This is a genomic window from Burkholderia sp. AU28863, assembly GCF_002223195.1.
Lineage (GTDB): Bacteria > Pseudomonadota > Gammaproteobacteria > Burkholderiales > Burkholderiaceae > Burkholderia > Burkholderia sola.
Window position 1 is genome coordinate 1 of the sequence record NZ_NKFE01000002.1, and the last position, 189,018, is coordinate 189,018.

Annotated in this window: 191 protein-coding genes, 5 tRNA genes, 1 rRNA gene, 1 pseudogene and 1 riboswitch; of the genes and pseudogenes, 150 read left to right on the plus strand and 48 right to left on the minus strand. The window is 65.7% G+C overall.

The genetic code is table 11. The features are described from left to right. Positions 1 to 3 precede the first annotated feature (3 nt). From rrf to dsbD, 51 genes are all read left to right on the plus strand, one after another. Positions 4 to 116 (plus strand): 5S ribosomal RNA (rrf, locus tag CFB81_RS01265). A gap of 418 nt (positions 117 to 534) precedes the next feature. Continuing rightward, positions 535 to 786 carry a hypothetical protein gene (locus tag CFB81_RS35215; RefSeq protein WP_124505084.1) on the plus strand — a complete coding sequence of 84 codons (252 nt, stop codon included), beginning with the start codon at positions 535 to 537 and terminating at the stop codon, positions 784 to 786. A gap of 1,101 nt (positions 787 to 1,887) precedes the next feature. Next, positions 1,888 to 1,973: transfer RNA gene (locus tag CFB81_RS01270), tRNA-Tyr, on the plus strand. Between the two features lie 43 nt (positions 1,974 to 2,016). Continuing rightward, positions 2,017 to 2,090, plus strand: a tRNA-Gly gene (locus CFB81_RS01275). Between the two features lie 22 nt (positions 2,091 to 2,112). Next, a tRNA-Thr gene (locus CFB81_RS01280) sits at positions 2,113 to 2,187 on the plus strand. 67 nt (positions 2,188 to 2,254) lie between these two features. Continuing rightward, on the plus strand, positions 2,255 to 3,445 hold the full coding sequence (gene tuf / locus CFB81_RS01285) for an elongation factor Tu (RefSeq protein ID WP_006482910.1): 1,191 nt from the start codon (positions 2,255 to 2,257) through the stop codon (positions 3,443 to 3,445). A gap of 59 nt (positions 3,446 to 3,504) precedes the next feature. Beyond that, a tRNA-Trp gene (locus CFB81_RS01290) sits at positions 3,505 to 3,580 on the plus strand. 42 nt (positions 3,581 to 3,622) lie between these two features. Next, positions 3,623 to 4,003 (plus strand): preprotein translocase subunit SecE, encoded by a 381-nt coding sequence (secE, locus tag CFB81_RS01295; protein WP_006482892.1) that lies wholly within the window; start codon positions 3,623 to 3,625, stop codon positions 4,001 to 4,003. Position 4,004: 1 nt separating this feature from the next. Continuing rightward, a complete protein-coding gene (gene nusG / locus CFB81_RS01300; RefSeq protein ID WP_006400672.1) occupies positions 4,005 to 4,562 on the plus strand; it encodes a transcription termination/antitermination protein NusG in 558 nt (185 codons plus the stop codon). A gap of 141 nt (positions 4,563 to 4,703) precedes the next feature. Further along, positions 4,704 to 5,135, plus strand: a complete 432-nt coding sequence (rplK, locus tag CFB81_RS01305) for a 50S ribosomal protein L11 (protein ID WP_006477201.1) — start codon at positions 4,704 to 4,706, stop codon at positions 5,133 to 5,135. Then, entirely contained in the window at positions 5,136 to 5,834 is a 699-nt protein-coding gene (gene rplA / locus CFB81_RS01310) for a 50S ribosomal protein L1 (protein WP_089434433.1), read from the plus strand. It begins immediately after the preceding gene. Between the two features lie 308 nt (positions 5,835 to 6,142). Then, on the plus strand, positions 6,143 to 6,640 hold the full coding sequence (gene rplJ / locus CFB81_RS01315) for a 50S ribosomal protein L10 (protein WP_069620877.1): 498 nt from the start codon (positions 6,143 to 6,145) through the stop codon (positions 6,638 to 6,640). 63 nt (positions 6,641 to 6,703) lie between these two features. Further along, positions 6,704 to 7,078 carry a 50S ribosomal protein L7/L12 gene (rplL, locus tag CFB81_RS01320; protein WP_006477198.1) on the plus strand — a complete coding sequence of 125 codons (375 nt, stop codon included), beginning with the start codon at positions 6,704 to 6,706 and terminating at the stop codon, positions 7,076 to 7,078. 381 nt (positions 7,079 to 7,459) lie between these two features. Next, entirely contained in the window at positions 7,460 to 11,566 is a 4,107-nt protein-coding gene (gene rpoB, locus CFB81_RS01325; protein WP_069620878.1) for a DNA-directed RNA polymerase subunit beta, read from the plus strand. Positions 11,567 to 11,587: 21 nt separating this feature from the next. Beyond that, the gene (gene rpoC / locus CFB81_RS01330) at positions 11,588 to 15,829 is read left to right on the plus strand and encodes a DNA-directed RNA polymerase subunit beta' (RefSeq protein ID WP_069620879.1); all 4,242 of its coding nucleotides are present in this window, start codon (positions 11,588 to 11,590) and stop codon (positions 15,827 to 15,829) included. A 277-nt stretch (positions 15,830 to 16,106) separates the two neighbouring features. Then, entirely contained in the window at positions 16,107 to 17,954 is a 1,848-nt protein-coding gene (gene recQ, locus CFB81_RS01335; RefSeq protein ID WP_179235900.1) for a DNA helicase RecQ, read from the plus strand. A 226-nt stretch (positions 17,955 to 18,180) separates the two neighbouring features. After that, positions 18,181 to 18,561 carry a 30S ribosomal protein S12 gene (gene rpsL / locus CFB81_RS01345; RefSeq protein WP_006400662.1) on the plus strand — a complete coding sequence of 127 codons (381 nt, stop codon included), beginning with the start codon at positions 18,181 to 18,183 and terminating at the stop codon, positions 18,559 to 18,561. Between the two features lie 172 nt (positions 18,562 to 18,733). Then, positions 18,734 to 19,204, plus strand: coding sequence for a 30S ribosomal protein S7 (gene rpsG, locus CFB81_RS01350; RefSeq protein ID WP_006477195.1), 471 nt, complete (start codon positions 18,734 to 18,736; stop codon positions 19,202 to 19,204). A gap of 123 nt (positions 19,205 to 19,327) precedes the next feature. After that, positions 19,328 to 21,430: an elongation factor G gene (fusA, locus tag CFB81_RS01355; protein ID WP_044849034.1), complete on the plus strand. Its 2,103-nt coding sequence runs from the start codon at positions 19,328 to 19,330 to the stop codon at positions 21,428 to 21,430. Between the two features lie 42 nt (positions 21,431 to 21,472). Continuing rightward, positions 21,473 to 22,663, plus strand: coding sequence for an elongation factor Tu (tuf, locus tag CFB81_RS01360; RefSeq protein WP_006482910.1), 1,191 nt, complete (start codon positions 21,473 to 21,475; stop codon positions 22,661 to 22,663). 288 nt (positions 22,664 to 22,951) lie between these two features. Then, positions 22,952 to 23,263 carry a 30S ribosomal protein S10 gene (gene rpsJ, locus CFB81_RS01365; RefSeq protein ID WP_004199280.1) on the plus strand — a complete coding sequence of 104 codons (312 nt, stop codon included), beginning with the start codon at positions 22,952 to 22,954 and terminating at the stop codon, positions 23,261 to 23,263. 178 nt (positions 23,264 to 23,441) lie between these two features. Beyond that, on the plus strand, positions 23,442 to 24,092 hold the full coding sequence (gene rplC, locus CFB81_RS01370; protein WP_006482922.1) for a 50S ribosomal protein L3: 651 nt from the start codon (positions 23,442 to 23,444) through the stop codon (positions 24,090 to 24,092). Then, positions 24,092 to 24,712 (plus strand): 50S ribosomal protein L4, encoded by a 621-nt coding sequence (rplD, locus tag CFB81_RS01375; RefSeq protein ID WP_006477192.1) that lies wholly within the window; start codon positions 24,092 to 24,094, stop codon positions 24,710 to 24,712. Before rplC ends, rplD begins: the two co-directional genes overlap by 1 nt. Continuing rightward, positions 24,709 to 25,023, plus strand: a complete 315-nt coding sequence (rplW, locus tag CFB81_RS01380) for a 50S ribosomal protein L23 (protein ID WP_004199275.1) — start codon at positions 24,709 to 24,711, stop codon at positions 25,021 to 25,023. The genes rplD and rplW overlap by 4 nt, the downstream gene beginning before the upstream one ends. Before the next feature lie 2 nt (positions 25,024 to 25,025). Then, positions 25,026 to 25,853, plus strand: coding sequence for a 50S ribosomal protein L2 (rplB, locus tag CFB81_RS01385; RefSeq protein WP_006482900.1), 828 nt, complete (start codon positions 25,026 to 25,028; stop codon positions 25,851 to 25,853). A gap of 10 nt (positions 25,854 to 25,863) precedes the next feature. Then, the gene (rpsS, locus tag CFB81_RS01390) at positions 25,864 to 26,139 is read left to right on the plus strand and encodes a 30S ribosomal protein S19 (RefSeq protein ID WP_004199273.1); all 276 of its coding nucleotides are present in this window, start codon (positions 25,864 to 25,866) and stop codon (positions 26,137 to 26,139) included. 12 nt (positions 26,140 to 26,151) lie between these two features. Continuing rightward, positions 26,152 to 26,481: a 50S ribosomal protein L22 gene (gene rplV / locus CFB81_RS01395; RefSeq protein ID WP_004199272.1), complete on the plus strand. Its 330-nt coding sequence runs from the start codon at positions 26,152 to 26,154 to the stop codon at positions 26,479 to 26,481. An 11-nt stretch (positions 26,482 to 26,492) separates the two neighbouring features. After that, positions 26,493 to 27,293 carry a 30S ribosomal protein S3 gene (gene rpsC, locus CFB81_RS01400; protein ID WP_006482899.1) on the plus strand — a complete coding sequence of 267 codons (801 nt, stop codon included), beginning with the start codon at positions 26,493 to 26,495 and terminating at the stop codon, positions 27,291 to 27,293. Between the two features lie 2 nt (positions 27,294 to 27,295). Continuing rightward, on the plus strand, positions 27,296 to 27,712 hold the full coding sequence (rplP, locus tag CFB81_RS01405; protein ID WP_006482873.1) for a 50S ribosomal protein L16: 417 nt from the start codon (positions 27,296 to 27,298) through the stop codon (positions 27,710 to 27,712). Between the two features lie 9 nt (positions 27,713 to 27,721). Continuing rightward, the gene (gene rpmC / locus CFB81_RS01410) at positions 27,722 to 27,916 is read left to right on the plus strand and encodes a 50S ribosomal protein L29 (RefSeq protein WP_006400652.1); all 195 of its coding nucleotides are present in this window, start codon (positions 27,722 to 27,724) and stop codon (positions 27,914 to 27,916) included. Further along, a complete protein-coding gene (gene rpsQ, locus CFB81_RS01415; protein ID WP_006477189.1) occupies positions 27,913 to 28,185 on the plus strand; it encodes a 30S ribosomal protein S17 in 273 nt (90 codons plus the stop codon). The genes rpmC and rpsQ overlap by 4 nt, the downstream gene beginning before the upstream one ends. Before the next feature lie 309 nt (positions 28,186 to 28,494). Further along, positions 28,495 to 28,863 (plus strand): 50S ribosomal protein L14, encoded by a 369-nt coding sequence (gene rplN / locus CFB81_RS01420; RefSeq protein WP_006482918.1) that lies wholly within the window; start codon positions 28,495 to 28,497, stop codon positions 28,861 to 28,863. A 9-nt stretch (positions 28,864 to 28,872) separates the two neighbouring features. After that, complete coding sequence (gene rplX, locus CFB81_RS01425; RefSeq protein WP_006477187.1) at positions 28,873 to 29,181, plus strand: 50S ribosomal protein L24; 309 nt, start codon at positions 28,873 to 28,875, stop codon at positions 29,179 to 29,181. 16 nt (positions 29,182 to 29,197) lie between these two features. Continuing rightward, positions 29,198 to 29,737 carry a 50S ribosomal protein L5 gene (rplE, locus tag CFB81_RS01430; RefSeq protein WP_006477186.1) on the plus strand — a complete coding sequence of 180 codons (540 nt, stop codon included), beginning with the start codon at positions 29,198 to 29,200 and terminating at the stop codon, positions 29,735 to 29,737. 7 nt (positions 29,738 to 29,744) lie between these two features. Continuing rightward, entirely contained in the window at positions 29,745 to 30,050 is a 306-nt protein-coding gene (rpsN, locus tag CFB81_RS01435) for a 30S ribosomal protein S14 (protein WP_006482884.1), read from the plus strand. A gap of 14 nt (positions 30,051 to 30,064) precedes the next feature. Next, positions 30,065 to 30,460 (plus strand): 30S ribosomal protein S8, encoded by a 396-nt coding sequence (gene rpsH, locus CFB81_RS01440; protein WP_006477185.1) that lies wholly within the window; start codon positions 30,065 to 30,067, stop codon positions 30,458 to 30,460. A gap of 18 nt (positions 30,461 to 30,478) precedes the next feature. Next, complete coding sequence (gene rplF / locus CFB81_RS01445; protein ID WP_006477184.1) at positions 30,479 to 31,009, plus strand: 50S ribosomal protein L6; 531 nt, start codon at positions 30,479 to 30,481, stop codon at positions 31,007 to 31,009. Between the two features lie 12 nt (positions 31,010 to 31,021). Next, a complete protein-coding gene (gene rplR / locus CFB81_RS01450) occupies positions 31,022 to 31,387 on the plus strand; it encodes a 50S ribosomal protein L18 (RefSeq protein WP_006477183.1) in 366 nt (121 codons plus the stop codon). Positions 31,388 to 31,401: 14 nt separating this feature from the next. Beyond that, positions 31,402 to 31,920, plus strand: a complete 519-nt coding sequence (rpsE, locus tag CFB81_RS01455; protein WP_006752931.1) for a 30S ribosomal protein S5 — start codon at positions 31,402 to 31,404, stop codon at positions 31,918 to 31,920. A 15-nt stretch (positions 31,921 to 31,935) separates the two neighbouring features. Then, a complete protein-coding gene (gene rpmD / locus CFB81_RS01460; RefSeq protein ID WP_006400644.1) occupies positions 31,936 to 32,118 on the plus strand; it encodes a 50S ribosomal protein L30 in 183 nt (60 codons plus the stop codon). A 26-nt stretch (positions 32,119 to 32,144) separates the two neighbouring features. After that, positions 32,145 to 32,579: a 50S ribosomal protein L15 gene (rplO, locus tag CFB81_RS01465; protein WP_006482880.1), complete on the plus strand. Its 435-nt coding sequence runs from the start codon at positions 32,145 to 32,147 to the stop codon at positions 32,577 to 32,579. Between the two features lie 42 nt (positions 32,580 to 32,621). Continuing rightward, positions 32,622 to 33,971, plus strand: a complete 1,350-nt coding sequence (gene secY, locus CFB81_RS01470) for a preprotein translocase subunit SecY (RefSeq protein WP_050013167.1) — start codon at positions 32,622 to 32,624, stop codon at positions 33,969 to 33,971. Positions 33,972 to 33,978: 7 nt separating this feature from the next. After that, a complete protein-coding gene (infA, locus tag CFB81_RS01475; RefSeq protein ID WP_004521905.1) occupies positions 33,979 to 34,197 on the plus strand; it encodes a translation initiation factor IF-1 in 219 nt (72 codons plus the stop codon). Between the two features lie 20 nt (positions 34,198 to 34,217). Next, positions 34,218 to 34,334, plus strand: a complete 117-nt coding sequence (gene rpmJ / locus CFB81_RS01480) for a 50S ribosomal protein L36 (RefSeq protein ID WP_004199844.1) — start codon at positions 34,218 to 34,220, stop codon at positions 34,332 to 34,334. Between the two features lie 38 nt (positions 34,335 to 34,372). Next, positions 34,373 to 34,738, plus strand: a complete 366-nt coding sequence (gene rpsM / locus CFB81_RS01485; protein WP_006477178.1) for a 30S ribosomal protein S13 — start codon at positions 34,373 to 34,375, stop codon at positions 34,736 to 34,738. A 28-nt stretch (positions 34,739 to 34,766) separates the two neighbouring features. Continuing rightward, on the plus strand, positions 34,767 to 35,168 hold the full coding sequence (gene rpsK / locus CFB81_RS01490; RefSeq protein WP_004197937.1) for a 30S ribosomal protein S11: 402 nt from the start codon (positions 34,767 to 34,769) through the stop codon (positions 35,166 to 35,168). Between the two features lie 154 nt (positions 35,169 to 35,322). Further along, positions 35,323 to 35,946 carry a 30S ribosomal protein S4 gene (gene rpsD, locus CFB81_RS01495; protein ID WP_006477177.1) on the plus strand — a complete coding sequence of 208 codons (624 nt, stop codon included), beginning with the start codon at positions 35,323 to 35,325 and terminating at the stop codon, positions 35,944 to 35,946. Between the two features lie 124 nt (positions 35,947 to 36,070). Then, complete coding sequence (locus CFB81_RS01500; RefSeq protein ID WP_006477176.1) at positions 36,071 to 37,048, plus strand: DNA-directed RNA polymerase subunit alpha; 978 nt, start codon at positions 36,071 to 36,073, stop codon at positions 37,046 to 37,048. Between the two features lie 149 nt (positions 37,049 to 37,197). Beyond that, positions 37,198 to 37,593: a 50S ribosomal protein L17 gene (rplQ, locus tag CFB81_RS01505; RefSeq protein WP_006477175.1), complete on the plus strand. Its 396-nt coding sequence runs from the start codon at positions 37,198 to 37,200 to the stop codon at positions 37,591 to 37,593. A gap of 189 nt (positions 37,594 to 37,782) precedes the next feature. Beyond that, positions 37,783 to 38,109, plus strand: a complete 327-nt coding sequence (cutA, locus tag CFB81_RS01510; RefSeq protein WP_089434435.1) for a divalent-cation tolerance protein CutA — start codon at positions 37,783 to 37,785, stop codon at positions 38,107 to 38,109. Beyond that, positions 38,102 to 39,949 carry a protein-disulfide reductase DsbD gene (dsbD, locus tag CFB81_RS01515; RefSeq protein WP_089434436.1) on the plus strand — a complete coding sequence of 616 codons (1,848 nt, stop codon included), beginning with the start codon at positions 38,102 to 38,104 and terminating at the stop codon, positions 39,947 to 39,949. Before cutA ends, dsbD begins: the two co-directional genes overlap by 8 nt. A gap of 124 nt (positions 39,950 to 40,073) precedes the next feature. On the opposite strand, the gene hemB is transcribed toward dsbD, so the two are convergent. After that, positions 40,074 to 41,072 carry a porphobilinogen synthase gene (gene hemB, locus CFB81_RS01520; protein WP_089434437.1) on the minus strand — a complete coding sequence of 333 codons (999 nt, stop codon included), beginning with the start codon at positions 41,070 to 41,072 and terminating at the stop codon, positions 40,074 to 40,076. 253 nt (positions 41,073 to 41,325) lie between these two features. Beyond that, a complete protein-coding gene (gene yihA, locus CFB81_RS01525; RefSeq protein WP_069619402.1) occupies positions 41,326 to 41,985 on the minus strand; it encodes a ribosome biogenesis GTP-binding protein YihA/YsxC in 660 nt (219 codons plus the stop codon). A gap of 214 nt (positions 41,986 to 42,199) precedes the next feature. Here yihA and CFB81_RS01530 point away from each other — a divergent pair, with 214 nt between their 5' ends. The 5 genes from CFB81_RS01530 (at position 42,200) to msrQ (ending at position 48,332) form a co-directional block, all read left to right on the plus strand. After that, entirely contained in the window at positions 42,200 to 42,853 is a 654-nt protein-coding gene (locus CFB81_RS01530) for a cytochrome c (protein WP_012492295.1), read from the plus strand. A 219-nt stretch (positions 42,854 to 43,072) separates the two neighbouring features. After that, the gene (locus CFB81_RS01540; protein WP_089434438.1) at positions 43,073 to 45,286 is read left to right on the plus strand and encodes a cytochrome c biogenesis protein ResB; all 2,214 of its coding nucleotides are present in this window, start codon (positions 43,073 to 43,075) and stop codon (positions 45,284 to 45,286) included. Positions 45,287 to 45,290: 4 nt separating this feature from the next. Then, complete coding sequence (ccsB, locus tag CFB81_RS01545) at positions 45,291 to 46,469, plus strand: c-type cytochrome biogenesis protein CcsB (RefSeq protein WP_089434439.1); 1,179 nt, start codon at positions 45,291 to 45,293, stop codon at positions 46,467 to 46,469. A gap of 160 nt (positions 46,470 to 46,629) precedes the next feature. Continuing rightward, the gene (gene msrP / locus CFB81_RS01550; RefSeq protein ID WP_089434440.1) at positions 46,630 to 47,625 is read left to right on the plus strand and encodes a protein-methionine-sulfoxide reductase catalytic subunit MsrP; all 996 of its coding nucleotides are present in this window, start codon (positions 46,630 to 46,632) and stop codon (positions 47,623 to 47,625) included. 20 nt (positions 47,626 to 47,645) lie between these two features. Continuing rightward, positions 47,646 to 48,332, plus strand: a complete 687-nt coding sequence (msrQ, locus tag CFB81_RS01555; RefSeq protein ID WP_089434490.1) for a protein-methionine-sulfoxide reductase heme-binding subunit MsrQ — start codon at positions 47,646 to 47,648, stop codon at positions 48,330 to 48,332. 81 nt (positions 48,333 to 48,413) lie between these two features. Here msrQ and CFB81_RS01560 read toward each other — a convergent pair whose 3' ends face one another. Then, on the minus strand, positions 48,414 to 48,692 hold the full coding sequence (locus tag CFB81_RS01560; protein WP_089434441.1) for a lipoprotein: 279 nt from the start codon (positions 48,690 to 48,692) through the stop codon (positions 48,414 to 48,416). Positions 48,693 to 48,728: 36 nt separating this feature from the next. Here CFB81_RS01560 and cyaY point away from each other — a divergent pair, with 36 nt between their 5' ends. Continuing rightward, positions 48,729 to 49,055 carry an iron donor protein CyaY gene (gene cyaY, locus CFB81_RS01565; RefSeq protein WP_006477165.1) on the plus strand — a complete coding sequence of 109 codons (327 nt, stop codon included), beginning with the start codon at positions 48,729 to 48,731 and terminating at the stop codon, positions 49,053 to 49,055. 81 nt (positions 49,056 to 49,136) lie between these two features. Here cyaY and CFB81_RS01570 read toward each other — a convergent pair whose 3' ends face one another. Further along, the gene (locus CFB81_RS01570; protein ID WP_069619407.1) at positions 49,137 to 51,530 is read right to left on the minus strand and encodes a penicillin-binding protein 1A; all 2,394 of its coding nucleotides are present in this window, start codon (positions 51,528 to 51,530) and stop codon (positions 49,137 to 49,139) included. Between the two features lie 220 nt (positions 51,531 to 51,750). On the opposite strand from CFB81_RS01570, the gene CFB81_RS01575 reads away from it, so the two are divergent. The 12 genes from CFB81_RS01575 to ugpQ all read left to right on the plus strand — a co-directional run bounded on the left by CFB81_RS01575 (position 51,751) and on the right by ugpQ (position 63,895). Beyond that, entirely contained in the window at positions 51,751 to 52,674 is a 924-nt protein-coding gene (locus CFB81_RS01575) for a competence protein ComA (RefSeq protein WP_089434443.1), read from the plus strand. Further along, positions 52,671 to 53,327 carry a fimbrial protein gene (locus CFB81_RS01580; RefSeq protein ID WP_089434444.1) on the plus strand — a complete coding sequence of 219 codons (657 nt, stop codon included), beginning with the start codon at positions 52,671 to 52,673 and terminating at the stop codon, positions 53,325 to 53,327. The genes CFB81_RS01575 and CFB81_RS01580 overlap by 4 nt, the downstream gene beginning before the upstream one ends. After that, positions 53,324 to 54,190: a pilus assembly protein gene (locus CFB81_RS01585; protein ID WP_089434445.1), complete on the plus strand. Its 867-nt coding sequence runs from the start codon at positions 53,324 to 53,326 to the stop codon at positions 54,188 to 54,190. The genes CFB81_RS01580 and CFB81_RS01585 overlap by 4 nt, the downstream gene beginning before the upstream one ends. Continuing rightward, entirely contained in the window at positions 54,187 to 55,812 is a 1,626-nt protein-coding gene (pilQ, locus tag CFB81_RS01590; protein WP_089434446.1) for a type IV pilus secretin PilQ, read from the plus strand. Before CFB81_RS01585 ends, pilQ begins: the two co-directional genes overlap by 4 nt. A 40-nt stretch (positions 55,813 to 55,852) precedes the next feature. Further along, positions 55,853 to 56,407, plus strand: a complete 555-nt coding sequence (aroK, locus tag CFB81_RS01595) for a shikimate kinase AroK (RefSeq protein ID WP_069619412.1) — start codon at positions 55,853 to 55,855, stop codon at positions 56,405 to 56,407. Beyond that, positions 56,404 to 57,483, plus strand: coding sequence for a 3-dehydroquinate synthase (gene aroB, locus CFB81_RS01600; RefSeq protein WP_089434447.1), 1,080 nt, complete (start codon positions 56,404 to 56,406; stop codon positions 57,481 to 57,483). The genes aroK and aroB overlap by 4 nt, the downstream gene beginning before the upstream one ends. A 41-nt stretch (positions 57,484 to 57,524) precedes the next feature. Then, complete coding sequence (locus tag CFB81_RS01605) at positions 57,525 to 58,733, plus strand: deoxyguanosinetriphosphate triphosphohydrolase (protein WP_089434448.1); 1,209 nt, start codon at positions 57,525 to 57,527, stop codon at positions 58,731 to 58,733. 88 nt (positions 58,734 to 58,821) lie between these two features. Continuing rightward, on the plus strand, positions 58,822 to 60,156 hold the full coding sequence (gene ugpB, locus CFB81_RS01610) for a sn-glycerol-3-phosphate ABC transporter substrate-binding protein UgpB (protein ID WP_069619415.1): 1,335 nt from the start codon (positions 58,822 to 58,824) through the stop codon (positions 60,154 to 60,156). A 96-nt stretch (positions 60,157 to 60,252) separates the two neighbouring features. Beyond that, positions 60,253 to 61,137: a sn-glycerol-3-phosphate ABC transporter permease UgpA gene (gene ugpA, locus CFB81_RS01615; protein ID WP_027783324.1), complete on the plus strand. Its 885-nt coding sequence runs from the start codon at positions 60,253 to 60,255 to the stop codon at positions 61,135 to 61,137. Beyond that, positions 61,134 to 61,979: a sn-glycerol-3-phosphate ABC transporter permease UgpE gene (gene ugpE / locus CFB81_RS01620; RefSeq protein WP_069619416.1), complete on the plus strand. Its 846-nt coding sequence runs from the start codon at positions 61,134 to 61,136 to the stop codon at positions 61,977 to 61,979. Before ugpA ends, ugpE begins: the two co-directional genes overlap by 4 nt. A 32-nt stretch (positions 61,980 to 62,011) precedes the next feature. Next, complete coding sequence (locus tag CFB81_RS01625) at positions 62,012 to 63,097, plus strand: sn-glycerol-3-phosphate import ATP-binding protein UgpC (protein ID WP_089434449.1); 1,086 nt, start codon at positions 62,012 to 62,014, stop codon at positions 63,095 to 63,097. Positions 63,098 to 63,124: 27 nt separating this feature from the next. Then, positions 63,125 to 63,895 carry a glycerophosphodiester phosphodiesterase gene (gene ugpQ, locus CFB81_RS01630; RefSeq protein ID WP_089434450.1) on the plus strand — a complete coding sequence of 257 codons (771 nt, stop codon included), beginning with the start codon at positions 63,125 to 63,127 and terminating at the stop codon, positions 63,893 to 63,895. A 188-nt stretch (positions 63,896 to 64,083) separates the two neighbouring features. Here the strand turns inward: ugpQ and CFB81_RS01635 are convergent, their stop codons facing one another. Further along, positions 64,084 to 64,809 carry an OmpW family protein gene (locus CFB81_RS01635; protein ID WP_069619419.1) on the minus strand — a complete coding sequence of 242 codons (726 nt, stop codon included), beginning with the start codon at positions 64,807 to 64,809 and terminating at the stop codon, positions 64,084 to 64,086. Between the two features lie 193 nt (positions 64,810 to 65,002). On the opposite strand from CFB81_RS01635, the gene CFB81_RS01640 reads away from it, so the two are divergent. The 4 genes from CFB81_RS01640 (at position 65,003) to thpR (ending at position 72,988) form a co-directional block, all read left to right on the plus strand. Next, positions 65,003 to 65,716: a transposase gene (locus tag CFB81_RS01640; protein ID WP_027783329.1), complete on the plus strand. Its 714-nt coding sequence runs from the start codon at positions 65,003 to 65,005 to the stop codon at positions 65,714 to 65,716. Between the two features lie 288 nt (positions 65,717 to 66,004). Continuing rightward, positions 66,005 to 70,708, plus strand: coding sequence for a glutamate synthase-related protein (locus CFB81_RS01650; RefSeq protein ID WP_069619420.1), 4,704 nt, complete (start codon positions 66,005 to 66,007; stop codon positions 70,706 to 70,708). Positions 70,709 to 70,793: 85 nt separating this feature from the next. Next, complete coding sequence (locus CFB81_RS01655; RefSeq protein WP_089434451.1) at positions 70,794 to 72,260, plus strand: glutamate synthase subunit beta; 1,467 nt, start codon at positions 70,794 to 70,796, stop codon at positions 72,258 to 72,260. 158 nt (positions 72,261 to 72,418) lie between these two features. Beyond that, positions 72,419 to 72,988, plus strand: coding sequence for an RNA 2',3'-cyclic phosphodiesterase (thpR, locus tag CFB81_RS01660; protein ID WP_089434452.1), 570 nt, complete (start codon positions 72,419 to 72,421; stop codon positions 72,986 to 72,988). Between the two features lie 80 nt (positions 72,989 to 73,068). On the opposite strand, the gene CFB81_RS01665 is transcribed toward thpR, so the two are convergent. The 4 genes and pseudogenes from CFB81_RS01665 to CFB81_RS01680 all read right to left on the minus strand — a co-directional run bounded on the left by CFB81_RS01665 (position 73,069) and on the right by CFB81_RS01680 (position 78,310). Further along, entirely contained in the window at positions 73,069 to 74,352 is a 1,284-nt protein-coding gene (locus CFB81_RS01665; RefSeq protein WP_089434453.1) for a D-amino acid dehydrogenase, read from the minus strand. A 25-nt stretch (positions 74,353 to 74,377) separates the two neighbouring features. Further along, the gene (locus CFB81_RS01670) at positions 74,378 to 75,640 is read right to left on the minus strand and encodes an MFS transporter (RefSeq protein WP_059640189.1); all 1,263 of its coding nucleotides are present in this window, start codon (positions 75,638 to 75,640) and stop codon (positions 74,378 to 74,380) included. Between the two features lie 128 nt (positions 75,641 to 75,768). Further along, a pseudogene (locus CFB81_RS01675) lies at positions 75,769 to 76,544 on the minus strand (SDR family NAD(P)-dependent oxidoreductase). Continuing rightward, positions 76,541 to 78,310 carry an ABC transporter ATP-binding protein/permease gene (locus CFB81_RS01680; protein WP_069619425.1) on the minus strand — a complete coding sequence of 590 codons (1,770 nt, stop codon included), beginning with the start codon at positions 78,308 to 78,310 and terminating at the stop codon, positions 76,541 to 76,543. Before CFB81_RS01680 ends, CFB81_RS01675 begins: the two are co-directional and overlap by 4 nt. Before the next feature lie 270 nt (positions 78,311 to 78,580). After that, positions 78,581 to 78,704, plus strand: a riboswitch (TPP riboswitch). Positions 78,705 to 78,929: 225 nt separating this feature from the next. On the opposite strand from CFB81_RS01680, the gene CFB81_RS01690 reads away from it, so the two are divergent. The 29 genes from CFB81_RS01690 to tatC all read left to right on the plus strand — a co-directional run bounded on the left by CFB81_RS01690 (position 78,930) and on the right by tatC (position 100,462). Continuing rightward, positions 78,930 to 80,066 (plus strand): FAD-dependent oxidoreductase, encoded by a 1,137-nt coding sequence (locus CFB81_RS01690; RefSeq protein WP_089434454.1) that lies wholly within the window; start codon positions 78,930 to 78,932, stop codon positions 80,064 to 80,066. Between the two features lie 32 nt (positions 80,067 to 80,098). Continuing rightward, entirely contained in the window at positions 80,099 to 80,296 is a 198-nt protein-coding gene (gene thiS / locus CFB81_RS01695) for a sulfur carrier protein ThiS (RefSeq protein WP_069619427.1), read from the plus strand. Positions 80,297 to 80,334: 38 nt separating this feature from the next. Beyond that, positions 80,335 to 81,150: a thiazole synthase gene (locus CFB81_RS01700; protein ID WP_069619428.1), complete on the plus strand. Its 816-nt coding sequence runs from the start codon at positions 80,335 to 80,337 to the stop codon at positions 81,148 to 81,150. Beyond that, positions 81,147 to 82,268: a thiamine phosphate synthase gene (gene thiE / locus CFB81_RS01705; protein WP_089434455.1), complete on the plus strand. Its 1,122-nt coding sequence runs from the start codon at positions 81,147 to 81,149 to the stop codon at positions 82,266 to 82,268. The genes CFB81_RS01700 and thiE overlap by 4 nt, the downstream gene beginning before the upstream one ends. Positions 82,269 to 82,352: 84 nt before the next feature. Then, a complete protein-coding gene (locus CFB81_RS01710) occupies positions 82,353 to 83,174 on the plus strand; it encodes an ABC transporter ATP-binding protein (RefSeq protein WP_050013134.1) in 822 nt (273 codons plus the stop codon). Next, the gene (gene mlaE / locus CFB81_RS01715; RefSeq protein ID WP_050013133.1) at positions 83,171 to 83,938 is read left to right on the plus strand and encodes a lipid asymmetry maintenance ABC transporter permease subunit MlaE; all 768 of its coding nucleotides are present in this window, start codon (positions 83,171 to 83,173) and stop codon (positions 83,936 to 83,938) included. The genes CFB81_RS01710 and mlaE overlap by 4 nt, the downstream gene beginning before the upstream one ends. Before the next feature lie 24 nt (positions 83,939 to 83,962). After that, the gene (gene mlaD / locus CFB81_RS01720; protein ID WP_089434456.1) at positions 83,963 to 84,532 is read left to right on the plus strand and encodes an outer membrane lipid asymmetry maintenance protein MlaD; all 570 of its coding nucleotides are present in this window, start codon (positions 83,963 to 83,965) and stop codon (positions 84,530 to 84,532) included. A 30-nt stretch (positions 84,533 to 84,562) separates the two neighbouring features. Beyond that, the gene (locus tag CFB81_RS01725; RefSeq protein ID WP_069619504.1) at positions 84,563 to 85,525 is read left to right on the plus strand and encodes a VacJ family lipoprotein; all 963 of its coding nucleotides are present in this window, start codon (positions 84,563 to 84,565) and stop codon (positions 85,523 to 85,525) included. 111 nt (positions 85,526 to 85,636) lie between these two features. Continuing rightward, complete coding sequence (locus tag CFB81_RS01730; protein WP_012492305.1) at positions 85,637 to 86,266, plus strand: phospholipid-binding protein MlaC; 630 nt, start codon at positions 85,637 to 85,639, stop codon at positions 86,264 to 86,266. Next, positions 86,263 to 86,538, plus strand: a complete 276-nt coding sequence (locus CFB81_RS01735; protein ID WP_050013131.1) for a lipid asymmetry maintenance protein MlaB — start codon at positions 86,263 to 86,265, stop codon at positions 86,536 to 86,538. Before CFB81_RS01730 ends, CFB81_RS01735 begins: the two co-directional genes overlap by 4 nt. A gap of 192 nt (positions 86,539 to 86,730) precedes the next feature. Next, positions 86,731 to 87,657, plus strand: a complete 927-nt coding sequence (locus CFB81_RS01740) for an ABC transporter ATP-binding protein (RefSeq protein ID WP_089434457.1) — start codon at positions 86,731 to 86,733, stop codon at positions 87,655 to 87,657. Further along, positions 87,654 to 88,475, plus strand: a complete 822-nt coding sequence (locus CFB81_RS01745) for an ABC transporter permease (protein ID WP_249190555.1) — start codon at positions 87,654 to 87,656, stop codon at positions 88,473 to 88,475. Before CFB81_RS01740 ends, CFB81_RS01745 begins: the two co-directional genes overlap by 4 nt. A 55-nt stretch (positions 88,476 to 88,530) precedes the next feature. After that, positions 88,531 to 88,770 carry a BolA family protein gene (locus tag CFB81_RS01750; RefSeq protein ID WP_006477131.1) on the plus strand — a complete coding sequence of 80 codons (240 nt, stop codon included), beginning with the start codon at positions 88,531 to 88,533 and terminating at the stop codon, positions 88,768 to 88,770. Between the two features lie 14 nt (positions 88,771 to 88,784). Next, entirely contained in the window at positions 88,785 to 90,134 is a 1,350-nt protein-coding gene (murA, locus tag CFB81_RS01755; RefSeq protein ID WP_089434458.1) for a UDP-N-acetylglucosamine 1-carboxyvinyltransferase, read from the plus strand. Then, the gene (gene hisG / locus CFB81_RS01760) at positions 90,131 to 90,784 is read left to right on the plus strand and encodes an ATP phosphoribosyltransferase (protein WP_050013128.1); all 654 of its coding nucleotides are present in this window, start codon (positions 90,131 to 90,133) and stop codon (positions 90,782 to 90,784) included. The genes murA and hisG overlap by 4 nt, the downstream gene beginning before the upstream one ends. A 24-nt stretch (positions 90,785 to 90,808) precedes the next feature. Further along, on the plus strand, positions 90,809 to 92,125 hold the full coding sequence (gene hisD / locus CFB81_RS01765) for a histidinol dehydrogenase (RefSeq protein WP_027783351.1): 1,317 nt from the start codon (positions 90,809 to 90,811) through the stop codon (positions 92,123 to 92,125). A gap of 140 nt (positions 92,126 to 92,265) precedes the next feature. Further along, on the plus strand, positions 92,266 to 93,339 hold the full coding sequence (gene hisC, locus CFB81_RS01770; RefSeq protein ID WP_069619431.1) for a histidinol-phosphate transaminase: 1,074 nt from the start codon (positions 92,266 to 92,268) through the stop codon (positions 93,337 to 93,339). 65 nt (positions 93,340 to 93,404) lie between these two features. Continuing rightward, on the plus strand, positions 93,405 to 93,992 hold the full coding sequence (gene hisB / locus CFB81_RS01775) for an imidazoleglycerol-phosphate dehydratase HisB (RefSeq protein WP_011546606.1): 588 nt from the start codon (positions 93,405 to 93,407) through the stop codon (positions 93,990 to 93,992). A 60-nt stretch (positions 93,993 to 94,052) separates the two neighbouring features. Beyond that, a complete protein-coding gene (locus CFB81_RS01780; protein ID WP_069619433.1) occupies positions 94,053 to 94,673 on the plus strand; it encodes a YchE family NAAT transporter in 621 nt (206 codons plus the stop codon). After that, positions 94,670 to 95,311 carry an imidazole glycerol phosphate synthase subunit HisH gene (hisH, locus tag CFB81_RS01785; RefSeq protein ID WP_089434459.1) on the plus strand — a complete coding sequence of 214 codons (642 nt, stop codon included), beginning with the start codon at positions 94,670 to 94,672 and terminating at the stop codon, positions 95,309 to 95,311. The genes CFB81_RS01780 and hisH overlap by 4 nt, the downstream gene beginning before the upstream one ends. Before the next feature lie 164 nt (positions 95,312 to 95,475). Next, positions 95,476 to 96,231, plus strand: a complete 756-nt coding sequence (hisA, locus tag CFB81_RS01790; RefSeq protein ID WP_006477123.1) for a 1-(5-phosphoribosyl)-5-[(5-phosphoribosylamino)methylideneamino]imidazole-4-carboxamide isomerase — start codon at positions 95,476 to 95,478, stop codon at positions 96,229 to 96,231. A gap of 106 nt (positions 96,232 to 96,337) precedes the next feature. Next, on the plus strand, positions 96,338 to 97,111 hold the full coding sequence (gene hisF, locus CFB81_RS01795; protein WP_069619435.1) for an imidazole glycerol phosphate synthase subunit HisF: 774 nt from the start codon (positions 96,338 to 96,340) through the stop codon (positions 97,109 to 97,111). Then, on the plus strand, positions 97,111 to 97,527 hold the full coding sequence (hisI, locus tag CFB81_RS01800; protein ID WP_069619436.1) for a phosphoribosyl-AMP cyclohydrolase: 417 nt from the start codon (positions 97,111 to 97,113) through the stop codon (positions 97,525 to 97,527). Before hisF ends, hisI begins: the two co-directional genes overlap by 1 nt. Next, positions 97,524 to 97,889 (plus strand): phosphoribosyl-ATP diphosphatase, encoded by a 366-nt coding sequence (locus CFB81_RS01805; protein ID WP_011546603.1) that lies wholly within the window; start codon positions 97,524 to 97,526, stop codon positions 97,887 to 97,889. The genes hisI and CFB81_RS01805 overlap by 4 nt, the downstream gene beginning before the upstream one ends. Positions 97,890 to 97,959: 70 nt before the next feature. Further along, the gene (locus tag CFB81_RS01810; protein ID WP_069619437.1) at positions 97,960 to 98,352 is read left to right on the plus strand and encodes a hypothetical protein; all 393 of its coding nucleotides are present in this window, start codon (positions 97,960 to 97,962) and stop codon (positions 98,350 to 98,352) included. Positions 98,353 to 98,383: 31 nt separating this feature from the next. Then, the gene (locus CFB81_RS01815) at positions 98,384 to 98,749 is read left to right on the plus strand and encodes a histidine triad nucleotide-binding protein (RefSeq protein WP_089434460.1); all 366 of its coding nucleotides are present in this window, start codon (positions 98,384 to 98,386) and stop codon (positions 98,747 to 98,749) included. A 94-nt stretch (positions 98,750 to 98,843) separates the two neighbouring features. Further along, positions 98,844 to 99,074 carry a Sec-independent protein translocase subunit TatA gene (gene tatA, locus CFB81_RS01820; protein ID WP_006477115.1) on the plus strand — a complete coding sequence of 77 codons (231 nt, stop codon included), beginning with the start codon at positions 98,844 to 98,846 and terminating at the stop codon, positions 99,072 to 99,074. A gap of 24 nt (positions 99,075 to 99,098) precedes the next feature. Beyond that, entirely contained in the window at positions 99,099 to 99,632 is a 534-nt protein-coding gene (gene tatB / locus CFB81_RS01825) for a Sec-independent protein translocase protein TatB (RefSeq protein WP_069619439.1), read from the plus strand. A 41-nt stretch (positions 99,633 to 99,673) separates the two neighbouring features. Further along, positions 99,674 to 100,462, plus strand: coding sequence for a twin-arginine translocase subunit TatC (gene tatC, locus CFB81_RS01830; RefSeq protein ID WP_089434461.1), 789 nt, complete (start codon positions 99,674 to 99,676; stop codon positions 100,460 to 100,462). 192 nt (positions 100,463 to 100,654) lie between these two features. Here tatC and CFB81_RS01835 read toward each other — a convergent pair whose 3' ends face one another. Beyond that, positions 100,655 to 101,860, minus strand: coding sequence for a Do family serine endopeptidase (locus CFB81_RS01835; protein ID WP_089434462.1), 1,206 nt, complete (start codon positions 101,858 to 101,860; stop codon positions 100,655 to 100,657). Between the two features lie 21 nt (positions 101,861 to 101,881). Between CFB81_RS01835 and CFB81_RS01840 the strand changes: the two genes are divergently transcribed. The 8 genes from CFB81_RS01840 (at position 101,882) to CFB81_RS01875 (ending at position 107,550) form a co-directional block, all read left to right on the plus strand. Beyond that, positions 101,882 to 102,628, plus strand: coding sequence for a Nif3-like dinuclear metal center hexameric protein (locus CFB81_RS01840; RefSeq protein WP_069619441.1), 747 nt, complete (start codon positions 101,882 to 101,884; stop codon positions 102,626 to 102,628). A 218-nt stretch (positions 102,629 to 102,846) separates the two neighbouring features. Further along, positions 102,847 to 103,467, plus strand: a complete 621-nt coding sequence (gene petA, locus CFB81_RS01845; protein ID WP_034209785.1) for a ubiquinol-cytochrome c reductase iron-sulfur subunit — start codon at positions 102,847 to 102,849, stop codon at positions 103,465 to 103,467. After that, positions 103,467 to 104,849, plus strand: coding sequence for a cytochrome bc complex cytochrome b subunit (locus CFB81_RS01850; protein WP_089434463.1), 1,383 nt, complete (start codon positions 103,467 to 103,469; stop codon positions 104,847 to 104,849). The genes petA and CFB81_RS01850 overlap by 1 nt, the downstream gene beginning before the upstream one ends. Before the next feature lie 21 nt (positions 104,850 to 104,870). Further along, positions 104,871 to 105,629: a cytochrome c1 gene (locus CFB81_RS01855; protein WP_006477108.1), complete on the plus strand. Its 759-nt coding sequence runs from the start codon at positions 104,871 to 104,873 to the stop codon at positions 105,627 to 105,629. Between the two features lie 94 nt (positions 105,630 to 105,723). Then, on the plus strand, positions 105,724 to 106,335 hold the full coding sequence (locus tag CFB81_RS01860) for a glutathione S-transferase N-terminal domain-containing protein (RefSeq protein WP_006400565.1): 612 nt from the start codon (positions 105,724 to 105,726) through the stop codon (positions 106,333 to 106,335). Between the two features lie 69 nt (positions 106,336 to 106,404). Next, positions 106,405 to 106,926: a ClpXP protease specificity-enhancing factor gene (locus CFB81_RS01865; protein WP_069619443.1), complete on the plus strand. Its 522-nt coding sequence runs from the start codon at positions 106,405 to 106,407 to the stop codon at positions 106,924 to 106,926. A gap of 18 nt (positions 106,927 to 106,944) precedes the next feature. Next, positions 106,945 to 107,020: transfer RNA gene (locus CFB81_RS01870), tRNA-Thr, on the plus strand. A 326-nt stretch (positions 107,021 to 107,346) separates the two neighbouring features. Continuing rightward, positions 107,347 to 107,550: a hypothetical protein gene (locus tag CFB81_RS01875; RefSeq protein ID WP_089434464.1), complete on the plus strand. Its 204-nt coding sequence runs from the start codon at positions 107,347 to 107,349 to the stop codon at positions 107,548 to 107,550. A gap of 101 nt (positions 107,551 to 107,651) precedes the next feature. Here CFB81_RS01875 and CFB81_RS01880 read toward each other — a convergent pair whose 3' ends face one another. Beyond that, positions 107,652 to 108,452, minus strand: a complete 801-nt coding sequence (locus CFB81_RS01880) for a transporter substrate-binding domain-containing protein (RefSeq protein WP_069619451.1) — start codon at positions 108,450 to 108,452, stop codon at positions 107,652 to 107,654. Positions 108,453 to 108,577: 125 nt separating this feature from the next. Between CFB81_RS01880 and CFB81_RS01885 the strand changes: the two genes are divergently transcribed. From CFB81_RS01885 to CFB81_RS01895, 3 genes are all read left to right on the plus strand, one after another. Continuing rightward, positions 108,578 to 109,066 carry an Imm10 family immunity protein gene (locus CFB81_RS01885; protein ID WP_256975915.1) on the plus strand — a complete coding sequence of 163 codons (489 nt, stop codon included), beginning with the start codon at positions 108,578 to 108,580 and terminating at the stop codon, positions 109,064 to 109,066. A gap of 105 nt (positions 109,067 to 109,171) precedes the next feature. After that, positions 109,172 to 109,489 carry a hypothetical protein gene (locus tag CFB81_RS01890; protein ID WP_069619453.1) on the plus strand — a complete coding sequence of 106 codons (318 nt, stop codon included), beginning with the start codon at positions 109,172 to 109,174 and terminating at the stop codon, positions 109,487 to 109,489. A gap of 157 nt (positions 109,490 to 109,646) precedes the next feature. Next, positions 109,647 to 109,946, plus strand: coding sequence for a hypothetical protein (locus CFB81_RS01895; protein WP_249190553.1), 300 nt, complete (start codon positions 109,647 to 109,649; stop codon positions 109,944 to 109,946). 133 nt (positions 109,947 to 110,079) lie between these two features. Here the strand turns inward: CFB81_RS01895 and icmH are convergent, their stop codons facing one another. The 3 genes from icmH to tssJ all read right to left on the minus strand — a co-directional run bounded on the left by icmH (position 110,080) and on the right by tssJ (position 112,907). Then, on the minus strand, positions 110,080 to 110,862 hold the full coding sequence (gene icmH / locus CFB81_RS01900; protein WP_050013105.1) for a type IVB secretion system protein IcmH/DotU: 783 nt from the start codon (positions 110,860 to 110,862) through the stop codon (positions 110,080 to 110,082). Next, on the minus strand, positions 110,859 to 112,205 hold the full coding sequence (gene tssK, locus CFB81_RS01905; RefSeq protein WP_006477098.1) for a type VI secretion system baseplate subunit TssK: 1,347 nt from the start codon (positions 112,203 to 112,205) through the stop codon (positions 110,859 to 110,861). Before tssK ends, icmH begins: the two co-directional genes overlap by 4 nt. Positions 112,206 to 112,307: 102 nt before the next feature. Next, positions 112,308 to 112,907: a type VI secretion system lipoprotein TssJ gene (gene tssJ, locus CFB81_RS01910; RefSeq protein ID WP_176730226.1), complete on the minus strand. Its 600-nt coding sequence runs from the start codon at positions 112,905 to 112,907 to the stop codon at positions 112,308 to 112,310. Between the two features lie 385 nt (positions 112,908 to 113,292). On the opposite strand from tssJ, the gene CFB81_RS01915 reads away from it, so the two are divergent. From CFB81_RS01915 to tssA, 9 genes are all read left to right on the plus strand, one after another. Beyond that, positions 113,293 to 113,928 carry a M48 family metallopeptidase gene (locus CFB81_RS01915; RefSeq protein WP_069619455.1) on the plus strand — a complete coding sequence of 212 codons (636 nt, stop codon included), beginning with the start codon at positions 113,293 to 113,295 and terminating at the stop codon, positions 113,926 to 113,928. A 46-nt stretch (positions 113,929 to 113,974) separates the two neighbouring features. Beyond that, positions 113,975 to 114,490, plus strand: coding sequence for a type VI secretion system contractile sheath small subunit (gene tssB, locus CFB81_RS01920; protein WP_069619456.1), 516 nt, complete (start codon positions 113,975 to 113,977; stop codon positions 114,488 to 114,490). A gap of 15 nt (positions 114,491 to 114,505) precedes the next feature. Next, positions 114,506 to 115,996 (plus strand): type VI secretion system contractile sheath large subunit, encoded by a 1,491-nt coding sequence (gene tssC, locus CFB81_RS01925; RefSeq protein WP_006484397.1) that lies wholly within the window; start codon positions 114,506 to 114,508, stop codon positions 115,994 to 115,996. A gap of 70 nt (positions 115,997 to 116,066) precedes the next feature. Beyond that, complete coding sequence (locus tag CFB81_RS01930) at positions 116,067 to 116,570, plus strand: type VI secretion system tube protein Hcp (RefSeq protein ID WP_006477093.1); 504 nt, start codon at positions 116,067 to 116,069, stop codon at positions 116,568 to 116,570. A 62-nt stretch (positions 116,571 to 116,632) separates the two neighbouring features. After that, positions 116,633 to 117,118, plus strand: coding sequence for a type VI secretion system baseplate subunit TssE (gene tssE, locus CFB81_RS01935; protein ID WP_006477092.1), 486 nt, complete (start codon positions 116,633 to 116,635; stop codon positions 117,116 to 117,118). A gap of 76 nt (positions 117,119 to 117,194) precedes the next feature. Next, positions 117,195 to 119,030: a type VI secretion system baseplate subunit TssF gene (tssF, locus tag CFB81_RS01940; protein WP_069619457.1), complete on the plus strand. Its 1,836-nt coding sequence runs from the start codon at positions 117,195 to 117,197 to the stop codon at positions 119,028 to 119,030. Further along, positions 118,994 to 120,094: a type VI secretion system baseplate subunit TssG gene (gene tssG / locus CFB81_RS01945; protein WP_069619458.1), complete on the plus strand. Its 1,101-nt coding sequence runs from the start codon at positions 118,994 to 118,996 to the stop codon at positions 120,092 to 120,094. The genes tssF and tssG overlap by 37 nt, the downstream gene beginning before the upstream one ends. A gap of 39 nt (positions 120,095 to 120,133) precedes the next feature. After that, on the plus strand, positions 120,134 to 122,803 hold the full coding sequence (tssH, locus tag CFB81_RS01950) for a type VI secretion system ATPase TssH (RefSeq protein ID WP_089434465.1): 2,670 nt from the start codon (positions 120,134 to 120,136) through the stop codon (positions 122,801 to 122,803). A 39-nt stretch (positions 122,804 to 122,842) separates the two neighbouring features. Beyond that, positions 122,843 to 123,964, plus strand: a complete 1,122-nt coding sequence (gene tssA, locus CFB81_RS01955) for a type VI secretion system protein TssA (protein ID WP_089434466.1) — start codon at positions 122,843 to 122,845, stop codon at positions 123,962 to 123,964. Positions 123,965 to 124,055: 91 nt separating this feature from the next. Here tssA and CFB81_RS01960 read toward each other — a convergent pair whose 3' ends face one another. From CFB81_RS01960 to CFB81_RS01975, 4 genes are all read right to left on the minus strand, one after another. Continuing rightward, positions 124,056 to 125,006: an OmpA family protein gene (locus CFB81_RS01960; RefSeq protein WP_089434467.1), complete on the minus strand. Its 951-nt coding sequence runs from the start codon at positions 125,004 to 125,006 to the stop codon at positions 124,056 to 124,058. 4 nt (positions 125,007 to 125,010) lie between these two features. Continuing rightward, complete coding sequence (tagF, locus tag CFB81_RS01965; protein ID WP_069619461.1) at positions 125,011 to 126,000, minus strand: type VI secretion system-associated protein TagF; 990 nt, start codon at positions 125,998 to 126,000, stop codon at positions 125,011 to 125,013. Then, positions 125,997 to 129,941: a type VI secretion system membrane subunit TssM gene (gene tssM, locus CFB81_RS01970; RefSeq protein ID WP_069619462.1), complete on the minus strand. Its 3,945-nt coding sequence runs from the start codon at positions 129,939 to 129,941 to the stop codon at positions 125,997 to 125,999. Before tssM ends, tagF begins: the two co-directional genes overlap by 4 nt. A gap of 301 nt (positions 129,942 to 130,242) precedes the next feature. Continuing rightward, complete coding sequence (locus CFB81_RS01975) at positions 130,243 to 131,088, minus strand: M15 family metallopeptidase (RefSeq protein ID WP_069619463.1); 846 nt, start codon at positions 131,086 to 131,088, stop codon at positions 130,243 to 130,245. Positions 131,089 to 131,209: 121 nt separating this feature from the next. Between CFB81_RS01975 and CFB81_RS01980 the strand changes: the two genes are divergently transcribed. Next, positions 131,210 to 132,196, plus strand: a complete 987-nt coding sequence (locus CFB81_RS01980) for a phage tail protein (protein ID WP_069619464.1) — start codon at positions 131,210 to 131,212, stop codon at positions 132,194 to 132,196. A 213-nt stretch (positions 132,197 to 132,409) separates the two neighbouring features. After that, the gene (locus CFB81_RS01985) at positions 132,410 to 133,438 is read left to right on the plus strand and encodes a transporter (protein WP_089434492.1); all 1,029 of its coding nucleotides are present in this window, start codon (positions 132,410 to 132,412) and stop codon (positions 133,436 to 133,438) included. A 27-nt stretch (positions 133,439 to 133,465) separates the two neighbouring features. Here CFB81_RS01985 and CFB81_RS01990 read toward each other — a convergent pair whose 3' ends face one another. Continuing rightward, entirely contained in the window at positions 133,466 to 133,615 is a 150-nt protein-coding gene (locus tag CFB81_RS01990) for a DUF1427 family protein (protein WP_252996640.1), read from the minus strand. 26 nt (positions 133,616 to 133,641) lie between these two features. After that, entirely contained in the window at positions 133,642 to 134,619 is a 978-nt protein-coding gene (locus CFB81_RS01995) for a zinc-binding alcohol dehydrogenase family protein (protein ID WP_089434468.1), read from the minus strand. A 159-nt stretch (positions 134,620 to 134,778) separates the two neighbouring features. Between CFB81_RS01995 and CFB81_RS02000 the strand changes: the two genes are divergently transcribed. After that, the gene (locus tag CFB81_RS02000; protein ID WP_069619466.1) at positions 134,779 to 135,699 is read left to right on the plus strand and encodes a LysR family transcriptional regulator; all 921 of its coding nucleotides are present in this window, start codon (positions 134,779 to 134,781) and stop codon (positions 135,697 to 135,699) included. A gap of 122 nt (positions 135,700 to 135,821) precedes the next feature. Here the strand turns inward: CFB81_RS02000 and CFB81_RS02005 are convergent, their stop codons facing one another. Continuing rightward, a complete protein-coding gene (locus tag CFB81_RS02005; RefSeq protein ID WP_089434469.1) occupies positions 135,822 to 137,990 on the minus strand; it encodes a M1 family metallopeptidase in 2,169 nt (722 codons plus the stop codon). A 14-nt stretch (positions 137,991 to 138,004) separates the two neighbouring features. Between CFB81_RS02005 and CFB81_RS36000 the strand changes: the two genes are divergently transcribed. From CFB81_RS36000 to CFB81_RS02030, 5 genes are all read left to right on the plus strand, one after another. Continuing rightward, positions 138,005 to 138,217 carry a hypothetical protein gene (locus CFB81_RS36000; RefSeq protein WP_179234850.1) on the plus strand — a complete coding sequence of 71 codons (213 nt, stop codon included), beginning with the start codon at positions 138,005 to 138,007 and terminating at the stop codon, positions 138,215 to 138,217. A gap of 433 nt (positions 138,218 to 138,650) precedes the next feature. Beyond that, a complete protein-coding gene (locus CFB81_RS02015) occupies positions 138,651 to 139,145 on the plus strand; it encodes an LEA type 2 family protein (RefSeq protein ID WP_089434470.1) in 495 nt (164 codons plus the stop codon). Between the two features lie 154 nt (positions 139,146 to 139,299). Next, positions 139,300 to 139,632: a YegP family protein gene (locus CFB81_RS02020; protein ID WP_069619469.1), complete on the plus strand. Its 333-nt coding sequence runs from the start codon at positions 139,300 to 139,302 to the stop codon at positions 139,630 to 139,632. Positions 139,633 to 139,768: 136 nt separating this feature from the next. Further along, entirely contained in the window at positions 139,769 to 140,902 is a 1,134-nt protein-coding gene (locus CFB81_RS02025; protein ID WP_069619470.1) for a class I SAM-dependent methyltransferase, read from the plus strand. A gap of 89 nt (positions 140,903 to 140,991) precedes the next feature. Beyond that, positions 140,992 to 141,882, plus strand: a complete 891-nt coding sequence (locus CFB81_RS02030) for an SAM-dependent methyltransferase (protein ID WP_069619507.1) — start codon at positions 140,992 to 140,994, stop codon at positions 141,880 to 141,882. 28 nt (positions 141,883 to 141,910) lie between these two features. On the opposite strand, the gene CFB81_RS02035 is transcribed toward CFB81_RS02030, so the two are convergent. Both CFB81_RS02035 and CFB81_RS02040 read right to left on the minus strand, forming a co-directional pair. Continuing rightward, positions 141,911 to 142,483: a DUF1415 domain-containing protein gene (locus tag CFB81_RS02035; RefSeq protein WP_089434471.1), complete on the minus strand. Its 573-nt coding sequence runs from the start codon at positions 142,481 to 142,483 to the stop codon at positions 141,911 to 141,913. 76 nt (positions 142,484 to 142,559) lie between these two features. Further along, a complete protein-coding gene (locus tag CFB81_RS02040) occupies positions 142,560 to 143,180 on the minus strand; it encodes a TetR/AcrR family transcriptional regulator (protein WP_069619472.1) in 621 nt (206 codons plus the stop codon). Positions 143,181 to 143,398: 218 nt separating this feature from the next. On the opposite strand from CFB81_RS02040, the gene CFB81_RS02050 reads away from it, so the two are divergent. From CFB81_RS02050 to CFB81_RS02060, 3 genes are all read left to right on the plus strand, one after another. Continuing rightward, a complete protein-coding gene (locus CFB81_RS02050; RefSeq protein WP_089434493.1) occupies positions 143,399 to 144,682 on the plus strand; it encodes an MFS transporter in 1,284 nt (427 codons plus the stop codon). A gap of 156 nt (positions 144,683 to 144,838) precedes the next feature. Then, the gene (locus CFB81_RS02055; RefSeq protein ID WP_069619473.1) at positions 144,839 to 145,444 is read left to right on the plus strand and encodes a nitroreductase family protein; all 606 of its coding nucleotides are present in this window, start codon (positions 144,839 to 144,841) and stop codon (positions 145,442 to 145,444) included. Positions 145,445 to 145,628: 184 nt separating this feature from the next. Continuing rightward, positions 145,629 to 146,879, plus strand: coding sequence for an Hsp70 family protein (locus CFB81_RS02060; protein ID WP_069619474.1), 1,251 nt, complete (start codon positions 145,629 to 145,631; stop codon positions 146,877 to 146,879). 110 nt (positions 146,880 to 146,989) lie between these two features. On the opposite strand, the gene CFB81_RS02065 is transcribed toward CFB81_RS02060, so the two are convergent. After that, entirely contained in the window at positions 146,990 to 147,193 is a 204-nt protein-coding gene (locus CFB81_RS02065) for a cold-shock protein (RefSeq protein WP_006477070.1), read from the minus strand. Between the two features lie 420 nt (positions 147,194 to 147,613). Here CFB81_RS02065 and CFB81_RS02075 point away from each other — a divergent pair, with 420 nt between their 5' ends. Then, positions 147,614 to 149,212 (plus strand): APC family permease, encoded by a 1,599-nt coding sequence (locus tag CFB81_RS02075; protein ID WP_069619475.1) that lies wholly within the window; start codon positions 147,614 to 147,616, stop codon positions 149,210 to 149,212. A 118-nt stretch (positions 149,213 to 149,330) separates the two neighbouring features. On the opposite strand, the gene CFB81_RS02080 is transcribed toward CFB81_RS02075, so the two are convergent. The 7 genes from CFB81_RS02080 to CFB81_RS02110 all read right to left on the minus strand — a co-directional run bounded on the left by CFB81_RS02080 (position 149,331) and on the right by CFB81_RS02110 (position 155,441). Next, positions 149,331 to 150,122: a class III extradiol ring-cleavage dioxygenase gene (locus CFB81_RS02080; protein WP_089434473.1), complete on the minus strand. Its 792-nt coding sequence runs from the start codon at positions 150,120 to 150,122 to the stop codon at positions 149,331 to 149,333. A gap of 203 nt (positions 150,123 to 150,325) precedes the next feature. Continuing rightward, complete coding sequence (locus CFB81_RS02085) at positions 150,326 to 150,922, minus strand: UbiX family flavin prenyltransferase (protein ID WP_089434474.1); 597 nt, start codon at positions 150,920 to 150,922, stop codon at positions 150,326 to 150,328. A 24-nt stretch (positions 150,923 to 150,946) separates the two neighbouring features. Further along, entirely contained in the window at positions 150,947 to 151,258 is a 312-nt protein-coding gene (gene grxD, locus CFB81_RS02090; protein ID WP_006477066.1) for a Grx4 family monothiol glutaredoxin, read from the minus strand. 67 nt (positions 151,259 to 151,325) lie between these two features. Next, entirely contained in the window at positions 151,326 to 152,168 is an 843-nt protein-coding gene (prmC, locus tag CFB81_RS02095) for a peptide chain release factor N(5)-glutamine methyltransferase (RefSeq protein WP_089434475.1), read from the minus strand. A 7-nt stretch (positions 152,169 to 152,175) separates the two neighbouring features. Continuing rightward, complete coding sequence (gene prfA / locus CFB81_RS02100; protein ID WP_006477064.1) at positions 152,176 to 153,258, minus strand: peptide chain release factor 1; 1,083 nt, start codon at positions 153,256 to 153,258, stop codon at positions 152,176 to 152,178. A 93-nt stretch (positions 153,259 to 153,351) separates the two neighbouring features. Continuing rightward, entirely contained in the window at positions 153,352 to 154,650 is a 1,299-nt protein-coding gene (gene hemA, locus CFB81_RS02105; RefSeq protein WP_006477063.1) for a glutamyl-tRNA reductase, read from the minus strand. A 26-nt stretch (positions 154,651 to 154,676) separates the two neighbouring features. Continuing rightward, positions 154,677 to 155,441 (minus strand): response regulator transcription factor, encoded by a 765-nt coding sequence (locus CFB81_RS02110; protein ID WP_069619479.1) that lies wholly within the window; start codon positions 155,439 to 155,441, stop codon positions 154,677 to 154,679. A 171-nt stretch (positions 155,442 to 155,612) separates the two neighbouring features. Between CFB81_RS02110 and CFB81_RS02115 the strand changes: the two genes are divergently transcribed. The 4 genes from CFB81_RS02115 to CFB81_RS02130 all read left to right on the plus strand — a co-directional run bounded on the left by CFB81_RS02115 (position 155,613) and on the right by CFB81_RS02130 (position 158,949). Beyond that, positions 155,613 to 155,867 carry a hypothetical protein gene (locus CFB81_RS02115; RefSeq protein ID WP_006477062.1) on the plus strand — a complete coding sequence of 85 codons (255 nt, stop codon included), beginning with the start codon at positions 155,613 to 155,615 and terminating at the stop codon, positions 155,865 to 155,867. A gap of 18 nt (positions 155,868 to 155,885) precedes the next feature. Next, on the plus strand, positions 155,886 to 157,700 hold the full coding sequence (locus CFB81_RS02120; RefSeq protein ID WP_069619480.1) for an aminopeptidase P family protein: 1,815 nt from the start codon (positions 155,886 to 155,888) through the stop codon (positions 157,698 to 157,700). A gap of 77 nt (positions 157,701 to 157,777) precedes the next feature. Next, on the plus strand, positions 157,778 to 158,329 hold the full coding sequence (locus CFB81_RS02125) for a cysteine hydrolase family protein (RefSeq protein WP_069619481.1): 552 nt from the start codon (positions 157,778 to 157,780) through the stop codon (positions 158,327 to 158,329). Then, positions 158,326 to 158,949: an HAD family hydrolase gene (locus CFB81_RS02130; RefSeq protein ID WP_069619482.1), complete on the plus strand. Its 624-nt coding sequence runs from the start codon at positions 158,326 to 158,328 to the stop codon at positions 158,947 to 158,949. The genes CFB81_RS02125 and CFB81_RS02130 overlap by 4 nt, the downstream gene beginning before the upstream one ends. A gap of 130 nt (positions 158,950 to 159,079) precedes the next feature. Here CFB81_RS02130 and ettA read toward each other — a convergent pair whose 3' ends face one another. Both ettA and CFB81_RS02140 read right to left on the minus strand, forming a co-directional pair. Further along, a complete protein-coding gene (gene ettA / locus CFB81_RS02135) occupies positions 159,080 to 160,747 on the minus strand; it encodes an energy-dependent translational throttle protein EttA (RefSeq protein ID WP_006494122.1) in 1,668 nt (555 codons plus the stop codon). A 171-nt stretch (positions 160,748 to 160,918) separates the two neighbouring features. Then, positions 160,919 to 161,227 carry a DUF3761 domain-containing protein gene (locus tag CFB81_RS02140; protein WP_069619483.1) on the minus strand — a complete coding sequence of 103 codons (309 nt, stop codon included), beginning with the start codon at positions 161,225 to 161,227 and terminating at the stop codon, positions 160,919 to 160,921. A 247-nt stretch (positions 161,228 to 161,474) separates the two neighbouring features. Here CFB81_RS02140 and CFB81_RS02145 point away from each other — a divergent pair, with 247 nt between their 5' ends. The 5 genes from CFB81_RS02145 to CFB81_RS02170 all read left to right on the plus strand — a co-directional run bounded on the left by CFB81_RS02145 (position 161,475) and on the right by CFB81_RS02170 (position 166,264). Further along, complete coding sequence (locus tag CFB81_RS02145; protein ID WP_089434476.1) at positions 161,475 to 161,819, plus strand: MmcQ/YjbR family DNA-binding protein; 345 nt, start codon at positions 161,475 to 161,477, stop codon at positions 161,817 to 161,819. A gap of 375 nt (positions 161,820 to 162,194) precedes the next feature. Then, the gene (gene gabP, locus CFB81_RS02155) at positions 162,195 to 163,586 is read left to right on the plus strand and encodes a GABA permease (protein WP_089434477.1); all 1,392 of its coding nucleotides are present in this window, start codon (positions 162,195 to 162,197) and stop codon (positions 163,584 to 163,586) included. 276 nt (positions 163,587 to 163,862) lie between these two features. Then, positions 163,863 to 164,363 (plus strand): lysozyme, encoded by a 501-nt coding sequence (locus CFB81_RS02160; RefSeq protein ID WP_089434478.1) that lies wholly within the window; start codon positions 163,863 to 163,865, stop codon positions 164,361 to 164,363. 8 nt (positions 164,364 to 164,371) lie between these two features. Beyond that, complete coding sequence (locus tag CFB81_RS02165; RefSeq protein ID WP_069619486.1) at positions 164,372 to 164,785, plus strand: lysozyme inhibitor LprI family protein; 414 nt, start codon at positions 164,372 to 164,374, stop codon at positions 164,783 to 164,785. Positions 164,786 to 165,052: 267 nt separating this feature from the next. Next, a complete protein-coding gene (locus tag CFB81_RS02170; RefSeq protein ID WP_089434479.1) occupies positions 165,053 to 166,264 on the plus strand; it encodes an MBL fold metallo-hydrolase in 1,212 nt (403 codons plus the stop codon). A 74-nt stretch (positions 166,265 to 166,338) separates the two neighbouring features. Here CFB81_RS02170 and ychF read toward each other — a convergent pair whose 3' ends face one another. Further along, positions 166,339 to 167,433, minus strand: coding sequence for a redox-regulated ATPase YchF (ychF, locus tag CFB81_RS02175; protein ID WP_006477050.1), 1,095 nt, complete (start codon positions 167,431 to 167,433; stop codon positions 166,339 to 166,341). A gap of 247 nt (positions 167,434 to 167,680) precedes the next feature. Between ychF and CFB81_RS02180 the strand changes: the two genes are divergently transcribed. The 4 genes from CFB81_RS02180 (at position 167,681) to CFB81_RS02195 (ending at position 172,328) form a co-directional block, all read left to right on the plus strand. After that, the gene (locus tag CFB81_RS02180; RefSeq protein ID WP_069619488.1) at positions 167,681 to 168,859 is read left to right on the plus strand and encodes a UbiH/UbiF family hydroxylase; all 1,179 of its coding nucleotides are present in this window, start codon (positions 167,681 to 167,683) and stop codon (positions 168,857 to 168,859) included. A gap of 90 nt (positions 168,860 to 168,949) precedes the next feature. Next, positions 168,950 to 169,678 carry a DsbC family protein gene (locus CFB81_RS02185; RefSeq protein ID WP_069619489.1) on the plus strand — a complete coding sequence of 243 codons (729 nt, stop codon included), beginning with the start codon at positions 168,950 to 168,952 and terminating at the stop codon, positions 169,676 to 169,678. Between the two features lie 105 nt (positions 169,679 to 169,783). After that, on the plus strand, positions 169,784 to 171,583 hold the full coding sequence (locus tag CFB81_RS02190) for a M61 family metallopeptidase (protein WP_089434480.1): 1,800 nt from the start codon (positions 169,784 to 169,786) through the stop codon (positions 171,581 to 171,583). A gap of 148 nt (positions 171,584 to 171,731) precedes the next feature. Further along, on the plus strand, positions 171,732 to 172,328 hold the full coding sequence (locus CFB81_RS02195) for an FMN-dependent NADH-azoreductase (protein ID WP_069619491.1): 597 nt from the start codon (positions 171,732 to 171,734) through the stop codon (positions 172,326 to 172,328). Between the two features lie 119 nt (positions 172,329 to 172,447). Here the strand turns inward: CFB81_RS02195 and CFB81_RS02200 are convergent, their stop codons facing one another. The 8 genes from CFB81_RS02200 to rpe all read right to left on the minus strand — a co-directional run bounded on the left by CFB81_RS02200 (position 172,448) and on the right by rpe (position 179,795). Next, the gene (locus tag CFB81_RS02200; protein WP_089434481.1) at positions 172,448 to 173,377 is read right to left on the minus strand and encodes a uracil-DNA glycosylase; all 930 of its coding nucleotides are present in this window, start codon (positions 173,375 to 173,377) and stop codon (positions 172,448 to 172,450) included. A 13-nt stretch (positions 173,378 to 173,390) separates the two neighbouring features. Continuing rightward, positions 173,391 to 174,017, minus strand: a complete 627-nt coding sequence (locus tag CFB81_RS02205) for a CYTH domain-containing protein (RefSeq protein WP_089434482.1) — start codon at positions 174,015 to 174,017, stop codon at positions 173,391 to 173,393. Then, positions 174,017 to 174,802, minus strand: coding sequence for an indole-3-glycerol phosphate synthase TrpC (gene trpC / locus CFB81_RS02210; protein ID WP_089434483.1), 786 nt, complete (start codon positions 174,800 to 174,802; stop codon positions 174,017 to 174,019). The genes CFB81_RS02205 and trpC overlap by 1 nt, the downstream gene beginning before the upstream one ends. Before the next feature lie 28 nt (positions 174,803 to 174,830). After that, a complete protein-coding gene (gene trpD / locus CFB81_RS02215; protein ID WP_069619509.1) occupies positions 174,831 to 175,862 on the minus strand; it encodes an anthranilate phosphoribosyltransferase in 1,032 nt (343 codons plus the stop codon). 13 nt (positions 175,863 to 175,875) lie between these two features. Continuing rightward, positions 175,876 to 176,475: an aminodeoxychorismate/anthranilate synthase component II gene (locus CFB81_RS02220; protein ID WP_069619494.1), complete on the minus strand. Its 600-nt coding sequence runs from the start codon at positions 176,473 to 176,475 to the stop codon at positions 175,876 to 175,878. 13 nt (positions 176,476 to 176,488) lie between these two features. Continuing rightward, positions 176,489 to 177,982, minus strand: a complete 1,494-nt coding sequence (gene trpE, locus CFB81_RS02225; RefSeq protein WP_050013049.1) for an anthranilate synthase component I — start codon at positions 177,980 to 177,982, stop codon at positions 176,489 to 176,491. A gap of 357 nt (positions 177,983 to 178,339) precedes the next feature. Further along, entirely contained in the window at positions 178,340 to 179,104 is a 765-nt protein-coding gene (locus tag CFB81_RS02230; RefSeq protein ID WP_089434484.1) for a phosphoglycolate phosphatase, read from the minus strand. Between the two features lie 4 nt (positions 179,105 to 179,108). After that, positions 179,109 to 179,795 (minus strand): ribulose-phosphate 3-epimerase, encoded by a 687-nt coding sequence (gene rpe, locus CFB81_RS02235; protein WP_006482066.1) that lies wholly within the window; start codon positions 179,793 to 179,795, stop codon positions 179,109 to 179,111. Between the two features lie 177 nt (positions 179,796 to 179,972). Between rpe and apaG the strand changes: the two genes are divergently transcribed. Beyond that, positions 179,973 to 180,347, plus strand: coding sequence for a Co2+/Mg2+ efflux protein ApaG (gene apaG, locus CFB81_RS02240; RefSeq protein WP_006477037.1), 375 nt, complete (start codon positions 179,973 to 179,975; stop codon positions 180,345 to 180,347). A 14-nt stretch (positions 180,348 to 180,361) separates the two neighbouring features. On the opposite strand, the gene CFB81_RS36430 is transcribed toward apaG, so the two are convergent. Continuing rightward, complete coding sequence (locus CFB81_RS36430; protein WP_249190562.1) at positions 180,362 to 180,517, minus strand: hypothetical protein; 156 nt, start codon at positions 180,515 to 180,517, stop codon at positions 180,362 to 180,364. A gap of 16 nt (positions 180,518 to 180,533) precedes the next feature. Here CFB81_RS36430 and CFB81_RS02245 point away from each other — a divergent pair, with 16 nt between their 5' ends. Then, complete coding sequence (locus tag CFB81_RS02245; RefSeq protein WP_256975916.1) at positions 180,534 to 181,658, plus strand: murein transglycosylase A; 1,125 nt, start codon at positions 180,534 to 180,536, stop codon at positions 181,656 to 181,658. A 249-nt stretch (positions 181,659 to 181,907) separates the two neighbouring features. Here CFB81_RS02245 and paaK read toward each other — a convergent pair whose 3' ends face one another. The 5 genes from paaK to paaN all read right to left on the minus strand — a co-directional run bounded on the left by paaK (position 181,908) and on the right by paaN (position 187,532). After that, entirely contained in the window at positions 181,908 to 183,206 is a 1,299-nt protein-coding gene (paaK, locus tag CFB81_RS02250) for a phenylacetate--CoA ligase PaaK (protein ID WP_089434486.1), read from the minus strand. Between the two features lie 38 nt (positions 183,207 to 183,244). Continuing rightward, complete coding sequence (gene paaI, locus CFB81_RS02255; RefSeq protein ID WP_069619498.1) at positions 183,245 to 183,697, minus strand: hydroxyphenylacetyl-CoA thioesterase PaaI; 453 nt, start codon at positions 183,695 to 183,697, stop codon at positions 183,245 to 183,247. Between the two features lies 1 nt (position 183,698). Next, positions 183,699 to 184,490, minus strand: coding sequence for a 2-(1,2-epoxy-1,2-dihydrophenyl)acetyl-CoA isomerase PaaG (paaG, locus tag CFB81_RS02260; RefSeq protein WP_089434487.1), 792 nt, complete (start codon positions 184,488 to 184,490; stop codon positions 183,699 to 183,701). A gap of 45 nt (positions 184,491 to 184,535) precedes the next feature. Then, positions 184,536 to 185,738 (minus strand): 3-oxoadipyl-CoA thiolase, encoded by a 1,203-nt coding sequence (gene pcaF, locus CFB81_RS02265; RefSeq protein WP_069619500.1) that lies wholly within the window; start codon positions 185,736 to 185,738, stop codon positions 184,536 to 184,538. Positions 185,739 to 185,825: 87 nt separating this feature from the next. Continuing rightward, positions 185,826 to 187,532, minus strand: a complete 1,707-nt coding sequence (paaN, locus tag CFB81_RS02270; protein WP_089434488.1) for a phenylacetic acid degradation protein PaaN — start codon at positions 187,530 to 187,532, stop codon at positions 185,826 to 185,828. A gap of 129 nt (positions 187,533 to 187,661) precedes the next feature. On the opposite strand from paaN, the gene CFB81_RS02275 reads away from it, so the two are divergent. Beyond that, the gene (locus CFB81_RS02275; RefSeq protein WP_069619502.1) at positions 187,662 to 188,438 is read left to right on the plus strand and encodes an enoyl-CoA hydratase; all 777 of its coding nucleotides are present in this window, start codon (positions 187,662 to 187,664) and stop codon (positions 188,436 to 188,438) included. Positions 188,439 to 189,018 lie beyond the last annotated feature (580 nt).

The following is a 189,018-nucleotide window of genomic DNA, read 5'->3' on the forward strand; positions in this document are numbered from 1 at the left end:
TTGCCTGATGACCATAGCGAGTCGGTCCCACCCCTTCCCATCCCGAACAGGACCGTGAAACGACTCTACGCCGATGATAGTGCGGATTCCCGTGTGAAAGTAGGTAATCGTCAGGCTCCCTAAGCCAGAAACCCCTGCCCGATCAGGCGGGGGTTTTTGCATTTCGGCGTCCAAAAAAGCATGGGGCGAAGCGTTCCGAGGCGACGTAAGCCGGGCTCCTCTGCCGCAAACCATTGCAGCATCAAACTCTTCTACTCCCTTCCATCTTCGGCGATTCCGCTGATTATTGATCGTATCTTCGATCTAACCGCGCTTTGCTCCCGCAAACGTACATCGACAAGCGCGATTGCGTGACCCGCCTTCCGCTTCCTGCACCCGCCACCTCGTCTCTGCTCCATCTTCGATCAAAGCGATCGGACCAAGGAGGCAGCGCCGTACCCGTATAGCGGCTCGGACAAGATCAAAAATCGGCGCGGTTCCTTTCGATGTCTGTCATTGACCGTCCTGTAACGCGTAGATTTCCTCGATGCGCGAATGGGCTTCACCACCTACGCGATCTCGTTCATCACCCGTACGCGTGAATTATGTGCTGCCTGCGCCGACGCCTGGCGGCGTTCGGCGCGTATCGTATCCGGATCGTCGAATGGAGAGTCTCGGGGCAAGCGAAAGCTGGTGCATCGTGTTTTGGCCTTGATCCCGCGCCAGCTGAGCATTGCCGGACAGCGCATGCTGGATGTCGACGCTCTGCCGCCATATATCGGCTTTATAACGGCTCCGGGTGCGTGAGGTACGGCAAAGGCGCTTGCGTCGAATCCGGCACGGATAGTCGCGTTCAACCGGGCGAGGCGGGTGCGGAACACGAATAGTAGCGATATCGACTGTTTGCGAAGATTTGCTGCGATAAGCCGGCCGCTGATGTTAGGCGGTTTCCACGAAGGGGCGTGGGGTCGCCGAGCGTAAGGACTACTCGATGCGGCGGCAGTGAGGTTATGGAGGCGGCTGGACCTATACGCACGTCGTCGCCGAGTAGCGGCTGTGAGCATCGCAGGGGCCTGCAGAATCGCCGGATTCATCCTGCGGGACGTCGTCGGACCGGCACGTGCCGATTCATCGGTTGTGCGCGCCCTAGCCGGCGAAATCCCGAACCCGCGTACCCCGACATCGAGTGATGCCTTCAACTGCTGACGCGCCCCAGGCGCCGGGCATGCTCTTGGGCTCTGCGGTGACGCTGTCGGCCAGAACCTGCGTCGAACCTTCCTGACCGGGCTCATGCGGCACCGGGGCGCTTGCCGGAGCCGCGGCACGTGCAGTTGCAACCGCGAAGAATGTCGCTGCGGGCCAAGCGGGCGCCTAGAGGCTTGTACTGGCGTAGGAGAACGACCGCACACGAAATCGTGCGTTCCAATGAAGCTATCGAACCCAGCAAGCAGCGTCCGAATTCGGTGATGGAGCCGGCTTGCTGCAATCGCCAGAAGGGCGAAGTTCTGGTCCATACACGAGTCCCAGCATTGAGGTCAGGCTGCCTGCGGCGCCGGCCGCAGAGCTTCTATTCCGCTCCGGAAGCACCGTGGACGCTCCCGTGGACAACCGCCAGTCGGCTCTCCAAACCCGCCCGGCACGAAATTTGCCGAAATTTTGTGTCTACCCGCTTGGCATTGTGCGAAAGAGGCCGTATGATGGCGGTCTTTCGTTTTTAGCGCAGATGCAGATCGGCGTTGAAGGCGGAGTCTGACGAAGATGTGGCGCCGGTCGGCAACATCTCGCGCTTGCCTTAGCCGGGCGAGGGCGGGGATCGGCGGAAAGCGGAAGTCGGGAAGAAAGTGAAAATAATCTTCCGGATGTGCTTGACAGGAGTGCGATGCACCCCCATAATCGTCAGTTCTCTACGGAGGGGTGCCCGAGTGGCTAAAGGGGGCAGACTGTAAATCTGTTGGCTTACGCCTACGTTGGTTCGAATCCAACCTCCTCCACCAAGATATCAGCGCAGTGAGCGGTAAGGAATCGTTAGTGGCCCATGCGGGTGTAGCTCAATGGTAGAGCAGAAGCCTTCCAAGCTTACGACGAGGGTTCGATTCCCTTCACCCGCTCCAGACCGCTAAGTTGAAGCGTAGCGCCCATGTGGCTCAGTGGTAGAGCACTCCCTTGGTAAGGGAGAGGTCGGCAGTTCGATCCTGCCCATGGGCACCAGCAGTAAAAAAGTCAGTGTCTTGTTTGCGCGCGGCGCAACCTGTGAAATTCCTTTTGGGAGTTGAAAATGGCCAAGGAAAAGTTTGAGCGGACCAAGCCGCACGTGAACGTTGGTACGATTGGTCACGTTGACCACGGCAAGACGACGCTGACGGCAGCGATCACGACGGTTCTGACGAAGAAGTTCGGCGGCGAAGCGAAGGCGTACGACCAGATCGACGCGGCACCGGAAGAAAAGGCGCGCGGCATCACGATCAACACGGCACACGTCGAGTACGAAACGGCTAACCGCCACTACGCACACGTCGACTGCCCGGGCCACGCTGACTATGTGAAGAACATGATCACGGGCGCAGCGCAGATGGACGGCGCGATCCTGGTTTGCTCGGCAGCAGACGGCCCGATGCCGCAAACGCGTGAGCACATCCTGCTGGCGCGTCAGGTTGGCGTTCCGTACATCATCGTGTTCCTGAACAAGTGCGACATGGTGGACGACGCTGAACTGCTCGAGCTGGTCGAGATGGAAGTTCGCGAACTGCTGTCGAAGTACGACTTCCCGGGCGACGACACGCCGATCGTGAAGGGTTCGGCCAAGCTGGCGCTGGAAGGCGACACGGGCGAGCTGGGTGAAGTGGCGATCATGAGCCTGGCCGACGCGCTGGACACGTACATCCCGACGCCGGAGCGTGCAGTTGACGGCGCGTTCCTGATGCCGGTGGAAGACGTGTTCTCGATCTCGGGCCGCGGTACGGTGGTGACGGGTCGCGTCGAGCGCGGCATCGTGAAGGTCGGCGAGGAAATCGAAATCGTCGGTATCAAGCCGACGGTGAAGACGACCTGCACGGGCGTGGAAATGTTCCGCAAGCTGCTGGACCAAGGTCAGGCAGGCGACAACGTGGGTATCCTGCTGCGCGGCACGAAGCGTGAAGACGTGGAGCGTGGCCAGGTTCTGGCGAAGCCGGGTTCGATCACGCCGCACACGCACTTCACGGCAGAAGTGTACGTGCTGAGCAAGGACGAAGGCGGCCGTCACACGCCGTTCTTCAACAACTACCGTCCGCAGTTCTACTTCCGTACGACGGACGTGACGGGCTCGATCGAGCTGCCGAAGGACAAGGAAATGGTGATGCCGGGCGACAACGTGTCGATCACGGTGAAGCTGATCGCTCCGATCGCGATGGAAGAAGGTCTGCGCTTCGCGATCCGCGAAGGCGGCCGTACGGTCGGCGCCGGCGTCGTCGCCAAGATCATCGAGTAAGCCAGTTATTCGTTGATCGACAGTTTTGGGGCTGGCATCAGCCGGCCCCAGCATGGTTTAGGGGTATAGCTCAACTGGCAGAGCGTCGGTCTCCAAAACCGAAGGTTGGGGGTTCGATTCCCTCTGCCCCTGCCAAAAATCGCCACGTGTCCCACGTGGCATTTGTTTTAAGGTGTTATGGCGAATCCATCCGTCGAAACTGTAAATACCTCCGGCGATAAGCTGATGCTGGCCCTGGGCGTATTGCTGGTGTTGGCCGGATTCGTGGGCTTCTTCTGGCTGGCCAATCAGCAGTGGTACGTCCGCGGTGCCGCGTTGGCGGTAGGTATCATCGCCGGCGTGGCCGTCGGGCTGATGTCCGCCCCTGGCAAGAGCCTCATCGCGTTTGCCAAGGATTCGTACAAGGAAGTCCGTAAGGTCGTATGGCCCACCCGCAAGGAAGCAACGCAAACCACACTCGTCGTGTTCGGTTTCGTGCTCGTGATGGCGATTTTCCTCTGGTTGAGTGACAAATCGATCGAATGGGTGATTTTCTCGGCGATTCTGGGTTGGAAATGATATGAGCGATACTCCGGCATCCCCGAGCGGAAAGCGTTGGTACGTCGTGCACGCCTACTCCGGTATGGAGAAGAGCGTGCAACGCGCGCTTCAAGAGCGCATCGAACGTGCTGGCATGCAGGACAAATTCGGTCAGATCCTGGTTCCGACCGAAGAAGTGGTCGAAGTCAAAGGCGGCCACAAGGCTGTGACCGAGCGTCGTTTCTTCCCCGGCTACGTGCTGGTGGAAATGGAAATGACGGACGAAACGTGGCACCTCGTGAAGAACACCGCGAAGGTCACCGGTTTCGTCGGCGGTGCGCGTAACCGCCCGACCCCGATTTCCCCGAAGGAAGTCGAGAAAATCATGTCGCAGATGCAGGAAGGCGTCGAAAAGCCGCGCCCGAAGACCCTGTTCGAAGTCGGCGAGATGGTGCGTGTCAAGGAAGGCCCGTTCACGGACTTCAATGGCACCGTCGAAGAAGTCAACTACGAGAAATCGCGCGTGCGTGTGTCGGTCACCATCTTTGGCCGCTCTACCCCGGTCGAACTCGAGTTCGGTCAGGTCGAAAAAGTTTGATCCCGATTCGGTGGGCAGCCTCGGCTGCCCACCTTCGCGCTTACGGCCCGCGTCATGGTCGTTGAGGAGCGTCAGTAGCCAGCGGCGAAAGCGCGTTATCACTCACCGAACGCCTTCTCCGGCGTTCCAATGAGGTTTCAAATGGCAAAGAAGATTATCGGCTTTATCAAGCTGCAGATCCCTGCAGGTAAAGCCAACCCGTCGCCGCCGGTCGGTCCGGCACTGGGCCAGCGCGGCCTGAACATCATGGAGTTCTGCAAGGCGTTCAACGCGCAGACTCAAGGCATGGAGCCGGGTCTGCCGGTGCCGGTGGTCATCACGGCATTCGCTGACAAGAGCTTCACGTTCGTGATGAAGACGCCGCCGGCAACCGTCCTGATCAAGAAGGCGGCCAAGGTGGACAAGGGCTCGAGCAAGCCGCACACCGACAAGGTCGGTTCGATCACGCGCGCTCAAGCCGAAGAAATCGCGAAGACCAAGATGCCGGACCTTACGGCAGCTGATCTGGACGCAGCCGTTCGCACCATCGCTGGTAGCGCACGCTCGATGGGTATCACTGTGGAGGGCGTGTAAATGGCTAAGATCTCCAAGCGCCGTCAGGCATTTGCCGCCAAGGTCGACCGTCAGAAGCTGTACGCGATCGAAGACGCACTGAGCCTCGTGAAGGAATGCGCGAGCGCGAAGTTCGACGAGTCGATCGACGTCGCAGTCCAGCTCGGCATCGATGCGAAGAAGTCGGACCAGGTCGTTCGTGGTTCGGTCGTTCTGCCGGCAGGTACGGGCAAGTCGGTTCGCGTTGCCGTGTTCGCGCAAGGCGAAAAGGCCGAGCAGGCGCGTGCAGCAGGCGCGGAAATCGTCGGCATGGAAGAGCTGGCCGAGCAGATCAAGGCTGGCCAGATGGACTTCGACATCGTGATCGCTTCGCCGGACACGATGCGTATCGTCGGTACGCTCGGCCAGATCCTCGGCCCGCGCGGCCTGATGCCGAACCCGAAGGTCGGTACGGTCACGCCGGACGTCGCAACCGCCGTCAAGAACGCGAAGGCTGGTCAGGTGCAATTCCGTGTCGACAAGGCCGGTATCATCCACGCGACCATCGGCCGTGCATCGTTCGAGCCGACCGCGCTGCGTTCGAACCTGTCGGCGCTGATCGACGCGCTGCAGAAGGCAAAGCCGGCAACGAGCAAGGGCGTGTACCTGCGCAAGATCGCACTGTCGAGCACGATGGGCGTCGGCGTGCGTGTCGACCAGGCTACGCTGGCAGCACAGTAAGCAAGTATTCGGGCCGCCTCGCTCGCGAAGCGGCCTACATGGGCTTTGGGCGGTTGTTCGTGCAGCAAGGCGAACAACCGGTTATCAAAGACCGTTGGTGGGGCGCAGCAGTCAGGCGATCCCTTAATTCAAGCCAACGCAGATGGCGAACCCGAAAAAGTTTTGCAGTGGTGAAGCCGCAGGCCGAGAAGCGATTCGCGGCGTGAGGTGGAAATACTCCTAACGAGGTCGGACGCCGTTGTTGAACGAGGTACGTGAGGTTCCGGTCATACCGGCCGCGCCGAACGTATCGTTTCTGGAGGCTAACCGTGCCGCTTAATAGAGAAGACAAGCAAGCCGTCGTCGCTGAGGTTTCCGCGCAAGTCGCGAAGGCCCAGACCGTTGTGCTGGCTGAGTATCGTGGAATTGCGGTTGGCGATCTGACCAAGCTGCGCGCGCAAGCGCGTGAGCAGAAGGTTTACCTGCGCGTGTTGAAGAACACGCTGGCGCGTCGCGCCGTCGAAGGTACGCCGTTTGCTCCGCTGGCAGAGCAGATGACTGGTCCGCTGATCTACGGCATCTCGGAAGATGCAATTGCCGCTGCTAAGGTCGTCAACGACTTCAGCAAGGGCAATGAAAAGTTGGTCATCAAGGCTGGTTCGTTCGATGGCAAGGTGATGGACAAGGCTGGCGTGCAAGCGCTGGCAAGCATCCCGAGCCGCGAAGAACTGCTCTCGAAGCTGCTGTTCGTTATGCAATCGCCTGTTTCGGGCTTCGCGCGTGCTCTCGCCGCGCTGGCCGAGAAGAAGCAAGCGGAAGCTGCGTAAGCGAACGTGCATCAGCGTTACTGATCGCTGGCTGTATCCGAATTCAATTTAGGAGTATTTCAAATGGCAATCGCAAAAGAAGACATCCTGGCAGCAGTCGAAGGGATGACCGTTCTGGAACTGAACGAACTGGTCAAGGCGTTCGAAGAGAAGTTTGGCGTGTCGGCAGCTGCAGTGGCAGTCGCTGGCCCGGCAGGCGGCGGCGCAGCTGCTGCAGCAGAAGAGAAGACCGAATTCACGGTCGTCCTGGCTGAAGCCGGCGCCAACAAGGTTTCGGTCATCAAGGCCGTTCGCGAACTGACGGGCCTGGGCCTGAAGGAAGCGAAGGACCTGGTTGACGGTGCACCGAAGCCCGTCAAGGAAGGCGTCGACAAGGCTGCTGCTGAAGAAGCCAAGAAGAAGCTGGAAGAAGCTGGCGCGAAGGTCGAAGTCAAGTAAGTTTCGGCGCGCTGTGCGAAGGCTGGCGGTATTTTCACCGCCGGCCTTTTTGTGCTTTGTGGGGTCGTTATTCTGGCACTCATTCGGGAGCCCGAATAATCGGCCCCAGAAGCCAAAGAAAACCGCCTGATCGTTGTGATGGATCACTCACGACTGGCGGTTCTCTTTGTCTTCTGAAGCGACTGCAGAAGGCAAGTTTGGTCGGGTAGCGGGCAACACAGGCATCCGCTGCCGTCAGCCAGCGGTTGGTAGCGGCCAACCACCAAGCTTCTCGGCTCGTTCAAGCCGTCGAACGGCCATCGGGTCTCAGTCGGTGAACACTCGGGTTTGAAACGTCCAGGTATTCCGCCTCGATAGCACCCGCCGTGATTCGGAGATCGTATGCAATATTCCTTCACCGAGAAGAAGCGCATTCGCAAGAGTTTCGCGAAGCGCCCCATCGTTCACCAAGTTCCGTTCTTGCTGGCTACCCAGCTTGAATCATTCAGCACGTTTCTGCAAGCCGATGTGCCCGCGACGCAACGTAAGCCTGAGGGTTTGCAGGCCGCGTTCACATCGGTATTTCCCATTGTTTCGCACAACGGTTTCGCGCGCCTCGAGTTCGTGAGCTATGCGCTGTCCTCGCCGGCATTCAACATCAAGGAATGCCAGCAGCGTGGCCTGACGTACTGCTCCGCGCTGCGCGCGAAGGTCCGCCTCGTCATCCTCGACAAGGAATCGCCGAACAAGCCGGTCGTCAAGGAAGTGAAGGAGCAGGAAGTGTACATGGGCGAAATTCCGCTCATGACGCCGACGGGCTCGTTCGTCATCAACGGCACCGAGCGTGTCATCGTCTCGCAGCTGCACCGTTCGCCCGGCGTGTTCTTCGAACACGACAAGGGCAAGACGCACAGCTCGGGCAAGCTGCTGTTCTCGGCACGGATCATTCCGTACCGCGGCTCGTGGCTCGACTTCGAATTCGATCCGAAGGACATCCTGTATTTCCGCGTCGACCGTCGCCGCAAGATGCCGGTCACGATCCTGCTGAAGGCCATCGGCCTGACGCCGGAACAGATCCTCGCGAACTTCTTCGTGTTCGACAACTTCACGCTGATGGACGAAGGCGCGCAACTCGAGTTCGTGCCCGAGCGCCTGCGTGGCGAAGTCGCGCGTTTCGACATCACGGATCGTGATGGCAAGGTGATCGTCCAGAAGGACAAGCGGATCAACGCGAAGCACATTCGCGACCTCGAAGCCGCGAAGACCAAGTTCATCTCGGTGCCGGAAGACTATCTGCTCGGTCGCGTGCTGGCGAAGAACGTCGTCGACGGCGATACCGGCGAAGTGATCGCGAGCGCGAACGACGAAGTCACGGAAAGCGTGCTCGAGAAACTGCGCGAAGCGGGCATCAAGGACATCCAGACGCTCTACACGAACGATCTGGACCAGGGTCCGTACATCTCGTCGACGCTGCGTGTCGACGAAACGACCGACAGGACGGCCGCGCGCATCGCGATCTACCGCATGATGCGCCCGGGCGAGCCGCCGACCGAAGAAGCGGTCGAGGCGCTGTTCAACCGTCTGTTCTACAGCGAAGAAGCGTACGACCTGTCGAAGGTCGGCCGTATGAAGTTCAACCGCCGCGTCGGCCGTGACGAGATCGTCGGCCCGATGACGCTGCAGGACGACGACATCCTCGCGACGATCAAGATCCTCGTTGAGCTGCGCAACGGCAAGGGCGAAGTGGACGACATCGACCACCTCGGCAACCGTCGCGTGCGTTGCGTCGGCGAACTGGCGGAAAACCAGTTCCGCGCGGGTCTCGTGCGTGTCGAGCGCGCGGTCAAGGAACGCCTCGGCCAGGCCGAAAGCGAAAACCTGATGCCGCACGACCTGATCAACTCGAAGCCGATTTCGTCGGCGATCCGCGAGTTCTTCGGTTCGTCGCAGCTGTCGCAGTTCATGGACCAGACCAACCCGCTGTCGGAAATCACGCACAAGCGCCGTGTTTCCGCACTGGGCCCGGGCGGTCTGACGCGCGAGCGCGCAGGCTTCGAAGTCCGCGACGTGCACCCGACCCACTACGGCCGCGTGTGCCCGATCGAAACGCCGGAAGGTCCGAACATCGGCCTGATCAACTCGCTCGCACTGTACGCGCACCTGAACGAGTACGGCTTCCTCGAGACGCCGTACCGCAAGGTCGTGGACAGCAAGGTGACCGACCAGATCGACTACCTGTCGGCGATCGAGGAAGGCCGCTACATGATCGCTCAGGCGAACGCCGCGATCGACGAGAACGGCCAGCTGATCGACGAACTCGTGTCGTCGCGCGAAGCCGGCGAAACGATGATGGTCACGCCGGATCGGATCCAGTACATGGACGTCGCGCCGTCGCAGATCGTGTCGGTGGCAGCATCGCTGATCCCGTTCCTCGAACACGATGACGCGAACCGTGCACTGATGGGTTCGAACATGCAGCGTCAGGCCGTGCCGTGTCTGCGTCCGGAAAAGCCGGTCGTCGGTACGGGCATCGAGCGCACCTGCGCGGTCGACTCGGGTACGACGGTCCAGGCGTTCCGCGGCGGTGTGGTCGACTACGTCGACGCGGGCCGTATCGTGATTCGCGTGAACGACGACGAAGCGGTCGCGGGTGAAGTCGGTGTCGACATCTACAACCTGATCAAGTACACGCGTTCGAACCAGAACACGAACATCAACCAGCGTCCGATCGTGAAGATGGGCGACAAGGTCTCGCGCGGCGACGTGCTGGCCGACGGCGCCTCGACGGACCTGGGCGAGCTCGCGCTCGGCCAGAACATGCTGATCGCGTTCATGCCGTGGAACGGCTACAACTTCGAGGATTCGATCCTGATCTCGGAGAAGGTGGTCGCGGACGATCGCTACACGTCGATCCACATCGAAGAGCTGAACGTCGTTGCACGCGACACGAAGCTCGGGCCGGAAGAAATCACGCGCGACATCTCGAACCTGGCGGAAGTCCAGCTCGGCCGTCTCGACGAATCGGGCATCGTGTACATCGGTGCTGAAGTCGAAGCGGGCGACGTGCTGGTCGGCAAGGTCACGCCGAAGGGCGAGACCCAGCTGACGCCGGAAGAGAAGCTGCTGCGCGCGATCTTCGGCGAGAAGGCTTCGGACGTGAAGGACACGTCGCTGCGCGTGCCGTCGGGCATGAGCGGCACCGTGATCGACGTCCAGGTGTTCACGCGTGAAGGCATCCAGCGCGACAAGCGTGCGCAACAGATCATCGACGACGAACTGAAGCGCTACCGTCTCGACCTGAACGACCAGCTGCGCATCGTGGAAGGCGACGCGTTCCAGCGTCTCGCGCGCATGCTCGTGGGCAAGGTCGCGAACGGCGGTCCGAAGAAGCTCGCGAAGGGCACGAAGATCGACCAGGCTTACCTGGAAGATCTCGACCACTACCACTGGTTCGACATCCGCCTCGCGGACGACGAAGCAGCGGCATCGCTCGAAGCGATCAAGAACTCGATCGAAGAGAAGCGTCACCAGTTCGACCTCGCGTTCGAAGAGAAGCGCAAGAAGCTCACGCAAGGCGACGAACTGCCGCCGGGCGTGCTGAAGATGGTCAAGGTGTACCTCGCGGTGAAGCGCCGTCTGCAGCCTGGCGACAAGATGGCAGGCCGCCACGGTAACAAGGGTGTCGTGTCGAAGATCGTCCCGATCGAAGACATGCCGTACATGGCCGACGGCCGTCCGGCAGACGTCGTGCTGAACCCGCTCGGCGTGCCGTCGCGGATGAACGTGGGTCAGGTTCTGGAAGTCCACCTCGGCTGGGCCGCGAAGGGCCTCGGCTGGCGTATCGGCGAAATGCTGCAGCGTCAGGCGAAGATCGAGGAACTGCGTACGTTCCTGACGAAGATCTACAACGAGTCGGGCCGCCAGGAAGATCTGGAAAGCTTCACCGACGACGAGATCCTCGAACTCGCGAAGAACCTGCGCGAAGGCGTGCCGTTCGCGACGCCGGTGTTCGACGGTGCGACCGAGGAAGAAATGGGCAAGATGCTCGACCTCGCGTTCCCGGACGACATCGCCGAACAGCTCGGCATGAACCCGTCGAAGAACCAGGTCCGCCTGTACGACGGCCGCACGGGCGAGATGTTCGAACGTCGCGTGACGCTCGGCTACATGCACTACCTGAAGCTGCACCACTTGGTCGACGACAAGATGCACGCGCGTTCGACCGGCCCGTACTCGCTCGTCACGCAGCAGCCGCTGGGTGGTAAGGCGCAGTTCGGTGGTCAGCGTTTCGGTGAAATGGAAGTGTGGGCGCTCGAAGCGTACGGCGCGTCCTACGTGCTGCAGGAAATGCTGACGGTGAAGTCGGACGACGTGACCGGCCGGACGAAGGTGTACGAAAACCTCGTCAAGGGCGATCACGTGATCGATGCAGGCATGCCGGAATCCTTCAACGTGCTCGTGAAGGAAATCCGCTCGCTCGGTATCGATATCGATCTCGACCGCAATTAATCGGACTACGGAGAGAAAGCAATGAAAGCTCTGCTCGATCTATTCAAGCAAGTCCAACAGGAAGAAGTTTTCGACGCGATCAAGATCGGTCTGGCCTCGCCCGACAAGATCCGTTCGTGGTCGTTCGGCGAAGTGAAGAAGCCGGAGACCATCAACTACCGTACGTTCAAGCCGGAACGCGATGGTCTGTTCTGCGCGAAGATCTTCGGGCCGATCAAGGACTACGAGTGCCTGTGCGGCAAGTACAAGCGCCTGAAGCACCGCGGCGTGATCTGCGAGAAGTGCGGCGTCGAAGTGACGCTGGCGAAGGTGCGTCGCGAACGGATGGGCCACATCGAGCTGGCCTCGCCGGTCGCGCACATCTGGTTCCTGAAGTCGCTGCCGTCGCGTCTGGGCATGGTGCTCGACATGACGCTGCGCGACATCGAACGCGTGCTGTACTTCGAAGCGTACGTGGTGATCGAACCGGGCATGACGCCGCTGAAGGCGCGGCAGATCATGACCGAAGAGGATTACTACAACAAGGTCGAGGAATACGGCGACGAATTCCGTGCCGAGATGGGCGCGGAAGGCGTGCGTGAACTGCTGCGCGCGATCAACATCGACGAGCAGGTCGAGACGCTGCGCACCGAGCTGAAGAACACCGGCTCGGAAGCGAAGATCAAGAAGTACGCGAAGCGCCTGAAGGTCCTCGAGGCATTCCAGCGCTCGGGCATCAAGCCCGAGTGGATGATCCTCGAAGTGCTGCCGGTGCTGCCGCCGGAACTGCGTCCGCTCGTGCCGCTGGACGGCGGCCGTTTCGCGACGTCGGACCTGAACGACCTGTATCGCCGCGTGATCAACCGTAACAACCGGTTGAAGCGTCTGCTCGAGCTGAAGGCGCCTGAAATCATCGTCCGCAACGAAAAGCGGATGCTGCAGGAAGCCGTCGACTCGCTGCTCGACAACGGTCGTCGCGGCAAGGCGATGACGGGCGCGAACAAGCGTCCGCTGAAGTCGCTCGCCGACATGATCAAGGGCAAGGGCGGTCGTTTCCGTCAGAACCTGCTGGGCAAGCGCGTCGACTACTCGGGCCGTTCGGTCATCGTGGTCGGCCCGACGCTGAAGCTGCACCAGTGCGGTCTGCCGAAGCTGATGGCGCTCGAGCTGTTCAAGCCGTTCATCTTCAACAAGCTGGAAGTGATGGGGGTAGCTACGACCATCAAGGCTGCGAAGAAGGAAGTCGAGAACCAGACGCCGGTGGTGTGGGACATCCTCGAAGAGGTGATCCGCGAGCACCCGGTGATGCTGAACCGTGCGCCGACGCTGCACCGTCTCGGCATCCAGGCGTTCGAGCCGGTGCTGATCGAAGGCAAGGCGATCCAGCTGCACCCGCTCGTCTGCGCGGCGTTCAACGCCGACTTCGACGGTGACCAGATGGCCGTTCACGTGCCGCTGTCGCTCGAAGCGCAGATGGAAGCGCGTACGCTGATGCTGGCGTCGAACAACGTGCTGTTCCCGGCCAACGGCGATCCGTCGATCGTGCCGTCGCAGGATATCGTGCTGGGTCTGTACTACGCGACCCGGGAAGCGATCAACGGCAAGGGCGAAGGCCTGTCGTTCACCGGCGTGTCGGAAGTGATCCGCGCGTACGAGAACAAGGAAGTCGAGCTGGCCTCGCGCGTCAACGTGCGGATCACCGAAATGGTCCGCAACGAGGACACGTCGGAAGGCGCGCCGGAATTCGTGCCGAAGATCTCGCTGTACGCGACGACCGTCGGTCGCGCGATCCTGTCGGAGATCCTGCCGCACGGCCTGCCGTTCTCGGTGCTGAACAAGCCGCTGAAGAAGAAGGAAATCTCGCGCCTGATCAACACGGCGTTCCGCAAGTGCGGTCTGCGCGCGACGGTGGTGTTTGCCGACCAGCTGATGCAGTCGGGTTTCCGTCTCGCGACGCGTGCCGGCATCTCGATCTGCGTGGACGACATGCTCGTGCCGCCGCAGAAGGAAACGATCGTCGGCGACGCCGCGAAGAAGGTGAAGGAGTACGACCGCCAGTACATGTCGGGTCTCGTCACCGCGCAGGAACGCTACAACAACGTGGTCGACATCTGGTCGGCAACGTCGGAAGCGGTCGGCAAGGCGATGATGGAGCAGCTGTCGACGGAGCCGGTGATCGATCGCGACGGCAACGAGACGCGCCAGGAGTCGTTCAACTCGATCTACATGATGGCCGACTCGGGCGCCCGGGGTTCGGCGGTTCAGATTCGTCAGCTGGCCGGTATGCGAGGCCTGATGGCGAAGCCGGACGGCTCGATTATCGAGACGCCGATTACCGCGAACTTCCGCGAAGGTCTGAACGTGTTGCAGTACTTCATCTCGACCCACGGTGCACGTAAGGGTCTGGCTGATACGGCACTGAAGACCGCGAACTCGGGTTACCTGACGCGTCGTCTGGTCGACGTCACGCAGGATCTGGTCGTCGTGGAAGACGATTGCGGCACGTCGAACGGCGTCGCGATGAAGGCGCTGGTCGAAGGCGGTGAAGTCGTCGAAGCGCTGCGCGACCGTATCCTCGGCCGCGTCGCGGTCGCGGACGTCGTGAACCCGGAAACGCAGGAAACGCTGTACGAATCGGGCACGCTGCTCGACGAAACGGCGGTCGAGGAAATCGAACGCCTCGGCATCGACGAAGTGCGCGTGCGCACGCCGCTGACCTGCGAAACGCGTTACGGCCTGTGCGCGGCCTGCTACGGCCGTGACCTCGGCCGCGGCTCGCTCGTGAACGTCGGCGAAGCGGTCGGCGTGATCGCGGCGCAGTCGATCGGCGAACCGGGCACGCAGCTGACGATGCGGACGTTCCACATCGGTGGCGCGGCATCGCGTGCGGCAGTGGCTTCGTCGGTCGAAGCGAAGAGCAACGGTATCGTCCGCTTCACGGCGACGATGCGCTACGTCACGAACGCGAAGGGCGAGCAGATCGTCATTTCCCGTTCGGGCGAAGCGATGATCACCGACGACTTCGGTCGCGAGCGCGAGCGTCACAAAGTGCCGTACGGCGCGACGCTGCTGCAGCTCGACGGCGCGACCATCAAGGCCGGCACGCAGCTCGCCACGTGGGATCCGCTGACGCGCCCGATCATCACCGAGTACGGTGGTACGGTGAAGTTCGAGAACGTCGAAGAAGGCGTGACCGTCGCGAAGCAGATCGACGACGTGACCGGCCTGTCGACGCTGGTCGTGATCGACGTGAAGCGCCGCGGTTCGCAGGCTTCGAAGAGCGTGCGTCCGCAGGTGAAGCTGCTCGACGCGAACGGCGAGGAAGTGAAGATCCCGGGCACGGAACACGCCGTGCAGATCGGCTTCCAGGTCGGCGCGCTGATCACCGTGAAGGATGGCCAGCAGGTGCAGGTCGGTGAAGTGCTTGCACGTATCCCGACCGAAGCGCAGAAGACGCGTGACATTACCGGCGGTCTGCCGCGGGTGGCGGAACTGTTCGAAGCGCGTTCGCCGAAGGATGCCGGCATTCTCGCGGAAGTCACCGGTACGACGTCGTTCGGCAAGGACACGAAGGGCAAGCAGCGTCTCGTCATCACGGACCTCGAGGGCAACCAGCACGAGTTCCTGATCGCGAAGGAAAAGCAGGTTCTGGTTCACGATGCCCAGGTCGTCAACAAGGGCGAAATGATCGTGGACGGTCCGGCCGATCCGCACGACATCCTGCGTCTGCAGGGTATCGAGGCACTGTCGCGCTACATCGTCGACGAAGTCCAGGACGTGTACCGTCTGCAGGGTGTGAAGATCAACGACAAGCACATCGAGGTGATCGTTCGCCAGATGCTGCGTCGTGTGCAGATCACCGACAACGGCGATACGCGCTTCATCCCGGGCGAACAGGTCGAACGTTCCGACATGCTGGACGAGAACGATCGCATGATCGCCGAGGGCAAGCGTCCGGCTTCGTACGACAACGTCCTGCTCGGTATCACGAAGGCGTCGCTGTCGACCGACTCGTTCATCTCCGCGGCATCGTTCCAGGAAACGACCCGCGTGCTGACCGAAGCGGCGATCATGGGCAAGCGCGACGATCTGCGCGGCCTGAAGGAAAACGTGATCGTCGGCCGTCTGATTCCGGCCGGTACGGGTCTCGCGTTCCACAAGGCACGCAAGGCGAAGGAATCGTCGGATCGCGAGCGTTTCGACCAGATCGCAGCGGAAGAGGCATTCGACTTCGGCACGCCGAGCGCGCCGGCGGAAGAGCCGCAACACCCGGCAGCCGAGTAAGCGCGGCACGGCGCAAGCCGCGTTGCCTTGCTATCATCGCTGTCGCCGAAACCGCCCGGTTCTGCCGGGCGGTTTTTTTTCATCCTTCGTTCCCGCGCATGACGTGCCTGTGCCGCGCCGGCGCATGCCCCGCGATCGCCTTCGGCATGACCGCGACAGGCCCGTGACGCACGCGAACGAACCCTGACCGAATGGCCAACATCGTGCGATTCGCCACGCGTCGCGCGAGCGGGTTGTTAAAATTGCGGTCATCGCTCAGCCGTCCCTGGTCTCATTCATGTCCCGCGCCCTCGAAATACTCGACGAAGTCTTTGGTTACTCCGCCTTTCGCGGCCAGCAGGGCGAGATCGTCGAGCACGTCGCCGGCGGCGGCGATTGCCTCGTGCTGATGCCGACCGGCGGCGGCAAGTCGCTGTGCTACCAGATTCCCGCGCTGCTGCGCCGCGAGGCCGGGCAGGGCGCCGGCATCGTCGTGTCGCCGCTGATCGCGCTGATGCAGGACCAGGTCGCCGCGTTGAGCGAAGTCGGCGTGCGCGCGGCCTACCTGAATTCGACGCTGTCGGGTGCCGAGGCCGCGGCCACCGAGCGCGCGCTGCGCGAAGGCGAGATCGATTTGCTGTACGTCGCGCCGGAGCGGTTGATGACGGGCCGCTTCCTCGACCTGCTCGAGCGCGCGAAGATCGGCCTGTTCGCGATCGACGAAGCGCACTGCGTGTCGCAATGGGGGCACGATTTCCGCCCGGAATACATCCAGTTGTCGGTGCTGCACGAGCGCTTCCCGTCGGTGCCGCGCATCGCGCTGACCGCCACCGCCGATGCGATCACGCGCGACGAGATCATCCATCGTCTCGCACTCGACGACGCGCGCGTGTTCGTGTCGAGCTTCGATCGCCCGAACATCCGCTACCGGATCGTCGAAAAGGACAACGCGCGTTCGCAACTGCTCGACTTCATCCGCGCCGAGCACACGAATGCAGACGGCACGACCGACGCCGGCGTCGTCTATTGCCTGTCGCGCCGCAAGGTCGAGGAAACGGCCGAATGGCTGAAGGCGCAGGGCGTGCGCGCGCTGCCGTATCACGCGGGAATGGAGTTCGAGGTGCGGCAGAAGCACCAGGAAATGTTCCAGCGCGAGGAAGGCATCGTGATGTGCGCGACGATCGCGTTCGGCATGGGCATCGACAAGCCCGACGTGCGCTTCGTCGCGCACCTCGATCTGCCGAAGAGCGTCGAAGGCTACTACCAGGAAACCGGCCGCGCGGGCCGCGACGGGATGCCGGCGAACGCGTGGATGGCGTACGGCCTCGGCGACGTCGTCCAGCAGCGCAAGATGATCGACGAATCGGACGCGGACGACGCGCACAAGCGCGTGCAGACGTCGAAGCTCGACGCGCTGCTCGGGCTGTGCGAGACGATCTCGTGTCGCCGCGTGCGGCTGCTGAACTACTTCGGCGAGGCGAGCCAGCCGTGCGGCAACTGCGACACGTGCCTCGAGCCGCCCGATTCATGGGACGCGACGCGCGAGGCGCAGATGGCGCTGTCGTGCGTGTTCCGCGCGCAGCGCGCGAGTGGCTTCAACTTCGGCGCGAGCCATCTGATCGAGATCCTGCGCGGCGGCCGCACCGAGAAGGTGCTGCAGCGCGGCCATGACCAGTTGAGCACGTTCGGTATCGGCGCAGCGCTGTCCGAGCCCGAGTGGCGCGCGATTTTCCGGCAACTGGTCGCGTACGGCTACCTGGCCGTCGATCATGGCGGCTTCGGCGCACTGGTGCTTACCGAGGCCGCGAAGCCGGTGCTGAAGAACGAGGAAAAGGTCACGCTGCGTCGCTACGTGAAGCCGCAGCGCACGCGCCAGTCGTCGAGCCGCAGCGGCACGCGCGTCGATCCGACGGCCGGCATGGGCGCCCGCGAGCGCGCACGGTGGGACGCGCTACGTGCCTGGCGCGCGGAAACCGCGAAAACGGACGGCGTGCCGGCCTACGTGATTTTTCACGACGCGACGCTCGCCGAAATCGCGCGCAACGCGCCGGAGACGATCGAGGACCTGCGCCACATCCCCGGCATGGGCGTGCGCAAGCTCGAGCGCTTCGGCGACGAGATCATCGACGTCGTCGAATCGGCCTGACACAGCGTTCCGACCCCTGCTGTAAACCGCGCGATCGGCCGGCAAATCACGCAAGCCGTTGACTTAGTTGGCATTTCCGGAATATCATGCTGGGTTCCGGTATTCGGTGGGCCGAGTCGCGTTCGACAGTTCGCACCCGATTCGCCGGTTCGGAAGTCAACTGTGCGTCGATTCTCGCTTTGCCCGAAATCGATGTGCAGATTTTGTTCAATTTCAGGAATAAACAATGCCAACCATCAACCAACTGGTTCGCAAAGGCCGTCAGTCGGAAACGACGAAGAGCAAGAGCCCGGCCCTGCAGGACTGCCCCCAGCGTCGCGGCGTGTGCACCCGTGTGTACACGACGACGCCGAAGAAGCCTAACTCGGCACTCCGTAAGGTCGCCAAGGTTCGTCTGACGAACGGCTTCGAAGTGATTTCGTACATCGGCGGTGAAGGCCACAACCTGCAGGAACACTCGGTTGTGCTGATCCGCGGCGGCCGTGTGAAGGACTTGCCGGGTGTGCGTTACCACATGGTTCGCGGCTCGCTGGATACCCAGGGCGTCAAGGACCGTAAGCAAGCGCGTTCGAAGTACGGCGCGAAGCGTGCAAAGGCTGCCAAGTAAGCAGTTTTTGATCAGGGATCGCCGCAGGGCGGTCAAGGCGGGAGTGCCGGATTGCCGGTGCTGTCGAGTAAGTGGTCACCCGGCCAAGCTGGTTAGTCGTGAAGATGTGATCGGGTTTGTTGGTGGCCGCGGAGCTGGATCCAGCTCCAACTGAACAAGTAAAGGAAGAATCATGCCGCGTCGTCGCGAAGTCCCCAAGCGGGAAGTGTTGCCGGATCCGAAGTTCGGTAACGTTGATGTTGCCAAGTTCATGAACATGCTGATGCTGTCCGGCAAGAAGTCGGTCGCAGAGCGCATCGTTTATGGCGCATTCGAACAGATCCAGACCAAGGGTGGCAAGGACCCGCTGGAAGTGTTCACGGTTGCGCTCAACAACGTGAAGCCGGTGGTCGAAGTGAAGAGCCGTCGCGTTGGTGGTGCCAACTATCAAGTTCCGGTCGAAGTGCGCCCGTCGCGTCGTATGGCATTGGCGATGCGCTGGCTGCGTGAGGCTGCGAAGAAGCGCAGCGAGAAGTCGATGGCCCTGCGCCTGGCAGGTGAACTCTCCGAAGCGGCCGAAGGCCGTGGCGGCGCGATGAAGAAGCGCGACGAAGTTCACCGCATGGCAGAAGCCAACCGCGCGTTCTCGCATTTCCGTTTCTAAGCGCCTGGCTGGGCTGTTTGCGGAAATAAATTCCGGGCGGGTGCGCTTTTCAGGCGCCTCGCCCGTTTGTGTTGAGGCGTGATGCGGCAGGGCTGCATCACGTCATCCCAGTAGAGGATCAAAGTGGCTCGCAAGACTCCTATCGAGCGCTACCGCAATATCGGTATTAGCGCTCACATCGACGCCGGCAAAACGACGACGACCGAGCGCATTCTGTTTTACACCGGTGTGAACCACAAGATCGGTGAAGTCCACGACGGCGCAGCCACGATGGACTGGATGGAGCAGGAACAGGAACGTGGCATCACGATCACGTCCGCTGCTACCACGGCCTTCTGGAAGGGCATGGGCGGCAACTATCCGGAACACCGCATCAACATCATCGACACCCCGGGCCACGTCGACTTCACGATCGAAGTGGAGCGTTCGATGCGCGTGCTCGACGGCGCATGCATGGTGTACTGCGCAGTGGGCGGCGTGCAGCCGCAGTCGGAAACGGTGTGGCGCCAGGCGAACAAGTACAAGGTGCCGCGTCTCGCGTTCGTCAACAAGATGGACCGTACCGGCGCGAACTTCTTCAAGGTCTACGACCAGCTCCGTCTGCGCCTGAAGGCGAACCCGGTTCCGGTCGTGGTGCCGATCGGCTCGGAAGAAAACTTCAAGGGCGTGGTCGACCTGATCAAGATGAAGGCGATCATTTGGGACGAAGCGTCGCAAGGCACGAAGTTCGACTACGTCGACATCCCGGCCGAGCTCGCGGAGACCTGCAAGGAATGGCGCGAAAAGATGGTCGAAGTGGCTGCCGAAGCCAGCGAAGACCTGATGAACAAGTACCTGGAAGAAGGCGATCTGCCGGAAGCCGACATCGTCAAGGCGCTGCGTGATCGTACGATCGCGTGCGAAATCCAGCCGATGCTGTGCGGTACCGCGTTCAAGAACAAGGGCGTGCAGCGTATGCTCGACGCCGTGATCGACTTCCTGCCGTCGCCGGTCGACATCCCGCCGGTCAAGGGCGAGCTCGAAAACGGCGAAGAAGCAGAGCGCAAGGCGTCGGACGAAGAGAAGTTCTCGTCGCTCGCGTTCAAGATCATGACCGACCCGTTCGTCGGCCAGCTGATCTTCTTCCGCGTGTACTCGGGCGTCGTCAACTCGGGCGACACGCTGCTGAATTCGACCAAGGGCAAGAAGGAACGCCTCGGCCGTATTTTGCAGATGCACGCGAACCAGCGTGAAGAAATCAAGGAAGTCCGCGCAGGCGACATCGCCGCAGCGGTCGGCCTGAAGGAAGCGACCACGGGCGACACGCTGTGCGACCCGGCGAACCCGATCGTTCTCGAACGCATGGTGTTCCCGGAGCCGGTGATTTCGCAGGCAGTCGAGCCGAAGACCAAGGCCGACCAGGAAAAGATGGGCCTCGCACTGAACCGTCTGGCTCAGGAAGACCCGTCGTTCCGCGTGCAGACCGACGAAGAGTCGGGCCAGACCATCATTTCGGGCATGGGCGAGCTCCACCTCGAAATTCTGGTCGACCGGATGAAGCGTGAATTCGGCGTGGAAGCGACCGTCGGCAAGCCGCAGGTTGCGTACCGCGAAACGATCCGTTCGACGGCGAAGGATGTCGACGGCAAGTTCGTCAAGCAGTCGGGTGGTCGCGGCCAGTACGGTCACGCGGTCATCACGCTCGAGCCGAACGAACAAGGCAAGGGCTACGAGTTCTTCGACGAGATCAAGGGTGGTGTGATTCCGCGTGAATACATCCCGGCGGTCGACAAGGGTATCCAGGACACGCTGAAGTCGGGCGTGCTGGCTGGCTTCCCGGTCGTCGACGTGAAGGTTCACCTGACGTTCGGTTCGTACCACGACGTTGACTCGAACGAAAACGCGTTCCGCATGGCCGGTTCGATGGCGTTCAAGGAAGCGATGCGCAAGGCGAACCCGGTCGTCCTCGAGCCGATGATGGCTGTCGAAGTCGAGACGCCGGAAGACTACATGGGCAACGTGATGGGCGACCTGTCGGGCCGTCGCGGTATCGTCCAGGGCATGGAAGACATGGTTGGCGGCGGCAAGATCGTGCGCGCCGAAGTGCCGTTGTCGGAAATGTTCGGCTACTCGACGTCGCTGCGCTCGCTGACGCAAGGTCGTGCAACGTACACGATGGAGTTCAAGCACTACGCTGAAGCTCCGCGCAACGTTGCCGAGGCGATCATCAGCGCGAAGTCGAAGTAAATCTGTAGCTCTCAATCGATTATTTTTTGAAAGAAGAGAATCATGGCAAAAGAAAAGTTTGAGCGGACCAAGCCGCACGTGAACGTTGGTACGATTGGTCACGTTGACCACGGCAAGACGACGCTGACGGCAGCGATCACGACGGTTCTGACGAAGAAGTTCGGCGGCGAAGCGAAGGCGTACGACCAGATCGACGCGGCACCGGAAGAAAAGGCGCGCGGCATCACGATCAACACGGCACACGTCGAGTACGAAACGGCTAACCGCCACTACGCACACGTCGACTGCCCGGGCCACGCTGACTATGTGAAGAACATGATCACGGGCGCGGCGCAGATGGACGGCGCGATCCTGGTTTGCTCGGCAGCAGACGGCCCGATGCCGCAAACGCGTGAGCACATCCTGCTGGCGCGTCAGGTTGGCGTTCCGTACATCATCGTGTTCCTGAACAAGTGCGACATGGTGGACGACGCTGAACTGCTCGAGCTGGTCGAGATGGAAGTTCGCGAACTGCTGTCGAAGTACGACTTCCCGGGCGACGACACGCCGATCGTGAAGGGTTCGGCCAAGCTGGCGCTGGAAGGCGACACGGGCGAGCTGGGTGAAGTGGCGATCATGAGCCTGGCCGACGCGCTGGACACGTACATCCCGACGCCGGAGCGTGCAGTTGACGGCGCGTTCCTGATGCCGGTGGAAGACGTGTTCTCGATCTCGGGCCGCGGTACGGTGGTGACGGGTCGCGTCGAGCGCGGCATCGTGAAGGTCGGCGAGGAAATCGAAATCGTCGGTATCAAGCCGACGGTGAAGACGACCTGCACGGGCGTGGAAATGTTCCGCAAGCTGCTGGACCAAGGTCAGGCAGGCGACAACGTGGGTATCCTGCTGCGCGGCACGAAGCGTGAAGACGTGGAGCGTGGCCAGGTTCTGGCGAAGCCGGGTTCGATCACGCCGCACACGCACTTCACGGCAGAAGTGTACGTGCTGAGCAAGGACGAAGGCGGCCGTCACACGCCGTTCTTCAACAACTACCGTCCGCAGTTCTACTTCCGTACGACGGACGTGACGGGCTCGATCGAGCTGCCGAAGGACAAGGAAATGGTGATGCCGGGCGACAACGTGTCGATCACGGTGAAGCTGATCGCTCCGATCGCGATGGAAGAAGGTCTGCGCTTCGCGATCCGCGAAGGCGGCCGTACCGTCGGCGCCGGCGTCGTCGCCAAGATCATCGAGTAAGTAATATCGACGATCCGCGGATCCCTTCGGGGTCCGCGATTCCACGGTAAGCCGCGGTGTACCGTAGAAACCGGGTGCCCAGTTCGATCTGGCGCCCGGTTTTTCTTTGTGGTGTGCGAATCGCGCTATTGAGAAACGCCCACCGCCGCGAATTTTCGTGTAGAATCGCGGGCTTAGCAATGGAAGTACTGTCCGGAACCTGATGCTTCGCTCCCCGCTGGCGTCATGTTTCACGTTCTTTTAGTGTCCGGCGATGCAACATCGCCTCGCTCTTTTCAAGGAATTGTCATGCAGCAACAGAAAATCCGCATTCGCCTGAAGGCTTTCGACTATCGTCTGATCGATCAATCGGCTGCCGAAATCGTCGATACCGCGAAGCGGACTGGCGCAATCGTCCGTGGCCCGGTGCCGCTGCCGACGCGCATTCAGCGTTTTGACATCCTGCGTTCGCCGCACGTCAACAAGACGTCGCGCGATCAACTCGAAATCCGCACCCACCAGCGCCTGATGGACATCGTCGACCCGACGGACAAGACCGTTGACGCGCTGATGAAGCTCGACCTGCCGGCTGGCGTCGACGTGGAAATCAAGCTGCAGTAAGGCTTCCAGCGCCGATCGGCATGCCGGGCGGCGCTAAGTCTTTGTATTGCTTGCGGAAATCGAGAAGTCGGGCTATACTGCTTGGCTTTTCGCGTATTCGCGTAAAAAAGTTGGGCCTTGCGTGCCCGGCATTTTGTAAATCAGCCCCGACCAATCGCAGTCGGGAATGGAGAAAATGATGAGCCTTGGACTCGTAGGTCGCAAGGTTGGCATGACCCGTATCTTCACGGCTGAAGGGGATTCGATTCCCGTCACCGTGCTGGACGTGTCGGACAACCGCGTGACGCAGATCAAGACTGTTGAAACCGACGGCTACACGGCCGTGCAGGTTGCATTCGGCTCCCGCCGCGCATCGCGCGTGACGAAGCCGCTGGCAGGTCATCTCGCCAAAGCCGGTGTCGAAGCCGGTGAAATCCTCAAGGAATTCCGCATTGACGCGGCCAAGGCAGCCGAGCTGTCGAATGGCGCCGTGGTCGGTGCAGATCTTTTCGAAGTGGGCCAGAAGGTCGACGTGCAAGGCGTGTCGATCGGTAAGGGCTACGCCGGTACGATCAAGCGTTACAACTTCTCCTCCGGCCGTGCCACGCACGGTAACTCGCGCTCGCACAACGTGCCGGGCTCGATCGGTATGGCGCAGGATCCGGGTCGTGTTTTCCCGGGTAAACGCATGACGGGTCACATGGGTGACGTGACGGTGACGGTGCAGAACCTCGAAATCGCTCGTATCGACGCAGAGCGCAAGCTGCTGCTCGTGAAGGGTGCGATTCCGGGCGCGAAGGGCGGCAAGGTATTCGTGACGCCGGCCGTCAAGACCAAGGGGGCGAAATAATGGAACTCAAGCTCCTGAACGAAAATGGTCAGGAAGGTGCAGTGGTCAACGCATCGGACGTCGTGTTCGGTCGTGACTACAACGAAGCGCTGATCCACCAGGTCGTCGTCGCTTACCAGGCGAATGCTCGCCAGGGTAACCGCGCACAGAAGGACCGTGAGCAAGTCAAGCACACGACCAAGAAGCCGTGGCGCCAGAAGGGTACGGGCCGCGCTCGTGCCGGTATGTCGTCGAGCCCGCTGTGGCGTGGCGGTGGTCGTATCTTCCCGAATTCGCCGGAAGAAAACTTCTCGCACAAGGTCAACAAGAAGATGCATCGCGCAGGTCTCTGCTCGATCTTCTCGCAGCTGGCCCGTGAAGGCCGTCTGTCGGTCGTCGAGGACATCATCCTCGAAGCGCCGAAGACCAAGCTGCTGGCCGACAAATTCAAGACCATGGGTCTCGACTCCGTTCTGATCATCACGGACACGGTCGACGAGAACCTGTACCTGGCTTCGCGCAACCTGCCGCACGTGGCGATTGTCGAGCCGCGCTACGCTGACCCGCTGTCGCTGATCTACTTCAAGAAAGTGCTGGTCACGAAGGCTGCGGTCGCCCAGATCGAGGAGTTGCTGTCATGAGCGAGATTCGCAAGAACGATCATCGTTTGATGCAGGTCCTGCTCGCACCGGTGATCTCGGAAAAGGCGACGCTGGTTGCCGACAAGAACGAGCAAGTCGTGTTCGAAGTCGCACCGGATGCCACGAAGCAGGAAGTGAAGGCGGCTGTCGAGCTGCTGTTCAAGGTTGAAGTTGATTCGGTCAACGTGCTGGTTCAGAAGGGCAAGCAAAAGCGCTTCGGCCGTTCGATGGGCCGCCGCAAGGACGTGAAGAAGGCGTACGTCTGCCTGAAGCCCGGCCAGGAAATCAACTTTGAAGCGGAGGCCAAGTAATCATGGCAATCGTTAAAGTTAAGCCGACATCGCCGGGTCGCCGCGCGATGGTCAAGGTGGTCAACAAGAACCTGCACCAGGGCAAGCCGTTCGCGGCGCTGCTCGACTCGCAGAGCTCGACCGCCGGCCGTAACAACAACGGTCGTATCACCACGCGTCACAAGGGTGGTGGTCACAAGCAGCACTACCGTATCGTCGATTTCCGTCGCACGAAGGATGGCATCCCGGCAAAGGTCGAACGTCTCGAGTACGACCCGAACCGCAGCGCGAACATCGCGCTGGTGCTCTACGCAGACGGCGAGCGTCGCTACATCATCGCCCCGAAGGGCCTGACCGTCGGCCAACAGCTGATGTCGGGTTCGGAAGCGCCGATCCGCGCAGGCAACACGCTGCCGATCCGCAACATTCCGGTCGGTACGACGATCCACTGCATCGAGATGCTGCCGGGCAAGGGCGCGCAAATGGCGCGTTCGGCTGGCACGTCGGCCATGCTGCTGGCACGTGAAGGCGTCTACGCGCAGGTTCGTCTGCGTTCGGGCGAAATCCGCCGCGTGCACATCGAGTGCCGTGCAACGATCGGTGAAGTCGGTAACGAAGAGCACAGCCTGCGCCAGATCGGCAAGGCCGGCGCGAACCGCTGGCGCGGTATCCGCCCGACGGTGCGTGGCGTTGCGATGAACCCGGTCGATCACCCGCACGGTGGTGGTGAGGGCAAGACGGCTGCAGGTCGCGACCCGGTGAGCCCGTGGGGTACGCCGGCTAAGGGTTACCGCACCCGCAGCAACAAGCGCACGACGACGATGATCGTCCAGCGCCGTCACAAGCGTTAAGGAGTAGGCAATGGCACGTTCTGTTAAAAAAGGTCCGTTCTGCGACGCCCATTTGCTGAAGAAAGTTGAGGCGGCTGCAGCTTCGCGCGACAAAAAGCCGATCAAGACCTGGTCGCGTCGCTCGACGATTCTGCCGGATTTCATCGGCCTGACGATCGCTGTTCACAACGGCCGTCAACACGTTCCGGTGTACATCTCGGAAAACATGGTCGGCCACAAGCTTGGCGAGTTCGCACTGACCCGTACGTTCAAGGGTCACGCAGCCGACAAGAAGGCCAAGAAATAAGGGGCAATCAAGATGGAAGTGAAAGCAATTCATCGCGGTGCCCGCATCTCGGCGCAGAAAACGCGCCTTGTGGCTGACCAGATCCGCGGTTTGCCGGTCGACAAGGCGCTGAACGTTCTGACGTTCTCGCCGAAGAAGGCGGCTGGCATCGTGAAGAAGGTTGTGCTGTCGGCAATCGCGAATGCGGAGCACAACGAAGGCGCTGATATCGACGAGCTCAAGATCAAGAGCATCTACGTCGACAAGGCTGCATCGCTCAAGCGTTTCACCGCGCGCGCCAAGGGCCGCGGTAACCGCATCGAGAAGCAATCCTGTCACATCACTGTGACGGTCGGGAATTAAGGAGCCATACGATGGGACAGAAAATTCATCCGACTGGCTTCCGCCTGGCTGTCAGCCGCAATTGGGCTTCGCGTTGGTACGCGAACAACAACAATTTCGCGGCGATGCTGCAGGAAGACATCGGTGTTCGTGAATACCTGAAGAAGAAGCTGAAGAACGCTTCGGTCGGTCGGGTCGTCATCGAGCGTCCGGCGAAGAACGCGCGCATCACGATTTACAGCTCGCGTCCGGGCGTGGTCATCGGCAAGAAGGGCGAGGATATCGAACAGCTGAAGACGGAACTGCAACGCCGCATGGGCGTGCCGGTTCACGTCAACATCGAAGAAATCCGCAAGCCGGAAACCGATGCTCAGCTGATCGCTGACTCGATCACGCAACAGCTCGAGCGCCGGATCATGTTCCGTCGCGCGATGAAGCGTGCGATGCAGAACGCGATGCGTCTGGGTGCCCAAGGCATCAAGATCATGAGCGCGGGCCGTCTGAACGGTATCGAAATCGCTCGTACGGAGTGGTATCGCGAAGGTCGCGTGCCGCTTCACACGCTGCGTGCTGATATCGACTACGCGACTTCGGAAGCGAAGACGACTTACGGGATCATCGGCGTCAAGGTGTGGGTCTACAAGGGCGATACGCTCGGCCGCAACGACGCACCGGTGGTGGAAGAAGTAGCCGAAGACAAGCGTCCGCGTCGCAATGCGCGTCCGGGCGACCGTCGTCCGCGCCGTGACGGCGAAGGCGGCGCTCCGGGTGCTCGTCGTGGCGCACCGCGCCGCGGCGCCGGCAAGCCCGAAGACGGCAAGACTGGAGAATAACGATGCTGCAACCGAAACGCAGAAAGTATCGTAAAGAGCAGAAGGGTCGTAACACCGGCAAGGCGACGCGCGGCAACGCAGTGTCGTTCGGTGAATTCGGCCTGAAGGCGATCGGTCGCGGTCGTTTGACTGCACGTCAGATTGAAGCGGCGCGTCGTGCAATGACGCGTCACATCAAGCGTGGCGGCCGCATCTGGATCCGGATCTTCCCGGACAAGCCGATTTCGCAGAAGCCGGCCGAAGTACGTATGGGTAACGGTAAGGGTAACCCGGAGTACTACGTCGCCGAGATTCAGCCGGGCAAGATGCTCTATGAAATGGACGGCGTAACCGAAGAACTGGCACGCGAAGCGTTCCGTCTGGCCGCAGCCAAGCTGCCGCTGAAGACGGCATTCATCGTGCGCCAGCTCGGCGCCTAAGGAGAAAACATGAAGGCTTCCGAACTTCTCCAGAAAGACCAGGCCGCGCTCAACAAGGAGCTGGCGGACCTGCTGAAGGCGCAATTCGGCCTGCGCATGCAACTCGCGACCCAGCAGCTCACGAACACGAGCCAGCTGAAGAAGGTTCGTCGCGACATCGCACGTGTGCGGACCGTCATGACTCAGAAGGCGAACCAGAAATGAACGATAGCGTGAAAACCTCGCTGAAGCGGACGCTGGTCGGTCGGGTCGTCAGCAACAAGATGGACAAGACCGTCACCGTGCTGATCGAGCACCGCGTCAAGCACCCGATCTACGGCAAGTATGTCGTGCGCTCGAAGAAGTACCACGCGCACGATGAAGCGAACACCTACAACGAAGGCGATCTCGTCGAAATCCAGGAAACGCGTCCTGTTTCGAAGACGAAGGCCTGGACGGTGTCGCGCCTCGTCGAAGCTGCTCGCGTCATCTAAGCGGACAGCGCAGTAGGCAGTAACAGGCACTTCTCCACGAAGTGCTTGAAATCGCAAAGTTTTTGCTTGCGGGACCAGGATTATTTGTTATAATCCTGGTCTTCCCTCTTTATGGGAGCCCCGTCGCGGGCGAAGTTGGTGGGGGAAGCGGACTGGCGCCTGCCTGTCCGAAAGATTCACCGAATTGCGATGGCGGGTTTCGTTTGCCGTCGCTGCTGTTCCAACCCAAGCAGCCGATTGGCTGACGGGACCAAGACTGACCGAATGCATCATGGTGGTGCATCCGGATTAAGTTGGGAAAGACAAACCATGATCCAGACCGAATCTCGGCTCGAAGTAGCCGACAACACGGGTGCACGTGAAGTCCTGTGCATCAAGGTGCTCGGCGGCTCGAAGCGTCGTTATGCCGGCATTGGCGACATCATCAAGGTGAGCGTCAAAGAGGCAACGCCGCGCGGGCGCGTGAAGAAAGGCGAAATTTACAACGCCGTGGTGGTTCGCACCGCCAAGGGCGTGCGTCGTCAAGACGGCTCGCTGATCAAGTTCGACGGCAACGCCGCTGTGCTTTTGAATAACAAGCTCGAGCCGATCGGCACCCGTATCTTCGGGCCGGTGACGCGTGAGCTGCGTAGCGAACGATTCATGAAGATCGTTTCGCTGGCGCCGGAAGTGCTGTAAGGAGTCGCGATGAACAAGATTCGCAAAGGTGACGAAGTCATCGTCGTCACTGGCAAGGACAAGGGCAAGCGCGGCGTCGTGCTGGCTGTCGGTGCTGAACATGTGACGGTTGAAGGTATCAACCTCGTCAAGAAGCATGTGAAGCCGAACCCGATGAAGGGTACGACGGGCGGCGTGGAAGCGAAGACGATGCCCCTGCATATTTCGAACGTCGCACTGGTCGACGCGAATGGCAAGGCGTCGCGTGTTGGCATCAAGGTCGAGGAAGGCAAGAAGGTTCGCTTCCTGAAGACGACCGGTGCCGTACTGAGCGCCTGACGCAGCGGAGTAAAAAATGGCTCGTTTTCAAGAGTTTTACAAAGAAAAGGTTGTGCCCGGCCTGATCGAGAAGTTCGGTTACAAGTCGGTCATGGAAGTGCCGCGCATCACCAAGATCACGCTGAACATGGGTCTTGGCGAAGCAATCGCTGACAAGAAGATCATCGAGAACGCCGTTGGCGACCTCACGAAGATCGCCGGCCAGAAGCCGGTCGTCACGAAGGCTCGCAAGGCAATCGCAGGCTTCAAGATCCGCCAGGGTTACCCGATCGGCGCGATGGTGACGCTGCGTGGCCAGGCGATGTACGAATTCCTCGACCGTTTCGTGACGGTTGCCCTGCCCCGCGTGCGTGACTTCCGCGGTGTGTCGGGTCGTGCTTTCGATGGCCGTGGCAACTACAACATCGGTGTGAAAGAGCAGATCATTTTCCCCGAAATCGATTACGACAAGATCGACGCACTGCGTGGGCTGAACATCAGCATCACGACGACTGCGAAGACCGACGACGAAGCAAAGGCTCTGCTCGCCAGCTTCAAGTTCCCGTTCAGAAACTGAGGTTACCGTGGCTAAACTGGCACTGATCGAACGTGAAAAGAAGCGCGCCCGCCTGGTCGCGAAGTTCGCAGCAAAGCGTGAAGCGCTGAAGGCGATCGTCGAAGACCAAAGCAAGTCGGAAGAAGAGCGCTACGAAGCACGCCTGGAGCTGCAGCAACTGCCCCGCAACGCAAACCCGACCCGCCAGCGTAATCGCTGCGCGATCACGGGCCGTCCGCGTGGCACGTTCCGTAAATTCGGCCTCGCGCGTAACAAGATTCGTGAAATCGCATTCCGTGGCGAGATTCCTGGCCTGACCAAGGCGAGCTGGTAATAGGAGAAACGTAAATGAGCATGAGTGATCCTATCGCCGATATGCTGACTCGCATCCGCAACGCGCAGATGGTCGAGAAGGTATCGGTCGCGATGCCCTCGTCGAAGGTCAAGGTTGCAATCGCGCAAGTCCTGAAGGACGAAGGCTATATCGACGATTTCGCCGTGAAGGCGGAAGGTGCGAAGTCCGAACTGAATATCGCGCTGAAGTACTACGCAGGTCGCCCGGTCATCGAACGCCTCGAGCGCGTGTCGAAGCCTGGTCTGCGCGTGTACCGCGGCCGCAACGACATTCCGCAGGTCATGAATGGCCTCGGTGTGGCAATCGTGTCGACGCCGAAGGGCGTGATGACCGACCGCAAGGCGCGCGCTACCGGCGTCGGCGGCGAAGTCATCTGCTACGTCGCTTAAAGCCGAGGAGAGAGAAACATGTCTCGAGTAGGTAAGAGCCCGATCGCGCTGCAAGGCGCGGAAGTCAAGCTGGCCGACGGTGCGATCACCGTCAAGGGCCCGCTGGGCACCATCACGCAAGCGATCAATCCGCTCGTGAACGTGGCGAACAACGACGGCACGCTGAATCTGTCGCCGGTCGACGAAAGCCGCGAAGCAAATGCACTGTCGGGCACGATGCGCGCGATCATCGCGAATGCCGTGCACGGCGTGACCAAGGGTTTCGAGCGCAAGCTGACGCTGGTTGGCGTCGGTTACCGTGCGCAAGCGCAAGGCGACAAGCTGAACCTGTCGCTGGGTTTCTCGCACCCGGTGGTGCACCAGATGCCGGAAGGCGTCAAGGCTGAAACCCCGACGCAAACCGAAATCGTGATCAAGGGGATCAACAAGCAACAAGTCGGTCAAGTGGCTGCGGAAGTCCGCGGTTACCGTCCGCCGGAGCCCTACAAGGGCAAGGGCGTGCGTTATGCCGACGAGGTTGTGATCCTCAAAGAAACGAAGAAGAAGTAAGGGTGCGCAATCATGGATAAGACTCAATCTCGCCTGCGCCGCGCTCGCCAGACGCGTATCAAGATCGCTGAGCTGCAGGTCGCGCGTCTCGCCGTGCATCGCACGAACACGCACATCTACGCTCAAGTGTTCTCGCCCTGCGGCACCAAGGTGCTCGCCAGCGCATCGACGCTCGAGGCAGAAGTGCGCGCAGAACTGGCCGACAAGTCGGGCAAGGGCGGCAACGTCAATGCCGCGACGCTGATCGGCAAGCGTATTGCCGAAAAGGCAAAGGCTGCCGGCATCGAATCCGTCGCCTTCGACCGCTCGGGCTTCCGCTACCACGGCCGCGTCAAGGCGCTGGCTGAGGCAGCTCGCGAAGCTGGGCTCAAGTTCTAAGGAAGGAATTCGTCATGGCAAAGATGCAAGCGAAAGTTCAGGCTGACGAGCGCGACGACGGCCTTCGCGAAAAGATGATTTCGGTCAATCGCGTGACCAAGGTCGTGAAGGGTGGCCGTATTCTCGGCTTCGCCGCACTGACCGTGGTTGGCGACGGTGATGGCCGCATCGGTATGGGCAAGGGCAAGGCGAAGGAAGTGCCGGTCGCTGTCCAGAAGGCAATGGAACAAGCTCGCCGCAACATGTTCAAGGTGCCGCTCAAGAACGGCACGCTGCAGCACGAAGTGCACGGCAAGCACGGCGCATCCGCTGTCCTCCTCGCTCCGGCGAAGGCAGGTACGGGCGTGATCGCCGGCGGCCCGATGCGCGCAGTGTTCGACGTGATGGGCGTTCAGAACGTCGTGGCGAAGAGCCACGGTTCGACGAACCCGTACAACCTCGTTCGCGCCACGCTGGACGGCCTGCGCAAGCAGTCGACCCCGGCAGACATCGCGGCGAAGCGCGGCAAGTCCGTCGAAGATATTTTGGGCTAAGCCCGGGTGGTCACCATGTCTGAAAAAACTGTCAAGGTTCAGCTCGTGAAGAGCCTGATCGGGACCCGCGAATCGCACCGCGCGACCGTGCGTGGCCTGGGCCTGCGCCGACTCAACTCGGTTAGCGAGCTGCAGGACACGCCGGCGGTCCGCGGCATGATCAACAAGGTCTCGTACCTCGTTAAGGTCATCGCGTAAGCGGCCCTACGGATCAAGGAGTTGATATGGAATTGAATAACCTGAAGCCGGCAGCTGGCGCCAAGCACGCCAAGCGTCGCGTCGGTCGTGGCATCGGTTCGGGCCTCGGCAAGACGGCCGGCCGTGGTCACAAGGGTCAGAAATCGCGTTCGGGCGGCTTCCACAAAGTCGGTTTCGAAGGCGGTCAGATGCCGCTGCAACGTCGTCTGCCGAAGCGCGGCTTCACGTCGCTGACGAAGGAATTCGTCGGTGAAGTGCGCCTGGGCGACCTCGAGAAGCTGCCGGTCGACGAGATCGATCTGCTCGCACTGAAGCAAGCCGGCCTGGTCGGCGAGCTGACGAAGAGCGCAAAGATCATCGCGACGGGCGAACTGAAGCGCAAGATCGTCGTGAAGGGTCTCGGTGCCACCAAGGGTGCGCGCGCTGCGATCGAAGCGGCTGGCGGTTCGTTCGCCGAGTGACACGCGTAGCGCGTCGTCATTTGCATTCATCGGAGAAGGTACTTGGCTAACAGCCCGAGTCTTGCAAAACCCGGTCGAAGCACGGCGAAATTCGGCGATCTGCGCCGGCGAGCGATGTTCCTGCTCCTGGCGCTGATCGTCTATCGCATCGGCGCGCACATTCCCGTGCCGGGCATCGATCCGGATCAACTGGCCAAGCTGTTCCAGAGCCAGGCGGGCGGCATCCTGGGCATGTTCAACATGTTCTCGGGTGGCGCACTTTCCCGCTTCACGATCTTTGCGCTGGGGATCATGCCGTACATCTCGGCGTCGATCATCATGCAGTTGCTGGCGATTGTTTCGCCGCAGCTCGAGGCGCTGAAGAAGGAAGGGCAGGCAGGGCAACGGAAGATCACGCAGTACACGCGGTATTTCACCGTGGTGCTCGCGACCTTCCAGGCATTCGGTATCGCGGCCGCGCTGGAAAACCAGCCGGGCCTCGTCACCGATCCCGGCACGCTGTTCCGTCTGACGACGGTCGTGACGCTGGTGACCGGCACGATGTTCCTGATGTGGCTCGGCGAGCAGATTACCGAGCGTGGTCTGGGCAACGGTATCTCGATCATCATCTTCGGCGGGATCGCAGCAGGGTTCCCGAATGCCGTGGGTGGGTTGTTCGAGCTGGTGCGTACGGGTTCGATGAGCATCATTTCGGCGATCATCATCGTCGTTCTGATCGCCGCGGTGACTTACCTGGTCGTGTTCATCGAACGCGGTCAGCGCAAGATCCTCGTGAACTACGCGAAGCGCCAGGTCGGCAACAAGATCTACGGTGGGCAGTCGTCGCATCTGCCGCTGAAGCTGAACATGTCGGGCGTGATTCCGCCGATCTTTGCATCGTCGATCATTCTGTTCCCGGCAACGATTCTCGGCTGGTTCAGTACCGGTCAGCCGACGGGAAGCTGGATTTCCAATACGTTGCATAACGTTGCGGAAGCGCTGAAGCCGGGCCAGCCGGTCTATGTGCTGCTGTACACGCTGGCAATCGTGTTTTTCTGCTTCTTCTACACCGCACTGGTGTTCAACAGCAGGGAGACCGCAGACAACCTGAAGAAGAGCGGGGCGTTTGTTCCGGGCATCCGTCCGGGCGATCAGACCGCACGATATATCGACCGCATCCTCACGCGTCTGACGCTGGCCGGTGCGATCTACATCGTCTTCGTGTGTCTGCTGCCGGAATTCCTGGTGCTGCGCTGGAACGTGCCGTTTTATTTTGGTGGAACGTCGCTGCTGATCATTGTCGTCGTCACGATGGACTTTATGGCGCAGGTGCAGTCGTACGTTATGTCGCAACAGTATGAGTCACTGCTCAAGAAGGCAAACTTCAAGGGCGGCAACATCCCGATGCGTTGAAAGGACTATGGCCAAAGACGATGTAATCCAGATGCAGGGTGAGGTGATTGAAAACCTCCCGAATGCGACCTTCCGTGTGAAGCTGGAAAACGGCCATGTCGTGTTGGGGCATATTTCCGGAAAGATGCGGATGCACTACATCCGCATTCTGCCCGGCGACAAGGTGACGGTTGAGTTGACGCCTTACGATCTGTCTCGTGCGCGGATCGTGTTCCGGGCGAAGTGATTTGAAAAAAGGGTATTATCATGAAAGTGATGGCATCGGTTAAGCGCATTTGCCGCAATTGCAAGATCATCAAGCGCAAAGGCGTCGTTCGCGTGATCTGCAGCTCGGATCCGCGCCACAAGCAGCGCCAAGGCTGACCGCGCGTTTGTTTGCGCTTTTTGTTTGAGGAAAAACAATGGCTCGTATCGCAGGGGTTAACATCCCGAATCACCAGCACACCGAGATCGGCCTGACGGCTATCTTTGGTGTCGGCCGCACCCGTTCGCGCAGCATCTGCGTGGCAGCTGGCGTCGATTTTTCGAAGAAGGTCAAGGATCTGACCGACGCAGACCTGGAAAAGCTGCGTGAAGAAGTGGGCAAGTTTGTCGTCGAAGGCGATCTGCGCCGTGAAGTGACGATGAACATCAAGCGCCTGATGGACCTCGGTTGCTACCGTGGCGTCCGTCATCGCAAGGGCCTGCCGATGCGCGGTCAGCGTACGCGTACGAACGCACGTACCCGCAAGGGTCCGCGTCGTGCAGCGCAAGCGCTGAAGAAGTAAGCGGAACTGACAGTTACAGGAAAACGTAATGGCTAAGGCTTCGAACACCGCGGCGCAACGCGTTCGCAAGAAGGTTAAGAAGAACGTCGCTGAAGGCGTGGTTCACGTTCACGCGTCGTTCAACAACACGATCATCACGATCACCGATCGCCAAGGCAACGCTCTGGCATGGGCGACGTCGGGCGGTCAGGGCTTCAAGGGCTCGCGCAAATCGACGCCGTTCGCTGCTCAGGTCGCAGCCGAGTCGGCTGGCCGCGTCGCGATGGAATACGGCGTGAAGAATCTGGAAGTGCGGATCAAGGGCCCGGGCCCGGGTCGCGAGTCGGCAGTGCGCGCACTGCACGGCCTCGGCATCAAGATCACCGCGATTTCGGACGTCACCCCGATTCCGCACAACGGCTGCCGCCCGCCGAAGCGTCGTCGTATCTAAGGATGTGCTGGCACGTTCGTGCTAGCGCATTGCCTGTCGCCGCTCAGCGTCGACGGGCGTTGCTTTTTTGATTGACTAAGCCCACCGTTCGCCCCAAAGGGAGCGGACTAGCGCGGATTTCGATCCGCGTGACTGATTGATAAAGGAATGCAAAGTGGCACGTTATATCGGCCCCAAAGCCAAGCTGTCCCGCCGTGAAGGCACCGACCTGTTCCTGAAGAGCGCGCGCCGCTCGCTCGCCGACAAGTGCAAGCTCGACAGCAAGCCGGGTCAGCACGGCCGTACCTCGGGCGCACGTACGTCCGACTACGGTACGCAGCTGCGCGAAAAGCAGAAGGTCAAGCGTATCTACGGCGTGCTGGAACGTCAGTTCCGTCGCTACTTCGCTGAAGCCGATCGCCGCAAGGGCAACACGGGTGAAAACCTGCTGCAACTGCTCGAGTCGCGCCTCGACAACGTCGTGTATCGCATGGGCTTCGGCTCGACCCGCGCTGAAGCGCGTCAGCTGGTGAGCCACAAGTCGATCACCGTGAACGGCGTCGTCGCAAACGTCCCGTCGCAGCAAGTGAAGGCGGGTGACGTCGTCGCGATCCGCGAAAAGGCGAAGAAGCAGGCGCGTATCGTCGAAGCGCTGTCGCTGGCCGAGCAAGGCGGTATGCCGAGCTGGGTTGCAGTCGATGCGAAGAAGTTCGAAGGCACGTTCAAGCAAATGCCGGAACGCGCTGAAATCGCAGGCGACATCAACGAAAGCCTGATCGTCGAATTGTATTCGCGTTAATCCGATTGACGGCCGAGGTACCCCGATTGCGTTGCGCAAGGAGGGGCCTCGGCTGTTTATTTTCTGGTTGTTACCGGTCAGCCTTATCGGTGTAACGAGCCGAGGGTATTGAAAAGGAAAGCCCATGCAAACCAGTTTGCTGAAACCCAAGATCATCGCCGTGGAATCGCTGGGCGAGAACCACGCGAGGGTGGTCATGGAACCGTTCGAACGCGGTTACGGCCACACCTTGGGCAATGCGCTTCGCCGCGTGCTGCTGTCGTCGATGGTGGGCTACGCGCCGACCGAAGTCACGATCGCGGGCGTGGTGCACGAGTACTCGACGCTGGATGGCGTGCAGGAAGACGTCGTCAACCTGCTGCTGAACCTGAAGGGCGTGGTGTTCAAGCTGCATAACCGTGACGAAGTGACGGTTACGCTGCGCAAGGAAGGTGAAGGCGTCGTGACGGCCGGCGATATCGAGCTGGCTCACGATTGCGAAGTCATCAACCCGAATCACGTGATCGCGCACCTGTCGAAGGGCGGCAAGCTCGACGTTCAGATCAAGATCGAAAAGGGTCGCGGCTATGTGCCCGGCAACGTCCGTCGCTACGGCGAAGACACGGCCAAGATCATCGGCCGCATCGTCCTCGACGCATCGTTCTCGCCGGTTCGCCGCGTGAGCTATGCGGTTGAAAGCGCACGGGTCGAGCAGCGTACCGACCTTGACAAGCTCGTGATGAACATCGAGACGAGCGGCGTGATCACGCCGGAAGAAGCGATCCGCCAGTCGGCCCGCATCCTGGTCGACCAGCTGTCCGTGTTCGCGGCGCTGGAAGGTACGGAAACGGCAGCCGAGGCACCGTCGCGTGCACCGCAGATCGATCCGATCCTGCTGCGTCCGGTGGACGATCTCGAGCTGACGGTTCGTTCGGCGAACTGCCTGAAGGCCGAGAACATCTACTACATCGGCGATCTGATCCAGCGCACGGAAAACGAGCTGCTGAAGACGCCGAACCTCGGCCGCAAGTCGCTGAACGAGATCAAGGAAGTGCTCGCTTCGCGCGGTCTCACGCTGGGCATGAAGCTCGAGAACTGGCCGCCGGCTGGTCTCGACAAGTAAGCCCGGTCGTAGCCTGGCTATAGCTGTAGTTGGCAAAGATGCGGATTTTCCTTTAAAATCCGCATCTTGCTTTTTTTCGTTACCGGCCCGTGCGCCCGCCGAGGCGCGATAGAAGAGCTGGACCAAAACTTTGAATCAAGGAAACTGAAATGCGCCATCGTCATGGTCTGCGGAAACTGAACCGCACGAGCAGCCACCGTCTGGCTATGCTCCGTAACATGTCCAACTCGCTGATCGAGCACGAAGTCATCAAGACGACGCTGCCGAAGGCGAAGGAACTCCGTAAGGTCGTCGAGCCGCTGATCACGCTCGGCAAGAAGCCGTCGCTGGCAAACCGTCGCCTGGCGTTCAACCGCCTGCGCGATCGTGACTCGGTCGCGAAGCTGTTCGACGTGCTCGGTCCGCGTTTCGCGAACCGTCCGGGCGGCTACCTGCGCGTGCTGAAGTTCGGCTTCCGCGTCGGCGACAACGCACCGATGGCACTGGTCGAACTGCTCGACCGTCCGGAAGTCGACGAAACGGAAAACGTGCAAGAAGCCGAGTAAGCTTCCGGTACGCAGCAGGATCTGAAAGGGGCCGAGCGATTGCTTGGCCCTTTTTGTTTTTGAGATGCCGGCTGCGATCGATTGTCGCAGGCCGGTGCCGACAGCGTCGCGCGGGCTGCGCTACGATACGGGCAACCGGTGCGGTCCCTGAACGGGTAACCGGCGCCGGCAGACCAGCGAGGAGGCGGGATGATAGTGGTGCTGATGCTGACGACGGTCCCCGATGCGGCGACGGCTGCGACGCTCGCCGACGGCGCGCTCGACGCGCGGCTGGCCGCGTGCGTGTCGGAGATCGGCACGATCAAGTCGCGCTATCACTGGCAGGGCAAGGTCGAAACGGCCGACGAGATCCAGTTGCTGTTCAAGACGAGCCCGGTTCGGGCAATCGACCTGGAGCGATTTATTCTCGCGCATCATCCGTACGAGACACCCGAAATCGTCTCGTGGCAGACGACGGCATCGCCCGCGTATGGCCAATGGGTGATCAACGAAACTCAACGTCTATTTCATGTTTAACGGTATGGCGCCTTCGGTACGCGTGCGCGCGCTGCGGTTTCTTGCGGTCCTGTTGTCGTTCGTGCTCGTGCTGGGCGGGCTGTCCGCCGCGCGCGCGGCCGACGATTTCCTCGATCCGTCGGTTGCGTTCAAGTTCAGCGCGAGCGAATCGCCGGGGCAGGTGGACGTCCGCTTCAAGATCGCCAACGGCTACTACATGTACCGCGAGCGGTTCGCGTTCGCGGTGAAAAGCGGCCAGGCCACGCTCGGCGAGCCGCAATTCCCGGCCGGCCACGTGAAGTTCGACCAGACGTTCCAGAAGGACGTCGAGACCTACCGCGACGAAGTCGTCGTTCACGTGCCGGTGAAGCAGGCGGCCGGGCCGTTCGAGCTCGCGGTGACGTCGCAAGGATGTGCGGACGAAGGGATCTGTTATCCGCCGGCCGAGCACGTGATGAAGGTCGATGGCGCCGCGCTCGGCGCCGCCTCGCCGCCCGGCGGCACGGCTGCCGCGGGCAACTGGCTCGACAAGGTCACGAGCGCCGATTTCGCGCAGTCCCTGCTCGAAGGCCACGGCTTCTTCACGATCGTCGCGCTCTATTTCGTCGCCGGTGTCGTGCTGAGCCTGCTGCCGTGTTCGTACCCGATGATTCCGATCGTGTCCGCGATCATCATCGGCCAGGGCACGCGCGCGACGCATGCACGCGGCTTCGCGTTGTCGCTGACCTACGTGGTCGGCATGGCGCTGGTCTACACGGTACTCGGCATCGCCGCCGCGCTGGTTGGCCAGAGCCTCGGCGCATGGCTGCAGAACCCGTGGGTGCTCGGCGCGTTCGGCGTGCTGCTGACCGCGTTCGCGGTGTCGCTGATTTCGGGCAAGGACATCGCATTGCCGGAGCGCTGGCAGAACGGCGCGGCCGAGGCATCGAGCGCGCGCCAGGGCGGCCACTTCGTCGCGGTCGCGGCGATGGGCGCGTTGTCGGCGCTGGTCGTCGGCGCGTGCATGACGGCGCCGCTGTTCGCGGTGCTCGCTTTCATCGCGCACACCGGCAATGCGTTGCTCGGCGGCGCGGCGCTGTTCGCGATGGGGCTGGGGCTCGGTGTGCCGCTGCTGGTCGTCGGCGTCGGGGCCGGGACGGTGCTGCCGCGTGCCGGCGCGTGGATGGACGGCGTGAAGGTGTTCTTCGGCATCGTGCTGCTCGCGGCCGCGCTGTGGATCGTGTGGCCGGTGCTGGCGGGCGGGCTGAAGATGGTGCTCGCGGCGTTGTGGCTGCTGATCGCCGCCGCGGCGCTCGGGTTGTTCACGCCGAATGCCGGCGCCGCGTCGATCTGGCGCCGCCTGGGCCGCGGCGTGGGCGCCGCGCTCGCGATCTGGGCCGCGACGCTGCTCGTCGGCCTGGCTGCGGGCTCGACCGATCCCGTCAAGCCGCTGGCCGTGCTGGCGGCGCGTACGGTGGCGTCCGGCGGCGCGGCGACGGCCGGCACGGCTGCGGCGCAGGACGGCCCCGCGTTCGCGTCGGTGCGTTCCAGCGGCGAACTCGACGCACTGCTGAAGACGTCGGGCCAGCCGGTGATGCTGGACTTCTACGCCGACTGGTGCGTGAGCTGCAAGGAGATGGAGCATCTGACGTTCACCGACGCGCGCGTGCAGGCGCGGCTCGCGCAGCTTCACCTCGTGCGCGCGGACGTCACCGCGAACAACCCGGACGATCAGGCGCTGCTCAAGCGCTTCAACCTGTTCGGGCCGCCGGGCATCATCTTCTTCGATCGCAACGGCCACGAGATCGGCCGCGTAGTCGGCTATCAGGCGGCCGACACGTTCCTGCGCAGCCTTGATCGGGCGGCCGTTCCGACGGTATGACGGCGGCCGGCTGCGGCGAACCGGCGAAGATCCGGGCCGGCTGACGGTCGAGATCGACGGTAAACAAAAAACGGCGGAACACCGAGGTGTCCCGCCGTTTTTGCTGGCGCCTGCCGGCGCGCGATCAGCGCCGCGCTTTCAGCAGGCGCGCGGCATCGAGCGCGAAGTACGTGAGCACGCCGTCGGCACCCGCGCGCTTGAACGCGAGCAGCGATTCGAGCACGACCTTGTCGTGGTCGAGCCAGCCGTTCATCGCGGCCGCCTTCAGCATCGCGTATTCGCCGCTCACCTGGTACACGTAGGTCGGGAAGCGGAACTCGTCCTTCACGCGGCGCACGATGTCGAGATACGGCATGCCGGGCTTGACCATCACCATGTCTGCCCCTTCGTCGATGTCGAGGCGCACTTCGCGCAGCGCTTCGTCGCTGTTCGCCGGATCCATCTGGTAGGTCATCTTGTTGCCCTTGCCCAGGTTGGAGGCCGAACCGACCGCATCGCGGAATGGGCCGTAGAACGCCGATGCGAACTTCGCCGAATAGGCCATGATCCGCGTATGGATATGGCCGTCGCTTTCCAGCATCTCGCGGATCGCGCCGATGCGGCCGTCCATCATGTCCGACGGCGCGACGATGTCGACGCCGGCTTCCGCCTGCGCACGCGCCTGGTCGACCAGGATCTCAATCGTTTCGTCGTTGATCACGTAGCCGCTCTCGTCGAGCACGCCGTCCTGACCGTGGCTCGTGTACGGATCGAGCGCGACGTCGGTCAGCACGCCCAGTTCGGGGAAGTGCTTCTTCAGCTCTCGCACCGCGCGCGGGATCAGGCCTTCCGGATTGGCCGCCTCGCGGCCGTCGGGCGTCTTCAGCGACGGCTCGATGGCCGGGAACAGCGACAGCACGGGCACGCCCAGTTCGACGCATTGCTCGGCGACGTGCATCAGCAGATCGACGGACACGCGCTCGACGCCCGGCATCGACGGGATGGGCTGGCGTTGGTTGGCGCCTTCGACGACGAACACCGGGTAAATCAGGTCGTCGGTGGTCAGGCGGTTTTCGCGCATCAGGCGGCGGGAGAAGTCGTCGCGGCGCATCCGGCGCGGACGATGAAGCGGATGGAAGCTCATGGCGATTTGGCAGAAATCAGGGCAAGAAGGACCTTACGGAACCCTTAGGTCATTTTCGAGATCGTTGGTATATGATAGCGATCGAGCGGCACGCGTTGCGTGCAGCTCCCCGCTTCTCCTCCCTGAGCGGGTGCCTGTCGTTTTTCGATTAGGCTGTTTGACCCGCCGTTCAACGGCGGGTTTTTTTATGAGCCGGCCGAATCCGCAGACGCCGTCAGGTGCGCACGGCCGATCCCAGCCGCGCGTTGCCCGCTCATTGTGCTACAGGCTCGCTTTTTTCGTCGGCGACGGACGGCCGCAGCCAGCTCTCGATCAGTTCATGGGCCTCGTCGAGCCCCGTGCGCTTCAGCGCCGAGAACAGCTGGACCGTGAGCTTGCCCTTCACGCCCTGGTCGCGATACGCGTCGAGCCCCTTCTGCGTGTTGCGCAGCGCGTTGATGCTTTCCTGGCGCGTCAATTTGTCGCACTTGGTCAGCAGCGTGTGTATCGGCTTGCCGGTCGGCGCGAACCACTCGATCATGCGCCGATCGAGCTCGGTCAGCGGACGGCGCGAATCCATCATCAGGATCAGGCCGCAGAGCTGCGAGCGCGTCGCGAGATAGGACGACAGCAGCATTTCCCAGTGCGCCTTCGCGGCGCCGGGCACTTCCGCATAGCCGTAGCCGGGCAGGTCGACGAGGTTCGCGACGGGCTCGGCGGCCGGGCCGACGGAGAAGTAGTTGATATGCTGCGTGCGGCCGGGCGTCTTCGACGCGAAGGCCAGCCGCTTCTGGTTGCACAGCACGTTGATCGCCGTCGACTTGCCGGCATTCGAGCGGCCCGCGAACGCGATTTCCGGCTGGACCGTCGGCGGCAGGTCGCGCAGATGGTTGACGGTCGTGTAGAAGCGGGCTTGATGGAGCAGAAAGGCCATGGGAACCGGAAGGACGGGCGGCGCGAGCCGCTTGGTGGAGGCGGGGTAGCCCCGATAGGCGCGGGAGCTTTCAGCACGATATTGTACAATACGGCGGTTTTGCCGAAGGCCACCGGGCGCCTGCCTCGCGCTTTTATGTGGCTTCTGCGGTAGACTGAACGCCGTCGTTTTTTGCAGAACCTCAAATTCCCACAAGACGAAACAGGGTGTGCGAATGAATCGACTGTGCAAGTCTCTGATGGTGCTTCAGGTTGCAGCAGGGTTCGTAGGTTTCGTAGCGGAGGCAAACGCGGCAGATGCGGCCAAGCCGGATCTCGACCGCGGCAAGGCGATTGCCGGGCAGGTCTGCGCGTCGTGTCACGGCGCCGACGGCAACAGCGCGTCGGGCAGTTTCCCGAAGCTCGCCGGCCAGCATCCCGAATATCTGGTCAAGCAGTTGAACGACTTCAAGACGCAGCCGGGCGCGAAGGGGCCGGTGCGTAACAACGCGGTGATGGTCGGATTCGCGAGCGCGTTGAGCGCGGACGACATGCGCAACGTCGCCGCGTACTACGGGTCGCAGACGACGAAGCTCGGTACCGCACGCAATGCGGCGACGGTACCGGTCGGCCAGAAGATCTATCGCGGCGGCATCGCGGAAAAGGGCGTTCCCGCCTGCGCGAGCTGCCACGGGCCGACGGGGCAGGGAATCCCGGTCCAGTACCCGCGTCTGTCGGGGCAATGGGCCGATTACACGGTCGCGCAGTTGACCGCGTTCCAGCAGGGTGCCGGCGCGCGCAACAACAACGAGGCGATGCATCAGATCGCGTCGCGGCTGTCGGATACCGAAATCAAGGCCGTCGCGGATTACATCGCGGGCCTGCGTTGAGCGGTCAGCCGCGAATGGAATGACCGGGCGCCCGAAGGGCGGCCGGAGTCAGAACAAGAAAAGGGTGGGGCGCCGCGCCGTCGCGGTTGCCTCGCCCTTCTTTTTTGTCGGCACTCGCCGGGCCGAGCCGCGATGGCGCGGCTTGCAGGCGATGGGGAGCTGCGCTCCCCGGGCGAACATAGTGAGCGTGGGGGCTGTTTCCCCTTAGTCGGAGTTTGAATGAGCGTTACCACGTCGGGGTTGCAGTCGAAGTCGGGTCAGGGTGCGTCGAAACGTGCGGTCGAGCTGCTCAGCTCGATGCGCTTCGCGATCGCGCTGCTGGTGGTGCTGTCGATCGCGAGCATCATCGGCACGGTCCTGACCCAGGACGATCCGTATCCGAACTACGTGAACCAGTTCGGGCCGTTCTGGGCGGACATCTTCCGCTCGCTCGGCCTGTACAACGTGTACAGCGCATGGTGGTTCATGCTGATCCTGATCTTCCTCGTCGTGTCGATCTCGCTGTGCGTGATCCGCAATGCGCCGAAGATGCTCGCCGATGCGAAGAGCTGGAAGGACAAGGTTCGCGAAGGCAGCCTGCGCGCATTCCACCACAAGGCCGAATACACGGCGTCCGGCACGCGCGCGAGCGTCGCGGCGACGCTCGCCACGTTCGTCACGAAGGCCGGGTACAAGCACGTCGTGCGTGAAACCGACGGCGCGACGCTGATCTCCGCGAAGCGCGGCGCGATGACCAAGTGGGGCTACATCTCCGCACACCTCGCGATCGTCGTGATCTGTATCGGCGGCCTGCTCGACAGCAACCTGCCGATCAAATTCCAGATGCTGATGTTCGGCAAGAGCCCGGTCAACACGAGCGCGACGATCAGCGAGATCTCGCCCGACCATCGCCTGTCCGCGTCGAACCCGACGTTCCGCGGCTATGCGTGGGTGCCGGAAGGCCAGTTCGTGTCGACCGCGATCCTGAACCAGCCGAGCGGCTCGCTGATCCAGGATCTGCCGTTCTCGATCCAGCTCGACAAGTTCATCGTCGATTACTACACGACGGGCATGCCGAAGCTGTTCGCGAGCGACATCGTCGTGATCGATCGCGAGACCGGCCAGAAGATCCCGGCGCGCGTGGAGGTCAACAAGCCGTTCACCTACAAGGGCGTGTCGATCTACCAGTCGAGCTTCCAGGACGGCGGCTCGCAGATGCAGATGACGGCCTATCCGATGACGGGCAGCCACGCGGCGACGGTCCCGGTGAAGGGTACGATCGGCAGCTCGGCGCCGCTGCAGGTCCCGGGCGCGGACGGCGACACGATCGAATTCTCCGATTTCCGCGCGATCAACGTCGAGAACATGGCCGACGCGAAAGGCAAGCCGGACGTGCGCGGCGTCGCGACGACCAGCTCGCTGAAGGAAGTGTTTGACGAGCGGCTCGGCTCGGGCGCGAAGACGTCGAAGCCGACGCAGCTCCACAACATCGGGCCGTCGGTGCAATACAAGATCCGCGGCAAGGACGGTCAGGCGCGCGAATTCAACAACTACATGCTGCCCGTCGACATGAACGGCGAGCGCGTGTTCCTCGCCGGCGTGCGCGCGAGCCCGAACGACCCGTTCCGCTACATGCGGATCCCGGCCGACAGCCAGGATTCGATCGGCGAATGGATGCGCCTGCGCGCCGCGCTCGAGGATCCGGCCGTGCGCACCGAGGCCGCCGCGCGCTTCGCGCAGCGTTCGCTGCCGGGCGACGCGTCGCTGCGCGGCCGCCTGCAGGACAGTGCGTCGAAGGTGCTGACCCTTTTCGCAGCGAGCGACGACAGCGTCGGACGCGGCGCGGACGGCCAGCCGATTGGCGGCTTCCAGGCGGTGGCGACGTTCATCGACCGCTCGGTGCCGAAGGGCGAGCAGGAAAAGGCCGCGAGCCTGCTGTTGCGGATGCTCGAGGGCTCGATGTGGGAGGTGTGGCAGATCGCGCGCGAGCGTGCCGGCGAGCCGGCCGCGCAGCAGGGCACCGACACGATCCGCTTCGTGCAGAACGCGATCAATGCGCTATCCGACAGCTTCTTGTATGGATCGCCGGTCTATTTGCAGCTTGACTCCTTCAAGCAGGTGCAAGCTTCGGTATTTCAGCTGACGCGCGCGCCCGGCAAGAATCTGGTGTATCTTGGCAGCCTGCTGCTGGTCGCCGGCATCTTCTCGATGTTCTATGTGCGCGAGCGGCGGCTCTGGTTCTGGCTGAAGGACGCCGGTTCTGGCGTCGAGGTGGTGATGGCAATGTCCACGGCCCGCAAGACCTTCGATTTCGAGAAAGAATTCGTGCAGACGCGCGATGCGGCCGGCGCCGCCTTGCACGCCGCGCCTCGCGACGCCGCACCGGCCGGTGCGGCTTCGACGGCCCGCCCGCCTGCCGGCGGCGGTTCCGATTCCGAGAATTCCACCCGGTAACATCATGGATCTCACGCAAGTTTCCTCTTCCCGTACGGCGCCGGCATCGTCGCCGCTGTTCGACGACCGTCCGTTCCTCGCGCGCCTGTCGCTGTTCGACTGGCTGTTCGCCCTGGCGTTGGTGGCGGGCGCGGGCTATGCGCTCGTGCACTACAACGCGCACATGGATTACTACGACAAGGCGGTGCTGATCGGCACCGTGCCGGCGCTCGTCACGCTCGGCTGGCGCTGGAAGCCCGCGCGGCTGATGATGGCGTCGATCGCCGTGCTGTCGCTGCTGTCGATCCAGATCTACCAGGGCGATCTCGCGCGCGCCGATTCGGCGTTCTTCCTCAAATACTTCCTGTCGAGCCAGTCGGCGATTCTGTGGATGAGCGCGCTGTTCGTGCTCGCGACGATCTTCTACTGGATCGGCCTGCTCGCGCGCGCCGAAACGGGCGCCGCGATCGGCCAGAAGCTCACGTGGGTCGCCGTGCTGATGGGCTTCACGGGGCTGATGGTGCGCTGGTACGAGTCCTACCTGATCGGTGCGGACGTCGGGCATATCCCTGTGTCGAACCTCTATGAAGTGTTCGTCCTGTTCAGCCTGATCACCGCGCTGCTTTATCTGTATTACGAAGGCCACTACGGCACGCGTTCGCTCGGCGCATTCGTGCTGCTGGTCATCAGCGCGGCGGTGGGCTTCCTGATGTGGTACTCGGTCGCGCGCGATGCGCAGCAGATCCAGCCGCTCGTGCCGGCACTGCAAAGCTGGTGGATGAAGATCCACGTGCCGGCGAACTTCATCGGCTACGGCAGTTTCGCGCTGTCGGCGATGGTGTCGGTCGCATACCTGATGAAGGAGCGCGGGATCCTCGCGGATCGCCTGCCGACGCTCGAAGTGCTCGACGACGTGATGTACAAGTCGATCGCGGTCGGTTTCGCGTTCTTCACGATCGCGACGATCCTCGGCGCGCTGTGGGCGGCCGAAGCGTGGGGCGGCTACTGGAGCTGGGACCCGAAGGAAACCTGGGCGCTGATCGTATGGCTGAACTATGCGGCGTGGCTGCACATGCGGTTGATGAAGGGCCTGCGCGGCGCGGTGGCCGCGTGGTGGGCGCTCACCGGCCTGCTGGTCACGACGTTCGCGTTCCTCGGCGTCAACATGTTCCTGTCCGGGCTGCACAGCTACGGCAAACTGTAAGATTTCCGCCGCTCGTCCGACTATCGAACCGCCGGTGCACTGCGTGCCCGGCGGTTTTCTTTTGTAACGCGGCGGGCGAACCGGGCGTCGAACGACGCGTGACGGGCCCGGTCGAACGTTGATGAAGCATGCGCGCCGCGCATGCGGGAGGAACTGCACGATGTGGATCAAACGCCCTTTGCGTGACGTACTGACCGGCGCGGATATCGCGCCGAGCGAGATCACCCCGCGCGCTGTGTTCGAGAACCGGCGGCGCGTCTTGCAGGCGGCCGGCCTCGCGGCCGCGGGCGGCCTGTTCGGCACCAGCGGCGCGGCGCTCGCCGCGTATGCGTCGCCCGACGCGCGGGCGGCGAAGCTCGCGGCAAAAACGAACCCGAAGTTCGTCGCCATCGACAAGGTGACGCCGTTCAAGGACATCACGTCCTACAACAACTTCTACGAATTCGGCACCGACAAGAGCGACCCGGCGCAGAACGCCGGCACGCTGCGGCCGCGCCCGTGGCGGGTGAGCGTCGAAGGCGAGGTACAGCACCCGAAGGTGTTCGATCTCGACGAGTTGCTGAAGCTCGCGCCGCTCGAGGAGCGCGTGTACCGGCTGCGCTGCGTCGAGGGCTGGTCGATGGTGATCCCGTGGATCGGCGTGCCGCTGTCCGAGCTGATCAAGCGTGTCCAGCCGACCGGCAACGCGAAATACGTGCAGTTCGTCACGCTGGCCGATCCGTCGCAGATGCCCGGCCTGTCGACACCCGTGCTCGACTGGCCGTATTCGGAAGGGCTGCGCATGGACGAGGCGATGAATCCGCTGACGCTGCTGACGATGGGCGTCTACGGGCAGGTGCTGCCGAACCAAAACGGCGCGCCGGTGCGGATCGTCGTGCCGTGGAAGTACGGCTTCAAGAGCGCGAAGTCGCTCGTGAAGATCCGCTTCGTCGACAAGCAGCCGAAGACGAGCTGGAACACGTACGCCGCGAACGAGTACGGCTTTTATTCGAACGTGAACCCGAACGTCGATCATCCGCGCTGGAGCCAGGCGACCGAGCGGCGCATCGGCGAGGACGGCTTCTTCACGCCGAAGCGCAAGACGCTGATGTTCAACGGCTACGGCGATCTGGTCGCATCGATGTATCAGGGGATGGACCTGAAGAAGAATTTCTGAGCGTGACGGTGAGAAACGACATGCGTCCTTCGACGCTCACTTCCGAGCGCGCCGCGGGTGGCCGGTCGGCCGCACGCACCGCGCGCACCGGTGCGATCCGTCCCGCCGCGCCGCGCTGGCTCGCACCGGCCAAGGTGCTGGCGTTCGCGGCCGGCCTCTATCCGCTCGTGCGCCTCGTGCTGTTCGGGCTGACCGACCGACTGGGCGCGAACCCGATCGAGTTCATCACGCGTTCGACGGGCTTGTGGACGCTCGTCCTGTTGTGCGTCACGCTTGCCGTCACGCCGCTCAGGCGCATCACGGGCTTCGCGCCGCTGCTGCGCTTTCGCCGGATGATCGGGCTGTTCGCGTTCTTTTACGCGACGCTGCACTTCACGACCTACCTGTGGTTCGACAAGTGGTTCGATGTCGTCGCGATCCTGAAGGACGTCGGCAAGCGCCCGTTCATCACGGTCGGCTTCGCGGCGTTCGTGCTGCTGATTCCGCTCGCCGCGACGTCGCCGCGTGCGATGGTGCGCCGGCTGGGGCGCCACTGGGCGACGCTGCACAGTGCGATCTACGCGATCGCGCTGTTCGGCGTGCTGCACTTCTGGTGGATGCGGGCCGGCAAGCACAATCTCGCGCAGCCGAAGCTCTACGCGGCCATCGTCGCCGTGCTGCTCGGCTGGCGGCTGGTGGCGTGGGGATGGCGGCGCGTGCGCGCGTGACGCGGCGGCCCGGAAAAACAAAAGGCGATGACCGGGAAGTCATCGCCTCGTTGCGAGCGCCGCGCGGGCGGCATCGCGTCGTTACTTCGTGACGGCCGGGCCCGATGCCGGGGCGGGCATGGTCGATGCACTGCTCGACAGCTCGGGCGACAGCGTGAGCGGCGAGCCGGACGTGTCGGGCGTCTCGTCGGACGACGCGTTTTCGTCGGTCGGTTTCACGTCCGACGGCGGCGTGTTCTGCTGCTGGATCGGCTTGGGCATCGGGGGCACGGTGGGCAGATAGAGCGCGCCGCTTTGACCGCAGCCGGCAAGAATCGCCAAAGCCGCTACAATCGCGCTCATCCGGAAAACGACTCGCATGATCGTCCCTGAACAATTTAACCGATAGAGTTTAGCATGTCCGATACTGAATACCTGGCCCGTGCCGAGGCCGTGCTGGCGGCCGTCGAGCGTACCGTGGACGTCGCGAACGACGGCGATCACGACATCGATCTGGAGCGCAACGGCAGCGTGCTCACGCTGACATTCGAGAACGGCTCGAAGATCATCGTCAATCTGCAGCCGCCGATGAAGGAGGTGTGGATCGCCGCGAAGGCCGGCGGATTCCACTACCGTTTCATCGACGGCGAATGGCGCGATACGCGCACGGGCACCGAGTTCTTCTCGGCGCTCACCGAATACGCGACCCAGCAGGCCGGCCTGCCGATCACGTTCGGCGCGTGACGGCCGGGGCACCGGCCCCCGAACGTCGTGCCCAAAGAAAAAGCGCCCCGCGGGGCGCTTTTTTCATGGTCGAGCCGCGGGTCAGTGGCCCTGGAACAGGTTCATGATGTCCTGCTTTTCCTGCTCGTCGACGTGCGGCACGGCCTCGTCGACGTTCTGCGCGGCCGGCGCCTGCGGCACGCCGACCGTCGACACGAAGCCGTGCCCCGGCGTGAACTCGGTGAAGTACAGCTCGCCGCCGAGCGATTCGACGCCGTCCGGCACCGTCGGCTTGAACTCCGGCACGCCCTTCAGCGCCGCACCCATGTAGTCGATCCAGACCGGCAGCGACAGGCCGCCGCCCGTTTCGCGATCGCCGAGGCTGCGCGGATTGTCGTAGCCGATCCACGCGATCGCGGCGAGCGTGTGCTGGTAGCCGGCGAACCAGGCGTCGTGCGAGTCGTTCGTCGTGCCGGTCTTGCCCGCGAGGTCCGTGCGTTTCAGCACGTTGGTCCGCGCGCCCGTGCCGCGCTGCGCGACGCTCTGCAGCAGGCTGTTCATCACGTAGGCGTTGCGCGCGTCGATCGCGCGCGGCGCGTTCTGCTCGGCGACGAGCGGCTGCGCGCGCGCGACGATCGCGCCGTTCGGATCGGTGACTTCGGCGATCAGGTACGGATTGACGCGGTAGCCGCCGTTCGCGAAGACCGAGTACGCGCCGGCCATCTGCAGCGGCGTGACCTGGCCGGCGCCGAGTGCCATCGGCAGGTAGGCCGGATGGCGCTCGGCGTCGAAACCGAAGCGCGTGATGTATTGCTGCGCGTATTTCGTGCCGATGTGGTTCAGGATCCGGATCGACACGAGGTTGCGCGAGCGCTGCAGCGCAGTGCGCATCGACATCGGGCCCTCGAAGCCGCCGCCGTAGTTCTTCGGCTCCCACGGCTGGCCGCCCGTTTCCGCGGCGCTGAAATACAGCGGGCCGTCGTTGATCACGGTGGCCGGCCCGAGGCCCTTGTCGAGCGACGCCGAGTAGATGAACGGCTTGAACGACGAGCCCGGCTGCCGCCACGCCTGCGTGACGTGGTTGAACTTGTTCTTGTTGTAGTCGAAGCCGCCGACGAGCGAGCGGATCGCGCCGTCCTGCGGGACGATCGACAGGAACGCGCCTTCGACCTGCGGCAACTGCGTGATCGACCATTTGCCGGCGTCGTTCTTCACGACGCGGACGATCGCGCCCGGGCGGATGCGGCGGTTCGGCTGCGCGTTAGCGGACAGCGCGCCCGACGCGAAGCGCAGGTTGTCGCCCTCGATCGTCGCGGTGCTGCCGTCGATGAATGCCACCGTGATCTGGCGCGGGCTCGCGGCCGTCACGACCGCGGCGATCAGCTCGCCGTTGTCGGGGTGCTCGAGCAGCGCGTCGTCGATCGCCTGTTCACGGTCGTCGGCGCCGGCCGGCAGCTCGATGAAGCCTTCCGGCCCGCGGTAGCCGTGGCGGCGCTCGTAATCCATGATGCCCTTGCGCAGCGCGGTGTACGCAACCTGCTGGTCCGCGGAATCGATCGTCGTGACGACGTTGAAGCCGCGCGTGTAGGTTTCCTCGCGATACTGCGCGTACATCATCTGTCTGACCATTTCGGCGACGTATTCCGCGTGCACGCTGAAATCGCGCCCCGGACCCTTGACGACGAGCGGCTGCGCGGAAGCTTCGTCGTACTGTTCGCGCGTGATGAAGTTCAGCTCGAGCATCCGCTGCAGGATGTATTCCTGGCGCACCTTCGCGCGCTTCGGGTTGACGACCGGGTTGTACGCGGATGGTGCCTTCGGCAGCCCCGCGAGCATCGCGGCTTCCGCGAGGGTGATGTCCTTCAGGTCCTTGCCGAAATAGACCCGCGCGGCGCTCGCGAAGCCGTACGCGCGCTGGCCGAGATAGATCTGATTCATGTAGACCTCGAGAATCTGATCCTTCGTCAGCGCGCGCTCGATCCGGTACGCGAGCAGCATCTCGTAGATCTTGCGCGTGTAGGTCTTCTCGCTCGACAGGAAGAAGTTGCGCGCGACCTGCATCGTGATCGTGCTCGCGCCCTGCGACGCGTGGCCGTTCGTCAGCGCGACGAAGCCGGCGCGGATGATGCCGGTGAGGTCCACGCCGCCGTGATCGTAGAAGCGCGCGTCCTCGATCGCGAGGATCGCCTTCTTCAGCGAGTCGGGCACGTCCTTGAAATGGACGACGTCGCGACGTTCCTCGCCGAATTCGCCGATCAGCACGTGATCGGACGTGTAGATGCGCAGCGGCACCTTCGGCCGGTAGTCGGTCAACGCATCGAGCGACGGCATGTTCGGCCAGGCCACGACGAGCGCGTAGCCGAGCACGAGGCCGCCGGCCACGACGAGGGCCACGCACATCGCGGCGAAGCCGAGCAGGACTTTTTGCCACCAGGGCCGCTTCTTCGGCTCCGGGGCGGGAGGCGGGGACGTAGGAGTCGTGGATTGCATAGGCATACCGGAAAACAGTCCCGCGATTATAGCCGCCCGGTAAGACCGCTCCGGACGCGGGGGCCGCCCGTCGCGAAGCCGCGGGTCGGCGTGCCGTCAGCATAGTCCGTGCACGGCCGCCGTGAGCCAATGCTGGCCGTTTGGCCGACTGTCGGCCGCGCGCGTCGCTTTGCAGAATCAGGTCTCGGAAGCGCGGCGTGGGCCGCGACGATCTCGGGAGGCTGGGATGGCAGGACGATGGGTGGCGCGGTTTGCGCAGGGCAGGCACCGGTCGACGGGAATCGACGTCGGTGCGCACGAAGTGAGGGTGGCCGTGCTGAGCCGGCGCGGCAGGGAAGCGGAGGTGCGCGTCGAGGGGCTCGAGCGGGAACCGGTCGGACTGGCGGGCGGGCCGGAGGACGCGCGTTGGGCGGCGGTCGCGCGGTCGCTGGCGGCGGCCGTGGCGCGGCTGGCGGCGTCCGGCGTGCAGTGCGACGCGCGCGGCGTGATGGCGCTGCACGATGACGAGATGCGCACCGCGACGCTCGATCTGGCCGGGCGCGGCGACATCCCGGATGCCGCGCGGCAGGCCGCCGAGCGCATCTCGGGGCTCGCGCCGGACAGTCTCGCGTTCGACTGGCGGCACTACGGCGGCGCGCAGTCCGGCGAGATCGCGGTGGCGGTGGCGCCGCTGGCGCTGCTCGAGCGGCGAATCGACGTGGCCGCGCAGGCCGGTATCGACCTGACGGTGATCGACGGCGAGTCGGCCGCCGTGCTGCGCGCGCTGCGCTATGCCGCACGGTTCGAACTCGATGCGCAGGGCGCCTATGCCGTGCTCTGGTTCTGCGACGCGGGCGTGCGCGGTTGGCGGATCGAGGGCCCGTCGGCGATTCCGGTGCTCACCCTGTCCGGCACGTTGCCGGAGGCACTTCCCGATGCGCTGCGTCGGCGCGTGCTGGGGGCCGTGGGTTGCGTACTCGTCGCCGGGGACGCGCGATGTATCGCCCGCTTCGATACGTCGATCGCCGAGATCGGCGATGTGCTCGGCACGGCGGTGATCCCGTTCGACTGCACGGGCTGGGACGGCCAGCCGTGCGCGTGCGCCGCCATGCCGGGCGGCCCGGCGTTTGCCGTCGCGTTCGGGCTGGCCTTGCGTGGGGTGCGGGAATGACGGCCGGTCACCTGGCGGCAAACGGGGACGCCGCGGCTGCGGCCCAGCAGGCCGTACAGGCGGTACTCGGCGACTTCAACCTGCTGCCGTACCGCGAGCGGCTGGCGCACGCGTTGCGGCGTCGGCGGGCCATGCAGTGCGGTGTCGCGATCCTGCTCGGCGTGCTCGGCGCCGGCCTGTGGACAGGCGCTGCCGTGTTGTCGCGGTGGCGGGTGGACGCCGAGCGCGCCGGCGTGGAGGCACGGCTGCGGCAGGTGCAGCCGCAGGTGGCCGTTGCGACGCGCGCGGCTGACGCAGCCGCCGCCGTCGCGCGGCGCGAAGCGCAGGCGACTGCGCTGGCCGCACCTTACCGGCGCGTGGCAGGGTTGCTGGCGACCCTGAAGCAGGTGCGCGCCGATCATATCCGGCTCGACGCGCTGCGCATGACGACGACCGGCGCCGTGCTCGAGGCGCGCGCCGCGAGTTACCGGGCGGCTGCGCGGTGGCTCGCCGCGATGGCGCGCGAGCAGCGCGACTGGCGGATCGATATAGACACGTTGAAGTCTGCGTCGGATGCGCCGGCTTCGACGGCCGGGATGCCGTTCCGGTTCTCCGTGCAGTTGCGCTGGCACGACGCGACGTCGTCGCGGACGGTGTCGGGAGGTGGCGCATGACGGCGCTCGCGCATCGGCCGGCGCTGTGCGCCGGTGCCGGGACGGGCCGCATGCCGCGCGTGTCGGCGGGCGCCGCGCATGCCGCGGGTTGCGTGCTGGCGTTCGCGGTCGTGCTGGCGAGCGGCATTCATCTGGCGAATGCGGCCGACTGGAGCGGGCTGGCACATAGTCGCGCGTTGCTCGCCGCCGCGCAGGCGCGCGCTGCCGACGCGCAGCGCGTGCTGGCTTCCGCCGGACAACGACGCGACGGACATCCTGCGTCAATGCGTGACGATCGCTTGCCACCTAAGCCGGAATGGGCCGCGCTGATGCTGGCGCTGGTCGATCTCGCCGCGTCGAGCGGGTTGCGCGGCGTATCGATCGAACCGCAGCGCGCCGATGGCGCGGCACCGGACGGCCGACGCACCGTGCACATCGTCGCGGACGGCGGCTTTCACGCATTGCTGCATATGGTTGGCGGGCTGGCGCGCTTCCCGGTGCTGGCGGTACCGTCGGCGCTGCGTATCGAGCGCGGCATGTCGGCGGCGCGGGTGGACATGTCGGTCGACGTGTTTCCGGCGCTGCCGGCGACAACGGCCGCGGCGGCCAACGTGCCGGTTCGCGCCGCTGCGCCCGCCGCCGATCCGTTCGACGAGGCGGGCCCGGCCGAAGCGCCGGGGCGCGCAGCCCGCCTTGCCGGCACGATTCGCAACGCGCGTACCGGTCTCGCGTTGTTCGACGACGGTGACGGCGTGTTCACGGTCGTCGCACCTGGCGAGGTGCTGGGGGCCGCGCGCGTGGTGCGGGTCGAGCGCGCGGCCGTGACGCTTGCGACGGCGGACGGATCGCAGCGGCTTGTTCTTGACGACGGAGGCCGGCCATGACGACGCAAGGCTGTTGGGTACTCGCCATCTGGGCCGGCGTGACGGCGGCCGGCGCAAGCGCGTCGTTGCCGCCGCTGCCGGCGGTCTGGCCGGCCGGAGCCGCGGATGTGTCCGTGCCGAGCCCGCCGCCGCGTGTGGCCGACAGCGTGGGCAGCGCGGTAGCGGAGGACGCCGGCCCGCCGCCGTTCGATCAGGCGGCGCGCACGGCGCTGCAGACGGAAACCGCCGCACCGCCCCCCGCGCTGGAGGGGCCGCCGATCCCGCTGGCGCCGCCGGCCCGGATGAGCGACGCCGCGGCACGGCAACCCGGCGATGCGGACGACGCGCGGCGGATCTCGCTGAATCTGCAGGGCGTCGGGCTCGCGGCTGCATTCGACGCGATCGCGCGGTTCACGGGGCTCAATATCGTCGTCGGCGAACAGGTGCGCGGCACGGTCACGTTACGTCTGAACAATGTCGGCTGGCGTGACGCGTTCGACACGCTGCTCGATACGCACGGGCTCGCGATGTCCCGGCGCGGCAACGTGATCTGGGTCACACCGGCCGCCGAGCTGGCAGCGCGCGAACGCGAGCGCTTCGACATGCATGCGCGGGCCGCCGATCTGGAGCCGCTCGCGAGCCGTACGTTCTCGCTGCACTATCCGCGCGCGCAGGACGTGCAGCGGCTGCTGGCCGGTGCGACGGGCCAGCGCCTGCTGTCGAAGCGCGGCGCCGCGGCGGCCGATCCGCGCACGAACCTGCTGTTCGTGACCGATCTCGCGCCGCGCATCGTGCAGATCGCGGAACTGATCGACGCGATCGACCGGCCGTCGCGGCAGGTCCGGATCGAGGCCCGCATCGTCGAAGGCGAGCAGGGTTTCTCGCGCAACCTCGGCGCACGCGTCGCGCTGCGTGCGCAGGGACGGCCGTCATCGGGCGAGGGTGCGTCCTTCACGGCGGATGCGCGTAACGCGCTGGATCTCGCCGCGCGCCCGCTCGGCGGCTTCGACGCGGCGACCGCCGGCTTCACGCTGTTCGCCGCGCCGCTCAGCCGCGTACTCGACATCGAGTTGAGCGCGCTGGAGGCACAGGGCCGGGGCCAGATCGTTTCGCGTCCGCGGGTGGTGACGGCCGACCGCGTGAAGGCCATCGTCGAGCAGGGCTCCGAGCTGCCGTACCAGGCGAAGGTCGGCAACGGCATGAGCGGCGTGCAATTCCGCCGCGCGACGCTGAAGCTGGAGGTCGAGCCGCAGATCACGCCGGACGGGCGCGTGGTGCTCGATCTCGACGTGACGAAGGACAGCGTCGGCGAGCCGACCGCGGCGGGCCCCGCGATCCATACGAAGCACGTGCAGACGCGTGTCGAGGTCGAGAATGGCGGGACGGTCGCGATCGGCGGCATCTATGAACAACTGAACCGGAACGATGTGACGCGGGTGCCGCTCTTGGGCAAAATACCGTTTCTGGGCGCGCTTTTCCGGCACCGCGTGCAGCGCGACCAGCGCAACGAGCTCGTCGTCTTCATCACGCCGACCGTCGTCGATGCGCGTTGCGGCGCACCCGGCGCGGGCGACGCGGATGCCGAGAAAACGGGGCCGGAAGCCGCCGGCGCAGGCTCGACAAGGCAGCCGCTTTGCCAGTAAGCTGCGCCACACACCAGCAAGATTGAAGCAGAGGAAGCCGTTGCAAGCGCGGGACCCACATGCAAACGTATTTTTCGTCGGCCTTATGGGAGCGGGTAAGACCACCGTGGGCCGTGCGGTCGCGCGTCGTCTCGACAGGACGTTCTTCGACTCCGACCACGAAATCGAGGCCCGTACGGGCGCGCGCATTCCGGTGATCTTCGAGCTGGAGGGCGAGGCCGGCTTTCGCGATCGCGAAACGCAGGTAATCGCCGAGCTCGCGCAGCGCGAGAACATCGTGCTCGCGACGGGCGGCGGCGCGGTGCTGCGCCCGGAAAATCGCGACAGCCTGAAAAGCCACGGCATCGTCGTCTACCTGCGCGCCAATCCGCACGATCTGTGGCTGCGCACGCGCAAGGACAAGAACCGCCCGCTGTTGCAGACCGAGGATCCGAAGGGGCGTCTCGAAGCGCTGTACGAAGTGCGTGACCCGCTGTACCGCGAATGCGCGGATTTCGTCATCGAGACCGGCCGTCCGTCGGTCAACGGTCTCGTCAACATGGTGTTGATGCAACTCGAACTGGCCGGCGTCATCGCCAAGCCGCTACAAGCATGATTACTGTCAACGTCGATCTGGGCGACCGCGCCTATCCGATTCATATTGGCGCCGGCCTGATCGGCCGCACCGAGCTGTTCTCGCCCCATATCAAGGGTTCGTCCGTCACGATCGTCACGAACACGACGGTCGATCCGCTCTACGGCGACGCGCTGCGCGCGGCGCTCGCGCCGCTCGGCAAGCGCGTGTCGACGGTCGTGCTGCCGGACGGCGAGGCGTACAAGAACTGGGAAACGCTGAACCTGATCTTCGACGGCCTGCTGACGGATCACGCGGACCGCAAGACGACGCTCGTCGCGCTCGGCGGCGGCGTGGTCGGCGACATGACGGGCTTTGCCGCCGCATGCTACATGCGCGGCGTGCCGTTCATCCAGGTGCCGACGACGCTGCTGTCGCAGGTCGATTCGTCGGTCGGCGGCAAGACGGGCATCAACCACCCGCTCGGCAAGAACATGATCGGCGCGTTCTACCAGCCGCAGGCCGTGATCGCCGACATCGGCGCGTTGACGACGCTGCCCGATCGCGAACTGGCGGCCGGCGTCGCCGAAGTCATCAAGACGGGCGCGATCGCCGATGCGGAGTTTTTCGACTGGATCGAGGCGAACGTCGATGCGCTGAACCGTCGCGAGCCCGCTGCGCTCGCGCACGCGGTGAAGCGTTCGTGCGAGATCAAGGCGAGCGTCGTCGCGGCCGACGAGCGCGAAGGCGGCCTGCGCGCGATCCTGAACTTCGGCCACACGTTCGGCCATGCGATCGAGGCCGGGCTCGGCTACGGCGAATGGCTGCACGGCGAGGCGGTCGGCTGCGGGATGGTGATGGCCGGCGACCTGTCGGTGCGGCTCGGCCTCCTCGACGAAGCGTCGCGGCAGCGTCTCGATGCGGTGATCGCGGCCGCGCATCTGCCGACCCGCGGGCCCGCGCTCGGCGACGCGCGCTACATGGACCTGATGCGTGTCGACAAGAAGGCCGAGGCCGGCGCGATCAAGTTCATCCTGCTGAAGCGATTCGGCGATACGCTGATCACGCAGGCGCCGGACGAAGCGGTATTCGCTACACTGGCGCGGACGACCCGCTAACGGCGGCCCGGATTCGCCGGCGCCCCTGACATGGAGGAGACGTGAGCGAGACATCCAGCAGCACACTGCCCGAAGCCGGCCGCGCGTCCGTCGCGCCGGTGGCCGAGCCGCCGACGCTGGCGGCGCTGGAAGCCCATCTCGCTCCGTATGCCGCGCACGCGTCGCAGTCGCGCGGCCGCCGCCATCCGGAAACCCCGCCGGCGGCGCGCACCGAATTCCAGCGCGATCGCGACCGCATCGTCCATTCGACCGCGTTCCGCCGGCTCGAATACAAGACGCAGGTCTTCGTCAATCACGAAGGCGACCTGTTCCGCACCCGCCTCACGCACAGCCTCGAAGTCGCGCAGATCGCGCGCTCGGTCGCGCGCAACCTGCGACTGAACGAGGATCTCGTCGAAGCGATCTCGCTCGCGCACGATCTCGGCCATACGCCGTTCGGCCATGCGGGGCAGGATGCGCTGAACGCGTGCATGCGCGAGCACGGCGGCTTCGAGCACAACCTGCAAAGCCTTGCGGTGGTCGACGAGCTCGAGGAGCACTACGGCGCGTTCAACGGGCTGAACCTGTGCTTCGAGACGCGCGAAGGCATCCTGAAACACTGCTCGCGCGAGAATGCGCGCAAGCTGGGCGCGCTCGGCGAGCGCTTCCTGCAGGGCCGCCAGCCGTCGCTCGAGGCGCAGCTCGCGAACATCGCGGACGAGATCGCCTACAACAACCACGACGTCGACGACGGCCTGCGCTCCGGCCTGATCACGATCGAGCAGCTCGCGGAAGTCGCGCTGTGGCAGCGTCACTATGAAGCGGCGCTGGCCGAATTCCCGCACCTCGAAGGCCGTCGTCTCGTGCACGAGACGGTGCGCCGCATCATCAACACGCTGATCGTCGACCTGATCGACGAGACGACGCGCAATCTCGCCCGCGTCGTGCCCGCGTCGCTCGACGATGTGCGCGCCGCGCCGCCGCTCGTGTCGCACAGCCCCGAGGTTGCCGAGCAGGCAGCGGCCCTCAAGCGCTTCCTCTTCAAGAACCTGTATCGCCACTACAAGGTGATGCGCATGGCGAGCAAGGCTCAACGCGTCGTCACGGGGTTGTTCGACGCGTTCATCGACGATCCGCGCCTGCTGCCGCCGCCGTACCAGTCCGACGACGCGGCGCAGCAGCCGCGTCTCGTCGCGCACTACATCGCCGGCATGACCGACCGCTTCGCGCTGAAGGAATATCAGCGCCTGTTCGTCATCAACGACAACTGACTGTCACAAACGATCACTAGACTTCGCCGGTTCAATGGCGACGGGAATGTTGCACACGCTGTTGGTAACGTTTTCATAGGAGAGGTCGATGAAGAAGAAGCCTGCGGGGACACTGGTTCGTTCGATCGCGCTCGGCGGCGCGCTGATGTTCGGGGTGCAGCACGTGGCGCTCGCCGCGACGGAAATTCAGTTCTGGCATGCGATGGAGGCCGCGCTCGGCGAGCGGGTCAACGCGATCGCCGACCAGTTCAACGCGTCGCAAAGCGACTACAAGATCGTGCCGGTCTTCAAGGGCACCTACGACCAGGCGCTCGCGGCCGGCATCGCGGCCTATCGCAGCGGCAACGCGCCGGCGATCCTGCAGGTCTATGAAGTCGGTACGGCGACGATGATGCAGGCGAAGAAGGCGGTCGTGCCCGTCTACGACGTGTTCAAGCAGGCCGGCGTGACGCTCGACGAAAAGGCGTTCGTGCCGACCATCGCGAGCTACTACAGCGACGCGAAGACGGGCCACCTGGTGTCGATGCCGTTCAACAGCTCGACGCCGGTGCTGTACTACAACAAGGACGCGTTCAAGAAGGCCGGCCTCGATCCGAACCAGCCGCCGAAGACGTGGGCCGACGTGAAGGCCGATGCCGAGAAGCTGCGCAAGTCGGGGATGGCGTGCGGCTTCACGACCGGCTGGCAGGGCTGGATCCAGCTCGAAAACTACAGCGCGTGGCACGGGCTGCCGTTCGCGAGCCGCAACAACGGCTTCGACGGCACTGACGCCGTGCTCGAGTTCAACAAGCCGCAGCAGATCGAACATATCGCCTTCCTCCAGCAGATGGCGAAGGACGGCACGTTCACGTACGCGGGCCGCAAGGATGAAGCGTCGGCGAAGTTCTACAGCGGCGACTGCGGGATCCTGACGACGTCGTCGGGCGCGCTCGCGAACGTGCAGAAGTTCGCGAAGTTCAGCTACGGCACGGGCATGATGCCGTACGACGCGAACGTGAAAGGCGCGCCGCAGAACGCGATCATCGGCGGCGCGAGCCTGTGGGTGCTGGCCGGCAAGGATCCGGCGACCTACAAGGGCGTCGCGAAATTCCTCTCTTACCTGGCTTCGCCGCCCGTCGCCGCGAAGTGGCACCAGGACACGGGCTACCTGCCGGTCACGACCGCCGCGTACGACCTGACGCGCCAGCAGGGCTTCTACGCGAAGAACCCGAGCGCCGAAACCGCGATCAAGCAGATGCTGAACAAGCCGCCGCTGCCGTACACGAAGGGGCTGCGGCTGGGCAACATGCCGCAGATCCGCACGGTCGTCGACGAGGAGTTCGAACAGGTCTGGGCGCAGAAGAAGTCGCCGAAGGACGCGCTCGATTCGGCCGCGTCGCGCGGCGACGAACTGCTGCGCCGCTTCGAGAAGTCGGGCGGCTGAGCACGCATCGCTCCGTGCCGCCGGCGGCGCCGCGCGTCAGCGCGTGCCGTCCGGCGGCGCGATTTCCCTTCCGTTTCGCCTGACCGGACACCCGCGATGCAATCCCGTTCCCGTTTCGGTACGAGCCCGGTGCCGTACCTGCTGATCGCGCCGCAGCTCGCGATCACCGCCGTGTTCTTCCTGTGGCCGGCCGGCGTCGCGCTGTGGCAGTCCACGCAGATGCAGGACGCGTTCGGCACGTCGAGCGAATTCGTCGGCTTCGCGAATTTCACGCACCTGTTCGCCGATCCGCTGTATCTCGATTCGTTCCGCACGACGCTCGTGTTCAGTTCGCTGGTCACGGTGAGCGGGCTCGTCGTGTCGCTGTTGCTGGCCGCATGCGCCGACCGCGTGATTCGCGGCGCGCGCGTGTACCGCACGCTGCTGATCTGGCCGTACGCAGTCGCGCCGACGATCGCGGCCGTGCTGTGGGCGTTCCTGTTCAACCCGAGCATCGGCCTGATCACGTATGCGCTCGCGAAGGGCGGCATCGTCTGGAATCACGCGCTGAACGGCGGCCAGGCGATGTTCCTCGTCGTGCTGGCGTCGGTGTGGAAGCAGGTGAGCTACAACTTCCTGTTCTTCTACGCGGGGCTGCAGGCGATTCCGCGCTCGCTGATCGAGGCGGCGGCGATCGACGGCGCGGGGCCGGTGCGGCGCTTCTTCAACATCGTGCTGCCGCTGCTGTCGCCGACGAGTTTCTTCCTGCTGGTCGTGAACCTCGTCTACGCGTTCTTCGACACTTTCCCGGTGATCGACGCGGCCACCGGCGGCGGCCCGGCGCAGAGCACCAAGACGTTGATCTACAAGATCTTCGCGGAGGGCTTCCAGGGGCTCGACATCGGCAGTTCGGGCGCGCAGTCGGTCGTGCTGATGATCATCGTCGTGGGGCTCACGGTGATCCAGTTCCGCTTCGTCGAGCGCAGGGTGCAATACGCATGATCGAAAATCGCAAGGGCTTCGACCTGTTCTGCCACGCGGTGCTGATCGCGGGTGTCGTGCTGATCGTGTTTCCCGTCTACGTCGCGTTCTGCGCGGCGACGATGAACGCGCAGGAAGTGTTCACGGTGCCGCTGTCGCTCGTGCCGAGCACGCACCTGTTCGAGAACATCGCGTACATCTGGGGGCACGGCAGCGGCGGCACGACGGCGCCGTTCGGCCGGCTGCTCGTGAACAGCTTCGCGATGGCGCTCGGGATCGCGGTCGGCAAGATCGCGGTGTCGATCCTGTCCGCGTACGCGATCGTCTATTTCCGCTTCCCGTTCCGCAATACGGCGTTCTGGCTGATCTTCGTCACGCTGATGCTGCCGGTGGAAGTGCGGATCTTCCCGACCGTGCAGGTCGTGTCGACGCTGCATCTGACGAACACCTACGCGGGGCTGTCGCTGCCGCTGATCGCATCGGCGACCGCGACGTTCCTGTTCCGCCAGTTCTTCATGACGCTGCCCGACGAGCTGATGGACGCGGCGCGCATCGACGGCGCGGGGCCGCTGCGCTTCTTCTGGGACGTCGTGCTGCCGCTGTCGAAGACGAGCATCGCCGCGCTGTTCGTGATCACGTTCATCTATGGCTGGAACCAGTATCTGTGGCCGATCCTGATCACGACGGAAGCATCGCTGTCGACGGCGGTGGTGGGCATCAAGACGATGATCGCGAGCGGCGACGCCGCGACCGAATGGCAATACGTGATGGCGGCGACGCTGCTGGCGATGATCCCGCCGCTCGTCGTCGTGCTGGCGATGCAGCGCTGGTTCGTGCGCGGCCTCGTCGATTCCGAGAAATGAATGACCGACAGTAACCGGGAGAAGGACCAGGTATGGCTGCGCTGAGCTTGAAGGGCGTCAGGAAATCCTACGACGGCAAGCAGCACGTGCTGCATGGCATCGACGTGGAGATCGCCGACGGCGAATTCATCGTGCTGGTCGGCCCGTCGGGCTGCGGCAAGTCGACGTTGCTGCGGATGATCGCGGGGCTCGAGAGCGTGACGGACGGCGAAATCGCGATCGGCGACCGGGTCGTCAACACGCTGGAGCCGAAGGACCGCGACATCGCGATGGTGTTCCAGAACTATGCGCTGTACCCGCACATGACGGTCGCGCAGAACATGGGCTACGGGCTGAAGATCCGCGGGATCGAGCGCGCGACGATCGATGCGCGGGTGGCCGCGGCCGCGAAGATCCTCGAGCTCGAGCCGCTGCTCGCGCGGCGGCCGCGCGAACTGTCGGGCGGACAGCGGCAGCGCGTCGCGATGGGACGCGCGATCGTGCGCGAGCCGTCGGTGTTCCTCTTCGACGAGCCGTTGTCGAACCTCGACGCGAAGCTGCGCGTGCAGATGCGGCTCGAGATCCAGCGGCTGCATGCGCGGCTCGCGACGACGAGCGTGTACGTGACGCACGACCAGATCGAGGCGATGACGCTCGCGCAGCGGGTGATCGTGATGAATCGCGGTTACGCGGAGCAGATCGGCGCGCCGGTCGACGTGTACGAGAAACCGGCGACGGTGTTCGTCGCGGGCTTCATCGGCTCGCCCGCGATGAACCTGATGCACGGCCGGCTGTCGGAAGACGGCGCGACCTTCACGGTCGCGGGCGGCGGCCCCGCGTTGCCGGTCGCCGGCGCGCCCGGCATCGGCCGCGAGATCGCCGCCGGGCGCGACTGGGTGCTCGGCGTGCGGCCCGAACACATGACGCCGCAGCCGGGCGTCGCGCAGGCGACGCTGCCGGTCGACTCGTGCGAGCTGCTCGGCGCGGACAATCTCGCGCACGGCCGCTGGGGCAATCACGACGTCGCGGTGCGCCTGCCGCACGCGGACCGCCCCGCGCGCGGCACGGCGCTGGCGGCTGCGTTGCCCGCGCACCGGCTGCATTTCTTCGATCCCGAAACCGGCAAGCGTGCCGGCTGAAACCGTCCGACTGCCGAGAGACCGACGATGATCACCCACACCGACTGGCCCTATCCGCGCGTCGTCGCCCATCGCGGCGGCGGCACGCTCGCGCCGGAGAACACGTTGGCCGCGCTCGACGAGGGCGCGCGGCGCGGTCACCGGATGGTCGAGTTCGACGCGAAGCTGTCGGCCGACGACGTGACGTTCCTGCTGCACGACGACACGGTCGACCGGACCTCGAACGGCCACGGCGCGGCGGCGGGCATGCGTTATGCGGCGCTGGCCGCGCTCGACGCGGGCGCGTGGCGCGATGCCCGCTTCGCGGGCGAACGGATGCCGACGCTGGAGGCGGCCGCGGCGCGCTGCATCGCGCACGGGCTGGCCGCGAACGTCGAGATCAAGCCGTGCCCGGGGCGCGAGCGCGAAACCGGGCAGCGCGTGGCGGCCGACGCGGCCGCGTACTGGCGCGATGCCGCCGTGGCGCCGCTGCTGTCGTCGTTCTCGTTCGACGCATTGCAGCAGGCGCGGGCGACCGTGCCTGGCCTGCCGCGCGGGATGCTCTACGAAGTCGTGCCGGACGACTGGCATGCGCAGGTGATCGATGCGCTGGACTGCGTATCGTTGCATGCTGACCACAACCGGCTCGACGAACCGCTCGTGCGCGCGATCAAGGCGGCCGGGCTGCGCATCCTGGTTTACACGGTGAACGACCTCGAACGGGCGCGCGAACTCGCGCGCTGGGGCGTCGATGCCGTGTGCACGGATCGCATCGACCTGATCGCGCCCGACGCGCTGGACGACATCGACGCCGTTTGATGGCGCCAGCCACGGTCCCGGCCGCGGCGGCGTCCGGCGAAACCCTTGCTCGGAACGTGCCTGACGCGAAAAAACGACGCCCCGACGGGATTCCCGCCGGGGCGTTTTGCATCGTGGAGACGTTACGCCAGGAAAATTCCGCTACAAATTGCAGCAGGATTAACCATTCCCCAAATATTCGACTACGCTTAGAAGCGATAGCCGACGTTCAGGTACGTGACGATCGGGTTCAGCGAGATCCTCGCCTTCGACGTTTCGGTCAGGGTGCCGACCGGCGTCCGGCGGGCCGTCGTGAAGGTTGCCGTCACCTTGACTGGGACGTACGAGAGCGACAGCCCCGCGAACCAGTGTTTCGTGAAGTTGTACGTGAAGCCGGCGTTGAAGACGGGCGCCCACTGGTTGCTGGTCGTCGCGCTGGTCGGGCCGCCGAGCACGCCGTTCTCGAAGCTGCCGTTCGTGATCTTGGCGCCGGTGAACCAGACGTACGTCGCGCCGACGCCGACATACGGACGGAACTTCGCATTGGCGTCGTTGAAGTGGTAGCGAAGCAACACGGCGGGGCTCCACTGGTACGCACGACCGAGTACGCCGAATCTTTCGAACTGACCCTTGCCGGTAATGTCGAACTTCGGCGGTATCCCCATCACGAGCTCGGTGGAGATATGGTCGGTGATGAAGTAGCCCGTTGCGAGCCCAAGCGTATCGGCGTCGTTGATGCCAGCGCCGGTGTTGGGAATGGATTGGTTGATGGGCGTGCCGCCTACGCGGTAGACGAACAGCGGGTCGCTGCTGTCCTGCGGCGAAAGGTGGAACCACCCGGTGCTGACGTAGAAGTCACCTGCGGATTGTGCATGTGCCGTACCGCCCGCGAATGCGAGCGCTGCAGCCCCCGTAATGGCCAGTTTTCGTTTCATTGTGTCTCCTCCGATCAAAGGCGTGCTCATTATGACGACTGCGTTTAAAACCAAACAAGCTCGTAAGTTAGAGTTTTCTCCCTAGGATTCGCACGACCGTACGCTTACGCGCGCCGCAGGGACAGGCATTCTACGCAGGTGCGCAATTTCGGACCTCCGGGTATTTCCTAACGCGTTCAAACGGACATTCAGCATGGCACGGTTAGCACGACTCTACGTTCCCGACCAGCCGCAGCACGTGATACTGCGCGGCCTGGATCAGCAACCCGCGTTCGTCGACGACCAGGACTACGAACTCTTCATCGATTGCCTGAAGGCCGCCGCACGCGATCACCACCTGTCGGTGCATGCCTACGTGCTGCTGCCGCGCCAGGTGCAACTGCTCGTGACGCCGAGCGACGAGGCCAGCCTGCCCAAGGCGATGCAGGCCGTCGGCCGCCGCTACGTCGCGCATTTCAACCGGCGTTATTCGCGGCGGGGCACCCTGTGGGAAGGCCGCTACCGGGCGACGGTGATCGAAGGCGAGCGCTATTTCCTGCTCGCGAGCCGCGTGGTCGAGATGAGCCCGGTGCGCTCGCAGCTCGTCGCGACGCCCGAAGCCTATCGCTGGTCGAGCTACCGGCATCACGTCGGGCTTACCGTCGACAGCCTGATCACCGACCATCCGCTCTACTGGGCGCTCGGCAACACGCCGTTCGACCGACAGCGTGCGTACAAGGAGCTGTGCGAGCAGCCGCTCGACGAGCGGCAGGCCGACCAGTTGCAGCAGGCGACGTTGAAGGGCTGGGTGCTGGGCGGCGAGAATTACCGCGAATGGGCGGCGCGCACCGCGAACCGGCGCGTCTCGCCGTTGCCGCGCGGACGCCCCAGAAAGGTGCGCGAGAACACGCCGCCGATCCAGCAGTAACGCCGGAAAGGCGGGCCAGAAGCGGCGCTCCGGGCGCCGCTTCTTTTTGCACCAAAACGATACGGCCCCAATAAAATGGCACCACATCAAGGCATTCATTTAATTGGGGTTCGATCAAGCGGTTTTTGTTGCTATTCCCTTGATTCGTCGCGTATATTCCGAATTCCGGTGGCCCGGGCGAAGCTTGCCCAACCACGGTCGGCCGCGCCGTCTCCCGCCGGGAGCGGGATCGATGGCAACAAGAAAACGGTTCAACGGCCTCCAGGCCCCCTTTACGACGGTGTCCCCATGAACGACCACCAGCAGCCGCTCGCCGCGGTGCCCGCCGCACAAGGTCTGTACGACCCGCAAAACGAACACGACGCCTGCGGCGTCGGCTTCGTCGCTCACATCAAGGGCAAGAAGAGTCACGAGATCATTCAGCAGGGTCTGAAGATTCTCGAGAATCTCGACCACCGCGGCGCGGTGGGCGCCGATCCGCTGATGGGCGACGGCGCGGGCATCCTGATCCAGATTCCGGACGCGTTCTATCGCGAGGAAATGGCGAAGCAGGGCGTGGACCTGCCGCCGGCCGGCGAATACGGGGTCGGGATGATCTTCCTGCCGAAGGAGAACGCGTCGCGTCTCGCATGCGAGCAGGAGCTCGAGCGTACGGTGAAGGCCGAAGGCCAGGTCGTGCTCGGCTGGCGCGACGTGCCGGTCGACCATGCGATGCCGATCTCGCCGACGGTCAAGGCGAGCGAGCCGCTGATCCGCCAGATCTTCATCGGCCGCGGCAAGGACATCATGGTGACGGACGCGCTCGAGCGGAAGCTGTACGTGATCCGCAAGACGGCGAGCCACCGCATCCAGGCGCTGAAGCTCAAGCACGGCAAGGAATACTTCGTGCCGTCGATGTCGGCGCGCACGGTCGTCTACAAGGGGCTGCTGCTGGCCGGCCAGGTCGGCGTGTACTACCGCGACCTGCAGGACCCGCGCGTCGTGTCGGCGCTCGCGCTCGTGCACCAGCGCTTCTCGACCAACACGTTCCCGGCATGGGAGCTGGCTCACCCGTACCGGATGATCGCGCACAACGGCGAGATCAACACCGTGAAGGGCAACGTGAACTGGCTGAACGCGCGTACCGGCGCGATCGCGTCGCACGTGCTCGCCGACGACCTGCCGAAGCTGTGGCCGCTGATCTATCCGGGCCAGTCGGATACCGCATCGTTCGACAACTGTCTCGAACTGCTGGTGATGGCCGGCTATCCGCTCGTGCACGCGGTGATGATGATGATCCCGGAAGCGTGGGAACAGCACACGCTGATGGACGAGAACCGCCGCGCGTTCTACGAATACCACGCCGCGATGATGGAGCCGTGGGACGGCCCGGCCGCGATCGCGTTCACCGACGGCCGCCAGATCGGCGCGACGCTCGACCGTAACGGCCTGCGCCCGGCGCGCTACATCGTGACCGACGACGACCTCGTCATCATGGCGTCGGAAGCCGGCACGCTGCCGATCCCCGAATCGAAGATCGTCAAGAAGTGGCGCCTGCAGCCGGGCAAGATGTTCCTGATCGACATGGAGCACGGCCGCATCATCGACGACAAGGAACTGAAGGACAACCTCGCGAACGCGAAGCCGTACAAGAGCTGGATCGACGCGGTGCGCATCAAGCTCGACGAGATCGAGCCGAAGGCCGAGGACGTCGCGGCCGGCCGCACGCAGGGCGCCGCGCTGCTCGACCGCCAGCAGGCGTTCGGCTATACGCAGGAAGACCTGAAGTTCCTGATGGCGCCGATGGCGCAGCAGGGCGAAGAGGCCGTCGGTTCGATGGGCAACGACTCGCCGCTCGCGGTGATGTCGAACAAGAACAAGACGCTCTATCACTACTTCAAGCAGCTGTTCGCGCAGGTCACGAACCCGCCGATCGACCCGATCCGCGAGAACATGGTGATGTCGCTCGTGTCGTTCATCGGCCCGAAGCCGAACCTGCTCGACACGAACAACATCAACCCGCCGATGCGTCTCGAAGTGTCGCAGCCGGTGCTCGACTTCAAGGACATCGCGAAGATCCGCGCGATCGACCAGTACACGGGCGGCAAGTTCAGCGCGTACGAACTGAACATCTGCTATCCGGTCGCCTGGGGCAAGGAAGGCATCGAGGCGCGCCTCGCGTCGCTGTGCGCGGAAGCCGTCGACGCGGTCAAGTCGGGCTACAACATGCTGATCGTGTCGGACCGCAAGACGGACGCGGAGCACGTCGCGATTCCCGCGCTGCTCGCCACGTCGGCGATCCACACGCACCTCGTCCAGCAAGGGCTGCGCACGAGCACGGGCCTCGTCGTCGAGACGGGCTCCGCGCGCGAAACGCACCACTTCGCGCTGCTCGCGGGCTACGGCGCGGAAGCCGTGCACCCGTACCTCGCGATGGAAACGCTCGCGAAGATGGCCGAAGGCCTGCCGGGCGACCTGTCGCCGGAGAAGGCCGTCTACAACTTCACGAAGGCGGTCGGCAAGGGCCTGCAGAAGGTGATGTCGAAGATGGGCATCTCGACGTACATGTCGTACACGGGCGCGCAGATCTTCGAAGCGCTCGGCCTGTCGAGCGACCTCGTCGAGAAGTACTTCAAGGGCACGGCGTCGAAGGTCGGCGGCATCGGCCTGTTCGAAGTCGCGGAAGAGGCGATCCGCCTGCACCGCGATGCGTTCGGCGACAGCCCGGTCCTGCGCGACATGCTCGACGCGGGCGGCGAGTACGCGTACCGCGTGCGCGGCGAAGACCACATGTGGACGCCGGATTCGATCGCGAAGCTGCAGCACGCGACGCGCAGCAACTCGTACCAGACGTACAAGGAATACGCGCACCTGATCAACGACCAGACCAAGCGTCACATGACGTTCCGCGGCCTGTTCGAGTTCAAGGTCGAGCCGACCAAGGCGATCCCGATCGACGACGTCGAGCCGGCGAAGGAGATCGTCAAGCGCTTCGCGACGGGCGCGATGTCGCTCGGTTCGATCAGCACCGAAGCGCACGCGACGCTCGCGGTCGCGATGAACCGGATCGGCGGCAAGTCGAACACCGGTGAAGGCGGCGAGGACCAGAAGCGCTACCGCAACGAACTGCGCGGCATTCCGATCAAGTCGGGCGAGACGCTGAAGTCGGTGATCGGCGACGAGATCGTCAGCGACATTCCGCTGAAGGACGGCGATTCGCTGCGCTCGAAGATCAAGCAGGTCGCGTCGGGCCGCTTCGGCGTCACCGCCGAGTACCTGGCATCGGCCGACCAGATCCAGATCAAGATGGCGCAGGGCGCGAAGCCGGGCGAAGGCGGCCAGCTGCCGGGCCACAAGGTGTCGGAATACATCGGCAAGCTGCGTTACTCGGTGCCGGGCGTCGGCCTGATCTCGCCGCCGCCGCACCACGACATCTACTCGATCGAGGATCTGGCGCAACTGATCCACGACCTGAAGAACGTGAACCCGAGCGCGAGCATCTCCGTGAAGCTCGTGTCGGAAGTTGGCGTGGGCACGGTCGCGGCCGGTGTCGCGAAGGCGAAGGCCGATCACGTGGTGATCGCCGGCCATGACGGCGGCACGGGCGCGTCGCCGCTGTCGTCGGTCAAGCACGCGGGCACGCCGTGGGAGCTCGGCCTCGCCGAAACGCAGCAGACGCTGGTGCTGAACCGCCTGCGCGGCCGCATCCGCGTGCAGGCCGACGGCCAGATGAAGACGGGCCGCGACGTCGTGATCGGCGCGCTGCTCGGCGCGGACGAATTCGGCTTCGCGACGGCGCCGCTCGTCGTCGAAGGCTGCATCATGATGCGCAAGTGCCACCTGAACACGTGCCCGGTCGGCGTCGCGACGCAGGATCCGGTGCTGCGTGCGAAGTTCAAGGGCCAGCCCGAGCACGTCGTGAACTACTTCTTCTTCGTCGCCGAGGAAGTGCGCGAGATCATGGCGCAGCTCGGCATCGCGAAGTTCGACGACCTGATCGGCCGCGCCGATCTGCTCGACACGCGCAAGGGCATCGAGCACTGGAAGGCGAAGGGCCTCGACTTCTCGCGCGTGTTTTACCAGCCGGAAGAGTGCGAGGACGTCGCGCGCCGTCACGTCGACGTGCAGGATCACGGCCTCGAGCGCGCGCTCGACCACGTGCTGATCGAGAAGGCGAAGGCCGCGATCGAGAACGGCGAGCATGTGTCGTTCATCCAGCCGGTGCGCAACGTGAACCGCACCGTCGGCGCGATGCTGTCGGGCGTGATCGCGAAGAAGCACGGCCACGACGGTCTCGCCGACGACGCGGTGCACATCCAGCTGAAGGGCACCGCCGGGCAGAGTTTCGGTGCGTTCCTCGCGAAGGGCGTGACGCTCGACCTCGTCGGCGACGGCAACGACTACGTCGGCAAGGGCCTGTCGGGCGGCCGGATCATCATCCGCCCGACCAACGACTTCCGCGGCAAGTCCGAGGAAAACATCATCTGCGGCAACACGGTGATGTACGGCGCGATCGAAGGCGAAGCCTTCTTCCGCGGCGTGGCTGGCGAGCGTTTCTGCGTGCGCAACTCGGGCGCGACGGCGGTCGTCGAAGGCACGGGCGACCACGGCTGCGAATACATGACGGGCGGCACGGTCGTCGTGCTCGGCGAGACCGGGCGCAACTTCGCGGCCGGCATGTCGGGCGGCCTCGCGTACATCTACGATCCGGAAGGCGCGTTCGCGGCCAAGTGCAACAAGTCGATGGTCGCGCTCGAGCCGGTGCTGCAGCAGGCCGAGCAGGAGCGCACGGTCGACCGCGCGCTCTGGCACGAAGGCACGACGGACGAAGCGCTGCTCAAGGGGCTCGTCGAGCGTCATTTCCAGTTCACGGGTTCGCCGCGCGCGAAGTCGCTGCTGGAAAACTGGGACGCGGCGCGCCGCCAGTTCGTGAAGGTGTTCCCGCACGAATACAAGCGCGCGCTGGGCGAGATCGGTGCGAAGAAGGCGGCGAAGGAAGTGCTGGCCGCCTGAGCGACGAACGACATAGCGAATGCCGCGCGCGCCTGACGGCCGCGCGCGGCTCCCCCACCCGATACACCGAACAGAAGAGCACCTTATGGGCAAGGCAACCGGTTTTCTGGAGTTCGAACGCCGCCACGAGGCGTACGAAGCACCGCTCACGCGCGTGAAGCACTACAAGGAATTCGTCGCGGCGCTGACCGACGCGGACGCGAAGGTCCAGGGCGCGCGCTGCATGGATTGCGGCATCCCGTTCTGTAACAACGGCTGCCCGGTCAACAACATCATCCCGGACTTCAACGATCTCGTTTACCGCCAGGACTGGCAGCAGGCGATCGAAGTCCTGCACTCGACCAACAACTTCCCCGAGTTCACGGGCCGCATCTGCCCGGCGCCGTGCGAGGCGGCGTGCACGCTCGGGATCAACGACGACCCGGTCGGCATCAAGTCGATCGAGCACGCGATCATCGACAAGGCTTGGGGCGAAGGCTGGGTGAAGCCGCTGCCGGCCGAGCACAAGACCGGCAAGAAGGTTGCGGTCGTCGGTTCGGGCCCCGCGGGCCTGGCCGCCGCGCAGCAGCTCGCGCGCGCCGGTCACGACGTGACGGTGTTCGAGAAGAACGATCGCATTGGCGGCCTGCTGCGTTACGGCATTCCCGACTTCAAGCTCGAGAAGTGGCTGATCGACCGCCGCATGCGCCAGATGGAAGCGGAAGGCGTGACGTTCCGCACCAGCGTGTTCATCGGCAACGATCCGTTGCCCGAGTCGATCGGCAGCCTCGCGAAGGAAACCATTTCGCCGGATACGCTGAAGGAAGAATTCGACGCGGTCGTGATCGCCGGCGGTTCGGAAACGCCGCGCGACCTGCCGGTGCCGGGCCGCGAACTCGCGGGCGTTCACTTCGCGATGGACTTCCTGCCGCAGCAGAACCGCGTGAACGCGGGCGACAAGCTGACCGACCAGCTGCTCGCGAAGGGCAAGCACGTGATCGTGATCGGCGGCGGCGATACGGGGTCGGACTGCGTCGGCACGTCGAACCGTCACGGCGCGAAGCAGGTCACGCAGTTCGAGCTGCTGCCGCAGCCGCCGGAAGAGGAAAACAAGCCGCTCGTGTGGCCGTACTGGCCGATCAAGCTGCGCACGTCGTCGTCGCACGAGGAAGGCTGCGAGCGTGACTGGGCGGTCGCGACGAAGCGTCTCGAAGGCAAGAACGGCAAGGTCGAGAAGCTGATCGCGGTGCGCGTCGAGTGGAAGGACGGCAAGATGCAGGAAGTGCCGGGTTCCGAGTTCGAGATGAAGGCCGATCTCGTGCTGCTCGCGATGGGCTTCACGCAGCCGGCCGCGCCGGTGCTCGACGCGTTCGGCGTCGCGAAGGATGCGCGCGGCAATGCGCGCGCGGCGACCGAAGGCGATCGTTCGTACTACACGTCGGTCGACAAGGTGTTCGCGGCAGGCGACATGCGCCGCGGCCAGTCGCTCGTGGTGTGGGCGATCCGCGAAGGCCGCCAGTGCGCGCGCTCGGTCGATGCGTACCTGATGGGGCATTCGGAACTGCCGCGCTGAGCCGAATCGCGCGAGCGGGTTTCGATGACCGCCGGGCGTCCGAGAGGGCGCCCGGTTTTTTTGTGCCCGGGCGGCTGCGTGCTGGCGCAGCCCCATCATTTCCGCCAGGCGTCGCCTAATCTGATCACATCAGGGATTTCATTGACAGGGACTCTGGAATGAACGGCGACCGGCTTCGTGCGTTCGTCGCGCTGATGCCCGATGCGGCGTCGCGCGACGCGCTGCACGCGTTGCCCGTCACGCGTGGCGCGCGGCGCACGCTACCCGCGCAACTGCACATGACGCTCGCGTTCATCGGCGCAATCGAGCGGGAGCGGTGCGACGCACTGGCCGCGCATCTGCCCGCGCTCGCGGCCGCGCATGCGCTGCCGCCGTTGCCGGTCGAGCGGATCGCGTGGTGGCCGAGCCTGCCGCGCGCGCGGCTGATCGTCGCGGAACTCGCGGCCGATGCCGCGTGCGTCGCGCTGAATGCCGGGCTGGTGGCGTTGCTGCGGGAACTCGGCGTGCCGACCGACCGGCGGCCGTTCCGGCCGCACGTGACGCTCGCGCGGCTGCCGCGCGATGCGGTCGGCCAGCCCGCGCACGGCGGCGCGCCGGGGCGGCCCGTCGAGGTGCGCGTCGAAGCGCTGACGCTGTTCGAAAGCCGGCTGTCGCAGGCGGGCGTGTCGCATCGGCCGATCGTGTCGGCGCCGATCGCCGCGGCCGAAGGCCGGTGGACGCCGCGGTAGCGACACGCGCGGACGGCCGCGCGCCATACCGGTCGCGGCCGCGCATCGATCGCATCGACGGTACTACCCCGCCGGCCGCACTACCGGTCGTAGCGCGCGAGCGTCAGCCCGGACAGATCGATCTCCGGTGCGCGCCCGGTGACGAGATCCGCGACCACCTTTCCCGATCCCATCGACATCGCCCAGCCCGTCGAGCCGTGGCCGACGTTGAGCCAGAGGCCGTCGATCCCGCTCGGGCCAAGCAGCGGCGGCCCGTCGGGCGTCATCGGCCGCCGGCCGACCCAGAAACGCGCCGATGCGCGGTCGGCCGCATGCGGGAACCAGTCGTCGAGCACCTTCATCAGCGTGTCGAGCGCCTGCTGCCGCAGCGTTGCGTGGCGGTTGCCGAGCTCCGCGGTGCCCGCGACGCGCAGCGTTGGGCCGAAGCGCGTGATCGCGGTCTTCAGCGATTCATCCATCAGCGCGGCGCACGGCGCCTTTTCGTCGTCGACGACCATGAGCGTGGCCGAGTAGCCCTTCACCGGATACAGCGGCACGTCGATGCCGTGCGGTCGCAGCAGGCCGGCGCTGTCGGCGCCGAGCGCGACGACGATCGCGTCCGCGGCGAGCAGTGCATCGCGTTGAATGGCCGTGCCTGCTTCGAGCGAGTCGATTCGCACGCCGCGCACCTTGCCGCCTGCGACATCCAGCGCTCGAATCGCGGTGCGGAATCGGAACGTCACGCCGTTCGCTTCGCACAGCGCCCGCAGTTCGCGGGTGAAGCGCGCGCAGTCGCCGGCTTCGTCGTCGGGCAGGTAGATGCCGCCGACGGGGGCCTGCCGTGCCCAGCGCAGGCCCGGCTCGATCGCGGTACAGCCGGCCGCGTCCAGTTCGCGGAACGCGATGCCGGCATCGCGCAGCACCTTCAGCGCGGGCTGCGCCATCTCGACGTCGAACGCGCCGCGCAGCAGTTGCAGGTAACCGCGGCTCGCGCCGTAGTCGAATGGATAGCGCTCGCGAAACGCATGCAGGCACGCGCGGCTGTAATACGCGATGCGCTGCATCCGCTGCTTGTTCACGCGGAACCGCCCGAATTCGCATTCGCGCAGCCAGCGCGCGATCCAGCGCCACTGGGCGGCATCGAGCGTCGGCCGGAAGATCAGCGGCGACGCGGGCTTGAACAGGTACCTGAGGATCTTGCCGGGCATCCCGGGCGCGGCCCACGGCGTCACGTAGCCGGGCGCGATCACGCCCGCGTTGCCGAGGCTCGTCGCTTGCGCGACGTCGGCCTCGCGTTCGATCACGGTGACGTCGCAGCCTGCTTCGCGCAGGTGCCACGCGGTGGTGACGCCGATCACGCCGGCGCCGAGAACGATCACGTGCATGCGGTGTCCGGAATGAAACGGTGGCTCACGACGCGACGGCCGGATCGTCGGCGAGCGACTTGCCGCGCGTTTCCGGCAGCACGAGCGCCGCGACGATCACGAGCAGGTAGCCGCCGCCCGCGACGAGGCCGATCGCTTTCACAAGCGACATCGATTGCGACAGCGCGCCGACGAGGATCGGAAAGAACGAGCCGAGCCCGCGGCCGAGGTTGTAGCAGAAGCCCTGGCCCGAGCCGCGGATCGCGCCCGGATACAGTTCCGACAGATACGCGCCGACGCCCGCGAAGATGCCTTGCACGACGATGCCGAGCGGAAAGCCGAGCAGCAGCATCGCGGTATCGGTGATCGGCAGCATCGTGTACGCCATGCCGAGCGAGAACGAGCCGATCGCGAACAGGATGAACGACGCGCGGCGGCCGAGCCGGTCGGACAGGATCGCGCCGACCACGTAGCCGACGAACGAGCCGACGATCAGCACGACCAGATAGCCGCTCGTGTTGAACACCGACAGGTGGCGCACGGTTTTGAGATAGGTGGGCAGCCACGTCGTGATCGCGTAGTAGCCGCCGAGCATGCCGGTGCACAGCGCGCTGCCGAACAGCGTCGCGCGCAGGTGCGGCGGCGAGAAGATCTCGAGGAAGTGGCCCGACACGCGGCCTTCGTCGCGCGCGCGGCGCGTGGCCGTATAAATATCGGGATCGCTGACGTTGCGGCGGATGTACAGGATCCACAGCGCGGGCACGATGCCGATCCAGAAGCACGCGCGCCACGCGACCTGCTCGGGCAGCAGCGCGAAGAACGCCCAGTAGAGGATCGCGGCCGCGCCCCAGCCGAACGACCAGCTGCTCTGCACGGTGCCGACGGCCTTCGCGCGATGCTCGGGCGAGCGGATCGTCTCGGCCATCATGATCGTCACGACCGACCATTCGCCGCCGAAGCCGAAACCTTGCAGCGTGCGCGTTGCGAGCAACTGCCAGAACGAATGCGTGAAGCCGGACAGGCACGTGAACAGCGCGAACGTCGCGATCGTCCACTGCAGCACGCGCACGCGGCCGTAGCGGTCGGCGAGGATGCCGGCGACCCAGCCGCCGATCGCCGACGAGATCAGCGAACTGGTCGCGATCATCCCGGCCTCGCTCTTCGTCATGCCCCAGGTGGCGATCAGCGTCGGAATCAGGAACGAATAGATCATGAAGTCGAACGCATCGACCGCATAGCCGCCGAAACCGGCGTACAGCGTCCGGCGCTCGCGCGTCGACAATTCGTTGAACCACTGGAATGCCTGCATGCTTGCCGCCCTCTCTCGTCTTGTCTCGTCCGGCGCTGCCGCGTCGCGGTTATTTTACGGGCGCGATTCGGCGCGCCAAAAAGGCGGATGCAGGGTCGTGCGGGAAAGCTGGCTGGCGGAAAGACGCGTCAGAGCGTCAGGCCGCCGTCGACGTGGATGACCTGGCCGGTGATTTGCCGCGCCGCGTCCGACAGCAGGAACGCGATCAGTGCGGCGACGTCGTCGGGTTCGGCGATGCGGCCGAGCGGCGTCGCCTGTTCGGCCTGCGCCCACGCGGCGGCGTTGCCGGCACTCGGCCCGTGGTCCTTGCGCGTGAAGCCCGGCGCGACCGCGTTGACGGTGATGCCGTGCGCGGCGAATTCGGCGGCTGCGGTACGCACCAGCGATTCGAGCGCGGCCTTCGCGGCGGCGGTCGCCGCGAATGGCGCATCGGCGCGGTAGCGGTGCGCGACGAACGAACTGACCGCGACGATTCGTGGTGCTGCCGACGCTTCGAGCAGCGGCCGCGCGCGGCCCGCGAGCGCGGAGAACGCACCGGCATCGCCGCGAACGCGGATGCGAGTGCATCCACGGAGAGATCGGAAAAGGATTGCCGCGCGGCGAAGCCGGCGTTTGCGACGAGCTGGTCGAGCCCGCCGAAGCGGGCGGCGACGGCATCGACGAGCGCGGCCGCAATACCCGGCTCGCCGAGATCGCCGGTCAGCGTCAGGCATTCCGCGCCGGCCGCCGTGCACGCTTGTGCGACGTCGGCGAGCCGCGCGTGTGCCGCATCGTCCGCGCCGCGCGCATGCAGCGCCAGCGCGACGCCGGGTGCCGCGAGCCGCCGCGCGAGCGCCGCGCCGATCCCCGCACCTGCGCCGGTGATCAGCGCGATCCGTGCGAGGTGCGCGGCGCGTGGGCTCACGCGGCGACCTTGTCGTCGTCGTTCACGCGCTCGACATTGATCGTGCCGACGTGGAACGCGGCCAGCGACTCGCGGTGCGCGATGCTGACGATCGCGGCCTTCGGCAGCCGCTCGGCGAACAGGTGATAGAGACGCGCTTCGTTGTCGGCGTCGAGCGCGCTGGTCGCTTCGTCGAGGAACAGGAAGTCGGGCTTGTGCAGCAGCACGCGCGCGCCGGCCAGGCGCTGCTGCTCGCCCGGCGACAGCACGCGGGTCCAGTGCGCGGTTTCGTCGAGGCGCTCGACGTAATCCTCGAGGCGGCACGCGCGCAGCGCATCGCGGCACGCTTCGTCGCTGAACGCGTCGGGCGTCGCCGGATAGGTGAGCGCGGCCTTCAGCGTGCCGATCGGCAAGTAGCTGGTTTGCGGCACGAACATCATCCGTGCGCCGACCGGCGCGTCGATCGCGCCGTCGCCGAACGGCCACAGGCCCGCGAGCGCGCGCATGAACGTGCTCTTGCCGGAACCCGACTTGCCGGTCACGAGCCAGCGCGAGCCGGGCTCGATCGTGAGGTCGCCGATGTTCGCGAGCGCGTTGCCGTTCGGCAGCGCGAGCTTCAGCGACGACGTGGACAGCTTCGCGGCGTCGACGTAATGCAGGTTGATGCCGCCGTGCTCGGTCGCGGGCGACAGGCTTTCCTTCAGGTGCGACGTGCCCATCACGCGCTTGAATTCGCGCAGACGGTTGACGGTGGCGCGCCATTCGACGAGGGTCGAGTAGCTGTTGATGAACCACGAGAACGAATCGCTGACGGTGCCGAACGCGGACGAGATCTGCATCAGTACGCCGAACGAGAACGCACCGGCAAAGTAGCGCGGCGCGGCCACGACGAGCGGGAAGATGATCGCGATCTGCCCGTAGAAGCTCAGCACGAACGTGAGCCGCTTCGTGTACTTCATCACGCGCCACCAGTTGTCGCGGATGCGCATGAAGAGGGTCTGCGCGTTGCCGGTCTCGGTCTTCTCGCCGTCGTAGAACGCGATCTGCTCGGCGTTCTCGCGCACGCGGATCAGCCCGAAGCGGAAGTCGGCCTCGACGCGCTGCTGCTGGTAGTTGATCGACACGAGCGGATGGCCGACCTTCTGGATGATCAGCGAGCCGACTACCGCGTACAGCGCGGCCGCCCACACCATGTAGCCGGGAATCGCGATCGGCGTCGCGCCGAGCGTGAACGTCAGCGCGCCGGCGAGTGACCACAGGATCGTGATGAACGACACGAGCGTGACGACCGTCGACAGCAGGTCGAGCGACAGCGCGAGCGTCGTGGTCGCGAACGACTGGAGGTCGTCGGTGATCCGCTGGTCGGGGTTGTCCGCGAGGCGGTCACGCTCGATCCGGTAGAACGCGCGATCGCCGAGCCACTGGCCGAGGAAGCGGTCGGTGAGCCACTGGCGCCAGCGGAAGCCGAGCATCTGCCGCAGGTAGCGGCCGTACACGGCGAGGATGATGAATGCGAAGGCGAGCGCGGAGAACTGCATCAGCAGGTTCGGGAAGTCGTGGACGTCCTTCGACTGCAGCGCGTTGTAGAACTGCGCGTTCCATTTGTTCAGCCGGACGTTGATCCAGACCACGCAGAGGTTGATCGCGATGATCGTGACCAGCAGGCCCCACGCGATTTTCCATTCGGACGATACCCAGTAGGGCTTGATGAGGCTCCATGCGGATACCGGGCGCTCGTCCTGCGGCGCGTCGGAGGCGGAGCGGACGGGATCGATCGATTGGGTCATGTGCTTCCTGATGATGAGCCGGCGCGCGGGCCGGGCGAAACCGGGCGCGCGCCGCGATACGGCATGCCGGGGCGCGGCGCCGACTGACGGCGGGCGTCCGGATGGTCGCCCGTGCGGCTTAAACGGCACTTAAAGACCGGCGGTGACGCGGCAACCGGCCGCTCGCGCGGCCGGCCTGCGGGCATTGTGCCAGAGCGGCGCGGCGCGCCGGCGAATTTGCCGCAAGGGGGACAGTTTGCGGCGCTTTCCGCTTTTATGGTCTAATGGCCGACGACGAAACAGGGGTGCTTCGTGGCGCGGCCGGCGGATGTTCCGGGCAGCGCGGCGAGGCTGAGAAAGACCCTTCGCACCCGATCCGGGTAATACCGGCGAGGGAAGTTTCTGATCCCGCCGGGCCGCGCTGGCCGCCATCCCACATGGTCAGCGCCCGAGTCCCGCCCGGCCGGCCTTTGCTGCCGGTTTCGTCCTTTTGGGTACGCGCATTGCGCGTTACGGAAGGAATGATGGCCGCACAATCTTCAGTCTTTTGCAGGGTCCCCGGCCCGATGCCGCGTGTGTTCGCATGCGGCGGCGCGTGCGCGTCGGCGTTCGTCGCGCGTGAGCGCGCGGAGGGCGTGCGATGAACGTCCGGGATGCACGGCCCGATTTCGCGGTGCTCGGCGGCGGTCTCGTCGGCCGCCTGATCGCGTGGCGCCTCGCCGGCGACGGGCATAGCGTCGCGCTCCACGAGCGCGGCGGCCCGGACGGCGAGCAGTCGGCCGCGTGGATCGCGGCCGCGATGCTTGCGCCGCTCGCGGAAGCGGCGAGCGCGGAACTGCTGATCACCGAGCTCGGAGCAGCTTCCCTCGCGCGCTGGCCGCAGTGGCTCGCGGAACTGCCCGAACCCGTCTTCTTCCAACAGCACGGCACGCTCGTCGTCTGGCATCACGCGGACCGCGCGGAGGCGCCATTGTTCGAGCGGCGCGTGCGCGCGAACGCGCCGGCCGCACTGTTCGACGGCGGCTTCGTGACGCTCGCCGGCGCACAGGTCGACGCAGCCGAACCCGCGCTCGCGGGCCGCTTCGCGCGCGGGCTGATGCTGCCGCGCGAAGGGCAGCTCGACAATCGCCAGGCGCTGCGCGCGCTCGCGGCGGGCCTCGCCGAACGCGGCGTCGCGCTGCACTGGCACGCGCCGGTCGACGACGCGAACCTGCCCGCCGCGCATTTCACGATCGATTGCCGCGGGCTTGGCGCGAAACCCGCGCTGCCCGCGCTGCGCGGCATCCGCGGCGAAGTCGCGCGCGTGCACGCGCCCGGCATCGGGCTCACCCGGCCCGTGCGGCTGCTGCATCCGCGCTATCCGCTGTACGTCGCGCCGAAGCAGGACGATCTCTACGTGATCGGCGCGACCGAGGTGGAGGGCGAGGACATGTCGCCCGTCAGCGTGCGCTCCGCGCTCGAACTGCTGAGCGCGGCATTCTCCGTGCATCCGGCGTTCGGCGAGGCGCGCATCCTCGAACTCAACGCGCAGTGCCGGCCGACGCTGCCCGATCATCGCCCGGCGGTGATCTGGGACGGCGCGTCGACGCTCGCCGTCAACGGCCTGTACCGGCACGGCTTCATGATCGCGCCGGAAGTCGCGCACGCGGCCGTCGCGTTCGCGCAGGCCGCGCTCGGCGGCGCGCTCGGCAGTCCCGACGCGTTCGCCGCGTGGCGCGACGCCGCCCGTTGGCCGACGCTGCTTCATCACCGCAACGACGCGCGCCAGCCGGCCTGACGCGCGCCGCCGACCGAATCCGACCCAGCCTCATGGATATCCAGATCAATCAACACACCCTGACGTTGCCCGACGGCGCGACGGTGGCCGACGCGCTTGCCGCGTACGGCGCGCGTCCGCCGTACGCGGTGGCGCTGAACGGCAACTTCGTCGCGCGCACGCAGCATGCGGCGCGCGCGCTCGCGGCGGGCGACAGGCTCGACGTCGTGCACCCCGTCGCGGGCGGCTGAGCGCCGCCGGTTCGTCCCCGCTCTTCCAGGAAAACGACATGACGTCCCACCCCTCCGCCGACGCGCTGACGCTGTACGGCGTCACCTTCGCAAGCCGCGTGCTGCTCGGCACGTCGCGTTATCCGTCGCTGCAGTCGCTGTCCGATTCGATCGCCGCGTCGCGTCCCGGGATGGTGACGGTCGCGCTGCGCCGCCAGATGACGGGCGGCACGGCCGAAGCCGGCTTCTTCGACCTGCTCAAGCGCCACGCGGTGCCGCTGCTGCCGAACACGGCCGGCTGTCAGACCGTCGCCGAAGCCGTGACGACCGCGCACATGGCGCGCGAGGTCTTCGATACCGACTGGATCAAGCTCGAACTGATCGGCGACGACTACACGCTGCAGCCCGACCCGGTCGGGCTGATCGAAGCCGCCGCGCAACTGGTCAAGGACGGCTTCAAGGTGCTGCCGTACTGCACCGAGGATCTCGTGATCGGCCGGCGCCTGCTCGACGTCGGCTGCGAGGCGCTGATGCCGTGGGGCGCGCCGATCGGCACCGGCAAGGGCGTCGTGAACCCGTACGGGCTGCGCGTGCTGCGCGAACGGCTGCCGGACGTGCCGCTGATCGTCGACGCGGGGCTCGGCGTGCCGTCGCACGCGTGCCAGGTGATGGAGTGGGGCTTCGACGGCGTGCTGCTGAACACGGCCGTGTCGCAGGCCACGCACCCGGAGATCATGGCGCGCGCGTTCGCGCAGGGCGTCGAGGCCGGTCGCGCCGCGTATCTCGCCGGCCCGATGGATGCCCGCGAAACCGCGCACGCGAGCACGCCGGTCGTCGGGATGCCGTTCTGGCACCAGGATGGGGGCGGCGCATGAGCGCGCGCTTCGTCGATGCGTTCTGGCCGCCGGCCGACGAGCTGGCCGAAGCGGCCGAGCGAATTCGCGCGCGGCTCGGCGATTGGCCGGACGGCGCGGCGCCGTGGCGGCTCTGCGTGGCGGCGCCCGACGTGCCCGCCGATGGCGACGTGCTGATCGTGTCGGCCGGCGACCGTGCCGCGCAGGCGCGCGCGTCCGCCGTGTCGCGGCCTGCGTCGCCGGCGGTCGCGATCGAATTCGACGAGCAGGGCGCCGTGCTGCACGCGGCCGGCGTGCGCTACGCGCTCGACGCCGCGCATCCGCTCGCGGACGACTGGATCGCGGCGCTCGCCGCGTTCCTCGATTGCGGCTTCGCACCGGTCGACGCGCTGGTGCTCGCGCTGGCGTGGCGCGACGGCGACGAGACGCGCGCCGCCGACGCGTGGCCGGTCGATGCCGCGCGGTTCCCGCGCGTCGCCGGGCTGCCGCCTGCGCCGGAACCGGCGTTCGCGCCGTGCCCCGCGCGGCTCGGCCTCTATCCGGTCGTGCCGAGCGCCGAATGGGTCGAGCGCGTGCTCGACGGCGGCGCGCGAACCGTGCAGCTGCGCGTGAAGGATGCGACGCCGGACGCGCTGCGCCGGGAAATCGCGCGAGCGGTCGCGGCAGGGCGCCGCTACCCCGATGCGCGCGTGTTCATCAACGATCACTGGCAAATCGCTGCAGAAGAAGGGGCGTACGGCGTGCATCTCGGCCAGGAGGACCTCCAAACGGCCGATCTGGCCGCGATCGCGCGCGCGGGCCTGCGGCTCGGACTTTCGAGCCACGGTTATTACGAGATGTTGCGGGCGCTGCATGAGCGGCCGAGCTATCTCGCGCTCGGCCCCGTGTACGCGACCGCCACCAAGGCCGTCGCCGCACCGCCGCAGGGCCTCGCCCGGATTGCCCGCTACGCGCGCTTCGCCGGCGCGAGCGCGCCGCTCGTCGCGATCGGCGGGGTCGCGCTCGACACGCTGCCGGCGGTGCTGGCGACGGGCGTCGGCAGCGTCGCGGTGGTCAGCGCGGTCACGGGCGCGGACGACTATCGGGCGGCGCTTGTTGCGCTGCAGCAGTGCTTTGCCCGACAATTTGACAATCATTGACCGCAGGGCCCGGAACGGCGTCACGACATCATTCCAATGCAGGCCCTATAATTCGGCGTTCTGCGTAAAAGGACTGTCAGCTCCGTGAGCCCCACTCCTACCGAGACCCTGCTGGAACTTCGCGACGTCGACTTCGGCTACGGCGACCGCCTCGTCCTGTCCAACCTGAACCTGCGCTTCGGGCGCGGGCAGGTCGTCGCGGTCATGGGCGGCTCGGGTTGCGGCAAGACCACCGTGCTGCGCCTGATCGGCGGCCTCGTGCGCGCGAACCGCGGCCAGGTGCTGTTCGACGGCGCCGACGTCGGCGCGCAAACGCGCGACGGCCTGTATGCGCTGCGCCGCAAGATGGGCATGCTGTTCCAGTTCGGCGCGTTGTTCACCGACATGTCGGTGTTCGAGAACGTCGCGTTCGCGCTGCGCGAGCATACCGACCTGCCCGAAGACCTGATCCGCGACCTCGTGCTGATGAAGCTGAACGCGGTCGGGTTGCGCGGCGCGCGCGACCTGATGCCGTCCGAGGTGTCGGGCGGGATGGCGCGCCGCATCGCGCTCGCCCGCGCGATCGCGCTCGATCCGCAGCTCATCATGTACGACGAGCCGTTCGCCGGCCTCGATCCGATCTCGCTCGGCATCACCGCGAACCTGATCCGCACGCTGAACGAGGCGCTCGGCGCGACGTCGATCCTCGTCACGCACGACGTGCCGGAATCGTTCGCGATCGCCGACTACGTGTATTTTCTGGCCAACGGCGGCGTGCTCGCGCAGGGCACGCCCGACGAGCTGCGCGCGTCGACCGATCCGAGCGTGCGGCAATTCATCGACGGCGCGCCGGACGGCCCGTTCAAATTTCATTACACGAGCCCGCCGCTGGCGGCGGATTTCGGGCTCGGCGGAGGGCGCGCATGATCAGCGCGATCGGACGTTACGTCATCGGCGGCCTCGAGCGCGCGGGCTACGGCACGCGCCTGTTCGTGCGCCTCGTGCTGGAATTCTTCCCGCTGCTGCGCCGGCCGCGGCTGGTCACGAAGCAGATCCACTTCCTCGGCAACTATTCGTTCGTGATCATCGCCGTGTCGGGGCTCTTCGTCGGCTTCGTGCTCGGCCTGCAGGGGTACTACACGCTGAACCGCTACGGTTCCGAGCAGGCGCTCGGCCTGCTGGTCGCGCTGTCGCTCGTTCGCGAGCTCGGGCCGGTCGTCACCGCGCTGCTGTTCGCGGGCCGCGCGGGCACGTCGCTGACGGCCGAGATCGGCCTGATGAAGGCCGGCGAGCAGCTCACCGCGCTCGAGATGATGGCGGTCGACCCGATCAAGAACGTGATCGCGCCGCGCATGTGGGCGGGCATCATCGCGATGCCGCTCCTGGCCGCGATCTTCAATGCGGTCGGCGTGCTCGGCGGTTACTTCGTCGGCGTCGTGCTGATCGGCGTCGATCCGGGCGCGTTCTGGTCGCAGATGCAGGGCGGGGTCCAGGTCTGGGCCGACGTCGGCAACGGCGTGATCAAGAGCATCGTGTTCGGGTTCGCCGTGACCTTCATTGCACTGTTTCAAGGGTATGAAGCGAAGCCCACGCCCGAAGGCGTGTCGCGCGCGACCACCAAGACGGTCGTGTTCGCGTCGCTCGCCGTACTCGGCCTCGATTTCCTGCTGACCGCGCTGATGTTCAGCTAAGCCTCAGCCAAGCCAAATTTTGGGATGACGATGAAAAAGACTGCTCTCGACTTCTGGGTCGGCCTGTTCGTGGTGGTGGGCTTCCTTGCGGTGCTGTTCCTGGCGCTGAAGGTCGGCAACATGAGCTCGCTGTCGTTTCAGCCGACCTACTCGGTGAGAATGAAATTCGACAATATCGGCGGGCTGAAGCCGCGCGCGGCCGTGAAGAGCGCGGGTGTCGTGGTCGGCCGCGTGAAGTCGATCGGCTTCGACACGAACACGTACCAGGCGCTCGTCACGATCGACGTCGACGGCCAATACCCGTTCCCGAAGGATTCGTCGGCGAAGATCCTGACGTCGGGCCTGCTCGGCGAGCAATATATCGGCCTCGAGCCGGGCGGCGACACCGAAATGCTGAAGGCGGGCGATACGATCACGATGACGCAATCGGCGATCGTGCTCGAGAACCTGATCGGCCAGTTCCTGTACAGCAAGGCCGCCGATGCGGGCGGTGCGAAGCCGGCGGCCGGCGCATCGGGCGCGCCCGCCGCACCTGCCGCACCCGCACCGGTGGCGGTGCCGGCGTCGGCGGTGTCCGGTTCGGCCGGCCAATAACCACACGAGAGAAAACAAGAGGGAATGACCATGCACACGATCCGCATCAGGCACGCCGCGCTGGCGATGGCGGCAGTCGCCGCGTTGAGCGGCTGCGCGACCGTGCAGACGCCGACCAAGGGCGATCCGCTCGAAGGCTTCAACCGGTCGATGTACAAGTTCAACGACACGGTGGACACGTACGCGCTGAAACCGGTCGCGAAGGGCTACCAGTACGTGGTGCCGCAGCCGGTGCGCGACAGCGTGACGAACTTCTTCTCGAACATCGGTGACGTGTACATCGCGGCGAACAACATCGTGCAGTTGCGGATCGCGGACGGCGTCGGCGACATCATGCGCGTCGTGATCAACACGGTGTTCGGCGTCGGCGGCCTGTTCGACGTCGCGACGATCGCGAAGCTGCCGAAGCACACGGCCGACTTCGGGATCACGATGGGCCGCTACGGGATGCCGTCGGGCCCGTATCTGGTGCTGCCGCTGCTCGGCCCGAGCACGCTGCGCGACACGGCCGGCCTCGGCGTCGACTACGTCGGCAACCCGCTCACCTACGTGAAGCCGGACGGCCTGAGCTGGGGCCTGTTCGGCGTGAACCTGGTCAACACGCGTTCGAACCTGCTCGGCGCGGGCGACGTGCTGGATGCCGCGGCGCTCGACAAGTATTCGTTCGTGCGCAACGCGTACCTGCAGCGTCGCCAGATGCTGATCAGCAACGCGCGCGGCGAGGCTGCCGCGACGTCGAGCAACGATGCGCTGCCGAAGTACGACCTGCCGGAAGACGGCGCGGCACCGGCGGCAGCCGGCGCGGCCGGTACGGCGGGCGCGGCAGCGGTGGGCGGCGCGGCGCCGGCGCCGGCATCGGGCGCGGCGGTTGCTGCGCCGGCCTCGGGCACGGCCGAATCGCCGAACCCGGCCAGCGAGACGAACGTGCCGGCGATGCAGGTGGCGCCGCCGTCGCCGGGCGGGCTCCGGTTCCCGAGCATCCGGCTGCACTGACGGATTTACATTCGTTACAGCCGGAAACGATTCAGTCGGTAGCGTATGCGAACTTGCGCGTAAGCTACCTGCTCCAACCTTCGCATCGACTCATTCATGCAGGCCACTATGATGAAAAAACTGTTCCTGATCCCCGTTTTCGCGGCGCTGTTCTCGTTCGGCAGCGCGGCTCACGCGCAAGTCGACCAGTCGAACCCGCAGGCGCTGATCAAGACGGCGACGCAGCAGGTGCTCGACGAGGTCAAGCAGCAGACGATCAAGCAGGGCGACACCAACCGCATCATCTCGATCGTCAACAAGGACATCCTGCCGTACACCGATTTCCGCCGCACCACGCAGCTCGCGATGGGCCGCAACTGGCGCACGGCGACGGCCGAGCAGCAACAGCAGGTTCAGGAGCAGTTCAAGCTGCTGCTGATCCGCACGTATTCGGGCGCGCTGGCGCAGCTGAAGCCGGACCAGCAGATCCAGTACCCGCCGTTCCGCGCCGATCCGGCCGATACCGACGTCGTGGTCAAGACGGTCGCGATGAACAACGGCCAGCCGGTCCAGATCGATTACCGCCTGTACAAGACGGCGAACGGCTGGAAGGTGTATGACCTGAACGTGCTCGGCGCGTGGCTGATCCAGACGTACCAGCAGCAGTTCAACGAAAAGATCCAGCAAAGCGGCGTGGAAGGGCTGATCCAGTTCCTGACGCAGCGCAACCAGCAACTTGCCGCCGGCAAGCAAGCGTCGTGAGCGGCTTCGAAGCCGGCTCCTCGCTGACCGTCGCGAGCGCGAAGTCCGCGCTCGCGGACGGTCTTGCGCGCATCGGCGCGGGCGCGACCGCCGTCGATTGCGCGGCGCTCACGCAGTTCGACTCGTCCGCGCTCGCCGTGCTGCTCGCATGGCAACGTGCCGCCAAGACGCGCGGTGCAGCCCTCGACATCCTCAATCTCCCTCCGAAGCTCGCCAGCCTCGCGCGCGCCTACGGCGTCGACGCGCTCATCGAAGGCACCGGCCGACATTGACCCTGTCCGATCGAAGCCTGCCGCGCCAGCCGGCGCGCGCACGCTTCGCGCCGCGCGCCGCCGGCGCCGGCTCCCCCAGCCGGTTTGCCCTATAATCAAGCGTTTTGCGGGGCAGCCAATCGGCGTCCGGCCCCCATTTTCTTTCGCAGCAAGCACAGAATAGGCGTCGCGGCCCTGGCGTCGCGCACAGTCATGTCAGCCATAGAAATCCGTCACGTCAAGAAGCGCTACAAGTCGCTTCAGGCGCTCAAGGGCGTCAGCCTGTCGGTCGAGGAAGGCGAGTTTTTCGGTCTGCTCGGCCCCAACGGCGCAGGTAAGACCACGCTCATCAGTATCCTCGCCGGGCTCGCCCGGGCCGACGAAGGCAGTATCTCGGTGCGCGGTCACGACGTCGTCCAGGACTTCCGCAACGCCCGCCGCTCGCTCGGCGTCGTGCCGCAGGAACTCGTTTTCGACCCGTTCTTCACCGTCCGCGAGACGCTGCGGATCCAGTCCGGCTATTTCGGGCTGCGCCGCAACGACGACTGGATCGACGAAGTGATGGCCAATCTCGATCTCACCGAGAAAGCCGACGCGAACATGCGCGCGCTGTCGGGCGGGATGAAGCGCCGCGTGCTCGTCGCGCAGGCGCTCGTGCACCGGCCGCCGGTGATCGTGCTCGACGAGCCGACCGCCGGCGTCGACGTCGAATTGCGCCAGACGCTGTGGAAATTCATCTCGCGCCTGAACCGCGAGGGTCACACGATCGTGCTGACCACCCACTACCTCGAGGAAGCCGAGTCGCTGTGCGACCGCATCGCGATGCTGCGCCGCGGCGAAGTCGTTGCGCTCGATCGCACCGACGCGCTGCTGCGCCGCTTCGCGGGCCTGCAGCTGTACCTGCGGTTCGCGACCGGCGCGCTGCCGGTCGAACTGCGCGGGCTGGAAACCGACCCGGCCGCGCGCGCGCCGGGCGAGCACCTGCTGCGCCTCGCGAGCTACGACGAGGTCGAACGCATCCTCGCGCAATGCCGCGCGGCCGGCTGCACGTTCGACGAGATCGAGGTCCGCAAGGCCGACCTCGAGGATGTGTTCGTCCAGGTGATGAACGGGGCCGAGGTGATCGAGGGTCTGGCATGAATCAACACTCCCCACGCGAACTGCGTTCGCTGCCGCTCGAAGGGGCGGCCCGGCGCGTGCCGGGAAGCGGGTTCCGCACGCTGTTCTACAAGGAACTGCTGCGTTTCTGGAAGGTGTCGTTCCAGACGGTGTGCGCGCCGATCGTCACGGCGCTGCTGTACCTGACGATCTTCGGCCACGCGCTGTCGGGCCGCGTCGAAGTGTATCCGGGCGTCGAGTACGTGAGCTTTCTCGTGCCCGGCCTCGTGATGATGAGCGTGCTGCAGAACGCGTTCGCGAACAGCTCGTCGTCGCTGATCCAGTCGAAGATCACCGGCAACCTCGTGTTCATGCTGCTGCCGCCGCTGTCGTACCGCGACATCTTCGGCGCGTACGTGCTCGCGTCCGTCGTGCGCGGGCTCGCGGTCGGCGCCGGCGTGTTCGTCGTGACGATCTGGTTTGTCCCGATGCACTTCGCGGCGCCGTTGTTCATCATGGCGTTCGCGCTGCTCGGCTCCGCGATTCTCGGCACGCTCGGCCTGATCGCCGGGATCTGGGCCGAGAAGTTCGACCAGCTCGCCGCGTTCCAGAACTTCCTGATCATGCCGCTGACGTTCCTGTCCGGCGTGTTCTATTCGACGCACTCGCTGCCGCCCGTGTGGCGCGAAGTGTCGCGTCTCAACCCGTTTTTCTACATGATCGACGGCTTCCGTTTCGGGTTCTTCGGCGCGTCCGACGTCAACCCGTTCGCGAGCCTCGCGATCGTCACCGGTTTCTTCGTGCTGCTCGCGCTGATCGCGATGCGGCTGCTCGCGACCGGCTACAAACTGCGTCATTGATATCGACAGGCCGCGGCCGCCGCAGGGCGGCGCGCGCCGACAGGAGCCTTACACCATGTTGCCGACTCCCGAACAGGTCAAGCAATACATCGCCGGCGGTCTCGCCTGCACGCATCTGGAAGTCGAAGGCGACGGCCAGCATTTCTTCGCGACGATCGTGTCGGCGGCCTTCGAAGGCAAGCGGCCGATCCAGCGGCACCAGCTCGTCTATGCGGCGCTCGGCGATCGCATGAAGCAGGAAATTCACGCGCTCAGCATGAAGACGCTGACGCCCGCCGAATGGCAGAACGCATAAACGGAAATCACTGAGTGCAAGTCACCGTCAACGAGCGCGACGCCGTCCAGAGCGTCGCCACGGCACACCCGGCCGCCAACGGGGAATCGCAGGGACAGGGGATGGACAAGCTCGTGATCGAAGGCGGCCGCCGGCTGTCGGGCGAGATCGTCGTGTCGGGCGCGAAGAACGCCGCGCTGCCGATCCTGTGCGCGGGGCTGCTCAGCGCCGAGCCGGTCGAACTCGACAACGTGCCGAACCTGAAGGACGTGCGCACCACGCTGAAGGTGCTGAACCAGATGGGCGTGAAGAGCGAAACGGACGGCTGCCGTGTGCAGCTCGACGCATCGCGCGTCGACAACCTCGTCGCGCCGTACGAGCTCGTGAAGACGATGCGGGCGTCGATCCTCGTGCTCGGGCCGCTGCTCGCGCGCTTCGGCGAGGCGAAGGTGTCGCTGCCGGGCGGCTGCGCGATCGGCGCGCGGCCGGTCGACCAGCACATCAAGGGCCTGCAGGCGATGGGCGCGGAGATCAGCATCGAGCACGGCTTCATCGAAGCGCGCGCGAAGCGCCTGAAGGGCGCGCGCATCGTGACCGACATGATCACGGTGACGGGAACGGAAAACCTGCTGATGGCCGCGACGCTCGCCGACGGCGAGACGGTGATCGAAAACGCCGCGCGCGAGCCGGAAGTGAGCGATCTCGCACACTTGCTGGTCGCGATGGGCGCGAAAATCGACGGTATCGGCACCGATCGCCTCGTGATCCAGGGCGTCGAGCAGCTGCACGGCGCGCGCCATTCGGTGATCCCAGACCGTATCGAGGCCGGCACGTTCCTGTGCGCGGTCGCGGCGGCCGGCGGCGATGTGATGCTGACGGGCGTGCGCCCGCACATCCTCGACGCGGTGATCGACAAGCTGCGCGAAGCCGGCGTGTCGATCGAGGAAGGGGACAGCTGGCTGCGCGTGAAGATGGACCGCCGCCCGTCGGCGGTGACGATCCGCACGTCGGAATACCCGGCGTTTCCGACCGACATGCAGGCGCAGTTCATGGCCCTCAATACGGTCGCGACGGGCACCGCGCAGGTCGTCGAAACCATTTTCGAGAACCGCTTCATGCATGTGCAGGAGCTGAACCGGCTCGGCGCGAACATCACGATCGACGGCAACACGGCGCTCGTGACCGGCGTCGACAAGCTGTCCGGCGCGAACGTGATGGCGACCGACCTGCGCGCGTCGGCGAGCCTCGTGATCGCCGGGCTGCGCGCGGACGGCGAAACGCTCGTCGACCGCATCTATCACCTGGACCGCGGCTACGACCGCATGGAAACCAAACTGACCGCCGTCGGCGCGAACGTGCGCCGCCTCTCCGGGAGCCAAGCATGACCGCGCCGCTGACCCTTGCCCTGTCGAAGGGCCGGATCTTCGAGGAAACCCTGCCGCTGCTGGCCGCCGCCGGCGTGCAGGTGGCCGAGGATCCGGAAACGTCGCGCAAGCTGATCCTGCCGACGACCGATCCGAACCTGCGCGTGATCATCGTGCGCGCGAGCGACGTGCCGACCTACGTCGAATACGGCGCGGCCGATTTCGGCGTGGCCGGCAAGGACGTGCTGGTCGAGCACGGCGGCTCGGGCCTGTACCAGCCGATCGATCTGAACATTGCGCGCTGCCGGATGTCGGTGGCCGTGTCCGCCGGTTTCGACTATGCGAACGCGGTGCGCCAGGGCGCGCGCCTGCGGGTCGCGACGAAATACGTCGAAACGGCGCGCGAACACTTTGCCGCGAAGGGCGTGCACGTCGACCTGATCAAGCTGTACGGCTCGATGGAGCTCGCGCCGCTGGTCGGGCTGGCCGACGCGATCGTCGACCTCGTTAGCTCGGGCGGCACGCTGAAGGCGAACAATCTGGTCGAGGTCGAGGAGATCATGGCGATCTCGTCGCGCCTCGTCGTGAACCAGGCCGCGCTCAAGCTGAAGCGCGCGGCGCTCAAGCCGATCCTCGACGCGTTCGAACGCGCGTCGCAGAATGGCGGTTGAGCGCATCACCGTAACGGAACTCCCATGTCCATCACCATCCGCAAGCTCGATTCGACGAACGAAGGCTTCGGCGCCGCGCTGCGCGCCGTGCTCGCGTTCGAGGCGAGCGAAGACGAAGCGATCGAGCAGTCGGTCGCACAGATCCTCGCCGACGTGAAGTCGCGCGGCGACGCCGCGGTGCTCGAATACACGAACCGCTTCGACCGGCTGAGCGCGGACAGCGTCGCCGCGCTCGAACTGCCGCAGGACGCGCTGCAGACGGCGCTCGACGGCCTCGCGCCGAAGGCGCGCGCGGCGCTGGAAGCGGCCGCGGCGCGGGTGCGCGCGTACCACGAGAAGCAGAAGATCGAGTGCGGCACGCATAGCTGGCAGTACACGGAGAGCGACGGCACGGTGCTCGGCCAGAAAGTCACGCCGCTCGACCGCGTCGGCCTGTACGTGCCGGGCGGCAAGGCCGCGTATCCGTCATCGGTGCTGATGAACGCGATTCCCGCGCGCGTCGCGGGCGTCGGCGAGATCGTGATGGTCGTGCCGACCCCGGACGGCGTGAAGAACGACCTCGTGCTCGCCGCGGCGCTGCTCGGCGGCGTCGATCGCGTGTTCACGATCGGCGGCGCGCAGGCGGTCGGCGCGCTCGCGTACGGCACGGCGACGGTGCCGGCCGTCGACAAGATCTGCGGTCCCGGCAACGCGTACGTCGCGTCGGCGAAGCGCCGCGTGTTCGGGACGGTCGGCATCGACATGATCGCCGGGCCGTCGGAAATCCTCGTGCTGTGCGACGGCACGACCGATCCGAACTGGGTCGCGATGGACCTGTTCTCGCAGGCCGAGCACGACGAACTCGCGCAGTCGATCCTGCTGTGCCCGGACGGCGCGTTCCTCGATCGCGTCGAGAAGGCGATCGACGAGTTGCTGCCGACGATGCCGCGCCAGGACGTGATCCGTGCGTCGCTCGAAGGCCGCGGTGCGCTGATCAAGGTGCGCGACATGGCCGAGGCGTGCCGGATCGCGAACGACATCGCGCCGGAACACCTCGAAATTTCCGCGCTGGAGCCGCAGCAATGGGGCCAGCAGATTCGCCACGCGGGCGCGATCTTCCTCGGCCGCTACACGAGCGAGAGTCTCGGCGACTACTGCGCGGGCCCGAACCACGTGCTACCGACGTCGCGCACCGCGCGCTTCTCGTCGCCGCTCGGCGTGTACGACTTCATCAAGCGCTCGAGCCTGATCGAGGTCAGCGCGGAGGGCGCGCAGACGCTCGGCGAGATCGCGTCCGAACTCGCCTACGGCGAAGGGCTGCAGGCGCACGCAAGGAGCGCCGAGTTCCGGATGAAGGGCTGACCGCGCCGGGTGCGCGGGCCGGGCGGGCGCCGAGGCGCCGGCGCCGGCCGCCCCGGATCGGGGCAGGGGACGAGCGCAGGGCGGCAGCCGCCGCCTTGCCGACCATTTGACGCCGGCGCGATGCACGCCGGCTTGAGACCATGACGACGCCACAAGACATCATCCGCCGCGACGTGCTCGCGATGACGAGCTATCCGGTTCCCGACGCGAGCGGGTTCGTGAAGCTCGACGCGATGGAGAATCCGTATTCGCTGCCGGAGCCGCTCGCCGCGGCGCTCGGCGAGCGGCTCGCGCAGGTCGCGCTGAACCGCTACCCGGCGCCGCGCCCGGCCGCGCTGCTCGACAAGCTGCGCCATGCGATGCGCGTGCCGGCCGGCTGCGACGTGCTGCTCGGCAACGGTTCCGACGAAATCATCAGCATGATCTCGGTCGCGTGCGCGAAGCCGGGTGCGAAGGTGCTCGCGCCGGTGCCGGGCTTCGTGATGTACGAGCTCTCGGCGAAGTTCGCGCAGCTCGAGTTCGTCGGCGTGCCGCTGAAGGCGGACCTGACGCTCGATGCCGACGCGCTGCTCGCGGCGATCGCCGAGCACCGGCCGGCGATCGTCTATCTCGCGTATCCGAACAACCCGACCGGCACGCTGTACGACGACGCCGATGTCGAGCGGATCGTCGCGGCCGCGCGGCACAGCCTGATCGTGATCGACGAGGCGTACCAGCCGTTCGCCGAGCGCTCGTGGTTGCCGCGCGCGGGCGAGTTCGACAACGTCGTCGTGATGCGCACGGTGTCGAAGCTCGGCCTCGCGGGCATCCGCCTCGGCTATCTCGTCGGCACGCCCGCGTGGCTGAACGAGTTCGACAAGGTGCGCCCGCCGTACAACATCAACGTGCTGACCCAGGCGACCGCCGATTTCCTGCTCGACCACCTCGACGTGCTCGACGCGCAGGCGGCCGAATTGCGCGCGGAACGCGCGCGCCTCGCGCAGGCGGTGGCCGCGCTGCCGGGCGCGACGGTGTTCCCGAGCGCCGGCAATTTCCTGCTGGTGCGCGTGCCGGACGCCGCGGCCGTGTTCGATGCGCTGCTCACCGAGCGGGTGCTGGTCAAAAACGTGAGTAAAATGCATCCGTTACTGGCCGAATGCGTGCGGCTGACCGTCGGTTCTCCCGACGAAAACGCCCGCCTGCTGGCCGCCTTGAAACTCGCGCTGCCCGGTTGAGCCCAGGGCGCGGCGGCGCGCGACGATCAATCCCCATTTACATCAGACTCAATCAAGGAATTGCCATGCGTGTGGCGGAAGTCGTTCGCAATACCAGCGAAACGCAGATCCGTGTGAAGCTCGATCTCGACGGCACCGGCCGGCAGAAGCTGGCCACCGGCGTGCCGTTTCTCGACCATATGCTCGACCAGATCGCGCGACACGGTCTGGTCGATCTCGAGGTCGAAGCGCATGGCGACACGCATATCGACGATCACCACACGGTCGAGGATGTCGGCATCACGCTCGGTCAGGCCGTCGCGAAGGCGATCGGCGACCGCAAGGGCATCCGCCGCTACGGCCATTCGTACGTGCCGCTCGACGAGGCGCTGTCGCGCGTCGTGATCGACTTCTCCGGCCGGCCGGGCCTCGAATTCCACGTGCCGTTCACGCGCGCGCGGATCGGCACGTTCGACGTCGACCTGTCGATCGAGTTCTTCCGCGGGTTCGTGAACCACGCGGGCGTCACGCTGCATATCGACAACCTGCGCGGGATCAACGCGCACCATCAGCTCGAGACGGTGTTCAAGGCCTTCGGACGCGCGCTGCGCGCGGCGGTGGAACTCGACGAGCGCGCGGCGGGGCAGATTCCGTCGACGAAAGGCAGCCTCTAACTTCCGAACGGACGACGCCAAGGACAACCTCACGGCTTCGGCGCGGCGCGCCGGCTTGCGATGGATCTGCTCAAATCGTTCATTTCGCTGCTCGCGCTGATCAACCCGGTCGGCGCGGTGCCGTTCTTCCTGAGCCTGACGGCGCAGCAGACGGACGACGAGCGGCGGCGCACGATCCGGATCGCATCGGTGTCGGTGTTCTGCGTGATGACGGTGACCGCGCTGCTCGGGCAGCAGATCATCAACTTCTTCGGCATTTCGGTCGGGTCGCTCGAAGTGGGCGGCGGGATCATCATGCTGCTGATGGCGATCAACATGCTGAACGCGCAGATCGGCAACACGCGATCGACGCCGGAGGAACGCCACGAAGCCGAGCTGAAGGACAACATCGCGGTCGTGCCGCTGGCGATTCCGCTGCTCACGGGCCCCGGCTCGATCAGCACGGTGATCATCTATGCGGCGAACGCGCATCACTGGTATGAGCGGGCCGGGCTGGTCGCGATCGGCGCGGTCCTGGCTTTTCTGTGTTTCGTCGCGATGCGGCTCGCCGAGCCGATCGCGACCTGGATCGGCCGCACCGGCATCAACATCGCCACGCGGCTGATGGGTCTGATGCTGTCGGCGCTGGCGGTGGAATTCATCGTCGATGGACTGAGGGCGCTACTGCCTGCACTGAGATGAAAACTTCGATTGCGATTGTGGATTATGGGATGGGCAACCTGCGCTCGGTCGCGCAGGCGCTCAAGAAGGCCGAACCGGCCGCCGACGTGGCGATCGTCGACACGCCGGCCGCGATTCGCGCGGCCGACCGCGTCGTGCTGCCCGGCCAGGGCGCGATGCCCGACTGCATGCGCTGCCTCGGCGAATCGGGCTTGCAGGAGGCCGTGATCGACGCATCGCGCACCAAGCCGCTGCTCGGCGTGTGCGTCGGCGAGCAGATGCTGTTCGACTGGAGCGCGGAAGGCGACACGAAGGGTCTGGGCCTCCTGCCCGGCAAGGTCGTGCGCTTCGCGCTCGACGGCCGCGTGCAGGACGACGGCTCGCGCTTCAAGGTGCCGCAGATGGGCTGGAACCGCGTGCGCCAGGCGCAGCCGCACCCGCTGTGGGACGGCGTGCCCGACGACGCGTATTTCTACTTCGTGCACAGCTATTACGTGAGCCCGGACAACCCGGCGCACACGGTCGGCGAAACGGCCTACGGCGCGCCGTTCACGTCCGCGGTCGCGCGGGACAACATCTTCGCGACCCAATTCCACCCGGAGAAGAGCGCGGAAGTCGGGTTGCGTCTGTATCGCAACTTCGTACACTGGAAGCCGTAAAACGTGGCGCGCGAGCCACAGTCGACCTGGCCGAACGGCCTGTCGTGCATGGCGCGCGCGCTTAAGCACCGAAAGAGTTGTACTAAACTAGCGAGACGGCGCGGCACCGGTTTGGCCGGTACGCGCCTGATTCTTTTCATTTTCCACGACGACACCCGATTGCTATGTTGCTGATTCCGGCCATCGACCTCAAAGACGGTCAGTGTGTGCGCCTCAAACAGGGCGATATGGACCAGGCCACGATTTTCTCCGAGGACCCGGCGGCGATGGCCCGCAAGTGGGTCGATCTCGGCGCCCGACGGCTCCATCTCGTCGACCTGAACGGCGCATTCGCCGGCAAGCCGAAGAACCTCGAGGCGATCGAAGCGATCCTCGACGAAGTCGGCGACGAAATCCCCGTCCAGCTCGGCGGCGGCATCCGCAGCCTCGAGACGATCGAGAAGTATCTCGACGCCGGCCTGTCCTACGTGATCATCGGCACCGCGGCAGTGAAGAACCCGGGCTTCCTGCAGGACGCGTGCACCGCGTTCTCCGGCAGCATCATCGTCGGGCTGGACGCGAAGGACGGCAAGGTCGCGACCGACGGCTGGAGCAAGCTGACCGGCCACGAAGTGATCGATCTCGCGAAGAAGTTCGAGGACTACGGCGTCGAATCGATCGTCTACACGGACATCGGCCGCGACGGGATGCTGCAAGGCATCAACATCGACGCGACCGTGAAGCTTGCGCAGGCGGTCGGCATCCCGGTGATCGCGTCGGGCGGCCTGTCGAACCTCACGGACATCGAGAGCCTGTGCGAAGTGGAAGAGCACGGCGTCGAAGGCGTGATCTGCGGCCGGGCGATCTACTCCGGCGATCTCGATTTCGCGGCCGCGCAAAAGCGCGCGGACGAACTGAACGGCGAACTCGACAACGCGTAACCGCGATCGTCCCGTTCGCCGGGGCTGCCCGCGGGCGGCCCCGACCGGAAGCCTCGCGCGAGGCTTCCGCAACCGGCCGTCCCAGCGCGGCATTTGGCGCAACATCATGGCTCTAGCTAAACGCATCATCCCCTGCCTGGACGTGACCGCCGGGCGTGTCGTCAAGGGCGTCAATTTCGTCGAGCTGCGCGACGCCGGCGACCCCGTCGAAATCGCCCGCCGCTACGACGACCAGGGTGCCGACGAACTGACCTTCCTCGACATCACCGCGACGTCCGACCAGCGCGACCTGATCCTGCCGATCATCGAAGCCGTCGCGTCGCAGGTCTTCATTCCGCTGACCGTCGGCGGCGGCGTGCGCGCCGTCGAGGACGTGCGGCGCCTGCTGAACGCGGGCGCGGACAAGGTCAGCATGAATTCGTCGGCGGTCGCGAATCCGCAGCTCGTGCGCGACGCGGCCGACAAGTACGGCTCGCAGTGCATCGTCGTCGCGATCGACGCGAAGCGCGTGTCTGCCGACGGCGAGACGCCGCGCTGGGAAGTGTTCACGCACGGCGGCCGCAAGAACACGGGCCTCGACGCGATCGAATGGGCGCGCAGGATGGCCGAGCTCGGGGCGGGCGAGATCCTGCTCACGAGCATGGACCGCGACGGCACGAAATCGGGCTTCGACCTCGCGCTCACGCGCGGCGTGTCGGACGCGGTGCCGGTGCCGGTGATCGCGTCGGGCGGTGTCGGCTGCCTGCAGGATCTCGCGGACGGCATCAAGGACGGCCGCGCCGACGCGGTGCTGGCCGCGAGCATCTTCCACTACGGCGAGCACACGGTCGGCGAGGCGAAGCGCTTCATGGCCGACCAGGGCATCGCGGTGAGGCTGTGATGAATACCGAAACGAAATCGGTGCCCGCGTGGCTCGACAAGGTCCGCTGGGACGACAACGGCCTCGTGCCGGTGATCGCGCAGGAAGCGTCGACGAACGACGTGCTGATGTTCGCGTGGATGAACCGCGAAGCGCTCGCGAAGACGATCGAGACGCAGCGCGCGGTCTACTATTCGCGTTCGCGCAAGCGCCTGTGGTTCAAGGGCGAGGAGTCGGGCCACGTGCAGCACGTGCACGAGGTGCGGCTCGACTGCGACGAGGACGTCGTGCTGCTGAAGGTCGAGCAGGTGTCGGGCATCGCGTGCCACACCGGCCGGCATTCGTGCTTCTTCCAGAAATTCGAAGGTACGGTGGACAGCGGCGACTGGGTCGCGGTCGAGCCGGTGCTGAAAGACCCCGAACACATCTACAAATGACGCAATCGACCGAAGACACGCTGCTGCGCCTGGCGGCCGTGATCGACAGCCGCAAGGGCGGCGATCCCGATCAATCGTACGTATCGCGCCTGTTCCACAAGGGCGACGACGCCGTGCTGAAGAAGATCGGCGAAGAGGCGACGGAAGTCGTGCTGGCCGCGAAGGACGTGCGCCAGGGCGGCGCGCCAAGCGCGCTGGTCGGCGAGGTGGCCGACCTGTGGTTCCACTGCCTCGTGATGCTGTCGCATTTCGACCTGAGCCCGGCGGACGTGATCGCCGAACTCGAGCGCCGCGAAGGCCTGTCGGGCATCGAGGAAAAAGCGCTGCGCAAGCGCCGCGAGCGCGAGGAAAACGGCGGGTGACGAACAGGGCCCGCCGCGGTGGCAACAGTGCGGTAAGCTGTAAGAATTGTCATCTAACGGGGGTAGCATCATGAACGATACGTCGAACCAGTTTCCGACGCCGGCGGTGCCGGGAGCCGCGGATGCCGAGCGCCTGAACGGGCTGCGCACGCTGACCCACGTGCTGTACGGTCTTTATGCAATTCACTGGCTGACGGGCGGCGTCACGGGCATCATCGCGATCATCATCAACTACGTGAAGCGCGGCGACGTGGCCGGCACGCCGTACGCCGATCACTTCGAGTGGCAGATCCGCACGTTCTGGCGCGCGCTGATCGCTTACGTGATCGGGTTCGCGCTGATGTTCGTCGTGGTCGGATTCGTCGTGATGTTTGTCACGTGGATTTGGACGCTGTACCGTATCATCAAGGGTTGGCTGTACCTGAACGACAACAAGACGCTCGATCCGCAGGCGTGGTTCTGACCGGCCGCACGCGGGCGTTTGCAGGAGCAACATGAGTCACGATCCGAATTGCCTGTTCTGCAAGATCGCGGCAGGCGAGATCCCGAGCACGAAGGTGCACGAGGACGACGAATTCGTCGCGTTCCGCGACATCCGACCGGCGGCCGATACGCACGTGCTCGTGATTCCGCGCCGGCACCTGCCGACGCTGTCCGCGGCGGTCGACACCGATGCGCCGATGCTCGGCCGGCTGATGCTGCTCGTCGCGCGTCTGGCCGACCAGCTCGGCGTCGCGTATACGGGCGGCGAAACCGGTTTTCGCACGGCGATCAATACGGGCCCGGGCGGCGGGCAGGAGGTCTATCACCTGCACGCGCATATCCTGGCCGGCCCGCGCCCGTGGCAACGGATGGGTTGACGACGCGGGGCGTTTCCCCGCATCCGATAGTCGAAGCCGGCGCGTCGCCGGCAATTTGCGCCGCATCGCGGCGTGGTTGAGGAGAGGTTTCATCATGGGTGGATTGAGCATTTGGCACTGGCTGATCGTGCTGCTGATCGTCGCGCTGGTTTTCGGTACGAAGAAGCTGCGCAACATCGGCAACGACCTCGGTAGCGCCGTGAAGGGTTTCAAGGACGGCATGAAGGAAGGCGAAACGCCGGCGGACGCGCAGCAACTGCCGCGTTCGGGCGCGGTCGACGTCAACGCGAAGGAAACGACGCGTTCCGATTCGAACAAGGCGTAACGCCGGCACGCTGAGGCATTCGCGATGCTGGATCTCGGTCTTTCGAAGATGGCGCTGATCGGCGTCGTCGCGCTCGTGGTGCTCGGCCCCGAGCGCCTGCCGCGCGTCGCGCGTACGGCAGGCGCGCTGTTCGGCCGCGCGCAGCGGTACATCAACGACGTGAAGGCCGAGGTCTCGCGCGAAATCGAACTCGACGCGCTGCGGACGATGAAGACCGATTTCGAATCGGCCGCGCGCAATGTCGAGACGACGATTCACGACAACCTGCGCGAGCACGAGAAGGAACTGAACGACACGTGGCATTCCGCGGTCGGCGGTCTCAACGAAGGCTCGGTCGATGCCGGCGTGCACGGTAGCGACACGCCCGCGGCGCCGTCGTGGCGTGGCGGCAGCACGGCCGCGCTTGCGCCGAAGCGTCGCAACTGGCGCATCAAGCAGGCGGCGACGCCCGTCTGGTACAAGCGCGCGACGACCCGCCGCACGCACGTGCAGTCGGGCGCCGCGCGTGTCGCGCGCCACCAGCCGGCCAGCCTGCGCCGGCCGACGCGCTTCTTCTGAGTCGAGCGCATGCTCGCTCGTCAATCCTACCGAGGGCCGGTGTGAGCGACCCCCAGCAGAACCCGGGCGACGCCCCGGAAGAAACCTTCATTTCCCATCTCGTCGAGCTTCGCGATCGCATCATTCGCGCGGGGCTGGCCGTGATCGTCGTGTTCGTCGGGCTCGTGTACTGGGCGCCGGACATCTTCAAGCTGCTCGCGCGGCCGTTGATGGAGAACCTGCCGAAAGACGGCAAGATGATCGTCACCGACGTCACCGGCTCGTTCTTCGTGCCGATGAAGGTCACGATGCTCGTCGCGCTCGTGATCGCGCTGCCGATCGTGCTGTACCAGATCTGGGCGTTCGTCGCGCCGGGGCTGTACCAGCACGAGAAGAAGCTCGTCACGCCGCTCGTCGGCAGCAGCTACGTGCTGTTCCTGTGCGGGATGGCGTTCGCGTACTTCCTCGTATTCCCGACGATCTTCCGCGTGATGGCGCATTACAACGCGCCGCTCGGCGCCGAGATGACGACCGACATCGACAACTACCTGAGCTTCGTGCTCGGGATGTTCATCGCGTTCGGGGTCACGTTCGAGGTGCCGATCGTCGTCGTGCTGCTCGTCAGGATGGGCGTGCTGTCCCTGAAGAAGCTGAAGGAGATGCGGCCGTACGTGATCGTCGGCGCATTCGTGGTCGCGGCGGTCGTCACCCCGCCGGACGTGTTTTCGCAACTGATGCTCGCGCTGCCGCTGATCGTGCTGTTCGAGATCGGCCTCTTGGCCGCGCGGTTCTTCGTGCCGAAGAAGCCGGTGGAAGAGAGTGAGGCGGGGAACGGCGAAGCCGCGAGTTGACGGCGGCGCCGCGGCGGCTTTCCGGCCCGGCCGGGGGCGCCGGGTACCGCGTTGGGCCGCCAGCCGGCGCATCGCAAAGCTTACCTTCCGCCAGACGCCGTTTGAAGCAAAGCAAAAAGGCAGCCAACCGGCTGCCTTTTCCCGTTTCCGCGTTGCATCATGACCGGCAGGCGGTGCGCGGCCCGCCGACCGTCATTCGCTATCGCCGTCCTGCTCGTCGAGCGTCTGCTTCGGCGGCGGCGGGCGCTTGCCGATCACGACGTTCACGTCGAACTGTTTGCCCTTGCGTACGACGTGTACCTTGGTCGGCGTGCCCGGCTTGATCTGCGCGACGACGTTCAGCAGCTTCGTCGTGTCGGTGATTTCCTCGCTATTGACGCTCACCAGGATGTCGCCCGGCTTGATGCCGGCCTTGTCGGCCGGGCCGCCTTGCAGCACGCCCGCGACGATCGCGCCCGATTTCTGCTGCAACCCGAACGACTCGGCGATTTCCGGCGTGACGTCCTGCGGCTCGACGCCGATCCAGCCGCGCGTGACCGAACCCGTCGTGATGATGCTTTCGAGCACCGTGCGAGCGGTCGAGACCGGAATCGCGAAACCGATGCCGAGCGAGCCGCCCGAGCGCGAGTAGATCGCCGTGTTGATGCCGAGCAGGTTGCCGTTCACGTCGACCAGCGCGCCGCCGGAGTTGCCGGGGTTGATCGGCGCGTCGGTCTGGATGAAGTTCTCGAACGTGTTGATGCCGAGGTGGTTGCGGCCGAGCGCGCTGATGATCCCCATCGTGACCGTCTGGCCGACGCCGAACGGGTTGCCGATCGCGAGCACGACGTCGCCGACGCGCGACTGGTCGGAGCGGCCGAGCGTGATCGTCGGCAGGTTCGTCATGTTGATCTTCAGCACCGCGAGATCGGTTTCGGGATCGCTGCCGATCACCTTCGCGGTGCCCGTGCGGCCGTCGGCGAGCGCGACTTCGATCTGGTCGGCGCCGTCGACGACGTGCTGGTTCGTTAGAATGTAACCTTCAGGGCTCACGATAACGCCCGAGCCGAGGTTGGCAGCCGGTTCGTCCTGCTGCTTGCGGGCGTTGCGGTCGCCGAAGAAGTAGCGGAACAGCGGATCCTTCGCGCGCGGGTCGGGCGGCAGCGAGCCGTCCTTGCTGGAGAACACGTTGACGACGGCCGGCATCGCCTTCTGCGCGGCTTCGGCATACGACGTGGTCGCCGGTGCGCCGCCGATGCCCGGCGCGACTTCGCGCAGCGCGACGATCGGCGTGGCGAGCTGCTTGCCGAGCTGTCCTTGCCGTTGCAGCCATTGCGGCTTGAGCGTCACGACGATGAACATCAGCGCGAGCAGTACGGTCACCGCCTGCGCGAAGAACAGCCAGAAGCGTCTAAGCATCTGAATGGATTAGAGGTTTATATGGATCGGATCGAACTCGAATTGTACTTGAACAATACCCTTGAAACCGCGCGCTTCAAGGACTATTGCCCGAACGGCCTCCAGGTCGAAGGGCGCCGCAAGATCGAGAAGATCGCCACCGGCGTGACGGCGTCGGTCGCGCTACTCGAAGCCGCGCTCGAATGGGGGGCGGATGCCGTGCTCGTCCATCACGGCTATTTCTGGCGCAACGAGGCGCCGCAGATCACCGGCCGCAAGTATCAGCGGCTGAAGCTGCTGCTCGCGAACGACCTGAACCTGTTCGCGTTCCACCTGCCGCTCGACGCGCACCCCCAGTTCGGCAACAACGCGCAGCTCGGCGAAAAACTCGGCCTGATCGGCGAGCAGCGTTTCGGCGAAGGCGATCTCGGCTGGATGGCGACGCTGCCGATGCCCGTCACGCTCGAGCACTTCGTCGCGAAGGTCGAGCGCACGCTCGGCCGCACGCCGCTCGTGCTCGGCGATCCGGACACGCAGCTGCGCCGCATCGCGTGGTGCACGGGCGCCGCGCAGAGCTATTTCGACGCGGCGATCGACGCCGGCGCGGACGTGTTCCTGACCGGCGAGGTGTCCGAGTCGACCACGCATGCAGCCGCGGAGAGCGGCGTCGCGTTCGTTGCGGCGGGGCACCATGCGACCGAGCGCTACGGAATCCAGGCGCTGGGGCGCCACTTGTCCGAGGAATTCGATCTCGAACACCTTTTTATCGATATTCATAATCCGGTGTGAGCAACGAATTTGCGGCGGCGCATCGAAATTTCTCTATGTAGCACCTGCTTAAAAGAGAAATGATTTAATCGCTCCGATAGTGGGGGATAACCCTTAACTATCAAACACTTCGAAGGGATTTTCATCTCCGGGCCTTGTAAATGGCGACTCCATTCGCGCAAACTAGCGGCGGAATGGAAAGTCGTGACGGAAAATCCAACTCAGAAGTGGGGCGTGTGATGCGAGACAAGGAAGAGAAACGCGTCGACAGCGGCCGCCGTACCTGGCTGATTGCGACATCCGTAGCAGGTGGCGTAGGAGGCGTCGCCACCGTCATACCTTTCGCGGCGTCGCTTGCGCCGTCCGCGAAAGCGAAAGCGGCCGGTGCACCGGTCGAGGTCGATATCAGCGGCCTGAAGCCCGGCGAAATGGTCACCGTGCCGTGGCGCGGCAAGCCCGTCTGGATCCTGAATCGCACCGATTCGATGCTGGCCGACGTGGTCAAGGCCGACAAGGAAGTGGCCGATCCGACCACGAAATCCCCGTATTCGATGCCGTTGCCCGCGTATTGCGCGAACGAATATCGTGCACGGGCCGATCGCAAGAACATTCTCGTCGTGATGGCCGTGTGTACGCATCTCGGCTGCACGCCTAGCCAACGCTTCACGCCGGGTCCGCAGCCGAACCTGCCGGACGACTGGCCGGGCGGTTTCCTGTGCCCGTGCCACGGTTCGACCTACGACCTCGCCGGCCGCGTGTTCAAGAACAAGCCGGCGCCTCAGAATCTCGACATCCCGCCCTACATGTTCACGTCGGCGACGACCCTCGTGATCGGCAAGGACGAGAAAGGAGAAGCGTGATGGCCGCCGACAACAAGGAAGTCTCCACGACAGGTTTCACCGGCTGGATCGACCAGCGCTTCCCGCTCACGTCCACCTGGAAGAAACACGTATCCGAGTACTACGCGCCGAAGAACTTCAACTTCTGGTACTTCTTCGGCTCCCTCGCGCTGCTGGTGCTCGTGAACCAGATCGTCACGGGCATCTTCCTGACGATGAACTACAAGCCCGACTCGACGCTCGCGTTCGCGTCGGTCGAGTACATCATGCGCGAGGTGCCGTGGGGCTGGCTGATCCGCTACATGCACTCGACCGGTGCATCGATGTTCTTCGTGGTCGTCTACCTGCACATGTTCCGCGGGCTGCTGTACGGGTCGTACCGCAAGCCGCGCGAACTCGTCTGGATCTTCGGCTGCGCGATCTTCCTCTGCCTGATGGCCGAGGCGTTCTTCGGCTACCTGCTGCCGTGGGGCCAGATGTCGTTCTGGGGCGCGCAGGTGATCGTGAACCTGTTCTCGGCGATCCCGTTCGTCGGCCCGGACCTGTCGCTGTGGATTCGCGGCGACTACGTCGTGTCCGACGTCACGCTGAACCGGTTCTTCGCGTTCCACGTGATCGCGATCCCGCTCGTGCTGGTCGGACTCGTCGTCGCGCACCTCGTTGCGCTGCACGAAGTCGGGTCGAACAACCCGGACGGCATCGAAATCAAGGCGAAGAAGGACGAGAACGGCATTCCGCTCGACGGCATCCCGTTCCACCCGTACTACTCGGTGCACGATTTCCTCGGCGTGTGCGTGTTCCTGATGGTGTTCGCGCTGATCGTGTTCTTCTCGCCGGAGATGGGCGGCTACTTCCTCGAGGCGAACAACTTCGTCCCGGCGAACCCGCTGCAGACGCCGCCCGAGATCGCGCCGGTCTGGTACTTCACCGCGTTCTACGCGATGCTGCGCGCGACCACCGACCCGTTCAAGATCGTGCTGATGGTCGTGATCGCGCTGCTCGGCGTGCTCGCGTTGATCCGCGCGCGCGGCAAGTGGAAGGTCGGGCTGCCGGTGCTGGCCGCCGCGATCGTCGTGTTCATGTACCTGACGGAGTCGAAGTTCTGGGGCGTCGTCGTGATGGGCTCGGCGGTGATCTCGCTGTTCTTCCTGCCGTGGCTCGACCGCAGCCCGGTGAAGTCGATCCGCTACCGGCCGCTGTTCCACAAGGTGTTCCTCGGGGTCTTCGTCGCGGCGTTCCTGACCCTCGCGTTCCTCGGCACGCGGCCGCCCTCGCCGGCGGCGACGCTGATCGCGCAGTTCTGCGCGTTGATCTACTTCGCGTTCTTCCTCGGCATGCCCGTCTGGACGCCGCTTGGCACGTTCAAGCAGCCGCCGGAACGGGTGCGCTTCAAGCCCCATTAACGTGAGCGAGGAGAGAACGACATGAAGAAACTGCTTTCGACACTCGCGCTGATCGGGGCGACCGCCTGTGCGCTGCTGGCGGCGCCGGCCGTGCGGGCGGAGGGTAATTTTCCGCTCGACCGGGCGCCCGATAACACGGAAAATCTCGTTTCGCTTCAGCACGGCGCGCAATTGTTTGTAAACTATTGCCTGAACTGCCACAGCGCGAACCTGATGCGCTACAACCGTCTGACGGATCTGGGCATATCCCAGAAGGAGATCGAAACGAATCTCCTGTTCACGACCGACAAGGTCGGAAACACGATGTCCGTGGCGATGCGGCCCGACGACGCGAAGAACTGGCTCGGCACCACGCCGCCCGACCTGTCGGTCGAGGAGCGTGCGCGCGGCCGCGACTGGCTGTACACGTATCTGCGGAGCTTCTACCGCGACGATACGCGGCCGACCGGCTGGAACAACGCGGTGTTCGAGAACGTCGGCATGCCCCATGTGTTGTGGCAGCTGCAGGGGCAGCGCGTTGCCAAATTCGAAGACAAGACGGACGAGGAGACGGGCGAAAAGGCCCACGTGCTCGTCGGCTTCCAGCAGGTCACGCCGGGTACGCTCTCGTCGCCCGACTACGATGCTGCGGTGGCCGACCTGGTGGCCTATATGACGTGGATGTCCGAGCCGGCCCAGCAGACCCGCAAACGCCTCGGCGTGTGGGTGCTGATCTTTCTCGGTGTCCTGACTTTCCTGGCCTGGCGGCTCAATGCCGCGTACTGGAAAGATATCAAGTAAACACGCCTGACCGGCGTGGGGCCGGCGCAAGGCGGAACCCGTGAAAGGGGTTGCGCCGCGTGCCGGCCCTCGGCTTTTTTGAGGAAACGCAAATATGATGGTTCTGTATTCCGGCACAACTTGCCCGTTCTCCCAGCGTTGCCGGCTGGTGCTGTTCGAGAAGGGCATGGACTTCGAAATCCGCGACGTCGACCTGTTCAACAAGCCGGAAGACATTTCGGTGATGAACCCGTACGGTCAGGTGCCGATCCTGGTCGAGCGCGATCTGATCCTGTACGAATCGAACATCATCAACGAGTACATCGACGAGCGCTTCCCGCATCCGCAGCTGATGCCGGCCGACCCGGTGCAGCGCGCCCGCGCGCGCCTGTTCCTGCTCAACTTCGAGAAGGAACTGTTCGTCCACGTCAGCACGCTCGAGAACGAGAAGGGCAAGGCGGCGGAGAAGAATCACGAGAAGGCGCGCCTCGCGATCCGCGATCGCCTGACGCAGCTCGCGCCGATCTTCGTGAAGAACAAGTACATGCTCGGCGAGGAGTTCTCGATGCTCGACGTCGCGATCGCACCGCTGCTGTGGCGCCTGGATCACTACGGCATCGAGCTGTCGAAGAACGCCGCGCCGCTGATGAAGTATGCCGAACGGATCTTCAGCCGCCCGGCCTACATCGAAGCACTGACGCCGTCCGAAAAGGTCATGCGTCGTTAATGTTGCAATGAAGGCATGACGGAGCGGGTGGCGGCGTGCCGCGCGCCCGCTCCGGGTTCGAGGATTGTGATGCAAGAGATTTCAACGAAGCCTTATCTGCTGCGCGCGTTGTACGAGTGGTGCACCGATAACGGTTACACGCCGCATATCGCGGTGAGGGTCGACAACTCGACGCGCGTGCCGCGTCAGTTCGTGCGTGACGGCGAGATCGTGCTCAACATCAGCTTCGAGGCGACGAGCCAGCTGCAGATGGGCAACGAGTGGATCGAGTTCACGGCCCGGTTCTCCGGGAAGGCGCACAAGATCGAGATTCCGGTGGCGAACGTTCTCGCGATCTACGCGCGCGAGAACGGGCAGGGTATGGCGTTCCAGGTCGATGCGGTCGCGGGCGAAGGCGAGGATTCGGGCGCGTTCGACGATGATGTCGTGCAAGCCGATGACGCGCAGCGTGACGAGTCCGTATCGCCGTTGGCGCCGGTCGTCGGCAGCGGCGCGAACGAGGAGCCTTCCGAAGGCGCCGACGAACCGCCGAAAACCGACGGCGACGGCTCGAAAGGCGGCAGCAGACCTCGCCTCAAGATCGTGAAATGAGGTAGAATCTCGCGCTACGCCGGCTTAGCTCATCTGGTAGAGCAGTTGATTTGTAATCATCAGGTGGCGGGTTCGAGTCCTGCAGCCGGCACCAAATCCGAAAAGGGGTTACGGAGTTTTCCGTAACCCCTTTTTCGTTCATGGAGTTGCGCGCCGCGATGTCGCGAGCGCCGTCGTTCTTCCCTTTTCCTTGTCACGCCCGCGTCACGCCGCATCTCTAATGTTGCACGCTCCCGCCGCGGTAGCATTTTCGCGATCGGGGTGTGTGCGTGATCGCATCCGACGCCGTGCCCGCGTCGCGCAGGATCACCCGGGATCTCGCTCCCGCTAACGCATCGGCTTCTGCCTCCCATCCATTCCATTCGAAAACGCGATCGACGCCGATCGAACTGCATCGCGGACGATCAGGAGACAAGGACCATGTTGAGTCCGCATGAATTCTCTATGCTGCTGCGCATTGCGCGCGCGCCCGACAGTGTCGACCTCGCGCACGCGGCCTTCGCCGTGCTCGTCGAAAAGCGGCTGATCGACGACACGCAGGTACGCGTGAACGAGATAGCGGCGCGCCCCGTGCTGACGCCGATCGGCCAGATGCTGCTTGCCCGCTTCGACGAGGCGGCCTGACGGAAAAGGAAAAGGGGAAGAAGGAAGGGAGACGGCTGCAACCGCGCGTCACGCCTTCGCCGCCGCGAAAAGCGTGACGCATTGAACGCGCGGCGAACCGCTTACTGAGCGACCGGCACCGTCACGTCGCTGCCGAACCAGTGCGTCGAGATCTTCTTCAGCGTGCCGTCCTTGCGCAGCGAATCGAGCGCGTCGTTGATCGCCTTCTCGAACTTCGGGTTGCCCTTGCGGAACGGGATCGCCATCTCCTGCTTGCCGCCGTTCAGCACCGCCCCCGAGCGCAGCGGCAGGTTCGACGTCTTGATCATGTACGGCAGCATCAGGCGGTCGTCGAGCGTCGCTTCGATCCGGCCCGCGGCGAGGTCGCGCAGCTTCTCCGGCGCGCCCGGATACGTCTGCACCTCGATGCCCGGCACGCTGCGCGCCATCTGGTCGTAGTTGGTGCCGAGCGTCACGCCGAGCTTCTTGCCCTTGAAGTCCTCGAGCGACTTGAAGTTGCGCGTGTCGTCCTTGCGCTGGATCAGTTGCGCGGCCGAGTACGTGTACGGTTCGCTGAAGTCGAGCGCCTCCTTGCGCTGCGGCGTGATCGTGACCTGGTTGACGATCACGTCGAACTTGCCGGCCTGCAGCCCCGCGATGATGCCGCTCCATTCGGTCGGGACGAACTGCGTCTTCACGCCGAGCTTGCCGGCGACCGCGTTCGCGACGTCGACGTCGAAGCCCTCGAGCTGGCCCGACGTGCCGCGCGAGTTGAACGGCGGATACGTGCCTTCGAGGCCGACGCGCAGCACGCCGGCTTTCTTCACGGAATCGAGCAGGTCGTCCGCGTGCGCGGCGACGGCCGTGAAGCCGAGGGCCGACGCGAGCAGCAGGCCCGACAGCAGGAACTTCGAACGTTTCATCGCAGATCTCCAGGGTTCAGTGTCGTGGTGTGAGCGCCGGGTATCGGTCGACCCGGGGCGGCCGGAATGCGGGCACGTAGACACTACTCGCAACCGCGCCGCGCCGGAAGTCGAATTGGCCCTGATTGCAATCGATTTCACCGAAAACCGGTGACGCGTTCGCGCATGCGAATAATCCGACGAAAACCGTCCGCCGGAGGACGCCGACATCATCGGGCCAGGAGCAGATGGACATGGATTCCGGATTTTTCGCCGACATCGCGACTGACAGGTTCGAGGACGGCATTCACGTCGTCGGCTTCGCGGATCGCGACCCGCCGACGAACTACGTGATCCTGCAGCGTGGAACTGAGGACGACGAACAGGACGAGGCGCTCGGCCTCGACACGTACTATGTGGAAGTGGGCGAGCGCGGCGTGGCCGGTTATGGCGGTGTCGAATCCGTCTCGCTGCGCGGAGAAATGCTGAATATCGAACTGGCGCCGGATGCGCGATGGGCGCAAGGGCTCGGCCTTGTCACGATCGCGTTGCGCGCGACGGACGGGCTCGAGCACGTGAAGCAGGGGTTGGCGGCGGTTTTTGCGGGGACTTCGGTCATGCCACGCATCGACTGACGGGCGTTCGGCGGCGGGCGTGCGCGGAATTGGCATAATCACGGCCTGCCGCGGGTTGCTCGCGGCCGATGCAACGCAATCAATCCGGATACCACCGCAATACCCATGTCGCTCGATTCCACGACCGCAGTGTCGCTGCACCATATTCTCGAACGTCCCGGCGATTTCTCCGGGCGGCTTTACCTGCCGCCGATGCCGTGGACGCTCGATACCGAAGGGGCGTTTTTCGAAGATGCCGATGACGCGGAAGCAGACGCCGCACCTGTCGTTGCGGTGCAGTCCGGCTGGAAAGTCACGCTCGACAGCGCGACGATCGAGGACATCGTGATCGACGCACACGACCAGATCGACGAGCCGAGCGTCGCACAATTGCTCGACGCGTTCGTCTTCTACGTCGAGAACGACGCGTTTATCCTGTTCTGAAACCGAGCCGAAGGCACGGTGGCATGTTTTAGTATGGACGGTGCGAAATTGGCATCGGTTTCGAACGAATGGACCACGCGTGATGTCGACGGAGGCACGATGCGCGACCGGGATCTGAAGTCGTTCATCGTCGCGATTCGCGACATGGCGGAGCCGAATGCAGGTATCGACACACGGGTGTGCGGTCATGCGTTACGGGCTGCATGCCGTCGAACCCGAAGACATGGTTGCCGTCGCGATGTCGACGCTCGGGCGCATGCCTGTCTACGGCACGCGCATCGCGCTGTCCGAAGGCGACAACGTCGGCTGGTTCTTTCATTGCGGCGAATACCCGGACGCCGCCGATTTCTATCAGCCGCTGCACGCCACGCACCTGTCGACCTACCTGCCCTCGGTTCTGCCCTATCTGCGGTTGCCGGCCGGCGCGCGCTTTCATCATCGACGATGCCGGTTATGAAGATGTCTGGACGGCGTGACGTATCGGTACGCGATCGATCTTTGCAGCGATCCAGAGGAAGCGGGGCGGAAACGAAAAAGGACCGCCACGCGGTCCTTTTCCATGAAGCGGCATTCGAAAAAACGCGCGCCTCTTACGGCAACGAAATCGTCAAATTCGCCGACTCCGGGCCCACCTTGATCACCTGCGAATAAGGCGCCAACGCCTGCAGCGTCTTGTCCTTGAGATAAGTATTGAGCCCGAGATACCCGAGCAGCGCAACGAGCGCAAACACCGCCCCGATCGCCCAAACCGGCACCTCCCGCTTCAACCGATGCGCGATCTGATCCGGCAGCGGCCAATGCGGAGCAAACGCAGCGCGCTTGCCCTTCATGTGCGCGATCTCGTCGCCGAGCCGCGCGGTGAGATAAGCGAGCTTCTCCGGCCCCTCGAGCAGATACTTGCCCTGGAACCCGAGCAGCAGGCACATATGAAACACCTCGAGCGACTGCAACCGCGCCGCACCCTGCGCGCGACATTCCTCGAGATACTGGAAGAACTTCTCGCCCGCGAGCTGCTCGCCGAACAGCACGAGCTGCAGCGGCCGGCGTTCCCAATCCGCGCGGATCTTGAACTGCGACGACAGCACCATCTCGTCGATCGCCGCGCAGAACGCGAACTTCGCGCCGTACACGTCTTCGGCGGCGATATTCAGCTTCTTCGCGCCGCGCTCGAAATCCGACAGGAATTCCTGGATTCGCGTGCTGAACTCGCTGGCGCTGTCCGGCTCCCGCTTGTTCTTGAGCAGGAACAGCATGAAGAACCCGTCGTACAGCAGATCGAGCAGCGAACGGGCCTGGAACGCGGAGTCCGTCGACGCCGGGCTATGCAGGGGCGGCGGCACGTTGTCGCCGAACAGGGAAGGCGCGTAGCTCATGATGTGACCGCGATCAGTTCGAATTTCAGGTCATTGATGCCAGTCGGCGCATAGATCATCGCGGACTGGGCCTGCAGCATGCGCTCGTACAGCGGGCTGCGCGAATCGAGCGCGAAGTAGCACGCGCCGGGGCGCACCGGAATCGCGGGCGGCACCTGCGGCGTGTACGACAGCCGCACGCCGGGCATCGCCGACAGCACGAGTTTGTCGACGTCGTCGGGCGCGCCGACCTTGAAGCGGGCCGGCACCGCATCGACGAGCTCGACGCTCGGCATGTCCGCGGACACCGCGAGGTAGAACTCGGTCTTGTCGTCGATCTTGCCGGAATCGAGGCGGCCGAGGTGGAACGACGGGCGCACCTCGTCGAGCGTGATCGCGAAATAGCGCGTCGAGATCACCGTGTCGAGCAGTTCGCGCAGCATCAGGTCGAGACGCGCGAAGCTGGGGCCCGGATCGTCGTGGCGGTACACGGGCAGGTCGGCGAGCGTATAGCCCTTCGAGAACGTCATCAGCTGGCCCGCGAGGCGCAGCAGTTCCTGGAACAGCCGTTCAGGATGCAGCGCCGCGTGCTGGTGCAGGTGCGCGAGCGTCGCGAATGCGGCGTTCGCCGTGTGCAGCAGCCAGAACGACGCGATGTCGCCCGAGCGGAATTCGATGATGTTCTTCGACGGCTCGCGGTGGAAGCCGTACAGCGCGTTCACCTTCGCCTGCAGCGCGTCGACCAGCTGGCGCAGCCGCTGGTGCAGGATCGGCGACGCTTCGATCGCGAGGCACGGCGGCACGAAGCTGTCGTCGATCTCGAAGCCGGACGTCGCGGTGCGGCGCACGCGCACGAGCGGCACCGACAGCAACTGGTCGCGCGGCTCGCTGTGCGCGATCAGCTTGACCTGCGTCTTCAGGAACGTGATGTCGGCTTCGGCGGCGTCGGTGAAGTTGTCGGCGACGCTCGTCTGCTCGCTGACGAATCGCGTCATGAAGCCGGCGGCCGGATCGTCGCTGTAGTTGGTGCCGTTCTCGCGCAGCGGATGCAGCGCGAGATAGAACACGAATTCGTTGATGCCGTCGGGCAACGTATCCAGCGCGATGGGCGGCGGCAGATCGTCGGCCTGCGGCGCGGCATACAGCGCGCCGTCCGGGAACACGAGCGCGAGCTCGGCCACGCGCAGCACGTTGCTGCCGAGCGCGTCGCGATCGATGCGCACCGAGCGCACGCCCCAGTTGTACGGCTGGATTGCCTGGATGGACTCGAACAGGCGCGCCTCGTGGTACGCGTCCTGTCGTTGAAAGTGTTGAGGCCGAAGGAACAGTCCTTCCCCCCACAGCACCTTGGCCGAATAACTCATGTCAAATCCGGTTAATGTGGCGTTGCGACGTAATCGATTTGTTCGTGCCCGAATTAAATCGCCAATTGTTAACTCTTGTTAATTGACATTCGTGCGTCATGTTTAACCGCAGGACACCGAAGACAGCATATTCAGCGGTTGCGAAGGCGCACCCTGTTGCGGTGCGATGACCGTCCCGTCGGTGACCGTCATCGCGCAGTTATGCAGGCCGATGATTATGCCGGATTTCTCCGACTTCGCCGGATCGAACGTCAGTTTCCATCGTTGCAGTGCGGGATCGCGGAACAGCGCGACAATACCGAATGCCTGCGCCTCGCGCGACACCTTCTCGGTTGCCGTATAGCGCTGGCCCGGAATCAGCGTGATTTCGCGCACGTTCAGCAGATCGGCGCCGAGTGCGGCTTTTTCCTTGGTCGGATCGGTAAAGGCGTCGAACGGCGCCTGCTGGAACGAAGTCGGGTCCTTCAGCGCATAGAGCCGGACGACGAGCGCGAGCGGCTTGTGGTCGGTCGCGGCATTCAGGTTCTGCGCGGCGGCCAGCGTGAGCCCGATGTTGCGCGGCGGCTTCTGCGCGTCGGGCACCTCGGGCTTGCCGATGCCGGCCGCGGACATCACGGCGCTCGCGGCCGAGCCGAGCAGCGGGGCGGCCGCGCATCCGGCCAGAAGGGTGCACGCAAGCAGCGGCAGCGCGTAGCGAATCATGGACGATCTCATCGTTTTTCCGGCGTGCCGCCTTTATCCCTGTCAAAACTGCCGGGCATTGCCGCGTTCGCTGCGTATCCCCGACGTTGCATCGCTCAACTATTAGGCACGCCTGCGTCGTGGCAAGCGCTCGGAAATTTTTTCCGCCGCCCCGGCGGCGCGTCGCGCGATCAGTAAAACTTGCACTTTCCAGCCCGACGGAAAACCGCTGCGAGCCCGCAACGAGAAGCCATTCGAGGGGGTAGCGCCCGGTTTTAAAAGGAATTACTCTTCACACGACGATTGAATTATGAAAAATTGATCGGTACTATACCCGCGCGCTTCTTGCAAAGCAAAAGAACCAGATTCTCAACGATTTAAAACTCACGCGCCGGTGGATATAACGATGAAAGACCGTCTGTTCGCAAAACTGTCTGGGGTGGTGGTGGCTTGCGGCGTGATCGCCGGCTGTGCGAGCCAGCCTTCCGCGCCGCCGACTGCGGAAGTGTTCAACAAGTCGCTGGCCGATGCAGACGCCGTCGCGAAGGCGGGGGATCAGGACAAGGCGCTGGGCCTGTACCAGCAGCTCGCGAAGTCGGATCCGACGCGCGAGGAGCCGTGGTCGCGCATCGCGCAAATCCAGTTCGCACAAAACCATTACGGGCAGGCGATCGTCGCCGCCCAGGAAGCGCTGCAGCGCGACGCGACCGATCGTCAGGCGAAGAGCGTGCTGGCCGTCGCCGGCCTGCGGATCGCAACGCAGTCGCTCGGCGAGCTGCGCCAGGATGCATCGCTCGCGGGCGACGCGAAGTCCGACGCGCAGGCGCTCGCGAAGCAGCTGCGCGACACGCTCGGCGAGTCGGCGCTGTTCCCGCCGGAGCAGCGGGCGCAGTCGAAGAAGTACACCGGCCGCCGTCCGGTTCATCGTCCGAAGGCGGGGGCCGCGCCGGCCGCGGACACGGCGGCGAGCGCCGCGCCGACCCCGACGCCGCCCGCCGCGCAAAAGGGCAGCGCGGATCCGTTCGGCGCACTGCGCAACTGAACCCGCAACTGACGCGATAACCACAACTAACCTGGGAGCCGTCGAGATGGCCAAGAAAGAAAGCATTCAGAAAAGCTTGCAGAAAATACGGCCGCCGCGCGTCCAGCTGACCTACGAGGTCGAGAAGGGCGATGCGATCGAGGTGAAGGAACTGCCGTTCGTCGTCGGGGTCGTCGGCGATCTGGCGGGCCAGTCCGAAATCGAGCAGCCGAAGCTGCGCGACCGCAAGTTCGTCAATATCGACCGCGACAATTTCGACGACGTGATGAAGGCGATCGAGCCGCGTGCCGCGTTCCAGGTGGAAAACCGCCTGAGCCCGGAAGGCGGCAAGTTCGCGGTCGACCTGAAGTTCCGCTCGCTGTCGGATTTCAGCCCGGACGACGTCGTCGAACAGGTCGAGCCGCTGCGCCGCCTGCTCGAGGCGCGTTCGAAGCTCGCCGACCTGCGCAACAAGCTCGCCGGCAACGACAAGCTCGAGGATCTGCTGTCCGAGGTGCTGAAGAACACGCAGCAGCTGCAGGAGCTCGCGAAGGGCACCGGCGGCGACAAAGACGGCGAATGACGACGGAGTGTTGAGATGAACCAGCAAACGGCTGCGGCCCAAGCGAGCGGCGCGGAATACGCCGCCGGGACTTCGCTGCTCGACGACATCGTCGAGAAGAGCAAGGTCGCGAAATCCGATTCCGAGCATGCGCGTGCGAAGGACCTGATCGGCGAACTCGTGCACCAGGTGCTCGACGGCACGGTGATCGTGTCGGACAACCTGTCGGCCACGATCGACGCGCGCGTCGCGGAACTCGACCGCCTGATTTCCACGCAGCTTTCCGCCGTGATGCATGCGCCGGAATTCCAGCGCCTCGAAAGCACGTGGCGCGGGCTGGATTATCTGGTCAAGGAAAGCAACACGGGCCAGACGATCAAGATCAAGGCGCTGCACGCGCCCAAGCGCGACCTCGTGCGCGACTTCAAGGGTGCGAGCGAGTTCGACCAGAGCGCGCTGTTCAAGAAGGTCTACGAAGAGGAGTTCGGCACGTTCGGCGGCTCGCCGTTCGGGGCGCTGATCGGCGATTACGAGATCTCGCGCCAGCCGGAAGACATGTACTTCATCGAGCAGATGTCGCACGTCGCCGCAGCCGCGCATGCGCCGTTCATCGCGTCGGCGTCGCCGGAACTGCTCGGCCTCGAGTCGTTCTCCGACCTCGGCAAGCCGCGTGACCTCGGCAAGGTGTTCGACACCGTCGAATACGCGAAGTGGAAGTCGTTCCGCGACGCCGAGGATTCGCGCTACGTCGGCCTGACGCTGCCGCGCTTCCTCGGCCGCCTGCCGTTCAATCCGAAGGACGGCCAGACTGCGGAGAACTTCAACTTCGTCGAGGACGTCGACGGCACCGATCACGACAAGTACCTGTGGTGCAACGCGGCATGGGCCTTCGCGGCCCGCCTGACGGCCGCGTTCGACGACTTCGGCTGGTGCGCGGCGATCCGCGGCGTCGAAGGCGGCGGCCTCGTCGAGGACCTGCCGACCCACACGTTCAAGACCGACGACGGTGAAGTCGCGCTGAAGTGCCCGACCGAAATCGCGATCACCGATCGCCGCGAGAAGGAGCTGAGCGACCTCGGCTTCATCCCGCTCGTCCATTGCAAGAACTCAGATTACGCCGCGTTCTTCGCCGCGCAGTCGGTGCAGAAGCCCAAAAAATACAGTACCGACAGCGCGAATGCGAACGCCGTCCTGTCCGCCCAGCTTCAGTACATCTTCTCGGTATCGCGCGTCGCGCACTACCTGAAGGCGATGATGCGGGACAAGATCGGCAGCTTCGCATCGGCGCAGAACGTGGAGACTTTCCTCAACCGGTGGATTTCGCAATACGTCCTGCTCGACGACAACGCCTCGCAGGAACAGAAAGCGCAATTTCCGCTGCGCGAGGCATCCATACAAGTGTCGGAGATTCCGGGCAAGCCGGGCTCGTATCGTTCGGTCGCGTTCCTGCGCCCGCACTTTCAGCTCGACGAACTCTCGATTTCTCTGCGACTTGTCGCTGATCTGCCCAAACCGGCAAATTCATAAGCGAGTAAATCGCCCGGGCGGGCCGCCTGGGTAGGACGTTAAAACCACCTCTTTGGGGAGTCGAAGGGCCATGTTACATATGCACTTGCAGTTTGGTAGTCCCGCGGTGAAGGGCGAATCCGCGGACAAGGACCACCAGGGCTGGATCGAACTGAAATCGTGGGATCACTCGATCGTTCAGCCGCGTTCGGCAACCGCATCGACCGCTGGCGGTCACACGATGACGCGTTGCGAGCACGGCGACATGATCTTCACGAAGGAAATCGATTCGTCGAGCCCGCTGCTGTACCAGCACGCTTCGGGCGGTACCACGTTCGACGAAGTGACGGTCCATTTCTCGCGCGCGGACGGTGAAGGCAAGCGCGTGCAGTATCTGGAAGTCAAGCTCAAGTACGTGATCATCTCGAGCATCGCCCCGAGCGTTCGCGAGGAAGGTCTGCCCCTCGAGACGTTCTCGTTGAAGTACGCAGCCGTGCAGTGGAAGCAAACCCAGCAGAAGATCGGCGGCAACCAGGGCGGTAACACGCAAGGCGCCTGGAGCCTGACGAAGAACGACAAGACCTACGCGGTCTAAGGTCGGTTGCGGCAACGGGGCGCTTCGCGTCCCGTTGCCGTTTTCGCTGTCCACACCGGCCGATGAAACGATTCGAACCCAGTTTTCTCGACAAGCTGTTCGATGACGAACCGCACCTGCCGGCCTCGGCAGCGATGCGGCAATTGTCGCTGGACGAGCTCAAGAACACGGTCGCCCGCGACGTCGAGGCGATCCTCAACACCCGTATCGCCCATACCGAGAACGAGCTGGCCGCGCTGCCGGAGTGCCAGAAATCGGTGCTGACCTACGGGCTGAACGATTTCGCGGGGCTGAGCCTCGCGAGCCACTACGATCGCGCATTCATCTGCAAGTCGATCCAGCAGGCGATCGCGCGCCATGAGCCGCGCCTGCAGCAGGTGCAGGTGACGTTCGAGCTGAACGAGCAGGCCACCAACGCGCTCTATTTCGCGATCCAGGCACTGCTCGTCGTACACCCGGCCGAGGAGCCGGTGAGTTTCGACGCGATGCTGCAACCGTCGACGCTGCAATACTCGGTCACGCGCGCACGCGCCGCACGAATGCAGTAAATCAAGTCGCCGAGCGGGCCGGACCGCCCGGTGGTCAATCAGGTCCGGCAGGAAATATTGAGGTTCGGGGTCGTCGATGGAAGAATTGCTGCCGTATTACGAACGCGAATTATCGTTTTTGCGGCGCTATTCGCGAGATTTCGCCGAACGCTATCCGAAGATCGCCGCGCGTCTCGCGGTGTCGGGCGAGCACTGCGAGGATCCGCACGTCGAACGGATGATCGAGTCGTTCGCGCTGCTCGGCGCACGCATCAACAAGAAGCTCGACGACGACTACCCGGAATTCACCGAAGCGCTGCTGGAAGTGCTGTATCCGCACTACCTGCGGCCGTTCCCGTCGTGCTCGATCGCGCAGTTCACGCCGGCTTCGCCCGGCCAGCAGACCGAGCCGGTCGTGATCGATCGCGGCACCGAGCTGAAGAGCCGCCCGATCCGCGGCGTGCAATGCCGGTTCCGCACCGCCTACGACGTGACGCTCGCGCCGATCCGCATCTCGGAGGCGCGCTATACGCCGGTCGCGCTTGCGCCGAGCGCGACGGTGCTGCCGTCGAATGCGACGGGCGTGATCTCGATCACGTTCGAATCGCTCGCCGCGCAGCTCGATCTCGGCGCGCTGAAGCTGTCGACGCTGCGCGCGCATCTGCACGGCGAGCAGTCGTTCGTCGCCGCGCTGACCGACTGCCTGTTCGTCAACGTGCTCGGCGCGTATGTCGAGCCCGAACGCAACGGCCGCTGGACCGCGCTGCGCAAGCTGCCGATCGCGCAGGCCGGCTTCGCCGAGGACGACGCGCTGATCGACTACCCGGCGAAATCGCATCCCGCGTACCGGCTGCTCACCGAATACTTCGCGTTTCCCGACAAATTCGATTTCGTCGACTTCGACCTCGCGGCGATCGCACGCGCATCGGGCCGCTGCCAGCGCGCGACGCTGCATCTCGTGCTGCAGGACGTGCGCAGCGATTCGCATGTCGCGCGCCTGCTGGAGCTGCTGACGGCGAGCCATTTCCGGCTGTTCTGCACGCCGATCGTCAACCTGTTCCGCCAGCACGGCGAGCCGATCCGCATCACGCACCGCGCGGTGTCGTATCCGGTGATCGCCGAGGCGCGGCGCGCGTTCGCGTACGAGGTGTACTCGATCGACTCGGTGAAGCTCGTCCGGCAGCAGGCGCACGAGGAATCGGTGATCGAGTTCCGCCCGTTCTATTCGCTGCATCACGGCGAATCGGCGCGGATCGGCCATTACTGGTTCGCGCGCCGCAACGACTGGGTCGCGCAGAAGAGCCCCGGCTACGAAACCGAGATCTCGATCGTCGACATCGACTTCGAGCCGACGTCGCCGCAAACCGACACGCTGAGCCTCGACCTCACCTGCACGAACCGCGACCTGCCGGCGATGCTGGCGTTCGGCCTCGAGGGCGGCGACCTGTTCCAGGAAGGCGGCGCGCAGACGAGCGGCATCTCGATGCTGCGCCGCCCGACGCAGAGCGTGCGCTTCGAGCGCGGCCGCGCCGCGCACTGGCGGCTCGTGTCGCACCTCGCGCTCAACCACGTGTCGCTCGTCGCGCACGGCCTCGCGCCGCTGAAGGAAATGCTGACGCTGTACGACCTGCGACGCACGGCCGTGTCGATGCGCCAGATCGACGGCCTGGCCGGCGTCGAGCAGCGCGGCGCCGTGCAGTGGCTGCCCGGCAAGCCGTTCGCGACCTTCGTGCGCGGCATCGAGATCCGGCTGACGATCGACGAGGAACACTTCGTCGGCGCGAGCCTCGCATCGTTCGTGCGCGTGCTCGACAGCTTCTTCGGGCTGTACGTCCACCTCAACAGTTTCGTTCAATTGGTCGTCGTGTCGAAGCGCACCGGCGAGGAGATCATCCGATGCAAGCCCCGAACCGGCGAATCGATCCTGGCGTAGTCGACGCGCTGCTCGACGAGCCGCATCGCTTCGAGTTCTTCCAGGCGGTGCGCGTGCTTGAAGGGCTGTTCGCGCGGCAGGCGTCGGATGCGCCCGGCGCGTGGCGGCAGGGCGACGTCGTCGCGCAGCGCATCGCATTCCGCAACACGCTGTCGCTCGGCTTCCCGCCGAGCGAGATCGAAGGCGCGCGCTCGTTCGACGGCGACGGCGCGCCGCTGAACTCGGACGAGCAGCGCGGCGCCGCGCTGGCCGCCGGCGAGCTCGGCCGCGTCGAGCTGACGCCCGCGTTCTTCGGGCTGCTGGGCGGGCAGGGCGCGCTGCCGCTGCACTACACCGAACAGATCGTCGCGCGCGAGCACCTGAGGCGCGACCACGCGGCGCGCGCGTTCTTCGACGTGTTTTCGAACCGCGCGACCGCGCTGTTCTATGCGGCGTGGAAGAAATACCGGCTGCCGTTCCATTACGAACTCGATCGCGACGAGCGCTACCTGCCGCTGTTGCTCGCGATCGCGGGCGTGCCGAGCGACGAGGTGCGCGACAGTCTCGCGGCCGGGCCGGGCGGCGTGCTGGACGAAGCCGTGGCCGGCTACGCGCTCGCGGCGCGGCACCGGCCGATGTCGGCCGCCTACCTGCAGCGCACGCTGTCCGATTACTTCCGCGTGCCGGTGAAGATCGACCAGTTCGTCGGCAAGTGGTACGACGTGCCGCCCGACCAGCTGAGCGTGCTCGGCGAAGTCAATGCGGTGCTCGGTGCGACGGCGCTCGTCGGCGAGCGCGTGTGGCAGCGCGACATGCGCGCGCGGATCGTCGTCGGCCCGCTGTCCAAGCGCGATTACGAGGCGTTCCTGCCCGGCGGCGCGCACGCCGTCGCGCTCGAGCGGATGCTGACGCTGCTCGCCGGCGTCACGCTGGAGTACGAGGTGAAGCTCGTGCTCAAGCGCACGGAAGTCGGCGCGAGCGTGCTCGGCGCGGGTTCGCGGCTCGGCTGGGACGCGTTCCTGTGCACGCGCGACGCGCTCGAGGACCGCTCGGACGCCCGCTACGAACTGCACGTGATTCACTGACCCTAACAACAACACGCAATCGAACCTGAGATCGACGCCATGAGCACGCCTCTGAAGACCCTGATCACGAAACTGAACCCGCTGTGCCGCCACGCGACCGAGCGGGCGGCGAGCGCGTGCCTGGCGCGCGGCCATTACGAGGTCGATCTGGAGCACCTGTTCCTCGCGTTGCTCGACGAAGCAACGGGCGACCTGCCGCTCGCATTGCGCGCGAGCCGCGTCGATCCGCATGCGCTGCATGCCGATCTCGAACGCGAGCTCACGCGCCTGAAGACGGGCAACACGCGCACGCCGGTGTTCTCCGTGCACCTGATCGCGCTGTTCGAGCAGGCGTGGCTGATCGCGTCGCTCGATTCGCAGCTCGGGCGCATCCGGTCGGGGCATCTGCTGCTCGCACTGCTGACCGCGCCGGATCTCGCGCAGTTCGCGCAACGGATGTCGTCGCGGTTCGCGGAAATGAACGTGACGGACCTGAAGCACAAGTTCGACGAAATCATGGCCGGCTCGAGCGAAGCCGAGCCGCGCCAGGCTGACGACGAGGGCAGCGACGCCGCGCCGGCCGCCGATGGCCTTGCACCCGCGGCCGGTCCGTCGAAGACGCCCGCGCTCGACACGTACACGACCAACCTCACGCAGCGCGCGCGCGACGGCAAGATCGATCCGGTGATCGGCCGCGAAGCCGAGATCCGCCAGGCGATCGACATCCTGATGCGCCGCCGCCAGAACAACCCGATCATGACCGGGGAGGCCGGCGTCGGCAAAACGGCGGTCGTCGAAGGGCTCGCGCTGCGGATCGCGGCCGACGACGTGCCGCCGCCGTTGCGCGGCGTGGCGTTGCACGTGCTCGACATGGGGCTGCTGCAGGCCGGCGCGAGCGTGAAGGGCGAGTTCGAGAACCGGCTGAAGAGCGTGATCGACGAGGTGAAGAAGAGTGCGCACCCGATCATCCTGTTCATCGACGAGGCGCACACGATCATCGGCGCGGGCGGCCAGGCCGGCCAGAACGACGCGGCCAACCTGTTGAAGCCGGCGCTCGCGCGCGGCGAGCTGCGCACGATCGCCGCGACGACGTGGAGCGAATACAAGAAGTACTTCGAGAAGGATGCGGCGCTCGCGCGGCGCTTCCAGGTCGTGAAGGTCGAGGAGCCGAGCGAGCCGCTGGCCGCCGCGATGCTGCGCGGGATGTCGGGCCTGATGGAGAAGCACTTCAACGTGCGGATTCTCGACGATGCGATCACCGAGGCCGTGCGCCTGTCGCACCGCTACATCAGCGGCCGCCAGCTGCCGGACAAGGCGATCAGCGTGCTCGACACTGCGTGCGCGAAGGTCGCGCTCGCGCACAGCGCGACGCCGGCGGCGATCGACGATACGAAGAAGCGCATCGAGCGCATCGATGCGGAAATCGCGTCGCTGGAGCGCGAGGCGGCGGGCGGCGCGGCGCACGACGAGCGGCTCGGCGAGCTGCGCGGCGCGCGCGGCACGGCGCTCGAACAACTGGCGAAGGACGAAGCACGCTACGAGGCCGAGCGCGTGATCGTCGCCGAGATCACCGAGCTGCGCGACGCGCTCGACAAGGCGCGCGGCCCGTCGGAAGACGGCCAGCCGGTCGACGTGCAGGCCACGCGCGACAAGCTCTCCGAACGCGTCGCCGCGCTGCATGCGCTGCAGGGCGGCGAGCCGATGGTGCCGCTGCAGGTCGACGGCCACGTCGTCGCCGAGATCGTCGCCGCGTGGACGGGCATTCCGCTCGGCCGGATGGTGAAGGACGAGATCGACACCGTGCTGAACCTGCAGCCGCTGCTGACCGCGCGCGTGATCGGCCAGGATCACGCGCTGGAGGCGATCGCGCAGCGCGTGCGCACCGCGACCGCGAACCTCGAGGATCCGAACAAGCCGCGCGGCGTGTTCATGTTCGTCGGGCCGTCGGGCGTCGGCAAGACCGAGACGGCGCTGGCGCTGGCCGACATCCTGTACGGCGGCGAGCGCAAGATGGTCACGATCAACATGAGCGAGTACCAGGAAGCGCACAGCGTGTCGGGCCTGAAGGGCTCGCCGCCCGGCTACGTCGGTTACGGCGAGGGCGGCGTGCTGACCGAGGCCGTGCGCCGCAACCCGTATTCCGTCGTGCTGCTCGACGAGGTCGAGAAGGCGCACCCGGACGTGCTCGAGATGTTCTTCCAGGTGTTCGACAAGGGCACGATGGACGATGCGGAAGGGCGCGAGATCGACTTCCGCAACACGCTGATCATCCTGACGTCGAACGTCGGCTCGGCTGCGGTGATGCAGGCGTGCCTGAACAAGCCGGCCGAGGAACTGCCCGATCCGGACGCGCTCGCCGAAACGCTGCGTCCGCAGCTGTACAAGACCTTCAAGCCGGCGTTCCTCGGCCGGATGAAGGTCGTGCCGTACTATCCGATTTCCGACGACGTGCTGGCCGAGATCATCGAGCTGAAGCTCGAGCGCATCCGCCGCCGGATCGACGCGAACCACAAGGCCGCGTTCGAGTGGGACGAATCGCTCGTCGACGCGGTGCTCGCGCGTTGCACCGAGGTCGATTCGGGCGCCCGCAACGTCGACCACATCCTGAACGGCACGCTGCTGCCGGAGATCGCGGGCCACGTGCTCGGCCGGATCGCCGACGGCGCGGCCATCGCGCGCATCGCGGTGCGTGCGGACGAGGCCGGCGAATTCGCGTACACCGTCGAATGAGCGCGGCCGCGCAACCCGCATTGATGAACTGACCGAACCATGCCGATCAATCTCCCCGAGCTGCTGACGCCGATCAGCGACGCGTCGCCCAGCGGCGACGACCTGCTGTTTTCGAACGAATTCGACGCGATCCAGGACGCGCGGCGCTACGACGATCCGACGCTCGACCAGGGCGAATGGGTGACCGAGATCAAGGAGGCCGACTGGGGCTTCGTCGTCGATCATGCGGGCGAGCTGCTGCGCACGCGCACGAAGGACCTGCGGCTTGCCGTATGGCTGACCGAGGCGCTCGCGCTCGAGGACGGCATCACGGGCCTCACCGAAGGCTATGCGCTGCTCGAGGGCCTGTGCCGCGACTTCTGGGACACCTTCCACCCGCTGCCCGAGGACGACGACATCGAGCACCGGCTCGGCAACGTCGCGTGGCTCTCCGGCCGCACGGCCGAGCTGCTGCGCGCGGTGCCGCTGACGGACGGCGCATCGAATGCATTCAGCACGCTCGACTGGGAAGTCGCGCAGCACGTCGCGCAGTCGATCAAGCGCGATCCCGAACACGCGGACGACATCGCGCGCGGCAAGCCGTCGATCGAGCAGATCGATGCGTCGCGGCGCGTGACGTCGATCGCGTTCTACACGGCGTTGCTGGCGAACCTGAAGGCGTTCGAATTCGCGCTCGATGCGTTCGAGGAGCGGCTCGTCGAGCGCGCCGGCGATTCGGCGCCGAGCTTCCGGCAGGCGCGCGACGCGTTCGAGACCGTGTACCGGCTCGCCGAGCGCTTTGCGCGCGAACAGGGCTATACGGGCAGCGCACCGCACACGCAGGCGCCGCCGCAGGCCCAGTCAGAACGCATCGAGCCGGTGTTCGGCCAGCCGATCCAGACCGAGGAGACTCACGTGCAGCAGCAGACCGCTTCGCGTCCTCCGGTGACGCAGATGATCGCCGGCATCCAGAACCGTGCGCAGGCCGTCGACCAGTTGCGTGCGGTGGCGCGCTATTTCCGTCAGACCGAGCCGCACAGCCCGGTCGCGTATCTCGCCGACAAGGCGGCCGAATGGGCCGACATGCCGCTGCACAAGTGGCTCGAGAGCGTCGTGAAGGACGACGGCTCGCTGTCGCACATTCGCGAGCTGCTGGGGGTGAGGCCTGACGAGCAGGCGTAAACGCAGGACGGGCGGCGCATTGCTGCCGCCGCCCGTCGTGTGCCGTGCCGTGCCCGCTTCGCCATAGCACGAGCGGCCGGCCGGTTTCCCGTTACTGCCCCACCCGGAACTCGATCCGCCGATTCCTCGCCCTGCCATCTGCCGTATCGTTCGGCGCGATCGGCTGATCCGGCCCGACCCCCGTCGTCGTCATCTGCTGCGGCGGGATGCCCTTCGTGATCAGATACCCCTTCACCGCATCCGCGCGCGCCTGGCTCAGCGCGATGTTCGACGTCCGGTTCCCCGAATTGTCGGTGTGGCCGATGATGTCGACCGTGCGGTTCTGCATCTTCGCGAGCGCGGCCGCCATCTGGTCGAGGATCAGCTTGCCCTGCGGCGTCAGCGTCGCGCTGCCGGTCTCGAACTCGATCGTCCGGTTCGCCAGCGTCTGGTCGAGCACGCCCTGTTCGGACGCCGACACGCGCAGCCCGTTCTTGATCGTATACGTCGGGTTCAGCGTGTTCGCCATGTCGCTCGCGAGCTGCTGGCGCTGCGCCTCGTTGTGCACCTCGCCCTTCATCTCGATCTGCGTCCCGTTGATCTTCAACTGGCCCTTGCTGATCTGCTTGAGCTGCGCGCCGAGCAGCTTCTGCACGTTCGCGCTCCAGTTCGGCGGCGTCGCGACGTCGCCCACCTCGATCTGGTCGACGACGTTCGTCGCGCCGTAGGTGTCGCGCAGCTTCTGCAGCACGGCGGCCTTGGTCGCCTCGTCGGGCACCTTGCCGCCGACCACCACCTGGCCGGGCGTTGCGTTCGCGGGCGGCGGCGCGATCGTGCCGGCGGTGCCGTGCACCATCGTGCCCGACGCACCGGCGGCGTTCGGGTTCGCCTGCGGCAGCGCGGTCGTCGCGACCGTACCGTTGCCGACCGGCGTGACGGTCGCGCCCGTGTTCTGCGCGAACGCCGCGCCGCTCGCGACGAGGCCGGCGGCGAACAGCGCGGCGAGGGCGGGCGAGACGGCGAACGACGAGCGCGTGCGCCGGACCTGAATCGTGCGATGCATGCCGTCAGCCTCCGATGAACGCTTCGCGGAACGCGTCGATGGCGACGCGCAGCGAGAGTTGCGGTTGGTCGAGGTAGCTGACGAGCTTGCTGATCTGGTGATCGTTTTGCGCATGGGCGTCGATCCACTCGGGATCGTCGATGTCGATGTTGTGGGCGGCGTAGGTCTGCGGGTCGACGACGCTCAACAGCGTCTTCGCCGACGCGCCGTTGAAGCCGATGATCAGCCGTTCGCGTTCGGCGATCGTGCCGATGAAGATCGCGAGCTCGAAGTCGGCCTGCGCGACGAACGGCGCGATCAGCTCGAGCCAGAACGCGGCGACGAGGCTGCGGTAGAACGGATCGACCGGCAGCGGCAGCGTGAGGCCGCGTTCGATGTGCGACGAGCCGCTCTGCATCACCGGCCGCAGCAGCGAGCCGAGCGCGAGCATCGCGCCGCGCAGCCGCACCGGATGACCGCTTTCGAGCAGCATCTCCTGCAGGCCGTGCAGCGACTGGTGTTCGACGAAATCGTTGAAGGTGCCGTCATGCGACGTGCCGGGGCCGCCGATGTCGATCGGCACCTGCGTGTCGCCGAGCGCCTGCAGCGCGCCGGGCGGCTCGTCCTTGCCGAGCAGCGGCGGGATCTGCGCGGCGACGCGCGACCACAGCCGCGCGAACGCGAGCGGGCTGCGCGCGAGGAACGCGAGCGGCCGGTCGACCTCCAGCGCGGTGGCGCCGAGGAACGGGAAGCGGCGCATCGACACGTCATGGCTCGCGACCATGTGGCCCGCGATCGCGAGCTTGCTGCGCGAACCGAGGAACGCGAAATGCATCGGCTTCGCGTCCTCGTAGACGATCTTCCAGCGCGGATCTTCCGCGAGCAGCTCGAGCGCCTGCGCGATCCAGCGATCGAGCGTCTGCAGCAGCTGCGGATTGTGCGCGCTCTTCACGAAGTCGCCGCGCGACGGAATCTTGCCGAAGTAGGCGATTTGCGCCTGTACGGTTTGCGTCATTGCGCCCTCTGTGCATTCGTTGCGTTGGCGGCCGCGACGGCCGGCGCGGCGCCCGGCGTGCCGGTGCCGGCTTGCGTCGCGTTCTGCGCGGCGCCCGCGCTCGCGTCGGCGACCGACGACGGCAGCTGCAGGCCGCGCAGGCTCTGCTGCTGCGGCTGGTCGCCGCCGCCGGCCGACGGTTGCGACGTGCTGATGATGCGCATCGTCACCGACACGTTCACGCTGCCCTGTGCCCACGTCAGGTCGAAGGTGCCGTCCGGACGGCGCTTGCGCTGCGCCGAGTTGATCAGCTTCTCGAGACCGTAGCGGCCCGGCTCGTTGACGAGCTGCACCGTACGGCCGTCGAAGGTCGTCGCGGACAGCGTCGCGCCCGGCGAGCCCTGCGGGTTCGGCCACACGAAGTTGGTCCACTGCGGTGGCGTGTTGCGGTAACGCAGCTGCTGGCCGTCGATCGCGATCGTGTATTCCGTCGTGCCCGTGCTCGGTTGCGGCAGGATCTGGAACACGGTCTGCGGCTCGGCCGACGCGGCCGCGCTGCCGGCGGCGCCGCCCGCGAGCGGCGCGACCCAGCGGGCGAAGCCGTTCGTGAAGTCCGGCGTGAGCCCGATGCCCATGTCGCCCCACGTGCGGGCGGCGAGCGTGTCGCCGCGGCGCACCGCGAGCGGCCCGAGCGTCGTGCCGACGAACTTCGCGATCGAGCCGTCCGGACCGAACACCTGCGCGATCTCGCCGGCGCCGGCCTCGACCTTCGCGTTCGCCGCGAACGGGTACTTGGTCGCGAGCGAGCTCTGGAACGGCTGGTAGACCTGCGCGTTCCACACCTTGTTGACTTCGGCGCTGGCCGGCTGGATCACGACCGCGAACGCCTGCATCAGCGGCCGCACCAGCAGCGGACGCAGCGACTTGCGTTGCGAATCGGTCAGGCCCGTCAGCATCTGCTCGTCGACGAGCTTCAGCGAATCGGCGAGTTCCGAGCCGCTGCCGTCGAGCGTCTGCTGCATCAGCTGGCGCGCGCCCGGCCCCGGGTCGCCCTGGTTCTTGATCACGTTGAAGCGGGTACGGACCTTCGACAGCGACTCCATGTAGCCCTTCAGCATCGACGTGCCGTCATGCGTCGCGACGATCCGCGCGAGCCCGACGAACTCCTGGCCGATCGGCCCCATCGGCACCTCGGCCGGATTGCCGTTGATGTCGATGTTGGCTGCCGCCATCTGGCCGGCCTGCGAGCGCGTGAACAGTTGCTTGACCCAGTTCACGACGCCCGTCTGCGCCTTCTTGATCGTCACGTTCGCGAGCGACGGGTTGTCCCACGACGTCTGGTCGTACGCGGTCTCGAGGATCTTGCGGATCGGCGAATCCTGCGGGTCGCCCAGGCGGTTCATCCCGTCGACGGCCTGGCCGAAGCTCGTGAAGCCCTGTACCGCAATGCCCTGCATGAACTTCTGCCAGTGCTGCGCGTACTCGGTCTTGTACATGCCGACGAGCGTCTTCTGGATCTGCTCGGGGCTGCCCTCGAGCGTCAGGTCGTCCTGCGTCGACGTGTTGAGCACCCAGTCCTTCGCCTGCAGTTCCTTGGTCGCCGCATCGCGGATCGCCGGCTGCACGTAGTCGAACCACGCTTCACGCGTGAACGTGCCCGGAATCGCGTAGCTGCCCGCCACGAGCCCCTGGTTGCCGTCGCCGACGATGCGCGCGATGGTCATCGGCGCGAAGCGGGTCGACGCGCGGGCCTTGATTTCCTCGTACACGCGCTGGCGCGCCGGCATGCCGCGTACCACGCGGCGCAGGTTCTCGCGGGTCTGGTCGACGAGCGCGAGATTCGCGTCGATCATCGGCCAGTCGTCGTCGTTCACGCGCGACAGGTAGAACGAGATCATGCGCTCGGCGCTCCGGATCATCTCGTCGCGCGGCATGTTGCCCCGATTCGTCTCGAGCCAGCCTCGCCAGAAGCGGGCGAGCTGGTCGGTCAGGTGCGCCTGTTCGACGTGCCGCTTGTCGGACAGCATCAGGTAGGTCTTCAGCGCGTTGTACGCGTCCTGCACGTTGGTCGGCGACGCGTCGCTGTAGAGGCCGCCCTGCGGCGCGGCGGGCTGCTGCGGGGCGGCGGCCGGCGCGGCGCCCGACGCGGCCGGCACGGCGCCGGCCTGCGGCGCAGCGCCTGCCGCATTCGTCGACACCGGCATCGTGCCGCCCTGCACGGCGCCCGATTCCGGCGGGCGCGTCATCGGCACCAGCTGCTCGGGGTGCGCGTTCACGTCCTTCATGAACGACGCGAGGTTCTGCGACACGGGAGCCAGCAGGATCTGGCGCACGCCGTTGTAGTACTCGGTCAGCAGGTGCTGCTCGAGACGGTCGCCCTGGTACAGGCCGAGCGACACCGACAGCGGCTTGTCGCGGCGGAACTGTTCGAGTTGCTCGATCCGGTCCTCGAGGATGTCCATCGCCTGCAGGCGCGACTGCAGGTCGTTGCGGCCCTGCTGCAGGCGCGTGACGTTGTCGAGGTCGGCCTGCACGTTCGACACGAGCTGCTGGTTGCCGATCGTCGACCAGGTCCAGCCGCCCAGCGCGAGCGCGAGCGCCGCGACGAAGCCGAAGAAGGTCGCGTAGCGCAGCCGCGTCTTGGTCGGGCTCGCGAACTGGCGCACCGTCTGGCGGTCCGCGAAGATCACCTTCGAGAACAGGTCGCGCAGGAAGAAGCCGTTCTTCGAGAACGCGCTGTGCGGTTTCGGCAGCGCGCTCCCGTCGAGGCCGAAGCGGTGCGCGATGCGCTGCGCGGCCGCGCTGTTGGTTTCGCCTTCCTGCAGCGCGCTGGTGAAGTAGAAGCCACGGAAGATCGGCTTGTACTGGAACGGGTTGTTCTCGAACAGCGTCGCGAGGAACGCGCGCAGCGACGGCTTGATCGTCGAGAATTCGAGCGGGAAGCTCAGCTGGCCCGGCGACAGCTGGTTGCCGCGCGACAGCGACAGCTGCGCGACGCTGATTTCCTTCAGCCCTTCGTAGAGTTCCTCGAAGTGCGTGTCGAACTGCGCGACGACGTCGCGCTTGTCGTCGGGCTCGTAGGGCAGGGTGGCGCCCCACACGCGGTCGTACTCGTGCTTGTCGCTGCTGCTGAAGAATTCGGTGAAGCCGGTGATCAGGTCGGCCTTCGTGAACATCACGTAGACCGGCGCGAACACTTCGAGCTTTTCCGTCAGCTCCTGAACGCGCTGACGAAGGTTTTTCGCGAGGTTGATCGCGAATTCGGGGCGGTTGCCGGTGAGTTCGGCGATGCTGGCCGTGACGATGATGCCGTTGATCGGCGCCTTCGGACGGTAGCGCTTGAGCAGCCCGAGGAAGCCGAGCCACTCGCTGCGGTCTTCCTCGTGCACCGAATAGCGGCCGGCCGTGTCGAGCAGGATCCCTTCGGTCGTGAAGAACCAGTCGCAGTTGCGCGTGCCGCCGATGCCGTGGATCACGGCGCTGTTCTTGTCCGCGAACGGGAATTGCAGGCCGGAATTGAGCACGGCGCTGCTCTTGCCCGCGGCCGGGTTGCCGATCACGATGTACCACGGCAGTTCGTACAGCGCGGAGCCGCCCGACACCTGGCCGATCTTCGACGTCTTGATCGTCTTCACCGCGTCCGACAGGCGCGTGCGCAGCACGTCGAGGTCGGCCGTCTTCGCGTCCGGCGCGAGCGCGGCGGCGGCCGGCGCGGCGATCTTGCCGGTTTCCGCCTGTTCTTCCAGCACCTGGCCGAGCTGCTGGTTCGCGCGCTTCACGCGCCAGCGGCGCCACAGCGCGACGACGAGCCACAGCGCGAGGACCGCTGCGAATGCGATCGCCGCCCACAGGAGCGGCAGCTGCAGCATGTCGGCGACGATGAACAGAATGGCCGCTAGCGCGACGATCCCGACGATCGAGAGCGTACGCGGATGAGTCAGCACGTTGAGGATGCGTTGCATAGGACGTTCAGGTTCCGGTGCGATTCGATGAGGCGACGCAGGCGCGCCGAGCGGCAAGGGTGGCGCCGCGATGTGTCGCCATGCTGTCAAACGGGATGAAGGAGGCTGGCATCAATGCGCTCGCGGCATCGGAGAAGGCGCGCGCATTAACGAAAGGACGCTGTGAGATTTAAAACGGAAGCGGCGGCCGGAAAAAATCGCGCACCGGAATGCCCGATTGTTTGCGCCGCCCAAATCGTTTCCTGCCGGGTGATTAAAAAGCCCCATGCCGCCCTCATTATTTCTTGTCCGGCAGCCCTGACTAGCTGCCGCGTCCCAGTTTAAAACCGGGTTTATGGTATTCCACGTGCCCGAGATCCATCATTTTCCATCGGCCGCCCCAGGTCAGGCCGACTTGCTCGGCGACCTGGCCGTACAACTGGTAGCCGCGCATCGCCCACGGATCTTTCTCGGAAATGACCAGCTTGCCGTCGCGCAGGAATGCGTTGTCGGCCGCCAGCCCGAACTGGTGATAACTCTGGAACGCCGCCGCATTGGTCACGTTCGTGCCCATCTGCGCGAGCCGGTTCTGTCGTTCCGGGCTCCGGTAGCCTTCCAGCAGCGCCATTTCATAACCATGTTGTTCGTGCATGATCTTGTAGACCAGCAGCAAACGCGTCCGGAAATCCGGGTCCAGCAGGTTCCAGTCGCGGCTTGCGTCCTTCAGCGCCGGGCGGACCTGCTCGACTTCCTTCGTGGCAAAGACTTCCGGCGGCAACGGCGGCGGCGGCACGAGTTGTTCGCCCTGCAACAGCGCGGCGATCTTCTCGTCGGGCACGCGCGCCGTGTCGTCGTACTGAAATAATTGCCGACCGCGTAACGCAATGGCCACCAATGGCGGCGTCGCAAGAATACCTGCCGACACCATAATCATCAAGCGCCGCCGAACCAGTAAATTTTGCACGTCGCTTAATGCGCCGCGCGTCACGGTTGCCGATTTAACAATCTGACTCCGCGCGCGGGCGGCGCGATCGTTCGCCCGGCGCGTCAGGCGGCCGTGAAGCTGGGCGACCGATTCGAAAACGCTCGCGCGGATACCCGGTAAAAGCAACAGTGCCGCAACCGCGACGGCTAGGGCGAAATAGGCGACGAGTGCGACGGCAATCAAAGAAATCCCCGGAAATTGGAATTGATTGTGTTTTGCAATGCTTGCTCTTAGAATCAGGCTGCTTCAAGAGGCCGGGCTATATTATCGCGGTGAATTAAACCAGGATTCAATGAGACGCTGAATGAGTGCGCCGGAAAATTCAAATTCGAAAACTCCGCCCAGCCTGCTGTCCGATACTAAACCGGCAGGGGAGGGAGGACCTCGGCAGTCGCGCATTCTCGCGGATCTGGAAGGGCGTGTCACGCCGCCCGCCGAGCCGCCGCGCCGTTCGCTGAAGGCGCCGATCGCCGCCGTCGTGGCGTTGGTCGTGGCCGTCGGCGGTTGGGGCGCGTGGCGCATGCAGCAGTCGTCGGGCGAGCGGCCTGCCGCGATCGCGGCCGCGACGGAACCATCGGCGGCTGCGCCGGCCAAGGCCGCACCGGCCAGCGGCGCCGCCGCGCAGGTCGCGCAGAATGGCGCGTCCGCTGCACCGGCCGCGCAACCGGCCACGATCGTCAACGACGATTCGGCGTCCCAGACCGTTGCATCCGCATCGGCGTCCGGCGCATCCGCTTCCGCCGCGGACAACAGCCGCCTGTCGCGCGCGCTCGCCAACGGCGCCGACGAGGGTTCGGGCGCGGCGGCCACGGCCGGCGTCGCCGCAACTGCGGCCGCAGCAGCAGCGGCGACGACCAAGACGGCGAAGGCCGACGCGTCGAAGGGCACGAAGGTCGCGGCCCACGGCAAGACCGACACGAAAACCGATGCGAAGGCCGAAGCCCGCAAGCATCGCAAGGAACAGCAGGCCGAGCTCGCGCAGGCGAAGAAGCGCCGCGAAACGGCGCCGACCCGAACCGCGAAGGCGGGCGCGAAGGACGATCCGGATGCCGATCTGCTCGCCGCGCTCGTCGCGCGCACGAAGCCGGCCGACAAGAAACTCGCCGCTCAGAAGGCGCAGGCCGTGCCCACCAAGACGGCGGCGACCGGCGGCGCGCTGGCGTCGCGCGTGAAGGAGTGCTCGGAGCGCGGTTTCTTCGAGGATCAGCTGTGCCGCTGGCGCGTGTGCGACGGCCACTGGGGCAAGGACCCTGCGTGCCCGAGCGCCGCGCAGTCGGAGACGCGGCAGTAACGCGTGTCGCGCACGCCCCGGCGTCTTCCCTGTCAGCGCCGCCCATTGGGCGGCGCGTTGTTTTCGGAGGCACGGAGAAGCTGCCGGTATGATGCCGCATGACGCTGTCACGAACGCGTCACACCCGTCGGGCATACGTTTCCTTTCTTTTCCCGGCGCGGGCCCGCGACCCGCGATGTGCGGCGCGCCGCGCGCCGCATCACCTTCGACACGATGGACCTGATCGTACAGACTTACGGCGCCGATACGTCCGGCATGGTGTGCGGATTCCGCTTCGTTCCGGGCGGCGCCGGCGCGATGCTCGATGCCGACGCGGCCGCCGCGTGGCTGCGCACGTGCCGCGAGCACGGCGCGGCCGCATCGGGCGATTTCGTCTGGCTGCATTTCAATCTCGCGCACGGCGCGAGCGAGCGCTGGATGCGCACGCATCTCGGGCTGCCCGACAGCTTCTTCGAATTCCTGCACGAAGGCTCGCGCTCGACGCGCATCGAGCAGGAGGACGGCGCGTTGCGCGCGATCGTCAACGACGTGATGTTCAACCTCGAACTCACGCCGTCGGAGATCGCGACGCTGTTCGTCCACGTCGAGCGGCGCATCATGGTGACCGCGCGGCTCAAGCCGCTGCGCTCGGTCGACACGCTGCGCGCGTCCGTGCGCGACGGCGAGCGATTCCGCTCGCCCGCGGAGCTGCTCGTGCATCTGCTGCGCGATCAGGCCGACCTGCTGATCCAGATCATGCGGCGCACGAGCATCGACGTCGATCGCATCGAGGATCGCTTCCTGTCGCAGCGGCTCACGTCGAGCCGCATCGAGCTCGGCGCGATGCGCCGCACGCTCACGCGGCTGCAGCGCATGCTCGCGCCGGAACCCGGCTCGATCTTCCGGCTGCTCGCGAAGCCGCCCGCGTGGCTGCACACGGAAGACGTGCAAGAGCTGCGCGAGTCGACCGAGGAATTCTCGCTGGTGCTCGCCGATCTGGCGGGGCTCAACGAGCGGATCAAGCTGCTGCAGGAAGAGATCGGTTCGCGCCTCGACGAGCAGAACAACCGGACGCTGTTCACGCTGACGCTCGTCACCGTGATCGCGCTGCCGATCAACATCGTCGCGGGCTTCTTCGGGATGAACGTCGGCGGCGTGCCGTTCTCGGAGAACAAGCACGGTTTCTGGCTGATGGTGCTGCTCGTTGCCGGCTTCACCGCGCTGGCCGCGTGGTGGGCGTTCCGACGCCGCGACGATCGCTAGCGCCGCATCGGGCGACGCATCAACGCATCAACGCAGCAGCGCGATCGCGCGTTCGCCGATCACCATCCCGAGCAGGCCGACGAGCGCGACGAGCGGCGGGGCCGGCGAGCGTACGTGCAGCAGCGCGTACAACACGCCGACGCCGATGCCCACCGCGAGCGAGGTCACGTAATCCATCATGGCGGTCTCCCGTAGGTTCGGTGTCAGGGCTTGAGGATGACGCGCTCGCGCGCACCGGCCAGCACCGCGCGATACGCGTCGTGCGCACGCTCGAGCGGATACACGTAGTCGTCGCCGATCGGAAACGGGCGCAGCGTGCCATTGCCGAAGCCGGGCGCGAGCGTGTCGAGGATCTGCGCGACCGCGGCCGCGCCGAGCTGCAGCGAATCGATGCCCACGAACGTATGCTGGCCGCGATAGAACGAGAAGATGTCGAACGGCACGCTGCGCTCGATCGTCGAGATGAAGATCTGCCGCGCGCCGATCGCCATCGACGCGTTCGCCGCTTCGAAATACGGGCTGCCGACCGTGTTGTAGACGACGTCCGCGCCGTGGCCGCCGGTCAACTCGCGCACCGCGTCGGCCACCGTCCGGCTCGACGCGTCGATCATGTGGACGTCGCCCGACGCGTGGCCGCGATAGTCGCCGGGCCCGCGCTCGACGCCGATCACGGTCGCGCCGCGCGCGCTGGCGAGCTGGATCGCGGCCTGACCGACCTTGCCGTTCGCGCCGAACACGAGCACGACGTCGTCGGCCGTCGGCATGCCGGCCCGGCGCAAGCCTTCGTACGCGGTGACGAACGGCACGCCGACGCCGGCCGCCTCGTCGAGCGTCAGCACGCCCGGCTTGCGGCGCACGTGCGCGGCGTCCAGCACGAGCCATTCCGCATGCGAACCGTCGCGCCCGACGCCGAGATCGCCGCCCGAGCCCCACACCGGCGCGCCGATCCAGTCGTCGGGGCCGCTGCGCACGATGCCCGCCCAGTCGCGCCCGGGCGTGCGCGGCCACACCGCGTGCGGCATGCGGCCGAGCGCGGCCTTCACGTCACTCGGGTTCACGCCGGCCGCGCGCACCTCGATCAGCATCTGGCCGTCGGCCGGTACGGGCGGGGCGATGTCCCGGACCCGCGCATCGAGCGACTCGATGTCGGCGGCGGGGGTGTCGAAGCGGATGCTGCGCATGATGATCTCCGTGAAGTGGCGGCCGCCCGGCCCGGCGGGCCGGCGCGTGCGGCGGATGAAACCGGTGAATGCAGTCTAGTGGGCCCGATTTGACGCGGAAACGTGCAAAGGCGGATGATAGTTTTGCGTTTTCCGCATAGCCAACGCCACAGGCTCCGAATGGACGACTTCCTTTCCCCGCACCTTGCGCTGTTCGTCGACGTGGTCGACCAGCAGAGCTTCTCCGCGGCCGCGCGCCGGCTCGGCGTCGCCGCGTCGTCGGTCACGCGGCGCATCGACCGGCTCGAGACGCAGCTCGGCATCCGCCTCCTGCATCGCACCACGCACGCGTTGCGGCCGACCGAGGCCGGGCAACTGCTGTACGGGCGCGCGACACGCATGCTGGCCGAGCTGCGCGGATTGCAGGAAGACCTGCACAGTCAGCACGACGAACCGGGCGGGCTGCTGCGCATCGACTGTCCGGCGCCTTTCGGCCGGCGGCACCTGATGGCCGCGCTGGCCGCGTTCATGCAGCGCCATCCGGCGCTGCAGGTCGATCTCGTGCTGACCGACAGCATGGTCGACCTGCAGGGCGCGCGCCTGGGCTCCGACGTCGATCTCGCGGTGCGCATCGGCCCGCTCGAGGACACGCGTTTCGTCGCGACGGTGCTGGCGCCGCAGCGGCGCGTGCTGTGCGCGAGCGCGGCCTACCTCGCCCGCCGCGGCGAGCCCGCATCGCCCGACGCGCTCGCCGGCCACGACTGTCTCGCGTGGCATGGCGCGCCGCCGCCCGGCGCATGGCGCTTCGGCGAGCGCCGTCACGCGCCGGCGCAGCCGCGGTTTCGCAGCAATCATTCGGAAGCGTTGCTCGAGGCGGCGATCGACGGGCTCGGTCTCGCGCACCTGCCAACCTGGCTCGTGGCGGACGCGCTGCGCGACGGACGGTTGCGCGCGCTGTTGCCGCAGTACGCGGCGGCGCCCGAGGCGGCGACGATTCACGTGCTGCGCCAGCAGCCGCGCGGCAGTGCGCGCACGTCGCGGCTCGTCGCGTTCCTCGCCACGTGGTTCGCGCAGCCGGCGTGGGATGCCGCGTGGGCGTGACGGCCGGCGAACGCCGTGCCGCATGAAAAAAGGGCCTCGCATGCGAGGCCCGTCAACAGGTCGGAGAAACCGGTACGCCGGCCGGCGCCGCGGGTCGCGCGGCACCGGCCGGAGCCGCACCGTTACTGCGTCACTACCTTGCGCGGCTTGAAGAGGCCCTGGTATTGCCGTGCCGGGCGTTCCTTCGTCACCGGTTCGATGCCGCCGAAGGTCGGCGTCTGGCGCAGCTTCATCGCGGCGGGCGAAGCGACCGAGCCGATCGACGTCGAGCGCGAGGCCGGCGCGAGGTTGTTCGCGACCAGCAGCGCCGCTTCGCTCTTCAGGTTCTCCAGCAGCACCGGATCGGTCGAGCTGTTCACCTGCGTCAGCAGCCCGCTCCAGGCCGCGTCGCTGTAGTTCACGACGTAGTAGTCGAGACCGCTCGGGTCGGCGACCACGCCCGTGCAGCCGTCGATCCGCGTCTGCGCCTGCGTATCCTTCAGCGCGAGCGTCGTGCGTTTCGCGAGGCCCTGGCCGTACGCGAGCGTGATCGGCACCGTCCACTGCAGGCCCGGATACGCGTTCTTGTTCGGGAACGGCTGCTGTTTCAGCGTGACGATCGTCTGGTTCTTCGTCATGTCGCACTGCGTGTCGAGCGAGATCAGCGGCACGCCGGTCTGACGCACGTAGCTGTCGCCGATCGGGCCGACCGACTGGCCGCTCTCCTTCGACAGCGCGTCCCACAGACGCTTCGGCGTCCCGTTGCCGAACGAGTAGTCGACCAGGTATTGCTGCAGGCCCTTGCGGAGCGTCTGCTCGCCGAGATAGTTCTCGAGCGTCTTCAGCACGTGGCCGCCCTTGTCGTACGTGAACGCGCTCGCGCTCAGCACGAAGTCGTTCGACGCCCAGTCGTTGAAGTTCGGCGCGACCGGGAACGCGTTCGGGCCGATGTCACGATTGATCACGCGATACTTGTTCTTCACCTGGTCGAGCCAGCTGAACTCGTCGGGGAAGAACTGGATCGTCGTCTTCGTCTCGAAGAACGTCGCGAACGATTCGTTGAGCCACACGTTGTCCCACCAGTCGGTCGTCACGAGATCGCCGAACCACTGGTGCGCCACTTCGTGCGTCAGCACCTCGTTGCCGTAGCGCGACATCGGCTGGCCCGGCTGCGGCAGGATGTCGTCGGCGAACTCGAGGATCGACCCCCAGTTCTCCATCCCGCCGAAGTTCAGGTCCTTCTGCTCCTTGAACGCGTCGTTCGCGGCCACCGTGTCGAACTTCGTCAGCGGCAGCGGGATGCCCGTGTAGCGGTAGTAATAGTCGAGCGCCTGCTTGGTGCGGTCCATCGCCGGCTTCGCCCAGTCGCTCATGCCCGGCGGCGTGAACACGCGCAGGTGCAGGCCGCCCTTGCCGCCCGGCAGCGGGCTCGTGAAGTCGTCCTCGTAGGTGTCGAACAGGCCGCCGCCGAAGAACAGCAGGTACGACGGCATCGGCGGCGTCTTCTCGAACTGCACGAGCTTGTAGCCGCCGCCGACGTTGGTCGACGGTTTCTCGGCCGCGTTCGACACGACGCGCCAGCTTTGCGGCACTTCGGCCGTCACTTCATAGGTCGGGCGGAACGCCGGCTCGTCCCAGCCCGGGAACCACTGGCGCGACAGGTTGGTTTCGCCCTGCGTCAGGATCGCGCCGCTCGTCTTGCCGTCGGTGCCCTTCAGGTCGACGCGGAATACGCCCTCCGCGGCCGAGCAGCCCGGATACGGATCGTCGCCGCAGCTGCCGCCCGTCTGCGTGGCCGGATCGTCGTACGACTTGAAGTTGATGATGCCCGACCACTCCATGTGCAGCGAATAATTGCCCGGCGCGATCGTGCCGGCGGCGGGGCGCAGCTGATAGAAGTCGCCCTTGTCCTGCGGCGTCGCGATCAGCTGGATGTTGCCCGGCTGCAGCGTGATGCGGCCGTTGGTGAACTTGATCCGGTGGCCGGCGATCACGATGTTGTTGACCGGCTTCAGCACCTTGATCTCGACGTCGGCGCGGCCGTCGAACGCGTCCAGCGCGTCGTTCGGGCGGAACCACAGCCGGTAGTTCACGGGCACCACCGTGTCCGGCAATTCGACAGGCGAGACGCTCTTGTCGACATTCGATGCGCTCGGCGGCGCGGTGACGGCGGGCGACGAGCCCGTATGCGGCGCGCCGGCGGAGCTGAGTGCGGAAGCGGAGCCTGCACCGCCGTCGTCGCCGCCGCACCCGGCTAGCGCGAGTGCGGCGACGAGCGGCAGATAACGCATCTTGCGAATATGAATCGACATGACTGAAACCTCGATTGTTGAAAGAATCGTTCAGTGCTGCGAAAACGCCGGCAAAAGCAATCCCCTCGCCGTTTAATCAACAGCGAAAAAATGCCAATGACGGATTATTCGAAAAAGACGGCGGCCGACTACGTGAAGGTAATCATGGTTTACTGCCCCCTCTGGATTTCCGGATGTCGTTTAACTGGCCGGTTCAAAATGGCCGGGCGCGTGTTGTACTGAATTGATTTCGCGCGCACGACACGGGGCCGCACGCCCGGCACGGGCGCGCAATCCCTTTGAACCGACGACCTACGGGGCTGGCCGGGCCAGGCCGCAGGACGGATGGACAGCGTATCGCCGTCCCGTAAATTCGCCGTCATGCGGCTTCAAGGTTTGTCGGCTTGCTCCAAGGATGCGTAAATATACTTGATGGTTTTGGGTAAAGGAAACGAAAAATTTAGAAAGAGCATCTATTGAAATCCGGGCGCTTCATTGAATGCTGGAAGTCATTAATGCGCTTTCCGTTTGTCCGGCAATTTCGTAGTTTTAATCTATTAACGATCTCGCGCTGCCGCGGAAACTACGAAATCCCGTGACGGGCGGCACGGCCGGTACAGGCACGGTCGGTACAATGCACCGACGCGCCCCGTTCACCGATTGCCGCGAGGAGGCCTTCCCATGCCGCGAACCCTGTCCCGTTTCGCGCCGCTGCGCGCCGTGCTGCTGCTGTTCGCGGCCGTGTTCCTGCTGGGCGGTTGCGCGGGGCTCATGCGCGAGCCGGTGCGCGTGTCGGTCGCCGGGCTCGACCCGCTCGTCGGGCAAGGTCTCGAGATGCGCTTCAGCCTGAAGTTGCGCGTGCAGAATCCGAGCGATGCGCCGATCGACTACGACGGCATCTCGGTCTCGCTCGACCTGAACGGCACGCCGTTCGCGAGCGGCGTCAGCGACCGGGCGGGCACCGTGCCGCGGTTCGGCGAGGCCGTGCTCGACGTGCCGGTTTCGGTGTCGGCCTTCGCGGCCGCGCGGCAGGCGTGGAACCTGCCCGGCGCGGCCGCGAACGGTGAGCTGCCGTATGCGCTGCGCGGCCGGCTCGCCGGCAGCGGGCTGGGCACCGTGCACTTCAACGACGCGGGCACGCTGCGTCTGCCGAGCCTGCCGGGGTGGGGCGGATAGATCGTGCGGCCAACTTAAACGTCGGTCAAATGTGTCGGAAAATTCACCATTTGACAGTCTTTAACGTCTATTTCCCCCGAATGTCGACTTTTGTCGGCGCACCCCCTTACACTTGCCGATGTCCGAGGGTCGGACATTCTTTTAGGGGAACGCCATGGCGGCAAAATTCGAGCTCAAGAAGGCCACGAACGGCCAGTACTACTTCCACCTGAAGTCGGCGAACGGCGAGATCATCCTCGCGAGCGAGCGGTACGAGGAGAAAAGCGGCGCGAGAAACGGGATCGCGTCCGTGCGGGAAAACGCGCCGCTCGATGAGCGCTACGAGCGCAAGCTCGCCCACAACGGTGAGCCCATGTTCAACCTGAAGGCAGCGAACCACCAGGTCATCGGCACGAGTGAAACGTACAGCAGCGCGCAGGCACGCGACAACGGCATCGCGGCCGTCAAGCGCGATGCGCCCGTGGCGGAAACCGTCGATCTCGCCTGATTGACGGCGGCGCCGCGACGGATGCCTTCGGGCCATCGTCGCGGTGCCTGTTTTTGCCGGGTCGGGCAAAGCGCGGTATGGTGTGGTCCGCGCGGTGAATTCTCGCCGCCGTTGAAGCCAACCGTACCGAGTTCGCGTGACCGATTTCCCCCTTTTCCACTGGACCGACGCCGACGGCGTCGATCATGCCGTGCGCTGGCGCTCCGAAGCCGGCGTGCAACCGCCGAAGCGCGCGGTGCCCGCCGACGACCGCCTCACGGCCGATGCGGCCTACCGCCTCGCTTGCGAGGGCACCGCGCTCGTCTGGCAGGGCGACTTCCAGAATGCGCGCCAGCTCGTGCAGGCGATGGCGCGCCGTGTCGAACGCAAGCCGAAGAAGGCGAAGGCCGGGGCCGGCGTCGAGGCGTTCAACCTGCATCGTCTCGCGCAATCGCAGCGCGCCCGCACGCTCGGCATGCTGCTGATCCCGCTCGACGCCGATTACACGATCCCGCTGCGCCGCGCGCCCGACGTGCGGGCGGCCTGCGAGGAGGCGTACGGCCCCGGCGGTGTGCCGTCGGTCGTGTCGCTGCGCGAACTGCTCGGCCTCGTCGGCGCGCACGAGTGGCGCAAGAAGGGTGTGCCGATTCCGGCGCTCGGCGGCGCGCCGATCCATCCGCACTACGGCGTGTTCTCGCCGGTGCGCGGCGAATACGTCGAGCTCGTCGCGCGTGCGCCGCTGCCGGCGACGTCGCTCGCGTTCGATATCGGCACGGGCACCGGCGTGCTGGCGGCGGTGCTCGCGTCGCGCGGCGTCGAGCGCATCGTCGCGACCGACCAGGATCCGCGCGCGCTTGCCTGCGCGCGCGAGAACGTCGCGCGGCTCGGCCATGCGGGCCAGGTCGAGATCGTCGAGGCCGACCTGTTTCCCCCCGGCCGTGCGCCGCTCGTGGTCTGCAACCCGCCGTGGGTGCCGGCCCGGCCGAGCGCGCCGATCGAATACGCGGTCTACGACCCGGACAGCCGCATGCTGCGCGGTTTCCTCGCGGGGCTGGCCGCGCATCTGGAGCCGGGCGGCGAGGGCTGGCTGATCCTGTCCGATTTCGCCGAGCATCTCGGGCTGCGGCCGCGCGACACCTTGCTGCAGTGGATCGACGAAGCCGGTCTCGTCGTGCTCGGCCGCGACGACATCCGTCCCGCGCATCCGAAGTCGGCGGACGCCGACGATCCGCTGCATGCGGCGCGTCGCGCCGAGGTCACGTCGCTGTGGCGGCTCGGCGCCCGGGCCTGACCGCATATTTTCGGTAAACTACCGCCATTCCTCACGAATTTCCGCCGCCGGGCCGTGGTCGACCGACCGTGGCCCGGCGTCGCTTCACGATGTCGAACAAGACCCACGAAATCCGCCCGGAGCAGTCCGTCGAGCTGCTGAAGGAACTGCACATCCTCACCCGCGACGGGAAGCTGAACCAGGACAGCCGCCGCAAGCTGAAGCAGGTCTATCACCTGTTCCAGTTCATCGAGCCGCTGCTCGCCGGCGTGCAGGCCGACAAAGGCCACGTGACGCTCGTCGATCACGGCGCCGGCAAGTCGTATCTCGGTTTCATCCTGTACGACCTGTTCTTCAAGCAGCAGCCGGGGCACGGCACGCCGGCGTTCGCGTCACACGTGTACGGCATCGAGACGCGCGAGGAACTCGTCACGCGCTCGACCGAGCTCGCCGCGCGGCTCGGGTTCGGCGGCATGTCGTTCCTGAACCTGTCGGTCGCCGATTCGATCACGTCGCCGCGACTGCCCGACACGGTCGACGTCGTCACCGCGCTGCACGCATGCGACACGGCGACCGACGACGCGATCCGCTTCGCGCTCGCGAAGCGCGCGCAGCACATCGTGCTGGTGCCGTGCTGCCAGGCGGAAGTCGCGGGCGTGCTGCGCAGGAACAAGGGCAAGTCGCTCGCGAATGCGCTGACCGAGGTGTGGCGGCATCCGCTGCATACGCGCGAATTCGGCAGCCAGATCACCAACGTGCTGCGCTGCCTGCAGCTCGAGGCGCACGGCTACCAGGTCAGCGTGACCGAGCTGGTCGGCTGGGAGCATTCGATGAAGAACGAGCTGATCATCGCGCAGTACAAGAACCTGCCGCGCCGCAAGCCGGGCGAGCGGTTGAACGAAATCCTCGCGATGTTCGGGCTCGCCGAGCTGAACGAGCGCTTCTTCGTCGCGCAGGCCGCCGCGGCGGGCGACGCCGCCGTCGAGCCTGCCGAAGGCTGACGCGCGGGCAGCGCGCCCGCCCGCCGCATCACACGTCGTCGCCCGGCCGGCGCATCCATTCGCGCCAGCCCTCGTGGCCGAGGCGGCGCAGCGTTTCCTGATTCTTTTCGTAGATCGCGGACGCGTCCGGAAACGCGTCGACCGCGCGTGCGATGCTGTCCTCGCGCAGCAGGTGCAGGATCGGATAAGGCGCGCGGTTCGTGTAGTTCTCGATGTCGTCGGGTTCGGTGCCGTCGAATCGGTATTGCGGATGGAAGCTCGCGATCTGCAGCACGCCGTCGAGCCGCAATTGCCGCACGAGCCGCTCGGCGAAGAACAGCGCATCGTTGTAGTCGACGAAATCGGCGAACGCGTGCGGGTAGATCACGAGCGTCGTATCGACCTGCTGCGGGTCCGCCGCTTCCAGCGCGCGCAGCTCGGTTTCGAGTTCGGCGAGCGCGTCTTCCAGCGTCGTCGCTTCGCTGATCGCGTAGCGCACCTGTTCCTTCACATAGACGCTTTTCGCGAACGGGCACAGGTTGAGTCCGATCACCGCACGCGCGAGCCAGTGTCGCGTGGCGGCGAGGATGTCGTCGTGCGAGTCGGGGCGGGTGTCGATCATCGTGATACCAGTCGGGCGGAAGGGCGAAGAGGGCCGCATTGTAGCCGGCGCGCCGGGGACGCACGCGCGCGGCCCGTCACGCGCAGGCCGCTTCGATCAACTGCGTGACGAGCGCGGGTGCGGTGCCGATCGGCGTTTCGCCATGCCGGTAGGTCTGGCTCGCCGCATAGATGCCTTCGACCACCAGCGCGAGCGCATCGGCGAGCGCCTTCGGCTGTCGCGCGCCGGCGCCTTCGCACAGCGCGACGAGGCGTTTCATCAACTGCTCCTTGTTCTGCGCGACGCGTTCGCGCGCCGGGTGCGACGCATCCGGGAATTCGGCGGCGACGTTGACGAACGGGCAGCCGCGGTAGTCCTTTTGCGTCGCACGCTCGGCGAGATCGACGAAGTACTGGATCAACTGCGCCTTCGGCTGCCCCGGATGCTTCGCGGCGCTCGTGTCGAGCCGCTCGAAGAAGCATGCGTCCATCCGTTCCAGATACGCGAGGATCAACTCGTCCTTCGACGAGAACTGGCGGTACAGGCTCATCTTGTTGACGCCCGCGCGTTCCACCACCGCCTCGACGCCGACCGTTCGCACCCCTTCCTTGTAAAACAGCTCCTCGGCGGCACGCAGCAGGTGCTCCTGCGCGGTGGCGCCGTCGATCGGCCGGCGCGTGCGCCGCGCCAGCGGTTTGGCGACCTCGATGCCCGACATGATGACCCTCGACTACGTAATGGATTGCTTGACATGTTACCGACTGGTAACTACGATCGCAACACAGTTGTGACCGGTCGGTAACAATCGCGGCCGGATCGACAGACGAATGCCAAGCGTCGGCCCGGGTCAGCCGATGTTGAAATGCGCGGCGGAGGTGGCCTGATCGGGGCGGAGCGGGTGCGACGACACCGGAACGCCAACTGGAGAACATGAAGATGAACTGGGCGGTGACACGAATCGGCGGGCGCTTCCATTACGGGTGGCTCGCGGCGGCGGTGGTATTCCTGATCCTGCTGGCGGCAGCCGGCACGCGCGCGACGCCGAGCGTGCTGATGGTGCCGCTCGAACGCGAGCTCGGCTGGAGCCGCGCGGCGATTTCGCTGGCAATTTCGGTGAACATCGCGCTGTACGGCCTGACGGGCCCGTTCGCGGCCGCCGCGATGCAGCGCTTCGGGTTGCGCCCGACGATCCTCACCGCGCTCGTGACGATGAGCGCGGGCGTTGCGCTGTCGTCGATGATGACGCAGAGCTGGCAGATGGTGGTGATCTGGGGGCTGATGGTCGGCTGTTCGACGGGCGTCGTCGCGCTGACGCTGTCCGCGACCTTCGTCACGCGCTGGTTCCATGCGCGGCGCGGCCTCGTGATGGGAATTCTGACCGCGAGCACGGCCACCGGCCAGCTCGTGTTCCTGCCGATGCTCGCGGCGATCGCGCAGCGCCACGGCTGGCGGCCGGTCGTGCTGGTGGTCGCGGTGGCGGCGGCGATCGTGATTCCGCTCGTCGCGTTCCTGCTGCCCGAGCGGCCGGCCGACGTGAAGCTGCGCCCGTACGGCGAGCCGGCCGATACGCCGGCGGCGCCCGATGCGACGAAGGAGAACCCGCTCGCGGTCGCGTTCCGCACACTGCTGATGGCGAGCCGCTCGCGCGACTTCTGGCTGCTGTTCTTCAGCTTCTTCATCTGCGGCGCGAGCACCAACGGCTATGTCGGCACGCACCTGATCGCGATGTGCAGCGACTACGGGATGACCGAAGTGCAGGGCGCGTCGCTGCTCGCGGCGATGGGCGTGTTCGACCTGTTCGGCACGACGCTGTCGGGATGGTTGTCCGATCGTTACGACAACCGCGTGCTGCTGTTCTGGTACTACGGGTTGCGCGGGCTGTCGCTGATCTACCTGCCGCATGCGTTCGGGATCGATTTCTTCGGGCTGCCGCTGTTCGCGATGTTCTACGGGCTCGACTGGATCGCGACCGTGCCGCCCACCGTGCGGCTCGCGACCGACGTGTTCGGCAAGGCCGCGGCGCCGGTCGTGTTCGGCTGGATCGTCGCCGGCCACCAGCTCGGCGCGGCATTCGCGGCGCTCGGCGCCGGGCTGCTGCGCGCGAGCCTCGGCACCTACACGATCGCGTCGATGATCTCGGGCGGGCTGTGCATCGTCGGCGCGCTGATCGTGCTGCGGATCAATCGCGGCCCGTCGCGCGCGGCCGCGCAGGCGGCCTGAGCGCGGCCGACCGGCCGGCCGCACGCGCTGCGGCCGGCCATTGCACGCGCGGAGATTTGCATAGCGCGGCAGGATCGGGCGCGCTGTCGCTCAAGCGGGTATGCTTGCGGTTCGCCGGGCGTTCGCGCCCCTTCATCGATGTCAGCGAGGAACCGCATGTCCGTCAAACCTGCTCCCACCACTGTTTCGATTCACGATCTGATCGCGGGCCGCTGGAGCCCCCGCGCGTATTCGGATGAAGCCGTCAGCGCCGGCGATCTCCACGCGGTGCTCGAAGCGGCACGCTGGGCCCCGTCCGCGTACAACGCGCAACCGTGGCGTTTCATCGTATTCGATCGCACCCAGGACGAAGACGCGTTCAAGCGCGCGTTCGCGACGCTGGTGCCGTTCAACCAGGGCTGGAATGCACCGGCGCCGGTGCTGATCGCGGTCACCGCGCACACGCTGACGCCGAAGGGCGAGCCGGCGCCGACCGCGCTGTACGACGCCGGCGCCGCCGCGATGTCGCTGGTGCTGCAGGCGCACGCGCTCGGCCTCGCCGCGCACCAGATGAGCGGTTTCGACGCCAAGGCATTCCGCGACGCGTTCGCGATTCCGGCGGATGTCGCGATCGTGTCGATCATTTCGCTCGGCCACTACGGCAATGTCGACAAGCTCGACCCCGTGCTGCGCGACCGCGAGAAGGCGCCGCGCACGCGCCACGCGCTCGGCGAAGTCGTCTACGCGGGCGCGTGGAAGAAGAGCTTCGACGCGGCGGCCTGACCCCGCGGGCGGGCAGGCTGCGTCGCGCATCCTGTCCGCGCCTGTTTCCGGCGCGCCACGCCGCGCGCCGCCGCCTGCGCCCGTGCGCGACCCCGGTGGCCGGCCCCGGTTGTGATCCCGCGGGCTTCATGTTAAAAAGCCCGTCCTTTCCGTTTTCGCGCCGGCCCTGCTGCGGCAATTTCCCATGACTTACTGCGCGATCGATTTCGGCACGTCCAATTCCGCCGTGGCGCTGCCCGACGGCGATGGCATGCGCCTCGCGCCCGTCGAGGGCGACCACCTGACGCTGCCCACCGCGATCTTCTTCAACAACGACGAAGAGACGGTCGAATACGGCCGGGCGGCGCTGGCTTCCTATATTGATGGTTTCGACGGCCGACTGATGCGCTCGATGAAGAGCATCCTCGGCTCGCCGCTCGCTGAAACGACGACCGATCTCGGCGACGGCAGCGCGATCGCGTACACCGAAATCATCGCGCGCTTCCTGACGCACCTGAAGCGCAAGGCCGAAGCGCGCGCGGGTGCGCCGATCGGCCGCGCGGTGCTCGGCCGGCCGGTGTTCTTCGTCGACGATGATCCGCGCGCAGACCGTCTCGCCCAGGATCAGCTCGAGGCGGCCGCGCAATCGGTCGGTTTCGCGGACGTTCACTTCCAGTACGAACCGATCGCTGCCGCGTTCGACTACGAATCGCGTCAGCCGGCCGAGCGTCTCGTGCTGGTCGCCGACATCGGCGGCGGCACGTCCGACTTCTCGCTGGTGCGCGTCGGCCCGCAGCGGATGGCGCGGCTCGAGCGCAAGGACGACGTGCTGGCGCACCACGGCGTGCACGTCGCGGGCACCGACTACGACCGGCGTGTCGAGCTGGCCGCGATCCTGCCCGCATTCGGCTATCGTTCGCTCGACCCGGAAGGGCGCGAGCTGCCGAACAAGATCTACTTCGATCTCGCGACCTGGCACCTGATCAACACCGTCTACACGCCGAAGCGGATCGGCGAACTGAAGCTGATGAAGCACCTGTACCAGGACGTGCGGCAGTACGAGCGGCTCACGAGCGTGGTCGAGCAGCGGCTCGGGCACGCGCTGATGGCGCGCGCGGAGGAAGCAAAGATCGGCGTCGCGGCGGGCGGGGAGACGATGATCGACCTGAACGACGTGGAAGAAGACCTGCTGATCGCATTCGACGCGAATCGCCTGGTCGACGCGAGCCGCGACGATACCGCGCGCATCGTCGACGCCGCGCGCGAGACCGTGCGGCTCGCGGGCGTGGCGCCGCGCGATGTCGGTGCGCTGTACTTTACCGGCGGTTCGACGGGGCTCGCGTTCCTGTCGGGCGCGCTCGCCGGCGCGTTCCCGGATGCGCAGCCGGTGTTCGGCGATCGCCTCGCGAGTGTCGCGACGGGGCTCGGCATTCACGCGCAGCGACTCTTCGGCTGAACGGCGGGCGGCTACGGGCCGCCCTGCGCTGCCATGTAGGACAACCCGGCGCCCAAAAACAAAAAGCCCCGCCGAAGCGGGGCTTTTTTACACGAATGATCGCGCCAAGCTTAGACCGGACGGATGTTCGCAGCTTGCAGACCCTTCGGGCCCGTCTTCACTTCGAATTCAACCTTCTGGTTTTCTTGCAGCGTCTTGAAGCCTTCGACGCGGATTTCCGAGAAGTGCGCGAACAGATCGTCGCCGCCGCCTTCCGGGGTGATGAAGCCGAAGCCCTTTGCGTCATTGAACCACTTGACGGTACCGGTTGCCATGTTACTTGTTCCTAAAAAGATAAAACGGGGCCGAAGCCCATGGGGTGCGGAAAATCAAGGAAGGGGTAATAGGACCAACCGGAGTACCGTTGATGGGCGAACTACGAAAGAACCAATTCACTCGCCACTTGAAATCCTGCGAAGTTCTTTATACGGCTAATCCGTCTGACGGTCAACCGTATTCCCATGCTCTCAGGGTTATTGCGGATATCCGGTTTACAAAGCTTGCAAGCGATGCGAATTTTTTGTAGGGGTCGATCGATTTTGGCGCCATGTTCGAGGTGCAACCGTTAAACTACGCGCCGCGTGGACGGGTTGCCCCGATCGGGTGACCCTCCCCCCCAAGAATGCGTGCGCGGTGCGCTCCGAGCCGATCCCGGACCGTAGGCCGACCATGCTTTTTGAGACACAGGAGAGGATGTGAAGAGTTCTATTCAACGGAACATCGGCCCGTTTGCATTGATGCTGACGGGGCTGGGTTCGATTATCGGCTCGGGCTGGCTGTTCGGTGCCTGGAAGGCCGCGAAGATCGCCGGTCCGGCGGCGATCTGCGCATGGATCATCGGCGCCGTCGTGATTCTCGCGATTGCGCTGACGTATGCGGAACTGGGGGCGATGTTCCCCGAATCGGGCGGCATGGTGCGTTACGCGCGCTACTCGCACGGTTCGCTGGTGGGCTTCATCAGCGCATGGGCCAACTGGATCGCGATCGTATCCGTGATCCCGATCGAGGCCGAAGCGTCGATCCAGTACATGAGCACGTGGCCGTATCCGTGGGCGCACGCCCTGTTCGTGAACGGCGAATTACAGACGCTCGGGCTGCTGCTGTCGGCCGTGCTGGTCGTCGTCTACTTCATGCTGAACTACTGGGGCGTCAAGGCCTTCGCGCGGGCGAACACCGCGATCACGATCTTCAAGTTCCTGATCCCCGGCCTCACGATCCTCGGCCTGATGCTGTCGAGCTTCCATGCGGAGAACCTCGGCACTGCGTCCAATGCCAGCTTTGCGCCGTACGGCTGGTCGGCCGTGCTGACCGCGGTCGCGACGAGCGGCATCGTGTTCGCGTTCAACGGCTTCCAGAGCCCGGTGAACCTGGCCGGCGAGGCGCGCAATCCGTCGCGCAGCGTGCCGTTCGCGGTGATCACGTCGATCCTGCTCGCACTCGTGATCTACGTGCTGCTGCAAATGGCATACATCGGTTCGGTGAACCCGGCCGATGTCGCGAAGGGCTGGGAGCACTTCAACTTCTCGTCGCCGTTCGCGGAACTCGCGATCGCGCTGAACCTGAACTGGCTCGCGATCCTGCTGTATGTCGACGCGTTCATCAGCCCCAGCGGCACCGGCACGACCTACATGGCGACGACCACCCGCATGATCTACGCGATGGAGCGCAACAACACGATGCCGAAGATGTTCGGCAACGTGCACCCGATCTACGGCGTGCCGCGCCAGGCGATGTGGTTCAACCTGCTCGTGTCGTTCATCTTCCTGTTCTTCTTCCGCGGCTGGAGCTCGCTCGCGGCGGTGATTTCGGTCGCGACGGTGATCTCGTACCTGACCGGCCCGATCAGCCTGATGGCGCTGCGCCGTTCGGCGACCGACATCGAGCGTCCGCTGTCGATTCCGCTGATGAAGCTGATCGCGCCGTTCGCGTTCGTGTGCGCGTCGCTGATCCTTTACTGGGCGAAGTGGCCGCTGACGGGCGAAATCATCCTGCTGATGATCGTCGCGCTGCCGGTGTATTTCTACTTCCAGGCGAAGTCGGGCTGGACCGGCTGGGGCGCCGACCTGAAAGCCGCGTGGTGGCTGGTCGCGTACCTGCCGACGATGGCCGTGCTGTCGCTGATCGGCAGCAAGGAGTTCGGCGGTCATGGCTACCTGCCGTATGGCTGGGACATGCTGATCGTCGCGGCGATTTCTCTGGTGTTCTACTTCTGGGGCGTGAATACCGGCTACCGGACCCAGTATCTCGACGAGCGCGAGTCGCACGACGAGATCCTCGAAGGGGTCGGTGTCTGACGCGTGACCTGTCGCCGGATTCGGCGGCGGCGGGATGCAGCGCAAAAAAGCCCGCCCGAGCGCGATGCTCGGGCGGGCTTTTTGCTGGCTGCCTCTGCGGTTGCGTCGCCGTTCGGGTTCAGGCGTCGGCGCTCGCGAACACGTAGTTCGTCATCGCGAGCACGCGCTGGTAGGTGCCGAGCGACTGGATGCCGAGCCGGTAGTCGTCGTCCGCCGCGCCGAGCGCGGTGAAGACCGGCAGCAGGTGCTCGTCGGTCGGATGCATCAGCGCCGCGTGCGGCGCCTGCCGGCGATAGTCGAGCAACGCATCGACGTCGCGCGCGGCGAGTTTCGCCTCGAACCAGTCGGTGAATTCCGCGACGCGCGGGTCCGCATCCTCGGGCGCCGCGCCGAAATCGGCGGCGCGCAGGTTGTGCGTGATCTGGCCTGAGCCGATCACCATCACGCCCTCGTCGCGCAGCGGCCGCAGCGCGCGGCCGAGCGCGAAGTGATGCACAGCGTTCGCGCGCGGCTGGATCGACAGTTGCGCGACCGGCACGTCGGCCTCCGGAAACATCAGCAGCATCGGCACCCACGCGCCGTGATCGAGGCCGTGTTCGGTCGTCGCGGTCGCGATGCCGGCCGCGTTCAGCAGCGCGGCCGCGCGTTCGGCGACGTCGGGGGCGCCCGGCGCCGGATAGCGGATGTCGTACAGCGCCTGCGGGAAACCGTAGAAGTCGTGGATCGTGTCCGGATGCGCGGCGACGCTCGCGACCGGCTGTTGCGTGCCCCAGTGCGCGGACAGCATCAGCACCGCGCGCGGGCGCGGCAACTCGGCGCCGAGATGCGTGAACGCGCCGGACGGCAGCGCCGGGTCGATCGGCAGTGTCGGGGCGCCGTGGGACAGGTACAGCGAAGGCAAGCGGTTCATGGTGGTGACCTGCAAAAGGGGGTTGCCTGTGACTATAGGCGCACACCGTACATTGATAAATCCGCGCCTTGGAATTTGATTGACGCTTCTTTGTTGATAATGGTGACGACGGCACGCGTTCGAGTGCTGGTTCGCATCAAAAGGCGGGAAATCGACGGAATTGACGTGCGGATCGGCGGAGATCCGCGCAGAAGGGGTGCGGCTTACTGCGCGTGACGGATGCCGGCCCACGGTGTCGTGAGCGGCGCGCTGAGCGCGAACAGGTCGAGCACGCGCGCGACGGTCTGGTCGACGAGTTCCTCGATCGTCTTCGGCATTGCATAGAACGCGGGCAGCGGCGGGAAGACGATGCCGCCCATTTCGGTGACGGCGGTCATGTTGCGCAGATGCGCGAGGTTGAACGGCGTTTCGCGCACCATCAGCACGAGACGGCGGCGTTCCTTCAGCGTGACGTCGGCCGCGCGCGTGATCAGGTTGTCGGACAACCCGTGCGCGACGCTCGCGAGCGTCTTCATCGAGCAGGGCGCAATCACCATGCCGTCGGTCGCGAACGAGCCCGACGCGATCGTCGCGCCGACGTCGCGCACCGAATGCACGACGTCGGCACGGCGTTCGACATCGGCCTTCGGCAGCTTCAATTCATGCTGGATGTTGAGCCAGCCGGCGTTCGAAACCAGCAGGTGCGTTTCGACGCCGCCGGCGGCGCGCAGCAGGTCGAGCAGCCGCACGCCGTAGATCGCGCCGGTGGCGCCGGTGATCGCGACGATCAGCCGGCGTGGCGGCGCGCTGGGAGATGCCATCGAAACGAGGACGGGTGCCGCGTGTTAAGCGGCGGCGAACAGTTGCTGCAGTTCGCCCGACTGGTACATCTCCATCATGATGTCCGAGCCGCCGATGAATTCGCCCTTCACGTACAGCTGCGGGATGGTCGGCCAGTTCGAGAATGCCTTGATGCCCTGGCGGATTTCGTCGTCCTCGAGCACGTTGACCGTTTTGAACTGGTCGACGCCGCAGGCCTTCAGCACCTGCACGGCGCGGCCCGAGAAGCCGCACATCGGGAACTGCGCGTTGCCCTTCATGAAGAGCACGACCTGGTTTTCGTCGACGATTTGCTTGATACGTTGTTGGGTGTCCATGACTGACCTTGCGTTTGCGGGGCGTTAGATCGAAATGATAGCGGATTTCAACCGGGCGGGCCGGGCATCAGCCCGGCAGGCGGCCGCCGGTCGTGCGTTCGATCGCGGCGAGATCGGGGAGCGACTCGACCGCGACGAAGCCGTGCGACGCCAGGATCGCGCGGACGGCCGCGGCCTGGTCGTAGCCGTGCTCGATCCAGAGCGTGCCGCCCGGTTTCAGATACGCGCCGGCGCCCGCGACGATCGTGCGGATCGCGCTGAGGCCGTCGGCATCGTCGGTGAGCGCGCCGCGCGGCTCGAAACGCAGGTCGCCTTGCGCGAGGTGCGGGTCGTGCTGCGCGATGTACGGCGGGTTGCTGACGATCGTATCGAACGCGAGCGCGGGATCGAGCGCCGCGTACCAGTCGCTCTGCAGCCACCGCAGCGGGCCGCCGGGGCGCCGCGCGTCGAGCAGTTTGTCGGCGTTGCGTTGCGCGACCGCGAGCGCGGCCGGCGAACGGTCGAGCGCCCAGACGCGCGCATCGGGACGCTCGGCCGCGATCGACACGGCGATCGCGCCGCTGCCGGTGCCGAGGTCGAGTACGGCGGCGTGCGGCAGCCCGCCGATCGCATCGAGCGCGGCTTCGACGAGCAGCTCGGTTTCGGGGCGCGGGATCAGCACGTCGGGCGTCACGTCGAACGGGCGGCCGAAGAACTCGCGCATCCCGACCAGTTGCGCGACGGGCTCGCCGGCGATGCGGCGCGCTTCGAGCGCGCGGTAGCGCTCGACCGCGGCCGCGTCGAGCGGCGTGTCGCCGCGCGTGATCAGCTGCGTGCGGGTCCAGCCGAGCGCATGGGCGAGCAGCACGCGCGCATCGACCGGATCAAGCGGCGATGCGCGCAGCAGCGCGTCGGCGGTGGTGTCGGACATCGCGGCCTCAGTCGGCTTCGCCGAGCGACGCGAGCAGCTCGGCCTGATGCTCGGTGACGAGCGCGCCGATCAGTTCGTCGAGATCGCCGTCCATGATCGCCTCGAGCCGGTACAGCGTCAGGTTGATCCGGTGGTCGGTCATCCGGCCCTGCGGGAAGTTGTACGTGCGGATTCGCTCCGAGCGGTCGCCGGAACCGATCAGGCTCTTGCGCGTCGCCGCTTCCTTCGCGTGCTGCTCGTGATACTGCTTGTCCTTGATGCGCGCGGCGAGCACCTTCAGTGCGCGATCCTTGTTCTTGTGTTGCGAGCGGTCGTCCTGGCACTCGACGACGATCCCGGTCGGGATGTGCGTGACGCGCACCGCCGAATCGGTCTTGTTGATGTGCTGGCCGCCCGCGCCGGACGCGCGGAACGTGTCGATGCGCAGGTCGGCCGGATTGATCTCGACCTCGCCGATTTCGTCGGCTTCCGGCATCACGGCGACCGTGCACGCGGACGTATGGATGCGTCCCTGCGTCTCGGTGGCCGGCACGCGCTGCACGCGATGGCCGCCCGATTCGAACTTCAGGCGCGAATACGCGCCCTGGCCCGCGATCCGCACGATCACTTCCTTGTAGCCGCCGAGATCCGACGCGCTCTCCGACATCATTTCGACCTGCCAGCGCTGGCGTTCCGCGAAGCGCAGGTACATGCGCAGTAGGTCGCCCGCGAACAGCGCCGATTCGTCGCCGCCCGTGCCCGCACGGATTTCGAGGAAGATGTTGCGGTCGTCGTTCGGATCCTTCGGCAGCAGCATCTTCTGCAGCTCGGTCTCGAGGCGCGCCATGCCCTCGCGCGCGCTGCGGATTTCGTCTTCCGCGAAATCGCGCATCGACGGATCGGCGAGCAGTTCCTGCGCGGCCGTCTCGTCGCTGCGCGACTGGCGCCATAACGCGTATTGCTCGACGACCGGGCCGAGTTCCGCATGTTCGCGCGTCAGCTTGCGGTACTGGTCGAGGTCGGCCGTGACGTTTTCGCGGCTCAGCAGGTCGTTCAGTTCGGCCAGCCGTGTGGACAGCTGGTCGAGCTTGCGTTGCATGCTCGTCTTCATGGTGTGGAGCGACGCTCCCGGGCAAGGGGTATTCGGAAAGGATAGGCCGGCGGCAGGACAACGACAGGCCGGCCGCAGGGCGACCGGGCGGCGCTAGTGGCCGGATTGGTCGTTCGAGCGCGGCGCGTGCTGGTAGAAGCCGCGCATCAGGTCGATCAGCGAATCGCGATCGGCGCCGTTGACGCGATTGAGCGCGCTCGTCGGGCCGTGGATCAGCTTGTTGGTCAGCGCCTGCGACAGCGCTTCGAGCACCGCAGCCGGGTCGTCGCCGCGCGCGAGCAGCTTCTGCGCCTTCTCGACTTCGGCCCGGCGCAGCGCGTCCGCCTGCGTATGCATGTGACGGATCACCGGCACGACGCTGCGCGTGTCGAGCCATTGCATGAAATTCTGCACGCGCGTCTCGATGATCGCTTCGGCCTGGGCGACCGCGGCCTGGCGCGATGCATTGCCCTCGCGCACGATCGCGCCGAGATCGTCGACGGTGTAAAGGAACACGTCCTTCAGCTTGCCGACTTCGGGCTCGATGTCGCGCGGCACCGCAAGGTCGACCATGAAGATCGGCCGGTGACGGCGCGCCTTCACCGCGCGCTCGACCGCGCCGAGGCCGATGATCGGCAACGTCGACGCGGTGCACGACACGATGATGTCGAATTCGTGCATGCGCGTGGGCAGGTCGGCCAGCGGCATCGCGCGGCCGTTGAAGCGTTCGGCGAGCCGCTGCCCGCGTTCGGCCGTGCGGTTCGCGACGACGAGTTCGCGCGGGCCTTGCGCGGCGAAGTGCGTCGCGCACAGCTCGATCATTTCACCGGCGCCGATGAACAGCACGCGCTGATCCGACACCTTTTCGAAGATCCGCTGCGCGAGGCGAACCGCGGCGGCGGCCATCGACACCGACTGCGTGCCGATTTCGGTCGTGCCGCGCACTTCCTTCGCCACCGCGAACGTGCGCTGGAACAGCTGGTTCAGGTAGGTGCCGAGCGCGCCCGCTTCCGTCGCGGTGCGAACGGCATCCTTCATCTGGCCCAGAATCTGGGTCTCGCCGAGCACCATCGAATCGAGGCCGGATGCGACGCGAAACGCGTGCCGGACCGCTTCCGACTGCGGCAGGGCATAGACGTGCGGGGCGAGTTCGTCGACCGGAATCCGGTGATATTCCGACAGCCAGCGGACCGCGCCTTCACGGGCCGCGCGATCGTCGGTCGCGCAATACAGTTCGGTGCGGTTGCAGGTGGAGAGGATCGCCGCCTCGGGCGTATTGGGCGCCTGCGGGCCGAGAAACACGTTCTTGAACGTGACGAGAGCCGGTTTGATTTGCTCGAGCGGAAACGCCACGCGTTCGCGCAGGGCGACAGGCGCAGTGTGGTGGTTGATTCCGATCGTGAGGAGTTGCATATCGAGGGCTATCGTTTAGCCCCATATTATAGCGTTTCGGTGATTTCCTCACTCGTTGCATACCGGGCATCCGCGTGGCGGGGCCGCGAATTTGGGGGCTCGATCGGTACGCGATCGAGCTGATAGCCGAAGCCGTAGAGCGGCAGCAGCCGGTAGCCGCGCTCCGGAAGCAGCTGCAATTTGCTGCGCAGCCGGGACGCGTGCGTGTCGAGCGTGCGCGACTTCATGTCGCGGCGGCGGCCCCATACCGTTTCGAGGATGTGGGCGCGCGACACGGGCCGCGACACGTTCGTGAGTAGCAACTGCGCGAAACGGAACTCCTTCGGCGTGAGTGAAACGATTGCGTTGCCGAAACGCACGAGGCAATGCGTGGCGTCGAATGCGTATTCGCCATACGTTTCGCGCGAGCGGGCGGGTGTCCGCCGTACGCCCGCGCGCCGGCTCAATGCATTGACGCGCGCGAGAAACTCGGGCCCGCTCACGGGGCGCACGAGGCAATCGTCGGCGCCCGCGTGCAGGCACGAGACGACTTCGCTCTCGCGCGCCGACTGCATCATGGCAATGGCCGGCAACCCGGGCAGGATCGCCTGCGCGCGCGGAATGACTTCCTGCGCCGGCTGGTCCCCGGCCCAGTGGCCGGTGATCAGCATGTCGCAGGTGTTGTCGGCGGCGAGCCACTCGAAGAATGCGGTGCTGGACGGAAACGCGTGGCACACGTGACCGCCTGCGAAGAGCAGGCGGTTCAGGAGTGCGCTATGACGCGGCTCCGGATCGATCAGAGCGATTCGCATGACGATTTCTTCAATACGGCAGCCGGTGTGCGCTTGCCATAACGTCGAGTCGGCCCCTACACTCGAATGTTCGCGGCGCCCGGCTGGTCTCGGGTTCGATGGATGAATCGATGCTAGCCGCTGGCAACGTTCACGCCTATGGGACGAATCTGAATTTATAGAAGGCGTTGAATGAACTGGTTTGGAATCCTTGTCCTGGGAGCGGCCGTCGGGCTGTTCGGCCGCTGGCTGCATCCGATGCGGCGCACGGGGCGGCCGGCGTGGTGGATCGCGGTGCTCGTCGGCATCGTGGGCGCGGCCGCCGCCCGCATGGTCGGCAATCTCTCGGGACTGTTTTACGATGGCGAGACGCTCGAATGGCCGGTCTGCACCGGCGTCGCGTTCCTCGCCGTAGCCGTGACGGTCGCGCTGTCGGCCCGTCGCTGAATGCTCTCAGGTGAAATCATGAATGCCCGTCTCCCCGAAGTCTCGCCGGTGCCGGCCCGTCTCGCGCTGCTGCGCGGCGCCATGGCCCGCGAGAACCTGGCCGCCTATCTCGTGCCGTCCGCCGATCCCCATCTGTCCGAATACCTGCCGGAACGCTGGCAGGCGCGCCGCTGGCTGTCGGGCTTCACGGGCTCGGTCGGCACGCTGGTCGTGACCGCGGAGTTCGCCGGGTTGTGGGTCGACAGCCGCTACTGGGTGCAGGCCGACGCCGAGCTGGCGGGCACGGGCGTGCAGTTGATGAAGATGACGGGCGGGCAGCAGAGCGCACCGCACGTCGACTGGCTCGCGCAGAACGTGGCGGCCGGCGAGACGGTGGGCGTCGATGGCGCCGTGCTCGGCGTCGCGGCCGCGCGCGGGCTGACGGCCGCGCTGAGCGCGCGCGGCATCGCGCTGCGCACCGACGTCGACCTGCTCGACGCGATCTGGCCGGAGCGGCCGGGGCTGCCCGGCGACGCGGTGTTCGAGCACGTGGCGCCGCAGGCCGACACGACGCGCGCGGCCAAGCTCGCCGACGTGCGCCGCGCGATGCACGCGCAGGGCGCGCAATGGCACTTCGTGTCGACGCTCGACGATCTCGCGTGGCTGTTCAACCTGCGCGGCGCCGACGTCAACTTCAATCCGGTGTTCGTTGCGCACGCATTGATCGGCGCCGATCGCGCGACGCTGTTCGTCGCCGACGGCAAGGTGCCGTCGGCGCTGGCCGCGTCGCTCGCGCAGGATGGCGTCGACGTCCGCGCCTACGATGCCGCGCGTGCGTCGCTCGCGGCGCTGCCCGACGGCGCGACGCTGCTGATCGATCCGCGCCGCGTGACGTTCGGCACGCTCGAGGCCGTGCCGGCCGGCGTGAAGCTCGTCGAGGCCGTGAATCCGTCGACGTTCGCGAAGTCGCGCAAGACGTCCGCCGAGATCGAGCACGTGCGCGTGACGATGGAGCACGACGGCGCCGCGCTCGCGGAATTCTTCGCGTGGTTCGAACAGGCCGTCAATCGCGAGACGATCACCGAGCTGACGGTCGAGGAGAAGCTCACGGCCGCGCGCGCCCGCCGCCCCGGCTACGTGTCGGCGAGCTTCGCGACGATCGCCGGCTTCAACGCGAACGGCGCGATGCCGCACTACCACGCGACGCGCGAGTCGCACGCGACGATCGCCGGCGACGGCCTGCTGCTGATCGATTCGGGCGGCCAGTACATGACGGGTACGACGGACATCACGCGCGTCGTGCCGGTCGGCGCCGTCAGCGACCTGCAGCGGCGCGATTTCACGATCGTGCTGAAATCGATGATGGCGCTGTCGCGCGCCCGCTTCCCGCGCGGCATCCGCTCGCCGATGCTCGACGCGATCGCCCGTGCGCCGATGTGGGCGGCCGGGCTCGACTACGGCCACGGCACCGGGCATGGCGTGGGTTACTTCCTGAACGTGCACGAAGGTCCGCAGGTCATCTCGCACTACGCGCCGGCCGAGCCGTACACGGCGATGGAAGAGGGGATGATCACGTCGATCGAGCCGGGCGTGTACCGTCCGGGCCAGTGGGGCATCCGGATCGAGAACCTGGTCGTGAACCGTGCGGCCGGGAAGACGGAGTTCGGCGATTTCCTCGCGTTCGAGACGCTGACGCTGTGCCCGATCGACACGCGCTGCGTGCTGATCGAGATGCTGCACGACGAAGAGCGCGCGTGGCTGAACACGTATCACGCGATGGTGCGCGAGCGCGTCGGCCGGCATCTGAGCGGCGACGCGAAGGCGTGGCTGGATGCGCGCACGCAGCCGATCTGACGCAGCGCGCGGGAACGGCCGGATGGCGATCCGGCAACGATCGGACGACGTCCGGACAATGACAGCGAGGGCAAGCCATGGCGGACACTGCGGTGATCGTGGTCGACATGCAGCGCGGGCTGGTGGAGCGGACGCAGCCCGCGTACCGGCTCGACGATGTGGTGTCGGGCATCAACCGGTTGACGGCGGCGGCGCGCGCGGCGAACGCGCCGGTGTGCTTCGTGCAGCACGACGGCGACGCGGACGACGACATCGTGCCCGGCACGCCGGGATGGGAACTGCATGCGGGGCTGGTCGTCGGCCGCGACGACTGGCGCGTGCGCAAGCAGGCGAGCGACGCGTTCCACGACACGCCGCTCGCCGCGCAGCTCGATCGCCACGGCATCCGTTCGGTACTGATCTGCGGCTATGCGACCGAGTTCTGCGTCGATTCGGCCGCGCGCCGTGCCGCGCTGCTCGGCTACCGGACGACCGTCGTGTCCGACCTGCACACGACGAACGAGCGCGCCCACCTGTCGGCGGCGCAGATCGTCGCGCACCATCAGTTCATCTGGCACAACAATTCGCTGTCGGGCAACGCGGTGACGCCGCGTCCGCTCGCGGACGTGCTCGCCACGGAGTTCGCATGACGATCAAGGCAGTGGTGTTCGATTTCGGCGGCGTGCTGATCGACTGGAGCCCCGAGTACCTTTACCGTCAGCTGATTCCCGATGCCGCCGAGCGCCGCTGGTTCCTCACACACGTGTGCGCGATGGAGTGGGTGGTCCGCCAGGACGGCGGGCAGACGATCGAGGAAGGCACGGCCGAACTCGTCGCGAAGTTTCCGGAGCACGAGGCGCTGATCCGCGCGTTCTACGCGCGCTGGCACGAGATGATCGGCGGCGTGCTCGAAGAGGGCGCGGCCCTCGTCGACCGGCTGGACGCGCAGGGGATGCCGCTGTTCGGGCTGACGAACTGGTCCGCGCAGACGTTTCCGTATGCATGGGACAACTTCCCTGTGCTGCGCCGGTTCAAGGACATCGTCGTGTCCGGCCGCGTGAAGCTCGTGAAACCCGATCCGGCGATCTATCGCGAGATGCATGCGCGGATCGATCCGCACCTGCCCGGCATCGCGCCGCACGAGCTCGTGTTCATCGACGACAACGCGCACAACGCGGCGGCTGCGACGGCGCTCGGCTGGCACGGCATTCATCACACGAGCGCGGCGGCGACCGAGACCCGACTGCGCGAATTAGGCGCGCTGGTGTAAGCGGCGGGGAAGCGACGCGGGATAAAAAAAGCGAGCCAAGGGCTCGCTTCTTCGTTGTGCCGCTCCTGAAGCGGCCAGCTTCGGCGCCGGCCCCGCGTGATCGCGGCGCCGGGCGCCCGGGCCGCGCCGCTCAGCGGCTGATCGGCTTGTAGCGCAGGCGCTTCGGCTTCGCGGCTTCCTCGCCGAGGCGCGCACGCTTGTCGGCTTCGTACTCCTGGTAGTTGCCGTCGAAGAATGTGACCTGCGAATCGCCTTCGAACGCGAGGATGTGCGTCGCGATCCGGTCGAGGAACCAGCGATCGTGCGAGATCACCATCACCGAGCCCGCGAATTCGAGCAGCGCGTCTTCCAGCGCACGCAGCGTTTCGACGTCGAGGTCGTTCGACGGTTCGTCCAGCAGCAGCACGTTGCCGCCCGAGATCAGCGTCTTCGCGAGGTGCAGGCGGCCGCGTTCGCCGCCGGACAGGTTGCCGACGATCTTCTGCTGGTCGCCGCCCTTGAAGTTGAAGCGGCCGATGTACGCGCGCGACGGCGTTTCGTACTTGCCGACCGTCAGCACGTCGGCGCCGCCGGAGATTTCCTCGAACACCGTCTTCGAACCGTCGAGCGCGTCGCGGCTCTGGTCGACGTACGCGAGCTTCACCGTCGGGCCCATCACCACTTCGCCCGAATCCGGCTGTTCCTTGCCCGTCAGCATCTTGAACAGCGTCGACTTGCCGGCGCCGTTCGGGCCGATGATGCCGACGATCGCGCCGGCCGGGATCTTGAAGCTCAGGTTGTCGATCAGCAGGCGGTCGCCGAACGACTTGCTGACGTTCTTGAACTCGATCACTTCGTTGCCGAGGCGTTCGCCGGCCGGAATGAAGATTTCCTGCGTTTCGTTGCGCTTCTGGTATTCCTGGCTGCTCAGCTCCTCGAAGCGCGCGATACGCGCCTTCGACTTCGCCTGACGGCCCTTCGGATTCTGGCGCACCCACTCCAGTTCCTTCTTGATCGCCTTCTGGCGCGCCGATTCCGACGCTTCTTCCTGCTTCAGGCGCTCTTCCTTCTGGTCGAGCCAGCTGCTGTAGTTGCCCTTCCACGGAATGCCGTGGCCGCGGTCGAGTTCGAGAATCCACTCGGCCGCGTTGTCGAGGAAGTAGCGATCGTGCGTGACCGCGACGACGGTGCCCGGGAAGCGCACGAGGAACTGCTCGAGCCAGTCGACCGATTCGGCGTCGAGGTGGTTGGTCGGTTCGTCGAGCAGCAGCATGTCGGGCTTTTCGAGCAGCAGCTTGCACAGCGCGACGCGGCGCTTTTCGCCGCCCGACAGGTGCTCGATCTTCGCGTCCCACGGCGGCAGGCGCAGTGCGTCGGCGGCCACTTCGAGCTGCTGCTCGGGGCTGCCGCCGTCGCTCGACGCGAGGATCGCCTCGTACTTCGCCTGCTCGGCCGCGAGCGCGTCGAAGTCGGCGTCCGGTTCGGCGTAGGCCGCGTAGATTTCTTCCAGCTTCTTGTTGGCCTGGAACAGGTCGCCGAGGCCTTCCTCGACGGCTTCGCGCACGGTCTTCGTCGGGTCGAGCTGCGGTTCCTGCGGCAGGTAGCCGATGTTCAGGTTCGGCATCGGCGTGGCTTCGCCCTCGATGTCCTTGTCGACGCCCGCCATGATGCGGATCAGCGTCGACTTGCCCGAGCCGTTCAGGCCGAGCACGCCGATCTTCGCGCCGGGAAAGAACGACAGCGAGATGTCCTTCAGGATCTGGCGCTTGGGCGGCACGATCTTGCCGACCCGGTTCATCGTGAAAACGTATTGGGCCATTTCGGTGTGAAAGTCAGAAGTGGTTGAGACTGCCGCGCAGCGCGCGCGGGCGTGGCGGCGTCGGGTGATTCGGTACGGAGCGTGCCGCGCGGGGCGCGGCGGTGCGAGCGCGTATTGTACTTCGCCGCCGGCTGCCGCTGGCGCGGCGCAGGCCATTCGGCCGACCCGCGCTCACAGCCACGCGGCGACGCCGCCGTGCCCCGAGCACGTGCCGCGTCGGTGGCGGCTGAAGCTGTACGTGCCGTCGCGGCAACGCGCGCTCGCGCCGTCCGGCACGCGGCCCGATTTCGAATGCGCGGGCGCATGCACGGTTTCGCCGTCGCGGTTGCGATACGTGTCGTGACGGTCGAGATCGGCTTCGTTGCCGTAGCCGGGCGGCGCGCGATAGGCGTGCGCGGGAAGCGGCAGCGCGGCGCCCGCGACGAAGAGCGCGGCGGACAGGGTCGCGACATGGGTCGCGCGGCGGAGCAGGGTGCGCATGGTCTCTCTCGTTCCGTTCGTTGTTATCGATGTCGGGCCGATCGCCCGCGCCGCATGTTAGCGGATCGGCGCCGGGTGCCGGCGCGACGCTACGCCGCGCCGTCGGCCTGAGCGGCATCGAAAATCCACCGGCGGAACGCGGCAACCTTCGGCCGTTCCGCGTGATGCGGCGGAGAGTGGGCGTGTCGCGCGGTTTCCGGTAGGGTGACCGGACCGTCGACCATCGACGCGCGGTCGGGGAGGCATCGTGACATTCGACGAAGTCCGGCAGATCGCACTGACGTGGCGCGGCGTCGAGGAAGGCACGTCGTACGGCACGCCCGCGCTCAAGGTGAAGGGCAAGCTGCTCGCGCGGCTGCGCGAGGACGGCGACACGCTCGTCGTGAAGGGCGTCGGCCCCGACGAGCGCGCCTGGCTGATCGAGTCGGCGCCCGACGTGTATTACGTGACCGATCACTATGTCGGCTGGCCGATCGTGCTGGTGCGCCTGTCGGCCGCGCATCCCGACGCCGTGAAAAACCTGCTCCTGCGGGAGTGGCGCGCAATCGTGCCGGCGAAGTGGCGGAACGAAGCCGCAGGCGACACGAACTGAACGGCGCGCGGAGCACGCGAGCCGCCGCCGAAACCGGATCAAGCGTTGCATCGGTTCGTGTCGATGCAACGAGTGGTTCCATCGAAATTCTCCAATTGGTTCTTAGTGAAGAACCGTTTGGTGCTTACACTCCTTCGCTTCGAAGGCGGCTGACGACGGCCGACGGAACGGGCGTACGCGATGCCCGGCGCCCGGTGCGCCGCATCGCACCCGCAGCTTCGCAGACTGCGCGGACGACCCGACCGGAACGGCCCCATCCGGCCTCATGCCCGCGTGCGCCGCACGCGCGGCCGCGGCCGGATTCAAGAACGACAACTCCCGCGCCGCCTTCACGCGACACCGGTCGTACCGGAACCGTTTTTTGGAGAGAGACAGATGAGTGGAAGCAACACAGGCCTCGGCACCGGCCTGAAGCAGCGTCACGTCACGATGATGTCGATTGCCGGCGTCATCGGCGCGGGCTTGTTCGTCGGCTCCGGCCACGCGATCGCGGAAGCCGGGCCGGCATCGATACTCGCGTATGCGATCGCGGGCGTGCTGGTCGTGCTGGTGATGCGCATGCTCGGCGAAATGGCCGTCGCGCATCCGGACAGCGGGTCGTTCTCGACCTATGCCGATCGAGCGATCGGCCACTGGGCGGGCTTCACGATCGGCTGGCTGTACTGGTGGTTCTGGGTGCTGGTGATCCCGATCGAGGCGACCGCCGCCGCGACCATCCTCAATGCGTGGTTTCCGGGCATCGCGACGTGGATCTTCGCGCTCGGCATCACGCTGCTGCTCACCCTCACCAATCTCTTTTCCGTCAAGAACTACGGCGAATTCGAATTCTGGTTCGCGCTGATCAAGGTCGTCGCGATCGTCGTGTTCCTGTGCATCGGCGGCGCGGCGATCGTCGGCATCATTCCCGCGCCGGCCGTGTCGGGCGTGTCGAACCTGTTCGTGCACGACGGCTTCATGCCGCACGGCGCGAGCGCGGTGCTCGCGGCGATGCTCACGACGATGTTCTCGTTCCTCGGCACCGAGATCGTGACGATCGCGGCCGCCGAATCGGACAACCCGCAACGCCAGATCGTGCGTGCGACGAACTCGGTCATCTGGCGTATCACGCTGTTCTATCTCGGCTCGATTCTCGTCGTCGCGGCCATCGTGCCGTGGAACGACCCGCTGCTGCCGAAGCACGGCTCGTATCAGCGCGCGATGGAATTGATCGGCGTCCCGAACGCGAAGGCGATCATCGACGTGATCGTGCTTGTGTCGGTCGCGAGCTGCCTGAATTCGGCGCTGTACACGGCGTCGCGGATGCTGTTCTCGCTGTCCAGGCGCAAGGACGCGCCCGCCTTCCTGCATCGCACCGATTCGACCGGCACGCCGCGCGCGGCCGTGCTCGCGTCGACCGCGTTCGGTTTCCTGACCGTGATCGCGAACTACCTGATGCCGGAGCAGGTGTTCGGCTTCCTGCTCGCGACGTCGGGCGCGATCGCGCTGCTCGTGTATCTCGTGATCGCGATCTCGCAGCTGCGGATGCGCAAGACGCTCGAGGCGGGCGGCGCGGACCTGACGCTGCGGATGTGGCTGTTCCCGTGGCTCACGTGGGCGGTGATCCTGTTCATCTGCGGCACGCTGACCGTGATGTTCGTCAGCGAGGAACACCGGATGGAGGTTGGCGCGACGGCCGTGCTGGCGTTGATCGTGCTGCTCGCGTCGTGGCTGAACAAGCGTGGGCGCGATGCGCGGGCGGATGCGGGGCGGCGGGTGTCGGCGACGTGATGAATTGAAGTGGCGGCGGGGCGCGAAACCCCGTTCATGAAAATGGCTTGATCGGCGGTTGCCGGTCGGGCCATTTGTCTTTTTTGCGCGAGCACGCGGATACACGTAACGTCACGCTGTCCGGTCTTTCGTACCCCGCGATCGTTGATGTACGAACGCGTCAAAATCGAACTCGTCTGATTTCATCGCGAACGGCAACGCCATACATTGATCGCTTCGAGAACCGAAGTGAATGATGAGGCCGACTCGCTTTAGCGGTCGCGCCAGGAGAGGCAAATGGCGAACGAAAGCCTGAGATTGAGTGACGCAGGCTGGGCCGAGCTGCGGAGACGGGAAAGCGCAGTCATGGCTTACTACAACGACCAAGCGAACAACTGTACCTATGGTATCGGAACGCTGGCTCACACCGGGCCGTGCACCCCGGAAGAATTGCGCACGCCGGTTGCGACGACGCAAGTCAATGCACAACTCGCGGTCCGGGTCCGTCGGGCAGAAGCCGCCGTGCGGCGACATGTCCCGCTTCGGCAATTGACGCAGTTGCAATTCGATGAGCTCGTCAGCTATGCCTACAATACCGGCAACACAGGTGCGCTGGCCGTGTTCCGTTCAGCGAATCAGAGCGACGACGCGGGCGTCGTGTCGCACATGAATCAGCGCGTCTGGATTCATCCGCGAGACGATAACGGGCGTCGTCTGGCGCCCGTTCGTTCAAACGGGCTTGTCAACCGGCGCCGACTTGAATCGGTGCCGTTCCAGTCACAACAGAGGGCACCGTGAGAACGGCCATGATCGGTTTGCTCGTGCTGACGTCGACGCATGCATTTGCCGGCCCGACGGCAGCGGACGAGATAGCGGCGCGCAGCGGCTTGCCGGCAAGCGAGGTCAACGCGCTGCTCAGTGACTGTGAATCGAGCCAGACGAGCATGAATTTTTGCGCGTGGCGCGATCAGCTCGTCGCCGAGCGGGAATTGCAGCGGATCGTCGACAAACAGGTGAGCGAGCAGCCACGGCGCAAGGCGGCGCTCGACGCGCAGATGGCGAAGTGGAAGAAAGCGCGCGACACATCCTGCGAAAAATCGGCGCGTAACGCATGGGGCGATGGTTCGATGCGACCTGCGGCACGGGCGATCTGTGCAACGGAGGCAACGAAGGAAATGGTGAAAAGGTTGTCGGCTCGCGCTTCCCGCAAACCTTCATGAATCGGTCCGACATGACAAAAGGCCGCTGCGTTCGCGATCTCGTCACTGCCGATGCGTGTTCGCCATGTCATGCAGGAGTGATGCCCTGGCGTACTCGCGTCCTGTTATCAGGAGATCAGGTCGGCTGGCGTCCGCTTAAACGACCGTGCCCCGATGTGTGACGATCGATTCGTTCCCGTTGGGAAATAAATCATCGACACGTGGGATATTTGTTACTGAGACAGTTTCACTTATTCTACGGGCTCACCACCAATCAAGAGTCCGACCATGTCGATCCGTCATCTGTTTTCTTCCGCATTCGCGGCGAGTGCACTACTCGGCGCCGCATCCGCGAGCATCGCCGCCCCGCTGACCGTCGATGTCTACAATCCGGGCGCGCATGCGATCTTCCCGGTTTCGTCCGAAATCGTTTCGGGCAAGACCGAGGCGATCCTGATCGACGCCCAGTTCCAGCGCAACGACGCGCAGGCGCTGGTGAGCCGGATCAAGGCGAGCGGCAAGACGCTCAAGGCCGTCTACGTGAGCCACAGCGACCCCGACTATTACTTCGGGCTGGAGACCATTCACGCGGCGTTCCCGGATGCGAAGGTCATCGCGACGCAGCAGACCGTCGCCGCGATCGAGGCCAGCAAGGACGGCAAGCTCGCCTACTGGGGCCCGATCCTGAAGGACAATGCGCCGACTTCGGTGATCGTGCCGCAGCCGCTCGACGGCAATACGCTGCGCGTCGACGGCGAGCCGCTGCGCATCGTCGGGCTTGACGGCCCGACGCCCGATCGCACGTTCGTGTGGATTCCTTCCACACGGACCGTGGTCGGTGGCATCCCGGTCGCCGCGAACATTCACGTGTGGATGGCCGACACGCAGACGCCGCAGTCGCACGCGAACTGGCTGGCGACGCTCGAGCGGATCGATGCGCTGAAGCCGGCGCGCGTCGTGCCCGGCCACTTCCTGCCGAACCGTGACGGCAGCCAGCCGTTCGCCACCGGCGTCGCGTTCACGCGCAATTACGTGAAGGCGTTCGACGACGAAGCGGCGCGCGCGAAGGATTCGGCGGCGCTGATCGCGGCGATGGAGGCGCGCTACCCGGATCTCGGCGAGAAGTCGTCGCTCGAGCTGGGCGCGAAGGTCGCCAAGGGCGAGATGCAATGGCCCGCGCCGGCGCCGTTCCCAGCGGCGGGCAAGACGGTGCGCGTGCAGCTCGGCGCTGCCGCGTTCGACCTGCACTTCCAGGACGACAAGACGATGTCGTTCGTCGGCACGGCCGGCCAATTCAACGGTGTGACGGATACGGTGCAGTACATGGCGCGCGAGATCCGTCCGCAGGTGTACATGGTGTACTGGCATGAGCCGTCCACCGGCTCGAACGTCGTGCACGTCGAGGATTTCGAACGCGGCACGGTGGACACGAACATCGTGACGAAGGACGGGCAGTTCCTGCATATGTCCGGGACACTGAAGATCGTCGGGCGGGAATGAGTCGGTCTTCCGTCATCGAAAAAGAAAAAGCCCGCATTCAGCGGGCTTTTTTACGGTCGATGCAGCAGCAACGCTCAAACGTTGAACAGGAAGTTCATCACATCCCCGTCGTGCACGACATATTCCTTCCCTTCCGCACGCATCTTGCCGGCTTCCTTCGCGCCTTGCTCGCCCTTGTACGTGACGAAGTCGTCGAACGCGATCGTCTGCGCACGGATGAAGCCGCGCTCGAAGTCGGTGTGGATCACGCCGGCCGCCTGCGGAGCGGTATCGCCGATGTGGATCGTCCACGCGCGCACTTCCTTCACGCCCGCGGTGAAATAGGTCTGCAGGCCCAGCAGCTTGAAGCCCGCGCGGATCACGCGGTCGAGGCCCGGCTCTTCCATGCCCATGTCGGCGAGGAACGCTTCCTTGTCCGCGTCGTCGAGATCGGCGATTTCCGCCTCGATCGCCGCGCACACGGCGACCACCGGCGCGTTTTCGCTTTCCGCGTACTTGCGCACCGCCTCGAGGTGCGGGTTGTTCTCGAAGCCGTCGTCCTTCACGTTGGCGACATACATCGCCGGCTTCGCGGTGATCAGGCAGAACGGCTTGATCAGCGCCTGTTCGTCGTCCGACAGCGCGAGGCCGCGCACGGCCTTGCCCTGGTCGAGCTGCGCGCGCACTTTTTCGAGCACCGCGACGAGCTTCGCCGCTTCCTTGTCGTTGCCCGACTTCGCCGCCTTCGAATAGCGCGTGAGCGCCTTCTCGATGGTGCCGAGATCGGCGAGCGCGAGTTCGGTGTTGATCACTTCGATGTCGTCGATCGGGCTGACCTTGCCGGCGACGTGAATGACGTTGTCGTCCTCGAAGCAGCGCACGACGTGCGTGATCGCGTCGGTTTCGCGGATGTTCGCGAGGAACTGGTTGCCCAGGCCTTCACCCTTGCTCGCGCCCGCGACGAGGCCCGCGATGTCGACGAACTCGACGACGGCCGGCACGACGCGCTCCGGCTTGACGATCTCGGAGAGCGCCTTCAGGCGCGTATCCGGCACTTCGACGATGCCGACGTTCGGCTCGATCGTGCAGAACGGGTAGTTCTCGGCGGCGATGCCGGCCTTGGTCAGCGCATTGAACAGGGTGGACTTGCCGACGTTGGGCAAGCCGACGATGCCGCATTTGAGACTCATGGAATCCTTCGGACGGGTGAGGCGGCGCGGCCGGACAGGGCACGGCGGCGCGGGAAAAAAGGGCGGCCGGCGCGTGGAGCGCGGCGGGCCGACGGTCAAAAACGCTATTGTACCGTGCCGGCGCGCCGGATTCCGGGCCTGGCGCCGAACGGCCGATGCGGCGGGCCGTCGCGCGGGCGCGCCGGCCTGCGATTCTGCTGATTTCCCGCAAAGTCCGGCCGCGTAAGGGTTTGGCCCCGCGGCTATAATGCCCGCCATGACTGCCCACCACTCCTTCGACGTCGCCGTGGTCGGCGGCGGGCTCGTCGGCAAGACGGCCGCGCTCGCGCTGACCCAGTCCGGCTACAAGACAGCCTTGCTCGCCCAGCCGGCCACGCCGCGCCCCGCCGATCTCGCGTTCGACACGCGCATCTACGCGCTGTCGTCCAGTTCGCAGGCGTTGCTCGAGCGGCTGCGGGTCTGGCAGGCGCTCGATCACGGCCGGCTCGCGCCGGTCTACGACATGCGCGTATATGGCGATGCGCACGCCGAACTGCATTTCTCCGCCTACCAGGCGTCCGTGCCGCAGCTCGCATGGATCGCCGAATCGTCGCTGGTCGAGGCGTCGCTCGACGCCGCGCTGCGGTTCCAGCCGAACCTCACGTGGTTCGACGCGCGTGCGCAGGGCTTCGACGTGCGCGACGACGCGGCCGTGCTCACGCTGTCGTCGGGACAGGTGCTCGAAGCCGATCTCGTCGTCGGCGCCGACGGCGCGCATTCATGGGTGCGCTCCCAAATGGGGGCCAGGGTGGAGCGGCGCGACTACCGGCAGACGGGCGTCGTCGCGAACTTCAAGGCCTCGCTGCCGCACCGCGAGACGGCGTACCAGTGGTTCCACGAAGGGGAGATCGTCGCGCTGCTGCCGCTGCCGGACGGCCATGTGTCGCTGGTATGGTCCGCGCACACCGCGCATGCGGACGAACTGCTCGCCCTCGATCCGGCGCAGCTCGCGGCCGAGGTCGAGCGCGTGTCGCACGGCCAGGTCGGCACGCTCGAATGCGTGACGCCGGCCGCCGGCTTCCCGCTGGCGCTGCAGACGGTCGACAAGCTGATCGCGCCGCGCGTCGCGCTCGTCGGCGATGCCGCGCACCTGATCCATCCGCTCGCCGGGCAGGGGATGAACCTGGGGTTGCGCGACGTCGCCGCGCTCGCCGACGCGATCGCGCGCAAGGAAAGCTTTCGCAACCTCGGCGATCCGGTGCTGTTGCGCCGCTACGAGCGTTCGCGCCGCGAGGATATCCGCGCGCTGATGGTCGCGACCGATGGCTTGCAGCGGCTGTTCGCGGTGCCGGGCTCGCTCGCGAAGGCGGTGCGCAATGCGGGCATGGCGTTCGTCGGCGCGCAGCCGCTCGTGAAGCGCTGGCTCGTGTCGGCCGCGCTCGGCTGATCGAACCTTCCGCCACTGCGTGGGTCGGAGACGGTTCCGTTACGGCGTACACTGTGCCGTGCACTCCGATTGAGCTGAAGGAAGATTTCGATGAAAAAAACGATCCGCATCGCGTCGCTGGCGCTGGCCGTCACGATGGCGACGCTTGGCTGCACCGCGCAGGCCGACCAGACCACCGACAAGCTGAAGGCCACGCTGCAAGCCCGTCTCGGCAACGACGCGCCGATCAAGAGCGTGTCGAAATCGCCGGTTGCAGGCCTTTACGAAGTGAACCTCGGCTCGCAGATCATCTATAGCGACGCGGCGGGCGACTACGTGCTGCTCGGCGATCTCGTCGACACCAAGTCGCACAAGAACCTGACCGACGCCCGCCTGTCCGAAATCAACAAGATCGACTTCGCGAGCCTGCCGTTCGCGAATGCGATCAAGGTCGTCAAGGGCAATGGCGCCCGCAAGATCGCGGTGTTCTCCGATCCGAACTGCCCGTACTGCAAGAAGCTCGAGACGACGCTGCAGTCGGTCGACAACGTGACCGTCTACACGTTCCTGTACCCGGTGCTGTCGCCGGATTCGACCGCGAAGTCGAAGGCGATCTGGTGCGCGACCGACCGCGCGAAGACCTGGGAAAGCTGGATGCTCGACCACCGCGCGCCGTCCGGCGCCGGTACCTGCGACACCACCGCGCTCGACAAGAACCTCGCCCTCGGCCGCGGGATGAACGTCACGGGCACGCCGACGATCTTCTTGCCGGACGGCCGCCGCCTGCCGGGCGCGGTATCGGCGGACCAGCTCAACCAGGCGCTCGCCTCGAGCAAGTAACCGACTGCACGCCGGGCGCATGGCCCGGCCAGCGAGGGGCGCCCGCACGATCTGCCGGCGCCTCTCTTCGTTTTCGCCGCCGTATTCGACCGACCGATTGCCACGATGACCCAGCCGATCCGCTATTCGATTGTCCCGAAAGATCTTGCCGCCCACCTGTTCGAAGTGACGGTGACGGTTGCCGATCCCGATCCCGAAGGCCAGCGCTTCTCGCTGCCGGTATGGATTCCCGGCAGCTATCTCGTGCGTGAGTTCGCGCGCAACATCGTGACGCTGCATGCGTTCAACGACGCGGGCCGCAAGGTGCGCATCGCGAAGACCGACAAGCATACGTGGCAGGCCGCGCCCGTCGCCGGCGCGCTGACGCTGCGCTACGACGTCTATGCGTGGGACCTGTCGGTGCGCTCCGCGTATCTCGACGACTCGGGCGGCTTCTTCAACGCGACGGCCGTGTTCCTGAGCGTCGTCGGCCGCGAGGCGGCGCCGTGCGAAGTCGATATCGCGAAACCGGCCGGCCCGGCGTTCCGTACGTGGCGCGTCGGCACCGCGCTGCCCGAGGCGCGCGGCACCAGGCGCTACGGTTTCGGCGCGTATCGCGCGGCGAACTACGACGAACTGTCCGACCATCCGGTGACGATCGGCGAATTCGCGCTCGCGACGTTCGACGCGCACGGCGTGCCGCACGACATCGTGATCGCCGGGCGCGTGACGCAGCTCGACCTGGAGCGGCTGCGTACCGATCTGAAGCGCGTATGCGAAGCGCAGATCGCGCTGTTCGAGCCGAAGTCGAAGAAGGCGCCGATGGATCGCTACGTGTTCATGACGCTCGCGGTCAGCGACGGCTACGGCGGCCTCGAGCATCGTGCGTCGACCGCGCTGATCTGCAACCGGACCGACCTGCCGGTGAAGGGGCGCGCGGAAACGACGGAAGGCTATCGCACCTATCTCGGCCTCTGCAGCCACGAGTATTTCCACACGTGGAACGTGAAGCGCATCAAGCCGGCGGCGTTCGTGCCGTATGACCTCACGCGCGAGAACTACACGTCGCTGCTGTGGCTGTTCGAAGGCTTCACGTCGTATTACGACGACCTGATGCTGGTCCGCAGCGGGCTGATGTCGCAGGACGACTATTTCGCGGCGCTCGGCCGTACCGTTGGCGGCGTGCTGCGCGGCACGGGCCGGCTCAAGCAGAGCGTCGCGGAAAGCTCGTTCGACGCGTGGATCAAGTACTACCGCCAGGACGAGAACGCGACCAACGCGATCGTCAGCTATTACACGAAGGGCTCGCTCGTCGCGCTCGCGTTCGATCTCGCGATCCGCGCGCGGACGCGCAACCGGAAGTCGCTCGACGACGTGATGCGCCTGCTGTGGCAACGCTACGGCCGCGACTTCTATCACGGCAAGCAGGCGGGCGTGGACGAAAACGAAGTCGAGACGCTGATCGAAGAGGCGACGGGCGTCGCGCTCGGCCGACTGTTCGCCGACGCCGTGCACGGCACGCGCGACCTGCCGCTCGGCGAACTGTTCGCGCCGTTCGGCGTGACGCTGGCCCCCGACGTCGCGCTCGGCGCGGCCGCGAAGCCGACGATCGGCGCGCGCCTGCGCGGCGGCGCGGACTGCACGTTGGCGGCGGTCTACGAAGGCGGCGCCGCGCATCGCGCGGGGTTGTCGGCCGGCGACACGCTGATCGCGGTGGACGGGCTGCGCGTAACGGGCACGAACCTCGATGCGCTGCTCGCACGCTACCGGCCGGGCGACAAGGTCGAGGTTCACGCGTTCCGCCGCGACGAGCTGCGCACCGCGAAACTGAAGCTCGACGGGCCGGACATCACCCGCTACCGGCTGACGGCGGCCGCGAAGCCGGCCGCGGCCACGAAGGCGCGCGAAGCCTGGCTGAAGGGGTAAGCGTACGAAAGCGGGTGGCGGGGCGCGATCCAGGATTGTTCTGCTGTTGCAACAATCCGTCGCCCTGAACCCGCTTTTTCGCGGTCATATGGCCACGCACAATGGCGTCACTCGCGCTACCGAAGCGCAACCCCACCCGGAGCCTGACATGACGACCATTCTGCAAATCAATTCCGCTGCGCGTTCGCAAGGTGCGCAATCCACGCTGCTGGCCAACGAACTGACGGCAAAGCTGCAACAATCGAACCCCGGCGCGAACGTCGTGGTTCGCGACCTGCTCGCCGATGCGCTGCCGCACCTCGACGAATCGGTGCTCGGCGCGTTCTTCACGCCGGCCGACCAACGCACCGCGGAACAGAATGCGATCGTCGCGAAGAGCGATGCACTGATCGCCGAGCTGCAGGCTGCCGACATCATCGTGATCGGCGCGCCGATGTACAACTTCGGCATCTCGTCGCAACTGAAGACGTATTTCGACTGGATCGCCCGCGCAGGCGTCACGTTCCGCTACACCGAGAACGGTCCGGAAGGCCTGATCAAGGGCAAGAAGGTTCACGTCGTGACGGCCCGTGGCGGCAAGTATCTGGGTACGCCGAACGACAGCCAGACCCCGTACCTGCGCACGTTCCTCGGCTTCATCGGCCTGACCGACGTGAACTTCATCCATGCGGAAGGCCTGAACCTCGGCCCGGACGCGCAGAGCGCCGCGCTGGCGGGCGCACGCGAAGCGATCGCCGCCGCGTAACGCGCCAGGTCGACGCGGGTGCCACGCACCCGCTGCGTCGCCCGATAAAAAAACGCCGCGCCCTTCACGAAGGGACGCGGCGTTTTTGCATTCGGCCGGCGAACTCGCCGCCGAGGCCGTTACGCGAGCGTTTCGGCCACGTCCGGCAGACGCCAGTCGATCGGTTCGCGGCCGGCATCGACCAGATAGTCGTTTGCGAGCGCGAAATGGCGGCAGCCGAGGAAGCCGCGGTGCGCGGACAGCGGCGACGGATGCGGCGCCTCGAGCACGCAATGCGCGTTCGCGTCGAACAGCGCGCGCTTGGCCTGCGCGTGCGCGCCCCACAGCATGAATACGAGCCCGCGATGGCGGCGGGCGAGCTCGCGGATCAGCGTGTCCGTGCACTGCTCCCAGCCGCGCTTCGCATGGCTCGCGGCCGCGCCGCGCTCGACCGTCAGCACGGTGTTGAGCAGCAGCACGCCCTGGCGCGCCCACGTGTCGAGGCAGCCGTGACGCGGCGTGTCGTGACCGAAGTTCGCGGCGATTTCCTTGAAGATGTTGCGCAGCGACGGCGGCGTGCGGACGGCCGGCGGCACCGAGAACGCGAGGCCGTGCGCCTGCGGCGTGCCGCGATCGTCGCCATGGTACGGATCCTGGCCGAGGATCACGACCTTCACGTCGTCGGGATGCGTCAGGCGCAGCGCGCGGAACACGTCGGTCGGGTAGACCGTCTTGCCGGCGGCGCGCTCTTCGTCGACGAAGCGGCACAGCGGCGCGTATGCGTCGCTGTCGGTGAACGGTTTCAGTACGTCGCGCCAGACGGCCGGCAGCGCGTCGAATTGCGCGGCGAGATGCGGTACGTCGGCGGCAACGGGTCGCGGTGCCGCGGCGGCCGGGGCTGGCTCGGGCATGGGCGCCGGCGCCGGTGCGGCGGCTTTCTTCGCGGGTTTGCGCCGGGCTGCCGGCGGCTCGGAAGCCGCGGACGGAATATCGGCCGGTGCCGTTTCCGGCACGGGATCGTCGAACAGCGACGCCTGTTGCGGCGCGCGGGAAGTCTTGCGGGTTGCCATGCGTGATGCGTGTTTATTGCGCGCGCAGCCGGTAGCCGCGCTGCGCCTTGCTGATGTTTTCGGGAACGAGGCCCGGCAGCGCCTGCTGCAGTTCGGCGGCGAGCGTCGCGAGCGCCGTTTCCGGGCCGTCGATCAGTTCGAGTTCGATTTCGCTGATCGGTTCGCGGCGCGTTTCGTGTTCCGCCTGGACGACAATCTCGCCGAGGTCCACCGCGGCCTCGACGGTTGCGCCGCCGATGGCGATGCGCCACAGCGTACGCGAAAAATCCGTGCGGAACAGTGCGTGCAGCGCGCCGGCCGCGTCATTGAGCGCGGCGGCGGCTTCCGGCACGTCGCAGGCCGCGACGAGCGCGTCGATTTCGAGCGCGTCGCCCGCGACCGGCAATTCCCACTCGTGGCGGCTGTGCAGGCCGCCTTCCGCGCTGCCGACCGTCTTGAACGTCTGCAGCCAGCCGTCCGGCGTGCGGCGCACGCGCACCGCGCTCTTCGAACGCGCGAGCGCGAGATCGGGCGTGTCGTAATAGACGTTCGCGAGCGTGATCGCGCGACCGGGTTCGCCGGTCAGCGTCTCGAAGAAGCGGCGCGCGGCCTCGGCCAGGCCGGCCGGCAGCGCGAGCTTGATTTCCTGTTCGATCGCCATCAGAAGAACATCCGTGCGAGTTCCTCGCCCGGCTGGTCGGCGCGCATGAACGCCTCGCCGACGAGGAACGTGTTCACGTTCGCCGCGCGCATCGTGTCGACGTCGGCGCGCGACAGGATGCCCGATTCGGTCACGACGATACGGTCCGCCGGAATCATGTCGAGCATGTCGAGCGTGGTCTGGATCGACGTCTCGAACGTGCGCAGGTTGCGGTTGTTGATGCCGAGCAGCGGCGTCTTCAGCGTCAGCGCCTGTTCCATCTCGTGGCGGTCGTGCACTTCGACCAGCACCGCGAGGCCGAGCGAGTGCGCATACGCTTCGAGATCCTGCATCAGCGGCGTGTCGAGCGCGGCGGCGATCAGCAGGATCGCGTCGGCGCCCATCGCGCGGGCTTCGACGATCTGGTACGCGTCGACGATGAAGTCCTTGCGCAGCACCGGCAGCGTGCAGGCCGCGCGGGCTTCCTCGAGATAGCGGACGCCGCCCTGGAAGAACTGCTCGTCGGTCAGCACCGACAGGCACGCGGCGCCGTGCGCCGCATACGAGCGCGCGATGTCGGCCGGCACGAAATGCTCGCGCAGCACGCCTTTCGACGGGCTCGCCTTCTTGATTTCGGCGATCACGGCGGCATTGCCGGCTGCGTGTTTCGCCCGCAGCGCGCCGACGAAGTCGCGCAGGTCGCGCGCCGATGCTTCGAGTTTCAGTGCCTCGAGCGGCGTGCTGCGGATGGCTGCCGCGATTTCTTCGCGCTTGACGGCGATGATTCGGTCGAGAATGTCGCTCATAGGGGTTCCTGCTGGGTTCGTAAGAGGGTCAGCGCTTGAACTGCTGCGTGAAGCGCACGAGTTCGTCGACCTTCGCACGGGCCTTGCCGCTCGCGATCGCTTCGCGGGCCAGCTGGATGCCGTCCGCGATCGACTCGGCGATATTGGCCGCGTAGAGCGCGGTGCCCGCGTTCAGCGTGACGATCTCGCGCGCGACGCCCGGCTGGTTGTCCAGCGCGCCGAGCAGCATCGTGCGCGATTCGTCCGCATTTTCCACCTTCAGCGTGCGGTTCGACACCATCTGCAGGCCGAAGTCCTCCGGATGGATCTCGTATTCGTGCACCTTGCCGTCGCGCAATTCGCCGACGAGCGTCGCGGCCCCGAGCGACACCTCGTCCATTCCGTCCTTGCCGTACACGACGAGCACGTGCTGCGCGCCGAGGCGCTGCATCACGCGTACCTGGATGCCGACGAGGTCGGCGTGGAACACGCCCATCAGCTGGTTCGGCGCGCCGGCCGGATTGGTCAGCGGGCCGAGGATGTTGAAGATCGTGCGCACGCCGAGCTCGCGGCGCACGGCCGCGATGTTCTTCATCGCCGGGTGATGATTCGGCGCGAACATGAAGCCCATGCCGGTTTCGGCGATCGATGCGGCGACCTGGTCCGACTGCAGGTCGATGTTCACGCCGAGCGCCTCGAGCACGTCGGCACTGCCGGACTTGCTCGATACGCCGCGGTTGCCGTGCTTCGCGACCTTCGCGCCCGCGGCCGCCGTGACGAACATCGACGCGGTCGAGATGTTGAACGTGTGCGAGCCGTCGCCGCCGGTGCCGACGATGTCGACGAAATTCGAGTTGTCCAGCACCTCGACGTGGTTCGCGAATTCGCGCATCACGGTCGCGGCGGCGGCGATCTCGCCGATCGTCTCCTTCTTCACGCGCAGCCCGGTGATGATCGCGGCCGCCATCACGGGCGACAGGTCGCCGCGCATGATCAGCCGCATCAGGTGCAGCATTTCGTCGTGGAAGATCTCGCGGTGCTCGATCGTGCGTTGCAGCGCTTCCTGCGGGGTAATCGTCATCGTGCGCCTCCCGTCAGGCAGCCGGTGCGGCGGCATGGGCCGCTGCGCGATGCTGCTTCAGGAAATTCTCGAGCAGCGCATGGCCGTGCTCGGACAGGATCGATTCCGGGTGGAACTGCACGCCTTCGACCGGCAGCGTCTTGTGGCGCACGCCCATGATCTCGCCGTCGTCGGTCCACGCGGACACCTCGAGGCAGTCCGGCAGCGATTCGCGTTCGATCGCGAGCGAGTGGTAGCGCGTCACGTCGAAATGCTTCGGCAGGTCGGCGAACACGCCGCGGCAGTCGGTTTCGATCCGGCTCACCTTGCCGTGCATGATGGTCTTCGCGCGCACGACGCGGCCGCCGAACGCTTCGCCGATCGCCTGGTGGCCGAGGCAGACGCCGAGGATCGGCTTCCGGCCCGCGAATTCGCGCAGCACGTCGAGCGTGATGCCCGCGTGCTGCGGATTGCTCGGGCCGGGCGACAGGCAGATGGTGTCGGGGTTCAGGCGCGCGATGTCGTCGAGCGTGATTTCATCGTTGCGGTAGGTACGCACGTCCTCGCCGAGTTCGCCGAAGTACTGGACCAGGTTGTAGGTAAACGAGTCGTAGTTGTCGATCATGAGCAGCATGGTCAGTCTCCGGTCAGAAGTCGCTATCGAGGCCGTCCTGGACCTGTTCGGCCGCACGCAGCACCGCGCGCGCCTTGTTCTCGGTCTCTTGCCATTCGGATTCGGGCACCGAATCCGCGACGACGCCGGCCGCCGCTTGCACGTACAGGTTGCCGTTGTGGATCAGGCCCGTGCGGATCGCGATCGCGAGATCCATCTCGCCCGAGAACGACAGGTAGCCGACCGCTCCGCCGTACAGCCCGCGCTTGACCGGCTCGAGCTCGTCGATCAGTTCCATCGCGCGCACCTTCGGCGCGCCGGACAGCGTGCCGGCCGGGAACGTCGCGCGCAGCACGTCGTAGTTCGTCATGCCGGGCTTCAGCTTGCCTTCGACCGAACTGACGATGTGCTGCACGTGCGAATACTTCTCGATCACCATCTTGTCGGTCACCTGCACCGAGCCGATTTCCGCGATGCGGCCGACGTCGTTGCGCGCGAGGTCGATCAGCATCACGTGTTCGGCGATTTCCTTCGGATCGTTCAGCAGCTCGGTCGCGAGTTCCGCGTCGCGCTCCGGCGTGTTGCCGCGCGGGCGCGTGCCGGCGAGCGGGCGGATCGTGACGATCTGGTCGTCGCCGCGCTTTTCCTGGCGCACCAGGATTTCCGGCGACGCGCCGACCACGTGGAAATCGCCGAAGTTGTAGTAATACATGTACGGCGACGGATTCAGCGAACGCAGCGCGCGGTACAGCGACAGCGGATTGTCGCGGTACGGCTTCGTCAGCCGCTGGCCGACCTGGATCTGCATCAGCTCGCCGGCCGCGATGTATTCCTTCGCCTGGCGCACGGCGGCCAGATAGTCGTCCTTCTTGAATTCGCGGAACGTCTCGGTGCGCACGCTCGCCGACGTGACGGGCGGCTGCACGGTCGTGCGCAGGCGCTGTTTCAGTTCGCGCAGGCGGTGTTTCGCCTTCGCATACGCTTCGGGCTGGCCCGGGTCCGCGTAGATGATCAGGTAGAGCTTGCCGGCGAGGTTGTCGATTACCGCGACTTCCTCGGTCAGCAGCAACTGGATGTCGGGCAGGCCGAGATCGTCGCGCGGCGCGGTGTTCGCGAGCTTCTTCTCGATGTAGCGCACCGCGTCGTAGCCGAAGTAGCCGGCGAGGCCGCCGCAGAACCGCGGCAGCCCCGGGCGCTGCGCAACCTTGAAGCGCGCCTGGAACGATTCGATGAACTGGAACGGGTCGCCGTCGTGCGTCTCGACGACCTGGCCGTCGCGCACCACTTCGGACACGCCGTTGCGGGTGCGCACGAGCGTGCGGGCGGGCAGGCCGATGAACGAATAGCGGCCGAAACGTTCGCCGCCGACCACCGATTCGAGCAGGAACGAGTTGGCGCCCGCGCGTTCGGGCTGGGCCAGCTTCAGGTAGAGGGACAGCGGCGTTTCGAGATCGGCAAGGGCTTCCGCGATCAGCGGGATGCGGTTGTAGCCTTCGTTCGCGAGCGATTGGAATTCGAGTTCGGTCATGTTCCGGTCCTGTTCGGGACGAGCGGCGCGTGCGCCAGGGATCATTTGACGCTGCGCGGCTGGCCGTCGGCGAAAGGGCGGTCGATCGAGAAGTGCCTGTTGCCGGCCGGCACTCCGGGCGTGAACGTCGCGAGCCTGCGGCCGATCCTGAACGCAAGCGTTCGGGCGCGGTGGAACTCGAGGTGGTGCGACGGTCGGCGCGCGGATGCGCAGCGAGATAAAAAACGGCGCTGAAGACGTGCTTCAGCGTACCTCATCGAAGAGGTTAGCGCGACCAGCGACGCCAGGGCCAGGCTCCCCGGTCGATGCTGCTCAGACTCCGTTTTTTATTCAGAAACATGCGGATGGAAGAAATAATCAGACGGTTGGCCGGCCGGCATTGTGCGCGGAAATTGCGCGGGCCGCGACCAGCAACGAATCGACTATACCATCCGAATTTATCGTTTGTATAGCTTTGCCGTGGTTGTAGCCGTACGGCACCGTCAGCGTCGCCATCCCGGCCGCGCGGCCTGCCAGCGCGTCGTTTTCCGAGTCGCCGATCGCGACCGCGGCGTCCGGCGCGACGCCGAGCGCGTCGCACGCCGTCAGCATCGGCAGCGGATCGGGCTTCTTGCGCGCGACGCTGTCGCCGCCCAGCACGATGCCGAAGCAGCCGGCCAGCCCGTATTGTTCGAGCAGTTCGACCGCGAAGCGGTGCGGCTTGTTCGTCACGCACGCGAGCCGGATGCCGGCCGCGCGCAGCGCATCGAGACCGACTGCCACGTCCGGATAGAGACGCGTGTGGCGACCGTTGATCTTCGCGTATTCGGTCTGGTAGATCGCCAGTGCATCGTCGAAGCGCGCGTGCGCTTCGTCGGCCGGAAAGCGCGGCTTCAGCACGCTGTGGATCAGGTGTTCGGAGCCCTTGCCGACGTAGCCGATTACTTCGTCGCGCGACGTGGCCGGCGCGCCGAGTTGCGCGAGCATCCCGTTCAGGCCGGCCGTGAAATCGTCGGCCGTGTCGACCATCGTGCCGTCGAGGTCGATCAGCGCCGCATCGATGCGCGGCGCGGCGAAGCGGATCGGCGCGGCGTCCGTGGCGGCCCCGGCCGGCGCGTGGCCGGCGAACGACGAGTCGGCCACGGCGTCAGCTCCGCTCGACGGTCGCGAGCGCCGCGCGCATCTCGTCGATCACCTTGCGGTAGTCGGGCTTGCCGAAGATCGCCGAACCCGCGACGAACGTGTCGGCGCCGGCCGCCGCGATTTCCGCGATATTGTCGGCCTTCACGCCGCCGTCGACTTCCAGCAGGATCTCACGGCCCGTGCGTTCGGTGTACGCGTCGATGCGGGCGCGCGCTTCGCGCAGCTTGTTCAGCGTTTCCGGAATGAACGACTGGCCGCCGAAGCCGGGATTGACCGACATCAGCAGCACGAAGTCGAGGCGATCCATCACGTGGTCGAGGTAGTTCAGCGGCGTGGCCGGATTGAACACGAGACCGGCCTTGCAGCCGTGGTCGCGGATCAGCGACAGCGTGCGGTCGATGTGGTCCGAGCCTTCCGGGTGGAAGCTGATCAGGTTCGCGCCGGCTTTCGCGAAATCGGGCACGATCCGGTCGACCGGGCGCACCATCAGGTGCACGTCGATCGGCACCTGCACGTGCGGGCGGATCGCCTCGCAGACGAGCGGGCCGATCGTCAGGTTCGGCACATAATGGTTGTCCATCACGTCGAAGTGAATCCAGTCGGCGCCGGCGGCGACCACGTTGCGGACTTCTTCGCCGAGCCGTGCAAAGTCGGCCGACAGGATGCTGGGAGCGATGCGGAATTGAGTCATGACAGGGGAGCGGGGACGTTGCGGCGCAAAACCGTCATTCTACCGTCCGGCGACCCGCTGCGCGGCGGCAGGCCGTGCGGTTGCGGCCCGAATGCGCATAGAATGCCGAACCAATGCGGCGCGCCCGCGGCCCGGCCGCTCGAGTCGGCGCGCGCGGTTACCTACAGCGGACACACCATGAGTCAGTATCAGTTCACCGTTTCGGTGAAAACCAGCTACTTGCCGGAACAATCCGACCCCGATCACCGTCAATACGCATTCGCGTACACGCTGACGATCCGCAACACCGGGCAGGTCGCGGCGCAGTTGATCGCACGTCACTGGATCATCACGGACAGCGAGAGCCACGTGCAGGAAGTGAAGGGGCTTGGCGTCGTCGGGCACCAGCCGCTGCTGCAGCCGGGCGAGCATTTCGAATACACGAGCTGGGCCGTGATCGCGACGCCGGTCGGCACGATGCGCGGTGCGTACTTCTGCGTGGCGGAGGACGGCGAGCGTTTCGAGGCGCCGGTCGACGAGTTCGCCCTGCACATGCCGCGCACGCTGCATTGAGCGTGCGGCGCGCGTCAGCGCGGCTGGCGGTCGTCGCGGCGGGCCTGCTTCTTTCTGCCCGACGAAGTCCATACGACGATGAAGATCAGCAGGGCAAGCGCGACGAAGGCTTCGAGCGCGAAGATGAGCATCGGATATTGGTCGAGAAAATCTGACATGGCGGTTTCCATCAAGAACGGACATTGTATGTGGTTTGGGCCCCGGCTGGCCGGGTGGATGGCCGCGGCCGCGGCGGCGGCGCTGCTCGCCGCGTGCGGCGGCGCGCCGACGCGGACTTCCGCGCTGAAGCCGCCGACCGGTGCGGCGATCGTGCCGGGGCAGGTCGCCGCGAAGCGGCTCACGCCGGTCGCGTGGCAGCAGGTGCCGGGCTGGCAGGACGATTCGCTGATCGGCGCGACGGCCGCGCTGCGGCAGAACTGTGCACGGCTCGCGCGCCAGCCGGCCTGGACACGCGCTTGCGCGGCCGCCGACCGGCTCGACGAACTCGACGTCAGCAGCGCCCGCAGCTTCTTCGAAACATATTTCACGCCGTTCCAGTTCGCGAACACCGACGGTACGCTCGACGGGCTCGTGACCGGCTATTACGAACCGCTGCTGCACGGTTCGCGCGTACGCCGCGGCCCGTATCAGTACGCGCTCTATCGCTGGCCGGCCGGCTATCGCGCGGGCGCCGCGCTACCGGCACGCGCGCAGCTCGAGCGCGCCGGCATCCTGAACGGCAACGAGCTCGTGTGGGTCGACGATCCGATCGAGGCATTCTTCCTGCAGGTGCAGGGCTCGGGGCGCGTGCTGCTCGACGACGGCTCGGTGATGCGGGTCGGCTTCGGCGGTACCAACAACCAGCCGTACCGTTCGATCGGCAAGTGGCTGCTCGATCGCGGCGAGCTGACGCCCGCGCAGGCGACGATGCAGGGCATCAAGGCCTGGGCGAAGGCGAACCCGACGCGCGTCGACGCGCTGCTCGATACGAATCCGCGCTTCGTGTTCTTCCGCGACATGCCGACCAAGGAGGATGCGCCGCACGGCGGCGCGGACGGTCCGATCGGCGCGCTCGGCGTGCCGCTGACGCCGGAGCGCTCGATCGCGGTCGACCCGTCGTCGATCCCGCTCGGCACGCCGGTGTTCCTGCAGACCACGCGTCCGTTGACGAATACGCCGATGAACCGGCTCGTGTTCGCGCAGGATACGGGCTCGGCGATCAAGGGCAGCGTGCGGGCGGACTATTTCTGGGGGCTCGGCGACGACGCGGGCGACCAGGCCGGCCGGATGAAGCAGGTCGGCCGGATGTGGCTGCTGTTCCCGAATTCGTGATTGGGGGGCGGCGAAGGCAGCCCGGATGACGGTTGTGAACGAGACGCGGCATGGATGGCGCGTCTCATGCGCGCAGGGCGTGCCGGTCTGATCGCTGGTGTGCCCGTGTGATTTCAGTTCGCGTGATGCTCTGCGTGTCACGTCGAACGACGCGTTGGAGTAGAACAGCCCGATCGGCGTTGGCCGACCGGGCTGTTCCGTTTGCAGGCACGGATTCGCCGCGGCGCGACGTGCGCGCGGCGAACGAGCTCAGCCCTTGCGTTTGTCGACGACGCGGCGCGCCTTGCCGACCGAGCGCTCGATGCCGTTCACGGGCAGCACGTTGATCACGGCCGTCACGCCGATCAGCGACTTGATGTCGTACGCGAGTGCCTGTTTTGCCGCCTGGATCGCCGCGGTATCGGGCGCCGTCTCCGGGCAGGGCTCGACGTTGAGCGTCAGCACGTCGAGCGGGCCTTCCTTCGTCAGCACGATCTGATAGTGCGGCGCGAGCACGCGCTGCTTGAGCAACTGTTCCTCGATTTGCGTCGGGAACACGTTGACGCCGCGCACGATCATCATGTCGTCCGACCGGCCGGTGATCTTCTCCATTCGCCGCATCGTGCGAGCGGTGCCCGGCAACAGGCGCGTGAGGTCGCGGGTGCGGTAGCGGATGATCGGCAGCGCTTCCTTCGTCAGCGACGTGAACACGAGCTCGCCGAGTTCGCCGTCCGGCAGCACTTCGCCGGTTTCGGGGTCGATGATTTCCGGATAGAAGTGGTCTTCCCAGATGGTCGGGCCGTCCTTGGTCTCGACGCATTCGGATGCGACGCCCGGGCCCATGACTTCGGACAGCCCATAGATGTCGACGGCGTCGATGCCCATCCGCTGTTCGATCGCGACGCGCATGTCATTGGTCCACGGCTCCGCGCCGAAGATGCCGATGCGCAGCGAACTCTGCGCGGGATCCAGGCCCTGGCGCTCGATCTCGTCGGCGATCGACAGCATGTAGCTCGGCGTGACCATGATGATGTCGGGCCGGAAATCCTGGATCAGCTGTACCTGCTTTTCGGTCTGTCCGCCGCCGAACGGGATGACGGTGAGGCCGGCGCGTTCGGCGCCGTAGTGCGCGCCGAGCCCGCCCGTGAAGAGGCCATAGCCGTAGCTGACGTGCACCTTGTCGCCGCGGCGCGCACCGGCCGCGCGGATCGAACGTGCGACGAGATTCGCCCACGTATCGATGTCGGCGGCCGTATAGCCGACGACCGTCGGCTTGCCGGTCGTGCCCGACGACGCATGGATGCGCGAGATCTGGTCCTGCGGCACCGCGAACATCCCGAACGGATAGCTGTCGCGCAGGTCGCCCTTGGTCGTGAACGGGAAGCGCGACAGGTCGGCGAGCGTCTTCAGGTCGTCCGGAAGCACGCTCGCTTCGTCGAACTTGCGGCGATAGACGGGCGAGTGGTCATACGCATGCCGGAGCGACCACTTGAGGCGTTCGAGCTGCAGCGCGGTCAGCTCGTCGCGTGAGGCGGTCTCGATCGGCTCGAGCGGTAGCGGGGTAGTCATGCATGTCTCCAGTGTTTGTTATGGGCGGGCCGTCGACGTCAGCGGTCTTCCGGGATGACCGTGCCCTTGATCTGGGCGGATTTGCCGCGAAACATCGCGACCGTGTCGCCTGTCTGGTTCGTGACGCGGATGTCGTAGATGCCCTGGCGGCCGGCGCGCGCCTGTTCGATCGCCTCGGCCGTCAGCATGTCGCCGCCGTGCACGGGGCGCAGGAATTCGATCGAGCAGCCGGCCGCGACCGCATTCACGTTGTACGAGTTGCACGCGAACGCGAACGTCGAATCGGCGAGCGTGAAGATGATCCCGCCGTGACAGGTCTGGTGCCCGTTCAGGAATTCGGGCCGCACGCGCATCTGCAGGCGGGCATAGCCGGCGCGTACTTCGGCGATTTCCATGCCGAACGCGCGGCTGCAGGCATCGGCGTCGTACATGGCCTGAGCGGCGGCGCGGGCGAGCGAATCGGGGTCGAGCGTGGCGGTGGCGTCCGTCATGTCAACGCCCCTCGAAGCGCGGTGCGCGCTTCTCGATGAAGGCCCGCGCACCTTCCGCGTAGTCGTGCGACTGGCCGAGCTTGCGCTGCAGGTCGCGTTCCAGGTCGAGCTGCTGATCGAGCGTGTTCGTGACGCTGTCTCGCATCGACTGCTTGATCGACGCGATCGCGAGCGTCGGCTGCTGCGCGAGCTGGGCGGCGACCTGGCGGACCGTCGCGGCGAGCGCGTCGTCGTCGACCGCGCGCCAGATCAGGCCCCACTGTTCAGCCTGTTCGGCGCCGAGCTTGTCGCCGGTCAGCGCGAGTCCCAGCGCGCGCGCCATGCCGATGCGTTGCGGCAGGAACCACGTGCCGCCCGAATCGGGTACGAGCCCGATCTTCACGAAGGCCTGGATGAAACTGCTCGAGCGGGCGGCGAACACGAGATCGCATGCGAGTGCGAGATTCGCGCCGGCGCCGGCCGCCGTGCCGTTGACGGCGGCGATCACTGGGATCGGCAGATGCTGCAGGCGACGAATCAGCGGATTGAAATGCTCGTCGATCAGCGCGCCGAGATCGGTGGACGCGCCCGGCGTGAAGTCGAGGTCGGCCAGATCCTGGCCCGCGCAAAAGCCGCGCCCCGCCCCCGTCAGAATCAGCGCGCGTGCACCGGCCGCTTCGACTTCATCGAGCGCCGACTGCAGTTCGCGATGCATCGCCCGCGTGAAGCTGTTCAGCTTGTCGGGACGGTTGAGCGTGATCGTGGCCACGCGCGCGGCCTGATCGATATCCAACTGGATCGCCTGATAGGACATGCAGTATCTCCGTCATGACTTCGTTATAGGCGCGCGGCGCGGCGGTTACACGCGTTCGATCGCGAGCGCGATGCCCTGACCGACGCCGATGCACATCGTACAGAGCGCGAAGCGGCCGCCGGTACGCTCGAGTTGATGGAGCGCCGTGGTGACGAGCCGCGCACCCGATGCGCCGAGCGGGTGGCCGAGTGCGATCGCGCCGCCGTTCGGGTTCACGCGCGGATCGTCGTCGGCGACGCCGAGCATGCGCAGCACCGCGAGGCCCTGCGACGCGAACGCCTCGTTCAGTTCGATCACGTCGAACTGGTCGATCGTCATGCCGAGCTGGCGCAACAGTTTCTGCGTCGCCGGCGCGGGGCCGATGCCCATCACGCGTGGCTCGACGCCGGCGGTCGCCATGCCGACGACGCGCGCCCGGCGGCGCAGGCCATACTGGTCGGCGGCCTGCGCATTGGCGAGCAGCAACGCGCAGGCGCCGTCGTTCACGCCCGACGCGTTGCCGGCCGTGACCGAGCCGTCCGGGCGCACGACACCCTTCAGCTTCGCGAGCGCCTCGAGCGACGTTTCACGCGGATGCTCGTCGCGCGACACGACGATGGCGTCGCCTTTCTTCTGCGCAATCGTGACCGCGACGATTTCTTCAGCGAGCGTGCCATCTTGCTGCGCCCGCGCGGCCTTTTGCTGGCTGCGCAGTGCGAACAGGTCCTGATCCGCGCGGCTGATGTGGTAATCGACCGCGACGTTCTCGGCGGTCTCCGGCATCGAATCGACGCCATGCAGTTGTTTCATCAGCGGATTGACGAAGCGCCAGCCGATCGTCGTATCGAAGATGTCGGCCTGGCGCGCGAACGCGCTCGCGGCCTTGCCCATCACGAACGGCGCGCGCGTCATGCTCTCGACGCCGCCTGCGATCATCAGGCGCGCTTCACCTGCCTTGATCGCGCGGGCGGCCGTGCCGACCGCGTCCATCCCGGAGCCGCACAGCCGGTTCAGCGTCGTGCCCGGCACGGCGGTGGGCAGGCCCGCCAGCAGCGCCGACATGCGCGCGACGTTGCGGTTGTCCTCGCCGGCCTGGTTCGCGCAGCCGTAGATCACGTCGTCGATCGCCGCCCAGTCGACGTCGCGGTTGCGCTCGATCAGCGCCTTGAGCGGCACCGCGCCGAGGTCGTCGGCGCGGACATCTTTCAGGGCGCCGCCGTAGCGGCCGATGGGAGTGCGAATCGCGTCGCAGATGTAGGCGTCTGTCATGAGCGTATCGGTGAGTGACGAACCCGCCGGGTGTCGGATTCGTTCATGGTAGAGAACATGGCGGCGTTTGCACGTCGGCCAATCGGGTTATGCCGTCTGGCCAGCTTCCGCCGGTGCCGCCTTCGGAGCAACATGGACGCGACTTTGGACCACGCGGAACCGATTGGCGACGAATGCCGGATCGGCCAGCGCGGCGTTGGCCGCCGGGTTCGCGCCCGTGCCGTGGAAGTCGGAGAACGCGGCCGACTGATTGACGAATACGCCGCTCGTCAGGTTGATCGACAGCGCGACCCCGCCGCGCACCGCCGCGTCATGCGCGGTGTCGATGATTGCGTCGTCGGTGCTGTAGACGGAGAGGGTGAGTGCGCCATGCTCGGCGGCGATTTCACCGGCCAGATCGAGCGACTGCGCGGTCGAGTCGGTTGCGATCACGAACGAAATCGGACCGAACCACTCCTGCGTGAATTTCTCGCGATCGGCCACGTCGAGTTGCAGCACGAGCGGCGTGCGCACGCGCGCGTCGGGGAAGGTGGGATGCTGGAGCGTCACGCTGTCCGCGAGCACGCGGCCGAGCTTGCGCGCGTCGTCAACGCGCGCGGTCACGCCGTCGTTCTGGATCGCGCCGATCAATTCGACCGAGCGTGCCGGGTCGCCGGTGAGTTTTTGCACGGCAACAGCGATCGCTTGCGCGACTTCGTCGAAGCTCGCATGGCCGTCGGCCGTCCGGATACCGTCGCGCGGCACGTAGATGTTCTGGGGCGCCGTGCACATCTGGCCGGAGTACAGTGCCAGCGAGAACGCGATGTTCTTGGCGACGGCCTTCAGGTCGTCGGTCGAGTCGATCACAATCTGGTTGACGCCGGCTTTCTCAGTGTAGACCTGCGCCTGGTGGGCGTGGCGTTCGAGCCACGTGCCGTTCTGCGTGCTGCCGGTGAAGTCGATCAGCTTGATCTCGGGGCGCAGCGCGAGATCCTGAACGAGGGCACCGTCGTTGGGTTCGGTCGCGAGGAGGGTGACCACGTTCGGATCGAACCCGGCTTCGCGTAGCACGTCGCGGGCGATCCGCACCGTGATCGCGAGCGGCAGGATCGCACCCGGGTGCGGTTTGACGATCACGGTATTACCGGTTGCCAGGTCGGCGAACAGGCCCGGGTAGCCGTTCCAGGTTGGGAACGTGCAGCAGCCGAGCACGAGGCCCGTGCCGCGCGGCACGATCGTATAGCGCTTGTGCATCGCGAGCGGCGGGTTCTTGCCTTGCGGCTTTTCCCAGTGCGCATCGGCCGGGATGCGGCGCAGTTCGTCCCACGCATAGGCGACCGCCTCGAGGGCGCGGTCCTGCGCGTGCGGGCCCCCGGCCTGGAACGCCATCATGAAGGCTTGCCCGGTGGTGTGCATCACGCTGTAGGCGATTTCGAAGCTTGCGCGATTCAGGCGCGCAAGAATTTCGAGGCTGACGCCGATCCACGCGCTCGGGCCGGCTTCGCGCCACGTGCGTTGCGCGGCGGTTGCCGCAGCGATCAGAGCGTCCGGCGTCGATTTCGGATACCGGATGCCCAGCGCGATACCGTACGGCGAGCGCTCGGCGCCGACCGTATCATCGGACGCCGGCTGGTCGAGCACGAAGGTCTTGTCGAGGTGCGACTTGAACGCGGCCTCGCCGTCCGCGCTTGCGCTTTCCCCGTACACTTTGGGGCTCGGCATTTCGGCGAACGGGCTCCAGTACCCGCGGCTCTCGATGGCGGCGAGTGCGTGTTTCAGCGTGTCTTCGTGCTTCGTGAACAGGGCATGGGTCATGGCGGCAGCCTGATGAACATTGAGAGGGATCGGATCGATTAATTAACCGACCGGTTGGTCGGAGAATGGTAGCATCAAACTATTCGCATGTGCGAGGCGTTTCTCATTTCATTGATCGAGGAGAAATAGATGGCTTACGAGAACATCCTGGTGGAGACCCGGGGGCGTGTCGGTCTGGTGACGCTGAACCGTCCGAAGGCGCTGAATGCGCTGAACGATGCGCTGATGGATGAGCTGGGCGCTGCGCTGAAGGCGTTCGACGCGGACGACGATATCGGCGCCATCGTCGTGACCGGCAGCGAGAAGGCGTTTGCGGCCGGCGCGGACATCGGCATGATGGCGACCTACTCCTATATGGATGTTTATCGGGGCGACTACATCACGCGCAACTGGGAGACGGTCCGCGAGATTCGTAAACCGATCATTGCTGCGGTTTCGGGCTTTGCGCTGGGTGGTGGCTGCGAACTTGCGATGATGTGCGACATCGTTTTCGCGGCGGACACGGCAAAGTTCGGCCAGCCGGAAATCAAGCTGGGCGTCATGCCGGGTGCGGGCGGCACGCAGCGTCTGCCGCGTGCGGTATCGAAGGCGAAGGCAATGGACATGTGTCTGACCGCGCGCTTCATGGACGCCGCCGAGGCCGAGCGTGCCGGGCTCGTATCGCGCGTGCTGCCGGCCGACAAGCTGCTCGACGAGGCGATTGCCGCGGCGGCGACGATCGCCGAGTTCTCGCTGCCGGCGGTCATGATGGTCAAGGAGTCGGTGAACCGCGCATACGAGACGACGCTGGCCGAAGGCGTCCACTTCGAGCGCCGGTTGTTCCATTCGTTGTTCGCGACGGAAGACCAGAAGGAAGGGATGGCGGCGTTCGTCGAGAAGCGGAAGCCCGTGTTCAAGCACCGCTGATCGGCCGGCGCGGCGATAGGTATCTAGTGACTGATCTGTATCCGTTGTCGATGCGATTGCCTCGCCCGGTGCTTCAAAGCCTCCGTGCGCGTCAGCGCCCGGAGGCTTTTTCAAACTTTCTTCACAAAGAGCTTGCGCGGATGGGGGCAGGTGCTTAGAATCACGCCTCTTTCGCGCTAACGGAAACGCGGCGCGGGAGGAAGGGAAGCGGTGTTGTCGGGTTCGGGATGTAGCGGGCTGTGGCGGCGCAGGAAGATGGCCCGGCGGTCGCAACGATGTAGTGTAAAAAGTTGTTGACGAACTGCGGAACACGGTTCATAATCTCGCTTCTCTGCTGCTGAAAACGCAGCGCTGCCGGGAAACACGAAGTTCCTCGCAGAATGCTCTTTAAAAATTAACAGCCGATAAGTGTGGGCGCTTGATGGTAGCGAGCTGATCTTCGGATCAGAAAAGCGAAAGTATCAAGAGTCTCACACTAAAGTAAGTCAGGTTTATGAAGTGATTCATATTCCTGTCAGCTTTGAGTGAGCGACCGGTTCGAAAGAACCGAAAACAGTAACAGGTTTGAACTGAAGAGTTT

Coding starts and splice junctions, on each gene's coding strand:
- CFB81_RS35215 (WP_124505084.1), top strand. CDS start 535: ATGGGCTTCACCACCTACGCGATCTCGTTCATCACCCGTACGCGTGAA.
- tuf (WP_006482910.1), top strand. CDS start 2,255: ATGGCCAAGGAAAAGTTTGAGCGGACCAAGCCGCACGTGAACGTTGGT.
- secE (WP_006482892.1), top strand. CDS start 3,623: ATGGCGAATCCATCCGTCGAAACTGTAAATACCTCCGGCGATAAGCTG.
- nusG (WP_006400672.1), top strand. CDS start 4,005: ATGAGCGATACTCCGGCATCCCCGAGCGGAAAGCGTTGGTACGTCGTG.
- rplK (WP_006477201.1), top strand. CDS start 4,704: ATGGCAAAGAAGATTATCGGCTTTATCAAGCTGCAGATCCCTGCAGGT.
- rplA (WP_089434433.1), top strand. CDS start 5,136: ATGGCTAAGATCTCCAAGCGCCGTCAGGCATTTGCCGCCAAGGTCGAC.
- rplL (WP_006477198.1), top strand. CDS start 6,704: ATGGCAATCGCAAAAGAAGACATCCTGGCAGCAGTCGAAGGGATGACC.
- rpoB (WP_069620878.1), top strand. CDS start 7,460: ATGCAATATTCCTTCACCGAGAAGAAGCGCATTCGCAAGAGTTTCGCG.
- rpoC (WP_069620879.1), top strand. CDS start 11,588: ATGAAAGCTCTGCTCGATCTATTCAAGCAAGTCCAACAGGAAGAAGTT.
- recQ (WP_179235900.1), top strand. CDS start 16,107: ATGTCCCGCGCCCTCGAAATACTCGACGAAGTCTTTGGTTACTCCGCC.
- rpsL (WP_006400662.1), top strand. CDS start 18,181: ATGCCAACCATCAACCAACTGGTTCGCAAAGGCCGTCAGTCGGAAACG.
- rpsG (WP_006477195.1), top strand. CDS start 18,734: ATGCCGCGTCGTCGCGAAGTCCCCAAGCGGGAAGTGTTGCCGGATCCG.
- tuf (WP_006482910.1), top strand. CDS start 21,473: ATGGCAAAAGAAAAGTTTGAGCGGACCAAGCCGCACGTGAACGTTGGT.
- rpsJ (WP_004199280.1), top strand. CDS start 22,952: ATGCAGCAACAGAAAATCCGCATTCGCCTGAAGGCTTTCGACTATCGT.
- rplC (WP_006482922.1), top strand. CDS start 23,442: ATGAGCCTTGGACTCGTAGGTCGCAAGGTTGGCATGACCCGTATCTTC.
- rplD (WP_006477192.1), top strand. CDS start 24,092: ATGGAACTCAAGCTCCTGAACGAAAATGGTCAGGAAGGTGCAGTGGTC.
- rplW (WP_004199275.1), top strand. CDS start 24,709: ATGAGCGAGATTCGCAAGAACGATCATCGTTTGATGCAGGTCCTGCTC.
- rplB (WP_006482900.1), top strand. CDS start 25,026: ATGGCAATCGTTAAAGTTAAGCCGACATCGCCGGGTCGCCGCGCGATG.
- rpsS (WP_004199273.1), top strand. CDS start 25,864: ATGGCACGTTCTGTTAAAAAAGGTCCGTTCTGCGACGCCCATTTGCTG.
- rplV (WP_004199272.1), top strand. CDS start 26,152: ATGGAAGTGAAAGCAATTCATCGCGGTGCCCGCATCTCGGCGCAGAAA.
- rpsC (WP_006482899.1), top strand. CDS start 26,493: ATGGGACAGAAAATTCATCCGACTGGCTTCCGCCTGGCTGTCAGCCGC.
- rplP (WP_006482873.1), top strand. CDS start 27,296: ATGCTGCAACCGAAACGCAGAAAGTATCGTAAAGAGCAGAAGGGTCGT.
- rpmC (WP_006400652.1), top strand. CDS start 27,722: ATGAAGGCTTCCGAACTTCTCCAGAAAGACCAGGCCGCGCTCAACAAG.
- rpsQ (WP_006477189.1), top strand. CDS start 27,913: ATGAACGATAGCGTGAAAACCTCGCTGAAGCGGACGCTGGTCGGTCGG.
- rplN (WP_006482918.1), top strand. CDS start 28,495: ATGATCCAGACCGAATCTCGGCTCGAAGTAGCCGACAACACGGGTGCA.
- rplX (WP_006477187.1), top strand. CDS start 28,873: ATGAACAAGATTCGCAAAGGTGACGAAGTCATCGTCGTCACTGGCAAG.
- rplE (WP_006477186.1), top strand. CDS start 29,198: ATGGCTCGTTTTCAAGAGTTTTACAAAGAAAAGGTTGTGCCCGGCCTG.
- rpsH (WP_006477185.1), top strand. CDS start 30,065: ATGAGCATGAGTGATCCTATCGCCGATATGCTGACTCGCATCCGCAAC.
- rplF (WP_006477184.1), top strand. CDS start 30,479: ATGTCTCGAGTAGGTAAGAGCCCGATCGCGCTGCAAGGCGCGGAAGTC.
- rplR (WP_006477183.1), top strand. CDS start 31,022: ATGGATAAGACTCAATCTCGCCTGCGCCGCGCTCGCCAGACGCGTATC.
- rpsE (WP_006752931.1), top strand. CDS start 31,402: ATGGCAAAGATGCAAGCGAAAGTTCAGGCTGACGAGCGCGACGACGGC.
- rpmD (WP_006400644.1), top strand. CDS start 31,936: ATGTCTGAAAAAACTGTCAAGGTTCAGCTCGTGAAGAGCCTGATCGGG.
- rplO (WP_006482880.1), top strand. CDS start 32,145: ATGGAATTGAATAACCTGAAGCCGGCAGCTGGCGCCAAGCACGCCAAG.
- infA (WP_004521905.1), top strand. CDS start 33,979: ATGGCCAAAGACGATGTAATCCAGATGCAGGGTGAGGTGATTGAAAAC.
- rpmJ (WP_004199844.1), top strand. CDS start 34,218: ATGAAAGTGATGGCATCGGTTAAGCGCATTTGCCGCAATTGCAAGATC.
- rpsM (WP_006477178.1), top strand. CDS start 34,373: ATGGCTCGTATCGCAGGGGTTAACATCCCGAATCACCAGCACACCGAG.
- rpsK (WP_004197937.1), top strand. CDS start 34,767: ATGGCTAAGGCTTCGAACACCGCGGCGCAACGCGTTCGCAAGAAGGTT.
- CFB81_RS01500 (WP_006477176.1), top strand. CDS start 36,071: ATGCAAACCAGTTTGCTGAAACCCAAGATCATCGCCGTGGAATCGCTG.
- rplQ (WP_006477175.1), top strand. CDS start 37,198: ATGCGCCATCGTCATGGTCTGCGGAAACTGAACCGCACGAGCAGCCAC.
- cutA (WP_089434435.1), top strand. CDS start 37,783: ATGATAGTGGTGCTGATGCTGACGACGGTCCCCGATGCGGCGACGGCT.
- dsbD (WP_089434436.1), top strand. CDS start 38,102: ATGTTTAACGGTATGGCGCCTTCGGTACGCGTGCGCGCGCTGCGGTTT.
- hemB (WP_089434437.1), bottom strand. CDS start 41,072: ATGAGCTTCCATCCGCTTCATCGTCCGCGCCGGATGCGCCGCGACGAC.
- yihA (WP_069619402.1), bottom strand. CDS start 41,985: ATGGCCTTTCTGCTCCATCAAGCCCGCTTCTACACGACCGTCAACCAT.
- CFB81_RS01530 (WP_012492295.1), top strand. CDS start 42,200: ATGAATCGACTGTGCAAGTCTCTGATGGTGCTTCAGGTTGCAGCAGGG.
- CFB81_RS01540 (WP_089434438.1), top strand. CDS start 43,073: ATGAGCGTTACCACGTCGGGGTTGCAGTCGAAGTCGGGTCAGGGTGCG.
- ccsB (WP_089434439.1), top strand. CDS start 45,291: ATGGATCTCACGCAAGTTTCCTCTTCCCGTACGGCGCCGGCATCGTCG.
- msrP (WP_089434440.1), top strand. CDS start 46,630: ATGTGGATCAAACGCCCTTTGCGTGACGTACTGACCGGCGCGGATATC.
- msrQ (WP_089434490.1), top strand. CDS start 47,646: ATGCGTCCTTCGACGCTCACTTCCGAGCGCGCCGCGGGTGGCCGGTCG.
- CFB81_RS01560 (WP_089434441.1), bottom strand. CDS start 48,692: ATGCGAGTCGTTTTCCGGATGAGCGCGATTGTAGCGGCTTTGGCGATT.
- cyaY (WP_006477165.1), top strand. CDS start 48,729: ATGTCCGATACTGAATACCTGGCCCGTGCCGAGGCCGTGCTGGCGGCC.
- CFB81_RS01570 (WP_069619407.1), bottom strand. CDS start 51,530: ATGCCTATGCAATCCACGACTCCTACGTCCCCGCCTCCCGCCCCGGAG.
- CFB81_RS01575 (WP_089434443.1), top strand. CDS start 51,751: ATGGCAGGACGATGGGTGGCGCGGTTTGCGCAGGGCAGGCACCGGTCG.
- CFB81_RS01580 (WP_089434444.1), top strand. CDS start 52,671: ATGACGGCCGGTCACCTGGCGGCAAACGGGGACGCCGCGGCTGCGGCC.
- CFB81_RS01585 (WP_089434445.1), top strand. CDS start 53,324: ATGACGGCGCTCGCGCATCGGCCGGCGCTGTGCGCCGGTGCCGGGACG.
- pilQ (WP_089434446.1), top strand. CDS start 54,187: ATGACGACGCAAGGCTGTTGGGTACTCGCCATCTGGGCCGGCGTGACG.
- aroB (WP_089434447.1), top strand. CDS start 56,404: ATGATTACTGTCAACGTCGATCTGGGCGACCGCGCCTATCCGATTCAT.
- ugpB (WP_069619415.1), top strand. CDS start 58,822: ATGAAGAAGAAGCCTGCGGGGACACTGGTTCGTTCGATCGCGCTCGGC.
- ugpA (WP_027783324.1), top strand. CDS start 60,253: ATGCAATCCCGTTCCCGTTTCGGTACGAGCCCGGTGCCGTACCTGCTG.
- ugpE (WP_069619416.1), top strand. CDS start 61,134: ATGATCGAAAATCGCAAGGGCTTCGACCTGTTCTGCCACGCGGTGCTG.
- CFB81_RS01625 (WP_089434449.1), top strand. CDS start 62,012: ATGGCTGCGCTGAGCTTGAAGGGCGTCAGGAAATCCTACGACGGCAAG.
- ugpQ (WP_089434450.1), top strand. CDS start 63,125: ATGATCACCCACACCGACTGGCCCTATCCGCGCGTCGTCGCCCATCGC.
- CFB81_RS01635 (WP_069619419.1), bottom strand. CDS start 64,809: ATGAAACGAAAACTGGCCATTACGGGGGCTGCAGCGCTCGCATTCGCG.
- CFB81_RS01640 (WP_027783329.1), top strand. CDS start 65,003: ATGGCACGGTTAGCACGACTCTACGTTCCCGACCAGCCGCAGCACGTG.
- CFB81_RS01650 (WP_069619420.1), top strand. CDS start 66,005: ATGAACGACCACCAGCAGCCGCTCGCCGCGGTGCCCGCCGCACAAGGT.
- CFB81_RS01655 (WP_089434451.1), top strand. CDS start 70,794: ATGGGCAAGGCAACCGGTTTTCTGGAGTTCGAACGCCGCCACGAGGCG.
- thpR (WP_089434452.1), top strand. CDS start 72,419: ATGAACGGCGACCGGCTTCGTGCGTTCGTCGCGCTGATGCCCGATGCG.
- CFB81_RS01665 (WP_089434453.1), bottom strand. CDS start 74,352: ATGCACGTGATCGTTCTCGGCGCCGGCGTGATCGGCGTCACCACCGCG.
- CFB81_RS01670 (WP_059640189.1), bottom strand. CDS start 75,640: ATGCAGGCATTCCAGTGGTTCAACGAATTGTCGACGCGCGAGCGCCGG.
- CFB81_RS01680 (WP_069619425.1), bottom strand. CDS start 78,310: ATGACCCAATCGATCGATCCCGTCCGCTCCGCCTCCGACGCGCCGCAG.
- CFB81_RS01690 (WP_089434454.1), top strand. CDS start 78,930: ATGAACGTCCGGGATGCACGGCCCGATTTCGCGGTGCTCGGCGGCGGT.
- thiS (WP_069619427.1), top strand. CDS start 80,099: ATGGATATCCAGATCAATCAACACACCCTGACGTTGCCCGACGGCGCG.
- CFB81_RS01700 (WP_069619428.1), top strand. CDS start 80,335: ATGACGTCCCACCCCTCCGCCGACGCGCTGACGCTGTACGGCGTCACC.
- thiE (WP_089434455.1), top strand. CDS start 81,147: ATGAGCGCGCGCTTCGTCGATGCGTTCTGGCCGCCGGCCGACGAGCTG.
- mlaE (WP_050013133.1), top strand. CDS start 83,171: ATGATCAGCGCGATCGGACGTTACGTCATCGGCGGCCTCGAGCGCGCG.
- mlaD (WP_089434456.1), top strand. CDS start 83,963: ATGACGATGAAAAAGACTGCTCTCGACTTCTGGGTCGGCCTGTTCGTG.
- CFB81_RS01725 (WP_069619504.1), top strand. CDS start 84,563: ATGCACACGATCCGCATCAGGCACGCCGCGCTGGCGATGGCGGCAGTC.
- CFB81_RS01730 (WP_012492305.1), top strand. CDS start 85,637: ATGAAAAAACTGTTCCTGATCCCCGTTTTCGCGGCGCTGTTCTCGTTC.
- CFB81_RS01740 (WP_089434457.1), top strand. CDS start 86,731: ATGTCAGCCATAGAAATCCGTCACGTCAAGAAGCGCTACAAGTCGCTT.
- CFB81_RS01745 (WP_249190555.1), top strand. CDS start 87,654: ATGAATCAACACTCCCCACGCGAACTGCGTTCGCTGCCGCTCGAAGGG.
- CFB81_RS01750 (WP_006477131.1), top strand. CDS start 88,531: ATGTTGCCGACTCCCGAACAGGTCAAGCAATACATCGCCGGCGGTCTC.
- hisG (WP_050013128.1), top strand. CDS start 90,131: ATGACCGCGCCGCTGACCCTTGCCCTGTCGAAGGGCCGGATCTTCGAG.
- hisD (WP_027783351.1), top strand. CDS start 90,809: ATGTCCATCACCATCCGCAAGCTCGATTCGACGAACGAAGGCTTCGGC.
- hisC (WP_069619431.1), top strand. CDS start 92,266: ATGACGACGCCACAAGACATCATCCGCCGCGACGTGCTCGCGATGACG.
- hisB (WP_011546606.1), top strand. CDS start 93,405: ATGCGTGTGGCGGAAGTCGTTCGCAATACCAGCGAAACGCAGATCCGT.
- CFB81_RS01780 (WP_069619433.1), top strand. CDS start 94,053: ATGGATCTGCTCAAATCGTTCATTTCGCTGCTCGCGCTGATCAACCCG.
- hisH (WP_089434459.1), top strand. CDS start 94,670: ATGAAAACTTCGATTGCGATTGTGGATTATGGGATGGGCAACCTGCGC.
- hisA (WP_006477123.1), top strand. CDS start 95,476: ATGTTGCTGATTCCGGCCATCGACCTCAAAGACGGTCAGTGTGTGCGC.
- hisF (WP_069619435.1), top strand. CDS start 96,338: ATGGCTCTAGCTAAACGCATCATCCCCTGCCTGGACGTGACCGCCGGG.
- hisI (WP_069619436.1), top strand. CDS start 97,111: ATGAATACCGAAACGAAATCGGTGCCCGCGTGGCTCGACAAGGTCCGC.
- CFB81_RS01805 (WP_011546603.1), top strand. CDS start 97,524: ATGACGCAATCGACCGAAGACACGCTGCTGCGCCTGGCGGCCGTGATC.
- CFB81_RS01810 (WP_069619437.1), top strand. CDS start 97,960: ATGAACGATACGTCGAACCAGTTTCCGACGCCGGCGGTGCCGGGAGCC.
- CFB81_RS01815 (WP_089434460.1), top strand. CDS start 98,384: ATGAGTCACGATCCGAATTGCCTGTTCTGCAAGATCGCGGCAGGCGAG.
- tatA (WP_006477115.1), top strand. CDS start 98,844: ATGGGTGGATTGAGCATTTGGCACTGGCTGATCGTGCTGCTGATCGTC.
- tatB (WP_069619439.1), top strand. CDS start 99,099: ATGCTGGATCTCGGTCTTTCGAAGATGGCGCTGATCGGCGTCGTCGCG.
- CFB81_RS01835 (WP_089434462.1), bottom strand. CDS start 101,860: ATGCTTAGACGCTTCTGGCTGTTCTTCGCGCAGGCGGTGACCGTACTG.
- CFB81_RS01840 (WP_069619441.1), top strand. CDS start 101,882: ATGGATCGGATCGAACTCGAATTGTACTTGAACAATACCCTTGAAACC.
- petA (WP_034209785.1), top strand. CDS start 102,847: ATGCGAGACAAGGAAGAGAAACGCGTCGACAGCGGCCGCCGTACCTGG.
- CFB81_RS01850 (WP_089434463.1), top strand. CDS start 103,467: ATGGCCGCCGACAACAAGGAAGTCTCCACGACAGGTTTCACCGGCTGG.
- CFB81_RS01855 (WP_006477108.1), top strand. CDS start 104,871: ATGAAGAAACTGCTTTCGACACTCGCGCTGATCGGGGCGACCGCCTGT.
- CFB81_RS01860 (WP_006400565.1), top strand. CDS start 105,724: ATGATGGTTCTGTATTCCGGCACAACTTGCCCGTTCTCCCAGCGTTGC.
- CFB81_RS01865 (WP_069619443.1), top strand. CDS start 106,405: ATGCAAGAGATTTCAACGAAGCCTTATCTGCTGCGCGCGTTGTACGAG.
- CFB81_RS01875 (WP_089434464.1), top strand. CDS start 107,347: ATGTTGAGTCCGCATGAATTCTCTATGCTGCTGCGCATTGCGCGCGCG.
- CFB81_RS01880 (WP_069619451.1), bottom strand. CDS start 108,452: ATGAAACGTTCGAAGTTCCTGCTGTCGGGCCTGCTGCTCGCGTCGGCC.
- CFB81_RS01890 (WP_069619453.1), top strand. CDS start 109,172: ATGTCGCTCGATTCCACGACCGCAGTGTCGCTGCACCATATTCTCGAA.
- CFB81_RS01895 (WP_249190553.1), top strand. CDS start 109,647: ATGCAGGTATCGACACACGGGTGTGCGGTCATGCGTTACGGGCTGCAT.
- icmH (WP_050013105.1), bottom strand. CDS start 110,862: ATGAGCTACGCGCCTTCCCTGTTCGGCGACAACGTGCCGCCGCCCCTG.
- tssK (WP_006477098.1), bottom strand. CDS start 112,205: ATGAGTTATTCGGCCAAGGTGCTGTGGGGGGAAGGACTGTTCCTTCGG.
- tssJ (WP_176730226.1), bottom strand. CDS start 112,907: ATGATTCGCTACGCGCTGCCGCTGCTTGCGTGCACCCTTCTGGCCGGA.
- CFB81_RS01915 (WP_069619455.1), top strand. CDS start 113,293: ATGAAAGACCGTCTGTTCGCAAAACTGTCTGGGGTGGTGGTGGCTTGC.
- tssB (WP_069619456.1), top strand. CDS start 113,975: ATGGCCAAGAAAGAAAGCATTCAGAAAAGCTTGCAGAAAATACGGCCG.
- tssC (WP_006484397.1), top strand. CDS start 114,506: ATGAACCAGCAAACGGCTGCGGCCCAAGCGAGCGGCGCGGAATACGCC.
- CFB81_RS01930 (WP_006477093.1), top strand. CDS start 116,067: ATGTTACATATGCACTTGCAGTTTGGTAGTCCCGCGGTGAAGGGCGAA.
- tssE (WP_006477092.1), top strand. CDS start 116,633: ATGAAACGATTCGAACCCAGTTTTCTCGACAAGCTGTTCGATGACGAA.
- tssF (WP_069619457.1), top strand. CDS start 117,195: ATGGAAGAATTGCTGCCGTATTACGAACGCGAATTATCGTTTTTGCGG.
- tssG (WP_069619458.1), top strand. CDS start 118,994: ATGCAAGCCCCGAACCGGCGAATCGATCCTGGCGTAGTCGACGCGCTG.
- tssH (WP_089434465.1), top strand. CDS start 120,134: ATGAGCACGCCTCTGAAGACCCTGATCACGAAACTGAACCCGCTGTGC.
- tssA (WP_089434466.1), top strand. CDS start 122,843: ATGCCGATCAATCTCCCCGAGCTGCTGACGCCGATCAGCGACGCGTCG.
- CFB81_RS01960 (WP_089434467.1), bottom strand. CDS start 125,006: ATGCATCGCACGATTCAGGTCCGGCGCACGCGCTCGTCGTTCGCCGTC.
- tagF (WP_069619461.1), bottom strand. CDS start 126,000: ATGACGCAAACCGTACAGGCGCAAATCGCCTACTTCGGCAAGATTCCG.
- tssM (WP_069619462.1), bottom strand. CDS start 129,941: ATGCAACGCATCCTCAACGTGCTGACTCATCCGCGTACGCTCTCGATC.
- CFB81_RS01980 (WP_069619464.1), top strand. CDS start 131,210: ATGAGTGCGCCGGAAAATTCAAATTCGAAAACTCCGCCCAGCCTGCTG.
- CFB81_RS01985 (WP_089434492.1), top strand. CDS start 132,410: ATGGACCTGATCGTACAGACTTACGGCGCCGATACGTCCGGCATGGTG.
- CFB81_RS01990 (WP_252996640.1), bottom strand. CDS start 133,615: ATGGATTACGTGACCTCGCTCGCGGTGGGCATCGGCGTCGGCGTGTTG.
- CFB81_RS01995 (WP_089434468.1), bottom strand. CDS start 134,619: ATGCGCAGCATCCGCTTCGACACCCCCGCCGCCGACATCGAGTCGCTC.
- CFB81_RS02000 (WP_069619466.1), top strand. CDS start 134,779: ATGGACGACTTCCTTTCCCCGCACCTTGCGCTGTTCGTCGACGTGGTC.
- CFB81_RS02005 (WP_089434469.1), bottom strand. CDS start 137,990: ATGTCGATTCATATTCGCAAGATGCGTTATCTGCCGCTCGTCGCCGCA.
- CFB81_RS02015 (WP_089434470.1), top strand. CDS start 138,651: ATGCCGCGAACCCTGTCCCGTTTCGCGCCGCTGCGCGCCGTGCTGCTG.
- CFB81_RS02020 (WP_069619469.1), top strand. CDS start 139,300: ATGGCGGCAAAATTCGAGCTCAAGAAGGCCACGAACGGCCAGTACTAC.
- CFB81_RS02030 (WP_069619507.1), top strand. CDS start 140,992: ATGTCGAACAAGACCCACGAAATCCGCCCGGAGCAGTCCGTCGAGCTG.
- CFB81_RS02035 (WP_089434471.1), bottom strand. CDS start 142,483: ATGATCGACACCCGCCCCGACTCGCACGACGACATCCTCGCCGCCACG.
- CFB81_RS02040 (WP_069619472.1), bottom strand. CDS start 143,180: ATGTCGGGCATCGAGGTCGCCAAACCGCTGGCGCGGCGCACGCGCCGG.
- CFB81_RS02050 (WP_089434493.1), top strand. CDS start 143,399: ATGAACTGGGCGGTGACACGAATCGGCGGGCGCTTCCATTACGGGTGG.
- CFB81_RS02055 (WP_069619473.1), top strand. CDS start 144,839: ATGTCCGTCAAACCTGCTCCCACCACTGTTTCGATTCACGATCTGATC.
- CFB81_RS02060 (WP_069619474.1), top strand. CDS start 145,629: ATGACTTACTGCGCGATCGATTTCGGCACGTCCAATTCCGCCGTGGCG.
- CFB81_RS02065 (WP_006477070.1), bottom strand. CDS start 147,193: ATGGCAACCGGTACCGTCAAGTGGTTCAATGACGCAAAGGGCTTCGGC.
- CFB81_RS02080 (WP_089434473.1), bottom strand. CDS start 150,122: ATGAACCGCTTGCCTTCGCTGTACCTGTCCCACGGCGCCCCGACACTG.
- CFB81_RS02085 (WP_089434474.1), bottom strand. CDS start 150,922: ATGGCATCTCCCAGCGCGCCGCCACGCCGGCTGATCGTCGCGATCACC.
- grxD (WP_006477066.1), bottom strand. CDS start 151,258: ATGGACACCCAACAACGTATCAAGCAAATCGTCGACGAAAACCAGGTC.
- prmC (WP_089434475.1), bottom strand. CDS start 152,168: ATGTCCGACACCACCGCCGACGCGCTGCTGCGCGCATCGCCGCTTGAT.
- prfA (WP_006477064.1), bottom strand. CDS start 153,258: ATGAAGACGAGCATGCAACGCAAGCTCGACCAGCTGTCCACACGGCTG.
- hemA (WP_006477063.1), bottom strand. CDS start 154,650: ATGCAACTCCTCACGATCGGAATCAACCACCACACTGCGCCTGTCGCC.
- CFB81_RS02110 (WP_069619479.1), bottom strand. CDS start 155,441: ATGCGAATCGCTCTGATCGATCCGGAGCCGCGTCATAGCGCACTCCTG.
- CFB81_RS02115 (WP_006477062.1), top strand. CDS start 155,613: ATGAACTGGTTTGGAATCCTTGTCCTGGGAGCGGCCGTCGGGCTGTTC.
- CFB81_RS02120 (WP_069619480.1), top strand. CDS start 155,886: ATGAATGCCCGTCTCCCCGAAGTCTCGCCGGTGCCGGCCCGTCTCGCG.
- CFB81_RS02125 (WP_069619481.1), top strand. CDS start 157,778: ATGGCGGACACTGCGGTGATCGTGGTCGACATGCAGCGCGGGCTGGTG.
- CFB81_RS02130 (WP_069619482.1), top strand. CDS start 158,326: ATGACGATCAAGGCAGTGGTGTTCGATTTCGGCGGCGTGCTGATCGAC.
- ettA (WP_006494122.1), bottom strand. CDS start 160,747: ATGGCCCAATACGTTTTCACGATGAACCGGGTCGGCAAGATCGTGCCG.
- CFB81_RS02140 (WP_069619483.1), bottom strand. CDS start 161,227: ATGCGCACCCTGCTCCGCCGCGCGACCCATGTCGCGACCCTGTCCGCC.
- gabP (WP_089434477.1), top strand. CDS start 162,195: ATGAGTGGAAGCAACACAGGCCTCGGCACCGGCCTGAAGCAGCGTCAC.
- CFB81_RS02160 (WP_089434478.1), top strand. CDS start 163,863: ATGGCGAACGAAAGCCTGAGATTGAGTGACGCAGGCTGGGCCGAGCTG.
- CFB81_RS02165 (WP_069619486.1), top strand. CDS start 164,372: ATGATCGGTTTGCTCGTGCTGACGTCGACGCATGCATTTGCCGGCCCG.
- CFB81_RS02170 (WP_089434479.1), top strand. CDS start 165,053: ATGTCGATCCGTCATCTGTTTTCTTCCGCATTCGCGGCGAGTGCACTA.
- ychF (WP_006477050.1), bottom strand. CDS start 167,433: ATGAGTCTCAAATGCGGCATCGTCGGCTTGCCCAACGTCGGCAAGTCC.
- CFB81_RS02180 (WP_069619488.1), top strand. CDS start 167,681: ATGCCCGCCATGACTGCCCACCACTCCTTCGACGTCGCCGTGGTCGGC.
- CFB81_RS02185 (WP_069619489.1), top strand. CDS start 168,950: ATGAAAAAAACGATCCGCATCGCGTCGCTGGCGCTGGCCGTCACGATG.
- CFB81_RS02190 (WP_089434480.1), top strand. CDS start 169,784: ATGACCCAGCCGATCCGCTATTCGATTGTCCCGAAAGATCTTGCCGCC.
- CFB81_RS02195 (WP_069619491.1), top strand. CDS start 171,732: ATGACGACCATTCTGCAAATCAATTCCGCTGCGCGTTCGCAAGGTGCG.
- CFB81_RS02200 (WP_089434481.1), bottom strand. CDS start 173,377: ATGGCAACCCGCAAGACTTCCCGCGCGCCGCAACAGGCGTCGCTGTTC.
- CFB81_RS02205 (WP_089434482.1), bottom strand. CDS start 174,017: ATGGCGATCGAACAGGAAATCAAGCTCGCGCTGCCGGCCGGCCTGGCC.
- trpC (WP_089434483.1), bottom strand. CDS start 174,802: ATGAGCGACATTCTCGACCGAATCATCGCCGTCAAGCGCGAAGAAATC.
- trpD (WP_069619509.1), bottom strand. CDS start 175,862: ATGACGATTACCCCGCAGGAAGCGCTGCAACGCACGATCGAGCACCGC.
- CFB81_RS02220 (WP_069619494.1), bottom strand. CDS start 176,475: ATGCTGCTCATGATCGACAACTACGACTCGTTTACCTACAACCTGGTC.
- trpE (WP_050013049.1), bottom strand. CDS start 177,982: ATGACCGAACTCGAATTCCAATCGCTCGCGAACGAAGGCTACAACCGC.
- rpe (WP_006482066.1), bottom strand. CDS start 179,795: ATGACTCAATTCCGCATCGCTCCCAGCATCCTGTCGGCCGACTTTGCA.
- apaG (WP_006477037.1), top strand. CDS start 179,973: ATGAGTCAGTATCAGTTCACCGTTTCGGTGAAAACCAGCTACTTGCCG.
- CFB81_RS36430 (WP_249190562.1), bottom strand. CDS start 180,517: ATGGAAACCGCCATGTCAGATTTTCTCGACCAATATCCGATGCTCATC.
- CFB81_RS02245 (WP_256975916.1), top strand. CDS start 180,534: ATGTGGTTTGGGCCCCGGCTGGCCGGGTGGATGGCCGCGGCCGCGGCG.
- paaK (WP_089434486.1), bottom strand. CDS start 183,206: ATGACTACCCCGCTACCGCTCGAGCCGATCGAGACCGCCTCACGCGAC.
- paaI (WP_069619498.1), bottom strand. CDS start 183,697: ATGACGGACGCCACCGCCACGCTCGACCCCGATTCGCTCGCCCGCGCC.
- paaG (WP_089434487.1), bottom strand. CDS start 184,490: ATGTCCTATCAGGCGATCCAGTTGGATATCGATCAGGCCGCGCGCGTG.
- pcaF (WP_069619500.1), bottom strand. CDS start 185,738: ATGACAGACGCCTACATCTGCGACGCGATTCGCACTCCCATCGGCCGC.
- paaN (WP_089434488.1), bottom strand. CDS start 187,532: ATGACCCATGCCCTGTTCACGAAGCACGAAGACACGCTGAAACACGCA.
- CFB81_RS02275 (WP_069619502.1), top strand. CDS start 187,662: ATGGCTTACGAGAACATCCTGGTGGAGACCCGGGGGCGTGTCGGTCTG.